The following is a 177,502-nucleotide window of genomic DNA, read 5'->3' on the forward strand; positions in this document are numbered from 1 at the left end:
CGCCACGAACGAGCGCAGGGTCGTCACGTCGAGATTCCGCATTCATCACACTCCCTGATGATAATCCTCAAAAACATTCGTTTTACGAATACAGCACGAACCCGCATATACATCAACAGAAATCATGGATCACACGCTTGCATCACGAACCGGAAAGGAAAACGCCATGTCCCGCAGCATTCTCGCCAGCACCCCCGCCTTCGCCCGTCCCGCCCACCGGACCGGCCTGCTGTCGCGCATCCTGATGTGGCAGGCGGTGTCCCGGTCGCGGGCGCAACTGGCCCGGCTGGATGCCGCCGCGCTGGCCGATATCGGCGTGTCCGAACACGAGGCCCGCATCGAAGCGCGCCGCGCCGCGTGGGACGCGCCGGACCACTGGTCCTGACGCCGCAACCGCGCCCCTGCGCCCGCCGCGGTCGCAAAATGATCGCAGGCACCGGCAAAGCGTCGCATTTTAGGGGTCCACGCGCCCCGGACGCTTGAAAATCCGGCCCCATATGACAATATCCAGACCAAACCGGGCGGGTTTTCCGCCCGGTCGCTCTTGCGATCTTATGGAGGCAACACATGGCTGACTACTCGACGATCCGGACGACCGCGGCAGGCGCCCGCGCCGCCGAGATCGACGCCGGGCTTCGCGCCCACATGAACAAGGTCTACGGCACGATGTCCGTGGGCATGCTGATCACCGCGCTGGCCGCGTGGGCGATCGCGGGCCTTGCGGTCACGTCCGACCCCGCAGGCGCCACCGTGGCGCTGCGCGAAGGCCAGTACCTGACCGGCCTTGGCGAGGTTCTGTACACCACCCCGCTGCGCTGGGTCGTGATGTTCGCCCCGCTCGCCTTCCTGTTCTTCGGCTGGGGCGCGCTGATGAGCCGCGGATCGGCCGCGGCCGTGCAACTGGGCTTCTTCATCTTCGCCGCCGTGATGGGCGTGTCGATGAGCTCGATCTTCCTTGTCTTCACGTCCTACTCGATCGTGCAGACCTTCCTCGTGACCGCGATCGCCTTCGCGGGTCTGAGCCTTTACGGCTACACGACGAAGCGGGACCTGTCGGGCATGGGCACGTTCCTGATCATGGGCGTGATCGGCCTGCTGGTGGCGATGATCGTCAACATCTTCCTGCAATCGCCCGCGATGATGTTCGCGATCTCGGCGATCGGCGTCCTGATCTTCGCCGGCCTGACCGCGTTCTACACGCAGGACATCAAGACGACATACGTGGCGCATGCGCATCACGGTGACCAGGAATGGCTCGACAAGGCGGCCTATGACGGCGCGCTGTCGCTCTACATCTCGTTCCTGAACATGTTCCAGTTCCTGCTGATGTTCATGGGACAACAGGAATAGTTTCGCTCCCTTCGGGATCGACCCGGGCCAGCCCTGACGGGCTGGCCTTTTTCGTTTCCAGCGCCTGCGCGCCATGCCACGGGCGGGAAGAGGTGGCGGAGCGACCCTCCGGGGGACATATTTTCAAAGAGAAGAAGGTGCGAGAGTGCGCGTCATTTCCACCGCCGGGAAGGTGATGCCGTCGTCGAGGGGGACGGTGATCTCCTGCTGGCGGACAAAGCCCAAGGCGGCGTAGAAGGGTTCGCCGGTGAAGGTGGACCAGCAGACCATGCGGGTGACGCCGCGCGCCCGCGCGGAGGCGAGGCAGGTGTCGAGGATCGCGCGCGCGATGCCCTGCCGCAGGAAGCGGTCATCGGCGACCACGTGGCGGATATGGCCGGTGAGCGGGTCGCTCCGGTCGCGCGTCCAGCCGCCCGCGCCCACGATCCGTTCCTCTCCCGTGACGGCGGCGTAATAGGTGCCGCAGGACAGGAGTTGCGGCTTGGCGCGGCTGATGCGGGGCAGGACGAGCACGCGGGTCGAGGGCGGGTAATCGTCCTTCAGGAGTTTCGGGTAGACGCGCGAGAGGAGCGCATCGACCGCGTCGTAATCGGCCATCGTGGTGGGGCGGACGGAGAAATCGAGCCGTGTCATCGGGGGCCTCCCGTTGCTGGGTGACCTAGACGTAGGACGGGCCCACGAAACGACAAAGGCCACGCGCGGGGCGTGGCCTGTCATCAGCGTCGAGATGGGGGCGAGATTACTTGATCTTGCCTTCCTTGTACTCGACATGCTTGCGCGCGACGGGGTCGTATTTCTTGATCGAGAACTTCTCGGTCATCGTGCGGGCGTTCTTCTTGGTCACGTAGAAGTGGCCGGTGCCTGCGGTCGAGTTCAGGCGAATCTTGATCGTCGTCGGTTTTGCCATGGTCGCGTCTCCTCGCGGGCCGCGCCGGGCGCGCGGGTGAATCCTTGAAGCCCGCGTTCTAGCCAAGACAGGCGTGCTGTCAAGCGGGATCGGGTGCGCGGAAGGCCTGTAAGCCGGATTCTGTTCCCGCCGGGTCGCCCCGGCGTTCGGTGACCATTCCTCTCGACCCCGTGTTGCCACGGGGCCTCTAGCTGCCAACCCGGACCTGCTGGGGCCAAAGCCACCCCCTGCCTTGCGGCAGACGCGGTCCCTATTCGGCATTGCTCCCGGTGGGGCTTGCCATGCGAGGGCGGTTGCCCGCCCCCCGGTGGGCCACTACCCCACCGTTTCACCATTGCCACGCCGGGGCGCGGCTGTCTGTTCTCTGTGGCGCTGTCCGTCGGGTTGCCCCGCCCGGGCGTTACCCGGCACCGTTGCTTCGGGGAGTCCGGACTTTCCTCCCGCGCCCGCCCCTAAGGACCGGCGCAAGCGGTCACCCGGCCTTCCGCGCGACCGCCCGGTTACGCGCCCGCGCCTGCCGCGTCAACGGGGTAGCGTTCGGCCAGGGCCGCGATCAGGCCCATGTCTGTGGCGTCAAGCGGCCCGGAAGCCGCGGGCCGGTGGCGAAGGCGGAAGGCGGCGAGGCGTTCGTCGAAGCTGGCGGGCGCGGTGAAGCCCGCGCGCCGCATCAACGCCTCGGCGCGGCGCTCGTCGGGCTCTGCCGGGTCCCCTTCTATCGCGATCGCCCGTCCCTCATGGGCCAGCCGGGCCCAGTCGAACCGGGGGCCGGGATCGCGCTTGCGCCCCGGAGCGTGGCAGGAATGGCCGATCACGCGCTCGGGCGGGATGTTCCACCGCGCCATGATCCCGTCCAGCAGCGTTTCAAGCGCCGCCATCTGCGGTTCGGCAAAGGGGTGGTCGCCGGTATTGGCCAGTTCGATCCCGATGGAGCGGGAGTTCACGTCCTCCACCGCACCCCATGCGCCGTCGCCCGCATGCCAAGCGCGGTCGGCCTCGTGCACGAGGTGCCAGACTTCGCCCCGTTCGGAGATCACGTAATGCGCCGACACCTCGGCCCGGTCATCGCACAGCCAGTCGCGCGCGGCGCGGGCGGTGCGCATGGCGGTGTAGTGGAGCATGACGATATCGGGCCGGGCGTCATCGCGCCGGGGCCCGAAATTGGGGGACGGATGCCAGACCGGGTCCAGAACCGCGCCTATTCGGTCGAGATCTGGCCCGCGGGCACGACGGGCACCGGGGCGGCTGCCGCCGCCTGACCCCGCACCGCGCGGAACGGGGCCGGGTCCCAGCCGCAGGCGTATCCGTCACCATCGGGATCCAGTGCGGCGCGGTCCTTTTGCGGGCCACCATTGCGCAGGAATTCGATCTGCGCCTCGTCAGGCGAGGCGAACCCCGCGCAGTTGCGCCGCGACTTGGATTGCAGGTTGATGCCCACGCGGCGATAGATCGCCTGCCCCTTGGGATGCGAGGTGCTGAGCGCGTATTCCACGATGTTCGGCCCGCTCTTGCCGGACCGGGACGGCACGGCGGTGGGCGCGATCACCTGGTATTGCGAGGCATTGGCGCGGACGCGGGCGGCGTCGGCCTCGATCGAGCGCTGGTTGGACACCACGTTGAAATCGTTCTCGTTCGAGATGCCGGCATTGCCGCCGGGGGCCGGATTGGCCGGGCTTGCATCCAGCGGCGCCTCGCCGGAATTGGCCGCGCGGGCGCGGGCATCGGCATCACGTTCGGCCTGGTCGACGGCGGCGTCGAGCGTCGTCGTCTGCACCGGCTGGGCGGAGGGAAGGCCGCGCTGCAACTGCGCGTCGCGCGCGCGGCGTTCGGCATCCATACGGTCGAACCCCACGCCCGCGCCGCTGTCGGGCACGGCGGGCTGGCACGCCGCCAGCGCCACAAGCGCCGCCCCGCAAAGGAAAATTCGTTTCACCTGATCACTCCTGCCCGAGTTTTGCGCGGGGGTTTACCACCATTTCGCGGGCTTCGCCACAAATCCGGCCGCCTGTTCCAGCGCGTAGGCGGTGTTCAGCAGATCGCCTTCCTCCCATGGACGCCCGATCAGTTGCAGGCCCAAGGGCAGCCCCTGCGCATCGAGCCCCGCGGGCACCGAAATTCCCGGCAGCCCGGCAAGGTTCACCGTCACGGTGAAGACGTCGTTGAGGTACATCTGCACCGGGTCGTCAAAAGTCTTGCCCAGTTCGAACGCGGCGGACGGCGTGGCGGGCGTCAGGATCGCGTCAACGCCTTGCGCGAAGACGTCCTCGAAATCCTTCTTGATCAGCGTCCGCACCTTGCGCGCGCGGTTGTAATAGGCGTCGTAGAAGCCCGCCGACAGCACGTAGGTGCCGATCATCACGCGGCGCTGCACCTCGGCCCCGAACCCTTCGGCGCGGGTCTTTTCGTACATCTCGGTGATGCCGTCGCCTTGGCTGAGCGCGGCCCGACGCCCGTAGCGCACGCCGTCATACCGCGCGAGGTTCGAAGACGCCTCTGCCGGCGCGATCACGTAATAGGCGGGCAAAGCGTATTTCGTGTGCGGCAGGGAGATATCGACGATCTTCGCGCCCGCGTCGCGCAGCATCTCGGTGCCTTGCGCCCAGAGCGTTTCGATCTCGTCTGGCATCCCGTCCATGCGGTATTCCCTGGGGATACCGATGGTCTTGCCCTTGATGTCGCCGGTCAGCGCCGCCTCGAAATCGGGGACAGGCAGATCGGCCGAGGTGCTGTCCTTGGGGTCGTGCGAACACATCGCCTGCAGCATGATCGCCGCATCGCGCACGTCCTTGGTCATCGGCCCCGCCTGGTCGAGCGAGGACGCGAACGCCACGATCCCCCAGCGCGAACAGCGCCCGTAGGTCGGCTTGATCCCCGTGATCCCTGTGAAGGCGGCGGGCTGACGGATCGACCCGCCGGTATCGGTGCCCGTCGCCGCAAGGCATAGATCGGCGGCCACAGCGCTGGCGGACCCGCCCGACGATCCACCGGGCGTCAGGCCCGCATCCGAATTGCCCGCACGCCACGGGTTGACCGCGTTGCCATAAACGGAGGTCTCGTTCGACGACCCCATGGCGAACTCGTCCATGTTCAGCTTGCCCAGCATGACCGCGCCCGCATCGGCGAGGTTCTGGGAGACGGTGGATTCGTATTCCGGCCTGAACCCTTCAAGGATGCGCGACGCGGCTTGAGAGGCCACGCCCTTGGTGCAGAACAGGTCCTTGATCCCCACGGGGATGCCGCACATGGCCGGCGCCTCCTCGCGCCCTTGCAGCCGCGCGTCGGCGGCTTTCGCCCGCTCCATCGCGATCTCGGGCGTCTTGTGCACGAAGGCGCCCAGCGCATCGGCGCCGTCGATCGCCGTCAGGCAAGCCTCGGTCAGTTCGGCGCTCGTCACCTCGCCCGCGCGCAGCGCGTCGCGCGCGGCGGCGATGGTCATCTTGTTCAGATCGCTCATTCCACCACCTTCGGCACGGCAAAGAACCCCTCGCGCGCATCGGGCGCGTTCGACAGGATCTTGTCCTGCCGGTCCCCGTCGGTGACGCCATCCTTGCGCCGCTTCAGGCGCATCGGCGTGACCGACACCATCGGCTCGACGCCGTCGACATCCACCTCGTTCAACTGCTCGATAAAGCCGAGGATCGCGCTGAATTCCTGCGCCAGCGCGGGCAACTGGTCGTCTTCGACCTTGATACGGGCGAGCTTGGCCACCCGTGCTGCGGTCTGTGTATCGATGGACATGGAATGCCTCCGAATTCGGGTCTCGCGCGGGTCTAGCGAAGCGCGGCACGCTTCACAAGCATGTGGCGGCGATAGACCTCGATCATCCACGGCAACATGATCGCGTTCAGCGCGTGCCAGATGAAATGCGTGCCGATGGGCCAGACCTCGCACAGGGTCTCGTCATAGGACCGCACGGTGATCGACACGCTCAGCAACAGCCCGCCCGCGACCATGCCCCACGCCGTCTCTGCCCGCTTGCGCGCGACGAAGGGGGCGTAGGCGAACAGCAGCAAGGGCACCGTCCAGTAGAAGTTCGACGTGGCGAAGAACTGCACCTTGTTCAGCAGCGGCACCATGATCGCGGCATAGGGAATGAAGGCGGCCGTCATCAGCCCCGCCTGCCACCACAGCCGCTCAAGGAAATCGCGGTTCACCGCGAACAGGTAGAGCAGGATGAAGAGGCCAATCGGCGCGGTATCGGCCAGCGACGCCCATTGCGTCGCCGTGGTGTGGAACAGGAACGATCCGATGGCGATCAGGCCCAGAAGCACCGCCAGCCCGGTGGCGATGGGCAACCCGTCCCCCCGCGTGCGGCGGTACATCCAGATCGCGCCTGCAAGATACAGCAGGTTCGTCAGCGCGTTCAGCGGTTCCGACCAGAAGGTGAAATCCGTCCGCTCGCAGTAAATGTCGATCTGCTCGGTCCAGTTCATTGACGCCCCTCCCTGTCAGGGGCCAAGCTGGACCAAAGCGCGGGAGGTTGGAACATGGAAATCACATGGCTGGGCCACGGGTCTTTCCGGATCGAAATGGGAGAGGCGGTGCTGCTGGTCGATCCATGGCTGACGGGCAATCCCGTCCTGCCCGAGACCGTGCATGACAGCGCCACGAACGGCGCGACGCATATCGTGCTGACCCATGCGCATTTCGACCACGCCGCCGACATCCTGACGCTTGCGCGCAAGCTGGGTGTGCCGGTGGTGGGCCAGTATGACCTGATGTCCCACTGGGCAGAGGCCGAGGGGATCGACACCGTCGGCTTCAACAAGGGTGGCACGGTGGAGTGCGCAGGCGTCGCGGTCAGCATGGTGCCGGCCTCGCATTCCTCGACCTTCGCCTCGCCCGAGGGGCCCAAGGCCGCCGGGTCCGAGGTCGGATATGTCCTCCAGGCGGGGGGGCGCACCGTCTATTTCTCGGGCGACACGGCGCTGATGGCCGACATGGAATGGATCGGGGATTACTACAAACCCGATATCGGCATCCTGTCGGCGGGCGGGCATTTCACGATGGACATGGCGCAGGCGGCCTATGCCGCGAAGCGCTGGTTCGACTTCAGGACGGTGATCCCCGGCCATTACCGCACCTTCCCGATCCTCGAACAATCCGCCGACGCGCTGGCCGCCGCCCTTCCGGGCGTACAGGTGATCGAACCCGAGGTGATGTCGCCGATTTCGTTGTGACCGAGGGGGTCGGCTGACGAGCAGCCGACCTACATCACCGCGCGTAGGTCGGCTGCTTGCCAGCCGACCCCCCGTCAAAACTCGTAGCCGCCGGTATAGACCCCGTGTGGCAAGCCGGGCGTGTCGAGGTCGATGGCAAAAAGGCTGCCCGACATCGGCTGCGCCGCAAGCGCGCCCGCGTCCATGCCCTGCCGCGCCGTGGTGATGAACATGCGCCGCAGGTCCGGCCCGCCGAAGGCCACGCAGGTCACCTGCGGCACCGGCACCTCCACCTGCGCCACCACAGCGCCCGAGCCGTCCCGCGCCTCCACCCGGAACCCCTCCCAGATCGCCGTCCAGAGCCGCCCGTCGGCATCCACTGCCGATCCGTCCGGCAAGCCGTTTTCCACCCGTGCGAAATCGCGGCCAGCGCCGGTGAGGCCACGCGCGGTGTCATAATCATAGGCCCGGATCAGGCCGGTGGGCGTGTCGGTCAGGTACATCACCGCGCCGTCGGGCGAAAAGGCGATGGAATTGGCGATCCCCACCGGGTCCGCCACCTCCACCACGTCAGGGCCCGCGCGCCAGACCGGGCAGATGGGGGCAAGGTTCTCTTCATCTATCCCGCCCACGACGAACCGCCCCTGCCGGTCGAGCGTGCCGTCATTCATCCGCGTCTTCCGCGCATCGGGCATGTAGGGCCGCAGCATCCGCCGCTCGCCCGTGTCGGGATCAAACCGACACAGGCCATCCTTGAACGCCCCCAGCGCCCCGCCGTCGGCATCGAAGGCAAAGGAACACAGGTCCGCCGCCAGCGGCACCCGCCGCACCGCACCGCCCTCCACGTCGCAGGACCAGAGCGCCGCGCCATGGATGTCCGTCCAGTAGACCCGCGCATCCGCCACGCGCCAATGCACGCCCTCGCCCAGTTCACACCGGCAATCGACCAGCATCCGCACGTTCATAGCTCCACCTCGATCTCTCCACCCGGTTCCGCCGCGCGGCTCTGGCACAGGATGATCGCATCCTTGCGCTGCGCCTTCGACAGCACGAAATCGCGATGCTCCACCTCGCCCGAGACCAGCCGCGCCTTGCAGACCCCGCAGATCCCGTCCGAACACTTCACGTCCACCTTGCAGCCACCCGCGTTCAGCACGTCCGCCGCCGTCTGGTCCGCCGCCACCTCGAACCGCCGCCCATCGCTCAGCTTCACCGTGAAGGGGTGGTTTTCATATTCCGGCGCTTCGGGGACCGAGAAATACTCCAGGTGCCGCGCCTCTTCCGGCACGCCCGCCGCCTCCGCCGCCTCCATCACCGCGTCCATGTAGGCGTCGGGTCCGCAGGTATAGACATGCGCGCCCTCGGGCAGCCCGGCCATGAGGCCCGGCAGATCCGCCCGCGTCCCCTCCTCCGACACGTGCACCTGTACCTTCCCGGCCCATGGCGCGGCTTTCAGCATCGCCTCGAACCCCGCGCGGGCGCGGCTCGGAACCGAGTAATGCAGCGCGAAATCGCGGCCCAGCGCGTGCAGGCGGTGGGCAAAGGCCACCATCGGCGTGATCCCGATCCCGCCCCCCATCAGCAGCGAAAACGGCGCGTTTTCAACAAGATCAAAATGTTTGATCGGCTTCGAGATGAAGATGCGCCGCCCCTCGCTGAAGATCCGGTGCATCAGGGCCGATCCGCCCTCGCCCGCATCCTCCCGCAGCACCGCGATCTCGTATTGCGACCGGTCCGCCGGATCGCCGCACATCGAGTATTGCCGCAGGAATTCCGGCGCGACGACGATATCCAGATGCCCACCCGCCGTCCATTCCGGCAAATCCCGCCCCTCGGGATCGCGCAGCACGTAGCGCGTGATATCCTCCGTCAGCCGCTCCACCCCCGCCACCACGACCGGCAGCACCGGCGCGTCCCCCGGCACGGTAAAGCGATGCACCGCGCTGTCATCCCCCCGCTCCAGCCGCAGCTTGTATTCCCGCGCCGTGACCATGGCCTGGTACGCCTCGATCCCCGCCTCTCGGTCCATCGGGAACGGGTACGGCCAGGGCGGAGGCGCCAGCGGCGCGGGGTAGACGGCGAGCGTCTGGTCCTCGTACCTGAGGTCGAGGTCTTTCTGTAACCCCCTGCGATTGAGCGCATGTTTCGACGGACGGTACGCCCCGTCCTCCTGCAACTCGATATCCCACCACCACTTCTTGACGTCGTTCAACCCGCCCCGCCCGGCAGCATCGTCCAGCTTCGCCAGAACGGGCGCGGCCGCCGGCACGTTCATCGCCGCCCAGCGGAACGGGCGTTCGGCAAAGAGCCCCTCCAGGTTCCACGGACAGGTCTTCATGCACCGCCCACACATCGCGCCACCGGGCGTGGTGATCCGGTAGGTCGCGCATTTCTGGCTGTCGGATTTCCAGATCTCGTAGCCGTTGAACATCAGCTTCGGCCCAGCGGTAATCGCCCCCGACGGACATTCCCGCGCGCACTTGTTGCAGCTCTCGCAGAACCGCTGGAGGCCGAAATCGATGGGCCTGTCATGCGCCAAGGGCAGGTCTGTCGTCACCACGCCGGACTTCAGCCGCGGCCCCAGGAAGGGGTTCAAAATCACCTCCCCGATCCGGCTCACCTCCCCCAGCCCCGACAAAAGCAGAAGCGGAGGCTGCAGCACCTCCCCGTCCATCACCGTATGCGCCTTGGCCGCATAGCCGAGGTTTCTCAGATGCTTGGCAATCACCCCACCCAGCAGCGAGAACCGCAGATACGCCCGCATCGACTGCGCGACGCTGATCCAGTCGTCGCCCGATGCGCCCTCCATCGTCTCGAACCCCTGGTCGACGATCATCGACACGGCTTCGCCCTGGCTGGGCACGATCGGATCGCCCCGCGCGTCATGGCTGTACCACGTCCAGTCCGGACAGCGGCTGACGCCCACCGCATCCACACCCAGGAAATAGCTCGCCGCCTTGATCCCCGCGCTCGCCTCTTCCGGCGACAGCGGCACCGGGTCCGGCGCGGGCTCCCCGTCCTGCAACAGCACGAAAGCCCCCAGCGCCCGCCGCTGCGCAAAGGACGGCGCGGCCTTCCGCGCATAATGCCCGCCCTTCGCCCCGTCCTGCACGGACTTGCCCATGTCCCCGAATTGCGCCCGCGCGAACATGTCGGCGCGCTTCGGAACCCGCGCCACGCGCGCCTCGTCGATATAGGTGGTGGGCTCATCCACCCGCTTCAGCGTCTCGAACGGATGCGCGCCCTGCGCGTAATCCCGCCGCCGATAGGGATCGCGGTTCAGCGCCGACTTCGCATGCCCCATGCCCAGCCACCAGCCGGGCCGCTGCACCGGCTGCTCCGCCATCGCCGCCAGCGGCCGGTCATGCGCCAGCTCCATGTCCGTCGTCACGCAGGCCAGCCCGAACCGTTCACCCAGCCACGGCGCTTCGCCGCCCTCGGTCAGCCCCGCCGCCTCGGCCACCAGCGCAAGGTCCACGTCCGAGGCCGCACCCGTATGCGCCCGCGCCTGCCAGCCCAGAAGACGGATATACTGAGCCAGCACCACCGCGATCTCGGCCCCGCGCAGGCAGGCCCGCTGCGCCTGCGCGCCCGCGATCCACCCGTATCCCGGCTCGTCCGGCTTTGGGTCGCGATGATGCTCGATCAGAAAGACCAGCGCGGTGGGATGCTCTCCCATCGGCTCCGGCGGCGCGCTCATCGCCTCCTTCAACTCCGCCATGATCACGTCGATGCCCGAGGCCAGCGTCTTGGTCTGCCGCGTGCGTAACGCCTCGGCCAACCTTGCCACCTCCGGGTTCACCCACGGCTCCGCCAGCCGCGCCTCGGTTGGCACCGGCCCGATCCCCACCATCGACGCGTCGCTGAAATAGCCGAACGCCTTCAGATGCTCCGCCCGCGCGCGCGGGTCAGCCGGTATCTCCGCCCGCGCGGTGTTCACCGGCCCGGTCCGGATCGCATCCATCATCGCCTGGAACTCGCCCATCGCGTTCACGATGCTCTCGCGCCTCGGATCGCTGAACACCACCGGCTCCGCGCGCGGGATATCCACCCGCGCCGCGCCCCCACGCCGCTTCAACCGCTCAAGCGGATAAGGTCCCATATGAACGGGCCTGCGAGCATCTGAGAAAAGCTTCATGCGCCGCACACCACCACGCACGCCGCCCTGTTGCAATCACCAAAACCCGCGTCCATCGTCGCCCCGATCCAAAGGAGACGAACATGGACACCGACCTCTTCGAAACCGGCCTCGCGCAACGCCGCGCCACCCTCGGCGCGGACTACGTGGATGCCAACCTCGCCGCCGCCGACGACTTCCCCCGCCCCTTCCAGGAAGCGATGACCGCATGGTGCTGGGGCTTCGGCTGGGGCGACGACGCGATCGACGCCAAGACGCGCTCGATGATGAACCTCACGATGCTCGGCGCGCTCGGCCGCCTGCACGAATGGGAAACCCACTGCCGCGGCGCGCTGACCAACGGCGTCTCCAAGGAGGAAATCCGCGCCATCATCCACGTCATCGGCATCTATTGCGGCGTGCCCATGGCGCTCGAATGCTTCCGCGTCGCCCGCCGCGTGCTCGAGGAAGCCGGCGAACTCTGACCGCTTCTTCTCTTTGAAAATATGTCCCCCGGAGGGCCGGCCCGCCCCACGCTCCCCGCGCGGTCAAAATGGCCGCCGGCCCGCCACCTTCGCGCCAGACCCAAGCGCGCGGCATCAGCCGCGCTCCTTTTGGTACACCCGCGCCATCAGAAGCGGCGTCAGGAACATCGGGATCTGGTAGCAGCCAAGGAAGGCCAGCACCGGCGCCATCGTGACAGGGTCCAGCGCCACGAGGAAGAGCGACATGTTGCGGTTGCCCGCCACCACCGCCACGTCGACCGACCCGCTCCACCGCCACGCCACCAGTTGCACGCCGATATTCGCCGCGAACGCCGCCCCGAGCCACGACAAGAGCCGCACCGGGCTCTCGCTCCACGTCGCCGCCACCGCCGGCATCAGCGCCACGACGAACACCGCCAGCAATAGCGCGTTCGCCGCGTCCACCCGCACCAGCGCCCGCGCGCCCACCGCGCCCGACAGGTGCCGCAGGACCAGCCCCGCACCCACCGCGCCGCCCACGATCAGCGCCAGCAGCAGCGCCGCGCGCACCGCCTCGACAAACCCCGCCCCGCCGAAGGCGAGCCACAGGACCGGCACCACGGTGACCGGCAGCGCGATGCTGCCCAGCACCAGCAGCCCCATCGCCCGCGCGCCCGTCCCGCCCAGCATCTGGCAGAGCGCGGGGGCCGACATGATCGAAGGCGCCGCCAGCATCAGGACCAGCGACAGCGTCAGCGGATGCCCGGACACCCCCGCAATCCCCGCCACCGCGATCACCAGCAGCGGCAAGACAAGCTGAAGGCCTAGCACCAGTGACAGGTCGCGCCCCGCCACCCGGCCCAGCCCCGCAACCAGCCCCGGCCCGATCCGGAACGCGGTGAGCGCGAGGATCGCCAACACCATCCAGCGCAGCCACGGCGTCAGCACCGCCGCAACGGACGGAAAGGCGATGCCCGCGACCAGCCCCGCCACCAGCACCCAGCGCGCCTGCCGCGCGATCAGCATGGCAAGCGCGTCACCCACGGCGCAGGCCCACGGCGCGCAATGCCGCTACCTCTGCCGGATATTCTCGGGCAGCCATGTTGCGATTTCCGGGAACCAGATCAGCACGAAGACCATCAGCACCATGATAAGGAACATCGGGATCGCGGCCTTGGCGATATAGGACATCTCGTGATCGGTCATGCCCTGCAGCACGAACAGGTTGAACCCGATGGGCGGCGTGATCTGCGCCATCTCGACCACCACGACGATGAAGATGCCGAACCAGATCAGGTCGATCCCCGCCTCGCGGATCATCGGCTCGACCACCGCCATGGTCAGCACCACGGAACTGATCCCGTCAAGGAAACAGCCCAGGATGATGTAGAAGACCAGGAGCACTATCAGCAACTCGAACCGCGTCAGGTCCCACTGTGCGATCAGGTCGGCCAGCCCGCGCGGCAACCCGGTGAACCCCATCGACAACGACAGGAACGCGGCACCCGCGAGGATCAGGGCAATCATCGCGCTGGTCCGCGTGGCCCCCATCAGGCTTTCGGTGAACGTGGTCCAGTTCAGCGACCCCTGCGACGCCGCCAGCACAAGCGAGCCGATCACGCCGAACGCCGCCGCTTCGGTCGCGGTGGCAAAGCCAAGGTACATCGACCCGATCACCAGCAGGATCAGGCAGATCACCGGCAGCAGAAACCGCGAATTGGCCACCTTCTGGGCGAAGGTCAGGGGCGGCTCGGCATCGGGGTTCCAGCGGGTCGACACCCGGCTCATGATCGCGACATAGGCCATGAACATCGCCGCAAGGATCAGCCCCGGCAGGATACCCGCGAAGAACAGCTTGGAGATGGATTCGTTGATCGTCACACCATAGACGATCAGCGTCAGCGAGGGCGGGATCATCAGCCCCAACGTCGCCGCGCCCGCCAGCGTCCCGATCACCATGTTTTCAGGGTAATTGCGCTTGCGCAGTTCCGGGATCGACATCTTCCCCACGGTGGTCAGCGTCGCCGCCGACGACCCCGAAACGGCGGCAAAGACCGTGCAACCGACGATATTGGTATGCACCAGACCGCCGGGCAACGGCGCCATCCACGGGCTGAGGCCCCGGAACATGTCCTCGGACAATCGCGTGCGATAAAGGATCTCTCCCATCCAGATGAACATCGGCAGGGCCGTCAGCGTCCACGAGGACGAGGCCGACCAGATCGTCGTCAGCATCACGTCGCCCACGGGCCGGGTGGTGAACAGCTCCATCCCGACCCAGGCCACACCCATCAGGGCAAGACCCACCCAGACGCCGGTGCCGAGAAGCGTGAAAAGGACGAAGAGAAACAGGATGATGATCGATGCGTTTTCCATGTCACTTCCTCAAGATCACCAGCCTGATACCAGTCGTTTTGACATAAATCGTATTGCCGCGGCGTTTGCCCTCCGTCTCGAAGATGTCGAGAAGATAAGTGTCAGCGCCTTTTCGATAACTCAGCTTCGTTCCACGACCCTTTTCATTCGCACCCGACTTCTGATCGGTCAGCTTCAACCCGGCACGCTTGGCTTGTTGGGAGATGACAGGCACGACCTGATCAAAGTACTTGCCGCGCATGAAGAGGGTGCACTGGGACCAGCCACTGTCACTGCGCCGTGTCTGGAATTGAAATACTGGCTGCACGGCATTCTGGAAACTGCCGGGCGTTGACTTGCCCCGCGTTCGCACGCCAGCCTTCTTCGCCCTTTGACGAAAGGCCTGCTTTGAAATGTCGTCGGTCAGGCACACGGGTGCAAAGGCCGAGATGGCCTTACGCACGGATGTGGGCAGGGCCTGCGCGTGGGCCGCGCTGACGAGGAAAAACAGGAAAACGGTCAGTCTTAACATAACGGTAACCTCAATGCGACGGCGCGTCGTCGACGGTGTCGCGACGGATGCGGTTCTGCCCACGGAAGAGCAGCGAAACCAGGTTGTCGGTCAGCGCGATGGCAAGGATCACGGCCCCCGCCAGCATCAGCGATTGCGGCTGCCACAACAACGTCCGGTCCTGCCCCTGGCTCACATCCTTGAACTTCCACGACCAATAGACGAACCGGTAGCCGTAATAGACGAAGTACCACATCACCGCCGCGCCCACCGCGAAACAGAAGGCGTCGAGCCACCGGCGCGCGCCCGGCGACAGCGCGTTCAGCACGATCGACACGCGGATATGGCTGCCCTTGTTCAGCGCGTTGGCAAAGGCGAGGAACGACGCCGCCGCCATCGCGTAAGAGGCGTATTCCGGCGCGCCGGGAAAGACCTCCCCGGTCCAGCGCGCCAGCATCTGCAGCACGATCAGGCCGAGGATGGCGATCAGGCACAGCGCGGCCATCACGCCCGCGGCAAGGTAAAGCGCGTCCAGCGCGCGGCGGATCTGGGTCATCGGGCGTCTCCGTAGGTCGGCTGGTTCCCAGCCGACACCGTTTCTGGGGCAGGTCGGCTGGAAACCAGCCGACCTACTCCGGTCACTCCGCCTTGAACGCGTCGACGATGGCCTGGCCACCGGCACCCGCCGCTTCCAGCCATTCGGCGGTCATGGTCGCGCCGATCTCCTGCAACTCGCCTTTCAGCGTGTCCGACGCCTTGGCAACGGTCATGCCGCCCGCGGCCAGACCCGCCAGCGTGAAGCCGGTATATTCCTTCGACCGCCACGTGCCCGCGTATTCCGCAAGCTCGGCACAGCCGCGCATCACGGCCTTCTGGCTGTCGTCCAGACCGTTCCACGCATCGCCGTTCACCATGATGTAGTTGCGCGGCAGCCACGCATCGACTTCATAGAAATAGTTCAGCGATTCCCACACCTTGCGGTCATACCCGGTGGCGCCGGACGACACCATGGAATCGGCCACGCCGGTGGCGAAGGCCTGGCTGATCTCGGCCGCCTCGATGGTGACCGGCAGCATGCCCGTCAGCTCCGCCAGCCGCGAGGTGGCGTTGTTGTAGCTGCGGAACTTCACGCCCTTCATGTCCGCGACCGAGTTGACCTCGTCCCGGAAGTAAAGACCCTGCGGCGGCCAGGGCACGGAATAGAGAAGGACCAGGTTCTGGCTTTGCAGAAGCTCGGTCAGGGGCGCTTTTGCCGCCTGCCACAGCTTGTCCGCATCGTCGAACGAGGTGGCAAGGAACGGCACCGAGTCGAAGCCGAACAGCGCGTTCTCGTTCTGGTGGCCTGACAGCAGGCGCTCTCCGATGTTCACCTGTCCCGTCTGGATCGCGCGTTTGATCTGCGCGCCCGGGAACAGCGAGCCCGACGGATGCGTCGTGATCTCGATCGCGCCACCGGTGCCGGTGGTCACGCATTTGCCGAACTCGGCCGCCGTGACCGAGTGGAAGTTGGAGCCGGAATAGGCAAGCGGCATGTCCCATTTCTGAGCATGGCCATCCGCCAGCGCGGCGGTGGCCGTCAACGCCGTGGCGCCAAGAAAGGCTGTCAATTTCTTCATCTTTGATCTCCCTGGTTGGAATAACGCCCCGGTTGAGCCGGGGTCTGGCGAGTAAACCGTGACGGAGCGTACACGCTGACGTCAAGGTTGGGTTGCCTGCCCGAAATCATCTGCGCCAGCAGCCGGCCCGTCCTTGGCCCGCCTGTCAGCCCGATATGGTGGTGGCCGAACCCGGTATAGGCCCCGGCCAGTCCGGGCACCGCGCCGATCACCGGGATCGAATCCGCCGGTGCCGGGCGGTGGCCCATCCATTCCTCTTCCCGCGCCCAGCGCAGGTCCGGCAGCGCACGCGCGAGGTTGCGGCGCAACAGGTCGAACGGCGCGCGCGACGGCCCCGCATCGGTCCCGCCGAATTCGACAACCCCCGCCAGCCGCAACCGGCCTTCCATGGGCGTGGCCACGAACTTGCCGCTTGCGACCATGACCGGCACCTTGGGCATCGCCGACGGCTCCCACAATTCGATGTGGTAGCCACGCTCGCTTTCCAGCGGCACCTTCAGGCCCATCTTCTTCGCCAGCGGCCCCGACCAGACGCCGGTGGCCAGCACCACCGCGTCGCAGGCAATCGTCTCCCCGCCCGCGCGCAGGCCGGTCACCCGGCCGTTGTCCCGCGCGATGTCCTCGACCTCCGCGCGGACCAGCTGCGCGCCCAGCCGTTCGGCTTCCGCCGCCAGCGCCTTGACGTAGGCGCCGGGATCGCTGATCCGCCCGTGATCGCCCATGCGCACGGCGCAGGTGATGTCGCGGGCAAAGATCGGGTCAAATGCGCGCAAGGCGTCGGCCCCCATCATCTCCCACGTGATGCCGTGGGTGCGGCGGATGTCCCACGCGAAGGCGTCCGCCTCGAACGCCGCGCGGTCGCGGTAGAGGTACAGGTAATCCGACGGCACCACGTATCGCGCCGCGGGCGTGTCCGCCGACAGGCTCTGGTGCTCGCTCAGGCTGTCGCCCACGATCCCCGCGATGGCAGAGGCGATGCGCCGCGTGTCGGCCTCGTTCGCGTTCGACAGGTACCGCGCCAGCCACGGCATCAGCTTGGGCAGGTAGGACCAGCGCAGGAACAGGGGCTGTTCGGGGTCGAACAGCATGCCCGGCGCCTTGCGGATCAGCCCCGGCCCGGTGACCGGCACCATCGCGCAGGAGGCCAGCACCCCGCCATTGCCATAAGACGTGCCCTCGCCCGGCCCCGCCCGGTCGACCAGCGTCACCTTGTGCCCGTCTCGCAAAAGCCACAGCGCGGTGGCGACGCCGACGATCCCGGCCCCGATCACCCCCACATGCTTTGCCCCCGTCCCGGTCACGCGCCCTCGATCCTTCCCTTACCTTGCGGCAATCTGGCCGCATCCCTCACACTACGTCAACAATTTATTGACGTTTTGTCATGATAAGTCCCCGATCCCGATCCGCGCATGCCCCTGCGCCCAGCGTTTCAGCAGATCGGCGCGCGGATTGCCCCCCAGTCCCGGCCCCATAGGCACCTGCACCGCGCCGCCGTCACAGGCAATGGGCGTCTCCAGCAAATCCTCCTCAAGGTAATACCGCGCTTGGTAGAACTCGCAGCCCAGCGTGATCTCGGGCGTGGCGGCGATCATGTGCGTGCCCGCCAGATGGGCAAGCCCGGTTTCGAACATGTCCCCGCCATAGGCCGTCAGCCCCTCTGCCGCCGCCATCCGCGCCACCGTCTGCGCGCGGGTCAGGCCGCCCGCCTTCATGATCTTGATCGACACGCCATCACAGATGTCGCGCGCCTGCCCCATATCCTCGGGGCCGAAGATCGATTCGTCCGCCAACAGGGGCACCGGGCAGGCCGCACGGAGGCGGGCCATCAGGCCCGATGACGTGCCCCTGACCGGTTGCTCGATGAAATCCGGGGCGAATTGCGCGAGGTCGAGCACCCGGCCCATCGCCTCCTCCGCGCCAAGGCCCTGGTTGTAATCCACCCGCAGGCGCAGCGAGGGGAAATCGGCGCGGATCGCCTCGCACCGCATCACGTCAAAGGCATGTCCGGCAAAGCCCGCCTTCAGCTTCACGATGCCCACGCCGTCAGCCACCAGCCGCGCCAGCAGGTCGCGGTCGGCATCGAAATCCGGGTTGGCGATGGACACCGACAGCGGGATCTCCGCCCGCGCCCGCCCGCCAAGCAGCGCCCAGACGGGCACCCCCGCCGCCCGCGCCGCGAGGTCGCACAGCGCCGTATCCAGCGCCGCCTTCGCCTCGGTCGCGTGGGCCACGGCGTGGCGCGCATCCTCCATGATCGCCGCGCGGTCCGCCGCCGGTCGCCCCAGCACCACGGGCGGCAGGTAACGCGCCAGCGCGGCAAAGGACGCCTCGGGCGAACCGGTGAAGACCGACCAGGGGGAGGCCTCTCCCCACCCCGCGCCATCCTCGCTCTCGACCCGCAGGATCACCACCTCGCAAGCCCCGTCCACCGCCCCGATGCCATGGTCGCGGCGCGAGGTGACAGGCACCCGCAGGTGCCAGACCTCCATCGCGGTGAGCGGCGCCATCATGCCACCCACTCCGACACCGGCGCGGCGGCCTCCTGCAACGGTTGCGCGATCACGTCGATCAGCGCGGGGCCGGGATGCGCCTGTGCCTTTGCTATGGTCGCGGCCAGGTCGCGCGGGTCCTCCACCCGCCAAGACGCGACGCCGAAGGCGGCGGCGACGGCGGCGTGATCGGTGCGCCCGAAATCGACGTTGTGATAGCGCGCGTCGAACCCCGATTTCTGGCCCGCCTTGATCCAGCCGAAGGTCGCGTTGGAAAAGACCACCATCTTCAACGGCAGGTCGTACCGCGTCACCGTCTCCAGTTCGCCACAGGCGAACCCGAAGGACCCGTCGCCCATCAGCGCCCAGACCTGCGCCGCGGGCCGCCCCACCTGCGCCCCGATTGCCGCGCCCAGCGCGTAACCCAATGCGCCATGTGCCCGGTTCGAAATGAAGTGCCGCCCCGCGCGCGGCCAACGGTAATGGGCCGACACGTAGGGGCACGGCGTGCCCGGATCGGCCACGATCACCGCGTTCTCGGGCAAGGCCTCCTGCAGGGCGGCGATCACCGCCTCGGGCCGCACCGGGCGGTCGGTCGAGCGTGCCAGCGCCTCGAACGCCGCGCGCTTGTCGGCCCATGCCGCCGCCGCCCGCGCCGCGCCGTCTCCGGGCGTCGGCCCCTCGGCCTCCAAAGCATCGGCCAGTGCCGCCAGCGCCAATCGTGCATCAGCGCAGATCGCGGCCTCGGTCGCGTAGTTCGTGCCCGGCACCTCCGGGTCGCTGTCGATATGGCAGATCGTGGTGCCCGGCGCGGGGGAGCGCCAGCGCTCGGTCGTGACCGACCCGGCGCGGCAGCCCACGAAGAGGACCACGTCCGATGCGTCCACGGCGGCGCGCGTGGCGGGCACGCCGCCATTCGATCCCACCACGCCCAGCGCCAGCGGATCGGTTTCTGCCACCACCCCCTGCCCCGACACGGTCGTCGCCACCGGCGCGCCCAGCGCCCGCGCCACCCGCATCAGGTCCGCCGTGGCCCCGGCCAGAAGCGGTCCACCACCACAGACGATCAGCGGTGCCTCGGCCCCCGCCAGCACCCGCGCCATCGCGGCCACCGCCTGCGGATCGGGCGCGGCGCGGTCGGCGGGAAAGGTGCGGTGGCGCGGATCGGCATAGACCTCGGCCCGCTCCACCAGCCCCTTCTGCGTGTCGAAGGGCAGCGCGAGATGCGCCGCACCGGGACGGCCCGTGACCATCGCGCGGAACGCCGCGCGTACCGTCGCGGGCAGTCGCGCCGCGTTGTCGAGGCTTTCGGCGTATTTCGTCACCGGCCCGAACAGCGCGGGCTGGTCCAGCTCGGTCAGCGGGTATCGCCCCCGGCTGGTTGTCGCCACGTCGGTGGTGATCGCCAGCACGGGGATCGACGAGTCGTTCGCCTCCACCACGCCCGGCAGGATATAGGTCGCGCCGCCGCCCGACGGCCCCTCGCACACGCCGGGGCGGCCCGTCACGCGGGCATAGGCGTCGGCCATGTAGGCCGCGTGCCTCTCGTCGCGGGTCAGCAGATGGGTGATGCCGTGATCCATCCGCGCTACGGCGTCATAAAGCGGCAGCGAGGTGTCGCCGCACAGGCCAAAGACATGCCGCACGCCATAGCCGTCCAGCATCGCCACCAGCGCCTCGGCCCCCGTCATCTGGTTGGTGTTGGTCATCCGCGCCCCCGCATCCAAGCTTGCGCGGGCGCTTTCACGCGTGTCAACTGGCACGCGCGACCCGGAGGCGGCATGAAAACGACAACTGGCGGCAAGGCGATCACCGGCGCGGCGCTTGGCATCCTGATGCTCGACGCCCGGTTCCCGCGCATCCCCGGCGACATCGGCAATGCCACGACATGGGACTTCCCGGTGCTCTACCGCGTGGTGCGCGGCGCCTCGCCCGACCGGGTGGTGCGCCGGGGCGGTGACGGCACGCTCGACACCTTCATCGAGGCCGGGCGCGGGCTCGTGGCCGACGGGGCCGACGGCATCGCCACTAATTGCGGGTTCCTGTGCCTCTTCCAGAACGAGTTGCGCACCGCGATCGGCGTGCCGGTCCTGTCCTCGTCGCTGATGCAGGTGCCGACGGTCGCGGCCATGCTGCCGCCCGGAAAGCGGGTGGGCGTGCTGACGATCTCGGGCTCGACGCTGACGCCGGCGCATTTGCAGGCGGCGGGAGTGCCGCCCGACACGCCCATCGGCACGACCGAGGGCGGGGCCGAGTTCACCGCCGCGATCCTCGACAACCGGCTGGAGATGGACGTGGCCGCTGCCCGCGCCGACAATATCGAGGCCGCCCGCGCGCTTGTGAAAGCGCATCCCGACCTTGGCGCGCTGGTGCTGGAATGCACCAACATGGTCCCCCATGCCGCCGCCATCGCCCGCGCCACCGGCCTGCCGGTCTTTTCCATGGAAACCGCGATTCGCTGGTTCCAGTCGGGGCTGGTCCCGCGCCGCTTTCCCGCGCCCGATCCCTGAAACCGGGCGCATTTACCGCGAATGCCGTCAAATTTACGCCGCAATCGGTCTGTATGTCCGGGTGCTGAACGGGTGGGGCCGCGATTCTGACTTCAGGAGCATGTCATGCTGCGCAACATCTCTGCCCTTTCGCTGACCCTGGCGGCCACGCTGGGTACCGCGACTCCCGCCGCCGCCGTGGATCATTTCGTGATGATGCTGGGTGACGGCTTCTTTCCCGACGTGATCTATGTCGAGGACGGCGACCGCGTCCGCTTCATCAACGGCACCGGCGTCGTGCAGACCGCCTCGGCCGCCGACGGCAGCTGGACCACCGGCGAACTTGGCGTCGACGAAGCGATCAACATCGAAATCGTGCCCGGCATGCACCAGGTCTTCACCGCCAACGGCATCGACACGATCACCGGCACCGTCTTCTTCGGCCTGCCGCCGCTCAGCGAATAAGGCGCCGGCGCCACCGGGCGCCCGTCCCGTTCGATCACCGCATCGCCCGCGCGACCTCAAGGTCCGCGGGCGTGTTCACGTTGAAGAACGCCGCGTCGTCGGGAAACATCGCCGTGGCCCCGCCATGCCGGTCGGTCCACAGCACGACCTTGCGCAAGCCCCCTTCCAGCGCCGCCCGCAGATCGTCGCGCAACGCCACCGGCCACAGGCCAAAGGTCGGGTGACGCCCGTCCTCGGTCGCGGCCAGCGCGAGGTCGGGATGCGCGGCCTGCAACTTCTCGACCAGATCGGTGGGAAAGAACGGCGTGTCCGCCGCCGCCGTCACGATGTGGCTGGCTCCCTCGCCCGCCGCCCAGTCGAGCCCCACCAGAACGCCCGCCAACGGCCCCGGCCTGTCCGGCAGGCTGTCGGGGATCACCGGCAGACCGAACGCGGCGAACCGCGCCGGATCGCCGTTGGCGTTGATCGCCAGCCCCGCCACCTGCGGCGCCAGCCGGTCGATCACGTGACGCATCAGCGGCACGCCCTCTATCTCAAGCAACCCCTTGTCGCCGCCTCCCATCCGGGTCGCCCGCCCACCGGCAAGGATCACGCCAAGGGGTTTCATGACAGCCCCGACCACGCGGCGATCCGCGCGCGCAGATCGGCCAGTGTCATGCCCTCGGGCAGCGCGTGGCGCGGCAACGGATAGGCCAGCCCGCCTGACACGAGGCACAGACCACCGGGAATATCCTCCATGCCGTCGAACGCCTCCCACGCATGGCGGCGATCGCCGAGGCTGTGGGAAAACCGGATACCCGAGGCATCCAGCACCGCCGTGACCGGCCCCTGCCGCCGCGTGACCGCAAGCGAGCGCGCCAGCACGCGGTTGCGCTGCACCATGAAATAAAGCGCGGCGATGCCAAGCCCCGCCGCGATGCCGACAAGGAACGCCGGCAACCACGCACCCAATCCCGGTGCAACCGCCCCGATCACCTGCCCCGCTACCAGCGACACGGCAAAGATCACGGCCAGCAAGACCGGCGCACCGATCGCGCGCTTGCGCCCGCGCCCGGCGCAGGCCATCGCCTGCGCCATCAGCCCCGCATCTGTATCGTAGGGACCCAGCGTCACCGCCTCAGTCATGGCCCGCCCCCTTGCGGCGGTGGCGGCGATCCTCGTCCGCCTGCGCGGCAAGATCGGCGTCACGGATCAGCCGATCCTCCCCCGCAAGGCAGACGAACCGCTGCCCGCGCAACCGCCCGATCAGCGTCAGGCCCACCTGCCGCGCGATCTCCACCCCCCACGCGGTAAAGCCCGAGCGGGAGGCAAGCGCCGGTATCCCCATCAGCGCCGTCTTTATCACCATTTCCGAGGTCAGCCGCCCGGTCGTGTAAAGCAGCTTGTCGCCCGCGCCCACGCCATGGCGCAGCATGTAGCCCGCGATCTTGTCGACCGCGTTATGCCGGCCCACGTCTTCCATGTAGACGAGCGGCACATCGCCCTCGCACAACACCGTGCCGTGGATCGCACCCGCGCTCAGGTACAGCGACGGCAACCGGTTGATCGTCGCGGCAAGGGCGTAAAGGTCGGATGTCCGCACCTTCGCGCGCGGCAGGGTCACGCCCTCCAGCCCTTCCATCATGTCACCGAACACGGTGCCCACCGCGCAACCCGAGGTCCGCGTCTTCTTCTTCAGCTTTTCCTCGAAATCCGTGCGGTGCGCGGTGCGCACGACGACCACGCCCAGCTCGTCATCGTAATCGACGCCGGTGATTGCGGACGGATCGGGCAGCATCCCCTGGTTAGCGAGGTACCCCACGGCGAGGTATTCGGGGTAATCCCCGATGGTCATCGCGGTCACGATTTCCTGCGCGTTGAGGTAGATGGTCAGCGGCCGTTCCTCGACCACGGCAAGCGAGACCTCGGCGCCCGTCTGGTCATGCCCGGTGACGGTGCGGGTCAGGCCGCCCGCGTCAGGGTCGGGCGCGATCCACATCCCGTGGGGGGTGGCCCGGCGCGCCACGGGCCTCAGCCCTGGAACGCGTCGATGGCGATCTGCTTGTCGTCCGCGTCGTTCTCGAACAGCTTGCGCTCGGTCACGCCGGGCAGCGCGCCGTATTGCTCCATCAGCTTCTTGGGAAAGAAGGTCGGCCGGATACTGTCGAACCCCGGCAACTGGACAAGGATGGACGAGGTGTAGTTCGAACAGAAGGCCTGCGGGGCCGCGCCCTTGGCCTCGGCCAGCCGCAATGCCTGTTCCGCAACCTCGCCCGGCACCGGCTTGTTCTGGATCACGACGTGATAGGTCTCGCGCGCATGGGCGCGTTCGTAGAAATCCACAATCTGCGGCGTAACGCCGTACAGAACGTCCTCGCGCTCGACGATCCGCGGGTGCCGGACGGACCCGGCGGGATCGAAGATCACGCGCTGCGACGGCGCGTTGATCATGATGGAGCTGTGCGCGCCCCCGCCGGTGCGGTTGTTGATCATCGTCAGAAGCGTGATCGAATAGGGCGCGCCGTGCACGTATTTCGCCGCCGCCACCTCTTCGGGCGACACCAGATCACGCGGCCCGGCGGCGCAGGCCGCCACCGCTCCGGGCATCAGCAGAAGAAAGGCGCGGCGATCCATCAGCCGTTCACGAGCCCGGCAAAGATGATAAGGCCGACGGACACGACGGCGACCCACATGCTCCACTTCACGAAGCCTTCGAATGTCTTTTCCTGTTCGGTGATGTCCATTTCACCATGCTTGTGTTTGGCCATGTCGCGCCCTCCGATAACCGGTTCCGAATTTGCAGGTACCTCTACGCCATCCCGCAGGCAGTGTCACGGGGGTCAGATGCAGTTCGGCGCGTGGCGTTTGGTCCCGGTCAGGCCTTGGGATCGAGCCCTTTCGCCAGCCGGAACCCGATGCGGACCGGCTCGACGTGGTCGGGCAGTTTCGGCACCGCGCGCATCAGCACCGACAGCTGGCTCACATGCTGGACAAGTTGCGTGCGCGCGCCCGTCGGATCGGACCCGGTGAAGGTGATCAGGTCGGGTTCGAAATACCCCATCCCCTCGATCCGCAGGATGCCCGCATCGCCACCCGCGAACCCCATCGCGACCTCGTGCTCGGAATCCAGCGTTTCCTCGAAGTTCTGGATATACAGGATCAGCCGTTCATAGGCCCATTGCGCCGGGCTGCGCGTCGCGTGCTGCGCGATGTCCTCGGGCACCGCGCGCTCCTCGGTCTTTCCGCTTTCGGGGCAGGCCTCGAACCGGCGGTTCAGGACCGCGTTCTCGGCGATTTCCGCCGCCGTCTCGATCTCGCCGTCCATGCCGCGCTCATCCCCCTGCCACGTGGAACACCCACGCCCCGTCGTCTCGCCGGGTGCGGGTCGCCTCGCCCTTGTGCCACAGATGGTTGCAATGCGCGACCGATTCCACCAGCGCCAGCCCGTATTCGCCCTCGCCGATCCGGCGCTTGAAAAGCGGCGGGAAACACTCCCCCGCCGTGCGCGGCTCGGACAGGTGAGCGCGCAGGCGGTTCAGCGCCGAATGGTGGTTGTCCTCCAGCATCTCCATCCGCTTCGGCAACCCGGTAAAGGGCAGCTTGTGGCCGCCCAGCACCAGATGCTCCTCCCGCGCATGCGGCGCGAGCCTGCGGCAGGCGGCGATCCAGTCCTCCAGCGGGTCGGCATCGGGTTCGGTCGGGTAGACGCCGATATTGGGGCTGATCGTTGGCAGGATCTGGTCGCCCGCCAGCACCACGTCATCCGACCAGAACGTCGCGTGGCGCGGCGCGTGACCGTCGCCCAGCCGCACCACCCAGTCGCGCCCGCCCATGCGCAGGCCCTGCCCCTCAACCAGCCGCGTGAAGCCCAGAGGCATCGCGTGCACGCCATCGGCAGAGTTGAAGGGCCGCTCCCTGCTGCGCTTCTCCAGCACCCCGGCATCCATGCCGGCACCGCGGTAAAAGGCAATCGCTTCGGGGGTATAGCGCTCCTGCAGGTCCAACTGCAGCATCCGCGCCATCAGCCACGCGGTGCGCGTCATGCACAACTCGGCGCCCCGCTCCTGGAACCACCCGGCACAGCCGACGTGATCGAGGTGATGATGCGTGACCATCACGCGCGAGACGGGCCGGCCACCGCACGGCCCGGCGAGCAACGCCTCCCACATCCTGATCGTCTTCTTCGAATGCAGCCCGGTGTCGATCAGAGTCCAGCTGTCGCCCTCGTCCAGCAGGTAGACGTTGACGTGGTCCAGCACCATCGGCAGCGGCAGGCGCGCCCACAGGATGCCCTCTGCCACCTCCCGCCAGCCGCCCGGCTCGGGCGGCTCCGCGAAAGGATAGCGCAGGCCCTCGGGCGCGTCCTTCATGCCGGCATCAGGTCGGCCGGCTCCAGCGCGTACAGGTCTTCCGCCCCCACGCGCGCCTCGGTCAGAAGGCCCACATGCTGCGGCAACAGGCGCTGGATATACAGCCGCGCCAGTTTCTCCGCCGCGCTTCCCGCGCCACCCGCCCGCGCCGCGCGCAGGTGGTAATAGCCGCCCAGCACACGGGCAAAGCCGTGCAGGAACGGCACCGCGCCGCCGAAGCGGGCGTTCAGGTTCTCTTCCGCCGCCAGCGCCTCGGTCGTCTCGCGCAGGGTCTCGCAGGACTGCCAGACCTTGTCGGCCAGGTCCGGCAGCGCCTCGCGCGCGCTTTCGGCAAAGCCTTCCATCTCGTCCAGCAGGCGGAACGCGGCCTCGCCGCCATCCATCATCTTGCGCCCCACGAGGTCCATCGCCTGGATGCCGTTGGTGCCCTCGTAGATCGCCGTCACCCGCACGTCGCGGTAATATTGCGCCGCACCCGTCTCCTCGACGAACCCCATGCCGCCATGCACCTGCACGCCCATCTCGCTGACGCGCAGGCCGGTTTCGGTGCCGAACGCCTTGGCGATCGGCGTCAGCAGCGCCGCCTGCGCCACCCAGCCCGCGTCACCCGTGGCATTGCCCATGTCGATCGCCTTGGCACAGGCCAGCGCGATGGCCCGCGCGGCAAAGATTTCCGCCTTCATCGTCGCCAGCATCCGGCGCACGTCGGCATGGTCGATGATCGTGCCGGTCCCGCCATCCACGGGCGTGCGGCCCTGCGTGCGGTCCTGCGCATAGGCCAGCGCGTGCTGGTAGGCGCCCTCGGCCACCCCGATCCCCTGCCCGCCGACACCCAGGCGCGCGTTGTTCATCATCGTGAACATCGCCTTCATGCCGCCGTGTTCCGGCCCGACCAGCCAGCCGGTCGCGCCATCGTATTGCATCACGGCGGTGGGCGACCCGTGCAGGCCCATCTTGTGTTCAAGACTCACGACCTTGAGGCTGTTGGCCACGCCCGGCTCCCCGTCGTCGTTGAGCAACAGCTTCGGCACCATGAACAGGCTGATCCCCTTGGTCCCCGGAGCGCCGTCGGGCAGACGGGCGAGAACCAGGTGACACACGTTGCCGGTGAAATCGTTGTCGCCCCACGAGATATAGATCTTCTGCCCCGTGATGCTGTAGGTGCCGTCTCCGTTCGACTCCGCCTTGGTGCGCAGCGCGCCCACGTCGCTGCCCGCCTGCGGCTCGGTCAGGTTCATCGTGCCCGACCACTCGCCCGAGATCAGCTTGGGCAGGTACAGCGCCTTCAACTCGTCGGAAGCGTGGTGTTCCAGCGCCTCGATCTGGCCCTGCGTCATCAAGGGGTTCAGCTGCAGCGACAGGCACGCCGCCGCCATCATCTCGTTCACGGCGGTGGTCACGGTCATCGGCAGGCCCATGCCGCCGTATTCCGGGTCCGCCGCGATGGCGACCCAGCCGCCATCGGCAATCGCCTGGTAGCCCTCGGCATAACCGGGAGAGGTGCGCACGACCCCGTTTTCCAGCACGGCGGGGTGCAGGTCACCGGGACGCTGCAGCGGCGACAGGACCTCTTCGCACATCTTGCCCGCCTCGCCGAGGATCGCGCCGACCAGGTCGTCGGAGGCTTCGGCATAGCGGTCGGTCGCGGTGACCTCGTCCAGTCCCACGACATGTTCGAACAGGAAGCGGTATTCGTCGACGGGGGCGCGATAGGGCATGACAGGCGATCCTTTTCGAAATCGGCCCGCGCCTTGCCGGGGGCAAGGGGGCCATGTATGCAACTCTGCGCCTAACCTATCCACCTGTCGGGCCACATCAAACCAGACGCCACGTCACACTCCGCGATGTCCTCCGAAACGCTTCTTCTTGCCTCCACACCCGCCGGAATCGGCCACGCCGCGCGCCTTCTGCGCGACGGGCGGCTCGTCGCGTTCGCGACCGAAACGGTCTATGGCCTCGGCGCCGATGCCACCAACGGGGAGGCCGTCGCGGCGATCTATGCCGCCAAGGGCCGGCCCAGTTTCAACCCGCTGATCGTGCATGTGCCGGATGCGGCGGCGGCGCGCCGGCACGTGCAATGGTCGGATGCCGCCGAGGCGCTGGCCGGGGCCTTCTGGCCCGGTCCCATGACGCTGGTCCTGCCGCTCGCGCACGGTCACGGCATCTCGTCGCTGGTGACGGCGGGGCTTCAGACGCTCGCGGTGCGCGTGCCCGCCGCGCCCGTTGCGCGGGCGCTGCTCTCCGAGGCCGGGGTTCCGGTGGCGGCGCCGTCGGCCAACCCTTCGGGCCGGATCAGCCCGACCACGGCGGCGCATGTGCTGGCGGGGCTCAATGGGCGGATCGCGGCGGTGCTGGATGACGGCCCCTGCCCCGTGGGCGTGGAATCGACCATCCTCGACCCCGGCCCGCCCGCGCGCATGCTGCGCGAAGGTGGCGTGACGGCCGAGGACGTGGCCCGCGTGCTGGGCAGCGCGCCCCTGCCGCCCGAAACCTCCACCATCACCGCCCCCGGCCAACTCGCCTCGCATTACGCGCCCCGCGCGCATCTGCGCCTGAACGCCGCCGCGCCGCAGCCGGGAGAGACCTATCTCGGCTTCGGCCCCGGCCCTGCGGACCTATCGCTGTCGGAAAGCGGTGACCTTGCCGAGGCCGCGGCGACGCTGTTCGCGCGCCTGCACGACCTCGATGCGATGGGCGTGACCCGCGCGGCGGTGGCGCCGGTGCCCGATCAGGGGCTGGGCCGGGCGATCAACGATCGGCTGCGCCGCGCCGCCGCGCCGCGTTAGGAATGGTGCCGTCAGGCCCGCCCGCGCACGCCCGACGACAGGTTCAGCCCGTCGATCCCCAGCAGTTTCAGTGCGCCCGTCCACTTGCTGCCGTTGTCGGCGCCGAAAACAAGCTCCGCCGGCGCGTCGGCCACCAGCCAGCCATCCTGCTGGATCTCGCCTTCCAACTGGCCGGGCGACCAGCCGGAATAGCCCAGCGCCACGATCCGCTCCCCCGGTCCCCGGCCCGCGCCGATATCTTCCAGCACATCCATCGTCGCGGTCATGCGGAACCCGCCCGGCATCTCGACCGTGGGCGCGTCCGTCTCGTAGCCCTCGCCGTACAGCACGAACCCGCGCCCGGTCTCGACCGGGCCACCGAAATAGATCACTTCCTCGGGGTCCACCGCATCATTGGCGATTTCAAGCTGCGACAGCAGGGTCTTCAGGCATCCCGCACTGTTGGGCTTGTTCACGATAAGCCCCATCGCCCCGTCATCTGAATGGGCAACGATCAGGACCACCGACTTCTCGAACCGCGAATCCGTCATGGACGGCATGGCGATCAAAATTCTTCCTGCCAACCTCACGCCGGTCCCCCAACCAACTCGAAATCATGACAAACGGAATGCTTCGTCAACATTTGTGTCAGGATGTAATCACAACCGCCCCAATGCAAGGCAATAGTGACGCTAATTAGCGCCAAATCCGTGAATCACCTGACCGATTTGTGAATTGGCCACACCCGAACGATGAGGCAATACGCTAACATGCAACGCGCGGTTTTACTTTTTTGCACAATAGTAGGTTTGCTGTCGGCAACCCTTGCTTTTGCGCAAACCAAGCTCGACCGAATCGTGTCGGTCGATGTCCTGCCCGGATGGCGGCAGGCCGACGGTACCCATGTCGCGGGCCTGCGCCTGACCCTCGCACCGGGGTGGAAAACCTACTGGCGCGTGCCGGGAGAGGCGGGCATCCCGCCGGAATTCTCGTGGCGCGGGTCGCGCAACCTGTCCTCGGTCCGCGTCGTCTGGCCGACGCCGCGCGTCTTCGACCAGTTGGGCAGCCAGTCCATCGGGTATTACGACAAGGTGGTGCTGCCGCTGGCCATCGCGGTCCGCGATCCTTCCGCACCCGTCCAACTGAAAGGCAAGGTGCAGATCGGCGTGTGCAGCGACATCTGCGTCCCCACGACGCTGAAGGTCGCGGCGGCGCTGCCCGCCGGCGGGTCGCGCATGCCCGAAATCTCCGCCGCCCTCTCCGACCAGCCGCTGGCGGCAGGCAAGGCCGGCGTCACCGCCGCGCGCTGCCGCATCCGCCCGATCGAAGGCGGGCTTTCCATCGAGGCGGCGATCGACCTGCCCTCTGCCGGGGCGCCCGAGGCGGTGGTGATCGAACCCTCCGACCCGCAGCTTTACGTCACGCAGGCCGCGACCGACCGGCAGGGCAAACGCCTGTCGGCGACCTCGCGGGTCTATCACGTCGACGGCGGCACGTTCCTGTTGTCGCGGCAGGAATTGCGGCTGACCGTGATCGGGTCGAACCACGCGGTCGACATACGGGGATGCTCAGGCTTCTGACCCGCGCCCGCCCTGCCGCACCTGCGCCAGCACCGCCGCTCCGTAGACCAGCAATAGCGCCACGGCGAGGCCCCCGGCGAACAGCGCGAACGCGCCCGCCATGCCCGCCAGCGCCCCGCCGCTGATCGCGGCCAGCGGCGCGGGCAGCGCGCCCGTCGCGGCCACCCAGCCCAGCGTCAGCGCACCCCATGCCAGCGCCAGCGCCGTCGCGCCCCACAGCACCAGCCGCGGACCGCGCGCCCGGAACCGCAGCCCGCGCATGTAGGTCTGCCGCAACCGCTGCAGATCGACCTGGATCGCCACCAGCGACGGCACCACCAGAAGCACCAGCACCATCCCGAAGGCGAGGCCATAGATCAGGGTGATGACCGTGGGTTTGAGGAACTGCGCCTGTACCGACCCCTCGTTCAGCAAGGGCGCAAGGCCCAGTACCGTGGTCAGCGTGGTCAGCATCACGGGCCGCAACCGGTCCACCGCGCCGTCGATGATCGACGGGATGATGCCGCGCGATTTGGCGTACCGGTCGATCTGGGTGATCAGCACGATGGAATCGTTGATGATGATCCCCGTCATCCCCAGCAGCCCCACCACCGTGAACATGCTCAGCGGCACGCCGTGGTAATTGTGCCCCCAGATCGTGCCGACAAGGCCGAAGGGAATGATCGCCATGACCACCAGCGGCCGCGTCCAGCTGGCAAAGACCCAGGCCAGCACAAGGTAGATCCCCGTCAGCACAAGGATCAGTCCGGTACGCGCATCGGCGAGGAACCGGTCCTCCTGCTCGCTCAGCCCCGCGACGCGGTAATCGACCTGCTGCTCCTCGGCGATGGTGGGCAGGATGTCGTCGGTCAGCGCGGCGGTGATCTCTGCCGCGCGGGCGGGATCGTCTTCGGAGATGTCTCCGGTGACCGAGATCAGCCGCAGCCCGTTCTCCCGCCGAACGGTGGAAAAGCCCGACCGACGCTCGACACTCACGATATCGGCAAGCGGGACATAGGCGCCCTCGGGCGTGCGCAACTGGGTGCGTTCAAGGAAATCGGCGGTCAACTCGCCCGCCGGCAGTTCCACCCGGATCTCGGCCGATCGCGGCCCGACGGGATAGGTCGCCGCCTCGATCCCGCCCAGCCGGTTGCGCAGCACCCGGCCCAGCGCGTCGATGGTAAAGCCCAGCGCCTGCCCCTGCGGTGTCAGTTCGAGGATCAGTTCCTCCTTGTCATAGGCCAGGTTGTCCTCGACCGCCGACACTTCGGGATATTGCGACACCGCGAGCTTCAGCGCCTCGGACGCGGCCTTGAGCGAGTCCGCATCCGCGCCATAGAACTGCACGTCCAGCGCATCGCCACCCGGCCCCTGCCGCCAGCCCCGGAAGCTGACGGTTTCGACCAGCGGGTGACGGCGGACGCGGTCCTGCAGGTCGGCGACGAAGCCGAAGGCGGAATAGTCGCGCCGCAGGTCCGCGTCGATCAGCTCGATCGAGATACCGCCCAAAAGGTCCTCGTCCTTGGTGTCGGTGCCCGACAGGCCCCGGCCCGCATTGCCGCCGATCTCGGCGATGACAAAGGACAGGGGGTTGCGCCCGTATTTCTCTTCGTACTCTGCGGCGAGTTCGTTGGTGGCGCGCTGCATCTCCTGCATCATCGCCAGCGTGTCGGCGCGGGTGGCGCCTTCGGCCATGGCGAAGTTGCCGGTGACCGAGGACCGTTCCGGCGCGTTGAAGAACCGCCATTGCACGGTGCCGTCGATGAACAGCGCCGCCTGGCTGGCAAGCACCGCGACGGTGCCCGCGATCACCACGTAGCGCGCCCAGATCACGCCCGCGATGAAGGGCCGGAACAGCGTCTCGCGCACCCATTCGAAGCCCCGGTTCACCACCCGGCTCGGCAGGTCGTACCAGTGCTGCTTTTCGGTGGCACCCACGGCGTGGGACATGTGGTTGGGCAGGATCAGGAAACACTCGATCAGGCTCGCCGTCAGAACGACGATCACGGTAAACGGGATGTCGGCGATCAGGTCGCCGAACCGCCCGCCCACCGCCGTCAGGCCGAAAAAGGCGATGATCGTCGTCAGCGTGGCCGAGAAGACGGGCATCGCCATGCGCCGCGCGGCGTTCTCGGCGGCGATGACGGGCGGCTCTCGCAGGGTGCGATAGCGCCAGTCGGCATGTTCGCCCACCACGATGGCGTCATCCACCACGATCCCCAGCGTGATGATCAGCGCGAAGAGGGAGATCATGTTGAACGTGATCCCGAAGGCGTACATCAGCGCCACGGCGGCGAACATGGCCGTCGGGATCCCCGCCGCGACCCAGAAGGCCGTGCGCGCGTTGAGGAACAGAAACAGCAGCAGCACCACCAGCCCCAGCCCCTGCAACCCGTTGTCCAGAAGCATGTTGAGCCGCCCGCTGATCGCCTCGGCCCGCGTGCGGATCAGGTCGACGCTGACACCCTGCGGCAGCGACAGCTGCATCTCCGCCGCGACCTCCTCGACCGTCTCCTGGATGCCGATGGCATCGCCCCGGTCGCTGCGGTCCACCCGGATCGAGATCGCGGGCGCGTCGCCCACGAAGTAACTGCGCTCCCGGTCGATCCCGAACTCGCGGACCTCGGCCACGTCCCCGATCGTCAGCTTCGACCCGTCGGGGTTCGAGCGCAGGACGATCGCCGCGATCTGGTCCGCTCCGCGCTTTTCCACGCCGGTCCGCACCCGTGCATTGGCCCCCGCCACGTCGCCCGCCGGGTCGGCATCGACCTCCGCCGCGATCGCCTCGGCGATCTCGGCCATGGTTACGTCATGCGCGATCAGCTGGGCCGAGGGCACCTCGACCACCGTCTGCGGCGCGGCGAGGCCCCGGATGGTGGTCCGCGTCACGCCGCTGGCGAACAGCCGCGCCACCAATTCGTCAGCGAACCGGCCCAACTGGCCCACATCCACCGGCCCGGTGATGACCACGTCGGTCACCCGGTCGCGCCACGTTCCCCTGCGCACGTTGGGCTCGTCGGCCTCCTCGGGCAGCGTGGTGACCTGGTCGACCGCCGACTGCACGTCGTCGGCGGCGCGCGCCATGTCCCAGCCCGGCTCGAAATCGAGCGTGATCGACGCGCGCCCCTCGCGGCTGGTGGCGCTGCTCTCCTCGACGCCCTCGACCGACAACAGCGCCGGTTCCAGCACCTGCACGATGGCGGCATCCACGTCCTCGGCCCCCGCCCCGTCCCACTGGACGCTGACGGTCACGTTGTCGATCACCACGTCGGGAAAGAACTGCGCCCGCATGTTCGGAAAGGCCAGCGCCCCCGCCGCCAGCATCAAGACCAAGAGCAGGTTCGCCAGCGTCCGGTGCCGGGTGAAATATCCCAGGATCCCGCCCGCCGCCTCGGGGACCTCGCGCACCATGGCGGCCTAGCTCCCCATCCGGCTTTCCAGCCGCTCCACCACCCGCGCGGGCACCTGCGGCTGCGCCAGCTGGCCAAGGATGCGCTCCTTGACCTCGGCGGGCATGCGCTGGTTGCCCTCGACAAAGGCCAGCAGCTTCGCGCGCCGCTCCTCGGTCAACTCGACCATCGCGGGCGCGTCCGGCACCGCGGGCGCCTCGCCATCCGCCCCGCGCTCGATCGCGCGCACGCGGATACCTGCGCCCAGAACCGGCGTGCGCTCGTTCACCGCCTGCCGCCCGGCCAGTTCCGGCGCGCGCACCAGCACGTCGTCGCCCTGCCGGCGCAGCAGCGTCACGGGCATCGCCTCCAGCCGGCTGTCATCGCCCAGCACCAGCACCTCGTCCGCCGCGTTCAGGGCCGAGGCCGGCAGGCGCACCACCCGGTCCAGCTCCGGCTCGTCCACCACCACGGTCACGAAATCTCCGGGCTTGAACCCCGGCGCCGCATCCAGCCTCGCGAACACCTGCCGCCCGGTCTGCCCCTCGCCCACCGCGGCGGAATCGCGCGACAGGGTGCCGGTGGCCTCAAGATCGGTGCCGAACACGTCCAGCGTCACCCGCACCGGCGCGGACCCGAGCCGCCCGGCATCATCCAGAAGCCGCGCATATTGCGCGGTGGACACCCGGAACGCGACTTCCAGCGCGCCGGCGTCGATCAACTGGCCAAGCAGCGTGTTGGCGCTGACCAGCCCGCCCTCGACCAGCGACACGCCCGTCAGGGTGCCATCGAACCGCGCGCGGATCTGCAGATCGTCGATGCGCCGCTGCGCCTCGGCCTCGGCGATGCGGGTGCGGGCCAGCCGGGTCGCGGCCTGGTTCACCCGCGCCTCGGCCTGCGCCAGCGCCTGCCTGCGGGTCAGCACCGATTGCCGCGCGGTGGACAGCGCCAGTTCCGCCGCCTCCTGGTTGGCCGCCGTGCCCACGCCCCGCGTGGTCAGCTGGTTCTGCCGGTCGAGCGCCTTGGCGCGCAACTCTTCCTGTTCTTCCGCCGCGCCCAACTCGTCCCGCGCCAGCGCCAGCGCGCGTTCGGCCTCGCGCACCTCGGCCTCGGCATCCGACAGGTCCGCCGCCACCCGCTCCAGCGCCAGTTCGGCATCCTTTGGGTCGATCTGCACCAGCACCTCGCCCGCCGCGACCTGCCCGCCTTCGACGAAATTGTCCGACAGGGCCACCACCGTGCCCCCCGCCGCCGCCCGCACGTCCAGCGTGCGCCGCGCCTGCACCTCTCCGAAGGTCTGCAATTCGGGCGTGATCGTCTGCGGCGTGGCGGTGGTGACGTTGACCGCGAAGACCCGCTCACGCGGCTCCGCTGCACGGCCCTCGCGCGCCATGCGTTCCTGCAAGGCACCCGACACCATCGTGCCCGCCCAGACCAGCAGGCCAAGCGTCAACGAGACCAGGAACAGCCCGGTCAGGGAATGTCGCAGGAAGCGCATCGTGGTTTTGATCCTTTCGCGCGATCTTAACCCTAGTAGGTAGGCCTTGCCAAAGCAGGGCCAAGCGTTCGCGTGTTCAAACGCGCGCGAGCGTCATTTCCGTCGCTCATGTTCGGACAATCGCGGGAAAATCTCGACAAAGTTGCAGGGGCGGTGGCGGTAGTCCAGTTGCAGGCTCAGGATCTCGTCCCATGCATCCTTGCAGGCGCCGGGCGATCCCGGCAACGCGAACAGGTACGTGCCCATGGCGACACCGCCCGTGGCGCGGGATTGCACCGCGCTGGTGCCGATCTTGGCCATCGAGACATGGGTGAAGACCGTGCCGAAGGCGTCGATCTCCTTTTCATAGACGTCCCTGTGCGCCTCGACCGTCACATCGCGCCCCGTCAGGCCGGTGCCGCCGGTCGAGATGACGACGTCGATTGCCGGGTCGGCGCACCACGCGCGCAGGCGGTCGGCGATGCGGTCGCGGTCATCGGTGACGATGGCGCGCGCGGCCAGTTCGTGGCCCGCCCCGGTCAGCTTTGCTACCAGCGTGTCGCCCGACCGGTCATCGCCCTCGGTCCGGGTGTCCGACACGGTGAGGACGGCGATGCGCACGGGGATGAAGGCGCGGCTTTCGTCGATCCGGCTCATGGCGCGGCGGCCTCCAGCTTCGCGCGGATTTCCAGCAGGTCGGCCCAGGCCTCGCGCTTGGCGGCGGGGTTGCGCAGCAGGTAGGCGGGATGGGTCATGGGCAGGCACGGCAGGCCCTCGGCCTCGGTCCAGTGGCCGCGCAGCCGCAGGATGCCGCGCTTGCCCAGCAGCGCGTGGCAGGCATGGTTGCCCACGGCGACCAGCACCTCCGGCTTCGCCAGCGCGATGTGTCGGCGCAGGAAGGGCTGCATCATGGCGATCTCTTCGGGCTTCGGGTCACGGTTCTGCGGCGGCCGCCACGGCAGGACGTTGGTGATATAAACGCTCTCTGCGCGGTCCAGGTCGATCGCCGCCAGCATCCTGTCCAGCAACTGCCCCGCCCGCCCGACGAAAGGCTTGCCCTCCCGGTCCTCGTCCCGGCCCGGAGCCTCCCCCACGATCATCAGCCGCGCTCCCGGCATACCGTCGGCAAAGACAAGGTTGCGCGCGCCCCGTTTCAACTCGCAATGCTCGTACCCCGCCAGCGCCGCTTCCAGCGCGGGCAGGTCCCGCGCTCCCGCCGCCAGCGCCTCGGCCTCCGCCAACGGGTCGCTCGCCACCACTGGCGGCGCGGCCACCGGCGCCTTCGCGGCCGCGCCCTGCGCCGGTTTCGCAGGCGCCCGCGCCCCCGGCATCCTGTCGGGCAGCGCATAGCGATCCACCGGCGCCTCGCCCACCGCGACATCCGCGCCAAGCTCGATCTGCCATGCCAGCGCCGCCAGCGCCTGATGCGAGTCCATCTCCATGCCGCGCACCTTATGCCATCCCCGCGCCACCCTCCATGCTTCTTCTCTTCGGAAAATATGTCCGCCGGAGGCTCCCGCGATTTGCCGCCCGCGCCGGTGCCGCTATAAGGGCGCAACGGCCACGACAGGACGCCCATGACCTTCCGCCAGAACCACCTCCTCGGGATCGAACCGCTTCACCCGGCCGAGATCACCGCGCTGCTCGACCTCGCCGACCAGTACGCCGCGCTCAATCGCGGGTCGAAACGCGGCGACGCGCTCGCGGGGCTCACCCAGATCAACATGTTCTTTGAAAACTCCACCCGCACCCAGGCCTCGTTCGAAATCGCGGGCAAGCGCCTCGGCGCGGACGTGATGAACATGGCGATGCAGTCGTCGTCGGTGAAGAAGGGCGAGACGCTGATCGACACCGCGCTGACGCTGAACGCCATGCATCCCGACCTGCTGGTCGTGCGCCACCCACATTCCGGCGCCGTCGACCTGCTCGCGCAGAAGGTGAACTGCGCGGTCCTGAACGCGGGCGACGGGCGGCACGAACACCCCACGCAGGCGCTGCTCGACGCGCTCACGATCCGCCGCGCCAAGGGCCGGCTCCACCGCCTCACCATCGCCATCTGCGGCGACATCGCCCACAGCCGCGTCGCCCGGTCGAACCTGATCCTTCTGGGCAAGATGGAAAACCGCGTCCGCCTCGTCGGCCCGCCGACGCTCCTGCCCTCGGGCATCGACCAGTTCGGATGCGAGGTCACCCACGACATGGCCGAGGGCCTCAAGGATGCCGACGTGGTGATGATGCTGCGCCTCCAGAAGGAACGCATGGATGGCGGCTTCATCCCCTCCGAACGGGAATATTACCACCGCTACGGGCTCGACGCCGACAAGCTGCGCCACGCCAAACCCGACGCCATCGTCATGCATCCCGGCCCCATGAACCGCGGGGTCGAGATCGACGGCCAGATCGCTGACGACATCACCCGCTCGGTCATCACCGAACAGGTGGAAATGGGCGTCGCCGTGCGCATGGCCGCGATGGACCTTCTGGCCCGCAACCTCCGCGCCCGGCCCCGGCCCGTCACCGCATGACGAGGCCGCTGGCCGTCTGGCGCGCCTCGCCCCGCGCCTTCGTGATCCGGCTGGCGGGGCTCTTCGTGATCACCTTCGTGCTGCTGACGCCCGGCTGGCCGTGGATCGGCGGCGGCGCGACGCTCGCCTTCGCCGTGGTGCTGACGCTCGCCACCATGTTCGCGCTCGACGATTTCTCCCAGTGGCGGCGGCACGCGCGCGCGACATGGACGCTCACGCCCACGGAACTGATCTACGAGAACCCGGTTGAGGAGGAAGGGGCCTATGCCCTCTCCCTGACCGAGATCACATCGATGCACCCACGCTTCTTCACCTCCCTCGTCCTGCGCCTGCGTGGCGGCACCGCGGTGACGATGGCCTATGTCGACCGGCCCCGTGCCGTGCGTGACCGCATCCGCGCCGCACAGGAGGCCGCCCGATGACCACCCTTTCCATCCCCGCCCACGCTCCCGGCCGGATCGACGTCTTCTCGCTCGACCTCCCGGCGGCCGAGGCGAAGCGGCTCCTCGAAGACGCCGACGCGCTGGCCGACCTTCTGGGCGCACGGCCCGACCCGGCGCAGGTGGAGACCTTCGACACCGCCGTGCTCGGCGATCTCGGCCTCGCGGGCTACCTTGTCGAGGGGATGGGCGTCGCCGCCGAAGACGTGGCGCCCCATTCTGCCGATCTCGGCAATATCAGCCACGCGGTGGTGGTCCGTGCCGCCGGGTTCGGAGGCCGGGCCGTCACGCTCACACCCCGCCCGCCGCTCAACCACGTGGTGACGCTGACCGAAGAGAACGCCCGGATCGACCTGACCCCCCTGCGCAGCGCCGGGGCCGAGGGCCATGTCCCTCCGCCCGATGTCCCGCCCGCCGCCGGTCCGCGCATCTCCCGCTGGCTGTGGCTCTGCGTCGCGCTGGCCGCGCTGCTGCTGATCGCGTCGGTGCTGCCGGTTTTCGTGTCGTTCTGAGCGGGGACGGCGCACGATAATCGCGGCCGGCAGCGCCGACCTCTCAGACGGGCCGCGGCGCGTCGATCCGACCTCACCGCCGCGCACTTTATGCCTGCAACCCCGCACCCCGCCCCAGCGACGCACCCAGCCCAACCAGATCGACGTGCCGTGGGGGCGGCCCGTCGATGCGCGGCGGCCTGCGGCCTTGATTCCGCGCAGGCCCACAGCACAAACCTCCCAGACGGGCCGCGGCGCATCGACCCGACCTCACCGCTGCTCATTTTACCGCCGCCAAACCCGCAAACCGCCCCAGCGACGCACCCAGACCAACCAAATCGACGTGCCGGGGGGCGGCCCGTCGATGCGCGGCGGGCTAAAGCCCTTGATTCCGCGCATTTTCACTGCACAGCTGATAGAGCGCGGGTCGGCCCATCCCCTCTCATCGATTTTCCGCTGAAAAATCGACTGCCGGGCAACGGATGCGCGGTGGGCTGAAGCCCTTGATTCCGCGCTGTCTCACAACACAAACGTCCCAGACGGGCCGCGGCGCGTCGATCTGACCTCGCCGCTGCTCACTTTATCCCTGCAAAGCCCGCACTCCGCCCCAGCGACGCACCCAGCCCAACCAAATCGACGTGCCGTAGGGGCGGCCCGTCGAAGCGCGGCGGGCTGAAGCCCTTGATTCCGCGCATGCGCCCAGCAACCACGTTCGATCCCCTCCCCCGCATCACCCGGATTGCCACGCACCGCCCGATGCGGCACATACGAAGGCGCGAAGGGCCGGAGCGACCGAAGATGACAACACCGCCACCGCCCCCCGGATGGGAGGGGATCCTCGACACGGGAGAAGAGATCCTGTGGCAGGGCCGCCCCGATGGCCGTGTCGCCTTTGCCGCCCGCCACCTGCTGACCAGCGCCTTCGGCCTCTTCTTCGCGGGCTTCGCGCTGTTCTGGATGGTGATGGCCTCGCGCGCCGGTGGCGGGTTCTGGATGTTCGGGCTTCTGCACTTCGCCGTCGGCCTCGGCATCCTCGCCGGGCCGGTGGTCTGGCCCGCATGGGTGCGGCGACACACGTGGTACACGCTGACCAACCGCCGCGCCTTCATTGCCACCGACATGCCCCTGATGGGGCGGCGGCTGAAATCCTACCCGATCACGCCGGAAACGGCGCTGCATTACGACCACGGCGATCCCGGCTCGATCCACTTCGCCGCCGAATACCGGCAGGCCAAGTCCGGCACCCGCAGCACCCCGGTCAGGTTCGACCGCATTCCCGACGGCGACACCGTCTATCGCCTGTTCCGCGACATCCAGCGAGGCCGCGCATGACGACGCACCCCACCGCCCTTTCCAACGCACGCCTGATCGACCCCGAAGCGGGCACCGACACGCCCGGCACGCTCCTGATCGAGGGCGGAAGGATTAAGGAAGTCTTAACGCAAGATACTGAAACTCCACCAGAGTTTCGCGCGCGAAACCTCGATTGCCGGGGCCGCTGCCTCGCCCCCGGCATCGTCGATATCGGGGTCAAGGTCTGCGAACCGGGGGCGCGGCACCTCGAAAGCTACCGCTCGGCGGGCCGGGCGGCGGCGGCGGGCGGGGTCACCACGATGGTCACCCGCCCCGACACCGACCCCGCCATCGACAGCCCCGAAACGCTCGAATTCGCGCTGCGCCGGGCCGGCGAGGCGCGGGTCAACGTCCTCTTGATGGCGGCCCTGACCAAGGGCCGCGCGGGCCGCGAGATGGCCGAGATCGGGTTCCTCGCCGATGCCGGTGCCGTGGCCTTCACCGACTGCGACGCGGTGGTGCAGGACACCAAGGTGCTGGCCCGCGCGCTGGCCTATGCGGCGGGCCTTGGCGCGCTGGTGATCGGGCACCCGCAGGAGCCGGTCCTGTCGGACGGGGCCGCCGCGACCTCGGGCAAGTTCGCCACCCTGCGCGCCCTGCCCGCCGTCTCGCCGATGGCCGAGCGGATGGGGCTTGAGCGGGACCTCGCGCTCGTCGAGATGACGGGGGTGCGCTACCATGCCGACCAGGTCACCACCGCCGCCGCCCTGCCGGCCCTGACCCGCGCCAAGGCGGCGGGGCTGGACGTGACGGCGGGCGTGTCGATCCACCATGCGACCCTCAACGCGCTCGACGTGGCCGATTACCGGACCTTCTTCAAGGTCAAGCCGCCGTTGCGGGACGAGGACGACCGGCAGGCGGTGATCGAGGCGCTGCGGGACGGCACCATCGACATGATCCACTCCATGCACACCCCGCAGGACGAGGAATCGAAGCGCCTGCCGTTCGAGGCCGCGGCCTCGGGCGCGGTGGCGCTGGAGACCCTGCTGCCCGCCGCCATGCGGCTGCACCATTCCGAGGGCATCGAGCTGCCGCACCTGTGGCGGGCGCTGTCGCTGAACCCGGCGCGGCGGCTGGGGCTGGAGGCCGGGCGGCTCGAGCCGGGCGCGCCGGCCGACCTTGTGCTGTTCGACCCGGACGCGCCCTTCGTGCTGGACCGCGCGGAGCTGCAATCGAAATGCAAGAACACGCCGTTCGACGGCCAGCGGATGCAGGGCCGGGTCCTGCAGACATGGGTCGCGGGCGCGCTTGTCCACGAAAGGGACTGACCATTATGCCCGAGATCACCTCTGCCACCACGATCCTCCTGTTATGGGCCGCGATCGGCTACCTCCTGGGGTCGGTCCCGTTCGGCGTGCTGGTCTCCCGCGCCTTCGGGCTGGGCGACCTGCGCAAGGTCGGGTCGGGCAATATCGGCGCCACCAACGTCCTGCGGACCGGCAACCGGAAGGCGGCATTCCTGACCCTGCTGCTGGATGGCGGCAAGGGCGTGGTGGCGGTGCTGCTGGCGCGCTGGCTGGCGGGAGAGGATGCCGCGCAACTGGCTGGTTTGATGGCCTTCCTCGGCCATTGCTTCCCCGTCTGGCTGGGGTTCAAGGGCGGCAAGGGCGTGGCGACGTTCCTTGGCATCGTGCTGGCGCTGGCTTGGCCCGTGGGGATCGCGGCCTGCGCGACGTGGCTCGTGATCGCCGCCGCCTTCCGCTACTCCTCGCTCGCCGCGCTGGTGGCGGCGGGGCTGTCGCCCGTCTGGGCGTTGCTTCTGGGGCATGGCAGCGCGGTCCTGCTGAGCCTTGCGCTGGCGGTGATCGTCTATGTCCGGCACAACGCCAACATCGCGCGTCTGCGGAGCGGGGAAGAGCCGAAGATCGGTGGCAGGTAGGCAGCGATTCGGGCGGGCGGTTTGTTTGCCGGGTGTTCGGGGTTTCGTGTCTTCGAGGGACAGGGGTAGACGGGCCGCGGTGCGTCGAACCGGCGGTTTTGCTGATCGCTTAATGGTTGCCAAGTCCGTGTGATGCCCCGGCGGTGCACCAAGATCAGCCAGTTCGACGTGCCGGGGGGCGGCCCGTCGAAGCGCGGCGGGCTGAAGCCCTTTATTCCGCGCGGGGAGTAGCGGCGGATGCGCGGCGGGCTGCGGCCTTGATTCCGCGCGGGGAGCCGCGGCAGATGCGAGGCGGTTTGTAGCCTCCAGTCCACGCAGGCCCAACAGCACTGACATTGCAGACGGGCCGCGGTGCGTCGAACCGACCTCTCCGCTGCGCACTTTATCCCGGCAAACCCGCAAAACGGTCCAGCGATGCGCCAAGACCAACCAGATCGACGTGCCGGGGGGCGGCCCGTCGATGCGCGGCGGCCTGCGGCCTTGATTCCGCGCGGGGGAGTCGCGGCGACCTGCGGTAATGTTCGGACGGGCGCCAAGCAGAGTCAGGAGGCTTAGACCTCCGCCCGCTCCTCGTTCAGCGCCAGGATGCCGTCGGCCACGGCTCGGGCGTGGGTCAGGGGCAGCATGTGGCCGGCGCCGGGCACCGTCAGGCGCCGCGCGCGCGGCAGGCGGGCGTGAAGCGCGCGCTGGATGTCGTCGATCACCGGCGGGGACGCGGCGCCGTCCATCAGCAGAACCGGCAGATCGAGCGCTTCGAGCCGGCCGGGCGCGAGGATACCGCCCACGTCCTCGACAATGCCGGGATTGCCCGCCACAACGAGGTGGATGCGCGCCGCCATCGCCTCGCGCTGCGCTTGCGGCAAGGCCTCCCACGGCACGCCGCCGCCCCAGAGCGTGGTGAAGACCCGCGTCGCCTCCATCCGGTCACCCGCCGCGATCGCGGCGGCGAAGGGCGCGAAGGTGGCCTCGTACCGCTCCCGCGCGCCGGGCACGACGCCGAAGGCGGCGGCGAACATCACCGGTTCGAGCAGCACCAGATGCGACACGAGGTCGGGCCGGTCGAGCGCAACCCGCAGGGCGACCGTGCCGCCGAAGGAATGGCCGATAAGGGGCACGGGGCCGCCCAGCCCCTCGATCCGGTCGATGACGGCGCGGGCGGTCAGGCCCTGGATCTCGCCCTCCGCGTCGGACCAGCCGGGAGAGCGGCCATGGCCGGGCATGTCGCAAGCCTCGACCGCGAGCCGCCCGCCCATCATCTGCGCCACCGCGCTCCACGACCGCCCGTGCGCGAGCGAGCAATGCACCGCCACGGCGACGCGCGGCGCGTCGCCCAATCGCTGCCAGTGAAGCTGCATCAGCCGCGCCCGAGATGCGCGTCGAGATCGTCGAGCCGGTCCTGCCCCCAAAACCGCGCCCCGTCATCGGTGATGTAGAAGGGCGCGCCGAAGACGCCGCGGTTGACGGCTTCTTCGAGGTTGGCCTCGTATTCCTCGGCCCCGGCCAGCATGCCGGAGGTCGCCAGCGCGGGATCGAACCCCGCGGCGGTGAGGCAATCGGCGATCACGTCGTCCTGCGCGATGTCTTTCTCCTCTGCCCAGCAGGCGCGCAGGAGGCCATGCGCCAGCGCGCCCATGTCACCGCCACCGGCCTTCTGCGCCGCGATCAGCGCGTAGGACGAGGGGGCCGCGTTGGTGGGCCAGTGGGCGGGCTTGAGGTTCAGCGGCAGGCCGGTGTTCCGCGATTGCCGTTCCAGCTCGATCAGGCGGTATTCCTGCCGCGACGGGTGGCGGTCCTTGGGGGGCGTGCCGCCGGTCCGCCCGAAGAGCGCGATCACGTCGAGCGGCTTGTAGGTGATCGTCGCGACATGACGCGCCGCGATCTCCTCCAGCCGGGTGCCGGCGAGGTAGGAATAGGGCGAAAGTGTCGCGAAGAAAAAATCGATATGCGCCATGTGCGGGCTCCGTCCGTTCTGCGGGTTTGACGAGGCTGGCCCCCATGTTAAGGCACCCGCAAGTGACCGAATCCGTCACATCCGAGCGCCCGGGGAGCCTCTGCCATGCCATCCACGTCCGAACCTAAGATCATTACCGGCAATGCCAACCCAGAATTGTCGGCGGCGATCGCGCGGCGGATGTCGATCCATCGCGGCAGCCGGGTCGAGCTGGTCAAGACGCGGGTCGAACGGTTCAATGACGGCGAGGTGTTCGTCGAGGTGTTCGAGAACGTGCGCGGCGAGGACATGTTCATCCTGCAATCGACGTCGAACCCGGCCAATGACAACCTGATGGAGCTCTTGGTCATGGCCGACGCGCTGCGGCGGTCGTCGGCGCAGCGGATCACGGCGGTGATCCCCTATTTCGGCTATGCCCGTCAGGACCGCCGCACCAAGGCGCGCACGCCGATCACCGCCAAGCTGGTGGCGAACATGCTGGTGGGTGCGGGGATCGAGCGGGTGCTGACGATGGACCTGCACGCGGCCCAGATCCAGGGCTTCTTCGACATCCCGGTCGACAACCTCTATGCCTCGCCGGTCTTCGCGCTGGACGTGGCGCACCAGTTCAAGGGGCGGATGGACGAGCTGATGGTCGTCTCGCCGGACGTGGGCGGCGTGGCGCGGGCGCGGGAGTTGGCCAAGCGGATCAACGCCCCCCTGTCGATCGTCGACAAGCGGCGCGAGAAGCCCGGCGAAGTGGCCGAGATGACGGTGATCGGGGACGTCACGGACAAGGTCTGCATCATCGTGGACGACATCTGCGACACCGCCGGAACGCTCTGCAAGGCAGCGGAGACGCTGATGGAGAGCGGCGCCAAGGAAGTCCATTCCTACATCACCCACGGCGTCCTGTCCGACCCGGCCTGCGAACGGATCAGCAAGTCGGTGATGAAGTCGCTGGTCATCACCGACTCGATCGCCGCCACCGACGAGGTGCGCGCGACCAAGGACATCCGGATCGTTCCCACGGCACCCATCTTCGCGCAGGCGATCCTGAACATCTGGTCGGGCCAGTCGGTGTCGTCGCTGTTCGAGACCGAGACGCTGAAGCCGATCTACGAAGGCATGTATTCGGCCTGACGGCCCCTGCCCCGGCAGTTCGCAAGTTCCTGAAAACCCGGCACTTCCCGCCGCCCGAGGCGACGGGGATATGCCTACCCGACGTCCCAGTCGTCGTCGCTGGCCAGCGCGCCGATGGCGAGCCATGACACGTGCACGCGCGCGATGCGGCTGTCGCCCCAGGTGGAGAAGACCACGTCGAACCGGTCCTTCCTGATCCTGTCGGCGCGGACCTCGGCGCGGGCGTTGGAGCGGCTGTCCATGTCCCAGAGTGACAGCGACACGTGCACCATCGGCTCTTCGCCGAAGGGTTCCGCAAAGACGATGGTGCGGCGGCGCTCGCGGTCGCCGGAGCCGGTCCACATTTCCCCGCCATCCTCGAAATCGGAAAAGAGGTCGACCCGACCCTGATCCATCGCGATATGGCGCCCCGTAAAGATCTTCATAGGTCTTGCTGGTTCCCCGTCTCCCCGGCGAGCGGTGATAAACGACACGCCGGGCCGAAACAAGAAACGGGCCCCAGAGGGCCCGTTCGTCGTTGCATTCCTGTTACGGTCGCCGTCCGGCCACCGCGGCGAAAATGCCGCCGGGTCAGGCTGTTACCGGGTCAGAGACCCAGCTCGGCCTTGAGCGCCTGCAGGTCGGCCAGCGCCTTGTTGGCGAGATCCGCATCGGCGCCCGAGGCACCGTTTGCCGCCGCTTCGGCAGCCGCGATCAGCGTCGCCATCTCGTCCGCCGTCATGTCGTCGGCGGGCACGGCGCGTTCGGCCAGGACCGAGGCGCCGGCCGCGTTGACCTCGGCGAAACCGCCGGTCACCGCGTAACGCTTGGACCCGTCGGGGCCGGTGGCCGTCAGGATGCCGGGCCGCAGGGTCGAGATCACGGGGGCGTGGTCCGCCATCGCGGTGAAATCGCCGTCCGCGCCGGGGATCTGCACCTCGGTCACCGCAAGCGAGGCGAGGCTGCGCTCGGGGCTGACGAGGTCGAATTGCATCGTGTCTGCCATGTTCGTCTCCTTGCCGGTAGGTCGGATGATATCATCCGACCTACATCTGGCACGTCATTGTCGTAGGTCGGGTGATCTCACCCGACCCGGTCGCTGCTGGCTCAGGCCGCTTCGGCAGCGAGGCGCTCTGCCTTGGCGATGACTTCGTCGATGCCGCCAACCATGTAGAACGCCGCTTCGGGCAGGTGGTCGAATTCGCCGGCGACAACGCGCTTGAACGAGTCGATGGTGACGTCGAGAGGCACCTGCACACCGTCGGAGCCGGTGAAGACCTTCGCCACGTCGAACGGCTGCGACAGGAAGCGCTGGATCTTCCGGGCGCGGGCCACGGTCAGCTTGTCCTCTTCCGACAGTTCGTCCATCCCGAGGATGGCGATGATGTCCTGCAGCGACTTGTAGCGTTGCAGGATACCCTGCACGTCACGGGCCACGCCGTAGTGCTCTTCACCCACGACAGCCGGGTCCATCAGACGCGAGGTCGAGTCGAGCGGGTCCACGGCCGGGTAGATGCCCAGCTCGGAGATTGCGCGCGACAGAACGGTCGTGGCGTCGAGGTGGGCGAACGAGGTTGCCGGTGCGGGGTCGGTCAGGTCGTCCGCGGGGACGTAGACCGCTTGCACCGAGGTGATCGAACCGGCCTTGGTCGAGGTGATGCGTTCCTGCATCGCGCCCATGTCGGTCGCCAGCGTCGGCTGGTAGCCCACGGCCGAAGGAATACGGCCCAGAAGCGCCGACACCTCGGACCCGGCTTGCGTGAAGCGGAAGATGTTGTCGACGAAGAACAGAACGTCCGTACCCGACTGGTCGCGGAACTGTTCGGCCAGCGTTAGGCCGGTCAGGGCCACGCGCATACGTGCTCCCGGAGGCTCGTTCATCTGGCCGTAGACCAGCGCCACCTGGCTGTCTTCGAGGTTGTCGGGCTTGATGACCTCGGATTCGATCATCTCGTGATACAGGTCGTTGCCTTCGCGGGTCCGTTCACCCACGCCCGCGAACACCGAGTAGCCCGAGTGCACCTTGGCGATGTTGTTGATCAGTTCCATGATCAGAACCGTCTTGCCCACGCCGGCGCCGCCGAAGAGGCCGATCTTGCCGCCTTTTGCGTAAGGCGCCAGCAGGTCGACGACCTTGATGCCGGTGACGAGGATTTCCGATTCCGTCGACTGCGCGGCGAAGTCCGGCGCGTCCTGGTGGATGGCGCGGGTTTCCGACGCCTTGATCTCGCCCTTCTCGTCCACGGGTTCACCCACGACGTTCATGATCCGGCCCAGCGTCGCGTTGCCGACGGGGATCGAGATCGGGCCGCCGGTGTCGGTCACCGACTGGCCGCGCACGAGGCCTTCGGTGGCGTCCATCGCGATGGCGCGGACGGTGTTCTCACCGAGGTGCTGCGCCACTTCGAGAACCAGGTTCTTGCCGTTGTTGTCCGTGTTCAGCGAGTTCAGGATCTCGGGCAGGTGATCCTCGAATTGCACGTCAACGACAGCGCCGATGACCTGCGTGATTTTGCCGACTGCATTTGCCATGTGTCGTCTCTCCAGTCCTTAGAGCGCCTCGGCGCCCGAGATAATTTCAATCAGCTCGTTGGTGATGACCGCCTGACGCGACCGGTTGAATTCGATCGTCAGCTTGTCGATCATTTCACCGGCGTTGCGCGTGGCGTTGTCCATCGCCGACATCCGGGCCCCCTGTTCCGAGGCGCCGTTTTCCAGCAGACCCGAGAAGATCTGCGTGGCAACGCCGCGCGGCAGCAGGTCGGCGAGGATTTCCTCTTCGCCGGGCTCGTAGTCATAGACGGTCGCGGTGCCCGCGTCCTCCTCCGCCTCGAAGGCGGCGGGGATGATCTGCTGGGCGGTCGGGACCTGCGTCACGACGTTGACGAACTTCGAGTAGAAGATCGTGGCCACGTCGAACTCGCCCGCGTCGAAGCGCGCCAGCACGTCCTGCGCGACGCCTTGCGCGTCGGCATAGCCGATGCGCTTGACTTCGCTCAGGTCCACGTGACCGACGAAGTGATCGCCGAGATCGCGTTTCAGCTGGTCGCGGCCTTTCTTGCCGACCGTCAGGATCTTGACCGTCTTGCCCTCGGCCAGCAGGTCCTGCGCGCGGGCGCGGGCCAGCTTGGCGATGTTGGAGTTGAAGCCGCCGCAGAGGCCGCGTTCCGCCGTCATCACCACCAGAAGGTGCACCTTGTCCGAGCCGGTCCCGGCCAGAAGCCTGGGACCGCCTTCGGATGTGCCGACCGACGCAGCAAGCTGCGCCATCACGGCGTTGAAGCGTTCTGCATAGGGCCGGGCGTTTTCGGCGGCCTCCTGGGCGCGCCGAAGTTTTGCCGCGGCGACCATCTGCATCGCCTTGGTGATCTTGCGGGTCGATTTGACCGACTCGATCCTGTTTTTGAGGTCCTTGAGAGAGGGCATCTGCTCAGGTCCTTACGCGAAGTCCGCTGCGTATTCGTCCAGCGCGGCCTTGATCCGGTCCGCGGCGTCGCCTTTGACCTTGGGATCCTCGTCGGTGATCCACTGCAGCAGGTCGGCATGCTTGCCGCGCAGGTGCGCCAGAAGGCCCGCCTCGTACCGGCCGACATCACCCACCGGGATGTTGTCGAGGTAGCCGTTGGTGCCGGCGAAGATGACGCAGACGATTTCCGCGTTGGTCAGCGGCGAATACTGCGGCTGTTTCATCAGCTCGGTCAGGCGCGCGCCACGGTTCAGCAGGCGCTGGGTCGAGGCGTCGAGGTCGGAACCGAACTGCGCGAAGGCCGCCATTTCGCGGTACTGCGCGAGTTCCAGCTTCACCGGGCCCGCGACGGATTTCATCGCGTCGGTCTGCGCCGACGAACCCACGCGGCTCACCGACAGACCGGTGTTCACGGCGGGGCGGATGCCCTGGTAGAACAGCTCGGTTTCGAGGAAGATCTGGCCGTCGGTGATCGAGATCACGTTGGTCGGGATAAAGGCCGACACGTCGCCGCCCTGCGTTTCGATGACCGGCAGAGCCGTCAGCGAGCCGTTGCCCGAATCGTCGCCCAGCTTGGCCGAACGCTCCAGAAGGCGCGAGTGGAGGTAGAAGACGTCGCCCGGATAGGCTTCACGGCCCGGCGGGCGGCGCAGCAGAAGGGACATCTGGCGATACGACACGGCCTGTTTCGACAGGTCATCGTAGATGATGAGCGCGTGCTTGCCGTTGTCGCGGAAGTATTCCGCCATCGAGGTCGCGGCGTAGGGGGCGAGGAACTGCATCGGCGCGGGGTCGGATGCGGTGGCTGCCACGACGATGGAGTATTCCATCGCGCCGTTCTCTTCGAGTTTCTTCACCAGCTGCGCAACGGTCGAGCGTTTCTGGCCGACGGCAACGTAGACGCAGTAGAGCTTCTTCGATTCGTCGTCGCCAGCGGCGTCGTTGTACGATTTCTGGTTCAGCATCGTGTCGAGCGCCACGGCGGTCTTGCCGGTCTGGCGGTCGCCGATGATCAGCTCGCGCTGGCCACGGCCGATCGGGATCATCGCGTCGACCGATTTCAGGCCGGTCGCCATCGGTTCGTGAACCGATTTGCGCGGGATGATGCCGGGGGCCTTCACGTCGGCCTGGCTGCGCTGCTTGGCGTTGATCGGGCCCTTGCCGTCCAGCGGGTTGCCGAGGCCGTCAACGACGCGGCCCAGCAGTTCGGGGCCGACCGGCACGTCCACGATCGAGTTCGTGCGCTTGACGGTGTCGCCTTCCTTGATGTCGCGGTCGGTGCCGAAGATCACGACGCCGACGTTGTCGCTTTCAAGGTTCAGGGCCATGCCCATGATGCCGCCGGGAAATTCGACCATCTCGCCGGCCTGGCAGTTATCAAGGCCGTACACGCGGGCGATCCCGTCACCGACCGACAGCACGCGGCCCACTTCGGCGACCTCGGCCTTCTGGCCGAAGTTCTGGATCTGGTCCTTCAGGATCGCAGAAATTTCTGCTGCTTGGATACCCATTTATCCGACCTCTTTCATGGCATTCTGGAGAGCATTGAGTTTGGCGCGCACCGATGTGTCGATCATTTTCGACCCCACCTTCACGACAAGACCGCCGATGAGGCTTTCATCGACGGTCGCCTTGATATTCACATCCTGGCCTACGCGCGCCTTGAGCGTTTCGGCCAGCTTTTTCGACTGTGCGTCGGTCAGCGGCTTGGCGCTGGTGACTTCCGCGGTAACCTCGCCCTTGTGATCCGCGATCATCGCGCGCAGGTGCGTCAGCATGTGCGGCAGCACGAACAGGCGGCGTTTCTCGGCCATCAGGCCAAGCACGTTCTTCATCACCGGCGACACGCCGATGGCCTTGGCCACGGCGGCGATTGCCTTGCCCTGCGCGTCGCGCGACAGCACCGGCGAAGCGATCATGTCGCGCAGTTCGGGGCTTTCATCGAGGGCTGCGGCCAATGCGTCGACGCTGGATTCCAGCTTGCCGAGATTGTCGTTGTCGCGGGCGATTTCGAACACCGCGGTGGCATAACGTTCGGCGATGCCGGAAGAGATCGAAGCTGGTTCGGACACGTCCACCCCTTTGCTTTTAGGTCTGCGCCACCCGTTCGAAGGCAGCGCGCGCACGTCAGTTTCCGGGCCATCTGTCCACTGGCCCGCAAAATCAGCGCGTCTCTAGCAGAGGGTTTGGGGATGGGCAATGCCTGTGAGGTGCCCTTTCTTGACCCCGCGACACGGGAATCCGGACAGTTTGAGCAACTGCGACAAAATGGCTGTTTTGCGGGCGCTCTGACAAGGCCCGGACGCGCCGGGGCAGACAGCCGCGTTTCCGGTTCGGAAACCGCTGTTTCGTTCCAGTTGGTTAATCGCCGCCGGTGGGCGTGCTATGACCGCGGAAAGACATTTTCCGGGGGTACGATATGAGTTTCCTGATCCTTTCCCTTCTTGGACTGAGCGTGCTTGGCGCGGCATTCTGGGGCGCTGGCGGCGACGGTGACGGCGACACCGACACGGACCGCCCCGACGGTCCCTTCGATTTCGGGATGATGCAGGACGACGGCATGGACGGCGGCGGCATGGGCGGTGGCGGCAGCATGGGCGGCGGTGACGGCGATCCGGACCTTGGCGCCACGCTGACCGAGGAAAGCGACGGGTCGATCACCATAGAATTGGGCGAGGACGAGACCGGTTCGGTGACCGCGCTGCAGACCGTGTCGGTCTTCAACGGCGGCGAGACGGTCACCACCACCTACGCCACCTCGCTCTTGCTGGTGCCCGAAGGCGTCGACCTTGAGGCCGCGCTGGACGGCAACGACATGGCGCTGGATTTCCTGCCCGCCATCCTCGCCGATCTGGGGGTCGAGACGCTCGACACCTATCCGCAGGGGTCGGTCACGCAGGAGTTGACCGACGCGGGATTCGTCGTGACGCAGGATGTAAGCGTCGATCTGCCCGCCTTCACCTCGGATGACGGCCCCCTGCCCCTGTTGCGGGTCGAGGGCGAGGATAACGGCGACGGGTTCATCCCCACGGGCGCGGAGCCGGTGGACAGCCTCGACCGTCCGGAGATCACCGACCCGGACGTGGTGTTCGACCTTGGCACCTCGCAATCCGGCGAGGTTCTGCAGGGCGCGTCGGGCGATGACACGTTGTCGAGCGGGTTTTCCGAGACCACGATCAATGGCGGTGCGGGCGACGACGTGCTGACCATCGAGGCGCAGCTGATGGGCACGACAACCGGCTCTGCCGTGGCGAACGGCGATGCGGGCGACGACATCCTCACCGGCACGTCCGAACAGGATTTCGCGCGCGTCGTGCTGAACGGCGGCGACGGCGACGATGCCCTGTCCGGTTCGGCCTTCGTCGGCAGCCTTGAAGCCAATGGCGGCGCCGGGAACGACAACATCCTGCTGGCGAACAGCCTCGCGCGCGGAGAGGGTGGCGACGGCAACGACACGCTGACGGCCACGGCCGAGGCGCAGGTCAACGGCGGCGCGGGCGACGACGTGTTGCAGTCGCGGCTGACGCGGGATTTCACCACCGGCACCAACTCGGGCGGGATCCTGACGGGTGGAGAGGGCGCGGACAGCTTCGTCATCCTCGCAAGGTCCGGATCAGGCACGTCGACCGACCCGACGCTGCTCGACGCCAATGCCGGCGTGATCACCGACTTCACGCCGGGCGAGGACATGCTGACGATCAACGTGCAGGACTTCTCGTTCATCGACAACATCACCTTCAGCGATGACGGGACCGATACGACGGTGAGCTATTTCCTGACGCTGGGGCCCGAGACGATCACCCAGTCCTTCACGGTGCAGGGGGTGACCGGGCTGACGCTGGCCGACATCACCGTCATCCAGTAGCGGGCGTCAGACCGGGGCGGCCTTGCCCGCCGGGGCGGGCGCCAGCACTTCGAGCGGCTTGCGCACCACGTCGCGGGCGCCCGATCCGGTCACGGCCTGCACGCGTTTCGACGCCTCGACCATCAGCACGCCCGAGGGCGTGATCTGCGGCACCCGCCGCCCGGCCCGTTCGATCATGGGCCCGGCGCGCATCCAGAACCGCCGTGTCGAAGGCGGGAAATAGAGCATCGTGTCGTGCTGTTCCGGCAGGAAACCGTGGGTGCGCAACTGCGTTTCCAGCTGGCTGAGAGAATAGGGTCGGCCAAAACCGAACGGCGTGCGGTCCCGCCGCGCCCAGAGCCCGGCGCGGTTGGGCACGATGAACACCACCTTGCCCCCCGGCCCCAGCACGCGCCAGCATTCCTCCAGCACGGCAGAGGGATGTTCGGAGGTCTCCAGACCGTGCATCAGCACCAGCTTGTCGACATGGCCGGTTTCCAGAGGCCAGGACGTCTCTTCGGCCAGCACGCTGACGTTGTCGCGGTCGGCGGGCCACGGCATCACGCCCTGCGGCCCCGGCATCAGCGCGATCACGCGCCGCGCGTCCGACAGGTAGGGCCGCAACAGCGGCACCGCAAAGCCGAACCCGACCACCGACTGGCCCTTTGCCTCGGGCCACATGCGCATCAGGCGCGCGCGGATCACGGTCTGCGCGGCCCGTCCCAGCGGGTTGCGGTAATAGAAATCGCGCAGGTCCTGCACGTCGAGATGCATGGTCCACCTTGCAATCTTACGCCTGCGCCTACATCTAGCTTGTCTGCCCGCGCGCGTCATGCCCCGAACCGCGCCAGACGCCATTCCCGTGACCAAACCGGTGCATGTCACACGCATGTGCGACGATTTGTGGGGACAAAAGGTCAGAAAGACCTTGAAGCCTCCGCCAGATAGACCAAACTTTAATCCTAAGAGGCAATGCTGCACAGGCCGAGTGGGGAACGGCCCGTGATGCAGGCAATGACACTCGGCCAGAAAGGAGCACATCGTGCCTTCATTTTCGACCACGCTTGAGCAGGCCATCCACGCGGCACTGGCACTCGCCAACAGCCGCGCCCACGAATTCGCCACGCTCGAGCACCTGCTGCTCGCCCTCGTGGACGAGCCCGACGCCGTGCGCGTCATGAAGGCGTGCTCGGTCGACGTGGAAGACCTGCGCGGCACGCTGGTGGAATTCATCGACGACGACCTGTCGAACCTCGTGACCGAAACCGAAGGGTCCGAGGCGGTGCCGACCGCCGCCTTCCAGCGCGTCATCCAGCGCGCCGCGATCCACGTCCAGTCGTCGGGCCGGACGGAGGTGACGGGCGCGAACGTGCTGGTCGCGATCTTCGCCGAACGCGAAAGCAACGCCGCCTACTTCCTGCAGGAACAGGACATGACCCGCTATGACGCGGTAAACTTCATCGCGCATGGCGTGGCGAAGGACCCCGCATTCGGCGAGGCGCGGCCCGTCACCGGCGCCGACGCGCCCGAGGCGGACACGCAAGGGGCCGAAGAGGGCGAGGCCAAGGAATCGGCGCTGGCCAAGTATTGCGTGGACCTGAACGAAAAGGCCCGCGCCGGCGATGTCGATCCGCTTATCGGCCGCGCGCACGAGGTCGAACGCTGCATCCAGGTCCTGTGCCGCCGGCGCAAGAACAACCCGCTTCTGGTGGGCGATCCCGGCGTCGGCAAGACCGCCATCGCCGAGGGCCTCGCACGCCAGATCGTGGCGGGCGACACGCCGGACGTCCTGAAGAACACCACCATCTACTCGCTCGACATGGGCGCGCTCCTGGCCGGTACCCGCTATCGCGGCGATTTCGAGGAGCGGCTGAAAGCCGTCGTGACCGAGCTGGAAGACCACCCCGACGCGGTTCTCTTCATCGACGAGATCCACACCGTGATCGGTGCGGGCGCGACCTCGGGCGGGGCGATGGATGCCTCGAACCTGCTGAAGCCCGCGTTGCAAGGCGGCAAGCTGCGCACGATGGGGTCGACCACCTACAAGGAATTCCGCCAGCATTTCGAAAAGGACCGCGCCCTGTCGCGCCGGTTCCAGAAGATCGATGTGAGCGAGCCGTCGGTGGAGGACAGCGTGAAGATCCTCAAGGGCCTCAAGCCCTATTTCGAGGAGCATCACGACATCCGCTATACCTCGGAAGCGATCAAGTCGGCGGTGGAACTGGCGGCGCGGTACATCAACGACCGCAAGCTGCCCGACAAGGCGATCGACGTGATCGACGAGGCGGGCGCGGCCCAGCACCTTGTCGCGGAGTCGAAACGCCGCAAGACCATCGGCGTGAAGGAGATCGAGGCGGTCGTCGCCAAGATCGCCCGCATCCCACCCAAGAACGTCACCAAGGACGATGCCGAGGCGTTGCGCGACCTGGAACGCAACCTCAAGCGCGTGGTGTTCGGTCAGGACGCCGCGATCGAGGCGCTGTCGTCCGCGATCAAGCTGGCCCGCGCCGGTCTGCGCGAGCCCGAGAAGCCCATCGGCAACTACCTGTTCGCGGGCCCCACCGGCGTCGGCAAGACCGAGGTGGCCAAGCAGTTGGCGGACACGCTGGGTGTCGAGATGCTGCGCTTCGACATGTCGGAATACATGGAGAAGCACGCGGTATCGCGCCTGATCGGCGCGCCTCCGGGTTATGTCGGGTTCGACCAGGGCGGCTTGCTGACCGACGGCGTCGATCAGCACCCGCATTGCGTGCTGCTGCTTGACGAGATCGAGAAGGCGCATCCGGACGTGTTCAACATCCTGTTGCAGGTGATGGATCACGGCGAGCTGACCGACCATAACGGGCGCACGGTGAACTTCCGCAACGTGATCCTGATCATGACGTCGAACGCGGGCGCGGCGGACATGGCGAAGGCCGCCGTCGGCTTTGGCCGCGACCGGCGCGAGGGCGAGGATACCGAGGCGATCGAGAAGCTCTTCACCCCGGAATTCCGCAACCGTCTGGACGCGACCATCTCCTTCGCGCCGCTGCCGAAGAAGGTGATCCTGCAGGTGGTCGAGAAGTTCGTGCTGCAGCTTGAAGCGCAACTGATGGACCGCAACGTGACCTTCGAACTGACCCGCGCCGCCGCCGAATGGCTGGGCGACAAGGGTTATGACGAGAAGATGGGCGCCCGCCCCCTTGGTCGCGTGATCCAGGAATACATCAAGAAGCCGCTGGCGGAGGAGCTGCTCTTCGGCAAGCTCGCCAAGGGCGGGGTCGTCAAGGTCTCGGTCAAGGATGGCGAGCTGGTGCTCAAGACCGAAGGGATGGAGAAGCCCCGCATCTCGGGCTCCAAGCCGCCCCTTCTGACGGCGGAGTAGTGATCCGGACCACTGTGATCGCGGCGGGGCTGGCAACGGCCCCGCTGCTTGCGTTTGCCGACAGCCTGTCGCTGGCCTTCCCGCTGGACTGCACGCTGGGGCAGGATTGCTACATCCAGCAATATGTCGACCTCGATCCCGGCCCCGGAGCGCGGGATTTCACCTGCGGGCCGCTGAGCTATGACGGCCACAAGGGCACCGATATCGCGGTGCCCACCCGCGCCGACATGCGCGCCGGCGTGACCGTGCGGGCGATGGCGGACGGCGTGGTACTGGGCGCGCGGTCGGACATGCCCGATACCGGCTATTCCGACGCGACCCGCGCCGCGATAGACGGGCGCGAATGCGGCAATGGCGTCGTCCTGCGCCACCCCGACGGGTGGGAGACGCAATATTGCCACCTCAAGCGCGGCACGGTGCAAGCGACCCGCGGCCAGACCGTCAAGACCGGCGATCCGCTGGGAGAGATCGGCCTGTCCGGCAAGACGCAATTCCCGCACCTGCACGTCTCGGTCCGCCGCGACGGCGCGGTGGTGGACCCGTTCGACCCGGATGGAGAGGTCACCTGCGGCGCGCCCTCGGACACGACGCTCTGGACCGATGCGCCCGACTACGTCCCCGGCGGCGTGGTGTCGGTGGGATTTGCCGAGGGCGTGCCCTCCTTCGACGCGGTCAAGGACGGCAGCGCCGCCCAGCCGCTGACAAGGACCTCCCGCGCGATGGTGGTCTTCGGGCTGATCTTCGGCGGACAGGCGGGCGACACGGTCGACCTCGCCATCCTCGGCCCGGCGGGAGAGGTCATCACCCAAGCCGTCACCCTTGACCGGACGCAGGCGCAACTGTTCCGCGCCGTCGGCAAGCGTACCCCGCAGGACGGCTGGCCGGCGGGGGCCTATGCCGGCACCGTCACGCTGTCCCGTGACGGGCGCGTGATCGGAAAGCGCACAACCGTCATCACCGTCCCCCGCTGAAGCGAGGCCGCCCATCAGGGCGGATGAGCGGCGCCTATTTCTCGGTGAATTTCAGCTCGATCCGGCGGTTGCGCGCGCGCGCTTCCTTGGTGTCGGCGGTGTCGATCGGCTGGTACTGGCCGAACCCGTTGGCCGACAGGTGTTCCGGCGGGATGCCGAGGAAGTTGACCATGAACCGCACCACCGACAGCGCCCGCGCCTGGCTGAGCTCCCAGTTGTCGGCGAACTCGCCGGTACCCGACAACGGCACATTGTCGGTATGGCCGTCGACGCGGATCACCCAGTTGATCTCGGGCGGGATGTCGTCGGCGATGTCGCGCAGGATGCGCGCCACCTTGGAAATCTCGCGCTGGCCCAGCGGCGACAGGTCGGCCCCGCCCGGCGGGAACAGCACGCTCGAATCGAACACGAAGCGGTCGCCCACGATCCGCACGCCTTCCTGCCCCTCCAGCAGGTCGCGCAGGCGCCCGAAGAACTCCGACCGGTAGCGTGCGAGGTCCTTCGATTCCGCCTCCAGTCGCGCCCGTTCGGCCGCTTCCAGTTCGGCCCGGCGGCGCTGTTCGGCAGCCGCCCGCGCCAGCGCCGCGTTCAACTCGGTCCCCAGCGATTGCAACTGCACCTGCGCCGCCGCGTCGCGCGCCTTGCCGTCGTCCAGAAGCGCCTGCAACTGGCCCAGCTGCGCCCGCAACTCGGCCACCTGCTGGTTCAGCACCTCGGTCTTGCGCAGCGCCTCGGCCGAGCGCTGGGTTTCGATGTTCAACTCCCGCTCCGCCTGGCTGAGAAGGGCCGCGCGCTGTTCGTCCTCGCTGAGAAGCGTGGCGGCCTTGTCCTCCGCCGCCTTCTGCGCGGCAAGCGCGGCGGTGAGACGCGCGCGCACGTCCTCGACCTCGCTTTGCGCCTCGATCCGCGCGGCCAGTGCCGCCGCAAGCCGTTCTTCGAGCGACCGCGCATCCTCTTCCAGTCCGGCGCGCGCTGCCGCGGCATCGGCGCGGGCGCGGGTCAGGGCATCGTCCTTGTCCGACAACTGCTTCTGCAACGAGGCGATCTGTTCCAGCGCCAGCGCGAGGTTTGCCTTGGTCTGCGTCAGCTCCGCGGTCGTCCTTTCACCCGCGTCACGCGCGCTTTCCAGCACCGCGACCTGCCGTTTCAGGTCGGTGATCTCACGCGAAGACTGCCCCACCGTCACCGCCAGCCGCGCCCGTTCGGTGGCCAGCGCATCGACCTGCGAGCGTGCCTCGGCCAGGTCCGCGCGGGCGGTGACGAGGTCGGTGTTGATCTCGCTCAGCGTGGCGCCCTGCGTCGACAGGGTCGCCTCTGCCGTGGCGGCGCGCGATGCGGCCGCCTCGCCTGCCCGGCGGGCGGCGGCAAGGTCCGCTTCGAGCCCCGCGATGGTCTGATCGGCGGTGTCGAGCCGCGCCAGCGCTGCCGCGATGCGCGCCTGCAACTCGTCTGACGTGGTGGTGAGCGAGGCCTGCAGCGCGTTGCCTTCGTCCCGCGCGGCGGCGAGTTGCGCCTCGGTCTCGGCCAGCCGGGCGCGCAGGTCGTCGATCACGCGGGTCTGCTGCGCCAGAAGCGAGGCGGTGCGTGCCTTTTCCGCCGCGATCTCGCTGCGGGCGGCATCCAGTTCGGCGGCACGGGCCGACAGCGCCGCCGCGCCGTCACCCACTTCCTGCGACAGCTGCGCCACCCGGTCGCGCGCCGCCGCCAGGGCGGCGCGGGTGTCATCAAGATCGGCGATGAGCGTGGCGATCTGGGCATCGCGCGCGGCCAGCGTTTCGGCACCATCCTCGATCTGGGTCTGAAGCGCCGTGGTGTCACGATCCAACTGCGCCGCAAGCCGCGCGCCGTCTTCCTGCGCCACGGCCAGCGCGCGTTCCGCCGCCGCCAGCCGGGCGCGGAGCGAATCGAGCATGCGCGCCTGTTCGGCGATCATCGCATTGCCGCGGTCGGTTTCGGCGGTGCGTTCGACGATGTCCTGGTTCAGCGCCGCCTCTGCCTCGGCCCGCTGGGTGCGTTCCTGCGCCAGCGTCGCCTGCGCCTGCGCCAGTTGCGCGCGCACGGCGGACAATTGCTGGGCCGTGCGGCTGTTGGCGGTCTGCGTTTCGGTCAGCGAGGCGCGCAGGTCGGCCAGCGCCTCCTCGGCCTGCAGGCGCGCAAGTTGTTCGGCGGCGAGGCGCGCGGCGACGTCGTTCTGTTCCTCGATCCGGACCAGCGCATCGGCCAGCGCCTGTTCCAGCGACGCGGTGCGCGCGGTGGTCTGGGTGTTCTCCACCAGCGCCGCGGCGAGGCGCGCATCGAGGTCCTCGGCCTGCTTGCGGGTCGCGGCGAGGATGGTGAGCGTCTCTTCCGCCGCCTTGCGCTCTTCCTCCAGCCGCAGGGTCATTGCGGTCAGTTCGGCATCGGCGTTTTCCAGCCGCTTGCGCAGTTCCTCGGCGGCGGCGGCCATGGCGATGCGCGATTGCTCCTCCTCGGTCAGCTGGGTTTCGAGATCCGCCACGCGGGTGTCGAGCGAGGCGATCCGGTCGGCGCGGTCGGCGGCGAGCGCTTCGAGCGCCTCGCGCTGCGCGGCGGCGAGGCGGGCCGCTTCGACCTGCGCGTCGATCTCGGACCGGGCCTGTGCGAGGGCGAGGTTCAGCGCCTCCTGTTCCGTGATCAGAACCGCGCGCGCCTCTTCCAGCGCCTGCTTGTCGGCCAGGAGGCCCGCGCGCTCTTCCTCGAGCGCGGCGTTGTCGGATTCGAGCGTGGCCTGCGTCGTCAACAGCCCCGCGATCCGCGCCTCGGCGGCGTCGCGGTCGGCCAGAAGGGCGGCGACCTGGTCCTCGAACGAGGCGATGCGGGTATTGGCGGCGTTCAGTTCCTGCTGGTTGCGGACGCGGTCGGCGGTCAGTTGCGCGATCAGCGCCTCCTGTTCCGAGGCACGGGTGTTGGCGTCCGTGAGGGTCGCGTTCAGCTCCCCCACGCGGGTTTCGAGATTGGCCGAGCGGTTGCGTTCCAGTCCCAGCGCCTCGGCCAGCGCGGCGACCTCGGCCGACAGGTCCGTCAGTTCCGATTCCTGCCCCGAGATGGTTTCGCGCAGCACGTATTGCACGACCATGAAGATCGTCAGGACGAACATCAGGACCAGCAAAAGGCCGGTCATGGCATCGACGAAGCCGGGCCAGATCGAGGCCTGGAACCGCTGACCGCTGCGGCGGGAAAGCGACATGGCCCCTTACCCCTCTCGCCGCTTGTCCTGTGCCTGTTGCGCGGCAAGCGCGGCGGCGCGTTGGCGGGCGCGCGGGCCCTGGTTCGGATTGGCCTGCCCTTGTCCGCCGCCGCCGCCACCCTGGGCACCGCCGCCACCACCGCCACCGGCGCGCGGCCCGCCCTGTTGCGGCACCGGGCGCGGCTGCGTCAGCGCGCGGTTCAGCGCGGCGAGATCGGTGCGCAGTTCGGCCATGCTTTCCTGCCGCCCGGCGCTGATCTCTTCGAGGATGCGCAGCATCTGCACGTCGATCGACCGCAGGCGCATGCGGCTTTCGGCATCCATGCCTTCGCCGCGTTCCTGGTGTTCCAGCACGTGCATCAGGCGTTCCTGCCCCTCGGCCACGCGCAGGAGGGCGGAATTGGTCGATCCGTTCGCCTCCAGCCGTTCGGTCATCCGTTCGACCGAGTCGGCCAGTTGCGCGAGTTTGCCGTCGGTGCCCTGCCGGGCGACCTCGGACTGGCCGAAGAGGACCTGCAACTCCTCGAACTGTTCGGCGAAGTGATCGAGCACGCCGACGACGACGTTGGTGTCGAACGAGCCTTCACCGTCGCCCCCCGCGAAGGAGATCCGCGTCATCGAGCTGAGCCATTCCTCGAGCTCGCGGTAGAACCGGTTCTGGCCGTGGCTGGCAAACAGCTCCAGCAGGCCCACGACGAGCGATCCCGCGAGGCCGAGAAGCGAGGAGGCAAAAGCGACGCCCATGCCGCCCATTTGCGCCTGAAGGCCCGTTTGCAGGCGGCGGAACACGTCGGCGCCCGTCTCCCCATCCTTGGGTTCGAGGTTGCCGATCGTGTCGACGATCGCGGGCACCGTCGTCGCAAGACCGTAGAAGGTGCCGAGAAGGCCAAGGAAAATCAGCAGGTTGACGATATAGCGGGTGATCTCCCGCGCCTCGTCGATCCGGGTCGCGACGGAATCGAGCATCGATTGCGTCGAGGTGGACGAGATCTGTTTCTGCCGCCCGCGCGATTTCAGCAGGTTCGCAAGCGGGGCCAGCAGGCGCGGCGGGTGGCCGTCGTCGCGTTCACCGCCCTCGGCGGCAAACGCCTTCACCCACTTGATCGAGCGGGCAAGTTCCCACACCTGGTAGGTGACGGCGAAGACGCCGATCACGAACACGCCGGTGATGAAGAGGTTCAGGTACCAGTTGGCGACGAACACAGGTCCCACGCGCGGCCAGGCCAGCACGACCCCCGCGGCGGTCAGCCCCAATACGATCAGGATCAGCAGAACCTGTCGAAAGGGCTGCGAGAAATATGGCTCGACCTCTTGGCCCGGTTGATCCATTCGGATCGCTCCTGACACCGCTTATCGTTTAAGCGCACTTTAGGGCCAGCGGGGCCTTTAGCCAAGCGATCAATCGGTCAGATTGCGCACACGTGCGTCAAGCCACGCGATATCGGCATCCTCGATGTGCAGATCGGCCAGCAGCGCCGCCGTGTTGTGCAGGTATTCGGCATTGGGGCCGCGCCCGCCCGTGGCCGCCGCCATGATCCGCGCCTGCTCTTCCAAGGGCAGGCCGCCGCAATATTGCACGTGGTCGGGATCGACGACGTAGGTGAGCGCGGTCAGCGCCTCGCCCGCGTCGGTTTCCACCGACAGCCAGCGTTCGAGGTAGGCCGATGACACCAGTTCCCGCTCCCGCAGGTAGGCGAGCGTCGCGTCTTCCTCGGCCTCGGGCACGCGCAGGGCCACGCCGTCGCAGGCCGCGCCCGTCTGTGCGTCGAGCGCCAGCACCAGCCCCGGATTTTCCGGTGTGCCGCGATGGTGGATCGAGCGCATGCAGAAGCTGCGCGCATAGCCCCGAAGCCGCGCGCGGCGCTGTTCGGCCACGGTGAAGCCGGGGTTCCACAGAAGCGAGCCATAGCCGAAGACCCAAAGCGTCATGCCGGCGCATCCTTTCGTCGCGGGTTCGCGCCGCTCGTACCGCAGCGCGGGCGCCGTGACCATGGGGCAGAGGCCATTCCGTTCGCCGGACGAAGCCGTTAAGCCCTGTGGTGACACGTGGATTGGGACGAAGCAGGGGAGCGCGGGATGCGCGGATTGTTGATCGCCATCTTGGTGGCCGCGGCGGCGTGGTCGGGCTGGTGGGCGTGGGGCTGGCGGAGCCAGACGCAGGCGACCGGGGCCTGGCTGGAGGCGCGCGCCGCGGACGGCTGGGAGGTCGAGGTCGCCGACTGGGGCGTGCGCGGCTTTCCCAACCGGTTCGACCTGACGCTGGAGGGCGTGGCCCTGACCGATCCGCGCGCGGGCCTTGGCTGGCGTGCTGACCGGCTGCACATCGCGCGGCTCAGCTACAACCTGAACCACCGCATCGTGACCTTCCCCGCCACCCAGACGCTGATCTGGCCCGAGGGCCGCGCGCGGCTTGACAGCGACCGGATGCGCGCGAGCCTCGTGACGGCGGGCGACGCGGCGCAGACGCTGGGTCGCCTGACGCTGGTGGCGGATGTGCTGAACATCTCGGGCGATGCCGGCGCGGCGGCGCTGGCGCGGATGCAGCTTTCGATGCGCCAGGTGGCGGATGCCCCCGAGGCGTATGACATGGCGCTGACGGCCGACGGGTTCGCGCCCCGCCTGCCCCGCATCGCGGACGCCACGGGCGACGCCCTGCCCGCGACCTTCGACCGGCTGGCCCTGCGCGGCACGGTGAGCTTCGACCGCGCGTGGGATGCCGGGTCGCTGACCGGTCCGCGCCCGCAACCCGTTGCCATCGACCTCGACCAGGGCGAGGCGGCCTGGGGCCCCCTGACGCTGAAAGCGACGGGGCGGCTGGACGTGGACACGCTGGGGCGGCTTGACGGCGAACTGGCGCTGCAGGCCCGCAACTGGCGCGAGATGCTGGCCCGCGCACGCGCCTCGGGGCAGGTGCCGGGGCCGGTGATGACGGGGCTGGAACAGGGGCTGACGGTGCTGGCGCGGCTGAACGGGTCGGACGAGACGCTCGACATCACACTGCAATTCGACCGGGGCCGCGTCAGTGCCGGCCCCCTACCCCTGGGCGAGGCCCCGCGCCTGGCGCTGCCGTGACGCAAGCGCCTGAAAGCATGTGATTTTCACAAAGAAGCCCCGAGCGTACGGGTGGGAGAAAACCGCACGTTCGAGGCAGGTGATCCGTATTTCCCCGACAAGCGAAAAAACCCGCCGGTTGACGTAACGATAACATGAAACCGGGTCCCGGCTTAGTCAGGAAAACCCTGCCTCCCGGAAGGTGTGGCGTTTTTGCCGATCCCGCCTATCGCAGGGGCACGCGCAGAACCCCCGGCCCGTCGACCGGGCCGTCGGGCGTGTCGTGCGGCGTGGCGTCGTAATTGATCCAGAACCGCTCGGTCCCGGTGTCGCGGCAGCGCAGGCCGCCGGGCAGGCGCGTGGTGGCAAGCCCCGCCTTGTGCGCGCGGGTTTCGAGGAAGCTGACAAGCGTGTCCTCGTCGAGCCACGCGCCAAGGTAGCACAGGCCCCCGCTTGCCACCGCCACGGTGCCGCCGGTCTCGTCCGTCAGGAGCGGTGTCGCCGCGCCGTCCAGCGCCTCGACATAGCGGATCGCGCGGCCCTCGACCGCCCCCGTCACCGGGCGCGGCGTGTCCTCTCGGATCGTCTCCACATGCGTGACTGTCACTTCGAGCCCCGGCAGCGACGGCGGCAGCGGTACCGGGATCGCCATGTGCCCGTCGCGCGCCGCCGCGCGCGGGCCGACGATCACCTGCCCCTCCGCCGCCGCAAGCGCCGTCTTCAGGGCGTCCGGCACGTGCATCAGGCCGGGGGCCAGCACCATCGCGTAGCCGGTGAAATCGCGCGTGTCGGGTGGCAGGATGTCGACCGACAGGCCCAGCCGCCGGAGCGCGCGGTAGGTGTCGAAGACCAGCCCGAAATAGCTCAGCCCCGCGCCATGCGGCTGCACCGCCCACGCCCAGTCGGCATCGTAGTCGAAGATCAGCGCGACGGGGGCCTGCGCCGCCCCGGCCTCGCCCGCAAGCTCATCCGCAACTTCCTGCGCCTCGGCCAGTCCCGGCGCAGGCGCGCTGTCGGGCCGCAGAAGCCCCGCATGCATCTGTTCCTGCGCGAACGGCGCCTGCCGCCAGCGGAAATAGCACACCGCCTCGGCCCCGTGGGCGAACGCCTCCCACGTCCAGACGCGCACCATGCCCGGCAGGGGCGCGGGGTTCACGGGGGCCCAGTTCACCGGGCCGGGCTGCTGTTCCATGATCCACCAGCGGCCCCGACCGACAGAGCGGTACAGGTCATGGTGGAAAGCCTGGAAATCCGGATCGCCCTGCCGCGCATACATCGCCTGCCGCGCCGCGTCCGCCCCCACCCGGTCTTCGAGGAAACCCAGCGGATAGCTGTCCCACGACGCGATATCGAGGTCCGCACCCACCGCGAAATGGTCGAACTCGGTCACGCGGCCCATGTAATTGTGCGCGATGGGCGCGTCGGAATGGCGGCGGATGATTTCGGCCTGCATGGCGTTGAACGTCACCACCTCGTGCGAGGCGAAGCGGCGAAAGGCCAGCACGTGCGCGGGGTTCGGTTCGGTCACCGTCAGGTTCGGCAGGTCAACCGCGTCGAAAGAGGGATAGTCCATCGACCAGAACACGTTGCCCCATGCCTCGTTCAGCGCATCGACCGTCTGGAAGCGATGGCGCAGCCAGTCGCGGAAGGCGCGGCGGGCGGCGTCGGAATAGCTGAGGATGGTGTCGTGGCAGCCGTATTCATTGTCGGTCTGCCATGCCGCGACATGCGGGTTGGCGCCGTAGCGCGCGGCATAGGCTTCGGTGATCCGCGCGGCCTCGACGCGGAAGACCTGGTGGCTGAAGCAGTAATGGCGGCGCGATCCGAACTTGCGCGGGCGGCCTTCGGCATCGATGGCGAGCATATCGGGATGCTTTGCCACGACCCAGTAGGGTGGCGTGGCGGTGGGCGTGCCAAGCACGACCTTCAGCCCCGCCGCGCCCAGCGAGTCGATCGCGCGGTCAAGCCAGCCCCAGTCGAACTCCCCCTCGCGCGGCTCGACCCGGCCCCAGGCGAATTCGCCAATGCGGACCCATGTGAGGCCCGCTTCGGCCATGCGGCGCGCGTCCTCGGCCCATTGCGCTTCAGGCCAGTGTTCGGGGTAGTAGCAGACCCCCAGCGTGCGTTTCATCCATGCGCCTCGTCATAGGCGGCGACGATTTTCGCCGCCTTTTCAGCGACCTGCGCCGCGCTGTCACCGGGCGCGTACAGCGCCGATCCGATGCCGTAGCCATCCGCAACCGTGGCCCAGTCCACGAAATTCTCCGGCCCCGCGCCGCCCACGGCATAGACCTGTGTGCCCGCGGGCAGGACCGCGCGCAGGGCCTTCAGCCCGCTCACGCCCATCATCGAGGCGGGGAAGATCTTTAGCCCGTCGGCGCCCGCGGCCAGCGCGGCAAAGGCTTCCGTCGGGGTGAAGACGCCCGGCCACGAGGCCAGCCCGCGCGCCTTGGTCGCGGCTATCACGGCCGGGTTGCAATCGGGGGAGACGATCAGCCGCCCGCCCGCATCGGCCACCTGCCCCACCGCGTGCGTCGTCAGCACGGTGCCCGCACCGATCACAGCGCGGTCGCCGAAGGCGCGGGCCATGGCGGCGATGCTGTCCAGCGGATCGGGAGAGTTCAGCGGCACCTCGACCGTGGTGATCCCGGCATCAATGATGGCGGCGCAGACATCCACCGCCTCGGGCGGGGTGATGCCGCGCAGGATGGCGATCAGGTTGCGCATCATGCGTCCTCCTTCAGCGCGGACCACGCCGCGCGCAGCCCGTCCAGCGTCAGCCCGGCGGCGTCGACCCGTTCCACCTGCGCGCCCTGCGCGGCCAGCGCCGCCTCGTAGGCGTCGCCGACGCCCTCGGCCCCGAGGATGGCGATACGCTGGCCCAGCCAGTAGGGCCGCGCGCCGGCCAGTTCCGCCCCGATCAGAAGCCCCGACAGCCGCGACCGCGCAGCGTCCCCCGCGAGGCCGGCCACCAGGCCGGAAGAGCGGATGCCGAACAGTTGCGCGGCGATGGTCGCGGGCCGCGCCAGCGTGTCCGACACCGCCTGTTCGAACGCCGCCGCGTCCCACCCGTCGCCGATCCCGTGCCGCAGCACCGATTGCCGCGACAGCAGGTCGAACAACTCGCCCGTCATGAAGGTCTGGAACGACACGATCTCGCGGGCCGAGATGCGCACCCACTTGGTATGCGTGCCCGGCAGGCACACCACCCCGTCAAACTCCGGGTCGCGCGCGATCAGACCGGCGATCTGCGTTTCCTCCCCGCGCATCACGTCGGCAGGCGTGTCCTGCTTGACGCCCGGCAGAAGGTGGACGCGCAGCCGCTCCCCCGCCGTCGGCACCCGCGTCGCGGCATCAAGGCCCGGCGGCGAACAGGGCGTCGTGGCATAGGGCGCTTCGGCCCAACCCTGCCGCGACCCGGCCATGCCGCAGACGATCACCGGCACCGGCCCGGCAGGCATGTCGGCCCCGATCAGGCGGACCAACGCGGTCTCGAACGCGCCGCCGGGGGCGAGCTTTCCCATGCCTTCATCGCTGTCACGGCTCCAGACCACCGTGCCACCGGCATCGAGCGCCCAGAGGCGCAGATGCGTCGTGCCCCAATCGGCCGCGAACCATGCGACGGGCGCGCTCATCCCGTCACCACCACGCCGCCGTCGATCACCAGCGCCTGCCCGGTCATCATCTTGGAGATGTCCGAGGCGAGAAACAGCGTGCCGCCGATGATGTCGTCAGGCTCCAGCGTGTCCTTCAGGCATTGCCGGGCGAGATGGGCGGCGAGCCCTTCCTCGGTCACCCACATGTCCTTCTGTTTCTGCGTCAGGACCCAGCCGGGGGCGAGCGCGTTCACGCGGATGCGGTTCGGCCCGTATTCTCGGGCGAGCGAGCGGGTCATGCCGTTGATGCCGGAATTGGCCGCGGTGTAGATCGGGTAGCCTGCGTTGCCCATCATGTAGCTGATCGACGAGAAGTTCACGATGGCCCCGCCGCCTGCCTCGATCATGCCCGGAATGGCCGCCTGGCAGGCGAAGAAACAGGCCTTGAGGTTGATCGCGATCATCCAGTCCCAGAACGCTTCGTCCACCTCCAGCGGGTCGTGGCGCTTGTCGTTGGCGGCGTTGTTCACCAGCCGCGTGACGGTGCCGTGCCGGGCCGAGGCCTCGGCCAGCGTTTCCTTCAGATGCGCGGTGTCGGTGATGTCGCATTGCATGAAATGCGGGCGCTGCCCGTGTTTCTCTTCCATCTCGTCGCAGAAGGACGAGGCGTCGGACCGGCCCACGAAGGCGACCTTGGCGCCCTGCGCGAGGAAGCCATCGGTCAGCGACGCGCCGATGCCCGATCCGCCGCCGGTGATGTAGACGGACGCACCTGCAAGGTCGTGGAACGTGGCGATCATCAGGCGGCCTTTCGGATGCGGGCGAACTCGGGCAGCCAGTCGCCATGGGCGGTCAGCAGGTCGGTCACCATGTTGCGGATCTGGCGCATGTCCAGTTCGGCGGCGGTATGCGGGTCCATCATCGCGGCGTGGTAGATGTGGTCGACCTCTTCATCGACCAGTGCGCGCACGACAAGCTCCTGCACGTTGATCTGGGTGCGCATCAGCGCCACCAGTTGCGGCGGGATGTCGTCGACGACGGTGGGCTGTACGCCGTTGCGGTCGACCATGCAGGGCACCTCCACCGCCGCGCCCAAGGGCAGTTGCGGCGCCTGTCCCCGGTTCGGCAGGTTGCCGTAGATCGTGTAGGGCGTGTCGGTGACCATGGCGTTCATGATCTCGGCCGCGAATTCGTGGGACTTCGCGACCTCGACCGTGGCGGAGGATTTCAGTTCCTCGGCCTGCTGTGCCCAGTCGGCCTGCTGTTCGATGCAGCGGGTCGGGTATTCGTCGAGAGGGATGCGGAAGCTGTCGATCAGGTCCGCGCGGCCTTCCTTGATGAACCACGGCACGTATTCGGCGAGGTGTTCGGAGCTTTCGGTGCAGAAATAGCCCAGGTGCTCCATCACCTCGTAGCGCACCTTGTTCCAGCAGCGCGGCATCAGGAGCGGCGGTTTCGGCAGCGCGCCCGAGGCGTATCCCTGCCGCAGACGCGGGTAGAGCGAGGTGCCCTCGTGCGAAAGGTCGAGGAAGAAGGCCACGTGGTTCACCCCCGCGACGCGGTAGTCGATCTCCCCTTTCGGCAGGTCGAGGTCGTGGGCGATCTCTTCCACGGTGTTCTGGACCGAGTGGCACAGCCCCACCTGCCGCACCTGCGGGAAGCGTTCGGCCAGCGCCCATGTGTTGATCGCCATCGGGTTGACGTATTGCAGCATCACGGCATCGGGCGCGAGTTCCGCCATGTCTTGCGCCACGCGCCACAGGTGCGGCACGGTGCGCAGGCCGCGCATGATGCCGCCCACGCCCAGCGTGTCGGCGATGGTCTGGCGCAGGCCATAGGCCTTGGGGATTTCGAAATCGGTGATGGTGCAGGGATCGTAGCCGCCGATCTGGAAGGCGGTGACGACGAAATCGGCCCCTTCGATGGCGCGGCGCTGGTCAGTGGTGGTTTCCACCTGCGCGCCGGTCTGCATCGTGTCGATCATGCGGCGCACGACCAGTTCGGACTCCGCAAGGCGGGTTGGGTCGATGTCCATCAGGGTGAAGGTTGCGTCGCGCAGCGCCTCGAAATGCAGGGCGTCGCCGAGGATGTTGCGGGCGAAGATGGTGGAGCCTGCTCCGATGAAGGTGATCTTGGTCATGGCGTGTCTCTGTTGGCGGATCGCGGACCGGGGGCCAGCCCCCGGACCCCCGAGGTATTTGTCAAACCGAAGAAGGTATTATTTCACGGCACCAAGCGTCAGCCCGGCGATGAAGTGGCGCTGCATCAGGAAGAACATCGCCACCGGCGGGATCGCGGCGAGAAGCGACGCGGCGGAGACGAGGTGCCAGTTGTTGACGAACTGCCCGTTCAGCGCCCGCACCCCGGCGGTGATCGGCTTGGCGCTTTCGCCCTGGGTCAGCACGTTGGCCCAGAAGAAGTCGTTCCAGACGAAGGTGAAGATCAGCACGGCCAGCGCCGCGACGGCGGGGCGAACGAGCGGCAGGACGACGTACCAGAAGATCTTCCACTCGGCGACGCCTTCGATCCGGGCGCTTTCGATCAGGTCGAAGGGCAGCGCCTTGATGAAATTGCGCATGAAGAGCGTGCAGAACCCGGTCTGGAAGGCGGCGTGGAACAGGAACTGGCCGGCGATGGTGTCGTAGAGGCCCGTCTGCACCGACATGTCGCGCACCGGCACCATGAGGATCTGGAACGGGATGAAGTTGCCCGCCACGAACAGGAAGAACAGCGGCAGCGCCACGCGGAAGCGGTAGATCGCCAGCGCGTATCCCGCGAGGCAGGCGAGCGAGACCGAGATCAGCACGGTCGGCACCGTGATCAGGACCGAGTTCAGCATGTAGGTCGCGGCCTCGGATTGCGTGAAGACGGCGGTGTAGTTCTCCCACAGCTTGAACTCGCTCGGCCAGCCGAAGACGTTGCCGGCGTTGATGTCCTTCGCGCCGCGGATCGAGGTGACGGCGATGGCCAGGAGCGGCAGGAGCCAGATGAAGAGCGCCACCGGCAGGAAGGCCTGGTAGCCGATGCGGGCGACGGGGCCGGATTTCTCGATCGGGCGGGGGAACATCGTCAGCGGCCTCCCTTCTCGTCCTGGTACATCCGCCACAGGAAGTAGCTGATGAAGACGAGCATGATGGCGAACAGCACCACCGCGATGGCCGAGCCATAGCCGTAGCGTTCGCCGTATTCGGAAATGGCGGTTTCGTACATGTAGTGCGACAGCACGTTGGTGGACCCGAACGGGCCGCCCTGCGTCATGATCGCGATCATGTCGAACGACCGCAGCGCGCCGATCACGGTCACGACCACGGCGATGAAGGTCGCCGGGCGCAGTTGCGGCCAGACGACGTACCACAGCATCTTCCAGCCCTTGGCACCGTCGAGGCGCCCGGCCTCGATCTGGTCGGAGGCGACGTTGTTCAGCCCGGTGAGGTAGAGGATCATGCAATAGGCGATCTGCGGCCAGAGGCCCGCGGCGATGATGCCGTAGGTGGCAAATTCGGGCGAGGACAGGATGTCAGGCGGGGAGCCGGCGCATTTGAAGGTCACGTTGCCGACGATGTTGATCGTCTCTTCGCAGTAGAGCGCCTTGTAGACCTGCCCCACCACGCCGAAATCGGGGTTGTAGAACCAGCCGAAGATCAGGCCGACGACGACCTGGCTGATCACGAAGGGGAAGAAAAAGAGCGACTTGTAGAGCCGCATCCCCGGCACGTCCTGGTTGAGGAACAGCGCGATCATCAGGCCCAGCGGCACGGCCAGCATGAACAGCACCAGCCACAGCACGTTGTTGACGAGCGAGGTCCAGAAATTCGGGTCATCCCACAGCTTCACGTAGTTCTCGAACCCGATATAGGTCGCGGTCGAATTGCCCTGCGCGTCATACAGCCCGTTCCATTCGAACAGCGACAGGTAGAGCGATTCGAAGATCGGGCCGACCACGTAGATCGCGAAGAACACGAGCGCGGGTGCGAGGAAGAACCACGGCGCGATGGCCAGCTTGTTGCGCGACAGCCAGGATGCCTCGGTCGGCAGGTCGGTGTCTGGCAGGGTGGCGTGGGCCATGGGTCGGGTCCTGTGGCTGTGTGGCGCGGGATGCGCGGGTCACGCGCCCGGCAGTCGGGCGGGCCGCGCGGGGGCCCGCGTCGCCGCGGGCGGGGGGGGTACGGGGCGCGCGACGTCCGTCACGCGCGCGCCCCGCGGGGGTCGTCTTAGTAGACTTCCGCCTGCACCTCGTCGAGGCGCTGCAGCACTTCCTGCATGGTCGAGGTGTCCAGCATGAACTTCTGGAAGCCTTCCATGCCGGCCTTGGCCATCGCCGCCGGGGCGTCGCGGTCATAGAACTGCGCGAGACCGGTGGCCGAGTTCAGCAGGGCAAAGCCTTCCTGGATGAACTTGTTGTCCGACACTTCGGCCTTGGAGTTGATCGGCAGCTGCCCGATCGTGGCGTTCCATTCCGTCTGCACGTCCGGACGCGCCACGAAGGCCAGCCACTTCTTGGCGTCTTCGGGGTTCTTCGCGTTGGTCGGGATGAAGAACGCGTCCGCGGGCGCTTCTTCGGCCAGCGGGATCGACGGGTCGATCGTCGGGAACGGCATGAAGTCGATCTGGTCTTCGGTCAGGCCGGCATTCTTGTAGCCGTCGACCGAGAAGTTGCCCATCACGTACATCGCCGCGTCGCCGTTGGCGAAGGGCGCGATGGCATCCTGCCACGACATCGAGGCGTGGTTCTCGACGAAGCCGCACTCGTCGATCAGCTGTTTCCAGTTCTCGAACGTGGCGACGATGCGCGGGTCGGTATATTTGATCTCACCCGCGGTCAGCGCGTTGTGCACGTCATAGCCGTTGGTGCGCAGGTTGATGTAGTCGAAGACGCCAGCGGCGGTCCAAAGGAACTTGGTGCCGATGGTGAACGGGGTCACGCCCGCGTCCTTCATCTTGGCGCAGCCCGCCAGCATGTCGTCCCAGGTTGCGAACTCTTCGAGGCCCAGGAGGTCGAAGATGTCCTTCCGGTAGTAGATGCCCCACTGGTAGTACGAATAGGGCACGCCCCAGATCTTGCCGTCGCGCGACATGGTCGCCTTGATCGCGGCCAGGTCCTCGTTGAAGCCGTTCTCTTCCCAGACGTCGTCGACCGGCATGAACAGGCCCGCATCCACGAAGGGCGCCATGCGGTTGCCCGGATACCACGAGGTCACGTCGGGCGCGTCCGCGGTCAGGAAGTTGCGGATCGCCGTCTTGTGCGCTTCGCGGTCGTTGTTGTTGGCGATGACGTTGATGTCGGGGTTCTCGGCCTGGAACTTCGCGATCGCGGCCTCGAACGCGGCTTTCGGGCCGGGGTTGAGGTCGTCGAAGTTGATGACGAGGTCACGCGCCAACGCGCCCGACGCCATGAGCGCGAGCGCCGCCGCAGCGGTTGTGAGTTTACGGAACATGAAGTCCTCCCTTTGTTCCTATCGGGTTGGATGCGGTGCCGTTGTTCCCCCTCCCGGCAGCGCGGTTGGTTCCACATATTGAAACCGCATCTCAACTATTGAAACCTTGCGGCATGCTTGCTACCGATGTCAACAGTCTTGGCGCCGAAATCAGCGCCGGGACGGGAGGAGACATGAATACGCAGGCTCACAGCCCGGCGGCCGGTGACGGCACGGTCGGCAAGGCTCTCGATGTGCTGGACCTGGTGGCGGCCTTTGGCCGTCCCGTCCGGTTCAGCGCGATCCTTGAAGCGAGCCCGCTGCCCAAGGCCACCCTGTACCGGATGCTGCAGACCCTGACCAACCAGGGGATGCTGACGCAGGACCCCGACACGCAGGCCTACGCGCTGGGGCTGCGGCTGGTGCGGCTGGCGCACGAGGCGTGGCGGCAATCCTCGCTCGCCCCCATCGCGCGCCCGTTCATCGACGCGCTGGCGGCCGAGGTGCAGGAAACCGTGCACCTTGCCCAGATGGATGCGGGGCAGGTCATCTATGTCGACAAGCGCAACGCCACCGACCCGATCGAGATGTTCAGCCAGGCGGGCAAGGTCGGCCCGGCCTATTGCACCGGCGTCGGCAAGGCGATGCTGGCGCATCTCACGCCCGACCGGCTGCAGGACGCGCTGTCGCGGCAATCCTTCCACGACCACACGCCCGCCACGCTCGACACCGCGATCAAGCTGATGCGGGAACTGGACGACATCCGCGCATCGGGCGTCGCCTATGACCGCGAGGAGCACGAGCCCGGCATCATCTGCATCGCCGCGCCGATCCTGTCCTCGCCCGCCCGCGTGATCGGCGCGCTGTCGATCACCACCTCCACCGCGCGCCACGCGCTCGACACGCTCGACGGGTTCAAACCGGCGCTTCTGCGCGCCGCCGAGGACATCGGCGGCGCGGCGCATGACTGGCAATTCCCGTCAGACGACCCGTCTGCACATTCCCCAAGCTGAGAAAGACCGCCCATGTCCGGAGTCACGCTCGAAAAGGCCCTCAAACGCTACGGCGACGTCCAGGTCATCCACGGTGTCGACCTCGAGGTCGAGAACGGGGAATTCTGCGTCTTCGTCGGGCCGTCGGGCTGCGGCAAGTCCACGCTGTTGCGCATGATCGCGGGGCTTGAGGAGACGACGGACGGCACGATCCGCATCGGCACGCGCGACGTGACCCGCGCCGACCCCGCCGACCGGGGCGTGGCGATGGTATTCCAGACCTACGCGCTTTACCCGCACATGACGGTGCGCGAGAACATGGGTTTCGGGCTGAAGATGAACGGCGTGCCCAAGGACCGCATCGCCGAGAAGGTGGCCGAGGCGAGCCGCATCCTGAAGCTCGACGACTACCTCGACCGCAAGCCCGCTGCCCTGTCGGGCGGCCAGCGCCAGCGGGTCGCCATCGGGCGGACCATCGTGCGCGGGCCCGAGGTGTTCCTGTTCGACGAACCGCTGTCGAACCTCGACGCCGAGTTGCGGGTGGACATGCGGGTGGAGATCGCCCGCCTGCACCGCGAGATCGGCGCGACGATGATCTATGTCACCCACGACCAGGTCGAGGCGATGACGCTGGCCGACAAGATCGTGATCCTGCGTGCCGGTCATATCGAACAGGTCGGCGCCCCGATGGACCTCTATAACGACCCCGACAACAAGTTCGTGGGCGGTTTCATCGGCTCCCCGCCGATGAATTTCCTCGCCGGCACGGTCAAGGGCGGCGCGGTCGAGGTCCCCGCGCTTGGAACATCGGTCGCGGTCACCGCCGCCCTGCCCGCCGACGGCACCGCCGTGACGCTGGGCATCCGGCCCGAGCACCTGTCGCTCGACACAAGCGGCGACACGATGGAGGTCACCCACGCCGAGGCTTTGGGCGGGATCAGCTATGCCTACCTGATGTCCGACACGGGCGAGAAGCTGGTGGTGGAACATCGCGGCGCGGGTCTGGCCGAGGACGGCGCCCGCACCGGCATCACCTTCGACCCTGCGGATGCCTACCTGTTCGACGCCGAGACCGAGTTGCGCATCCGCTGACACCGCGCCGGGGCGGTCAGTCCCATGGATCGGCAGAGGCGCGCGCCAGTCCTTCGGCAATCGCCGTCAAAGCCGCCCCCCGGTGCAGCGCGGCATTGGGAAAGCGCGGGCGCAGCGCGGCCTCGACCATGCCCATCAGGCTCGACCCGCCCACGAGGACGAGGTGGGTGACCTCTTCCGGCCCTCCGCCGGTGGCGCGCGCCGTGGCCTCGGCCACGTCGGCCAGCCGGTCGCCGCTTTGTGCAAGGCTTGCGGCCAGCGCCGCCCGCGTCAGGGGCGCTTCCAGCCCGCGCTCGACCATGTCCAGCCGCACCTGCGTGTCGCCCGTGTTCGCGGCGATCTTGGCGGCCTCGACCGCGAAGGCCACGTCGTGGCCCAATTCGTCCCCGATCACCCGCACCAGCCGCGCCAGCTTGTCCGGCTCCACCGCGTGGCGGGCGAGGTCCTTCGCCAGCCGCAGCGTGTCGCGCGACTGGACGAAAGGGATCTTGGCCCACGTGGCGAGGTCGTCATAGACCGCGTTGGGCGCGAGATGCGTGTCGCCCCCGAACAGGTGACGGATGCGCGAGCCGCGCCCCATCAACCCCATCACGTGGTCGAGCGACAGAAGCCGGTCGAAATCCGTCCCGCCCAGCCGCACCCCGCCATTGGCAAGGATGGTGACGTCGTGCCCGTCGCCTTCGAACAGGGTGAAATCCGACGTGCCGCCGCCGATATCGACGATCAGCCCGCGCCCGCCGCCGGCCAGCACGCCCGCATTGGCCCGCGCGGCGGCGACCGGTTCGGGCAGGAACCGCACCCCGGCGAATCCGGCGGCGGCGTAACAGGCGCGCAGGTCATCCTCGGCCCGCGCGTCGCGGGCGGGATCGGCGGAATGGAAATGCACCGGCCGCCCCGACAGCGCGCGGTCGAAGGCGCGGCCCGCCGCCGCCTCGGCCCGCGCCTTGAGATGGGCGAGGAACCGCCCGGTGATGTCGACGAAGGTCAGCCGCTCCCCCATCAGGGCGCGGCGTTCGTGCATCAGCGACGTGCCCAGCACGCTTTTCAGCGCGCGCATGTAGCGGCCATGCGCACCGTCGAACAGCAACTCCTGCGCCGCCCGGCCATAGCGCACCGCGCCCGCGTCGAAATCGAAGAAGACGGCGGTGGGCAGCGTCGTTGCACCACCCTCGACCGGCAACAGGACGGGCGCGCCGTCCCGCATGACGCCCACGGCGGAATTGGAGGTGCCGAAATCGACACCCAGCACGTCGCCCGACATGGCGGCACCCTCGCTTGCCCTAAAGGAAGGCGGCGGGAGTAACGTGAGGTCCCGCGCTTTGCAACCCTTGCTTGCTCTGGCCCTTCGCGGCGCGGCGGGGTACCCTGCCGAGCGACTGAAACAGGGAGAACCCCGCCATGCGTCACCTTATTCTGGCCGCCTCGGCCCTTGCCATTCTGGCCGGCGCGGCGACCGCCAAGGACGACATAACCGTCGGCCTGCAGCTTGAGCCGCCGCATCTTGACCCCACCTCCGCCGCCGCCGGCGCCATCGACCAAGTGCTTTATGCCAACGTGTTCGAAGGGCTGACGCGGTTCATGGAAGACGGCAGCGTCGTGCCCGCGCTGGCCGAATCGTGGGAGATCAGCGAGGACGGCACCTCCTACACCTTCAACCTGCGCTCGGGCGTGACCTTCCACGACGGCACCACGATGGATGCCAAGGACGTGAAGTTCAGCCTCGACCGCGCGCGGGCCGAGGATTCGACGAACGCGCAGAAGGCGCTGTTTGCAGGGATCGCCGACGTGACCGTGAAGGACGCGCAGACCGTGCAGGTGACGCTGACCGCGCCCGACGGCAACTTCCTGTTCAACATGGCCTGGGGCGACGCGGTGATCGTGGCGCCGGAATCGATCGACGGGATCAAGCAGAACCCGGTCGGCACCGGCCCCTTCATGTTCAAGGACTGGGTGCAGGGCGACCGGGTCGAACTGGCGGCCTATGACGGCTACTGGGGCGACAAGCCCGCGCTGACGGCGGCGACCTTCAAGTTCATCTCGGACCCCACCGCCGCCTTCGCCGCGATGATGGCCGAGGATATCGACGCCTTCTCGGGCTTCCCGGCACCGGAGAACCTGCCGCAATTCGACGCCGATCCGCGGTTCCAGGTCCTCGTCGGCTCGACCGAGGGCGAGACGATCCTGTCCACCAACAACAAGATGCCGCCCTTCGACAATGTGCTGGTGCGCGAGGCCGTGGCCCATGCCATCGACCGGCAGGCGATCATCGACGGCGCGATGTTCGGCTACGGCACGCCCATCGGCACCCATTTCGCGCCGCACAACCCGGCCTATGTCGACCTGACCGCCATGTCGGCCTACGACCCGGCGAAGTCGAAGGCTCTGCTGGCCGAGGCCGGTCTGCCCGACGGGTTCGAAACCACGTTGCACCTGCCGCCCCCCTCCTACGCCCGTCGCGGCGGCGAGATCATCGCGGCGCAACTGGCCGAGGTGGGCATCAAGGCAGAGATCATCAACGTCGAATGGGCGCAGTGGCTGGAAACCGTGTTCCGGGGCAAGAATTTCGGCCTGACCATCGTCAGCCATACCGAGCCCTTCGACATCGGCATCTATGCCCGCCCGGATTACTACTTCCAGTACGACAATCCGGACTTCCAGGCCCTGATCGAGACGCTGACCAAGACGACGGATCCCGACAAGCGGACCGAACTGATCCGCGAGGCGGAAACGATCATCGCCAAGGATTACGTCAACGGCTACCTGTTCCAGCTTGCCTCGCTTGGCGTCGCCAATGCCAAGCTGAACGGGCTGTGGGCCAACGCGCCGACGCAGGCGACGGACCTCACCGGCGTCAGCTGGTCGGACTGATCCGGCACGCATCCGGGGCCGCCCACGGGCGGCCCCACCCCGCACATGACACGCCGCGTCGTCCAAGATCGACGCGGCGTCGTCGTTTTCGGCCGCGACGGGGCGCTCCGGCCCGGTCAACCCTGCCTCCATGCGCCTGTTCCTGACCCTCGCCGCGCTTTACCTGTCGGTCCTTCTGCTGCAGCTGTCCTCGGGCGGCGTCGGGCCGCTCGATGCGCTGTCGGGGCTGAAGCTCGGCTTCACCACGCCGCAGATCGGCCTTCTGGGATCGGCGCATTTCTTCGGCTTCTTCATCGGCTGCTGGTGGGCGCCCCGCCTGATGGGAGAGGTCGGGCCATCGCGCGCCTATGCCGCCTTCACCGCGCTCGGCGCGATCGGCCTGCTGGCCCACATCCTCACCGATGTGCCGCTGGCATGGGCGCTCTTCCGGGTGATGTCGGGCCTGTGCATCGCGGGCAGCTACACCGTGATCGAGGCATGGCTGCAGGCCCGCGCCACGAACGAAACGCGCGGGCGGGCGATGGGCACCTACCGCATCGTCGACCTCGGCGCGTCGCTTGCGGCGCAGGCGATGATCGGCGTGCTCGAACCGGCCTCCTACATCTCCTACACGGTCCTGACGCTGATCTGCTGCGCCGCGATCCTGCCGCTTGCCATGACGCGGCTGACGCCCCCGCCGGTGGGCAAGCGCCCGCGGCTCGACCCGCGCCTGCCGCTCGCGCGCTCTCCGCTCGCCGTCGCCGCCGTGCTGGTCGCGGCCCTCGGCACCGCCGCCTTCCGCATGGTCGGCCCGGTCTATGCCGAAACGCAGGGGCTGACCGCGGGCCAGATCGCGCTGTTCCTGTCGGCCTTCGTCGCGGGCGGGGCGCTGTCGCAATACCCGGTCGGCTGGATCGCCGATGCCAAGGACCGCCGCTGGGTCCTGATCTGGCTGTCGGCGGCGGCCGCCGCGGCCAGCCTCGCCACCGCCACCCTGCCCTCCGGCCCGCCATGGCAGACCTTCGCGCTCGCCGCACTTTTCGGCTTCACCTCGATGCCGATCTACTCGGTCGCCGCCGCCCACGCCCACGACTTCGCCGCCAGCGACGAGCGGGTGGAACTGTCGGCGGCGCTGCTGTTCTACTACGCCCTCGGCGCCATCGCCGCGCCGCTGGGTGCCTCGTGGCTGATGCAGGTGCAGGGCCCCGGCGCGCTGTTCGCCCTGATCGCGGCGGGACATGTCGTGCTTGTCATCTTCGGCCTCGCACGGATGCGCGTGCGCCCCGCCGATGCCAAGACCCGCTATGTCTGGACCCCGCGCACCAGCTTCACCATCGGCGGCCTGACCCGCCGCGACCGCGAGAAGAAGCCCTGACCTGACCGCCGGCCGCGGTTTTCGAACCAATTCGTGCGCACGATGTGATAGGGTGCTGCCGGGCCGCCCTTTGAGTATTTTCTCCAAGTCCATTTTCCGGCCCGCTTGTTTCGCACTTTCCGAACCGGGGCCAATCCATTCCGCCCCACCCCATTTGCAGGAGGCCGTCATGCCCACCATCGTTGCACCCACAACCGTCACCACCGGCACCGCCCTGTCCGCCGGAGGCGTCGGCGACACCGTGTTCGTCGCCAACACCATCTTCATCATCTCGACCGACGAAAGCGGCTCGGGCGCCATGGACAGCGTCGCCATCCGCGCCTTCGCCGACAACGACATCCTCGTGCAGGGCACCGTGCACGGCGACCAGTGGGGCATCCTCATGGGCGAGGAAGCGGGCGGCGGCTCGGTCTTCGTGAGCGACACCGGTACCGTCAGCGCCACCAGCATCGCCGCCATCGACAACACCCCCGAACTGGGCACCGCCAATACCGGCGACTTCCAGCTGACCAATTACGGAGAGGTCACGATCCTCGGCAACGGCAGCGCGGTGCGCATCCAGCAGGGCAACATCGGTGCCGAAGGATACGACGGCAACACCAACGCGATCTCGAATTACGGGGCGATCTCGGCGCTCGATCCCGACGGGATCGCCATCAACCTCGTCAATGTCGGCATCAGCACCGAGATCTACAACGGCATTGGCGCGGTGATCTCGACCAATGGCGAGCGCGCGATCTACGGCGCGGTTGGCCCCAACACGCTCGGCAGCGAGCCCGACGGCAACGCCGGCATCCTGCGCATCACCAACGAGGGCGAGATCGCCACCAATCTCGGCAATGCCATCCAAACGCTGAACGGGGTGACCAACTACATCACCAATGGCGGCATCATCAACGGCGACATCCGGCTTGCCAACGGCCAGGACGAGATCCTCAACAGCGGGCTCATCAACGGCAACGTCTACATGGGGGAGGCGAACGACACCTATGACGGTCGCGGCGGCGGGCAGGTGCTGGGCGTGCTCGACGCCGAGGGCGGCGACGACCTCTATTTCATCGACGTGAACGGGCAGGCGATCACCGATTCCGGCGGCAACGACACGCTGCGCGCCAATGCCGACGTCGCCAATGTCGAAGGCATCGAACAGATCCTCCTGCGCGGCACCGGCGATCACAGCGTCGAAGGCTCCCTGTCGCCCGAAGAGATCATCGGCAACAGCGGCGACAACCTGATCCAGGGCAGCGGCGGCGCCGACACGCTGGTGGGCGCATCGGGCAGCGACACGCTCGAAGGTGGCGAGGGCAACGACCTGATCCGCGGCAGCACCGGCAACGACGTGCTTGCGGGCCAGGACCAGAACGACACGCTGCTGGGCGGAATCGGCGCCGACACGCTGATCGGCGGCGCGGGCACCGACAACCTGCGCGGCCAGCAGGGCCCCGACGTCTTCGTCTTCACCGCGATCACTGAATTCGGCACCGGCGCCACCCGCGACATCATCGTCGATTTCAAACGCGGCGAGGACCTGATCGACATCTCGGACGTGAATGTCGACGGCGCCTTCACCTTCCTCGGCACCGGCGCCTTCACCGGCACGGGCGCGGCCGAGGTCCGTTTCACCACCAACCCGGCCGGCCACGCCATCGTCCGCTTCGACCTCGACGGAGACGGGATCGAGGATGCCCAGCTGAACGTGCGAGACGTGGGCACATCGCTGACCGCCGACGATTTCGTCCTCTGACCGGGCGGCGGGGCGGCCCATACGCCGCCCCCACTTCCCTGCCCCGCACCAATCCGCTACATCACGCGGACACTCAGGCGGGGCACGGGCATGGCACGGCATCTCATCACTTCGGCGATCCCCTACATCAACGGGATCAAGCACCTCGGGAACCTCGTCGGCAGCCAGCTGCCAGCCGACCTCTACGCCCGCTACCAGCGTGCGCGCGGCAACGAGGTGCTGTTCCTCTGCGCCACCGACGAACACGGCACCCCCGCCGAACTGGCCGCCGCCAAGGCCGGCCAACCGGTCGCCGAATTCTGCGCCGACATGCACGCCACGCAGGCAAAAATCGCCGACGGCTTCCGCCTGTCCTTCGACCATTTCGGGCGCTCGTCCTCGCCCCAGAACCACGCCCTGACCCAGCACTTCGCGGGCCGCCTGGCCGATGCCGGCCTGATCGAGGAAGTGAGCGAGAAACAGGTCTATTCCAACGCCGACGGCCGCTTCCTGCCCGACCGGTATATCGAGGGCACCTGCCCCAATTGCGGCTATGACGGCGCGCGCGGCGACCAGTGCGAAAACTGCACCAAGCAGCTCGATCCGACCGACCTGATCAACCCCCGCTCGGCCATCTCGGGTTCCACCGACCTCGAAGTGCGCGAAACCAAGCACCTCTACCTCCGCCAAAGCCAGATGCGCGACCAGCTGAACGCCTGGATCGACAGCAAATCCGACTGGCCGATCCTGACCACATCGATCGCAAAGAAATGGCTAAACGACGGCGACGGCTTGCAAGACCGCGGCATCACCCGCGACCTCGCCTGGGGCGTCCCCGTCAAACGCGGGGCCGAGGACTGGCCCGGCATGGAAGGCAAGGTCTTCTACGTCTGGTTCGACGCCCCCATCGAATACATCGCCTGTGCGCAGGAATGGCGGGACGCGGGCAAGGGCAGCGACTGGGAACGCTGGTGGCGCACGGACAAGGGCGCGGACGACGTGCGCTACACCCAGTTCATGGGCAAGGACAACGTGCCCTTCCACACCCTGTCGTTCCCCGCCACGATCCTCGGCTCGGGCGAGGATTGGAAGCTCGTCGACTACATCAAGTCCTTCAACTACCTCAACTACGACGGCGGCCAGTTCTCCACCTCCAAGGGACGCGGCGTGTTCCAGGACCAGGCGCTCGACATCCTGCCCGCCGATTACTGGCGCTGGTGGCTCCTCAGCCACGTGCCCGAAAGCTCCGACACCGAGTTCACGTGGGAGACGTTCCAGCAGGACGTCAACAAGGACCTCGCCGATGTCCTCGGCAACTTCGTCAGCCGCATCACCAAGTTCTGCCGCTCGAAATTCGGCGAGGAAGTCCCCTCTGCCGGCACCTTCGGCCCCGCCGAAGAGGCCCTGATCGCCGATCTCGACCGCCGCATCGCCGCCTACCAGTCCCACATGGACGCGATCGAGATCCGCAAGGCCGCCGGCGAATTGCGCGCGATCTGGGTCGCGGGCAACGAATACCTGCAATCGGCGGCCCCGTGGTCCACCTTCAAGACCGACCCGGACATGGCCGCGGCGCAGGTCCGCCTCGGCCTCAACCTCATCCGCCTCTACGCGGTCCTCTCGGCCCCCTTCATCCCCGATGCCGCGCAAACCATGATGACCGCGATGCAGTCGGACGACTGGTCATGGCCCTCGGACGCCGCAACCGCGCTCGCCGCCCTGCCCGGCGGCCACGCCTTCACCGTGCCCGACGTGATGTTCACGAAAATCACCGACGACCAGCACGCCGACTGGCAAACCCGCTTCTCCGGCACCCGCGACTGACCCCGCACCCGAAGAGAGACCCTTCAGGTCTTCTTCTCTTCACAAATATGTCCGGCGCCACGCCTGCCCCGCGCGCACCACCCGCATGACGGGGTCGGCCCGCCACCCCGCTTCCCTCCCCCCGCACGGGGGAGGGTCAGGGAGAGGGGTCCGCGCCCCCGCGTGCGCAGCACACCGCGAAAGGCGATCTAGCCCGACGTGCCCTCCGACGGCGTCATCAGCCCCACCGCCGCGCCGCCGGGATCGGCGACGATCACGATGCGGCCCACGTTCGGCACGTCGAAGGGCGGGCGCAGGACCATCCCGCCCGCGTCCTTGGTCTCCGCCGCCGCCGCGTCCACATCGGCCACCGCGATATAGGTGAACCAGTGCGCCGGTGCGTCCTCCATCCCCGGCATCGCGGACATGTCCATCATGCCCGCCACCATGTCGTCACCCACCTTGGCCACGTTGTATTCGCCCTCGGGCATCGGCATCGTGTCGATCGTCCAGCCGCAGACCCGGCTGTAATAATCGCGCGCCGCCGCCACGTCGCGCGTCATCAACTCGCTCCAGTGGATATCCCCGTGTCGGTTTCCCATCGTCGGTCCTCCCATGATGTTGGCGAGGGGCGAGTATAGCACGAATTCCCTCTTTTCGCTGCCGCGCCCCCGTGCCACCCTGCCCGCGATCCCGCTGAAGGCCACGCCCCATGCCCATCACCACCGCCGTTTTCGACGCCTATGGCACGCTCTTCGACGTGGCCGCCGCCGCCCGCGAAGCCGCCGCCGAACCGGGGCGCGAGGCCTTTGCCACCCACTGGCCCGCCGTCGCCCGCGACTGGCGCCTGAAGCAACTGCAATACACGTGGCTCCGCGCCATCGAAGGCGCGCATTGCGACTTCTGGCAGGTCACGCAGGACGGGCTCGACTGGGCGCTCGACGCCTCGAACCTCGCCGACCCCGAGCTGCGCGAACGCCTGCTGGCGCTCTACTGGGAGCTTTCGGCCTACCCGGAGGTTCCCGCCATGCTCGCCACGCTCAAACAGCGCGGGCTGAACACCGCGATCCTGTCCAACGGCTCACCCGACATGCTGGCAGGCGCGGTCGACAGCGCCGGGATCGGCGAGATGCTGGACGACGTCCTCAGCGTCGAATCCGTCGGCATCTTCAAACCCGCCCCCGCCGTCTACGACCTTGTCGGCAAGCGGTTCGGATGCGCGAAGGACGAGGTGCTCTTCGTCTCCTCCAACGGCTGGGACGCCGCCGCCGCTTCGCGCTATGGCTTCACCACCGCATGGGTCAACCGCGCGGGCGAGCCGGTAGACCGCCTGCCCGGCCAGCCGCACCACGTCCTGACCGACCTCACCACCATCCCGGACCTCGCCTGATGCCACGCTTCAACACCTCCGACGGCCTGTCGCTGCACTACGATGACGACGGCGCGGGCCTCCCGGTCCTCTGCCTCTCGGGCCTCACCCGCGACGGGCGCGATTTCGACTATGTCGCGCCGCACCTGACGGATGTCCGCCTGATCCGCATGGATTATCGCGGGCGGGGCCGGTCGGATTTCGGCGACTGGCGCGACTATACCCTGCAACGCGAGGGCACCGACGCGCTGGAACTGCTCGACCACCTGGGGATTGAGAAAGCGGCGATCCTCGGCACCTCGCGCGGCGGGCTGATCGCCATGGGCCTCGCCGCCACCGTGCCGCAGCGCCTGCTGGGCGTCGCCCTGAACGACATCGGCCCGGAACTCGACCCCAAGGGCCTCACCAACATCATGGGCTACCTTGGCCGCGCGCCCGTCTGGAAAACCTACGAGGAAGCCGCCAAGCACCGCCCGCACGTCATGCCCGGTTTCGCCAACGTGCCGCCGGAACGCTGGCGCGCGGAGGTCGAGAAATTCTATGTCGAAACGCCCACCGGCCTCACGATCACCTATGACCCGCACCTGCGCGACGCCGTCGAACAGGCGGGCGCGACCGCCGTGCCGGATCTCTGGCCGTTCTTCGACGCGCTGAAACCCCTGCCCACCGCCGCCCTGCGCGGAGCCAATTCCGACCTTCTGAGCGCCGACACCTTCGCCAAAATGCAGGACCGCCACCCCGCCATGCACGCCGCCACAGTGGCGGACCGGGGGCACGTGCCGTTCCTCGACGAACCAGAAAGCCTCGAAACCCTCCACGCCTGGATCGGAGCGATGCGATGAATATCGACATGATCCGCGCCGCCGCCGGGCGGCTCGACGGCCATGCCCGGCGCACGCCGATGCTCACCTCGCCCTTCCTTGACGAGATCGCCGGGCGGCGGGTGCTGGTGAAACCGGAATGCCTGCAACATACCGGCAGCTTCAAATATCGCGGCGGGCGCAACGCCGTGGCCGCACTTGACGACGCGACACGCGCGCGCGGCGTGCTGGCCTTTTCCAGCGGCAACCACGCGCAGGGCGTGGCACTGGCGGCGCGCGAACACGGGGTGCCAGCCGTCATCATCATGCCCGCCGACGCGCCCGCGCTGAAGATCGCCAACACCCGCGCCCTTGGGGCCGAGGTCGTGCTTTACGACCGCGCGGGTGGGGAAAGCCGCGAGGCGGTGGGCGACAAACTCGAATCCGAACGCGGCCTCACCCTGATCCGCCCCTATGACGAACCGCAAGTCATCGCGGGCCAAGGCACCACGGGGCTGGAGATCGCCGCACAGGCCGCTGAACTGGGCGTGACAGAGGCCGACGTGCTGGTCTGCTGCGGCGGCGGCGGCCTGACCTCGGGCATCGCGCTCGCGCTTGAGGCCGAGGCCCCCGGCCTCCGCGTCCGCCCCATCGAACCGGAAGGGTTCGACGACGTGATCCGCTCACAGACGGCGGGCTCGATCCAGACGAACACCGCCGTCGCGGGCAATGTCTGCGACGCGATCCTCACGCCCGCGCCCGGCAACCACACATGGCCCATCATCCAGCGCCTCTGCGGCCCCGGCATCGCCGTGACCGAGGGCGAGGCGCTGGCGGCCGTCTTCCACGCCGCCGAGCGCCTGAAAGTGACAGCAGAACCCGGCGGGGCGGTTGCCTTGGCCGCCGCCCTGTTCCATGCCTCGGATATCGACGGCGACGCCGTGGTCGTCACGATCTCGGGCGGCAACATCGACGCCGCCATGCTCGCCCGCGCGCTGGCCACCGAAGGACACCCGCAATGACCCGCTTCACCATCGCCAGTTTCAACGTCAAGAACCTGATCGGGCCGGACAAGGAATACTACCAGTTCCAGTCCTACACGCCCGAGGAATACGCGTGGAAAAAGGCATGGCTCGCCGACCAGGTCGTGACGCTCGACGCCGACGTGATCGGGTTCCAGGAGATATTCGAGGAAGACGCCCTGCGCGATGTCGTGACCGAGGCCGACCGCCGCGGATCCGCCGCCAACGACGCCAACCTGCCCGGCGACGACAAGGCCTATCGCAAGAAGGCGATCTTTCGCAAACTGGCCTATGACGGGTACGACGACGCCTCCATCGCGTTTGCGCCCAACGTCAATGACGGCGAACCGGGCCAGCGGCGTCCGGGCCTCGCCATCCTGTCGCGCCACGGCTTTGCCGAACCGCCCGAGGTCATCCAGGTCCTCGACCCACCGCTGACGATCCCGTTCCAGCCGCTGGGCGGCGGCGCGGAATCCGGCAGCTTCACCGTGTCACGGCTGTCGCGTCCGATTCTCAAGGCACGGGTGCGGGCCGGGAAGCATTCGGTCACCGTCTTCAACTGCCACCTGAAATCGAAACTGGGTGAATACCGCAAACCGCCGGGCGCCCCCTACCCGTCCGAGGCCGACCTGACGCGCTACGATCCGGTGGGCCGTGCGCAGGGCGCTCTCAGGGCCGCGTTGCGGCGCATGGCCGAGGCGTGGGTCCTGCGGCGCGAAATCGTGGCCGAGTTGCGCGCGGGCCGCAGCGTGATCGCGCTGGGGGACTTCAACGATGGCGAACACGCCGTCAGTTCCGAAATCATCTCGGGCGAGGTGCCATTCAAGAACTATGCCTGGATGCTGCGCCACGACGCCAAGGGCTATAACGACCGCTATTCCAAGGAAGAGCACGAACAGATCACCCGCGATATCGAGCAAGTGCGCCTGCATTCGGCCGAACACCTCTTCGTCAAGAAATCGGCGCGCGACATGGTCTATACATCCGCCTTCGGCGGGGTTTATGAATCGATAGACCAGATTTATTTGTCACGGCATTTCACGCCCGACGCACCCGATCCACGGGGCGAAATGGAGTATTTCAGCGTGTTGAACGATCATTTGACCGATGGCGCCCACCCCGAGGCGCCGTATAACAAGCTCGCCTCGGACCATGGACAGATCATGGCGCATCTGAACCTTTTCGACTGACACACCCGACCGACTGCCGACCGACCCGTGAACCTGACCGTCGTTTTCCTGCTGGTTACCGTGATGATCGATGCCATGGGCATCGGGCTGATCATCCCGGTCATGCCCGACCTCATCCGCGAGGTGCAGGGCCCATCGCTGGCCAACGCGGCGCTGTGGGGCGGCGTGATGTCGACCGTCTTCGCGGTGATGCAGTTCCTGTTCGGCCCGATCCTCGGCTCGCTCAGCGACCAGTACGGGCGGCGGCGTATCCTCCTGATATCGCTCAGCTTCATGGTGCTCGACTACCTGCTGATGGCGGTCGCGGGCACGATCTGGCTGTTGCTTCTGGGCCGGGTGATCGGCGGGATCACGGCGGCGACGCAGGCCACGGCGTCCGCCTGCATGGCCGACATCTCGAAACCCGAGGACAAGGCCAAGAATTTCGGCCTGATCGGGGCCGGGTTCGGGGCGGGGTTCGTGCTTGGCCCGCTGGTCGGCGGGTTGCTGGGCGAGTTCGGCACCCGCGCGCCCTTCTATGCCGCCGCGATGCTGGCGGCGCTGAACCTCGCGCTGGGATATCTGGTGCTGCGCGAGACGGTGAAGCCGGAGAACCGCCGCAAATTCGATTGGTCCCGCGCGAACCCGTTCGGCGCGGCGCGGTCGGTGTCGGCCCTGCCGGGGGCGGGGCGGCTTCTGATCGTGTTCCTGTTCTTCCAGCTTGCCTTCGTCGTCTACCCGGCGGTGTGGTCCTATTATGCCGTCGAACGCTTTGGCTGGGCTCCGGGCACGATCGGGCTGTCGCTGGCGCTGTTCGGCATTTCCTTCGGGATCGTGCAGGGCGCGCTGATCGGCCCGATCATCAAGCGGTTCGGCGAACGCAAGACGGTGCTGGGCGGGCTGATCTTCGACGTCGCGGCCTTCGTCACGATCGGGTTCATATCGTCCGGCACGGTGGCGCTGATCCTCGTGCCGATCACGTCGCTGTCGGCGGTGGTGGTACCGGCGCTGCAGGGCATCCTGTCGAAACAGGTGGGCGACGACGCGCAGGGCGAATTGCAGGGCGTGCTGACCTCGGCCTCGGCCATGGCGGCGATCATCTCTCCGCTGCTGATGACCTCGGCCTTCGCCTCCTTCACGCGCGAGGGCGCACCGATCTACCTGCCGGGCGCGCCCTTCTTCCTCGCCGCGGTGCTTGCAGCGGTGGCACTCTGGGTGTTCGTGGCGTGGCGGGCGCAGGATTCCTGATGCCCCGCCTCGCGCCGCGCCGACACTTCCGCTAGGCTGGGCCCATGTCCGACCGCGCGCCACCCCTGACCCCGGACCTGCTGATGCACGCCTACGCCGCGGGCGTCTTCCCCATGGCCGAGACGCGCGGCGCGAACGAGATCTTCTGGGTCGACCCGCGCAAGCGCGGCATCATGCCCCTGCGCCGCTTCCACATCTCCCGCAGCCTCGCCCGCCGGATGCGCCGGGGCGGGTTCGACGTGACCATCAACGCCGCCTTCGAAGACGTCGTCGCGGGCTGTGCCGACCGGGAAGAGACGTGGATCAACGACGACATCGCCCGCGTCTACACCGACCTGCACCACATGGGCTATGCCCACTCGGTCGAGGTCTGGCAGGACGGGATGCTGTCGGGCGGGGTCTACGGCGTGGCGGTGGGCGCGGCGTTCTGCGCCGAAAGCATGTTCTCCCGCCGCACCGATGCGTCCAAGATCGCGCTCGCCTTCCTGGTCGACCGGCTGATCCGCGCCGGGTTCACCCTGTGCGACACGCAGTTTCTGACGGATCACCTCGCCTCCCTCGGCGGGATCGAGATCGACCGCGCGGATTACAAGGCGCGCCTGCGGCGGGCGCTGGTGCTGCATCCGGATTTCACCGCCCCGGACCCGGCGACCGCTCAGGACGTGGTGCAGCGCAACACCCACACGTCGTAACGCGCGTGGTCCATGGCGTTCAGCGCCGGGCTCGACGCGATCATCCAGCCCTCGAACACATCGCCTTCATGCCCGACCTCTCGCACGGTGAGGAAGGCGAAGGCATCGCCCGACCTGTTGCCCTTGGGGTACCGGCATTCGCGCACGCCGATGGTCAGGCGCCCCAGCCGTTCGGCCCCGCCGACCGCGATCTGCACGTCGGTGACCCGGCCCGTCACCTTGTCGAGCCCGCGCAGGATCACGCCCGTCCCGTTCGACGTGGCGACCTGCGCCGCGGCGGGCGCGGCGGACAGCGCGACGGCCATCAGGGCCGCGCGGATCATTGCCCTTCTTTCCCGGTGACGAAGCGCAGGAGCAGCGAGATCAGGCTGACCGCGCCCTGCGTGTCGAGGATCTCGGCCCCCGGATCGAAGGTGAAGGGCGACCCGCCGGGATCGATCTCGACAAAGGTTCCGCCCAGGAGGCCCTCGCTTGCGATCACGGCGGCGCTGTCATCGGGGATCAGGATGCCGTCGCGGATCGCCAGCACCATGTCGGCGCGGTAGGTTTCCTGGTTCAGGCGCACGTCGCTGACGGTGCCGATCTTGACGCCTGCCAGCCGTATGTCGGTGCCGACGCTCACGCCTTCGAGCGAGCGGAACGAGGCGTTCAGCGCATAGCTGCCGCCGCCGGTGCGCGCGCCGGTGGCCTGCGCCGTGTAGACGACGAATCCAACCGCCGCCGCCAGAACGACGGCCCCAACGAGGATTTCGGTGCGGGAGCCCGCCATTACTCGGGCGTCCACGCCTCGTAATCACGGCGCGGCGCCGGGTCGGCGCGGCGGATCGACCCGGCAGGGGCATAAGCCTGCGCGGTGCCGGTCAGGTTCTCGTGATGCGGCTTTTCCCACGCCTTGTGCGGCAGCGGGCGTTCGGTCGGCGGTGCGTCATAGGTGTGGTGCAGCCAGCCGTGCCAGTCGGGATCGATGCGGCTCGCCTCGGCCTCGCCGTTATACATCACCCAGCGGCGCTTGCCGTCGCGGGTCTGGTAGAAGACGTTGCCCTGCGCATCCTCGCCCACCTTCACGCCCTTGCGCGCGGTGTAGATCGACGTGCCCAGCGTCGACCCGTTCCACCAGGTCACGGCGCGCAGAAGCGTGTTCAGAATGCCCATCGGATCACCTCGTCTGTGGTTGAGGCCGGTATCGCCCATTCCGCAGGCGGGGTCCAGTGGTCAGGTGCGCGATCAGCCGTCGCCCGCCAGGGCGGTCACCTCGATCTCGATCCGGTATTTCGGGTCGATCAGGTTGCATTCGATCATCGTCGCCGCCGGCGGGTTGGCCCCGAAGGTCGCCGACAGGATCGGGAAACAGGGTTCGAATTCGTGCCGGTCGGGCAGCATGTAGGTCACGCGCACCACCCGGTCCCAGCCCGACCCGGCCTTTTCCAGCGCCGCGCCGATCACCTCCAGCGCGCTGCGGCACTGGTCGGTCACGGTGTCGCCCTGCCCGACCGTGCCCGCGACATGCACGAAGCCGCCCGCGACCACGGCGCGGCAATAGCCGACCTTCGCCTCGAAATCGCCGCCCGACGAAATGCGCGTGATGCTCATTGGGAAGTCCTTGCTTGCAGGGGGGTCGGCTGGCAAGCAGCCGACCTACATCCGTGCGGCGCCGTAGGTCGGCTGATCCTCAGCCGACCCCGTTTCAGGGTCAGCCCGCGGTGGCCGATTCCTTGGCGTCGGCGTGGATCATCAGCGGTGCCGCGTCGGCGGTGACCGCCTCCTCGTTCACTACCACCTCGGTCACGCTGTCCATGCCCGGCAGGTCGAACATCGTGTCGAGCAGGATATCCTCGAGGATCGACCGCAGGCCGCGCGCACCGGTCTTGCGCTCGATCGCGCGCTTGGCGATCGCGCTCAGCGCCTCGTCGGTGAAGGTCAGGTCGGTATCTTCCAGCTCGAACAGGCGCTGGTACTGCTTGACCAGCGCGTTCTTGGGCTGGGTCAGGATCGTGACCAGCGCATCCTCGTCGAGGTCTTCCAGCGTCGCCAGCACCGGCAGGCGGCCGACGAATTCCGGGATCAGGCCGAATTTCAGCAGGTCCTCGGGTTCGAGGTCCTTAAAGATCTCGCCCACGCCGCGCTCGTCATCGTCCCGCACGTCGGCGCCGAACCCCATGGCCGACCCCTTGCCGCGCTGCGCGATGATCTTGTCGAGCCCCGCGAAGGCGCCGCCGCAGATGAACAGGATATTGGTCGTGTCGACCTGCAGGAATTCCTGCTGCGGATGCTTGCGCCCGCCTTGCGGCGGGACCGAGGCGACCGTGCCTTCCATCAGCTTCAGCAGCGCCTGCTGCACGCCCTCGCCCGACACGTCCCGCGTGATCGAGGGGTTTTCGGACTTGCGCGTGATCTTGTCGACCTCGTCGATATAGACGATGCCGCGCTGCGCGCGTTCGACGTTGTATTCGGACGCCTGCAACAGCTTGAGGATGATGTTCTCCACATCCTCGCCCACGTAACCGGCCTCGGTCAGCGTGGTCGCGTCCGCCATGGTGAAAGGCACGTCGAGGATGCGCGCCAGCGTCTGCGCCAGCAGCGTCTTGCCGCAGCCGGTGGGGCCGATCAGCAGGATGTTCGATTTCGCCAGTTCGATGTCGCCCGATTTCTGGGCGTGGTTGAGGCGCTTGTAGTGGTTGTGCACCGCCACCGACAGGACCCGCTTGGCCAATGCCTGGCCGATCACGTAGTCGTCGAGGACTTCGCAGATCTCCTTGGGCGTCGGCACCCCTTCGGAGGACTTCAGGCCACCGGCCTTCGTTTCCTCGCGGATGATGTCCATGCACAGCTCGACACATTCGTCGCAGATGAACACGGTGGGTCCCGCAATCAGCTTGCGGACCTCGTGCTGCGATTTCCCGCAGAAGCTGCAATAAAGGGTGTTCTTGCTGTCGCCGCCCGAATTTGTCGCCATGGTGAACCTATCCGCCCGTCAGCCGTCCGCCAACTTTGCCTGCTTGCTATGCATCAGTGTTAGAGCGCAGCTTAGGTCGTTCACCTGCACTCCACAACGTCAAAATGCCGTTAACAGGGCCACCGCACGTGGCCCCGCCTATCCCGTCAGCTTTCGTCGCCCTTGGCGCGATTCTCGACGATTTCGTCGATCAGGCCCCATTCCTTGGCCTCTTCGGGTGACATGAAGTAATCGCGCTCCAGCGCGTTCTCCACGTTTTCAAGCGTTTGACCCGTGTGCTTGACGTAAATCTCGTTCAGGCGGCGCTTCAGTTTCAGCGTCTCTTCGGCGTGGATCATGATGTCGGTCGCGGTGCCCTGGTAGCCACCGGACGGCTGGTGCACCATCACCCGGCTGTTCGGCAGCGAGAACCGCATGCCCGGCGACCCGGCGGCCAGCAGCAGCGACCCCATCGAGGCCGCCTGCCCGATCACCAGCGTCGACACCTTGGGTTTGATGTATTGCATCGTGTCATAGATCGACAGGCCCGACGTCACCACGCCACCGGGCGAGTTGATGTACATCGAGATCTCTTTCGACGGGTTCTCCGCCTCGAGGTGCAGAAGCTGCGCCACCATCAGCGACGACATGCCGTCATGCACTGGGCCCGACAGGAACACGATCCGCTCCTTCAGCAGGCGCGAGAAGATGTCATAGGCGCGTTCGCCCCGGCTCGTCTGCTCGACCACCATCGGGACAAGCGTGTTCATGTATGTGTCTATCGGGTCCCGCATCCTGCCTGCCTTCATGTCCATGCCCCGGTGCGTCGCGGCACCGCTGGGAGAGTCTTAGTCTTGCGATACGGGACCTTCAAGGGACGCCGCCGCGACGACAGGCAGCATCGTCATTATGGGTAAACCAAAAGTTGAAGCCCCCACGCCTGGCGCTATACCCGGAGGATGACGTTTACCGCTTCCCGCGCCGCCGGTCTCGACCGCCTCGCCGACTTCGTTCCGCGCTCCGGCGCCTATGCCGGCCTGCGCAATTACGACCTTCCGGACCACCCCCACGTGTCCCGCCTGTCACCGTGGCTGCGCCACCGGCTGGTGACCGAGGAAGAGGTGCTCACCACCGTGCTCGACCGCTACGCGCGCAGTACCGTGGACAAGTTTGTGCAGGAAGTCGTCTGGCGCACTTACTGGAAAGGCTGGCTGGAACAGCGCCCGTCGGTCTGGACGAAGTATAACGCGGGCCTGCGCGGCGCGTGGGACCGGGTGCAGACCTCTTCCGGCCTCCGCGACGAATGGGAGGCCGCCTGCCGGGGCGACACCGGCATCGCCTGCTTCGACCACTGGGCGCGGGAGCTGGCCGACACCGGGTACCTGCACAACCACGCGCGGATGTGGTTCGCCTCCATCTGGATCTTCACCCTGCGCCTGCCGTGGGAACTGGGTGCCGATTTCTTCCTGCGCCACCTGCTTGACGGTGACCCGGCTTCGAACACGCTGGGCTGGCGCTGGGTGGGCGGGTTGCAGACGCGGGGCAAGACCTACCTCGCCCGCGCCTCGAACATCGCGCGTTATACCGAGGGGCGGTTCAACCCGGCTGGCCAACTGGCACAAGACGCAGCCCCGCTCGACGGGCCGGAGAACCCGCCGCGCCAGCCCATCGCGCCCTCGGGCGTGGTGCGCCCCGGCCTGCGCACGGGCGTGCTTCTGACCTACGAGGATTGCACGCCGACCCACGTGGCCGAGGCCGTGACCGATCCCGCCGCCTTCGCCCGGATCGAACCGGACAGCACCACCGCGGTCCTGCACATCTCTCCGGCCGTGCAGGCCTTCCGGACCGGGGCCTTGGACGACGCGGTGTCCCGCTGGCCCGGTGGGCCCGCCTTCTCGCCGCTCGTCACCGCCGCCGAGCTGGTCGCATGGGCCACCGAATCGGGCTTGCGGCAGGTCGTGACCGCCACGGTGCCCGTGGGCCCGATGGCCGACCTGCTGGCCGAGGCCCGCCCGATGCTCGACCGCCACGACATCGCGCTGGTGGAGTTGCGCCGCGACTATGACAGCCTCGCATGGCCATGGGCCACGGCGGGGTTCTTCAAGTTCCGCGAACGCATCCCGCAACTGCTCGACACGCTGGACATGCGGCAGATGTCACTGTCTCTCTGACGACCGACGGCACCGCGCGCTGCGGTTACCGAAAGGTGACCGCCCCACGGCCGCCGGGGCACCGTTCTTTACGAAATTTTATAGGGTAACCCGTGGGTTACCCTGCCTCGGCCAGCCGTGCGACGTAGCGCGCCAGCGTGTCGATTTCGAGGTTCACCTGGTCCCCGACCCTGGCCTCGCCCCACGTGGTGACGGCCTTGGTGTGGGGGATGAAGTTGATGCCGAACCGGCGCCCCTCCACCTCGTTCACCGTCAGCGACGTGCCGTTCAGCGCGACCGACCCCTTGGGCGCGATGAACCGCGCCAGCGCCTCGGGCGCTTCCAGCACGACGCGGGTGCTGTCGCCCTCGTCATGCATCTCGACAATCGGGGCCACGCCATCGACATGGCCCGACACGATGTGACCGCCCAACTCGTCGCCCACCTTCAGCGCGCGTTCGAGGTTGATGCGCCGCCCGGCCTCCCACGCGTTGTGGCCGATATTGGTCATCGCCACGGTTTCGGCCGAGATGTCCACGTCGAACCAGTCGGGGCCAAGATCCACCACCGTCAGGCACACGCCGTCGCAGGCGATCGAGGCGCCGATGTCGATCGTCGCGGTGTCGTACCCGGTGCCGATCCGCGCGCGCAAATCGCCCCGCGCCTCGACATGCCGAACCTCGCCCATATCGGTGATGATCCCAGTGAACATCTGTCGCTCCCTTGACGCCTGCGGGGAAAGGCACGGTGAAGAATGCCTTAATTTCGCCTTGTCTCCGGGCTACACCCGGTGACAACACCTTATGGGGTAACGCTGCGCCATGAGCAACGCCACCAACAGTCGCGTCTTTCTGTTCCTTCAGGGACCGCACGGCCCGTTCTTTCACAGGCTGGGACGGATGCTGCGCAAGGCGCGGGCCGAGGTCTGGCGCGTGGGGTTCAACGCGGGCGACCGCGCCTTCTGGTTCCACCCCCGGTCCTACATCCCCTACACAGGCGCGCTGGCCGACTGGCCCGAGGCGTTTCGCGCGCTCGTCGCCGAAAAGGGCGTCACCGACATCGTGCTTTACGGCGACACCCGCCCCGTGCATGCCGAGGCGGTGACCATAGCCCGCGGGCTTGGCCTGACGGTGCATGTCTTCGAAGAAGGCTACATGCGGCCCTACTGGGTGACCTATGAACGCGGCGGGTCGAACGGCAATTCGCGCCTGATGGAGATGTCGGTCCCCGCCATGCAGGAGGCGCTGAAACTCAGCGACATGGAAGCGCCCCTGCCCCCCGGCCACTGGGGCGACATGCGCCAGCACGTCTTCTATGGCGCGCTCTACCACTTCTTCGTGCTGTTCCGGAACGGTCAGTACCGCAACCTGCGCTCGCACCGCGCGATCCCGGTGAGCAAGGAATTCCGGCTGTACGTTCAACGACTTCTGCTGATGCCGCTGCTGGCGGTCGACCGCTGGATCGCGACGCTGCGCATCCGCTACGGCGGGTTTCCGTATCACCTGACGCTTCTGCAACTGGAACATGACAGCAGCTTCCAGATGCATTCGCCGTTCGGCACGATGGCCGACTTCCTCGAACTGGTGATCGACGGCTTTGCCGATGGCGCTCCCGGCCACCACCACCTTGTCATCAAGGCGCATCCGCTCGAAGACGGGCGCGTGCCCGTGCGCCGCACCCTGCGCCGTCTGGCGCGCGACCGCGGGATCAGCGACCGGGTGCATTTCGTGCGCGGCGGCAAGCTTGCGGCGCTTTTGAACGACGCGCGCACCGCCGTCACCGTGAACTCGACCGCCGGGCAGCAGGTCCTGTGGCGCGGCATCCCGCTGAAAGTGTTCGGCGACGCGGTCTATTCCAAGCCGGAATTCGTGTCGGACCAGGCGCTGGGAGAGTTCTTTGCCCAGCCCTCGCGCCCCGACAACCGCGCCTACAAGGATTACCGCCGCTACCTGCTGGAAACCTCGCAACTGCCCGGCGGGTTCTATTCCGCGCGCGGACGGCGGCAGCTTCTGCGGCAGGTGGTCGACATGATGCTGTCGGGCGAAGACCCCTATGACGCGCTGAAATCCGGCACCGCGGCCCCCCGCCACCAGTTGCGGCTGGTCAACTGACCCCCTGACCTTCGGGAACCACAGTGCCGGGGTGCCATCCCCCGCACCTTGCGTCCTCGTGTCGCGCAACCACAACCTCTGGACATGGTGCGCCGTCACCGCGTCCCGCCTGCAACACTTCCGGCGCCTCCCCGCCGCCCATCCGGCCCCGCCACTGGATTTTTTCGGGGGATTCAGGCAGGTTGCCGAAAAAAGTTGAGGCAGAAAATCAGGTCGAGGAGACCGGCAGTGACTTCCAGACCCACACGTCTGGCGCGTTCCATCGCGCTGTTGGCGGCTGTTGCCGTCGTTGCATCCTGTGGCCTTCCGCGGTCCGGACCGAACAAGCGAGAGATCTTCGCAGGCTCGGTCCAGCGTCAGGGCGACGCCTTCGTCATCTCGGTCAACGACCGCGTGACCCGCGCCACCGCCGTCACCCCGGCGCTTGGCTTTTCCGAGAAATTCAAGAATGCAGGCGTGCTCGGGTCCGACACGATCCGCCCCGGCGACATCCTTGGCCTGACCATCTGGGAGAACGTCGATGACGGGCTTCTGGCGGGCGAGGCTTCGAACTCCACAATCCTCGAAGAGGTGCAGGTCGACGGATCGGGCTTCATCTTCGTGCCCTATGCAGGCCGGATCAAGGCGGCGGGCAACACGCCCGAGGCCGTGCGCCGCGTCATCACCCGCAAGCTCGAAGACCAGACGCCGGACCCGCAGGTACAGGTGCGCCGCGTCGCGGGCGACGGATCAACCGTCAGCCTTGTCGGCGGCATCGGCGGCCAGGGCGTCTACGCCATCGAACGCCCCACCCGCACGCTGTCGGCCATGATCGCGCGCGCGGGCGGAATCTCGATCCCGCCCGAGATCGCGCAGATCACCGTGATCCGCGGCAACCACCGCGAGAAGATCTGGTTCGAGGACCTCTACGAACACCCGAAATTCGACATCCCGCTGCGCGGCGGCGACCGCATCCTCGTCGAGGAAGACACGCGCGCCTTCACCACGCTGGGATCGACCGGCACGCAGGCCCGCGTCCCGTTCGAGACGCAGACCCTGTCGGCGGTCGAGGCCATCGCGCAGGTGGGCGGCCTTCTGCCCGCCGCGTCCGACCCGACCGGCGTGTTCGTCTTCCGCAACGAGGCGCCCGAAGTCGCCAACCAGGTGCTGGGCCGCGGCGACCTGCAGGGCGCGCAGCGCATGATCTACGTGCTGGACCTGACCAAGCCGAACGGCCTGTTCCTGGCCCGCGACTTCCTGATCCGCGACGGCGACACCGTCTACGTGACCGAGGCACCGTTCTCGCAATTCTCCAAGGTGATCTCGGCCGTGACCGGCACGCTTGGCTCGGTCGGCACCACGCTCAGCACGGTCGACACGCTCTCCGGGGGCGGAACCGACGGCGGCTGACGGCGTGACCGGCACCCCGACACACGGACCCGCCGCCGCCGCGCGGCGGGTCTTTGCATTCAACGGCGGCTTTTTCACGCAATCCCACGTCCGGCGGATCATGGCACTGGCGGGCTACCCCGTGCGCGCCGGGCTGCCGGGGCCCGAAGACCTCGTGGCGATCTGGGGCAATTCACCCACCGCGCACCGGGGCCGTGCCGTGGCCGCGAAGCGGGGCGCAGGCCTGTTGCGGGTGGAGGATGCCTTCCTGCGGTCGGTGCATCCGGGGCGCGACGGCGCGCCGCCCCTCGGCCTGATGATCGACCGCAACGGCGTGCATTTCGACCCTTCTGTCCCGTCCGAGCTTGAAACCCTGCTCGCCACCCATCCGCTGGACGATACCGGCCTTCTGAACCGCGCGCGGGACGGGATCGCGCGGCTGCGCGAGCTGTCGCTCAGCAAATACAACGCCTTCGACCCCACGGCACCCGTGCCTGATCCGGGCTACGTGCTGGTGGTGGACCAGACGCGCGGCGATGCCTCGGTCACCGCCAGCGGCGCCGACGTGGCGCGGTTCCGCGAGATGCTGGTCTTCGCGCAGGAAGAGCATCCCGGCGCGCGGGTCCTGATCAAGACGCATCCCGAAACCGCGGGCGGCCACCGGGCGGGATATTTCGATGCCGATGACGAATCCGACCGCGTGTCGCTTTTTGCCGATCCGGTCTGCCCCCATGCCCTGCTCGACGGGGCCATCGGCGTCTACACCGTGTCCTCGCAACTGGGGTTCGAGGCGATCCTCGCCGGTCACCGCCCCCGCATCTTCGGCCAGCCCTTCTATGCCGGGTGGGGCCTGACGGCGGACGAAGCCCCCGTGGCCCGCCGCCAGCGCAACCTGACACGCGCGCAGCTGTTCGCCGCCGCGATGATCCTCGCGCCCACGTGGTACGACCCGTTCCGCGACCGCCTGTGCACCTTCGAGACGGCGGTGGATATCCTCGCCGCCGAAGTGCGCCGCTGGCGGGAGGACAACGCGGGCTGGGTCGCCTCGGGCATGCGGTTGTGGAAACGGCGGCCCCTGCAGAAGGTGTTCGGGCAGGACCGCGCGATGATCTTCGACGACAGCGCCGACGCCCCGGCGCGCGCGGGGCGCGAGGGACGGCGGCACATGGTCTGGGCCTCTGCCGGGGAGGCGGGCAGCGCCGTGCGGGTCGAGGACGGGTTCCTGCGCTCGCGCGGGCTGGGCGCCGAACTGGTCCCGCCCCTGTCGCTCGTCGCGGATGACCTCGGCATCTATTACGACCCGTCCCGCCCCTCGCGGCTGGAACACTGGATCGCGGCGCGCGCAACCCTGCGCGACGACCAGCGCGCGCGGGCCGAGGCGCTGGTGAAGGCGATCGTCGCGGGGGGCCTCAGCAAGTACAACCTCGACCGCGCCACGCCCGACCTGCCCGAGGGGCTCCGCGTGCTGGTGCCGGGGCAGGTGGAGGACGATGCCTCGATCCTGAAGGGCGCGGACGCGGTGCGCACCAATCTCGACCTCTTGCGCGCGGCGCGGGCTGCGCGGCCCGACGCGGTGATCCTCTACAAGCCGCACCCGGACGTGGAGGCGGGCTTGCGCCCCGGTGCCATCGCCCCCGCCGACCTGGAGGGGCTGGCCGATGCGGTGCTGACGCGCTCCGACCCGGTCGCCGCGCTGGCCGAGGTGCAGGAGGTCTGGACCATGACCTCGCTGCTGGGGTTCGAGGCGCTTCTGCGCGGTGTCGCGGTCACGACGCTCGGTGCGCCGTTCTACGCGGGCTGGGGGCTGACCGAGGATCGCGGAACGGTGCCGCCCCGGCGGGCTGCGCAGGTCTCACTTGCAGGCCTCGTCCATGCCACGCTGATCGACTACCCGCGCTACCACGATCCGGTCACAGGCAAGGCCTGCCCGGTGGAGGTGGTGGTGGAGCGGTTGTCGCATGGCCGCGTGCCCCGTCCGGGGCTGGGGCTGCGGCTGCTGGCCAAGGCGCAGGGCGCGGCGGCGAGCTACGCGCATCTGTGGCGCTAGGCGGGCGCGGTCCAGACCTGCATCACGTCCGCCCCGACCCGCCGCTGTTCGCGCAGGTTGAAACGCGGGGCGTCGGCCAGTGCCTCCACCCCCAAGGCGCCCAGCGCAGGGCGGCCTTCGGCCCCCAGCGCCATCCCGGCGCTGAAGACGACGAGCCGGTCCACCAGTCCCGCCGACAGGAGCGAGGCCGCAAGGTCCCCGCCCCCTTCGCAGAACACCCGCGTCAGGCCGCGATCGCCCAGCGCGCGCAGGGCCTCGCCCATGTCGATGTGCCGCCCCTTGAGCCCGCAATCCACCAGTTCGGCCCCAAGCACGCGCCATGCCTCGCGCCGGTCACCCGGCGCGTCCGGCCCGTGCAACAGCCAGACGGGGATGTCGCGCGCGGTGCGCGCCAGCACGCTGTCGGTGGGCAGGTCCAGCTTGCGCGAGGCGACAAGGCGCACCGGTTGCGGCATCGCGCCAAGCCCGCGCACGTTGAGGGAGGGATCGTCGGCGCGCGCCGTTCCGCCGCCCACCAGCACCGCGTCATGGGTGGCGCGCATCAGGTGGACCTGCGCCCGCGCCTCGGGCCCGGTGATCCACTGGCTTTCGCCCGTCGCGGTGGCGATCCGGCCATCGAGGGTCTGGGCCAGTTTCAGGGTCACCATCGGACGGCCCTGCCCGACGCGGAGGAAAAAGCCCGCGTGATCCTCTGCCGCCTGATCGGTGCAAAGCCCGGTCACGACCTCCACCCCCGCCCCGCGCAACCGGGCAAAGCCCGCACCGTTCACGCGAGGGTCACCATCGGTCAAGGGAGCAACCACCCGCGTGATCCCCGCCGCGACCAGCGCGTCGGCGCAGGGCGGGGTCTGGCCGTGATGCGCGCAGGGTTCGAGCGAGACGTAAGCCGTGGCACCGCGCGCGGCCTTCCCGGCCTGCGCCAGCGCCTGCGGTTCGGCATGGGGACGCCCGCCCGGCGCGGTCACGCCGCGCCCGACGATCCGGCCATCCCTGACGATGACGCAGCCCACCGAGGGGTTCGGCCATGTCCGGCCAAGGCCGCGCCGGCCAAGCGCCAGCGCGAGGGACAGAAAGCGGGTGTCGGCCGCGCTCACTCCTCGGACGGGGCCGCGTCGGGGCGCAACTCACTGACGAACTTGTCGAAATCGTCCGCCGCCTGGAAGTTCTTGTAGACGCTGGCGAACCGAACATAGGCGACCGTGTCGATCCGGGCGAGCGCCTCCATCACGATCTCGCCGATGGTCTTGGACGGGATGTCCGTCTCTCCCATCGATTCAAGGCGCCGCACGATGCCGGAGATCATCTGGTCGACGCGTTCCGGTTCGATGGGTCGTTTCTGCAGCGCGATGCGGATGGAGCGTTCGAGCTTGTCGCGGTCGAAATCCTCGCGCCGCCCGTTGGACTTGATCACCACGAGGTCGCGCAGCTGCACGCGTTCATAGGTGGTGAACCGCCCGCCGCAGGCCGGGCAGAACCGCCGCCGCCGGATCGAGACGTGATCTTCGGCCGGACGCGAATCCTTCACCTGCGTGTCGATGTTTCCGCAAAATGGGCACCGCATGGCCCGCCCCCTTCATGCTGATCTGCCTTAGGCGTGGGTTGATCCCACTTATCCACAGGCACTATAGGCGCACCGCAACACTTTGGGTAGCCCCCAAAATCTGGGTGGCGCGTCAGGGTGACAGGTGCAGGGCGATCTTGCGGTGATGCGGGGCGTCGCGGTGTTCGAACAGGTAGATGCCCTGCCACGTCCCCAGCACCATCCGGCCTGCGCGCACCGGGATCGACAGCGATACCGGCAGGACAGAGGCCTTGATATGCGCCGGCATGTCGTCGGGCCCTTCATAGGTGTGCCGCAAATAGGACAGCGACGGATCGGTCGACGGCGGCACGAAGCGGTTGAGCCATGCCAGCAGGTCGCGCTGCACCTGCGGATCGGCGTTTTCCTGGATCAGGAGCGAACAGGAGGTATGCCGCACGAACAGCGTCAACAGCCCATCGGCCCCCGCGGGCAGGCAAGCCGCGATCTGGCCGGTGACCTCGGTCAGGCCCGGCCCCTGCGTGGCGACCCCGATCTCGACTTGCGTTAACCCTGTTTCCGACATGCGCTCGCCCTCCCTGCCCTGCCTCTTTAACCTCGATTTTCATCGAATACGTTTCAAATCGCGTGGGGGCACGCAATGCGACTGGATCGAGCAGGCCGCGCGGCGGCGGTGCTGATCGCGTGGGCAGGTGGCGCGATGGCCGAGGACGGGGCGGGTTTCATCGACAGGTTCAAGGAGGCCGGTGCCGCGTGGCACGTGGCCGAGTACGATTTCGACCACCCGATGTTCGACACCGACTGGCAGAAGGCGCAGGCCGTGTTCGGCGACGGGCTGACGCTGGCGCTGGCCCCGCGCACGAACGGGCTGAACCGGTTCGCGGGCGCGTCGGTCCGGCGCGAGACGCCGACGCGATACGGCCGGTACGAGGCGGTGATCCGGCCCGCCCGCGGACCCGGCGTCGTGACCGGGTTCTTCACCTATACCGGCCCGCATTACGGCACCCGCCATGACGAGATCGATATCGAGTTCCTGGGCCGCGACACGACGGTGATGAACATCGCGTGGTTCGTCGATGGCCGGATGACCGACCTGCGCGTGCCGCTGGGGTTCGACGCGGCGGACAGGCCGCGCCGCTATGCGTTCGAGTGGTGGCCCGACCGCCTGCGCTGGTTCGCGGGCGACCGGATGATCCACGAACACCTCGCCACCAACGGCGCGATCCCGACGGTGCCGGGACGGCTGTTCGCGAATATCTGGGCGGCGGACCCGTCGCTGGCGGGCTGGGCGGGCCGCGCCGCGCCCGGAACGCGCGCCGATGCGCGGGTGCTGGAGGTCCGCTTCACGCCCCTGGGCCTGCCCGGCGCACCCCCCGCGCCACGAAAACACCCGGATTTCATAACCCCGCCTTAACGCGCGTGCGCCAAGGTGGCGGCACCGAACTTGTGGGGACAACTCATGCACCGGCTGCACATCCTGCTGCTGGCCGCGTCGCTTTTGGCCGGACCGGTCGCGGCGCAGCAATCCGCGGCATCGAACAACCTCTGGCTCATGTGGGAGCAGATTCCCGCCACCGATCCGCTGTGCATCGGGGCCGAGGAATGTGCGCCCAAAAGACGACTGCGCAGCCACTTCATGATGAACGTGCCGACCCCCGACGCGGCATCGCTGTTCGAGCGGCTGGAACCAAGCGCGCGGTATTTCGGCAGCGCCAACCTTGAACACGAGGCTTTGCCGATCTGCCTTGACGGCCCAGACGAACCGGGCGTCATCCCCGATTACACCACCATGGAATACGCCGAGAAGATCGACACCCTGCGCGGGCTGACCGGCGTCTTCGCCGACCTGCGCGGCGCGCGGGGCCCCGCGACGTTCAAGGGCAATTTCGGCGGGGAGGCGCATACCTTCCTGGTCGAGGCGATGGCGCAGGCGGGGATACCGATGGTCGCCAAGGACGACCTTGACCAGGTGCCCGGCCGCCCGACGCTGAGCCTGCGCTACAGCCCCGAAGTCTATGGCTGCAGGCCGTGGTCGGTATCGCTGAGCCTGAAGCAGGACATGGCGCTGACCCGCGACCTGACGCTGATGCTGTCGGGCACGACGTGGTCGGCCTTTGCCGGGCAAAGCGAGGCGGATGCCGATTTCTCCCCCCGCGACGCGATGCAGACCGTCATCACGGCCTTCATCGACGCCTGGCAGAAAGCCAACCGGATCGAGCCGCCCGCCGCGACGGACGAGGCGCAGGTCACGCCGGCCGCCGCGGATGGCGGGTGACGCCCGGCCCTAGCCTTCGACCAGCGCCTTGAGGTTGGCCAGCCCGCGTTCGTAATCCGCCCCGACCCAGCGATCCATCATCAGGCCCATCCAGCGCCCGACGGGATTGCCGCCCATGTCGGTTTCCAGCGTCCACGTCACCTCTGTCGCGCCACCGGCATCGACCAGCAGGAAGGCCGCGTTGGCTGTGCCCATGTCTCCGAAATCGAGCGCGGTTTCGACGCGTTCATTCTCGGTCGACGCGGTGATGACCTGGCTGCCCACCCCCACCTGCGGGTTGTCCGACGCCCATTCGAGCCGCGCCCCGGTGCCCGCATCCGGCCCGGAATAGACGAGCTTCGTCGCGGGGTCGCGGGACAGCCATGGCGACCACGCCTCGGTCGCCTTCATCGAGTTCACATGCGGGAAGACGTCCTCGGGCGGGGCGTTGATGGTGATGCTGCGCGCCACGGTCACCTCGCGCGGCAGGATCATCCCGATGACGACGAACAGGATGGCCAGGATCAGCAGGACGGCCAGAACCCACTTGACGATACGCATCTTCATATCCCTCCACGGTTCCGCCCCGATCCTAGCATGAAATCGCGGATTTTGCGCGCCGGGCGTGAAACCTTCGGCGGCTGGCGCGTTACCCCTGCAACCCACGCGAAAGGAATTTACCGATGGCAAAGACCCTTTTCATCACCGGCACCTCCAGCGGGATCGGCGCGGAAACGGCCCGCGCGGCGGTCAAGGCCGGCTGGAATGTCGGCCTGTTCGCCCGGTCCGAAGACAAGCTGAATGACCTTGCAGGCGAGTTGGGTGACGCGGCCCTCGCCCTGCCGGGCGACGCCACCGACCTTGAAGAACAGCGCGCCGCGATCGGGAAACTGGTGGAAAAGTTCGGCGCGCTCGACGCGGCCTTCGCCAATGCCGGGACCGGCCTGTCGGTCGCGGGCACCGAAAAGGGCGATCCCGAGGAATGGGAAAAGCTGGTGCGGATCAACATCCTCGGCCTGATGTGGACGGTGAAGGCGGCGATGCCGCAGCTGAAGGCCAATACCGGCCACCTTGTCCTGACCGGGTCGGCGGCGGGCCGCGTGCATCTGGCCGGGTCGGTCTACGGCGCGTCGAAATGGTTCGTGCACGGCTATGGCGGCAACCTCGCCGCCGAGATGAAGGAATGGGGCGGGCGCTGCACGGTGATCGCTCCCGGCATGGTCGACACGCCGTTCTTCGACGAGGGCAAGCCCGACAAGCTGAAGCCCGAGGATATCGCCAGCGCCGTCGTCTACGCGCTGGATGCCCCCGACCGCGCGACCGTGCGCGAGATGTTCATCATGCCCACGCATTGAGGAGATCACGATGACCGACGATACCCAGCCCACCGGCCCCGGCACCACCACCGATCCCAACCAGGCCGACCGCACCGGCACCCCGCGCCCCGACCCGCACGCGAATGTGCCCGAAACATCGGACGACGCGCCGTCCTCCGGGCAGCATCCCGGCTCGGGCCCCGGCACCACGTCGGACCCGAACCAGGCGGACCGGACCTGACCTGACACCGATGGTGGCGGCGGGTCAGCGGAAAATCGCGTCGCCCTGCTGGTCGATCAGCTGCCTGGCTTTCAGCACCGTCGTCGCCCGCGCCTCGTCCATGCTGGAAATCACGTCGGCGCGGATCATCTGGTGCGCCCGCGTCTCGCCCTCCACGTCCCGTTCGATCCGGGCCGAAACCCGGAACCCGCCGGAGGTGGAGGCAGGCTCGGCATAGATGCGGTAACCTTCGTACTCTTCGAACGAGGCAGGCTCTGCCGCGCCGTCCTTCGCGCCGCCACCGCCGCCAAAAAGTCTTGAGAGTATGGACATCGTTCCCGCCATCTGTCGTGCGACCCGAGTGTACCCGGCCAAAGCGACCGGGCAAGCCCCTCGCTGATCCCCTGCCGCGCCACCCCTGACCCGACCGTTTCGTGCACCGCCGCCGGGCGGCTGGCGGTCGCGCGGCAAGTGCCTTGAACGCGCCTGTCATAAATCCGTTACGCAACCGTCACAAAACTGTTTTCAGCATGCCATAGCTTTTTACGTAAGGCGCATCATTGGACCGAGGACCGCAATTACGCGGCTCCGAAGACGCTCCCCAAGAACGCCACCCTGAAGTGCAACCGGTATCGAGCAGCGAACTGGAACCGCGGAAAGGGGAAACGATGTTCGATACTAGTTCGCATTCCCGCAACGCGCTCATGCTGGTGACGACCGCCGGGGATCTTGCGCGGGCGGGTGGGTTGCTGAAAACCAAGGGCGGGGTGGCCTGTGTCGCGCCGCTGCACAAGTTCCTGAAGATCAGGGAATGTCCGGTGGCCGTGTTCGGGGCGGACAACGCCGCAAGATACGTCGTTGCCGCGCTGCTGCGGTGCGACAGCCGGCTCGAGATGATCGGGGAGATGACCTGGATCGAGGTCAGCCGGTACTCGGCGCGCGACGGGTTGTTCTGGGTTCGTCCCGCCACGAACCGGATGGCGGCCTAGGCGACAGCATTCTGCCGCCTGAGCCATCGGTATGGGTTCGCCTTACTGGTCGAGGAACGAGCGCAGCTTGCGCGACCGCGAGGGGTGCTTGAGCTTGCGCAGGGCTTTCGCCTCGATCTGGCGGATGCGTTCGCGGGTGACCGAGAATTGCTGGCCGACCTCTTCGAGCGTGTGGTCGGTGTTCATCCCGATGCCAAAGCGCATCCGCAGCACGCGTTCCTCGCGCGGGGTGAGCGATGACAGCACGCGCGTCGTGGTTTCCTTCAGGTTCTCCTGAATGGCACTGTCCAAAGGCAGGACGGCGTTCTTGTCCTCGATGAAATCGCCCAGCTGGCTGTCTTCCTCGTCGCCGATGGGCGTCTCAAGGGAGATCGGCTCCTTGGCGATCTTCATCACCTTGCGGACCTTCTCCAACGGCATCTGCAGCTTGTCGGCCAGTTCTTCCGGCGTCGGCTCGCGGCCGATCTCGTGCAGCATCTGGCGGCCGGTACGGACCAGCTTGTTGATCGTCTCGATCATGTGGACGGGGATACGGATCGTGCGGGCCTGGTCGGCGATCGACCGGGTGATCGCCTGGCGGATCCACCACGTCGCGTAGGTCGAGAACTTGTAACCCCGGCGGTATTCGAATTTGTCCACCGCCTTCATCAGGCCGATATTGCCTTCCTGGATCAGGTCGAGGAATTGCAGCCCGCGGTTGGTGTATTTCTTGGCGATGGAGATCACGAGGCGCAGGTTCGCCTCGACCATTTCCTTCTTGGCCTGCCGCGCTTCCTTTTCGCCCTTCTGGACCTGCTGGACGATGCGGCGGAATTCGGTGATGTCGACGCCGACATACTGGCCGACCTGTGCCATGTCGCCGCGCAGGTCCTCGACCTTGTCGGCCGAGCGTTCCATGAACATCTGCCAGCCGCGGCCCGATTTCTTGGCCATGTCGTCCAGCCAGTTCGGGTCAAGCTCGCGCCCGCGATATTCGTCAACAAATTCCTTGCGGTTGATGCGGGCCTGATCGGCCAGCTTCACGATGGACGAGTCGATCTGCATGATCCGGCGGTTGATGCCGTAAAGCTGGTCGATCAGCGCCTCGATCCGGTTGTTGTGGAGGTGAAGCTCGTTCACCAGTTCCACGATTTCCGACCGCAGCGCCTGGTAGGCGTCTTCCTGTTTCGACGAAAAGCTGCCGTCCTCGTTCAGGGTCGCGCTGATGCGGCTGTCCTGCATTTCGGCCAGCTTGCCGTAATCCTCGGCGATGCGGTCGAGCGTTTCGAGGACCTGCGGCTTGAGCGCGGCCTCCATCGCGGCGAGCGACATGTTCGCCTGCTCGTCATCGTCGTCATCGTCGTCCTTGGCGATGGGATTGCCGTCGGCATCCAGTTCCTGCTCTTCCGACTTGGCGGCGGGCTGGGCGGCGCCGTTGGCCGACGGAACGACCGGCTCCTCGACCTCGCCATCCTCGCCCATCTGGCCCGAGAAGGTGGTTTCAAGGTCGATCACGTCGCGCAGCAGGATGTCTTCGGACAGAAGTTCGTCGCGCCAGATGGTGATCGCCTGGAAGGTCAGCGGGCTTTCGCACAGCCCCGCGATCATCGTGTTGCGGCCCGCCTCGATACGTTTCGCAATCGCGATCTCGCCCTCGCGGCTGAGCAGTTCGACGCTGCCCATCTCGCGCAGGTACATGCGCACCGGGTCGTCGGTGCGGTCGAGCTTTTCCGTCTCGCCCGACGACAGCGCGACTTCCTTGTTCTGCGCCGTGGTGGTGAGTTCGGTGGAGCCCTTGTCCTCGTCCTCGGCCTCCTCGTCATCCTCGGTGACCTGGATGCCCATCTCCGACAGCATCGACATCACGTCCTCGATCTGGTCGGAGGACACCTGGTCGGGCGGCAGAACGGTGTTCAGCTGGTCGTAGGTGATGTAGCCACGCTCGCGCGCCTCGGCGATCATCTTCTTGACCGCCGCCTGGCTCATGTCGAGCGAGATTTCATTGTCCTGGTCGTCGGTCTTGCGGTCGTCGTTGTCTTTGGGGGCCATCGGCGGTGCTCCTCGAGTGGACCGGGGTCTGGGACCTGCGTCGCGAATCACCACGAATCATTAGGGTCCGCAACTGATTCGGCCAGCGGTATATGCTCAAATTGTCAGAGAATCCTTGCCAGTCGTGCTATTTTCGACGCTTTTCAAAGGATATCTTCTCCATCAGGGCATCCAGCGCGGCACGTTCGTCACGATTGATTCGCGCGCCGTTGTCGCCGGTATCGTATTCGGTCGTGTCGGTCTGCTGGCTGCGCATCGCGCGGTCGCGGGCCTCGGCGGCCTGGGCAAGGCGCCATGTCAGCGTCTCGTCCGGGGTGCCGGTGAGATCCTCGACCGCTTCGGCCAGTTCCAGCGCGTGCCCCCGTGCCGCGTCGAGCTTCGCCAGTTCCTCCGCCAGTGTCGCGCGGGCGAGGTCGGTGTTTTGCGGATCGCGCAGCGAGGGGGTGATGGCGACGTGGGTGTTCGACATCAGCGTTTCAAGGGCTTCGGCCCCGACCTCGCCCGCGACCGCTTCGCGCAGGTCCACCGCCCCGGCATGGCGCAGAAGCGCGTCGCGCAACGCGCGGTGATCGCCGTCCGACGGCTCGATCGTCTCCAGCGCACCTTCGAACTCGTCAAGGATGTCGGGACAGGTCAGGCAGGTGGCGAGGATCACCGCCACCCGCATCCGTTCCGGCGCTTCGGCATCCGCCACCAGCGCCGAGGCCCGCGTCGGCGCGACGGGCACGATGGGTCGGTTCCTCGCGAATCCGGGGGCGAGGCCGGGGCGCGCGCCCGCAGGGCGTGCGGGCCGGAAGAGCTGCCACCGCATCTCCTTGATATCCTGCCCGTAATGCGACCGGATCGACGGGTCGCGGATCAGCTTGATCCGGTCGCGCAGCGCCCGGTCGAGCGCCGCCTTGCGTTCGGGGCTGTCGAATACCTGCCCCTCGGTCTCGCGCTGCCACAACAGCCGCACCATCGGCATCGCCGCGTCGAGCCGCTCCTGCAGCGCCCCCGCCCCCGAGGCACGGATCAGGTCGTCCGGGTCCTGCCCTTCGGGCATCAGGGCAAAGCGCAGCGATTGCCCGGCCTCCAGAAGCGGCAGGGCGAGGTCGATCACGCGGTAGGCGGCGCGCAAACCCGCCGTGTCGCCATCCAGCGCCACCACCGGCTCGGGCGCGACGCGCCACAGCATCGCCAGCTGGTGTTCGGTCACCGCCGTGCCCAGCGGGGCCACCGCCGCGCCGAACCCCGCCTGCACCAGCGCGATCACGTCCATGTAGCCTTCGGCCACGATCAGCGGCTGGCCCTTGCCCGCCGCTTCCCGCGCGGGGCCGTGGTTGTAAAGCGTGCGAGACTTGTCGAACAGCTCGGTTTCCGGCGAGTTCAGGTACTTCGCCCCGTCATTGGGATCCATCGCCCGCCCGCCGAAGGCGATGCAGCGCCCGCGCGGATCGCGGATTGGGAACATGATGCGGTTGCGAAAGGTGTCATAGGGCTTGCCGCCCTTCTGCGAGGGCTTGGCCAGCCCCGCGCCGAGGATCAGGTCATCCTCGACCCCCTTGCCCTTCAGGTGATCCCACAGCACCTGCCAGCCTTCCGGGGCAAAGCCGATCTCGAACCGGTCGGCGGCCTCGCCGTCGAGCCCCCGGCCCTTCAGGTAGTCCCGCGCCGCCGCCCCCACGCCCTGCCGCAGGGACAGGCGATAGAACTGCACCGCCCGTTCCATCACCTCGGCCAGCTGGCTGCGGCGGTCGGCCTTTTCCTGCGCGCGGGGGTCGCGGGCGGGCATCTGCATCCCGGCCTCGCCCGCAAGGATCTCGATGGCTTCGATGAAGCTCACATTCTCGGTCTCGCGCACGAACGAGATGGCGTCGCCCTTCGCGTGGCAGCCGAAGCAATAGTAATACCCCTTGCGGTCATCCACGTGGAACGAGGCGGTCTTTTCCTGGTGGAACGGGCACGGCGCCCACAGATCGCCCTTGGCCTGGTTGGATTTGCGCTGGTCCCACATGACCTTGCGCCCCACCACCTGTCCGATGGACAGGCGCGTGCGCAATTCATCCAGGAATCCGGGTGGCAGGCTCATGGGCGCAAGTATCGCGCGGCGGGGGCCGGAAGGAAAGCCGGGTCGCGCGTCGGCGGGGCCGGATCAGCCCGACGCCTGCTCGACGCAGGCCGAGGCATAGGTCGCGCCCACATCCGCCGACAGCTGCGCCTCGGGCAGGCCATAGACGAAATCGACCAGCAGCGGCACCGCGCCCTTGAAGCGTTCGAGGTCACCCGTCAGCCCGCGCGAAATCTGGCGGGTGGCGGCGCGGGGGCGTTTGCCGGCGGTGCGGGCCATCACCGCCTCTTGCGTGATCTTGCCGAAGGTCTCGCAATCCGCGGCCTTCAACTCCTGCGCGGCGGCCGGCAGCGCGGGCAGAAGAAGGGCGAGGCAGACGAGGGTGGAGCGGAGGGTCATGGCGGTATCCCGTTGCAGCTTGGTTGCCGCAGACATAGCCGCCGCGCCGCGATTCATCCACCCCGCCGTGCCGCGACACCGCGCACCGCGTCGGCAAGTTCATGCCAGAAGGTCCCGGCCATCGACCGGAAGGTCATCACCGCGAAGCGATCCTCGCCCGTGCGGATGAACGCCGCGGGCATGTGCCCCAACTCGCTCCGCGCCGCCGCCCCCACCGGAAAGGCCGTGGGCCGCAGGTCAAGCGGCGTGAGCCGCGCCAGCACCTCCCGCGCCGCCGGCCCGTCCAGCGTCGCCGCGACCCAACCATCCGATTGGTCGGTCACCGCCGCAAGGCCGCTAAGGTCGGCCTCCACCGCCGCGCCCGAGACAAGCCACGCCTCCTTCCCGAACCACGTGATGCGCCGGTCGCCGTCCTGCACGGACCGGCCCGGCGCGGGCAGTTCGGCGCCAAGCGCCGCGCCGACCGCGTCTTCCTTGCCCCGGAACGGCAGGATCAGCGTCAGCGGCCCAAGCCCCGCGACCATCAGCGTCACACCGGGCGCCTGAAGCGGGCTGACACCTGCCAGCGGGTCGGTAAGGTCGAGGTCAATCACGCAGGCGTCCTCCCTCGGGGTCGAAGGCCACGGGCGGGACGACCTCGCACAGGATGGTCTCTCCCCTGACATGATCAACCACGCTGATCCGTTCGCCCATCCGGTCGGGGCCGCGTTTCAGGAAGGCCAGCGCCCGGCTTTCGCCCAGCGCGGGGCAATACCCGACCGAGGTGACATAACCCTGGTCGTTCACGCGCACGGGATCGGCCCCTTCCTCGAACAGGTGCGCGCCGCCGACCATGGGCAATTCGCCGCCGCTGACGGGGCGCAGCCCCACAAGCCGTTCGCGCGCGGGTTCCATCAGGCCGGGGCGTTCCGACATCGTCTTGCCCACGCAATCCTTCTTGCCGCTGACCATCCCCTGCATCCCGATGTCAAAGGCGGTGACGCGGCCGTGGATCTCGGCATGGGTGATGAACCCCTTCTCGATCCGGAGGACGTTCAGCGCCTCCATCCCGTAGGCCCCGCCGCCCATCTCTTCGGCCTTTGCGACAAGCGCGTCGAACAACGCCGCGCCGTAGCGGGCGGGCAGCGCGATCTCGTAGGCGTGCTCGCCCGAGAAAGAGATGCGGAACAGCCGCCCGGCGATCCCGCCGACCGCGACGGGGCCGCAGCCCATGAACGGCAGGTCGACGGGCGCGTCGCAGACCGCGTCGAGCAGCTCTTTCGCGCGCGGCCCCGCCACGGCGAATTGCGCCCATTGCTCGGTCACCGAAGCGAAGCGCAACTCCAGATCGGGCCGCAGGCATTGCGCCACGACATCGAGGTGCTGCATCACCTGCCCCGCCGCCGCCGTCGTCGTCGTCATCACGTAGTGATCGGGACCAAGCCGCGCGGTGGTGCCGTCGTCCATGACGTGCCCATCCTCGCGCAGCATCAGGCCATACCGCACGCGGCCCTCCTTCAGCGTGGAGAACGTGTTGGTGTAGACGAAATCGAGGAACGCGGCAGCGTCCGGCCCCTGAATGTCGATCTTGCCGAGGGTGGAGACGTCACAGACGCCCACGGTGTCGCGCACCATCGCGGCCTCGCGGTCGCAGGCCTCGCGCCACGTGGTCTCGCCTTCACGCGGGAAATAGGAAGGGCGGTACCACAGCCCTGCCTCGATCATGGGCGCCCCGGCGGCAATGCTGGCGGCGTGCGAGGTGGTGTGGCGTTCCGGCGCAAATCCCTTCCCCTGCCCGCCCGCGCCCAACGCGGCGATGCTGACAGGCGTATAAGGCGGGCGGAAGGTGGTGGTGCCGGTCTCCTCGATGCCGCGCCCGGTCGCATCGGCGAGGATCGCCAGCGCCTGCACGTTCGATCCCTTGCCCTGGTCCGTCGCCATGCCCTGCGTGGTGTAGCGTTTCATGTGCTCGACGGAGGAGAAGTTCTCCCGCGCGGCCTGCTTCACGTCCTTCACGGTCACATCGTTCTGCAGGTCGAGCCATGCGCGCCCCTTGCCCGGCACGGTCCAGAGCGGGGAGATGTCATAGGTGCCGTCTTCGGCCTCGGGCACGTCGGCCTGTGGCACGGTCTTTCCCATCTCCTCGACCAGCCGGGCGGCTATGCCGCGCCCGTCGGCGAGGCAGGCCTGCGTGGAAAACCGCCCCCGCGCCGCTCCTGCGGGGAAAAGCCCCGGCACCGCGCCGTCGGGCGGGACGAAGGCGGCGAGCCCCGCATCCCAGACGGGCCGCGCGCCCATGTGGCAGGTGAGGTGCATCGCCGGGTTCCAGCCACCTGTCACGGCAAGGCAGTCGGCGGCCACCCGCACCACGCCGCTGGCGCGGCGCACCGCGACCTCGCGGACGCGGCGCCGGCCCGCCACGTCCTCCACCCGCGCGCCTTCGTACACCGGACAATTGAGCGTCTCTCCCACACCCTCGCGGGCATCGGCCACGCAGGCGACCTCCACCCCCGCCGCCATCAGGTCGCGGGCAGTGCGGTAGATATCGGCGGTATTGCCGAAGACCGCGACCTTGCGACCGGGCGAGACGGCATAGCGGTTGAGGTAGGTGCGTAGCGCGCCCGCCGTCATCACGCCGGGGCGGTCATTGTTGCGGAGCGCGATCTGGCGTTCGAGCGCGCCGGTCGCCAGCACCGCGCGCCGCGCCGTGATCCGCCAGAAACATTCGCGCGGCAGGTCGGGCGCGGGCGCGGCGACGTGGCCCGACACCCGTTCCAGCGCGCCGTAGGTGCCCCCGTCATAAGCCCCGGTCACGGTGGTGCGCGGCATCAGGCGGACATTGGGCATCGCGCCCAGTTCGGCCAGCACCTCCGCCACCCAAAGGTGGCCCGGCTGGCCACCCACCTCTTCCCGTTCGCCCAGCAGACGCCCGCCCATGCGCGCGTCTTCATCCGCGAGGATCACGTCAAGCCCGGCACGCCCCGCCGTGAGCGCCGCCATCAGCCCCGTTGGCCCCGCACCGATCACCAGCAGGTCGCAATGGGCGAACGCCTTTTCATAGCGTTCGTCATTGGCCTCCCACGACAGGGCCCCAAGGCCCGCGGCGCGGCGGATCAGCGGCTCGTAGACGTTTTCCCAGAAGGATTTCGGCCACATGAACGTCTTGTAATAGAACCCCGCGCCGAGGAAGGGCGCGGCGAGGTCGTTGAGCGACAGCAGGTCAAAGGCGAGCGAGGGCCAGCGGTTCTGGCTGACCGCCTTCAGTCCCTCGTAAACCTCCTGCATTGTGGCGCGGGTGTTGGGCACGGCGGCGGCACCCCGGCCCACGGTCATCAGCGCATTGGGTTCATCCGAACCGGCGGTCACGATGCCGCGCGGGCGGTGGTACTTGAACGACCGCCCCACCACGCGCACGTCACTGGCCATCAGCGCCGAGGCAAGCGTGTCACCCGCAAAGCCCGAATACCCGACCCCGTCGAAGGAAAAGCGCAGCTTGTGGCCGCGATTGATCAGCCCGCCCTTATCCAGCCGCATCGCGGGCCTCCGCATCCTCGGCCAGCGTCGCGCCGAAGACCTCGTGCGTGACGGTATCGCGGTCGACGACGATCCACGCGCCGCATCCGGCGGAATGGTACCACAGGTCGCGCGTGCGGCCTGCGGGGTTGTCGCGCAGGTGGACGTAGTCGTCCCATTCCGCGTCGTCCGCGTCCGGGTCGGGGCGGTTCAGGGCCAGCGCGTGGCCCTTGTAATAGAACTCGCGCCGGTCGCGCTCGCCGCAGATCGGACAGGGCAGTCTCATCGCATGGCCTCGCATGTCTGAGCGTCAACCCGGTTCAGGCGGCATCGGACGCGTCCCTGATCGGCGAAGGTGACGGCAGGATCGGCCCAGACCACGTCTTGTTCGGGCGCGTTGCGGACAAACCGCATCAGGTCTCGCACGATCTGGGCCGGGTTCGCGGCGAGGTGCGCGTTGTCGTAGGTGCGGGAGAAGCAGCCGTGGGGGACTTGTGCGGCGGCTGGGGTGGCAATCGCACACCCGACGAGCAACGCGCCCAGACGCGGAATCAAGGCCGCAGGCCGCCGCGTCATCGACGGGCCGCCCCCACGGCACGTCGATTTGGCTGGGCCTGGTGCATCGCCGGGGCGGAGTTCGGACTTGGCGACCATCAAGCGCGACAGCCGATCTGTCGGATCGACGCACCGCGGCCCGTCGATGCCGCTCTGGCTCCTAGTGAAGGTTGTGCTGGGCACCTGTCCCCTCCTCGTCCATCAGGCCACGGCCCGTGCGGAACCGGTCGAGCCGGAAGGCGGCGGCGCTGTCATGCGGCTGGCCCGTCGCCATCAGGTGCGCCAGCGCGTATCCCGATCCCGGCACCGCCTTGAACCCGCCGTAACACCAGCCCGCGTTGATGTAATACCCCTCGATCCCCGAGTGATCGATGATGGGCGATCCGTCGGGCGTCATGTCCATGATCCCGCCCCACGACCGCAACACGCGGGCCTTGCCGATCACGGGCATCAGGGTCATCGCGGCCTCCATCACGTGCTCTTTCATCGGCAGGTTGCCGCGTTGCGCGTAGGAGGCGTAGAAATCGATGTCGCCGCCAAAGACCAGCCCGCCCTTGTCGGACTGGCTGATATAGAAATGCCCCATCCCGAAAGAGATCACGTGGTCGATGCAGGGTTTCAGCCCCTCGGTCACGAAGGCCTGCAAGACGGTGGATTCGATCGGCAGCCGCATCCCCGCCATCGCCGCCACCTGTGACGACCGACCCGCCACCACCTGCGCCACCTTCCCGGCGCGGATCGGGCCACGCGTCGTCTGCACGCCGGTCACGCGGCCATTCTCGATGTCGATGCCGGTCACTTCGCATTGCTGGATCAGGTCGACGCCCCGGTCCGACGCGCCCCGCGCATATCCCCACGCCACCGCGTCATGCCGCGCCGACCCGGCCCGGCGCTGCATCAGCCCGCCGTAGATCGGGAAGCGCGTGTTGTCGAAATCGAGATAGGGGATCTCTTCGCGCACCTTCTCGGCGCTCCAAAGCTCCGCATCATCTCCCTGGTTCACGATGGCATTGCCGCGCCGGGCATAAGCGTCACGCTGACCGTCGGAATGGCACAGCATCAGCTGCCCGCGTTGCGACAGCATGACGTTGTAGTTCAGGTCCTGCTCCAGCCCCTCCCACAGCTTGAGCGAGTGGGAATAGAACTGCGAGTTGCCTTCGAGGAAATAGTTGGCCCGCACGATGGTCGTGTTCCGGCCCACGTTGCCGCCACCGAGATACCCACGCTCCAGCACCGCGACATTGGTGATGCCGTGGTTCTTGGCGAGGTAATAGGCCGTCGACAACCCGTGCCCGCCGCCGCCGATGATGATGACGTCGTATTCGCGCTTCGGTTCGGGCGAGCGCCAATGCGGCCCCCAACCGGCATTGCCGGTCAGGCCTTCCTTCAGGATTCGCAGCGCGGAAAAGCGCATCGGGTGCCTCCCTCGACCGGTATCCGGACTCAGCCGGTCGGTCAGAGGTTAGCAACGTCTGGACACTCCTGCCCAGAGCAAAAACGCCTCAATCGGTAAAGCGCGCGCGGTCTGCCTTCGACATGACCCGCGGCTCGGTCACCGGTGCGCCGTCGCGGTAGAAGGGCGTGCGCCGTCGCGGTAGAAGGGCGTGCGCCGGGACCGGCCCGTGACATGGCCCCAGAGGCTGGAAAACAGGAGCCGGATCATCAGCCGTTTCACACCGCGGTTGCGGGTGGGCGCGTCATGGCCCGGCAGCGCGCCCTTCGCGCCGTAGATCAGCCGCACCGGACCAAGCACCGAGGGGTCGGGCAGCGACGCCGCCGTGACCCCCGCCATCGGCGCCCAGCCCGGAACATGCGAGGCGACGGGCGTGTTGCAACAAGCGGTCGACCACCTCTCGAGCCCCTTGGGCGACAGCCGCGTGCAGACCAGTGCCGAGGTGTCGCCGGTCACCTCCATGTGACCCGGCTGGGTGATGAACAGGCGCAGGCCGCCGCCCGGCACCAGCTGGTCACCGATCCCGAGCGACCGCGCCCATGCGCGGCAATCGCGGCAATAGCAGATCGTGTGCGTGCCCGACCGCGCCCCTGCCGCGTCGACGGACCAGCGGACCGTGCCGCAGGCGCAGGCGAAATCGAGGCTCACAGACCCTTCGACTTGTAAGCCTGCGCCACCCGGCCGATCGCCACGATGAACCCGGCGGTGCGCAGATCGTCGACGTCGTCGCGCGCGCGCCAGACCTCGCGCATCGACTGGTACGAGGCGCGCATCGTGTCGTCGAGGCCCGACCGCACCAGTTCCAGCTCTCCCGCGCCGCGCAGGTACTTCTCCTTGAAGTTGGGCGTCATCGACCATTTGTCGCCAAGGTGGTCCGACAGGCGTTCAAGCTCGGCCACGATCAGTTCGTGCCGCGCCTCTTCCTGCCGCCGCTGCATCCGGCCGAACCGGATATGGCTGAGGTTCTTGACCCATTCGAAATAGGACACCGTCACGCCGCCCGCATTGGCATAAAGGTCGGGGATGATGACGACGCCCTTCTTGCGCAGGATCTCGTCCGCGCCGAAGGTGACCGGGCCGTTCGCGGCCTCGATGATCAGCTTGGCCTTGATGTTCTGGGCGTTCTTCTTGTGGATCGCGCCTTCCATCGCGGCGGGGATCAGGATGTCGCAGGTCTCTTCGAGAACCTTGGCGCCGTTTTCGACATAGGTGGCGTCGGGGTAGCCTTTCACGCCGCCATGCTTGGCCATCCACGCCTGCACCGCGTCGACGTTCAGCCCGCCCGCGTCGGTCAGCGCGCCGTCACGTTCGATGATCCCGATGATCTTGCAGCCGTCCTCTTCGGACAGGAACTTGGCCGCGTGGTAGCCCACGTTGCCGAGGCCCTGCACGATCACGGTCTTGCCGTCGAGCTTGCCATCCAGCCCGGCGGTTTCGACATCGTCGCGGTGGCGGAAGAATTCCCGCAAGGCGTATTGCACGCCGCGGCCCGTCGCCTCCGTCCGGCCCTGGATGCCGCCGGCATGCGGCGGCTTGCCGGTGACGCAGGCGGCGGCGTTGATGTCGCTGGTGTTCATGCGGCGGTACTGGTCGGCGATCCACGCCATTTCCCGCTCGCCCGTGCCCATGTCGGGCGCGGGCACGTTCTGGGCCGGGTCGATCAGGTCGCGCTTGGCCAGTTCGTAGGCAAAGCGCCGGGTGACGCTTTCCATCTCCTGCTCGGTATATTCGCGGGGGTCGATGCACAGCCCGCCCTTGGACCCGCCAAACGGCGTTTCCACCAGCGCGCATTTATAGGTCATCAGCGCCGCCAGCGCCTCCACCTCGTCCTGGTTGACGCCCAGCGAGAAGCGGATACCGCCCTTGACCGGCTCCATGTGTTCGGAATGCACCGACCGGTAGCCGGTGAAGGTATGGATCTGCCCGCGCAGCCGCACGCCGAAGCGCACCGTGTAGGTCGAGTTGCAGACCCGTATCTTGTCTTCCAGCCCCGGCGGCAGATCCATCAACGCCACTGCGCGGTTGAACATCAGGTCAACGCTTTTGCGGAAACTCGGCTCTTGGTCGGAGCTGGACATGGGGCTCTCCTGGTTAAATGCGGCAGAGGATCAATCGAGTCGTTTCCAAGTCTACGCATGCGCGCAGGCAAAGCGCGACCAATTTCTAGGCAAAATGGAAATCCGCGCGATTCGGCGGTTTGGCCGCCGGAACGGCCGCCAGACGGCGTCCGGACCAGGGCCGAAACGGCGATTGTCGCAGGGCCGTGAACAGTCGCGGCAATCCCCGCCAAGTGTCAACCAAACCAATGATATTTCAACACTTTTCGGGCCAAGTTGCCGCAATTTTGCCCCAAATGGCCGTCACATGCCTTGTTGTGACGAAACTTGGGCAAAGACGGGCCGAAATCGCGCCCCTGCCCCGAAGGAGTTCAGATGCTCACACACTTCCTGCAGCGACTCGTCGAAGGGCACCGCGCCGTCATGGCACCTGTCCACGCGACCCGTCGCGTTTCGTCATCCAAGGCTTCCGATCGCGCGCCCGGCCTTCTGGGCGTGCGACCGGTGTCGCGCGGGGGCGCTGGCGGTTCCACCTTCGGGCGGACCATTCGAGACATGAGGTTCCCATGACCCACTTCTCTTTCCTTGCAAGGTTCCGGAACGACGAACGCGGCAACATGACGGTCGAGGCCGTGATCCTGCTGCCGATCCTGATCGTGATGTTCATCGCGATGTTCGTGCTGTTCGATTACTTCCGCGCCCATTCGGTGGCCGGCAAGACGGCCTACACGGTCGGCGACATGATCAGCCGCGAGACCGACTACATCACGCCGGGCTACATGGACGGGGCGATGAACCTCGTCACCTTCATGAACGGCACCGACGCGGCCACCGCCGGGTTGCGGGTCACCGTCATCGGCTATGACGGACCCAACGACGCGCTGACGCTGGAATGGTCGTGGACCGAGGGCACGGGCTATGCGCCGTTGAACGAGGCGCAGGTGAATGCGCTGCGCGACCAGATCCCCGATATGCCGTCCGGCCAGCAGATTATCCTGGTCGAAACGAAATCGGTCTATGACCCGATCGTGGACCTGGGATTGTCCGACGCCCCGATCGAGACGTTCGTGGCCACCATGCCCCGGTTCGCCCCTCAGGTTCAGTGGCAGGGCTGACGGCGCCGCGACGGCCCTGACGCACGGGCCCGCGCCCCGGCCGATACGGCCGGGGCTTTTTCGCCGGGGTCCCTGTCCCGGCACCACTCCGAACCGCGACACGGACGAGTCGCGACTCGGATTGCCATCCTAAAGCGCCTTTTGAGTACGCATTTCCGCCCATTGTCGCGGCAGCCTGACCAATGCAGGCCCACAAGCCCGGATTGTCCGCAAAATCCCAAAAATAATGAGAATTTTCAACGCTTAAGGCCCAACTTACGCCGCATTTGACCGACATAAACGCAGCTACACAAAAGGGGTGTGTTGGGGTGCTCGCCCGCCATTGGCGGACCGTAGAAGGAATGTGACATTGAAACGCTTGGGAACAGACACGCAGACCCGCGTGGCACGGGCCAAGCCCAACTATGTGGACTGGTTCCGCATGGTTCGCTTTGCTCGCGACGAAGACGGGGCACTCTCGATCTTCTCGCTGTTCATGTTCTTCATGATCTTGATGGCCGGCGGTGTCGGCGTCGACCTCATGATGAACGAAATGAAACGCACCAAACTCCAGCACACGCTGGACCGGGCCGTGCTGGCTGCAGCCGACCTGGACCAGACGCTTGAACCGACGGCAGTGGTCAACGACTACTTCGCCAAGGCTGGCATGGGCAACTACCTGCAGAGTGTTGACGTCGATACCGGCCTCAACTTCAAGGAAGTGTCCGCGACCGCTGAAACGGTGACCGACACGATCTTCATGAACCTGCTCGGCATCAACAGCCTGTCGGCCCCGGCCTCCGGCACCGCCGAAGAGCGGATCGGCAACGTCGAGATCTCGATGGTGCTCGACATCTCCGGCTCGATGGGCTGGAACAACAAGATCGCCAACCTGCGCAACGCGGGCCAGACCTTCGTGAACACGGTCATCAAGCCGGAAACCGAAGACCTGATCTCGATCTCGATCGTGCCCTACACCGCGCAGGTGAATGCGGGCCCGTTGATCTACGACAAGCTCAACGTGAACCACAAACACAACTACTCGCACTGTCTCGAGTGGAACTCGGGCGAATTCGACGATACCGAAATCGACCTGAGCCGCACGTGGGAGCAGGGCCAGCACTTCGAATCCTCGTCGAACTATCCGGGCACCATCCAGAACCCCGGTTGCCCGAAGCGGTCCTATGAACGCATCACGTCGTTCAGCCAGAACGCCTCGGCCCTGAACAGCCAGATCTCGTCGCTGCGCGCCCGCGCAAACACGTCGATCCACCTGGGCATGAAGTGGGGGACGGCGATGCTCGACCCGACATTCCGCCCGATCGTGTCGCAACTGATCGCGGAAGGCGAAGTGGACTCGGAATTCTCGGGCCGTCCGGCGGACTATACCGACCCGGAAACGCTGAAGACCATCATCCTGATGACGGACGGTCAGAACGTGACCACGCGCCGGATCAAGGAATGGGCCTACAACGCGTCGAACGAGTACTACCACTGGTCGCGCTACCCGCTGTGGTACTACCTGAACAACTACGTTCCGTCGTACCAGCACAGCAACTTCTACTTCACGAAGTACACGCCGAGCCAGGGTGATACCTACCTCGACCAGACGTGTGACGCTGCCAAGGCCGCCGGGATCGTGGTGTGGTCCATCGGCTTCGAAACCGGCGAACACGGATCGGACGTGATGGAACAATGCGCCTCGTCGCCCGCACACTTCTTCGAAGTGGAAGGCTCCGAGATCGTAGATGCCTTCCAGTCGATCGCGCGCCAAATCAACCAGCTGAGGCTGATCCAATGACACAGAAACTCTTCTCCCGCCTGCGCCGCCACATGGCGCAGGAACAGGGCTCCATGACGGTGGAATTCGCCATCTGGTTCCCTCTCTTCATGGTGATCCTGCTCGCCTCTGTCGAACTGGGCGTGGTCACGGTCCGCCACACGATGCTGGAACGCTCGCTTGACATGACTGTCCGCGACATCCGGCTGGGGACCGGCACCGCTCCGCAGCACGACCAGATCAAGGACCAGATCTGCGAGAACATCGCACTGGTGCCGGATTGCCAGGAAAACCTGCGGCTCGAGATGATGCAGCGCGACCTGCGCGCATGGACCTCCATCGACGGCAACGCGGATTGCACCGACCAGTCGGCACCCGTCGCACCGGTGCGCCAGTTCTCGAACGGGCTGGACAACGAGCTGATGGTGCTGCGCGCCTGCCTGAAGTTCACGCCTTTCTTCCCGACCACCGCGCTGGGCGAGTCGATGGCGAAGGACGCGAACGGTGACGTGGGGCTTATTGCAACCTCTGCCTTCGTGCAGGAACCTCGGTGATCGACATGACAAGCAAACTGAACACGCTTTTCGCACGCTTCCGCAAGGACGAGGAAGCCAACCTGTCGGTCGAAGCGATCATCCTCCTGCCTGTCCTTCTGTGGGCGTTCATGGCGATGTTCATCTTCTTCGACAACTTCCGCTCCCACTCGGTGGCGCAGAAGGCGGCCTACACGATCGGGGACATGATCAGCCGGGAAACCGACTACATCGACCCGACCTACATGACCAACGCCTACAAGCTGCTGCAATTCCTGTCGGAATCCGAAGCAGCCGACACCTCGCTGCGGGTCACGGTGGTCAAGTACAACGCCAACAAGGACCGCTATCAGCGCGTCTGGTCGAAAAAGAAGGGCGCCGGTTACGAACCCCTGAACAACACGCAGGTGAAGAAGCTCGCAAACAAGCTGCCCAACATGGTGCACAACGAGCAACTGATCCTGGTGGAGACCAAGACGCGGTACGACTCGGTGTCCGATATCGGCCTGCTGGGCGACGAGGTGGAAACCTTCGTGTTCACCCGCCCGCGCTTTGCACCGCAGGTGATGTGGAACGCAGGCTGACCGGCCCGCACCCACACGACCCTGTCACAGACACGCCCCGTCCGATCAGCCGATCGGGCGGGGTTTTCCTTTGTCCGCCGGCCCGGCTGTCAGCGCGTGTCGGCGTCCGCCCGTTCGGCCAGCCGGATCGAGATGAGATCGGCCATCGCCTTGGCCTGCGCGGCCGCCGTGACGCCGCCCACGCCGATGCGCCGGCCAAGCTGCCAGAAAAGGCCGGGCCGCCACGCCCGCGCGCCCGGTGACTTCAGGGTCAGCATGAAACCGTTCGACGGCTTGAAGGCGAGCATCCCGCGATCGACCCGGTCCATGTCCTCCCACCCCGCAAGGCACTTGCCGTCGGGATCGAACAGCCCGTCCGTGGTCAGCGCCAGCCGGCCCTCGGTCGCGCGCCACATCCGCACCGCGCCGAACAGCGCCGCAACGCCCCCGACCAGTAAAAGCAACAGCAGCGACAGCGTCGCGGGCGGCGTGTTAAAGGCGGTCCACAACAGCACCACGCCCAGCGACGCCAACACGCCCACGCCCAGCATCCGGCGCGGCGTCGATGCCGCGACCTCTGCCAGAAGCTCTCCCGATATGGCCATGTGCCCTCCCCCGGTCTGCCGCGCCGCTTTACTTCACGCCGCGATGCTTGGCGAGGGCGAATGGCGCGGACACCGGTCAGCCGCGGTTGGGGATGACCTCGTATCCCGGCTCTTCCGGTTCGTCATCGACCATCTCGGGCGGGAAGCCCGGCGCGGTGACGGTGACGCCCGCGCGTTCCTCGAGCCGCTTGATGATGTTGGGCGACAATTCCCGCGGGCCGTATTTCGCGATCCCGTCCTTGAAGATGTCGATCAGCAGCGGCGACAGTTCCAGCGCGACGCCCGCCTTGTCGGCCACCTCCTGGAACAGCCCGATATCCTTCGCCACAAGGTCCATCGTAAACGAGATGTCGCGCGACCCGTTCAGGATCACCTGGCTTTCGGTTTCGTGCACGAAGGAGGTGCCGGACGAGATCTTGATCGCCTCGTAACTGGTGTTGAGGTCCATGCCCGCCGCCTTGCAGACGGTCAGCGCCTCGGCGCAGCTGACAAGGTTCGCGGTGGCGAGGTAGTTGGTCACCACCTTCAGGACCGACGCGCTGCCCAGATCGCCGGTATGCAGCACCCGCCGGCCCAGCGTCGTCAGAAGCGGCAGGATGCGGTCGAACGTCGCCCGGTCGCAGCCCGCGAAGATCGAGATGTTGCCGGTATCCGCCCGGTGGCACCCGCCCGAAACCGGGCAATCGACCGCCGCGCCCCCCGCCGCGATCACCGCCTGACCAAGGCGCTTGACCTCGTCCGCATCGGTCGTCGACATCTCCATCCAGATCTTGCCGGGGCCGACATGGGGCAGCATCTGCGCCATCACCGCGTCGGAGGCGGCGGGCGACGGCAGGCAGGTGATGACCGCGTCGCAGGTCTGCATCAGCGTTGCCGGATCGGTGCCGTCCCGCGCGCCTTTTGCCACGAAGGCCGCGACAAGACCCGCGTCCAGATCGTGCACGGCCACGTCCTGCCCGTTCCGCACAAGGCTGCCCGCCAGCTTGCCGCCGACATTGCCCAGCCCGATAAACCCGATTTTCATGGTGCTCTCCCTCACACGTGCAAGGGGACGCTGGCCCGGCGCCCGCGCGCCGGTCAAGCTTGTTTGCGACCTTGTGCCGCGTTCAGTCGACCGAGAAATCCGCTTGCCCCGCAACCGGGCGCGGCAAGCGGACCCAGATGGGCATGTGGTCGCTCAGGTCGTGTTCGAACCGCTCGTAATCGGGGGCGCCACCGGACGTGAACCCGGCCTCCCCGATCAGGCGCGCGAAATCGAACATGCCGTAATCGAACCCGTCCGCGCCATGCGTTCCCCGCGTCTCGTTGTGCCGCCCGCGCGGCAGGCGCGTATCCTCGCTGATCCACGCGATGTGGTCGAAGGTCTCGGTGCCGCGCGCATTGGTGAAAAAGGCCCCGTCGAGGAACGGGAAATTGACCTTGGCGCGCAGGTCCTTCTCGCGGTTGATCGAGGTCATGTATTCCGCGAACGCCGCGCGGCGCTTGTCCACGTTCGACTGGAAATCGAGGTTCAGGTCCGCCATCAGCAGGAAACTGATCCCGCCGGGCGTGACCGTCTTCTTGCTGTCGATCAGCAGCCATTCCAGCAGGGCAAAGAACTCCTGCTCGCGCTCGCGCTTGCTTTTGCCGGACACCAGATGCGCGTTCACGCAATAGAACCGGTAGGCCCCGTCGGGACCGGGGATCACGAATTCCACGAGGTGCGGCGTGCGGATGAACTGCACGAAGCGTTGCAGCTTGGCCCCGGCGATCCGCGTCTGCCCGGTCAGCCACGCCGTGATCTGCGCCATCAGCCCGTCTTCGCCCGCCTTCTCGATCTGCGCGCTCACGACCTTGCGCAAGGCCTCGTTGCTGTTGTCCATCACCGCGCGCCGGTCGAACGACAGATCCGAGGCGAGGTTGCCCAGCTGCACCCGGTCCCCGCGATAAAGGTAGGCCGCGCGCTCCGACATGCCCTCGTATCCCGGCGCGCGGCCCGTGACGTCGCTGTAAAGGATGCGCCAGTCCTGCCCGCCCGCCGCCAGCGCGTCGCGCAGGGCGTAAAGGCTCGCCGTGTCGGTCTGCACCTCCTGGATCGCCAAGAGGTCGCAGCGCTCGGCAAAGCGTTCGATCATGGCCGTGGCACCGGGGCTTTTCGCCGGGCTGCCGTCGTCCCGCGTGAGCCTGCCGAACTTGCGGATGTTCCACGAGGCCAGCACGACCGATCCGTCGCGCCGCTCGGGCAGGCCATATCCGGCCGGGTCGCCGTCAAGCTGCGTGGTGATCTGCGCCCATTCGGCGTCGTCAAAGTCCTGGGCCATGGGGCACCTTGAAATGAAATCCGTTGAATATCGCAACCATAGCACGAAACTCTGTGCATTTCTGCACAAAATCGGCGGGCAGCGGCACAGGACGCGGCATTGCTGTGCGCAGGTGCGCGGCTTATCTGTTGGGCAACGAAAGGAGGCACATCATGTCCCTCAGACCCACGATCGAGACCCGCCGCGCCATGCCGCACATGGAAGGCGCCGGCGTGCACCTGCACCGCGCCTTCGGCTTCCAGGATCCGTCCGAACTGGACCCGTTCCTGCTGTTCGACGATTTCCGCAACGAACGGCCCGAGGATTTCCTGAAAGGCTTCCCCTGGCACCCGCATCGCGGGATCGAGACGATCACCTACGTGCTGAACGGCACCGTCGAACACGGCGACAGCCTCGGCAATTCCGGCACGCTGGGCGCGGGCGACGTGCAATGGATGACCGCCGGATCGGGCATCCTCCACCAGGAGATGCCCAAGGGCAACGCCAAGGGCCAGATGCACGGCTTCCAGCTGTGGGCGAACCTGCCCGGCAGCCTCAAGATGACCGCGCCGCGCTACCAGGACGTGGAAGGCAAGGACATCCCCGAGATCATCGACGACGACGGCACCCGCGTGAAGGTGATCGTCGGCTCGTTCTGGGGCAAGACCGGCCCGGTCGACGGGATCGCCGCCGATCCGCAATACCTCGACATTTTCGTGCCCGCGGGGGTGCGCAAGACGTTCCGGATCGACACCTACCGCCGCGCCTTCGCCTATATCTTCGACGGGGCAGGCAAGTTCGCCGATGCGTCGGACCCGCAAGGCGTGCTGCTGGAAAAGGAAGTGGCGGGACAGGAGGTCAACATCCGCGACCTCAGCGGCAACCGCACGCTGGTGCGCTTCGGCACGGGTGACGAGGTGACGGTGCAGGCGGGGCCCGACGGCATCCGGTTCCTGCTGATCTCGGGCGCGCCGATCCAGGAGCCGGTGGCGTGGCACGGGCCGATCGTGATGAACACGCGGGCCGAACTGGAACAGGCGTTCCGCGACTTGCGCAACGGCACGTTCATCCAGCCCGCGCACTGACCTTTCGGGGGGGGTCGGCTGGCGAGCAGCCGACCTACTTGGGGCGATGGGATGTAGGTCGGCTGCTCGCCAGCCGACTCCCTTCATCCCCCCTCGGCGCCGCGCACCATGCGGCAGACGAGGGCGAGGTAGATCTCTTCCACCTCCGCCTGCGCCAGCCGCCCGCCTTCGCGGTACCACGTCGTGATCTCGGTCAGCATCGCGATAATGGCCAGCGTCGTCAGCTTGGTGTCGCGCACGTCGAACACCGAGGTGCCGTTGCCCGAGCGCAGGATCGTTTCAAGGTGGGTTTCGTAATCGCGGCGCAGCGCCTCGATCACAGTGAAGTTCTCGGGCGACAGGTTCCGCAGCTCCATGTAGGCGATGAAGACGGCGTCGTGGCGCGGCAGGTGGAACCGGATGTGGAACCGCACGAAATGGCGCAGCGCGGCGCAGGGATCGTCGGGCACGTCCTCGGCGGCATAGGTCGACAGCAGCTCGTCCATATGCGCGCGCATCAGCGCCACCAGCAGCGACTGCTTGTCGGGCGTGTAGTTGTAAAGCGCCCCCGCCTGCACGCCCACCTCGCCCGCGATCTGGCGCATCGACACGGCGGCATAGCCGTGGCGCGCGAAAAGCGCCTGCGCTGCCGCGTGAATGCGCGGACCGGTCACGTCCGAAAAGCTGCCTTGCGTACGGGCCATGCACCGTTGGTATCTGAACAGGTGTTCAAATCAAGCCCCGACTTGCACGGCGCGCGCCCTTCCGGCAAGACGGGGGCATCTGGAAAGGATGCCCGATGCGTCGCGCCGCCCTGCGCATGTTGCTGTTGCCCGCCGCCCTCGCGGCCTGTTCCCAGTTTCCCGAACTGGACGCGGCGGTCGATCCCGGCATCTATGACCGCGACTTCCCGGCGCTTCTGCCGATCGACACGTTGATCGCCTCGCCCGCGCGGCTGGTCACGCCCGACCTCGAAGGCCAGGTCCTGAGCCGCGTCGCGGCCCTGCGCGCGCGCGCGGCGCGGCTCGGCGGCCCGGTGGTCGACGCCGCGACCAAGCGGCGGATGGCGCGCGGCGTGCGCCCCTGACTCCGCCACCCGATTGCGCGGTTGCGCCACCCTGCCCCGCGGGATAGACCGCCCGGCATCCACTGCGCCTACCGGGAGACCAGACATGACCGAACCGTTGAGACTGGGCATTGCCGGTCTGGGCACCGTGGGCGTGGGCGTGGTGCGGATCCTGCGCCAGAAGGCCGCCCTGATCACCGAACGGACGGGCCGCGAGATCGCGATCAGCGCCGTGTCGGCCCGGTCGCGCGGCAAGGATCGCGGCGTGTCGATTGCCGATTACGCGTGGGAGGACGATCCCGTCGCGCTTGCCACGCGCGACGATGTCGATGTCTTCGTCGAGTTGATGGGGGGCGAGGACGGCCCGGCCAAGGCCGCGACCGAAGCCGCGCTCGCCGCGGGCAAGGACGTGGTTACCGCCAACAAGGCGCTGCTGGCCCATCACGGCCAGCCGCTCGCCGAAGTCGCCGAGGCCGCGGGCGCCGTGTTGCGGTTCGAAGCCGCCGTCGCGGGCGGCATCCCCGTCATCAAGGCCCTGACCGAAGGGCTGGCGGGCAACGACATCACCCGCGTGATGGGCGTGATGAACGGCACCTGCAACTACATCCTGACGCGGATGGAGGATGCGGGCCTCACCTATGACGAGGCCTTCGCCGAGGCCGACGGGCTGGGCTACCTCGAAGCCGATCCCAACCTCGACGTGGGCGGGATCGACGCGGGCCACAAGCTCGCGCTGCTGGCCGCCATCGCCTACGGCACGCGCGTGGCCTTCGACGCGGTCGAATTGCAGGGCATCGGCTCGGTCACGATCGAGGACATCCGCGCCGCCGCCGACATGGGCTACAAGATCAAGCTGCTGGGCGTCTGCCAGATGACGGGCCGGGGGCTGGAACAGCGCATGACGCCCTGCCTTGTCCCCGCCGCCTCTCCGCTCGGCCAGCTGACCGGCGGCACGAACATGGTGGTGATCGAAGGCGACCACGTGGGCCAGATCGTGCTGCGCGGTGCGGGCGCGGGCGAAGGGCCGACCGCCTCGGCCGTGCTGTCGGACATCGTCGACATCGCCCGCGGCACCCGCCTGCCCACCTTCGGCAAGCCCGCCGCCGCGCTGACGCAGGCGACACCCGCCAAATCCGTCGCCCCCGCGCCGTTCTACGTGCGCCTTGCGCTGCACGACAAACCCGGCGCGCTCGCCAAGGTCGCCACCGCGCTCGGAGAGGCGGGCGTGTCCATCGACCGGATGCGCCAGTACGGCCACGAGGACCCGGTCGCCCCCGTCCTGATCGTCACGCACAAAGCCGCGCCCGACGCGCTCGAAAAGGCTCTGTCGGCCATGGCAGCGCTCGACGTGGTGGACGGGATGCCCGTCGCGCTCAGGATCGAAACGGTCTGAAAACCGGCACCCGGCGGCATCGCGCCACGGTTTAGCGCTAACCCCACGGGTGAGGCGCCGGCCCGCCTTGAACGCGGGTATCCGGGCCGATACACCGCTTGCACGGCGCCCGTTTCGACAAAGGACCATCCGATGCCCACCAAGACCGATTTCAACGACCGCATGTTGTCCCTGGGCCTCGCCCGCGTCGCGGAACAGGCGGCCATCGCCTCGGCCCAGTGGATCGGGCGCGGAGACGAGAAGGCCGCCGACCAGGCCGCCGTGAACGCCATGCGGGACGAGCTGAACAAGCTCGACATCACCGGCGTCGTGGTCATCGGCGAAGGCGAACGCGACGAGGCTCCGATGCTGTTCATCGGCGAAGAGGTCGGATCGGGCACCGGCCCCGGCGTCGACATCGCGCTCGACCCGCTGGAAGGCACCACGCTGACCGCCAAGGACATGCCGAACGCGCTGACCGTGATCGCCATGGGCCCGCGCGGATCGATGCTGCACGCGCCCGACGTCTACATGGAAAAGCTGGCCATCGGCCCCGGCTTCAAGACCGGCGTGGTGACGCTGACCATGTCGCCCTCCGAACGCGTCTCGGCCCTGGCGGCGGCCAAGGGATGTTCGACCAACGACATCACCGTCTGCGTGCTGGAACGCCCCCGCCACGAGGACATGATCGAGGAATTGCGCGGCACCGGCTGCGCCATCCGCCTGATCACCGACGGTGACGTGGCCGGCGTCATGCACTGCGCCGAACCCGACCAGACCGGCATCGACATGTACATGGGATCGGGCGGCGCCCCCGAAGGCGTGCTGGCCGCCGCCGCGCTGAAATGCATGGGCGGGCAGTTCTTCGGCAAGCTTCTCTTCCGCAACGACGACGAACGCGGCCGCGCCCAGAAAGCCGGCATCACCAATTTCGACCGCGTCTATACCCGCGACGACCTGGTGACGCAGGACGTGATCTTCGCCGCAACCGGCGTGACCTCGGGCTCGCTCCTGCCGGGGATCAAGCGCGAGGTCGGGCACCTCACGACCGAGACGATCCTGATGCGGTCCAAGACCGGATCGGTCCGCCGCATGGTCTATCGCAACCCGACCTGACGCCCCCGCCGCACAGAAAGCTGTGCACAACTTGTGGTGGGCGCTTGGCGGTACGGCCCAACATCCTGTAGGCTTGAGGGATGAACAAGGCCATGCCGCATCCACCCGCCTTCCTCGGGATCGAAACCTCGCTGACCGGGCGCCGCTGGGTCGGCCCCGGCGTCGCGGTCGAACGCGCGGCGGCGGCGCTGGCGCAAACCGCGCGGCTCTCCCCGGCCCTGTCGCTTGTGCTCGCGCGGCTGGGGGTCGCGCCCGACGCGGCGGCTTCCTACCTCGATCCGAAACTGCGCGACCTGATGCCCGACCCGCGCGACCTGCGCGACATGGGACAGGCGGGCGCGCGCATGGTGGCCGCCGTCACCGCGCGCGAGCGCATCGCGATCTTCGCCGATTACGACGTGGATGGCGGCACCTCCGCCGCGCTGCTGGTCACGTGGTTGCGCCATTTCGGGCTGACGGCGACGCTTTATGTCCCCGACCGGATCGACGAGGGCTATGGCCCCAACGTCCCCGCGATGGAGGCGCTGGCGGCAGAGCATGACCTGATCATCTGCGTCGATTGCGGCACGCTCAGCCATGACGCGCTGGCGGCGGCAAAGGGCGCGGACGTTATCGTGCTCGACCACCACCTCGGCGGGGAGACGCTGCCCCCCGCACTTGCCGTGGTGAACCCCAACCGGCAGGACGAAACCGGCGACCTCGCGCATCTCTGCGCGGCGGGCGTCGTCTTTCTGGCGTTGGTCGAATGCGGACGGCAATTGCGCGCGGCGGGCAATGCGGGCCCCGACCTGATGGCGATGCTCGACCTCGTGGCGCTGGGAACGGTCGCGGATGTCGCGCCTCTGATCGGCGTGAACCGCGCCTTCGTGCGGCAGGGGCTGAAGATCATGGCGCGGCGGGAACGGCCCGGCCTCGTGGCGCTGGCCGATGCCGCCCGGCTCGATTGCGCGCCCGCCGCCTACCACCTCGGCTACGTGCTTGGCCCGCGCGTGAACGCGGGCGGGCGCGTGGGCCGGGCGGACCTTGGCGCGCGGCTCCTGTCCACCACCGACCCGGCCGAGGCCGCGGCACTGGCCGACCGGCTGGAAGAGGTGAACACCGAACGCCGCGAGATCGAGGCGCGCGTGCGCGACGCCGCACTGGCGCAGGCCGAAGAGCGCGGCATGGATGGCCCGCTGGTCTGGGCGGCGGGCGATGGCTGGCATCCCGGCGTGGTGGGGATCGTGGCCTCGCGCCTCAAGGAACACGCCAACCGCCCCGCCATCGTGATCGGCTTCGACGGGGACGCGGGCAAGGGCTCGGGCCGGTCGGTCGCGGGCGTGGACCTTGGCGCCGCGATCCAGCGGCTGGCCCGCGAGGGCCTGATCGAGAAGGGCGGCGGGCACAAGATGGCGGCGGGCCTGTCGCTGTCCCGCGCGCAACTGCCTGCCGCGATGGAACGCCTGTCCGAACTGCTGGCAGCACAGGGCGCCGACCGGCTTGGCCCGCGCGACCTCGTGCTGGACGGCACGCTGATGCCCAATGCGGCCACGGTGGACCTCGTCAAGGACCTCGACCGCGCGGGGCCATACGGGGCCGGCGCGCCCGCGCCCCGCTTTGCCCTGCCCGATTGCCGCGTCCTGCACGCGCGCGAAGTAGGCTCCGGGCACCTGAAACTGTCCCTCGGCGACGGGCTGGGCGCGCGGATCGACGCGATCGCCTTCGGCGCGTTCGACGGCCCGATGGGCGCGGCGCTGTCGGGTCACGGCGGGGCGCGGTTCCACGTCGCCGGGCGGCTGGAGATCAACACCTGGCAAGGCCGCCAAAGCCCGCAACTGGCCCTTCTGGACGCCGCCCCGGCCAGCCCTTGATCGCCGCGCACCGCGGCACATTTTCCACTTGCAGAGCGCGGGCGGTTTGCCTAAACCCGCCCCACCACAGCGTGGCCCGTTCGTCTATCGGTTAGGACGCCAGGTTTTCAACCTGGAAAGAGGGGTTCGATTCCCCTACGGGCTGCCACTTCTTCCTGCAAGGCAATGAAAATAAATAGTTAAATGGCGCTCCACGTAAGCGTTTCACCTCATTTTAAACACAATGGCGCAGAGAGGCATAGCAACGATTACCTCATTATAGCCGGTAGGCTACTTGGAAGGTTTGCGCCCATCCCCTATATCACCAGTCCGCGAACAACCGGAGGATGATATGGGTCGCGCCAAAGAAATGATGATTGAACACGAACAAAACCTTGGAGCCGCTGCCCGTTACTTGGTTTCCAAAGGCTATTTGCAACAGTGCCCCTACCATGAGCAAATTTATGGCGGCGGGTACGATGGTCTAGGAGGCGACGGCGATTTCTACCGATTCGCAATGGCTGACCGCAATCGGGGCGAAAATGGCCCGGTGCCATGGGCAGCGGAGCTAGAAGCGCGCGAATACACAAATCTTCTCAAGGAAGCATACGAGGAACATGCCGCCGATGAATGCGGATGGTGCGCAAAGCATCGGGACGAATGATCGAAGTTTGTGTATGCTTAGTTGAAGGCAAGGTATTGGGTGAACAAGATGAGGAACACAGAGCAGGCAAGCATCAAGATTACTGGGATGGATGCCAACAGAACGTACAAGTTCGAGGGTGCAATATACCACGTTTACTTGACTCTTTCAGCCTCCCCTAGCGCTGATTGGATAGACGACTTCAATCGTTCTTGGCGTGATCATTTTTATATGATGAAACGACACGCTCAGGTCGAAGGAGCTTACATTAGAGTTGATTGCCCGCTTGTGGAGATAGAGACCGGATTGAAATCCGAACTCGGAAAGATCATTCAAGAAGTAAACGCGCGCGAAGCTGAGCGGATATCAAGAGCCGAAAAGGCGCGAACTGAACAAGAGGTCAGAGAAAAAGAAGAACGGGCCATGATCGAAGCGACGGCCAAGCGCGTCAACGACTTAGAATAGCGAATTTCCTGCTCAGGCACCTTGGTTTCGGACGTGCTATAGGTGTTTAAAGGTTAGTCAGATCGCTTCAGCGGTGGCCGGTCCGGGATGCCTGATCTTGGGGTTTGCCCTCACGGCCATAGGCCGTGAGGCGCGTCGAACTAACCGCACGCCATTCACGACTTCCCACCCTTAGTAATAGAACGCGGGTTCAGGCTCGTCTATAGAGTTGGGTGGTTGCAGCAGGGTCCCGCCCGAGCCGCTACCCGGCAGGCTTGCCGGTCCCTGCAGACCGATTGTGCTGGCAAAAACTTCGATAGCCGTCAGGCTAACCGTCTCGTCCGGACGTTACACAATTGGTGTAACTATGACAGCGTCACCGTCTTGCTCCACGCTTATATGCGGGTCGAATTCAAAACCTAGTGTATTTGAATACAGCATCTACATGTTCACTTTTAAGATTCCCCTACGGGCTGCCACTTCTTCCCGACATCGCCGCACCGCACCGCGTTCAGTCCTGAACGACGGCGTTTTCCCATTCCTCCAGGAACTTGTCGCGTTTCAACGCGTCGAGGAAGGTCATCAGCGCCGGGCCCAGAGGGATCGTCGCGCGGTCGGCGCCGGGGTCCTCGACGGCCAGCGGCGGCAGCGACCGCCCGCCCCCCGCAGCGGCCCCTTCGGGCGTGTAGGCGATCAGCGCGCGCACGAACCGCTCTGCCGCCTCGGGCCGGGGCGAATCGCCCGATACAAGCGCCGTGCGCATCATCGTGGTCCGGAAATCCGACGGCAGGATGATGTCCAGCGGCCCGTCCCCCGCCACCCGCGCCTCGGCATAGCTGCCCAGCACGTTGTAGGCGACGGCGATGCGCCCTGCGATCAGGTCGTCGATCATGTCGCCGGAACAGCAGTACAGCGCAACGTCGAGCCCGCCCATGATCTCCATCAGCCGCCAGAAGGTCTCCGACGCGCGGGCGTCCTGCGTGGCGAAAAGGTATCCCAGCCCCGATTGCCGCACGTCATAGGTGCCGACGCGGCCCCGGAACCGGTCGGGATGGGCGCGCAGGATCTCGATCAGTTCCTGCCGGGTGCGCGGGATCGCCAGCCCCTCGAACGCGGCGCGGTTCACCACGATGGCGGCGGGTTCCGAGGTGAAGGCGAACAGGCTTTGCCGCCACTGCGCCCATGCGGGATGCGTCACGCCTTCCAGCGTCGCGGCATAGCCGTCATTCGTGAGCTTCAGTTGCAGGTCCATGGCGCTGGAAATGGCCACGTCGAAGGCCTCGGGCGTGGCGCGAAAGCGCTTGTCGATATCGCTTGTGTTGGTGACGAGGTACTCGATGGCGATGTCGGGATTGGCGCTGACGAACCCCTCGATCAGCGGTGCGAAAAGGTCGGTGTCGGTGCTCGACACGATGCGCAGCGTCACGGCGGCGTCCCCCGCGCCAAAGACCTGCCGGTCTTCCCAGTCCTGCGCCGCGAGCGGCAGCGCCAGCAGCGCGAGGATCACAGCAACAAGGTAACGCATGCGCCCCCCTCCTCCCGGTTGGACAATTCGATGCTGCCGCCATGCGCGCCCGCCACGTCCTGCGCGATGGTCAGGCCAAGGCCCGACCCGACCTTGCCCTCGGCATTCTGGCCGCGCGCGAAACGGGTGGTCAGCCGGTCGATCTCGTCCGCCGGGAAGCCCGGCCCCTCGTCGCAGACGGTGATCCTGACCGGCGGCCCGGCGGTCACGGTGATGTCCACCGCGCTTTCGGCGGGCCCGTATTTCATGGCGTTGTCGATCAGGTTGCGCACCGCGTTCTGGATCAGGATCGGGTCGCCCGCATAAGGCACCGACGGCGCGCCATGCAGGTTGAGTGCCAGGTCCTTCATCTCGGCGATGGGGGCCAGTTGCAGCACCAGTTCGCGCAGCAATTCGACAAGGTCGAATTCGCGCCGCTCCATCTGGTCGGCGCGGAAGGTGATCATGGCGTGGTCCAGCAACTGCCCCGCCGTGCGCGAGCTTTCGTCGATCGCCTTGATCATCGACCGCATCGCCTCGCGGTTTTCCTCCTTGTCGACCCGCTGCAGCGTCGCCTCGGCATAAGACCGGACCGTGGCCAGCGGCGTGCGGACGCGGTGCGCGGCCTCGGCGATGAAATCCTCCGACTGGCTGAGCGAATGGTCGAGCCGCCCCATCAGCGAGTTCAGCGACTTCACCAGCGGCGCCATCTCCTGCGGGACGGGGTTGCGGAACGGGCTCAGGTCCTGCGGCCCGCGCCGCGTGACCGACGTGGTCAGGCGGTTGAGCTGCCCCATCGTCGACGACGTGACCCACAGCGACATCGCGGCGGCCAGCGCGAAGAAACTGACGCCCAACAGCGCCGCCGTGCGAAAGATCCGGTCCAGCGTCTCCGACAGCGCGTCCTGCGTCTGGGCCAGCACGATCTGCAGGTTGATGCGCCGGTTCGCGCCGATCAGCGTCCGGTGCGCACTGATCTGCCGCACCGTCGCCCCGCGCATCTGCGCCGTGCGGTACCTCGGGCGGTCATCGTCCAGCGATCCGAAGAACGGCAGGTCGTCATACCCCGACAGGAACGTCCCGTCCTCGTAGATCGCGTAGAAGACGCGGTCATCGGCGGGCGTGGTCAGCATGGCGAAGGCGGAATAGGGCAGGTCCACCTCCACCACGCCATCCCTCAGGCTCGCCGCGTCCAGCATCGACGAGGCGGAGGCGAACAGGATATTGTCCTGCCCCTGCTGCGCGACCTGCACCGCGAAATTGCGCACCGCGAGGAACAAAAGGAACGCCAACAGCGCCGCGCCCCCGATCAGCGTCAGCACCAGCCGCTTCCGCAGCGAGCCCGAGACCTTGGGATTATCCTGCATGGTCCAGCCGATAACCCAGACCTCGAAGGGTCGTGATGCTTAGCTCCGACCCTTCGAGGTGCTTGCGCAGGCGGCCGATATAGACCTCGATCGCGTTCTCCGACACGTCGTCGTCATAGGAAAACAGCCGGTCCGCCAGCTTCTGCTTGGAAAAGACCTGCCCCGGCGCGTTCAGGAACACCTCCAGCAGGCGCAATTCGCGGTTGCGCAGCGTGACGCCCACGCCGCCCACCGACAGGTGCCCCGCCACCGGGTCGAACACGATCCCGCCGCGTTCGATGGTGGTCTTGGCATTGCCCGACTTGCGCCGCAGGACGGCGCGGCAGCGCGCCTCAAGCTCGGCATGATCGAAGGGCTTGGTGATGTAGTCGTCCGCGCCAAGGTCGAGCGAGCCGATGCGGTCCGACACCTGGCTGCGCGCCGTCAACACGATGACCGGCGTGTCCAGGTCGCTGGCGCGATGGCGTTCCAGGAAGGTGCGGCCATCGCCATCGGGCAGCATGATGTCGAGCAGGATAAGATCGTAATCCCCGGTTGCGACAAAGGCGGATGCGTCTTCAAGTTTCTCTGCATGATCAATGACATGGCCGTCCAGCCGCATGCGGGATGCCACCGCGTCGGCAAGGGCCCTGTTGTCCTCGACCAGCAGAAATTTCATCCAAACCCCATCAAATCTCGCCGGTGACAGGTCCGTGTCAGGTTGGCGTGGTTTCTGTCGTCCAACTGATCCGCGCTGCGGACGGTTGTCAAATGGGAGGAAAACATGACGACATTCACGATGGGCCGCCGCGCCCTGATCGCGGCCGTGGCCGCCCTTGGCCTGACCGGCCCGGCGCTGGCCGACGGGCACCAGGTGCTCGACAGCATCCACTTCCTGATCCCCGGCGGAGCCGGCGGTGGCTGGGACGGGACCGCGCGCGGCACCGGCGAGGCGCTAACCAATGCGGGCCTTGTCGGCTCGGCATCCTATGAAAACATGTCCGGCGGTGGCGGCGGCAAGGCGATCGGCTACCTGATCGAGAACGCCGAAAGCAATTACGGCACGCTGATGGTCAACTCGACCCCCATCGTGATCCGCTCGCTGACGGGCGTCTTCCCGCACAACTTCCGCGACCTGACGCTGGTTGCGGGCACCATCGGCGACTATGCCGCGATGGTCGTGGCCGCCGACAGCGACATCAACTCGATGGCCGACCTGATCGCGGCCTATGACGCCGACCCGGCGGGCACCGCCATCGGCGGCGGCTCGGTCCCCGGCGGCATGGACCACCTTGTCGCGGCGATGGTGATGGAAGCCGCCGGCAAGGACGCGCTGAACGTGAAATACATCCCCTACGACGCGGGCGGCAAAGCCATGGCAGCCCTGCTGTCGGGCGAAATCGCGGCCCTTTCGACCGGCTTTTCCGAAGCGGTCGCACTGGCGCAGGCGGGTGAAGTCAAGATCATCGGCGTGACCGCGGACGAGCGTGTCGCGGCAATGGATAGCGCACCCACCATGAAGGAACAGGGCATCGACACCTCCTTCGTGAACTGGCGCGGTTTCTTCGCGGCGCCGGGCCTGCCGGGTGACAAGCTGGCGATGTACCAGGACGCTATCGCCAAGATGTACGACACCCCGGAATGGGAAGAAGTGCGCGCGCGCAACGGCTGGGTGAACATCCATAACTCGGGCGACGACTTCCTGTCCTTCCTGGAAAACCAGGAAAAGGTGATCGGCGACCTGATGAAGAAGCTCGGCTTCCTCTGATAATCTGACTGTTCGAGGGCGGGGTCTTCCCGCCCTCTTTCCATCTTGAGGGGGAGAAAGATGGCTCTGGATCGCTGGATCGCGCTGGTCCTTCTGGGTGTGTGCCTCGTCTACGGCTACACCGCATGGTTCACGATGGACGCCTCGATGCCGCCCATCATGCGCCGCTCGGCCGTCTGGCCGTCCTCTTTTCCCAAGGTCCTGTCCATCGCCGGCGTGGTCCTGTCGCTGATCGTCCTTCTGGGGATCGAGAAAAGCGAAGTCACCATCGGCGACATCGATTACCGCCGCCTGCACGAATACAAGCTGGGTCAGGCGCTGTTGCTGCTGGGCCTGATGGTGGCCTACGCGCTTCTGCTGCGCCCCGCGGGCTTCCTGCTGGCGACCGGCGGGTTCCTGATCGGCGGATCGGTCATCCTTGGCGAACGGCGCTGGATCACGATGATCGTGGTCGCCGCCATCGCCACGTTCGGCATCTGGTACCTGGTGCAGGAGATCCTCGGCATCTTCCTGCGCCCCCTGCCCGTCTTCATGGGGATCTGAGCCATGCTTGAAGGTATCCTGCTGGGCCTCGCCACGGCCTTTTCGTTCCAGAACATCCTGATGGTGATCGGCGGCTGCCTGATCGGCACCTTCATCGGCATGCTGCCGGGGCTTGGCCCGATGTCGATCATCGCGATCATGATCCCCGTCGCCATCACCATCGGCGATCCGTCCACCGCGCTGATCCTGCTTGCAGGCGTCTATTACGGCGCGATCTTCGGCGGGTCGACCTCGTCCATCCTGCTCAACGCCCCCGGTGTCGCGGGGACCGTTGCCACAAGTTTCGACGGCTACCCGATGGCGCGACAGGGCAAGGCCGGCAAGGCGCTGACCATCGCCGCCATTGCGTCCTTCGCGGGCGGCACGATCGGGGCGATCCTCTTGATGATCTTCGCGCCGATGCTGTCCTCGGTCGCGCTTTTGTTCCATTCGTCGGAATACTTCGCGCTGATGGTCGTGGGGCTTTCGGCCATCGCGGCCTTCGCGGGCACGGGCCAGGTGTCGAAGGCGCTGTTGATGACGGTGCTGGGTCTCATCATGGCCACGGTCGGAGAGACCGCGCAGTTCAACGCCCCGCGCTTCACCATGGGCATGATGGACCTGCAATCGGGCTTCGGCTTCATCACGCTCGCCATGGCGATGTTCGCCTTGCCCGAAGCGCTCTACCTCGTCCTCAAACCCTCCCGCTCGGCCCAGGGCGACAGCGGAGAGATCAAGGACCTGCGCATCACCCGCGAGGAGGCGAAGAAGATCACCCCCGTGATCGGCCGCCAGTCGCTGCAGGGCTTCTTCATCGGCGTTCTTCCCGGCGCGGGGGCGACCATCGCGTCCTTCCTCGGCTACGCGGTCGAGCGCAACATCGCCAAGGGCGACGAACAGAAGGAGTTCGGCCACGGCTCGATCAAGGGCCTCGCCGCGCCCGAGACCGCGAACAATGCCGCCTGCACCGGGTCCTTCGTGCCGCTTCTGACGCTGGGCATCCCCGGATCGGGCACCACGGCGATCCTCTTGGGCGCGCTGATCGCGCTGAACGTCACGCCGGGGCCGCGCCTGATGGTCGACGATCCGCAAATCTTCTGGGCGGTCATCATCTCGATGTATATCGGCAACGTGGTGCTTCTGATCCTGAACCTGCCGCTGATCCCCTACATCGCCAAGGTGCTGGCGGTGCCGCGCAACTTCCTGATCCCCTTCATCCTCTTCTTCACGCTGATGGGGGCCTATATCGGCCAGAACAACGCGACCGAGCTTCTGATCCTCGTGGGCTTCGGCATCTGCGCGACGATCTTCAAGTTCGCCGACTACCCGCTGGCTCCGCTGCTGATCGGCTTCATCCTCGGCACCATGCTGGAGGACAACTTCACCCGCTCGATGAACCTCTATGACGGGGCGAGCTTCGTGTGGGAGCGTCCGATGACGCTGGGCCTCCTGATCCTCGCCGTCGTGCTGGTGCTCCTGCCCAGCTACCGCGCGCGCCGGGCGCGGCTCCGGGCCGAGGGCGTGGCCGACGGTGACTGAGCCGCTCGCCGGGGTCCGGGTCCTCGACCTGACCAACGTTCTGGCGGGGCCGTTCTGCTGCTATCACCTCGGCCTGATGGGGGCCGAGGTCATCAAGGTCGAGCGCCCCGGCTCGGGTGACCTGGCGCGGGAACTGGGGGCTGACCCTGTGCGGAACGCAGCCGGCATGGGGATCAGCTTCCTCGCCCAGAACGCGGGCAAGACATCCGTCACGCTGGACCTGAAAGCCGACGCGGGCAAGGCCCTGCTGAAACGGCTGGTGCAAACGGCGGATGTTCTGGTCGAAAACTTCCGCCCCGGCGTGATGGACCGGCTGGGGCTGGGATATGCCGCGCTGAAGGCCGAGAACCCGCGCCTGATCTATGCCGCGATCAGCGGGTTCGGGCAGACCGGGCCGCGCCGCGACGATCCCGCCTATGACCAGATAGTGCAAGGGATCAGCGGCGTCATGGCCGTCACCGGCACCCCGGACAGCGCGCCGACCCGCGTGGGCTACCCGCTCGCCGATACCGTGGGAGGACTGACCGGCGCCTTCGCCATCGCGTCGGCCCTGAACGCCCGCCCGCGCGGCGCGTTCCTCGACATCGCGATGTCCGAGGCGGTGGTCTCCACCATGGGCTGGGTCGTGTCGAACCACATGATCGGCGGCACCGCCCCGGTCCCGCATGGCAACGAGAACCCGACCTCGGCCCCGTCCGGGAGCTTCGCCACCGCCGACCACCCCATCAACATCGCCGCAAACCGCGACGTGCAGTGGGAGGCCCTGGCGCGGCATCTTGGCCGCGACGACCTGCTGTCCGATCCGCGCTTCGCCACGCGGGAGCACCGCAAGGCCAACCGCGACGTGCTGCGTGGGGAACTGGAAGCCTCGCTGCGCACCGCTCCTGCCGCGCGCTGGGTGACCGAATTGAACGCTTTGGGCGTGCCCTGCGGCCCGGTTCTTGGCGTCGCGGATGCGCTGGACGACCCGCAGATGGCCGGGCGCGGGTTGATCGGGGAGGTGCCATGCGGGGACGAAACCCTGCGCCTGTCCGGCAGCCCGGTGGTGATCGACGGCACCCGCCCCGCTCCGAAAGGCCCGCCGCCGGTACTGGGCGCGCAGAACCTTGAGGTCTGGGGCGGGCTGGGCCTGACAGAGGCCGAGATCGAGGCACTGAAGAAGGACGGGGTGATATGAGCGACGTATCCGATTGGTGGTCCACCGCGATCATCGACATGGAGCCGGGCCGGATCGACATTCGCGGCACGCCCATCGAGGACCTGATCGGCAACGTCAGCTTCCCCGAAATGATCTGGCTGATGGTGCGCGGCGACCGCCCCACGCCCGCGCAGGCGCGGCTTTTCGAGGCGGCGCTGGTCGCGGCGGTCGATCACGGGCCGCAGGCGCCCTCCATCGCGGCGGCGCGCATGGCGGTGACCTGCGGGCTGCCCCTGAACAACGCGATGGCCAGCGCCGTGAACATGCTGGGCGACGTGCATGGCGGCGCGGGCGAGCAGGCGGTGGAGCTTTATCACTTCGTCGCCGGGTTCGACGGCGGCTTGCCCGATGCGCTCGACGCGTGGATCGCGGCACGGGGCGCGATCATCCCCGGCTTCGGCCACCGCTTCCACACCCCCACCGACCCGCGCGCGCCGCGCCTGATGGCGCTGGTGCAGGAGGCGGTCGCGGAGGGCGCCTGTGACGGCGTGATCATGGCGCTGGCAGGCCGGATCGAGGCGGAGTTGCAGGCGCGCAAGGGCCGCCCGATCCCCATGAACATCGACGGCGCGACGGCGGTGATCTACGCCGAACTGGGCTTTGCCCCGCCGCTGGCGCGCGGGCTCTTCTGCCTCTCCCGCTCGGTCGGGATCCTCGCGCATGCGTGGGAACAGATGCAGCAGGGCGGGCGCAACAAGGGGCCTACCCCGCCGGGGTATCGCTGGACCTATACCGGCGACGCGCCCGAGTGACCTAGCCCAGCGCGAGGTCGACCAGCGCGCGCCGCACCTCGGGCCGCGCCGGCGGCAGGCAGGCGGGGTCGGTGGCGAGGTCGGGGAACAGACCGAAAATCTCCTCCCGCTGCGCGTCCGACAGGGCGGCGAGGGTCTGCTCTCCGGGATGGAAGCTTTCGCTCCACACCCCGTCGGCGAGCACGATTTCATGGCTGTCGAACATCAGGTGGATATAGGTGACCGCGCCGCCCGACTCCTGCGTGATGCCCTCGCGGCCCACTAGGTGCAGCGCGGGGACAAGCACCTCGGACTGGCCGAGGTGCAGCTCGGCCATCGCGGCGCGCATCAGCATCCTGTGGCGGGGTGAGACACGCATGGTCCGCTCCGGCCCGTCGCCCAGCGCGCCTTGCGCGATGCGGACGGGGCGAAACTCGGGCCGGTGCGCATCGCGCACCGCAAGGTGCCGCGCGCCGATCCAGCGGATCGGGCGGAAGCCGTGGTCGCGGGTCACGACCTCGTCGCCCACCTCCAGCATCTCGACCGGCTTCGGCCCGGCCCGTGTCATCACCCGCGTGCCGGGCGTGAAGCAGGGCATGGTGCGCACGCGCTCGATCCCCTCGAAGGCGATGACGGTGCCGTTGGCCAGCGTGGCCGTGCCCGACCCGTCGCCGTTCTCGACCACCACCGCCTCGTCGGACAGGCGCAGAACGTCGCCGCGATTGTCGTTCCCGCCGCCGTCGATGCGGACGGGCCCCGTGGCCTCGAATCCCTGCGTGATGACGAAGGTGTCGTCGCCGTCACCGCCGCGCGCGACCTCCTCGCCCACCGGGGTCAGCGTGTCGTTGCCCTGCCCGCCCAGCAGCTTGTCGGTGCCCTCGCTGCCAAGAAGCACGTCGGCCCCGGCATCGCCCGACACGAAATCGTCGCCACCGCCGCCGCGCAGCGTGTCGCCGCCGCCGCCGCCGAAGACGCTGTCATCGCCATCGCCCGCCGCCACGCTATCGGCCCCGGTGCCGCCCTGTATCCGGTCCTCGGCGCTGCCGCCGAGGATCGTGTCGTCGCCCCCGCCCGCGTCGATATCGTACCGGGTGCCGGGCACCTCGTCGGCGGGTGGCGCCAGCTGCTCCGCCGCTTCGGTGCCCGCGATCTCGAGCGGCGCGCGCGGCGGCGCGACGAGGAAATCGCCGGGCGCGATGTCGGCCGCCGCCACGCCCTGAAGCACCGCGACGACCGTGCCGTCGATCACCACGTTGACCGCCCCCGGCACGTCGACCAGCGACACGTCCGCCACCGGGATGCCGAACGCCTCGATCGACAGGCTGTCGGTGCCGGGCGTGAAATCGGCGATCAGGTCCGCGCCACCCTCGGGCGACAGCAGGAACGTGTCCGCCCCGCCCCCGCCGGTCAGCACGTCCTCCGCCGCATCCCCGGCACCGCCTGCCAGCACGTCGTCGCCCTCGCCACCCGACAGCGTGTCGGCATCGGCTCCCCCGTCAAGGATGTCCGCCCCACCCGCACCGACCAGCGAATCCGCACCGCCCCGCCCGAAGACCGCGTTCGCGCCGTCGCTGCCGGTGACCGTGTCCCCCAACTCGCTGCCCAGCACGTTCTCGAACGAGGTCACGAGGTTTTCCTGGGTGAAAGGTACCGTTCCCGCCGGCGCGTTTTCGCGAAGAAAATCCGCCGCGGTTGTTCCGGCGGCAAGATCGACCGTCCAGCCACCTTCCAGCACAAGCGGATTGGCATATTCGCCCGCGATCTGGTCCTCGAAGAACCGGTCGAGCCGGAAGGTATCGCCCGGCATCAGGTCGAGCGTATCGATCCCGTCGCCGCCGTCTACGGTGGCATCTTCGGACCAGCCCAGCGCCACGAAATCACTGCCCGACCCGGCATCGACCTCGGCATTGACCAGATCGGTCAGGTTGATGATGTCGTCGCCGCCCCCGGCAAGGATCGTGTCGGACCCCTGGAAGCCGTAGATCACGTTGTCCCCGTCATCGCCGAGGAACAGGTCAGAGATGCGCGTGCCCACGACCCCCTCGATATCGCGGAAGATGTCGTCGCCGAAATCCTGCCCGGTGACGCCGCGCGACGTGACCGTCCCCGCCGCGAAATCGACGGTGATCCCCCGCACCCCGTTGTCGGACACCTCCGCCGCCTCGATCGCGTCGAGGCTGTAATTGAGCAGGTCGAACCCCTCCCCACCCAGAAACACGTTGCCCAGTTCCGAGCCAAAGAACACGTCCGTCCCGCCGCCGCCCAGAAAGGCGTTGCCCGAAACCGCGAATGTTTCGCCCGCGATGGTGACATCGACCGTGACCTGGGCCGAGATATCGCCGTCAAGCGAACCCAGCGCATAGAACACGTCGCCCATGGCGGTGCCCTCGACCACCGTGACGTCCTGAAGCAGGCGGTCGAGGTTGCCGTCACCCGCGCGGGTCGTGTCGAACACGCCGCTATGGGTGCCGCTGCTGACGCCGTCGGGGTCCTCGTACATCTCCACCCGCACGCCCGAGGCATAGTCGCCCCCGGCGAAGGAAATGCTGGCATACTCGCCGCTGGTGTCGCCAAGACGATGGGCAAAGGCATCGCCCTCGCCCGCCATCAGGAACACGTCGCTGCCGCCTCCGGTCTCCACGACCTGCGCGCCGTCCGCGCCGATATAGGTGTCGTCGAATTGGGTACCGACCAGCCCCTCGACCGAGAAAGCGGTGCCGACGCGCCCGCCGCCGAAATCGATGCCCCCGGTCCTGAAATCCACCGTCACCGCCGCGTCGGTCTGAAGCAACACGCGGTCATCGCCGTCGCCACCATCAAGGATGTCGATCTCGGCCCCGTCGCGGGCGTCGATGGCCAGCGTGTCGTCACCGTCCCCGCCGAACAGGCTGTCGAGCCCCGCGCCGCCGATCAGCAGGTCGTTGCCTCCCGCGCCGAACAGCCGGTCCTCACCGCCCTGCCCGGTCAGGACGTTGGCGCGTCCGTCTCCGAACAGCCAGTTTTCCTCGTCATCGCCGTCAAGGTCAGGCTCGTCGGGGTCGTCGACATATTCGAACCGGCGCACCTGGTCGACGGTGATGTCCCCGACGCCGCGCGTGTCGAACCGCAAAAGCTCTACGTCGCTCAGAAGGTCGGTGCCCTCGCCCTCGGCCCCCGGCGCGCGCTCGGACACGCGCAGCCGCGTGCCGGTGAAATCGCCGTCGATCGCCTCGACCCGGTAATCGGTGATGTCGCGGGTGTACCATGCCCGGTCCGTGCCGCTGCCGCCGACCACCGTGTCGTCGCCGCCAAGCGGGACAAAATCGGTGTTCTGGAACGGATCGTTGGGGTTCAGCCGCTCGCCGTCATTGGTACCCAAAAGCACGGCCTGCCCTTCGGGACCTTCGAATTCGACCTGCCGGATATCGTTCAGCGTGGCGTAAGGACCACTGTCGCTGAACAGGATCTGCAACTCTTCCCAGAAATCCGTCGTCCGCTCGGCCACGTCATAGACGCCAAGTTCGTCCAGAACCTGGTCGGCAAACTGGCTGAAGTAATCAAGCTGGGTGGGCCGCAACGCCTCGGTCAGGTCCTCGATCAGCTCGTTCAGCCCGGTCTTTTCCAGCACCGCGTCCAGCGCCTCGTTCAGAAGCGCGTCGCGGGCCGCAAGCGCGCTTTCGAGGATGCTCGAGAACGGTTCGATCGCTTCGGCAAACTCGTCCAGCGCATCGGCGAGGGGCGAAATCAGCCGGTCGATCCCCTCCAGCGTGTCCCGCGCCGCCTCCAGCGCGTTCGGGAAGGCCGAGAAGACGGCGAGGTTCAACTCCTCGAACAGCGCGCGGGAGGCCTCGGTCCCGTCCAGCAGGTCGCGGGTGGTGTCGTTCGCGCCCGACAAAAGGTCCAGCCCCGCCTGCCCGTCCAGCGCCCCCACCGCGATCGCCGGGGAGCCGTCGGTCAGCCCGTCATTGCGCAACAGCGTGTCCAGCCCTTCGTTGCGCGCTTCCATCACCGCGATGTTGTCGATCACGATCTGGCGGCCCAACTCGACCCCAAGCGCGATCCGCGTCAGCGCGGTGTCGAGAAGGTCCAGAGGTTCCTCCAGCGCGCTGGCGCTGTCCTCGGCCACCCGGATCGATTGCTGGGTGACGGTGACGCCGTTCAGCGCGATGGAGGCCGGCGTGCTGACCGCGCTGACCGGGATCAGGCTCGCCACGCGCAGCGTCGCCGCCAGCACACCCAGCTTGTCCGCCGTGCTTTCGGCCAGCGCGATGAAATCGTTGACGAAGCTGACAGCCGTCCCGGCGGTGTTGATGATCCCGCCGATGTTCTCGATATCCGCGAGGATGTCGATGGACAGGTCTTCGCTGCGGTTGAATTCAACTCGAAAGGAATTTGCAGTCGGCATTTCGGGCCTCACCGGAAAATCGATCTGTTGCGGGATCCCAGTCTAGGCCATCTGCTCAATTCTTGGGTCAAAATTGAGCAAATTGAGCAGACTGGCCGGTTAAGAGGCTCGCCCCATGCGGGTTTCCGGAAACAATCCACCCCGCACCCGCGACCTGTTTCCGGCGGCCTCTACGCGGCACCCCGCAAGCAGGACCCGCGGGGGCGGGTCGGCGCGACGTTTCAGTGCGTTTCGAGGAAGTCCAAAAGGATGCGGGCAAAGATGTCCGGCTTCTCGTCATGCACCGCGTGGGCGCAACCGGGGATGACCGCCAGGTGCGCCCGCGGGATCGTCCGCCACAACCCGTGCACCTGCTCCCAGCCATAGGTCCGGTCGAACTCGCCCCAGATCACCAGTGTTTCCATGTCGATGTCGGACAATGCCGCCTCGCCCGACCAGGCTTCCATGGCGTCGAGCCCGGCCTCTATCGCGGCAAGGCTCGCCCGTTCGGCGATACGGGCGCAGGCCTCGAACCCCGCCGCCTGTTCGAGGGCGAGGTACCACGTCGCCGCGATCCGGCGGGCGGTGCGCTGCGCGCCATCGGCGCGGGCGCGACGCTTGCTTTCGGCGATGGTTTCGAACCGGCCCGGCAAAACCCCGGTCGCGCCCGTCGAATAAAGAACCAGCCGCGCCAAGCGCTTACGGTCCCGCCGCGCGATTTCCTGCGCGACCATGCCGCCCATGGAATGGCCCAGCAGGTCGTAGCGGTCGATGCCGCGCTCCGACAGGTGGCCGATGACCCAGTCGGCAAAGCCTTCGATGCGGTTGATCGGGTCAAGATGCGCGTTGCCGCCGAACCCCGGCAGGTCGACCGCGATGACCTCGGCCCGCCCGGCAAGCGCAGCCGCCACGCCGTCCCATTGCGCGCTGCCGCCCATGAACCCATGGACGAGCACGAGGGGCGTCACTTGCGCTGACCTTGCACGATCCGGTCGAGGATCATGGCGCAGAAGAGGATCGAGAACCCGGCAAGGATGCCCTGCCCGACATTGGCGTATTGCAGCGCCTCCAGCACGTCCTCACCCAGCCCCTTCGCGCCGATCAGCGAGGCGACGACGACCATCGCCAGCGACAGCATGATCGTCTGGTTGATCCCGGCCCGGATCGACGGGCTGGCCAGAGGCAGGTCGACCTTGGTCAGGAGGTACCACTTGTTCGCGCCGAAGCTGATCGCGGCCTCGCGCACCGATTCCGGCACGCCGCGCAGGCCCAGCACCGTCAGCCGCACGACGGGCGTGCCGCCGAAGATCATCGTGGTGACGACGGCGGCGGGTTTGCCGGTGCCGAAGAACGCGATGACCGGGATCATGAAGACGAAGGCGGGCATCGTCTGCATGAAGTCCATGATCGGCTGGATGAAGGAATAGAACCGCGGACGCCGCGCCGCGAACATGCCAAGCGGGATGCCGATGACGATGGACAGGCAGGCCGCCGTCCCCAGCAGCGCCAGCGTCGTCATCGCCTTTTCCCAGAAGCCCAGAAGGCCCATGTAGGACAGGAACGCGCCGGAATAGATCGCCATGCGCACCCCGGCGGTCAGCCATGTCAGCAGGATGATGAGCGACGCGATCACGATCCACGGCGTGTTGACGAAGATCAGCTCGAGCGCGTCGAGGATCAGCCGGATGCCATAGGTGATGCCATCGAACAGCGCGTCGCCGTTGACGACCGCCCAGTTGAAGAACGCCTCGACCCCGTCGATGCTGACCAGCCTGATATCGGGGTCGGTCGGGAAGGAGCCCAGCAATTCGAACCGGCCCGGAAAGCTGTAATGCACCATCGCCACGGCAACGAGACTGACCATGAAAACGGCGCTGAACACGATCTGCGACACCGGCATGCCGGACCGGATAGAGCGGTCGGACAACCAGTCGGAAAACCGCGCCTCGAGCGCGAAATTCGCAACCACCGCCTGCACCAACTTGGCAAGCAGCAGGATCACGAGGCCGGACAGCGCGATGGTCGGGCCCTGTTCCGCAAGCGCCTGCGCCTCGGCCTTGATGCCGCCGATATTGGCCTCCAGCCCGTCGACGGCGCGCTGGAAGGCATCGACCCGGTCGGAATTGTTCTCGATTGCGGCGGCGAGTTGCCGGCGGCGCAGTTCCAGCGTGCCCTCGATAGAGGCGATCCGCGCCATGGCGTCGGCGGCGAGGTCCCCGAAAAGGCCGCGCGCGATCTGCACGAAGGCGATAGCCTCGATCACGAGGAAGGAGAGCGCCCACGACCAGAGGCCGCGCGCGCCGAACCAGATCGGGCCGAAGAGACCGGCGAAGAAGTTGAAGGTCGGGGTGAACCGGGCCGAGGCACCGACCTTGTCGAAATTGGCGATGTAGTAGTCGGGGCTGGTGCGCACGAAGGTGCGGATGTTCTGTTTCCGCTCTTCGGCATAGGCGATGGCGGCGTCGCTTTCGGTATCCTCAAGCGGGTTGATCCCCTCGTCCTTCATGACATTTCCGTCCCTTCGATGACCGTCCGCAACAGATCGGATCGCGTGATGACGCCGACATCGGTGCTGCCGCTTTCGACGAGGATGGGCGTCTCGTCGTCTATGGCGAGGTTGATGAGCGTGCTCAGCGTCGCATCGTCGGGCACGCGCGGGGCGTCCGACGGGATGGCGCCATTGCCCGACACGAAGGCGTCGATGGGCTGCATGACGACCTTGGCGTGCACGACCTTGAGCCGCGAGATGCCGGCGACGAAATCGGCGACGTAGTCGTCGGCGGGGTTCATCACGATGTCTTCGGCGGTGCCGATCTGCACCATCATCCCGTCGCGCATGATCGCGATGCGGTCGCCGATGCGCACCGCCTCGTCGAGGTCATGGGTGATGAACACGGTGGTCTTCTTCAGGATCTTCGACAGACGGATGAATTCGTCCTGCAATTGCCGCCGGATCAGCGGGTCGAGCGCCGAGAAAGGCTCATCCATCAAAAGCACGTCCGGGTTGGCCGCCAGCGCGCGGGCAAGACCCACGCGTTGCTGCATGCCGCCCGACAATTCGTGCGCGAATTTCGATCCCCACGCGCCAAGCTCGACGATGTCGAGGATCGCGGCGGCCTGCCGCATGCGCTCGTTCTTGGCGACCTGCCGGATTTCCAGCGGCATCGCCACGTTGTCCAGCACCGACCGGTGCGGCATCAGCGCGAAGTTCTGGAAGACCATGCCGATCTTCTGGTTGCGGAAGCGCTGCAGTTCCTTGACGCCCAGCGCCATGACGTCGGTGCCTTCGATCTCGATCTTGCCGGCGGTGGGTTCGAGAAGGCGGTTGAAATGGCGCACCAGCGTGGACTTGCCGCTGCCCGACAGGCCCATGACGCAGAATATCTCGCCACGATTGACCGACAGGCTGACATCCGCAACGCCGACCACGGCGTTATACTGGTCAAGCACCTCGGCCTTGGTCAGCCCGCGTTCCCGGATCGCCTGAAGGGCCTGTTCGGGCTTTTCCCCGAAGATTTTCCAGACGTTCGAGATTTCGATCACGGTGTCCTGGGACATGCGCGCCACCCCTGATGTCGGCGGCACCGAAAAGCCGGTGCCGCCCTGTGCACGTGCCGAGGATCAGAGCCCCAGCATGGCGTCGACGCGATCCGAGTTCGCCTCGACCCAGTCCTTGGCGACATCGGCGGGATCGCGGCCATTGGCGCTGATCTCGAAGGCGAGGCCGCTGACGTCATCCGCCGTAAGCGCGAAGTTCGAGAAGAACTCGGCAATGGCGGGCGAGCGTTCGGCGAGCGAGTTCGACCACGCGATCTGCACCTTTTTCAGCGCGTCCTTCGTGGCGACCTTGGACTTGTTGTACCAGTCCGCGTCATCCGACGGCTGCACCATGATGTAGTTGGCGGGATCGTAGGTCGGCTCGGTCAGCATCTCGACGTCGAACATGAACCACACGGCGTGGGGCTTGTAGCAGTAGAAGGCATAGCCTTCGCCCTTGGCGATCGAGTCCTTGATGCGCGCGGTCTTCACGCTTTCCTCGGCGCGGATCGGTTCGATGAAGTCGAGCAGGCCGTAATCGCGCGTCTTGACCTCGTTCACGTTGGCCGAGGCCCAGCCCGGCGCGCCGATCCACATCTCGCCCTTGCCGTTGCCGTCGCTGTCCATCAGCGCGGCGACGTCGGGACGGCCGAGATCGGTGATGTCGGTGATGTTGTTGGCCTCACCGAAATCCTTGGTCACGCAGAAGCCCTGGTTGCCCTCGTAGGGGTTGGACGACAGGGTCACGGTGCCCGCGCCGTCGACGTATTTCTTGGTGAAGCTTTCCTGGTTCGGCAGCCAGACGTCGGGGTGCACGTCGATGTCGCCCTTGCCCTGGTCCATGGCCTGGAAAATGGTGGCGTTGTTGCCCGGCACGTATTCGACCGTGCCGCCGATGCGCGAGGTGACGATCTCGCCCAGCACGTGCGCGATGGCCTGCGCGCCGGTCCATGAAGGGACGCCGATCTTGACTTCCTCGGCGAAGGCGGGCGCCGCGAACAACCCGATCGCGGCCGCGCCAATGAGGCTTTTCAGGTGTGACATTCCAAGTCTCCTTGTTGGATTGATGCGTTGTTTTTGTTGTTATTCATAGCCCGGCAGGTCGAAGATGTCGGGATACCCGAACAGCCCTGCACTGCCCCCGGTATGCAGGAACACGACATTTTCCATGCCGTCGAAATACCCTTTGCGGGTCAGGTCGATCAGCCCGTCCAGCCCCTTGCCGGAATAGACGGGGTCGAACAGAAGCCCTTCGGTCCGCGCCAGAAGCTTGATCGCCTTGACCATGCCCTCGGTTGGCAAACCGTATCCCGGCCCGACGTAATCGCAATTGGCGCGCACGCTGTCGCGGTCGATTTGCAGCCCCGTGCCCATGAAATCGGCGGTTTTCGCCGCAAGGTCGAACACCATGCCTTCCTGTTTGTCGCGCGGTGCGCGGACCCCGATCCCGAGGAGGTGAATGTCGCTTTGCAGCGCGGCCAGCCCGGTGACCAGCCCGGCCTGCGTGCCTGAGCTGCCGGTCGCGTGCACCAGCGCGTCGATGCCCAGCCCGATATCCGTCGCCTGTTCCACCAGTTCGCGGGCGCAGTTGACGTAACCCAGCGCCCCCGTCGGGTTCGAGCCGCCGCCGGGGATGATGTAGGGGGTCTTGCCGGACTGGCGGAGGCTTGCGGCCAGCGTCTCCATCTCGGCGTTCATGTCGGCCCCGCCCGGCCGCTTGGACACCGGCGCGCCGTGCAGCCGGTCAAGCAGCACGTTGCCGTTCAGGTTGTAGTTCTCGGCATTCGAACCGGTGCGGTCCTCCAGCAGGATATGGCACGCCATGCCCATCTTGGCCGCTGCCGCCGCGGTCTGGCGCGCGTGGTTGGATTGCGTAGCACCCTGCGTGATGATCGTGTCGGCGCCCGATTGCACCGCGTCGGCGATCAGGAATTCCAGCTTGCGGGTCTTGTTGCCGCCGCTGGACAGCCCCGTGCAATCGTCCCGCTTGACCCAGAAACGCGGCCCGCCCAGCGCCTCGCTCAGCCGGTCCATCGGTTCGAGCGGCGTGGGCAGGTGGCCGAGGCGCACGCGCGGGAAGCGGGCCAGTTCGATCGACAATTCCTTGCACAGGCTTTGCGTCAGCGCGGCCGAGCGGTTTTCGCCACGCACGACAGTTTGACCGATGTCATCCACGATCCCATCCCCCGTTCTGTCCTCAGCCGTAGTCTTGGCTATGGTGAGACAGAAAAACAGTGCTTTTGACTATGGCTGCCCATACAATCCGTTTGGGCAAAGGATGAGGGCCGGCATGGACCTGAACTGTTTCGACGATGTGCTGGTCCTGCTTGAAGAGCGGAACATGACGCGGGCCGCGGCGCGGAGGAACATCACCCAGCCGGCCTTCTCGCGGCGCATCCGCAGTTTCGAGGACTGGCTAGGCACGCCGATCCTCGAACGCCATGCCAACCGGATCGAGATCAGCGCGGCGCTGCTGGCCAACGAGGAGGAGTTGCGCGCGATGGTGGCGAACCTGCGCGAGATGCGCACGCGGTTCACCAATTTCGCGCCGGGTCGGTCGTCGATCACCATCGCGGCGCAACACGCGCTGACGGTATCGACCCTGCCTGACATGACCCTGCGCGCGCGGGCCGCCTTTCCGAACCTCGATTTCCGGCCGCGTGCCGGGAACCTGCACGATTGCGTCACGCGGTTCCTGCGCGGCGATGCGTCGATGCTGCTGTGCTACGAGGCGCGGTCGATCCCGCCCTTGGAATTCGGGACCGGCGTGGTGCGGGGTCATTGGGGCACCGATTACCTTGTGCCCGTCGTGGGGGGCGCGCTGCGCTACACGGTCAAGGACACGGGCTGGATCCCCGACGACACGCCCGCGATCCCCTACCCCGAAGGCAGCTATTTCGGCGACGTTCTGAGCCGCGAGAACCGCCAGTTCGGCACGCCGGGCAGCAGCCTCGGCCCCGTATGCGTCACCGCGTTTTCCAGCGGTACGAAAGAGTTGGTGCTGCACGGGATCGGCGTCGGCTGGGTGCCGTTCAGCATGGTGCACAGGGAGATCGCCAGCGGCGAGTTGATCTCTCTCGCCTACCGGTATGGCCGCGAGCCGTTGAACATCGCGCTTTTCACCGACAAGACCTCGGCGGCATCGCTGGACCTTCTGTCCTTCTGGACGCGGTGAGCAACGCCGCAGCCAAGGTCACGGCGCGGCGTCCGCCACCCTGTAGAACGCAGCCGCGGTGCGGCCCCAGACGAGGGCGCGCTGATCCTCGGGCAGGGACGCGACGAGCGTGTCGGCGGTGGCCACCCATGTCCGGTAATCCGATGCGAGGTTCAGGACGGGCCAGTCGCTGCCGAACATGACCCGCCCGGCGCCGAATTCGGCGAGGACAAGCTCGCTCGCAGGGGCAAGTTGGGACAGCGCCCAGTCAGGGCCGATTTCGGTCACGAGGCCCGAGAGCTTGCAGAAGGCCCCGGTGTCGCGCGCCAGCCGCGCCATGTCCCTGCCCCATTGGGCTAGGTCCCCGGTGGCAAGCGCGGGCTTGGCCGCGTGGTCGATGACGCAGGCAAGGTCCGGGTGCCGGTCGAGGCGGCGCAACAGGTGCGGCAGATGGCGCGGCAGGACAAGCGCGTCAAAGCTCAACTCCATCGCGACCAGCGCGTCAAAGGCCCGGTCCAGTTCGGGGCGCAGCATCCATTCATCGTCCGCGATTTCCTGGATCATCGGGCGGATGCCCTTGAAATGCGGGTTCCGGGCAAGCCGATCCAGCGTGGCGATCGCGTAGGGCGCGGCCATGTCGACCCAACCCACTACGCCGGCAATGAAGGGTGTGTCGTCGGCGAGGGACAGCATGAAGTCGGTTTCAGCAACGGTATCGGCGGCCTGCACGAGGATCGTTTTGTCGATCCCGGCCTCCTTCAGGAGCGGGGCGAGGTCGGCGGGCGCGAAATCGCGGTAGATCGGGCCAAGGTCGGGGCTCATCCAGCCGTAATCGCCACGCGACAGGGTCCAGAGATGGTGGTGGGCGTCGATCCGCATGAAGTCTCCGTCAGTCAGGGCTGGGTCGGGGCGTCGGCGTCGATCAGCCCTTCGGATTTCAGGTCGTCCCACAGCGCGGGCGGGACCGGGTGCAGGAACCAGTCGATGTTCTGGGCCAGTTCGTCGGGCGTGCGCGGGCCGGGGATCACGCTTTTGACCGCCGGGTGCGCCAGCGGGAATTGCAGGGCGGCGGCGGGCAGCGGCACGTCATGGGCGGCGCAGACAACCGCCATCGCCTCGACCTTGGCAGCGATGTGGGGCGGCACGGCTCCGTAATCGAAGCTGTCGCCGCCGACGAGCACGCCGGAATTGAACGGGCCGCCGATCACGACGTCGGTCTTGTGGGTCAAGCAGCGCTGCATCAGCCCGTGCAAGGGCTCCTGCTCCAGCAGCGTGTAACGCCCGGCCAGCAGGAACACGTCCCAGTCGCCGTGATCGAGCGCGTCCTCGCAGACGGCGACCTCGTTCACGCCCAGTCCGAAGGCGGCGATCACGCCGGACCGGCGCAACCGGTCGAGCGCCGCATAGCCGCCGGTCATGGCGGTTTCGAACAGCACCGGGCCAAGTTCCTCGCCGTGGGTCATGGAGCCGATGTCGTGGATATAGAGGATGTCGATCCGGTCCAGCCCGAGCCGCTGCAGCGAGGTTTCGAAACTGCGCATCACCCCGTCATAGGTATAGTTGAACTCGGGCGTGAAGGGCAGCGCGGTCACCCACGCGCCGGGGTCGTCGGTCTGGCCGGGCCGAAGGATGCGCCCCACCTTGGTCGACAGGACTATGTCGTCCTGCCCGCGCAGCCCGTCGCCGGTCAGCCGTTCGGACAGGCCGTGGCCGTAGAAGGGCGCGGTGTCGAAGTACGAGATGCCGGCCTCCAGCGCGCCGTCGATGGTGCCGCGCGCATCGGCGTCGGCCACGGGCTGAAAGATCCCCGCAAGGCTGGCGCAACCGAGCCCCAGTTGCGAGATGGGCAGACCCGACCGGGTCAGTTCGTTCCGGGGCAGCGTCATGGATCAGGCGCCCGCAATCTGGCGGCCGATCTCGCGCGCCGCGGCGCCGACGATGCCGGTCACGTCGTCAAGGCCGGGCGCGGCGTAGCCGTCGATCCGTTCGATGAACGGACAGGTCAGCGCCGCGATGGCGTTGCCGGTTGGCCCGAGGATCGGGAACGAGATGTTGGTGGTGCCGCGCACGGTGCCGGATGGCTCGACAAGATAGCCGCGCACGCGGATCGCCTCCATGTCCTTCAGGAAATCCGCCTTCGCGGCCTCCGCCTCCCCCGGCACAAGCGCGTGGTCACGGATCATCTGCAGGCAGGTCTCGGGCGGCTGGAAGGCCGCGATCACGCGGCCCGAACCGGTATTGTAAAGCCCGATCACCGACCCGGTGCGCAGCGATTGCCGCCAGTTCCCCGGCGCGGAAAAGGACGACACGATCACCACGTCGCCGTCTTCCCACCGCACCAGATGCGCGGATTGCTCGGCCTCGATACACATCGCGCGCATCAGCGGTTCGGCGATGTCGAGGATGCGGCGGTGCGGCGGGTTCTGGTGCGCCAGTTCCAAGAGCTTGAGCGACAGCATGTACCGGTCGCCCTCGGGCGAGCGGGTCACGTAATGCCGGCGCACCAGCGTGTCGAGCATGCGGTAGATCTCGTTCGGCGTGCGCCCGAGATCCTTGGCGATTTCCGCCTGGCTCATGCTGCTGGGCGCCGCCGCCAGAAGCTCGAGAATATCGAGCCCCTTGTCGAGCGCGGGAGCGCGGTACTTGCCACTGCCTTCCATCGTTACATCGCCCTCCAAACTTCATCTGTGAACACTCTACTCAAATATGCATTTGACTCAAGCGTTGAATTTACAGATAAAGCAGACACTCAAATATGAAAAACAAGCTGTCCGATTGGGAGGAACCGATGGCCAAATTCTTGAAAAGCACGGCGTTGGGCATGGCGGCGTTCGCCATTGCCGGCAGCGCGGCGGCGCAGGATTACGGAAACTTCGACGGCTACACGCTGCGGGTGAAACTGATCGGCGGCGCACAGTACGAACCGCTCTACACGCTGATTCCCCAGTGGGAGGAGGCCACGGGCGCAACGGTCGACATCCTGTCGCGCAAGAGCCACTTCGAGCTGGACCGCGAGATGAAGCAGGACATCGCCTCGGGCAACATCGATTACTGCGTGTTCTCGAACCACACCAACTTCGCGCCGCAATACGACACGATGACCGAACCGCTGGACGGCCTGATCGCCGCCGACGTCATCGCCGACTTCTCTCCGCTGGTGATCAGCCACGCCACCGTGGGCGACGCCCTGTTCTCGTTGCCGCGGCACTCGGACGTGTCGAACATGTTCTACGTCAAGTCGCTCTACGAGGACGCGGACAACAAGGCCAAGTTCAAGGCCGCTTACGGGTATGACCTCGCACCGCCCGATACCTGGGCGCAGGCGTCGGACCAGGCCAAGTTCTTCTCCAACCCGCCCGACCATTACGGCACACATTTCGCGGGCAAGGACGAAGGCATCACCGGCCGGTTCTACGAGATGCTGATCGCCGAGGGCGGGAAGCTGCTGAACGACGACATGTCCCCGGCCTTCAACAGCGAGGCGGGCGTGCGCGCGCTCAACTTCTTCGTGGATCTCTACCAGTCGGGCGCGGTGCCCGCCGGTACGACCAACTATGTCTGGGACGACCTTGGCCTCGGCTTTGCCGCGGGCGCGGTCGCGTGGGACCTCGACTGGGCCGGGTGGGCCGCGTATTTCAACGGGTCCGACAGCAAGATCGGCGGCGATGTCGGCGTGGCGCTGGCGCCGATGGGATCAAGCGGCAAGCGCACGGGCTGGTCGGGATCGCACAGCTTCTCGGTCACCAAGGATTGCGACAACAAGGAAGCCGCGGCGAGTTTCCTCACCTTCCTGACGTCGCATGACAGCCAGATGCACGAGGCCCGGCTTGGCCTGCTGCCGACCCGCAGCCAGGTCTGGACCGACGTGATCGCCGAGTTCGAGGCCGCCGACAACGACTTCATGGTCGAGGTCTTCTCGGTCTGGGGCGAGTCGATGGCGAACCACGCCTTCACCCCGCCGCTGATCGCGGAATGGGGCGAGATTTCGAATGCACTCTGGCCGCGTCTCCAGGCCGCGGTTCTGGGTGACATGACGGCGGAAGAGGCGCTGAAGAAGGCCTCGGACGAAGTCACCGAAGTGATGGAAGACGCGGGCCACCTCTGACGTCTTGCGCATCACCGGCCGCCCCTCCCCCGCTCCCTGAGCATGGGGCGGCCGACCTTCCCGGCAGCGGGGCCGATCACGGCCCGGACACCCTCCCCCCACGCGGAACGGAGCCACCACTCACATGACCAGACTTCGCCGCACGATCCGGGACAATGCCGTGCCGCTTGCGCTGATCTCGCCGGCCATCCTGATCATCCTGATGGTCGTCCTGCTGCCGCTGATCTTCTCGTTCTACACCAGCTTCACCAATTACCGCCTGATCCGGCCCGACAGCCTGTGGCAATGGATCGGCACCCGCAATTACGAGCGCGTGCTGGGCGACTGGGATTTCTGGGTCGCCTTCGGTCGCACGGTGCTGTTCCTGACCGTCGTGCTGAACCTCGAGTTGCTGTTCGGGCTGGGGCTGGCGCTTCTGGTCAACCGCATCACCTGGGGCCAGCGGACGATGCGCACGATCATGATGTTTCCCATGATGTTCTCGCCCATCCTTGTGGGTTTCCAGTTCAAGTACCTGTTCAACGACACGATCGGGCTGGTGAACAACGGGCTGCAGGCGCTGGGGCTGACGCGGGAGGCGATCCCATTCCTTGTCGACCGCTGGCTCGCCTTCTTCTCGATCGCGTTTGCCGAGATCTGGATGAGCACCTCGATCTTCGCGATCCTGATCCTCGCGGGCCTGTTCGCCATGCCGAAGGACCCGATCGAGGCGGCGAAGGTCGACGGGTGTTCCAACTGGCAGGTGTTTCGCCACATCACCCTGCCGTTCCTGATGCCCTTCATCTACATCGCCATGACCATCCGGTCGCTCGACGTGGCGCGGGCCTATGACATCGTCGACGTGATGACCGGCGGCGGCCCGGCGGGGCGGACCGAGCTTCTCTGGACGCTGATCGCGCGCACCGCCTATGACGACGCGCGCATGGGCCGGGCCAACGCGATGGCCTACGTGTCGATCCTGTTGTCGATCTTCTTCACGTGGTTCTTCTTTCGCAAGCTGATGGCGGCCCGCAAGCACCTGGGGGCGTTCTGATGTCCACGCGCACCAAGAACATCCTGACCTGGATCGTCACCTTCGTGATCATGCTGATCATCTGCCTGCCGGGGCTGTGGATCATCCTGTCGGCCTTCCGCACCAACGGCGAGATCCTGACGAAACCCGCAATCTGGATCCCGCAGAACCTGACGCTCGACAATTTCCGGGCGATCTTCGGCTATGGCGAGAACGTGGTGGGCATCCCCGTCGCCAGCTATTTCCGCAACTCGCTGGTGATCTCGGTCACCTCGACCTTCGTGGCGGTGCTGATCGGCATGACCGGCGGCTATGCCTTCGCGCGCTACACCTTCCCCGGCAAGGCGGCGACCTTCCTGTGGCTGATGCTGTCGCGCACGGTGCCGGGCATCGCGCTGTCGCTGCCGCTGTTCATCATTTGGTCGCGTATGGGGATCATCGACACGCAGTTCGGCGTGATCCTCGTCTACACGGCGATCAACGTGCCCTTCACCATCTGGCTGACCGAGGGCTTCTTCCGGCAGGTCCCGCGAGACCTGAACGAGGCCGCCCAGATCGACGGCTGCACCCCGTGGCAGGCCTTCTGGAAGATCGAGTTCCCGCTGGCCAAGTCCGGCATCGCGAGCGCCGGCATCTTCGCCTTCCTGACCTCGTGGAACGAATACGCGCTGGCCAGCCAGCTGACCCGGTCGACCGACAGCAAGACGCTGCCGGTGGGCCTGATGGATTTCACCGCCCAGTTCACCATCGACTGGGCCGGCATGTGCGCGATGGCGGTGATTATCATCGTTCCCGCGCTGATCCTGACCTTCCTCGTCCAGAAACATCTGATCGCCGGGCTGACCTTCGGCGGCGTCAAGGGATAATCAACATGGCTGAAGTCGCGCTGAAAAAAGTGGTCAAGAGGTACGGCGATACAGAGGTCGTGCACGGCATCGACCTTGATATCGCGCATAACGAATTCGTGGTGCTTGTCGGTCCCTCGGGCTGCGGCAAGTCCACGACCCTGCGGATGATCGCCGGGCTTGAAGAGATTTCGGACGGGGACATCGTGATCGGCGACACGGTGGTGAACACGCTGCCGCCGCGCCGGCGCAACATCTCGATGGTGTTCCAGAACTACGCGCTTTACCCGCACATGTCGGTGCGCGAGAACCTCGGCTTCTCGCTGAAGATCGCCAAGCGCCCCGAGGCCGAGATCGCGCGCGCGGTCGAGGACGCCGCCGCGATCCTCGGGCTGGACGCGCTGCTGGAACGGACCCCGGCGGAGTTGTCGGGCGGGCAGCGCCAGCGGGTTGCAATGGGCCGCGCCATCGTGCGCCACCCCGACGTGTTCCTGTTCGACGAACCCCTGTCGAACCTCGACGCCAAGCTGCGCACCCAGATGCGGGTCGAGATCAAGAAGCTGCATGCCAAGGTGCAGACGACCATCGTCTACGTGACCCATGACCAGATCGAGGCGATGACCCTCGCCGACCGGATCGTGATCATGAAGGACGGCCATATCGTGCAGGTGGGCACGCCGCTCGACGTGTTCGAGCGCCCGGTCGACACCTTCGTCGCCGGCTTCATCGGGTCGCCCCCGATGAACCTGATCGACGGCACCATCCGCGACGACACGGTCGTCTTCGGCGATGGGCGCAGCCTGCCGGTGCCGCCGGATTTCGCGGGCCGGCTGGAAAACGGGCACCGCGTGGTGTTCGGCTTCCGCGCCGACGTACTGATGCCCAAGGGGCACGCGCTGGCCGAAAGCGGAACCGTGCACGACATCGACCTCACCATCGACCTAGCCGAGCCGCTGGGATCGGAATCGATGCTGTTCTCGTCCCTTGCGGGCAAGGAAATCCAGGCCCGGATGCACAACCCGCGCGCCGTGCGGTCGGGCGAGGTGCTGACTTGCGAGCTGCACCTCGACAAGTGCCACCTGTTCGATGCCGAGACGACCAGAAGCCTGCGGGGCGACGGGTGATGCAGCGCATGGGCATGGTGATCGGCCTCAAGCCGGAGAAGGTCGCGGAGTACAAGGACCTGCACGCCAATGCATGGCCCGCGATCCTGCAGCAGATCAGCGCCTGCAACATCCGCAACTACTCCATTTTCCTGCGCGAGCCGGAAAACCTGCTGTTCGGCTACTGGGAATATCACGGGACCGATTTCGCCAGCGATGCGGCCCGGATGGCCGAGGACCCGGTGACGCGGGACTGGTGGGCGCTGACCGACCCCTGCCAGGAACCGCTGCCCAGCCGCCAGGGCGACGAATGGTGGTGCATGATGGAGGAGGTGTTTCACCATGACTGAACTGCGCGACAGGCTGGCCGGGTGCTATTCCGGCGTGGTGCATGACGTGATGCGCGGCATGGGGATGCGCAATTTCACCCTGCCCCCGCAGATCACGCCTCTGATGCCCGAAATGACACTCTGCGGCCCCGCCTTCACGATCGAGGGCCGCCCGGATGACAGCGCCGACCCGCACGAGACGCTTCTGGCGTGGACGGGGCTTTTGTCGAAAGCGCCCGCGGGCCATGTCTGGACCTGCCAACCCCACACCCACGACCTTGCCCAGATGGGCGAATTGTCGGCCGAGACGCTGCAGAAGAAGGGCGTCCTTGGCTGTGTTCTGGACGGCCACGCGCGCGACACGAATTTCCTGCTGGATATCGGGTTCCAGACATGGCGCATCGCGCACACGCCCAAGGACATCGTCGGGCGCTGGCTGCCCACGGCCACGGACGTGCCGATCCAGATCGCCGACGTGTGCATCGAACCGGGCGATTACCTGCTGGGCGACCGCGACGGCATGGTGCGCGTGCCACGCGACCGGCTGGAAGAGATCACCGACCGGTCGGTCGAGGCGATGCAGACCGAGAACAAGGTCCGCACCGCGATCATGGCCGGCACCGATCCGCAGGACGCCTACCTGCAATACGGGAAGTTCTGATGCGCATCGCCAGCCTGACCCTACGCGCCTGCAAGCAGGAGACGAGCGTCGCCGCCTCGTCGGCCCTGCGCGGCGTGGCACGGTCCGAGGGGCTGGAATTCCTTGTCTACACGCTGACGACGGAATGCGGACGCTCGGTGTCGATGTTCGGGTTCGCGGGCGCCGATGCCGAGGGCTCGGCCCGGCTTGCGAAATCGCTCGAGCCGTTCCTCGTCGGGCGTGACGCCCGCGACCGCGAGGCGCTGTGGCACGATTTCCGCAAGCAGGACAGGTTCTGGTCGCTGCTGCCGATCTATGTCTGGGGGCCGGTCGATTGCTGCCTGTGGCTGCTGGCGGCAGAGGCGGGGGGCCAGCCGCTGTGGCGGTTCCTCGGCGGCTGCCGGGATGAGGTGCCCGTCTATGTCAGCTCGATGTTCCACACCGATGGGCAGACCTATGTCGACGAGGCGCTGGCGGCACAGGCGCAGGGCTTTGCCGCCTACAAGCTGCATCCGCCCGGCAATTCGATCGACGAGGACCTCGCGATCCACGCCGCCTGCCGCGAGGCCGTGGGCCCCGGTTTCGGCCTGATGTCGGACCCGGTCGCCTTCATGACCTACGAACAGGCGCTGCGCTACGGCCGGCGGCTGGAGGAACTGGATTACATCTGGTTCGAAGAGCCGATGCAGGACGAGAACATTCCCGCCCTCAAGGCGCTCACCGCTAGCCTCGACATCCCCGTGGTCGGCACCGAGACGCTGGCCAAGCACCCCTATTCGGTCGCCGCCTGCATCGCCGACCGGGTGGTGGACGTGGTGCGGGCGGATGTCAGCTGGTCGGGGGGCGTCACCTCGGTCCTCAAGACCGCGCACCTGGCCGAGGCCTTCGGCATGAATTGCGAGATCCACACGGCGATCTTCCATCCCCTCGAAATGGTCAACCTGCACCTGTGCGGGGCCGTGAAGAATTGCAGCTACCTCGAACTGCTGTGCCCGGTCGAACGGTTTGACTTCGGCCTGACCGACGCGTTGCCGGTCCACGACGGCGTGGCGCGGCTGCCGGACGGTCCGGGCCTCGGGCGGGAACTGGACTGGGATCTCATCGATAATGCCACTCTCTGGTCGGCGTGAAGGAGCGGTCATGGACGGACACACCACATTGCTGCGCCTTCACGCCGACGACAACGTGCTTGTCGCGCTTGGCCCCGTGGGACCGGGCGAAGTCCGCGTCGGCGACACCGCGACCCTGATGCTGCGCGGGGCAGTCACGCTGGGTCACAAGGTGGCCGCGCGGGCAATCGCCAGTGGCGAGACCATCGTGAAATACGGGATGCCGATCGGCGTCGCGACAGCGGACATCGCGCAGGGCGACCACGTGCACGTGCACAACATCGCCTCGCGCTACACCGCGACCCATTACCGGAGTGACGATGCGGGGCTGAGTGATGAGTGAAAGCTGGCAGGGATATCTGCGCGCCGATGGCCGCAAGGGCATCCGCAACGTGGTGGCGGTGGTCTACCTCGTGGAATGCGCGCATTTCGTGGCGGACGAGATCTGCCGGGGTTTCCCGCGCGACGACGTGCACCTGATCGGGTTTCCCGGCTGTTTCCCCAACGATTACGCCCAGATGATGATGGAACGCCTGTGTACCCATCCCAATGTCGGGGCCGTGGTGCTGGTGTCGCTTGGCTGCGAAAGCTTCAACCGCACCCGGCTGGCCGAGGTGATCGCCGCAAGCGGGCGGCCGGTGGAAACCTTCGTGATCCAGAAAACAGGCGGGTCCGCCGCCACGATCCGCGACGGCCGCGCCGCCGTCGCCCGCGCCAGAGCCGCCATTGCCGGGGTTCCACGGGTGGAAATGACGGTGGGCGATCTGATCGTCGGCACCGTCTGCGGTGGGTCGGACGGAACCAGCGGCATAAGCGGCAACCCCGCGGCGGGCCGCGCCTTCGACCGGCTGGTGCGCGAGGGCGCGACCTGCATCTTCGAGGAAACCGGCGAACTGATCGGCTGCGAGGACGTGATGGCGGCCCGCGCGGTGACGCCGGAACTGGGCACCGAACTGCGGCGCGCCGTCGAAAAGGCGGCGCGGTACTACGACACGCTGGGTTTCGGCAGCTTCGCCGCCGGCAACGCCACCGGCGGGCTGTCCACCATCGAGGAGAAGTCGCTCGGCGCCTATGTGAAATCCGGCGACTCGCCCATCAGCGGCATCATCAAGCCCGGTGACGTGCCACCGACCGGCGGGCTTTACCTGATGGATGTCGTGCCGGACGGCGACGTGCGGTTCGGCTTTCCCAACATCACCGACAATGCCGAGATCGTGGAGATGATCGCCAGCGGAGCGCATGTGACGCTGTTCGTGACCGGGCGCGGATCGGTGGTGGGATCGGCGCTGTCGCCCGTCATCAAGATCTGCGCCAACCCCGATACCTACCGCGCGCTGGCGGGCGACATGGACGTGAACGCCGGCGCGATCATCGAGGGCGACCGGTCGCTGGACGAAGTCGCGGGCGAAATCTTCGACATGATCGTCGCGACCGCCGGGGGCCGGCAGACCGCGTCCGAGGAGCTGGGTCACCAGGAATTCATCCTGACCTACAAGAGTTTCGAGCCGCTTGGCCCCGCCTGCCTGCCCGCGGCCTGAAGAGGAATGGACATGCGACGCCTTGAAGGGAAAACCGTCCTCGCCACCGCCGCCGCGCAGGGGATCGGCCGCGCCACCGTGGAACGGATGGCGGCAGAAGGCGCGCGAGTGATCGCCACCGACATCAACCCGGACGCGCTGCCGACCGGCGAGGGGCTTGAGACCCGCCGCCTCGATGTCACCGACCTCGCCGCGATCAAGATGCTGGTGCGGGACGCGGGCCCGGTCGACGTGCTGTTCAACTGCGCCGGGATCGTGCATGCGGGCAACATTCTCGACGCGACGCAGGCCGACCTGGAGCGCGCCTTCGCGCTGAACGTCCGGGCCATGTTCGACACCATCCGCGCGGTGCTGCCCGGCATGATCGAACGAGGGGCCGGGTCGATCATCAACATCGCGTCGGTCGCGTCGTCGGTGATCGGCGTGCCGAACCGGCTGGTTTACGGGACCACGAAAGCCGCCGTCATCGGCCTGACCAAGGCCGTGGCCGCAGATCACGTCACGCAGGGCATCCGGTGCAACGCCATCTGCCCCGGCACCGTCGACAGCCCGTCACTGCACGCGCGGCTGCGCGAGACCGGCGACTACGAACAGGCATGGCAGGATTTCCAGGCACGCCAGAAGATGGGCCGCGTGGGCCGGCCCGAAGAGATCGCCGCGATGGCCTGCCACCTCGCCTCGGACGAGGCCGCCTTCACCACCGGACAGGCGCTGAACGTTGATGGCGGCTGGACGATCTGATCACTCCACACGAACGGACATTGCATGAAACTCTTGCGACACGGCGCGCCCGGCGCCGAAAAACCGGGACTTCTGGACCATGACGGGCAGATGCGCGACCTGAGCGGCGTGATATCCGATATCGCCGGGCAGGCCCTTGCCGACATGTCGTGGCTGCAAAGCCTCGATATCGCGGGGCTGCCGGTGATCGAGGGCACCCCGCGGCTTGGCCCCTGCGTCGGCGGCACCGGCAAGTTCATGTGCATCGGGCTCAACTATGCCGACCACGCCGCCGAAAGCGGCATGCAGGTCCCGTCAGAGCCGGTCCTGTTCATGAAGGCGACCTCGGCCATTTGCGGGCCGAACGACCCGATCATCATCCCGCGCGGATCGGTCAAGACCGACTGGGAGGTCGAACTGGGCGTGGTGATCGGCCAGCCCGGCAAATACATCGACGAGGCCGACGCGCTGTCGCACGTGGCGGGCTATTGCGTGATCAACGACGTGTCGGAACGCGAATTCCAGATCGAACGGCAGGGGCAATGGTCGAAGGGCAAGGGATGCGACAATTTCGGCCAGACCGGGCCGTGGCTGGTCACCCCGGACGAGATCGACGACCCGCAGGACCTGCCCATGTGGCTGGACGTGAACGGGCAGCGGATGCAGACCGGATCGACCCGGACGATGGTCTACGGCGTGGCGCACCTTGTCAGCTACCTCAGCCGCTTCTTCACCCTGCATCCGGGCGACATCATCTCGACCGGCACGCCGCCGGGCGTCGGCCTTGGCTTTACCCCGCCGCGATACCTGAAGGCCGGGGATGTCGTGGACCTCGGGATCGAGGGGCTGGGCCAGCAGCGACAGGTCTGCGTGGACGATTTCTGATCGCGCCGCCTGCCTCGCCCTGCACCGCACCGCGCGGCTTGCGCCGGGATCAGGCCCCGTCGAGATACGGGGCAAGGCTTTCCCTGAACGCCTCGATGAATTCGAGCGTGATCAGGGAGGGCGTCTTGTGCACCGGGCGGATAAGCGAGATGCGGTGTGACAGGGCGGGCACGAAGGGCCGGTAGCCGAGCCCCAGATCGGCGTATTTCCGTGCGTCCATTTCGCTGACCACCGACACGCCCGCGCCGTTGCACACCAGTTCGCAGGCGGCGGTGAACTGGCGGACCTCGATATGCGAGCGCAATTCGAGCCCTTCGTCGCGGAAACGCCGGTCCAGCTCCTGGTAGAAGACGCTGTCCTTCCGCGTATGGATGATGTTTTCGCCCTGCAGGTCGCGCGGGCTGATCCAGTCGCAGGCCGCAAGGCGGTGACCGGCGGGGAAGATACAGACCGTGCGCATGCTCAGGTCCGTCGTCTCGACCGCGGGGTGGCCGAAGAACCCGTCGGTGATCCCGAAATCGTACTGCTCGGTGATCATCCATTCGAGGATGCGTTCGGGCCGGTCGGGTTCGATCGTCATCGAGATGCCGGGGCGTTCGCGAAGGAAATCGGCGACGACGCGCGGCAGGTGGCTGGTGGCGAAACCGGGCAGGCAGGCGATGCGGATATGCCCCGCCTTGCGCTTGGTGATGTCGGCGCTGATATCGGAGATCTGGTGCATCAGTTCCACCACGCGGCGGATGTCGGGTTCGAGCAGTCGCACCTCCTGCGAAGGCACCAGCCGCCCGTCGCGCTTGTCGAACAACTGGAAGTCGAATTCCTTGCCCAGGTCGGACAGCAGGCGGCTGATCGCGGGTTGGCTGATGCCAAGCTCGGCCGCGGCCGCCGTCATGGAACCGTTACCGATAACGGCCATAAGGGCTTCGAGTTGACGTATCCGGGGGGTCTTGCGGTGCTTCATCGTGCCCTGCGTTCCGAACTTTGGTGGCGGCGCATAACATTGTATTATAAAATATCAACCTCAACCTATCTTGCATTATGCCTGCCTCCCGGTACTGTTAGCGCACGAGGCGAGGGGGCATTTGCCTGACAACACGCGTCTCACACGCACCGGTTGCGGTGCCAGGGAGGAACCCATGAAGAAACATATGCTCGGCCTTGCTGCCGTAACTCTCGCGTTGACGCCCATTGCGGCGGCGGCGCAAACCGAAATCCAGTTCTGGCACGCCTTCACCGGCCGCTTGGGCGAACTGGTGGCCGCGCAGGTCGACAACTTCAACGCCAGCCAGAGCGACTACACCGTCGTGCAAAGCCACAAGGGCAACTATTCCGAGACCCTGAATGCCGGCATCGCCGCCTTCCGGGCGCAGGAACAGCCGCATATCCTGATGGTCTTCGAAGTCGGCACCGCCACGATGATGGCCGCCAAGGGCGCGATCCGCCCGGTTTACGAGGTGATGGCCGAAAGCGGTGCGAGCTTTGATCCCGACGCCTATATCGGCGCGGTCAAGGGCTATTACACCACGACGGACGGCGACATGCTGTCCCTTCCCTTCAACTCGTCCACGCCCGTTCTGTGGGTGAACCGCGACGCGTTCGAGGCGGCAGGCGTCGATCCGGACATGGACCTGTCGACATGGGAGAACGTGGGTGAGGCGCTGGACGCGCTGAAGGCCGGGGGCGAGGATTGCCCGCTGGTCACCGCGTGGCAAAGCTGGATCCACCTCGAGAACTTCTCGGCCTACCACAATGTCCCGTTCGCCAGCAAAGACAACGGCTTTGCCGGGCTTGATACCGAGTTGATGCTGAACGGCCCGGCGCAGGTCGCGCACCTGTCGGCGATGCAGGACTGGGCGAAGGACGGCAAGTTCATCTATACCGGCCGCCGCAACGAGGGCGGGGCCAACTTCCGCTCGGGCGAATGCGCGCTCTTCACCGAAAGCTCGGCGGGGTACGCGGGCATCAAGGCAGAGGCCGAGTTCAATTTCGAAGTGCGCCCGCTGCCCTACTGGAAGGCGCTTGTCGACGAGCCGCAGAACACCATCATCGGTGGCGCGTCGCTGTGGGTGATGTCGGGCCACGAATCCGGCGACTACAAGGGCGTAGGCGAATTCCTGAGCTACCTGTCCTCGACCGAGGTGCAGGCGCAATGGCACCAGGACACCGGGTACCTGCCGATCACCACGGCCGCCGGCGATGCCACCCGCGCCTCGGGCTTCTACGATGAGAACCCCGGCACCGATGTCGCCGTGATCCAGATGACGGCCAAGCAGCCGACTGCCAATTCCAAGGGTCTGCGTCTTGGCTCCTTCGACCAGATCCGCGGGATCATCGACGAAGAGCTGGAAGCGATCTGGGCGGGCGACAAGACCGCGCAGGAAGCCATGGACAGCGCCAAGGCGCGCGGTGACGCGCTGCTGCGCCGGTTCGAGGCGGCCAACCGCTAACCGTTGAAACGGTCCGTCCCGGCCATTGCGCCGGGGCGGACCCCGCCACGTCGCGACACCGGGACAGTTCATGGAAAAGCGCGTCCTCTTCAAGGGCTGGATACTGCCGCTCGTTCTGATCGCACCGCAGGTGCTGATCTCGGCGGTGTTCTTCTTCTACCCGGCGGCGCAGGCGATCTGGCAATCGCTGTTCATCCCCGATCCGTTCGGCCTGTCGTCGAAATTCGTGGGGCTGGGCAATTTCGAGTTCCTGCTGGGCGACCCGTTCTACCGCGCCTCGTTCGTCACCACGGCGGTCTTCTCGATCCTCGTGACGCTGTGCTCGATGATCCCGGCGCTTTTTCTTGCCGTCATCGCCGACCGTCTGATCAAGGGATCGGGCGTCTACCGCACCATGCTGATCTGGCCCTATGCCGTCGCCCCTGCCGTAGCGGGCGTGCTGTGGCTCTTCATGTTCAACACCCGCGTGGGCGTGGTGTCATGGTACCTTGGCCGGCTGGGATATGACTGGAACCACGTGCTGAACGGGGGCGAGGCGATGGGCCTTGTCGTCATAGCCTCGGCCTGGGGGCGGATCAGCTACAACTTCCTGTTCTTCTTTGCCGCGCTGCAATCGGTGCCCCGGTCGGTGATCGAGGCGGCGGCGATCGACGGCGCGCAATTCTGGCGGCGCTTCTTCACCATCGTGCTGCCGCTGATCACGCCCACGGCCTTCTTCCTGCTGGTCGTGAACGTCGTCTATGCCTTCTTCGAAACCTTCGGCGTCATCCACACGATCACCGCGGGCGGACCGCAGCAATCGACCACGATCCTTGTCTACAAGGTATTCTCGGACGGGTTCGTAGGCCAGGACCTCGGCTCATCCTCGGCCCAGTCGGTGATCCTTCTGGTTGTCGTGGGCCTGCTGACGGTGATCCAGTTCAAGTATATCGAGAAGCGGGTGCATTACTGATGGCCCAGGCAAGCGGCATGGTCGAAAAGCAGGGGATGGGCATCTGGCTCACCCATGTGTTCATGATCCTCGGCGTACTGGTGATCTTTTTCCCGATCTGGCTGGCCTTCGTCGCCTCGACCGTGACGCAGGCCGACATCATCCGCCCGCCCATGCCCGTCTGGCCGGGTGACCAGTTCTTCATCAACTACCGCAACGCGATCTTTTCGGGCGTGAACGTGCCGGTGGGCACGATGCTGATCAACAGCCTGATCATGGCCGTGGGCATCGCCGTGGGAAAGATCATCATCTCGCTCCTGTCGGCCTTTGCCATCGTCTATTTCCGGTTTCCGGGGCGGCAGACGTTCTTCTGGATGATCTTCATCACGCTGATGCTGCCGGTCGAGGTGCGGATCGTGCCCACGTTCGAGGTGGTGGCGGGTTTCGGCATGCTCAACAGCTATTCCGGCCTGATCTTCCCGCTGATCGCGTCGGCTACGGCGACGTTCCTGTTCCGCCAGTTCTTCCTGACCATCCCCGACGAGCTGGCCGAGGCCGCCCGCGTCGATGGCGCGCGACCGATGCGGTTCTTCATCGACATCGTCGTGCCGATGAGCCGCACCAACATCGCGGCGCTGTTCGTGATCCTGTTCATCTATGGCTGGAACCAGTACCTCTGGCCGCTGCTGATCACCACCGACCCGGAAATGAACACCATCGTCATGGGCATCAAGCAGATGTTCCCGTCGGGCGACGATTTCGCCCATTGGCCGACGATCATGGCGACCTCGATCCTCGCGATGATCCCGCCGGTGATCGTGGTGGTGTCGATGCAGAAACTCTTTGTCCGCGGCCTTGTCGATAGCGAGAAATAACCATGGCAACTGTCTCCCTGCGCGACATTCGAAAGAGCTTTGGTCCCACGGACGTGATCCACGGGATCGACATGGAAATCGCCGATGGTGAGTTCATCGTGATCGTTGGTCCGTCGGGCTGTGGCAAGTCCACGCTTCTGCGCATGGTGGCGGGGCTGGAGACGGTGACGGCGGGTGATGTCCTGATCGGCGGCGAGCGCGCCAACGACAAGGAACCGATGGACCGCGACATCGCGATGGTGTTCCAGAACTACGCGCTCTACCCGCACATGTCGGTGCGCCAGAACATGGGATACGGGCTGAAGATCGCGGGCCTGCCCAAGGCCCAGATCAACGCCAAGGTCGAGGAAGCGGCGAGGCTGTTGCAGCTTGAACCCCTGCTAGACCGCAAGCCGCGCCAGCTGTCCGGCGGCCAGCGCCAGCGCGTCGCCATGGGCCGCGCCATCGTTCGCGAGCCGGCGGTGTTTTTGTTCGACGAACCCCTGTCGAACCTCGACGCGAAACTGCGCGTGCAGATGCGGCTGGAGATCCGCGAATTGCAGGCCAAGCTGGGCATCACCTCGCTTTACGTCACCCACGACCAGGTCGAGGCGATGACGATGGCCGACCGGATGATCGTGATGAATGCCGGGATCGCCGAACAGATCGGCACGCCGCTGGAAGTCTACGAGACCCCGAGCAGCCTGTTCGCCGCCCAATTCATCGGAAGCCCCGCGATGAACGTGTTCGATGCCGAGATCGCCGGTGGCGAGATACGGCTGGATGGTGCGACCGTCGGCCCAGCCCGGCTCCCGGACGGCCCGGTCAAGCTGGGATTGCGGCCCGAGCACCTCGTCCCCGCCGATGCGGGGCCCATCACGGCGCATATCCAGATCTCGGAACCCCTGGGGGCCAACACCCTGCTGCACGGCAAGACGGGCGGAACGGGCGACCCGATCACCATCAGCCTCGCCGGCGTTCACGGCGTCGGTGACCTCGGCTCGCCAAGGCATTTCACCGTCGCCCCGGAAAACATCCACCTCTTCGACCCCGCCACCGGACAACGGCTGGACCCGTGACCCCGGAACATTGGCGCAGGCTCGTCCTCTGCTCCGAACCGGCACGGGCTTGACCCGCCATTTTGGTGAGACTTTCGGAAAAAGGTGGTGCCCCCACACGGACTCGAACCGCGGACCTACTGATTACAAAACAGCCAGCAGCATAGCGTCAATAGAACCACACAGAATTCCTGTAGTTTTTACAGAAACTTGTAGGTTTAGGATGTTTACGGGTTATGTGAGGCTATGCTCTTTTCGGCAGATTTCTGCACCAAATTTGCACCAAACGATAACTAGCGGCCCAAAGCCGACGTCTGGCTATTGGGCGAAATGCGGCGTTTGCAGCCTGCTTTCCGGACAGTGTTTGGCCAACAACAACGGTTGTCTGCTGATTGCTCGCAGACGTTTGATCTTGGTCATTGGTGTAGCGCTACACACGCCTGAACCTGTGGTTAAGTGCAATTTGTCTGACCTCGCCGCGAAAGCGGCTGTAGCCATCAAAGGTCACCGATCGGGAATGGTAGACGGCCTTGCACCCGAACCTTGTTGAACTCGCGCATCCGGGCGAGGACATCAACGCCGAGTTGCTTGTAGGCGTCCAGCAAGTCGACCATCACCCAATTTTCGCGGATCTTGCCTGCTTCGATGCGCCAGAAATCCAAAGATTTCATCGTGATCCGCTTGCCCGAAGGCGCGATGCCCATCCAGCCGTCATGGGTCACCGTCTGGATCATGTTGGGCCAGCCTGTGACCGCCGCGTAGTCGCCGTCGCCGAAGAAGTGATAGGTGATCTCGTCCACGTATTGCCCGCGATCAGGCATGGCGTTGATGAAGGGGATCTGGTGCCAGTTGCGGAAACCCGCGATGCCCCGTGCTGTGCCAATGCCCGCCGGACCGTACCAGTTGACCCGGTCGCTCCAGAAGCGTGGCATCTCCATCACTTCGGGGCCGCCCTGGGTGGGATGTTTCTTCATGAATCGCAGCATCTCGACAATGTGGTCGCAGGATTGCGTGGCGCGGGTGCGGTCCCACGGGCCGGGCACGACACCGTCATTGGTGGCCGGACCGGGAATGCAGAACTCCAGTCCGAGCGAGGGCGCCATGGGCCACGCGCCTGCCTGCATCATGACCTCGGGGATGTCCCACAGCGACTGGATTTCGACCACCCGCCCGTGTTCGAACCGAAAGAACTCGTGGAACCGCATGTGTGTCAGGTGCCCCGTCGGCGGAATGTCCAGCCACGGGCCGACGAAGGTGCCCACGTAGTGCCCTCCGCACCCGACCCAGTCGTGCCCGTGTTCCGTCTTCCCGCCCATCACGATCCAGTCGCGCCGTTCCAGGTCGGGCATCGCGTCCAGCAGGGGCGCATAACACGCGTCAAAGAACGGCTGTGCGCCCACAAGATCGCCGAAGGGATGAGGCATGTGTACGACAGCATCGGGTGCCAGCAGGTCGGACAAGGCCTCGCACACGCGGGTCTCGTCAAAGTCGACCATGGCCAAGCGCAACGCTTCCAGAGTGGCCTTGTTCGCCGTGTGGACGTCACTCATGACGGTGGTGTCGGCCATGCGTCTACCCTTTCACGGCGCCGGCGGTCAGGCCGCTGACGATCTGACGCTGGAAGAACAGGATCAGGACAAACAACGGGGCCGTGGCGGAGACGACGGCGGCCACGGCGTACATCACCTTGCCTTCGACCTGCGTGGTGCCGAGGAAGGAGTTGATTGCGGGGATCATGGTCTCGTTCTCGGCGCTCAGCAGCATCGCGGTTACAGTGAAGTCGTTGTAGGCGAGCAGGAAGCTGAACAGCCCCGTGGTGATCACACCGGGCCACATGACCGGCACGATCACGTGCCGGAATGCCTGAAATCGCGTGCAGCCGTCGACCATCGCGCTTTCGTCCATGTCCTTGGGAATGTTCAGAAAGAACGAATGCAGCATCCACAGGGTGAAGGGTTGGTTGATCGCCACCAGCACGATAATCGTGGTCGGCAGGTGACCCCAGATGTTCCATTCAAAGAACGGCAGCAAATAGCCCGACACCAGCGTGATATGCGGCATCGCCCGGAACACCAACGCGGCGATCAGCAGCCAGAAGGCATAGCGGAAGCCCGACCGGGCCAACGCATACCCCCCCAGCGTGCCGAAGGTCAGCGAGATGATCACCGTGAACACCACGACGATCCCGGAATTGATGACGTTCTGCCAGAACGCCTCGATCACCCACGCGCCGAAATAGCCCTGCCCGGTAAAGGCGCTTCCGGTCTCTGCAATGGTTTGAGTGCCCCACAGCGCATTGGTCCAGTCCGCCTTTGAGAAGAAATCGGCCTGCACCTTGAAGCTGCCCCAGAACGTCCACAGGAACGGAAAGGCGGCGATGAACAGCCACAGCCCGACCAGTGAAAACGAGACGGCCTTGGCGGGTGTCATGCGGGTCTCGGATGCGGTCGCCATGTCAGTGCGCCTTGCGGTTGAAGTCGCGCCACGTGCGGATCAGCACCGGCGCCAACAGGATCACGACACCGATGATCGTCAGCATCGACGTTGCACCGGCCGACCCGTAGAGCGGGTTCCCGCTTTCGCGCAGGTCGTTGTAGATGATCCAGCTGAGCGAGCGGGCATGCGCCTCGGCGGAAAAGCTCACGATGGGTTCGAACACCCGGAAATTGTCCATCAGCAGCATCAGCGTGACGAAGGACACCAACGGCATCAGGTGCGGCACCACGACGTGCAGCGTGCGTTCCCACTTGCTGGCGCCGTCAACCTTGGCGGCCTCAAGAATGTCGTCCGGCACCGTCTGCAACCCCGCGTAGAAGGTAATGAAGCTGAATGGCAGCGTGTGCCAGATGCCGTACACGATGAGCATGGTCCACGTCAGCGCGGCCGAGGCCTTGAGGCTGAGGTTCGGGTCGTTGAAGATCAACTGGATCGTGGCGCCGATTACCCCGTCGCCATCGACCATCCAGAACAGGATCAGCGACCCCACCAGCGGGGTTACAAGGAACGGCAGCAGCGACACGAAGATCGACGGACCTTTCAACAGCTTGGGCAGCGCATTGACCCCCAAAGCGATCGCAAGGCCCAGCAAGATGACCACCGGCGTCACGATGGCCGTGTAGACCAGCGTGAAGGCAAGCGCGCGATAGAACGGCAGATCACCAACGACCTTCCAGAATTCGCTGAACGTCTCGGTTTCCGCCCACGCGACGCCGATCTCGGCAAAGGCGAGGTGCGAGCGGTTGATATAGGTGCCCAGCCCGTTGAACCGGCCCAGCGGGGCCTCTTCACGCAGCTTCTCGGTCGCCTCCAGATCAATTGCCGTGGATTCTTGGCAGCCGAAGGGGCCGCAGCTTTTGGACACGACCAGCACCTGTTCGTGCCCGACGAACAAAGACTGGATAAACACCGACACGATCGGCAGCGCGATGAACAGCGTCATCGCCGCCAGCGAGGGCAGGATGAACCAGACAAAGGTGCGATGCTTCATGTCAGAGGGCTCGGGTCAGGTTGGGAAACTGTGAGGGGGGCCTTCGAAGGTGTGCCCCCCTCACTCAGGTTGCCTTCAGCGATTACTGAAGGAACCCGGCCTCTTTGGCGGCGGTGACATAAGCCGCTTCGACATCAGCCAGCGCCTTTTCCGCGCTTTCGTTGCCTTGCAGGAAGTCCGACAGCTCAGCGCCCAGTGCGTTGTGCAAAAGGCCGATTTGCGGAAGCATCGGATAGGGTGCCGCGCCGCCTTGGGCTGTGGCCGACACGCCTGCCGCGGCGGCGCCGGGTTTGAAGCCCTCCAGCAGCCAGACCGCGTCATCGTTGTTGGCAGCGACCATTTCAGGCGTCAACGCGCTGGCCAGCGCGGCAAAGGTCGCCTCGGCCTCGGCATCGGACACGTTGGTCGAAATGGTGAAGCCATCCCACCACAGGGTCGCACCCGGCACGCCGCCCGGCTCCACCGACGGGGCCGCCGACAGGACGGTGTTCGAGGTCACCTCTTCAGTCGATCCTTCGTCATCCAGCACGGCCGCACCGCGCGACCCCCACATGATGCCAAGAGCGGCTTCGCCCGCTTCCCACAGAGCCTGCGTCTCGTTCGAGGCCTGCGTCAGGTGATCGGGGTGGGCGTATTCCACCAGCGCCTTCAGCGTGTTCAGCGCCGCGACGCCAGCCTCGCTGTTGACCATCGGCTCGGCCGTGCCCGGTTTGAAGAACTGGCCGCCATGCGCAAGGAAGACGAGGTTGAAACTTTCGCCGACATTCCAGCCCGTCTTCATGTTCATGACGATGGGATATTCCATGATCCCCGCCTCGCGGATGGCCTTGGCCGCAGCGATCATCTCGTCATAGGTGGCAGGCACATCGCTCACACCAGCCTGTTCAAGGATGTCGGTGCGCGAGAACAGGTGTTGCGAGTTCGCCATGAAGGCAATCGCCATCACGTTGCCGTCGATGTCGATTTTCAGGTTGTCGGGGATGTTCTGGCCGTACTTGTCGACCAGATCGTTCAACGGACGCACGAGGCCGTCATTCATCAACTGCGTCAGGGTCGAGTTCGCAACGATCACCGAGGTGTATTCCGCCGGGTCCGGCGTCAGCGCGGCGTTCATGATCTGGCGCGCTTCGGTCGTGTGGTTGCGGGTGAATTCCGCCGCGCTCGATGCACAGGCCGCTTCGGCCGCGTCCACAACCGCGTGGATCGCCGGGAAGTCGCTGGCAAGGATGCGGATCGATTGTCCCTCCGGTCCGCAGGTGGCGTGGCCGTCAGCATAGGCCGTGGTGGCCATCAGGACGGATATTGCGCCCGCCCATCCCAGATGTCTGATGTTCATGATGTTCTCCCTTTCGTGTTGGGTGCGCCTTCGAAACCTGCACCCTGAGTGTTCCGCTTGCGCGGGTTTTGGGGCGTGTCATGCATGGATGCGTTCGCCCGATATTGCTGAAAACAGGTGGCATTGCGCGGCAGGCACCGCGATGGAGACCGGGTCACCGATCCGGCCGCGGAAGGTCTTGTCGGCCTTGACCGACACCAGCGCGCCATTGATCCGGACCGACACCATCGTGGAATCGCCCAGCAGTTCCATCGTGTAGATCGGCGCGTTGATTTGCCCGCCCGTGTCGACCACCTGCGCGTCTTCGGCCCGGAAGCCCAGCGTGACCGCGCCCTGCGGTGCCGAAAGGCCCGCCACTTCGGTCCGCTCGGCGCGGAAAGTCCCGCCAGACACGACGCCCTCGATCAGGTTCATCGCCGGATTGCCGATGAAGCCGGCGACAAAGGCATTGGCGGGGCGGTCATAGATGTCGACCGGTGTGCCAACCTGCTGAACCACGCCCTGCTTCATGATCACGACGCGGTCTGCCAGCGTCATCGCCTCGACCTGGTCGTGGGTGACATAGATCGTGGTGACCGCCAGTTCGTGGCTGAGATTCTTGATCTGCGCCCGGGTCGACACGCGCAGCTTTGCGTCAAGGTTCGACAACGGTTCATCCATCAGGAACACGTTGGGCTCGCGCACGATGGCGCGGGCCAATGCCACCCGCTGCCGCTGCCCGCCCGACAATTCGGCAGGCCGGCGGTGCAGGAAGTCATCCAGTTCCACCATCGCGCTGGCGCGGCGCACACGCGCGTCATGCGTCGCCGGGTCCACCTTGCGCACCTTCAGCGGAAAGCGGATATTTTCGTAGACGTTCTTGTTGGGGTAAAGCGCATAGCTTTGGAACACCATCGCCACGTCGCGCTCTTTCGGTTCAAGGTCGTTTACCACCTTTCCGTCGATTACGATCTCTCCCTCGGTCGCGTCCTCCAGCCCCGCGATCATGCGCATCGTCGTGGTCTTGCCACAGCCTGACGGACCCAGCAGCACAAGGAATTCCCTGTCGGCGATGGTAAGGTCGAAATTGTCCACTCCGACATAGTCGCCCCAACGTTTTCCGACATTGCGAAGCTGGATTTCAGCCATGATCCCCCGACGCGGCAAGTTTCTGCATCCCACCACGCTAGACGGGGCCAGCCATCCCCGATAATGAAATCAATCTATGAGAGATATAAATAAAATTGATTTGAGGCTGATCGACACGACAATCCTTTTGGTGTTCCTGGAAACCATGAGACAACGGCAGGCGACAGCGGTTGCGCGCGAAATGGGGCTGACGCAACCGGCTGTCAGCCACGCTTTGAAGCGCCTTCGGAATCTTTATGGTGACCCGTTGTTCCTGCGGCGGGCACATGGCCTTGAGCCGACGGCGCTGGCCCATGAACTGGAACCGAAGGTCCGTCGCATTGTCAGATTGCTGTCCGAGACCCTCGAAGGCTCCGAAGAGTTCGATCCGGGCTCTGCGGCGACGGATCTGAGGATTGGCGCGTTTGACTTTGAACTCACAGGTGTCATCCCCGAGCTGGTGGCCCAGTTGCGCAAGGTCAGCCCGAATATCAATGTCCACGCCTTTCCGCTGCAAAACCGCGATGCGCTGGAGGCACTTGTGCAAGGCCAGATTGATCTGGCGCTTGGATATTTCGATTTTCCGCTGAACAGTGACGCGTCATTTGCCTCGGAAGACCTGCATTCGGAACACTACGTGCTGGCTGGCCGTCGCGACCACCCGATCTTTGCACGCTCGCTGACGCTGGAGACGGTGGCCAAGGCTCGCCACCTTCTGATCTCGCCCTACGGACCAAACAGGAACCTGGTAGATCACGCGCTGCATTTGCAGGGGCTGAAACGGAACATACAGACCGTTGTGCCATCCCTGTTTGCGGCGCTGTCGATCATTGAAAATTCCGACCTCGTCGTCACCTTGCCAAGCCGGATCGCTGCAAACAATGCCGAGCGTTTCGCCATCGCCCACAGACCGCTGCCAATCGAAGGCGGGACCTTCCGAATTCACGCCGTCCGCCACATCCGCGACGCCACCAATCCGCTGCATATCTGGCTGCTTGAAAAACTGCGGTCCGTCGTCGCGGATCAAACCGCTGTCGCCACCAAAAACAACTGAGACATGTAAAAATGCCTAGAATAGTGCCCAAGCTCTGTTCGAAATCACCGTGTCGAAGCGTACGAAGACGCCAAATGCCCGCTTTCGCAAATTCATCCGATCGCGTCGCACTTGCAGCGAACGACCACTTCCCGCCCTTACCTCACAGACGCAAGATACATCACAGCGCGTACCACATCGTCGCTATGCTCCAGAAGAACTCCAACCAGAGGTGCTTTCCCTGAGTGCGTCACGTACGGTCTGCCCGACATTTCGCCAACCTCTCCACCTACAGCCATGGCCAGTTTGTGTAAGTATGCTTCAGCGACATCTGGGTCGCCAAGGCTCGCGGATACTTGGTCGGTCCAAACTTGCCCGTTCCTTTGAATGTACCCCAGATTTGCTACGTCGCCTGACGGCGTGCCCCATCGCAAGATCAGAGACTTCTTGAACTCCGGATAGACACCAAGAGGTTCCAAATCGGCCAGAAACTTCTGAATTTGTTGCGGAAGCTGATCGTCTAACTCGCTCATGGCTGCAAAGAACGCATCGGACGACATTGATCGCGCAGGCTGATCAGGCGTCTGTGCAATTGCTTGCACGGCACCTAGAACGACTTGGTCGACAGCACCTTCGAACCTCACCACACCGCGTTCAACGCGCTGTGTGGCGGCCAGTGTTCTCGGCACAATGAGATATTCGTCATCGTTCTGTGCGTAGACGGACAACTCGACCAAACCGAAGGTGAACTGGAATCCTGCGTGTAGCTGAAGGCCTTGGTGGAGAGTGTTCAATTCGCTCCGGATGCCATCCCCGAGCACCAAAACAACGATCCGACCGGTTCTCAGATTATGCGAGACTGCATCAATGAAGTCGGGATAGGCCTCGCAGTGTTGCATCGATTTGTGGGCTTTAGAGCGGGTTTGGTGACGCTCCCAGAGCTTTATGAAGTTGAGACAGGGACGCGATGTGTCGGCGCAAAGTCGATACCGCCAGCTTTCCAGCATGTTCGGCGATGTAGGCTGCAACCTCTCCTTCATTTGAAGGAATGTTCCCGCCCCATCGGCGAAATTGTTCGACGTCTGACCGATATGCGCGCTGGGTGTTCTTGGAATACGCGGCCTCCAACAGACGTCTGAGCTGCGCAGGCGTCTCAAGGTCGTTCGCGATCTTGGGGGGTATGAGCATGCTTTTTTGCCTCCGATAATTGAAGATTATCAGAAGTGATTTTGAAGTGTGGCCAAACGGCATTCGTTCAGCAAACCCCACTCCGCGACCATTGTCCTCACAAGTTCGTCTACATAGTCGTCTCTGAGGCCCCACCCCAAACTGGTGGCTCTGTTCTTCAGATCGGAGCCAAGCCTCCAATTCAAGCGACGGCGAAGCTGTCCACACTCAATTCTGAACAATAATCCGCCCAGTGTTTTTGCGGTCGATACTTCACCTGTTTTTCCATCCTTGAGAAGCCTCTCCACTCGTCGGGACCGAGCGGCGTACTCTCGCAATCCTGCCAAACCGACTCTTGTGTGTTGTCCGCAAGCCCAGGTCGGAATGCCCCGGTGCCAAAGGGTGGGCAGGACATCATCCTCTGCTTCCTTTGCTGTTTCAGGGAACTCTGGGGCCAGAGCGACGAGCATCGGTGCCAGAATTGAACGCGTCGTTGAACCGCCCCGGGTTTACCGGAGAGTTTCTGGTTCAATAGTTAGGCTGC

General features: G+C 66.8%; 172 protein-coding genes, 1 tRNA gene and 1 other RNA gene (1 of these 174 only partly in view). 74 read left to right on the forward strand and 100 right to left on the reverse strand.

What is annotated here, in order from left to right; translation table 11 throughout:
- Positions 1 to 42, reverse strand: partial view of a LysR family transcriptional regulator gene (locus ATO11_RS16110; RefSeq protein WP_050531940.1) — the 5' end (the start) only. The gene continues 837 nt to the left of window position 1, outside the view; the window shows 42 of its 879 coding nt (coding positions 1-42); the start codon lies at positions 40 to 42; the stop codon falls past the left edge of the window.
- 124 nt (positions 43 to 166) lie between these two features.
- On the opposite strand from ATO11_RS16110, the gene ATO11_RS16115 reads away from it, so the two are divergent.
- Positions 167 to 385, forward strand: a complete 219-nt coding sequence (locus ATO11_RS16115; protein WP_050531941.1) for a YjiS-like domain-containing protein — start codon at positions 167 to 169, stop codon at positions 383 to 385.
- A 182-nt stretch (positions 386 to 567) separates the two neighbouring features.
- On the forward strand, positions 568 to 1,350 hold the full coding sequence (locus ATO11_RS16120; RefSeq protein ID WP_050531942.1) for a Bax inhibitor-1/YccA family protein: 783 nt from the start codon (positions 568 to 570) through the stop codon (positions 1,348 to 1,350).
- A 123-nt stretch (positions 1,351 to 1,473) separates the two neighbouring features.
- Here the strand turns inward: ATO11_RS16120 and ATO11_RS16125 are convergent, their stop codons facing one another.
- From ATO11_RS16125 to ATO11_RS16155, 8 genes are all read right to left on the reverse strand, one after another.
- Entirely contained in the window at positions 1,474 to 1,983 is a 510-nt protein-coding gene (locus tag ATO11_RS16125) for a GNAT family N-acetyltransferase (protein ID WP_050531943.1), read from the reverse strand.
- A 106-nt stretch (positions 1,984 to 2,089) separates the two neighbouring features.
- Positions 2,090 to 2,257 (reverse strand): 50S ribosomal protein L33, encoded by a 168-nt coding sequence (gene rpmG, locus ATO11_RS16130; RefSeq protein WP_050531944.1) that lies wholly within the window; start codon positions 2,255 to 2,257, stop codon positions 2,090 to 2,092.
- A 93-nt stretch (positions 2,258 to 2,350) separates the two neighbouring features.
- An RNA gene (gene rnpB, locus ATO11_RS16965) (RNase P RNA component class A) lies at positions 2,351 to 2,745 on the reverse strand.
- Between the two features lie 12 nt (positions 2,746 to 2,757).
- The gene (locus ATO11_RS16135; protein WP_082176395.1) at positions 2,758 to 3,375 is read right to left on the reverse strand and encodes an N-acetylmuramoyl-L-alanine amidase; all 618 of its coding nucleotides are present in this window, start codon (positions 3,373 to 3,375) and stop codon (positions 2,758 to 2,760) included.
- A gap of 77 nt (positions 3,376 to 3,452) precedes the next feature.
- A complete protein-coding gene (locus ATO11_RS16140) occupies positions 3,453 to 4,187 on the reverse strand; it encodes a hypothetical protein (RefSeq protein ID WP_050531946.1) in 735 nt (244 codons plus the stop codon).
- A 33-nt stretch (positions 4,188 to 4,220) separates the two neighbouring features.
- Positions 4,221 to 5,708 (reverse strand): Asp-tRNA(Asn)/Glu-tRNA(Gln) amidotransferase subunit GatA, encoded by a 1,488-nt coding sequence (gene gatA, locus ATO11_RS16145; protein WP_050531947.1) that lies wholly within the window; start codon positions 5,706 to 5,708, stop codon positions 4,221 to 4,223.
- Positions 5,705 to 5,992 carry an Asp-tRNA(Asn)/Glu-tRNA(Gln) amidotransferase subunit GatC gene (gatC, locus tag ATO11_RS16150; RefSeq protein ID WP_050531948.1) on the reverse strand — a complete coding sequence of 96 codons (288 nt, stop codon included), beginning with the start codon at positions 5,990 to 5,992 and terminating at the stop codon, positions 5,705 to 5,707. Before gatC ends, gatA begins: the two co-directional genes overlap by 4 nt.
- Positions 5,993 to 6,024: 32 nt before the next feature.
- Positions 6,025 to 6,687, reverse strand: a complete 663-nt coding sequence (locus ATO11_RS16155; protein WP_050531949.1) for a ceramidase domain-containing protein — start codon at positions 6,685 to 6,687, stop codon at positions 6,025 to 6,027.
- Between the two features lie 54 nt (positions 6,688 to 6,741).
- Between ATO11_RS16155 and ATO11_RS16160 the strand changes: the two genes are divergently transcribed.
- Complete coding sequence (locus ATO11_RS16160) at positions 6,742 to 7,434, forward strand: metal-dependent hydrolase (protein ID WP_050531950.1); 693 nt, start codon at positions 6,742 to 6,744, stop codon at positions 7,432 to 7,434.
- 74 nt (positions 7,435 to 7,508) lie between these two features.
- On the opposite strand, the gene ATO11_RS16165 is transcribed toward ATO11_RS16160, so the two are convergent.
- Positions 7,509 to 8,378, reverse strand: a complete 870-nt coding sequence (locus ATO11_RS16165; RefSeq protein WP_050531951.1) for an SMP-30/gluconolactonase/LRE family protein — start codon at positions 8,376 to 8,378, stop codon at positions 7,509 to 7,511.
- A complete protein-coding gene (locus tag ATO11_RS16170) occupies positions 8,375 to 11,551 on the reverse strand; it encodes a 2Fe-2S iron-sulfur cluster-binding protein (RefSeq protein WP_050531952.1) in 3,177 nt (1,058 codons plus the stop codon). Before ATO11_RS16170 ends, ATO11_RS16165 begins: the two co-directional genes overlap by 4 nt.
- An 83-nt stretch (positions 11,552 to 11,634) precedes the next feature.
- Between ATO11_RS16170 and ATO11_RS16175 the strand changes: the two genes are divergently transcribed.
- On the forward strand, positions 11,635 to 12,015 hold the full coding sequence (locus ATO11_RS16175; protein WP_050531953.1) for a carboxymuconolactone decarboxylase family protein: 381 nt from the start codon (positions 11,635 to 11,637) through the stop codon (positions 12,013 to 12,015).
- A gap of 114 nt (positions 12,016 to 12,129) precedes the next feature.
- Here ATO11_RS16175 and ATO11_RS16180 read toward each other — a convergent pair whose 3' ends face one another.
- From ATO11_RS16180 to ATO11_RS16215, 8 genes are all read right to left on the reverse strand, one after another.
- Positions 12,130 to 13,038 (reverse strand): hypothetical protein, encoded by a 909-nt coding sequence (locus tag ATO11_RS16180; RefSeq protein ID WP_050531954.1) that lies wholly within the window; start codon positions 13,036 to 13,038, stop codon positions 12,130 to 12,132.
- A 27-nt stretch (positions 13,039 to 13,065) separates the two neighbouring features.
- On the reverse strand, positions 13,066 to 14,370 hold the full coding sequence (locus ATO11_RS16185) for a TRAP transporter large permease (protein WP_050531955.1): 1,305 nt from the start codon (positions 14,368 to 14,370) through the stop codon (positions 13,066 to 13,068).
- Position 14,371: 1 nt separating this feature from the next.
- On the reverse strand, positions 14,372 to 14,881 hold the full coding sequence (locus ATO11_RS16190) for a hypothetical protein (protein WP_050531956.1): 510 nt from the start codon (positions 14,879 to 14,881) through the stop codon (positions 14,372 to 14,374).
- Between the two features lie 10 nt (positions 14,882 to 14,891).
- Positions 14,892 to 15,416, reverse strand: a complete 525-nt coding sequence (locus ATO11_RS16195; protein WP_050531957.1) for a TRAP transporter small permease — start codon at positions 15,414 to 15,416, stop codon at positions 14,892 to 14,894.
- An 82-nt stretch (positions 15,417 to 15,498) separates the two neighbouring features.
- Positions 15,499 to 16,476, reverse strand: a complete 978-nt coding sequence (locus tag ATO11_RS16200; RefSeq protein ID WP_050531958.1) for a TRAP transporter substrate-binding protein — start codon at positions 16,474 to 16,476, stop codon at positions 15,499 to 15,501.
- Positions 16,473 to 17,777 (reverse strand): NAD(P)/FAD-dependent oxidoreductase, encoded by a 1,305-nt coding sequence (locus tag ATO11_RS16205; RefSeq protein ID WP_050531959.1) that lies wholly within the window; start codon positions 17,775 to 17,777, stop codon positions 16,473 to 16,475. The genes ATO11_RS16200 and ATO11_RS16205 overlap by 4 nt, the downstream gene beginning before the upstream one ends.
- 78 nt (positions 17,778 to 17,855) lie before the next feature.
- Positions 17,856 to 18,986, reverse strand: a complete 1,131-nt coding sequence (locus tag ATO11_RS16210; RefSeq protein WP_050531960.1) for an enolase C-terminal domain-like protein — start codon at positions 18,984 to 18,986, stop codon at positions 17,856 to 17,858.
- The gene (locus tag ATO11_RS16215) at positions 18,983 to 20,674 is read right to left on the reverse strand and encodes a thiamine pyrophosphate-binding protein (RefSeq protein ID WP_050532099.1); all 1,692 of its coding nucleotides are present in this window, start codon (positions 20,672 to 20,674) and stop codon (positions 18,983 to 18,985) included. Before ATO11_RS16215 ends, ATO11_RS16210 begins: the two co-directional genes overlap by 4 nt.
- Positions 20,675 to 20,746: 72 nt before the next feature.
- On the opposite strand from ATO11_RS16215, the gene ATO11_RS16220 reads away from it, so the two are divergent.
- Both ATO11_RS16220 and ATO11_RS16225 read left to right on the forward strand, forming a co-directional pair.
- Positions 20,747 to 21,475 (forward strand): aspartate/glutamate racemase family protein, encoded by a 729-nt coding sequence (locus tag ATO11_RS16220; protein WP_050531961.1) that lies wholly within the window; start codon positions 20,747 to 20,749, stop codon positions 21,473 to 21,475.
- A gap of 105 nt (positions 21,476 to 21,580) precedes the next feature.
- Positions 21,581 to 21,919, forward strand: a complete 339-nt coding sequence (locus tag ATO11_RS16225) for a cupredoxin domain-containing protein (protein ID WP_050531962.1) — start codon at positions 21,581 to 21,583, stop codon at positions 21,917 to 21,919.
- 34 nt (positions 21,920 to 21,953) lie between these two features.
- Here the strand turns inward: ATO11_RS16225 and mobA are convergent, their stop codons facing one another.
- The 8 genes from mobA to ATO11_RS16265 form a co-directional block, all read right to left on the reverse strand.
- Positions 21,954 to 22,526, reverse strand: coding sequence for a molybdenum cofactor guanylyltransferase MobA (mobA, locus tag ATO11_RS16230; RefSeq protein WP_050531963.1), 573 nt, complete (start codon positions 22,524 to 22,526; stop codon positions 21,954 to 21,956).
- Positions 22,523 to 23,044 carry a YcxB family protein gene (locus ATO11_RS16235; RefSeq protein ID WP_050531964.1) on the reverse strand — a complete coding sequence of 174 codons (522 nt, stop codon included), beginning with the start codon at positions 23,042 to 23,044 and terminating at the stop codon, positions 22,523 to 22,525. Before ATO11_RS16235 ends, mobA begins: the two co-directional genes overlap by 4 nt.
- Positions 23,037 to 23,897, reverse strand: coding sequence for a formate dehydrogenase accessory sulfurtransferase FdhD (locus tag ATO11_RS16240; RefSeq protein ID WP_050531965.1), 861 nt, complete (start codon positions 23,895 to 23,897; stop codon positions 23,037 to 23,039). The genes ATO11_RS16235 and ATO11_RS16240 overlap by 8 nt, the downstream gene beginning before the upstream one ends.
- Before the next feature lie 32 nt (positions 23,898 to 23,929).
- Positions 23,930 to 24,532 (reverse strand): hypothetical protein, encoded by a 603-nt coding sequence (locus ATO11_RS16245; RefSeq protein ID WP_242601442.1) that lies wholly within the window; start codon positions 24,530 to 24,532, stop codon positions 23,930 to 23,932.
- A complete protein-coding gene (locus ATO11_RS16250; RefSeq protein ID WP_050531966.1) occupies positions 24,532 to 24,666 on the reverse strand; it encodes an aa3-type cytochrome c oxidase subunit IV in 135 nt (44 codons plus the stop codon). Before ATO11_RS16250 ends, ATO11_RS16245 begins: the two co-directional genes overlap by 1 nt.
- A gap of 107 nt (positions 24,667 to 24,773) precedes the next feature.
- Complete coding sequence (locus tag ATO11_RS16255) at positions 24,774 to 25,223, reverse strand: DUF6173 family protein (protein WP_050531967.1); 450 nt, start codon at positions 25,221 to 25,223, stop codon at positions 24,774 to 24,776.
- 7 nt (positions 25,224 to 25,230) lie between these two features.
- Entirely contained in the window at positions 25,231 to 26,268 is a 1,038-nt protein-coding gene (locus ATO11_RS16260) for an MBL fold metallo-hydrolase (RefSeq protein ID WP_050531968.1), read from the reverse strand.
- Complete coding sequence (locus ATO11_RS16265; protein WP_050531969.1) at positions 26,265 to 27,986, reverse strand: acyl-CoA dehydrogenase; 1,722 nt, start codon at positions 27,984 to 27,986, stop codon at positions 26,265 to 26,267. Before ATO11_RS16265 ends, ATO11_RS16260 begins: the two co-directional genes overlap by 4 nt.
- Positions 27,987 to 28,112: 126 nt before the next feature.
- Here ATO11_RS16265 and ATO11_RS16270 point away from each other — a divergent pair, with 126 nt between their 5' ends.
- Entirely contained in the window at positions 28,113 to 29,054 is a 942-nt protein-coding gene (locus tag ATO11_RS16270) for an L-threonylcarbamoyladenylate synthase (RefSeq protein ID WP_050531970.1), read from the forward strand.
- Positions 29,055 to 29,065: 11 nt separating this feature from the next.
- Here the strand turns inward: ATO11_RS16270 and ATO11_RS16275 are convergent, their stop codons facing one another.
- On the reverse strand, positions 29,066 to 29,584 hold the full coding sequence (locus ATO11_RS16275; RefSeq protein WP_242601443.1) for a YqgE/AlgH family protein: 519 nt from the start codon (positions 29,582 to 29,584) through the stop codon (positions 29,066 to 29,068).
- A gap of 306 nt (positions 29,585 to 29,890) precedes the next feature.
- On the opposite strand from ATO11_RS16275, the gene ATO11_RS16280 reads away from it, so the two are divergent.
- Positions 29,891 to 30,613: a protein-disulfide reductase DsbD domain-containing protein gene (locus ATO11_RS16280; RefSeq protein WP_165586994.1), complete on the forward strand. Its 723-nt coding sequence runs from the start codon at positions 29,891 to 29,893 to the stop codon at positions 30,611 to 30,613.
- On the opposite strand, the gene ATO11_RS16285 is transcribed toward ATO11_RS16280, so the two are convergent.
- The 4 genes from ATO11_RS16285 to ATO11_RS16300 form a co-directional block, all read right to left on the reverse strand.
- Positions 30,602 to 34,003, reverse strand: coding sequence for an efflux RND transporter permease subunit (locus ATO11_RS16285; protein ID WP_050531973.1), 3,402 nt, complete (start codon positions 34,001 to 34,003; stop codon positions 30,602 to 30,604). The genes ATO11_RS16280 and ATO11_RS16285 overlap by 12 nt on opposite strands.
- A gap of 6 nt (positions 34,004 to 34,009) precedes the next feature.
- Positions 34,010 to 35,479: an efflux RND transporter periplasmic adaptor subunit gene (locus ATO11_RS16290; RefSeq protein WP_050531974.1), complete on the reverse strand. Its 1,470-nt coding sequence runs from the start codon at positions 35,477 to 35,479 to the stop codon at positions 34,010 to 34,012.
- Positions 35,480 to 35,572: 93 nt separating this feature from the next.
- Positions 35,573 to 36,115 carry a molybdenum cofactor biosynthesis protein B gene (gene moaB, locus ATO11_RS16295; RefSeq protein WP_050531975.1) on the reverse strand — a complete coding sequence of 181 codons (543 nt, stop codon included), beginning with the start codon at positions 36,113 to 36,115 and terminating at the stop codon, positions 35,573 to 35,575.
- The gene (locus tag ATO11_RS16300) at positions 36,112 to 36,900 is read right to left on the reverse strand and encodes a uracil-DNA glycosylase (RefSeq protein ID WP_050531976.1); all 789 of its coding nucleotides are present in this window, start codon (positions 36,898 to 36,900) and stop codon (positions 36,112 to 36,114) included. The genes moaB and ATO11_RS16300 overlap by 4 nt, the downstream gene beginning before the upstream one ends.
- Before the next feature lie 135 nt (positions 36,901 to 37,035).
- On the opposite strand from ATO11_RS16300, the gene ATO11_RS16305 reads away from it, so the two are divergent.
- From ATO11_RS16305 to plsY, 6 genes are all read left to right on the forward strand, one after another.
- On the forward strand, positions 37,036 to 37,983 hold the full coding sequence (locus ATO11_RS16305) for an aspartate carbamoyltransferase catalytic subunit (protein WP_050531977.1): 948 nt from the start codon (positions 37,036 to 37,038) through the stop codon (positions 37,981 to 37,983).
- Complete coding sequence (locus ATO11_RS16310) at positions 37,980 to 38,405, forward strand: hypothetical protein (RefSeq protein WP_050531978.1); 426 nt, start codon at positions 37,980 to 37,982, stop codon at positions 38,403 to 38,405. The genes ATO11_RS16305 and ATO11_RS16310 overlap by 4 nt, the downstream gene beginning before the upstream one ends.
- Positions 38,402 to 38,935 carry a hypothetical protein gene (locus ATO11_RS16315; protein WP_050531979.1) on the forward strand — a complete coding sequence of 178 codons (534 nt, stop codon included), beginning with the start codon at positions 38,402 to 38,404 and terminating at the stop codon, positions 38,933 to 38,935. The genes ATO11_RS16310 and ATO11_RS16315 overlap by 4 nt, the downstream gene beginning before the upstream one ends.
- 777 nt (positions 38,936 to 39,712) lie before the next feature.
- The gene (locus tag ATO11_RS16320; RefSeq protein WP_050531980.1) at positions 39,713 to 40,246 is read left to right on the forward strand and encodes a hypothetical protein; all 534 of its coding nucleotides are present in this window, start codon (positions 39,713 to 39,715) and stop codon (positions 40,244 to 40,246) included.
- Positions 40,243 to 41,535, forward strand: coding sequence for a dihydroorotase (gene pyrC / locus ATO11_RS16325; RefSeq protein ID WP_050531981.1), 1,293 nt, complete (start codon positions 40,243 to 40,245; stop codon positions 41,533 to 41,535). Before ATO11_RS16320 ends, pyrC begins: the two co-directional genes overlap by 4 nt.
- A 5-nt stretch (positions 41,536 to 41,540) precedes the next feature.
- On the forward strand, positions 41,541 to 42,146 hold the full coding sequence (gene plsY / locus ATO11_RS16330; protein ID WP_050531982.1) for a glycerol-3-phosphate 1-O-acyltransferase PlsY: 606 nt from the start codon (positions 41,541 to 41,543) through the stop codon (positions 42,144 to 42,146).
- A 551-nt stretch (positions 42,147 to 42,697) separates the two neighbouring features.
- On the opposite strand, the gene ATO11_RS16335 is transcribed toward plsY, so the two are convergent.
- Positions 42,698 to 43,501 (reverse strand): alpha/beta fold hydrolase, encoded by an 804-nt coding sequence (locus tag ATO11_RS16335; protein WP_050531983.1) that lies wholly within the window; start codon positions 43,499 to 43,501, stop codon positions 42,698 to 42,700.
- Positions 43,501 to 44,097 (reverse strand): 2-hydroxychromene-2-carboxylate isomerase, encoded by a 597-nt coding sequence (locus ATO11_RS16340; protein ID WP_050531984.1) that lies wholly within the window; start codon positions 44,095 to 44,097, stop codon positions 43,501 to 43,503. The genes ATO11_RS16335 and ATO11_RS16340 overlap by 1 nt, the downstream gene beginning before the upstream one ends.
- 105 nt (positions 44,098 to 44,202) lie before the next feature.
- On the opposite strand from ATO11_RS16340, the gene ATO11_RS16345 reads away from it, so the two are divergent.
- Positions 44,203 to 45,219, forward strand: a complete 1,017-nt coding sequence (locus tag ATO11_RS16345) for a ribose-phosphate pyrophosphokinase (RefSeq protein WP_050531985.1) — start codon at positions 44,203 to 44,205, stop codon at positions 45,217 to 45,219.
- 74 nt (positions 45,220 to 45,293) lie between these two features.
- On the opposite strand, the gene ATO11_RS16350 is transcribed toward ATO11_RS16345, so the two are convergent.
- From ATO11_RS16350 to ATO11_RS16375, 6 genes are all read right to left on the reverse strand, one after another.
- On the reverse strand, positions 45,294 to 45,644 hold the full coding sequence (locus ATO11_RS16350) for an H-type lectin domain-containing protein (RefSeq protein WP_050531986.1): 351 nt from the start codon (positions 45,642 to 45,644) through the stop codon (positions 45,294 to 45,296).
- A 161-nt stretch (positions 45,645 to 45,805) separates the two neighbouring features.
- A complete protein-coding gene (locus ATO11_RS16355; RefSeq protein ID WP_050531987.1) occupies positions 45,806 to 46,204 on the reverse strand; it encodes a F0F1 ATP synthase subunit epsilon in 399 nt (132 codons plus the stop codon).
- Between the two features lie 101 nt (positions 46,205 to 46,305).
- Complete coding sequence (gene atpD, locus ATO11_RS16360; protein ID WP_050531988.1) at positions 46,306 to 47,730, reverse strand: F0F1 ATP synthase subunit beta; 1,425 nt, start codon at positions 47,728 to 47,730, stop codon at positions 46,306 to 46,308.
- A gap of 18 nt (positions 47,731 to 47,748) precedes the next feature.
- Positions 47,749 to 48,624, reverse strand: a complete 876-nt coding sequence (locus tag ATO11_RS16365) for a F0F1 ATP synthase subunit gamma (protein WP_050531989.1) — start codon at positions 48,622 to 48,624, stop codon at positions 47,749 to 47,751.
- Positions 48,625 to 48,636: 12 nt separating this feature from the next.
- Complete coding sequence (gene atpA, locus ATO11_RS16370; protein ID WP_050531990.1) at positions 48,637 to 50,175, reverse strand: F0F1 ATP synthase subunit alpha; 1,539 nt, start codon at positions 50,173 to 50,175, stop codon at positions 48,637 to 48,639.
- Positions 50,176 to 50,742 (reverse strand): F0F1 ATP synthase subunit delta, encoded by a 567-nt coding sequence (locus tag ATO11_RS16375; protein ID WP_050531991.1) that lies wholly within the window; start codon positions 50,740 to 50,742, stop codon positions 50,176 to 50,178.
- A gap of 341 nt (positions 50,743 to 51,083) precedes the next feature.
- On the opposite strand from ATO11_RS16375, the gene ATO11_RS16380 reads away from it, so the two are divergent.
- A complete protein-coding gene (locus ATO11_RS16380) occupies positions 51,084 to 52,529 on the forward strand; it encodes a calcium-binding protein (protein ID WP_050531992.1) in 1,446 nt (481 codons plus the stop codon).
- 6 nt (positions 52,530 to 52,535) lie between these two features.
- Here the strand turns inward: ATO11_RS16380 and ATO11_RS16385 are convergent, their stop codons facing one another.
- The gene (locus ATO11_RS16385; protein WP_050531993.1) at positions 52,536 to 53,282 is read right to left on the reverse strand and encodes a methyltransferase domain-containing protein; all 747 of its coding nucleotides are present in this window, start codon (positions 53,280 to 53,282) and stop codon (positions 52,536 to 52,538) included.
- Positions 53,283 to 53,550: 268 nt separating this feature from the next.
- Between ATO11_RS16385 and clpA the strand changes: the two genes are divergently transcribed.
- Both clpA and ATO11_RS16395 read left to right on the forward strand, forming a co-directional pair.
- The gene (gene clpA, locus ATO11_RS16390) at positions 53,551 to 55,872 is read left to right on the forward strand and encodes an ATP-dependent Clp protease ATP-binding subunit ClpA (RefSeq protein WP_050531994.1); all 2,322 of its coding nucleotides are present in this window, start codon (positions 53,551 to 53,553) and stop codon (positions 55,870 to 55,872) included.
- Positions 55,872 to 56,843: a M23 family metallopeptidase gene (locus ATO11_RS16395; RefSeq protein ID WP_050531995.1), complete on the forward strand. Its 972-nt coding sequence runs from the start codon at positions 55,872 to 55,874 to the stop codon at positions 56,841 to 56,843. Before clpA ends, ATO11_RS16395 begins: the two co-directional genes overlap by 1 nt.
- A 34-nt stretch (positions 56,844 to 56,877) precedes the next feature.
- Here the strand turns inward: ATO11_RS16395 and ATO11_RS16400 are convergent, their stop codons facing one another.
- From ATO11_RS16400 to ATO11_RS16410, 3 genes are all read right to left on the reverse strand, one after another.
- On the reverse strand, positions 56,878 to 60,048 hold the full coding sequence (locus ATO11_RS16400) for a peptidoglycan -binding protein (protein WP_050531996.1): 3,171 nt from the start codon (positions 60,046 to 60,048) through the stop codon (positions 56,878 to 56,880).
- A 6-nt stretch (positions 60,049 to 60,054) separates the two neighbouring features.
- Positions 60,055 to 61,377, reverse strand: a complete 1,323-nt coding sequence (locus tag ATO11_RS16405) for a biopolymer transporter ExbB (protein ID WP_207382978.1) — start codon at positions 61,375 to 61,377, stop codon at positions 60,055 to 60,057.
- 69 nt (positions 61,378 to 61,446) lie between these two features.
- The gene (locus ATO11_RS16410; RefSeq protein ID WP_050532101.1) at positions 61,447 to 61,977 is read right to left on the reverse strand and encodes a gamma-glutamylcyclotransferase; all 531 of its coding nucleotides are present in this window, start codon (positions 61,975 to 61,977) and stop codon (positions 61,447 to 61,449) included.
- Between the two features lie 147 nt (positions 61,978 to 62,124).
- Between ATO11_RS16410 and ATO11_RS16415 the strand changes: the two genes are divergently transcribed.
- Positions 62,125 to 63,120: a DUF2125 domain-containing protein gene (locus tag ATO11_RS16415; RefSeq protein ID WP_050531997.1), complete on the forward strand. Its 996-nt coding sequence runs from the start codon at positions 62,125 to 62,127 to the stop codon at positions 63,118 to 63,120.
- A gap of 205 nt (positions 63,121 to 63,325) precedes the next feature.
- Here ATO11_RS16415 and ATO11_RS16420 read toward each other — a convergent pair whose 3' ends face one another.
- The 8 genes from ATO11_RS16420 to ATO11_RS16455 form a co-directional block, all read right to left on the reverse strand.
- A complete protein-coding gene (locus tag ATO11_RS16420; protein WP_050531998.1) occupies positions 63,326 to 65,230 on the reverse strand; it encodes a beta-galactosidase in 1,905 nt (634 codons plus the stop codon).
- Positions 65,227 to 65,829 (reverse strand): 2-dehydro-3-deoxy-6-phosphogalactonate aldolase, encoded by a 603-nt coding sequence (locus tag ATO11_RS16425; RefSeq protein WP_050531999.1) that lies wholly within the window; start codon positions 65,827 to 65,829, stop codon positions 65,227 to 65,229. The genes ATO11_RS16420 and ATO11_RS16425 overlap by 4 nt, the downstream gene beginning before the upstream one ends.
- Positions 65,826 to 66,734, reverse strand: coding sequence for a 2-dehydro-3-deoxygalactonokinase (locus ATO11_RS16430; protein WP_050532000.1), 909 nt, complete (start codon positions 66,732 to 66,734; stop codon positions 65,826 to 65,828). The genes ATO11_RS16425 and ATO11_RS16430 overlap by 4 nt, the downstream gene beginning before the upstream one ends.
- Positions 66,731 to 67,495, reverse strand: a complete 765-nt coding sequence (locus tag ATO11_RS16435) for an SDR family NAD(P)-dependent oxidoreductase (RefSeq protein WP_050532001.1) — start codon at positions 67,493 to 67,495, stop codon at positions 66,731 to 66,733. Before ATO11_RS16435 ends, ATO11_RS16430 begins: the two co-directional genes overlap by 4 nt.
- Entirely contained in the window at positions 67,495 to 68,835 is a 1,341-nt protein-coding gene (gene melA, locus ATO11_RS16440) for an alpha-glucosidase/alpha-galactosidase (protein ID WP_050532002.1), read from the reverse strand. Before melA ends, ATO11_RS16435 begins: the two co-directional genes overlap by 1 nt.
- A gap of 78 nt (positions 68,836 to 68,913) precedes the next feature.
- A complete protein-coding gene (locus ATO11_RS16445; RefSeq protein WP_050532003.1) occupies positions 68,914 to 69,762 on the reverse strand; it encodes a carbohydrate ABC transporter permease in 849 nt (282 codons plus the stop codon).
- A 2-nt stretch (positions 69,763 to 69,764) separates the two neighbouring features.
- Entirely contained in the window at positions 69,765 to 70,760 is a 996-nt protein-coding gene (locus tag ATO11_RS16450) for a carbohydrate ABC transporter permease (RefSeq protein WP_050532004.1), read from the reverse strand.
- Positions 70,761 to 70,906: 146 nt separating this feature from the next.
- Positions 70,907 to 72,130, reverse strand: coding sequence for an ABC transporter substrate-binding protein (locus tag ATO11_RS16455; RefSeq protein WP_050532005.1), 1,224 nt, complete (start codon positions 72,128 to 72,130; stop codon positions 70,907 to 70,909).
- A 173-nt stretch (positions 72,131 to 72,303) separates the two neighbouring features.
- Here ATO11_RS16455 and ATO11_RS16460 point away from each other — a divergent pair, with 173 nt between their 5' ends.
- Both ATO11_RS16460 and ATO11_RS16465 read left to right on the forward strand, forming a co-directional pair.
- Positions 72,304 to 73,122, forward strand: coding sequence for an IclR family transcriptional regulator (locus ATO11_RS16460; protein ID WP_050532102.1), 819 nt, complete (start codon positions 72,304 to 72,306; stop codon positions 73,120 to 73,122).
- Between the two features lie 12 nt (positions 73,123 to 73,134).
- Complete coding sequence (locus ATO11_RS16465) at positions 73,135 to 74,193, forward strand: ABC transporter ATP-binding protein (RefSeq protein ID WP_050532006.1); 1,059 nt, start codon at positions 73,135 to 73,137, stop codon at positions 74,191 to 74,193.
- A 16-nt stretch (positions 74,194 to 74,209) separates the two neighbouring features.
- Here ATO11_RS16465 and ATO11_RS16470 read toward each other — a convergent pair whose 3' ends face one another.
- Positions 74,210 to 75,454 (reverse strand): Hsp70 family protein, encoded by a 1,245-nt coding sequence (locus ATO11_RS16470; protein ID WP_050532007.1) that lies wholly within the window; start codon positions 75,452 to 75,454, stop codon positions 74,210 to 74,212.
- A 137-nt stretch (positions 75,455 to 75,591) separates the two neighbouring features.
- On the opposite strand from ATO11_RS16470, the gene ATO11_RS16475 reads away from it, so the two are divergent.
- The 4 genes from ATO11_RS16475 to metG all read left to right on the forward strand — a co-directional run bounded on the left by ATO11_RS16475 (position 75,592) and on the right by metG (position 81,962).
- A complete protein-coding gene (locus ATO11_RS16475; protein ID WP_050532008.1) occupies positions 75,592 to 77,061 on the forward strand; it encodes an ABC transporter substrate-binding protein in 1,470 nt (489 codons plus the stop codon).
- A gap of 130 nt (positions 77,062 to 77,191) precedes the next feature.
- On the forward strand, positions 77,192 to 78,415 hold the full coding sequence (locus ATO11_RS16480; RefSeq protein ID WP_050532009.1) for an MFS transporter: 1,224 nt from the start codon (positions 77,192 to 77,194) through the stop codon (positions 78,413 to 78,415).
- 169 nt (positions 78,416 to 78,584) lie between these two features.
- Positions 78,585 to 80,159 (forward strand): calcium-binding protein, encoded by a 1,575-nt coding sequence (locus ATO11_RS16485; protein ID WP_050532010.1) that lies wholly within the window; start codon positions 78,585 to 78,587, stop codon positions 80,157 to 80,159.
- 90 nt (positions 80,160 to 80,249) lie between these two features.
- The gene (gene metG, locus ATO11_RS16490) at positions 80,250 to 81,962 is read left to right on the forward strand and encodes a methionine--tRNA ligase (protein ID WP_050532011.1); all 1,713 of its coding nucleotides are present in this window, start codon (positions 80,250 to 80,252) and stop codon (positions 81,960 to 81,962) included.
- A gap of 188 nt (positions 81,963 to 82,150) precedes the next feature.
- On the opposite strand, the gene ATO11_RS16495 is transcribed toward metG, so the two are convergent.
- The gene (locus ATO11_RS16495; protein WP_050532012.1) at positions 82,151 to 82,543 is read right to left on the reverse strand and encodes a VOC family protein; all 393 of its coding nucleotides are present in this window, start codon (positions 82,541 to 82,543) and stop codon (positions 82,151 to 82,153) included.
- Between the two features lie 110 nt (positions 82,544 to 82,653).
- Between ATO11_RS16495 and ATO11_RS16500 the strand changes: the two genes are divergently transcribed.
- Genes ATO11_RS16500 through aat form a run of 6 tightly spaced genes read left to right on the forward strand, consistent with a single transcriptional unit; the run spans position 82,654 to position 88,241 of the window.
- Positions 82,654 to 83,331 carry a haloacid dehalogenase type II gene (locus ATO11_RS16500; RefSeq protein ID WP_050532013.1) on the forward strand — a complete coding sequence of 226 codons (678 nt, stop codon included), beginning with the start codon at positions 82,654 to 82,656 and terminating at the stop codon, positions 83,329 to 83,331.
- A complete protein-coding gene (locus ATO11_RS16505; RefSeq protein ID WP_050532014.1) occupies positions 83,331 to 84,152 on the forward strand; it encodes an alpha/beta fold hydrolase in 822 nt (273 codons plus the stop codon). Before ATO11_RS16500 ends, ATO11_RS16505 begins: the two co-directional genes overlap by 1 nt.
- The gene (locus ATO11_RS16510; protein WP_050532015.1) at positions 84,149 to 85,132 is read left to right on the forward strand and encodes a threonine ammonia-lyase; all 984 of its coding nucleotides are present in this window, start codon (positions 84,149 to 84,151) and stop codon (positions 85,130 to 85,132) included. The genes ATO11_RS16505 and ATO11_RS16510 overlap by 4 nt, the downstream gene beginning before the upstream one ends.
- Entirely contained in the window at positions 85,129 to 86,322 is a 1,194-nt protein-coding gene (locus ATO11_RS16515) for an endonuclease/exonuclease/phosphatase family protein (RefSeq protein WP_050532016.1), read from the forward strand. Before ATO11_RS16510 ends, ATO11_RS16515 begins: the two co-directional genes overlap by 4 nt.
- A 27-nt stretch (positions 86,323 to 86,349) precedes the next feature.
- Positions 86,350 to 87,549: a TCR/Tet family MFS transporter gene (locus tag ATO11_RS16520; protein WP_110553736.1), complete on the forward strand. Its 1,200-nt coding sequence runs from the start codon at positions 86,350 to 86,352 to the stop codon at positions 87,547 to 87,549.
- A 44-nt stretch (positions 87,550 to 87,593) separates the two neighbouring features.
- Positions 87,594 to 88,241: a leucyl/phenylalanyl-tRNA--protein transferase gene (aat, locus tag ATO11_RS16525; protein ID WP_050532017.1), complete on the forward strand. Its 648-nt coding sequence runs from the start codon at positions 87,594 to 87,596 to the stop codon at positions 88,239 to 88,241.
- Here the strand turns inward: aat and ATO11_RS16530 are convergent.
- From ATO11_RS16530 to ATO11_RS16555, 6 genes are all read right to left on the reverse strand, one after another.
- Positions 88,205 to 88,564: a DUF2155 domain-containing protein gene (locus tag ATO11_RS16530; RefSeq protein ID WP_050532018.1), complete on the reverse strand. Its 360-nt coding sequence runs from the start codon at positions 88,562 to 88,564 to the stop codon at positions 88,205 to 88,207. The two genes, aat and ATO11_RS16530, sit on opposite strands and share 37 nt — an antisense overlap.
- Entirely contained in the window at positions 88,561 to 89,010 is a 450-nt protein-coding gene (gene mlaD, locus ATO11_RS16535) for an outer membrane lipid asymmetry maintenance protein MlaD (RefSeq protein WP_050532019.1), read from the reverse strand. Before mlaD ends, ATO11_RS16530 begins: the two co-directional genes overlap by 4 nt.
- Positions 89,010 to 89,393, reverse strand: a complete 384-nt coding sequence (locus tag ATO11_RS16540) for an NADH:ubiquinone oxidoreductase subunit NDUFA12 (protein ID WP_050532020.1) — start codon at positions 89,391 to 89,393, stop codon at positions 89,010 to 89,012. The genes mlaD and ATO11_RS16540 overlap by 1 nt, the downstream gene beginning before the upstream one ends.
- 72 nt (positions 89,394 to 89,465) lie before the next feature.
- Positions 89,466 to 89,831, reverse strand: coding sequence for a Rid family hydrolase (locus ATO11_RS16545; RefSeq protein ID WP_050532021.1), 366 nt, complete (start codon positions 89,829 to 89,831; stop codon positions 89,466 to 89,468).
- Between the two features lie 100 nt (positions 89,832 to 89,931).
- On the reverse strand, positions 89,932 to 91,194 hold the full coding sequence (gene clpX / locus ATO11_RS16550) for an ATP-dependent Clp protease ATP-binding subunit ClpX (protein ID WP_050532022.1): 1,263 nt from the start codon (positions 91,192 to 91,194) through the stop codon (positions 89,932 to 89,934).
- Positions 91,195 to 91,340: 146 nt separating this feature from the next.
- Positions 91,341 to 91,967: an ATP-dependent Clp protease proteolytic subunit gene (locus tag ATO11_RS16555; protein ID WP_050532104.1), complete on the reverse strand. Its 627-nt coding sequence runs from the start codon at positions 91,965 to 91,967 to the stop codon at positions 91,341 to 91,343.
- A gap of 165 nt (positions 91,968 to 92,132) precedes the next feature.
- Here ATO11_RS16555 and ATO11_RS16560 point away from each other — a divergent pair, with 165 nt between their 5' ends.
- Positions 92,133 to 93,344, forward strand: a complete 1,212-nt coding sequence (locus tag ATO11_RS16560) for an FAD-binding domain-containing protein (protein ID WP_050532023.1) — start codon at positions 92,133 to 92,135, stop codon at positions 93,342 to 93,344.
- Between the two features lie 97 nt (positions 93,345 to 93,441).
- Here ATO11_RS16560 and ATO11_RS16565 read toward each other — a convergent pair whose 3' ends face one another.
- A complete protein-coding gene (locus ATO11_RS16565; RefSeq protein ID WP_050532024.1) occupies positions 93,442 to 94,035 on the reverse strand; it encodes a riboflavin synthase in 594 nt (197 codons plus the stop codon).
- A gap of 109 nt (positions 94,036 to 94,144) precedes the next feature.
- On the opposite strand from ATO11_RS16565, the gene ATO11_RS16570 reads away from it, so the two are divergent.
- The 3 genes from ATO11_RS16570 to ATO11_RS16580 all read left to right on the forward strand — a co-directional run bounded on the left by ATO11_RS16570 (position 94,145) and on the right by ATO11_RS16580 (position 98,849).
- Positions 94,145 to 95,434: a capsule biosynthesis protein gene (locus ATO11_RS16570; protein WP_050532025.1), complete on the forward strand. Its 1,290-nt coding sequence runs from the start codon at positions 94,145 to 94,147 to the stop codon at positions 95,432 to 95,434.
- A gap of 228 nt (positions 95,435 to 95,662) precedes the next feature.
- Positions 95,663 to 96,823: a polysaccharide biosynthesis/export family protein gene (locus ATO11_RS16575; protein WP_242601444.1), complete on the forward strand. Its 1,161-nt coding sequence runs from the start codon at positions 95,663 to 95,665 to the stop codon at positions 96,821 to 96,823.
- A gap of 4 nt (positions 96,824 to 96,827) precedes the next feature.
- Positions 96,828 to 98,849: a capsular polysaccharide biosynthesis protein gene (locus ATO11_RS16580; protein ID WP_050532026.1), complete on the forward strand. Its 2,022-nt coding sequence runs from the start codon at positions 96,828 to 96,830 to the stop codon at positions 98,847 to 98,849.
- Here the strand turns inward: ATO11_RS16580 and ribD are convergent.
- The 3 genes from ribD to ATO11_RS16595 all read right to left on the reverse strand — a co-directional run bounded on the left by ribD (position 98,846) and on the right by ATO11_RS16595 (position 100,954).
- A complete protein-coding gene (gene ribD / locus ATO11_RS16585; protein ID WP_050532027.1) occupies positions 98,846 to 99,943 on the reverse strand; it encodes a bifunctional diaminohydroxyphosphoribosylaminopyrimidine deaminase/5-amino-6-(5-phosphoribosylamino)uracil reductase RibD in 1,098 nt (365 codons plus the stop codon). The two genes, ATO11_RS16580 and ribD, sit on opposite strands and share 4 nt — an antisense overlap.
- Complete coding sequence (gene nrdR, locus ATO11_RS16590; protein WP_050532028.1) at positions 99,940 to 100,410, reverse strand: transcriptional regulator NrdR; 471 nt, start codon at positions 100,408 to 100,410, stop codon at positions 99,940 to 99,942. Before nrdR ends, ribD begins: the two co-directional genes overlap by 4 nt.
- A 112-nt stretch (positions 100,411 to 100,522) precedes the next feature.
- Positions 100,523 to 100,954, reverse strand: a complete 432-nt coding sequence (locus ATO11_RS16595) for a secondary thiamine-phosphate synthase enzyme YjbQ (protein WP_050532029.1) — start codon at positions 100,952 to 100,954, stop codon at positions 100,523 to 100,525.
- A gap of 75 nt (positions 100,955 to 101,029) precedes the next feature.
- Between ATO11_RS16595 and ATO11_RS16600 the strand changes: the two genes are divergently transcribed.
- Together ATO11_RS16600 and ATO11_RS16605 are read left to right on the forward strand one after the other, a co-directional pair.
- Positions 101,030 to 101,803, forward strand: a complete 774-nt coding sequence (locus tag ATO11_RS16600; RefSeq protein ID WP_050532030.1) for a family 16 glycosylhydrolase — start codon at positions 101,030 to 101,032, stop codon at positions 101,801 to 101,803.
- A 45-nt stretch (positions 101,804 to 101,848) separates the two neighbouring features.
- A complete protein-coding gene (locus ATO11_RS16605; protein WP_050532031.1) occupies positions 101,849 to 102,664 on the forward strand; it encodes a hypothetical protein in 816 nt (271 codons plus the stop codon).
- 9 nt (positions 102,665 to 102,673) lie between these two features.
- Here the strand turns inward: ATO11_RS16605 and ATO11_RS16610 are convergent, their stop codons facing one another.
- Entirely contained in the window at positions 102,674 to 103,204 is a 531-nt protein-coding gene (locus ATO11_RS16610) for an SRPBCC family protein (RefSeq protein WP_050532106.1), read from the reverse strand.
- Between the two features lie 122 nt (positions 103,205 to 103,326).
- On the opposite strand from ATO11_RS16610, the gene ATO11_RS16615 reads away from it, so the two are divergent.
- Together ATO11_RS16615 and ATO11_RS16620 are read left to right on the forward strand one after the other, a co-directional pair.
- Positions 103,327 to 103,998 (forward strand): SDR family oxidoreductase, encoded by a 672-nt coding sequence (locus tag ATO11_RS16615; protein WP_050532032.1) that lies wholly within the window; start codon positions 103,327 to 103,329, stop codon positions 103,996 to 103,998.
- 10 nt (positions 103,999 to 104,008) lie between these two features.
- Entirely contained in the window at positions 104,009 to 104,200 is a 192-nt protein-coding gene (locus ATO11_RS16620; RefSeq protein ID WP_050532033.1) for a hypothetical protein, read from the forward strand.
- Between the two features lie 24 nt (positions 104,201 to 104,224).
- On the opposite strand, the gene ATO11_RS16625 is transcribed toward ATO11_RS16620, so the two are convergent.
- A complete protein-coding gene (locus ATO11_RS16625) occupies positions 104,225 to 104,512 on the reverse strand; it encodes an HlyU family transcriptional regulator (protein WP_050532107.1) in 288 nt (95 codons plus the stop codon).
- Positions 104,513 to 104,847: 335 nt separating this feature from the next.
- On the opposite strand from ATO11_RS16625, the gene ATO11_RS16630 reads away from it, so the two are divergent.
- Positions 104,848 to 105,168 carry a hypothetical protein gene (locus ATO11_RS16630; protein ID WP_134643145.1) on the forward strand — a complete coding sequence of 107 codons (321 nt, stop codon included), beginning with the start codon at positions 104,848 to 104,850 and terminating at the stop codon, positions 105,166 to 105,168.
- A 42-nt stretch (positions 105,169 to 105,210) separates the two neighbouring features.
- Here ATO11_RS16630 and rpoD read toward each other — a convergent pair whose 3' ends face one another.
- The 10 genes from rpoD to ATO11_RS16680 form a co-directional block, all read right to left on the reverse strand.
- Positions 105,211 to 107,196 (reverse strand): RNA polymerase sigma factor RpoD, encoded by a 1,986-nt coding sequence (rpoD, locus tag ATO11_RS16635; RefSeq protein ID WP_050532035.1) that lies wholly within the window; start codon positions 107,194 to 107,196, stop codon positions 105,211 to 105,213.
- 127 nt (positions 107,197 to 107,323) lie between these two features.
- On the reverse strand, positions 107,324 to 109,267 hold the full coding sequence (gene dnaG / locus ATO11_RS16640; protein ID WP_050532036.1) for a DNA primase: 1,944 nt from the start codon (positions 109,265 to 109,267) through the stop codon (positions 107,324 to 107,326).
- A gap of 63 nt (positions 109,268 to 109,330) precedes the next feature.
- Positions 109,331 to 109,645 (reverse strand): hypothetical protein, encoded by a 315-nt coding sequence (locus ATO11_RS16645; protein ID WP_050532037.1) that lies wholly within the window; start codon positions 109,643 to 109,645, stop codon positions 109,331 to 109,333.
- Between the two features lie 53 nt (positions 109,646 to 109,698).
- On the reverse strand, positions 109,699 to 110,238 hold the full coding sequence (locus ATO11_RS16650) for a sarcosine oxidase subunit gamma (protein ID WP_050532038.1): 540 nt from the start codon (positions 110,236 to 110,238) through the stop codon (positions 109,699 to 109,701).
- Positions 110,231 to 113,158, reverse strand: coding sequence for a sarcosine oxidase subunit alpha family protein (locus ATO11_RS16655; protein ID WP_050532039.1), 2,928 nt, complete (start codon positions 113,156 to 113,158; stop codon positions 110,231 to 110,233). Before ATO11_RS16655 ends, ATO11_RS16650 begins: the two co-directional genes overlap by 8 nt.
- Positions 113,145 to 113,423 carry a sarcosine oxidase subunit delta gene (locus ATO11_RS16660; protein WP_050532040.1) on the reverse strand — a complete coding sequence of 93 codons (279 nt, stop codon included), beginning with the start codon at positions 113,421 to 113,423 and terminating at the stop codon, positions 113,145 to 113,147. The genes ATO11_RS16655 and ATO11_RS16660 overlap by 14 nt, the downstream gene beginning before the upstream one ends.
- A complete protein-coding gene (locus tag ATO11_RS21850) occupies positions 113,420 to 113,875 on the reverse strand; it encodes a hypothetical protein (RefSeq protein WP_134643146.1) in 456 nt (151 codons plus the stop codon). Before ATO11_RS21850 ends, ATO11_RS16660 begins: the two co-directional genes overlap by 4 nt.
- Positions 113,853 to 115,106, reverse strand: coding sequence for a sarcosine oxidase subunit beta family protein (locus ATO11_RS16670; RefSeq protein ID WP_050532042.1), 1,254 nt, complete (start codon positions 115,104 to 115,106; stop codon positions 113,853 to 113,855). The genes ATO11_RS21850 and ATO11_RS16670 overlap by 23 nt, the downstream gene beginning before the upstream one ends.
- A 138-nt stretch (positions 115,107 to 115,244) precedes the next feature.
- Positions 115,245 to 115,793, reverse strand: coding sequence for a DUF6151 family protein (locus tag ATO11_RS16675; protein ID WP_050532043.1), 549 nt, complete (start codon positions 115,791 to 115,793; stop codon positions 115,245 to 115,247).
- Positions 115,790 to 117,223 carry a Glu/Leu/Phe/Val family dehydrogenase gene (locus ATO11_RS16680; RefSeq protein WP_050532044.1) on the reverse strand — a complete coding sequence of 478 codons (1,434 nt, stop codon included), beginning with the start codon at positions 117,221 to 117,223 and terminating at the stop codon, positions 115,790 to 115,792. The genes ATO11_RS16675 and ATO11_RS16680 overlap by 4 nt, the downstream gene beginning before the upstream one ends.
- 545 nt (positions 117,224 to 117,768) lie before the next feature.
- Between ATO11_RS16680 and ATO11_RS22210 the strand changes: the two genes are divergently transcribed.
- From ATO11_RS22210 to ATO11_RS16700, 4 genes are all read left to right on the forward strand, one after another.
- The gene (locus ATO11_RS22210; RefSeq protein ID WP_050532045.1) at positions 117,769 to 118,317 is read left to right on the forward strand and encodes a TadE/TadG family type IV pilus assembly protein; all 549 of its coding nucleotides are present in this window, start codon (positions 117,769 to 117,771) and stop codon (positions 118,315 to 118,317) included.
- Between the two features lie 343 nt (positions 118,318 to 118,660).
- Positions 118,661 to 120,097, forward strand: a complete 1,437-nt coding sequence (locus ATO11_RS16690) for a TadE/TadG family type IV pilus assembly protein (protein ID WP_423212716.1) — start codon at positions 118,661 to 118,663, stop codon at positions 120,095 to 120,097.
- Positions 120,094 to 120,630, forward strand: coding sequence for a TadE/TadG family type IV pilus assembly protein (locus ATO11_RS16695; RefSeq protein ID WP_050532046.1), 537 nt, complete (start codon positions 120,094 to 120,096; stop codon positions 120,628 to 120,630). The genes ATO11_RS16690 and ATO11_RS16695 overlap by 4 nt, the downstream gene beginning before the upstream one ends.
- A gap of 5 nt (positions 120,631 to 120,635) precedes the next feature.
- The gene (locus ATO11_RS16700) at positions 120,636 to 121,193 is read left to right on the forward strand and encodes a TadE/TadG family type IV pilus assembly protein (protein WP_134643148.1); all 558 of its coding nucleotides are present in this window, start codon (positions 120,636 to 120,638) and stop codon (positions 121,191 to 121,193) included.
- Between the two features lie 89 nt (positions 121,194 to 121,282).
- Here the strand turns inward: ATO11_RS16700 and ATO11_RS16705 are convergent, their stop codons facing one another.
- From ATO11_RS16705 to ATO11_RS16715, 3 genes are all read right to left on the reverse strand, one after another.
- Positions 121,283 to 121,777: a hypothetical protein gene (locus ATO11_RS16705; protein WP_242601446.1), complete on the reverse strand. Its 495-nt coding sequence runs from the start codon at positions 121,775 to 121,777 to the stop codon at positions 121,283 to 121,285.
- 76 nt (positions 121,778 to 121,853) lie between these two features.
- Positions 121,854 to 122,801: an NAD(P)-dependent oxidoreductase gene (locus ATO11_RS16710; RefSeq protein ID WP_050532048.1), complete on the reverse strand. Its 948-nt coding sequence runs from the start codon at positions 122,799 to 122,801 to the stop codon at positions 121,854 to 121,856.
- Between the two features lie 82 nt (positions 122,802 to 122,883).
- Entirely contained in the window at positions 122,884 to 124,077 is a 1,194-nt protein-coding gene (locus ATO11_RS16715) for an exonuclease/endonuclease/phosphatase family protein (protein ID WP_050532049.1), read from the reverse strand.
- A 152-nt stretch (positions 124,078 to 124,229) separates the two neighbouring features.
- Here ATO11_RS16715 and ATO11_RS16720 point away from each other — a divergent pair, with 152 nt between their 5' ends.
- Entirely contained in the window at positions 124,230 to 125,141 is a 912-nt protein-coding gene (locus ATO11_RS16720; protein WP_050532110.1) for a pirin family protein, read from the forward strand.
- An 83-nt stretch (positions 125,142 to 125,224) separates the two neighbouring features.
- On the opposite strand, the gene ATO11_RS16725 is transcribed toward ATO11_RS16720, so the two are convergent.
- Positions 125,225 to 125,824, reverse strand: coding sequence for a TetR/AcrR family transcriptional regulator (locus tag ATO11_RS16725; RefSeq protein ID WP_050532050.1), 600 nt, complete (start codon positions 125,822 to 125,824; stop codon positions 125,225 to 125,227).
- Between the two features lie 95 nt (positions 125,825 to 125,919).
- Here ATO11_RS16725 and ATO11_RS16730 point away from each other — a divergent pair, with 95 nt between their 5' ends.
- From ATO11_RS16730 to ATO11_RS16755, 7 genes are all read left to right on the forward strand, one after another.
- Positions 125,920 to 126,207 (forward strand): hypothetical protein, encoded by a 288-nt coding sequence (locus ATO11_RS16730; protein ID WP_050532051.1) that lies wholly within the window; start codon positions 125,920 to 125,922, stop codon positions 126,205 to 126,207.
- A gap of 85 nt (positions 126,208 to 126,292) precedes the next feature.
- Positions 126,293 to 127,579 (forward strand): homoserine dehydrogenase, encoded by a 1,287-nt coding sequence (locus tag ATO11_RS16735; protein WP_050532052.1) that lies wholly within the window; start codon positions 126,293 to 126,295, stop codon positions 127,577 to 127,579.
- A 132-nt stretch (positions 127,580 to 127,711) separates the two neighbouring features.
- The gene (gene glpX, locus ATO11_RS16740; protein ID WP_050532053.1) at positions 127,712 to 128,674 is read left to right on the forward strand and encodes a class II fructose-bisphosphatase; all 963 of its coding nucleotides are present in this window, start codon (positions 127,712 to 127,714) and stop codon (positions 128,672 to 128,674) included.
- Positions 128,675 to 128,754: 80 nt separating this feature from the next.
- Positions 128,755 to 130,524 (forward strand): single-stranded-DNA-specific exonuclease RecJ, encoded by a 1,770-nt coding sequence (recJ, locus tag ATO11_RS16745; RefSeq protein WP_050532054.1) that lies wholly within the window; start codon positions 128,755 to 128,757, stop codon positions 130,522 to 130,524.
- Positions 130,525 to 130,597: 73 nt separating this feature from the next.
- Positions 130,598 to 130,672 (forward strand) — tRNA-Glu (locus ATO11_RS16750).
- A gap of 183 nt (positions 130,673 to 130,855) precedes the next feature.
- Positions 130,856 to 131,167, forward strand: coding sequence for a hypothetical protein (locus ATO11_RS21855; protein WP_134643149.1), 312 nt, complete (start codon positions 130,856 to 130,858; stop codon positions 131,165 to 131,167).
- Between the two features lie 48 nt (positions 131,168 to 131,215).
- Positions 131,216 to 131,611: a hypothetical protein gene (locus tag ATO11_RS16755; protein ID WP_050532055.1), complete on the forward strand. Its 396-nt coding sequence runs from the start codon at positions 131,216 to 131,218 to the stop codon at positions 131,609 to 131,611.
- A gap of 490 nt (positions 131,612 to 132,101) precedes the next feature.
- Here the strand turns inward: ATO11_RS16755 and ATO11_RS16760 are convergent, their stop codons facing one another.
- Genes ATO11_RS16760 through ATO11_RS16770 form a run of 3 tightly spaced genes read right to left on the reverse strand, consistent with a single transcriptional unit; the run spans position 132,102 to position 135,119 of the window.
- Positions 132,102 to 133,115 carry an ABC transporter substrate-binding protein gene (locus ATO11_RS16760; RefSeq protein WP_050532056.1) on the reverse strand — a complete coding sequence of 338 codons (1,014 nt, stop codon included), beginning with the start codon at positions 133,113 to 133,115 and terminating at the stop codon, positions 132,102 to 132,104.
- A complete protein-coding gene (locus ATO11_RS16765; protein ID WP_050532057.1) occupies positions 133,094 to 134,461 on the reverse strand; it encodes a HAMP domain-containing histidine kinase in 1,368 nt (455 codons plus the stop codon). The genes ATO11_RS16760 and ATO11_RS16765 overlap by 22 nt, the downstream gene beginning before the upstream one ends.
- Complete coding sequence (locus ATO11_RS16770; protein WP_050532058.1) at positions 134,451 to 135,119, reverse strand: response regulator transcription factor; 669 nt, start codon at positions 135,117 to 135,119, stop codon at positions 134,451 to 134,453. Before ATO11_RS16770 ends, ATO11_RS16765 begins: the two co-directional genes overlap by 11 nt.
- A 105-nt stretch (positions 135,120 to 135,224) precedes the next feature.
- Here ATO11_RS16770 and ATO11_RS16775 point away from each other — a divergent pair, with 105 nt between their 5' ends.
- Genes ATO11_RS16775 through ATO11_RS16795 form a run of 5 tightly spaced genes read left to right on the forward strand, consistent with a single transcriptional unit; the run spans position 135,225 to position 140,219 of the window.
- Positions 135,225 to 136,208 (forward strand): Bug family tripartite tricarboxylate transporter substrate binding protein, encoded by a 984-nt coding sequence (locus tag ATO11_RS16775; RefSeq protein WP_050532059.1) that lies wholly within the window; start codon positions 135,225 to 135,227, stop codon positions 136,206 to 136,208.
- Positions 136,209 to 136,268: 60 nt separating this feature from the next.
- Positions 136,269 to 136,751, forward strand: coding sequence for a tripartite tricarboxylate transporter TctB family protein (locus ATO11_RS16780; protein ID WP_050532060.1), 483 nt, complete (start codon positions 136,269 to 136,271; stop codon positions 136,749 to 136,751).
- 3 nt (positions 136,752 to 136,754) lie between these two features.
- A complete protein-coding gene (locus ATO11_RS16785) occupies positions 136,755 to 138,269 on the forward strand; it encodes a tripartite tricarboxylate transporter permease (protein WP_050532061.1) in 1,515 nt (504 codons plus the stop codon).
- A complete protein-coding gene (locus tag ATO11_RS16790; protein ID WP_050532062.1) occupies positions 138,262 to 139,446 on the forward strand; it encodes a CaiB/BaiF CoA transferase family protein in 1,185 nt (394 codons plus the stop codon). Before ATO11_RS16785 ends, ATO11_RS16790 begins: the two co-directional genes overlap by 8 nt.
- The gene (locus tag ATO11_RS16795) at positions 139,443 to 140,219 is read left to right on the forward strand and encodes a citryl-CoA lyase (protein ID WP_050532063.1); all 777 of its coding nucleotides are present in this window, start codon (positions 139,443 to 139,445) and stop codon (positions 140,217 to 140,219) included. The genes ATO11_RS16790 and ATO11_RS16795 overlap by 4 nt, the downstream gene beginning before the upstream one ends.
- Position 140,220: 1 nt before the next feature.
- On the opposite strand, the gene ATO11_RS22515 is transcribed toward ATO11_RS16795, so the two are convergent.
- The 6 genes from ATO11_RS22515 to cuyA form a co-directional block, all read right to left on the reverse strand.
- A complete protein-coding gene (locus tag ATO11_RS22515) occupies positions 140,221 to 144,582 on the reverse strand; it encodes a Hint domain-containing protein (RefSeq protein ID WP_050532064.1) in 4,362 nt (1,453 codons plus the stop codon).
- A 221-nt stretch (positions 144,583 to 144,803) separates the two neighbouring features.
- Positions 144,804 to 145,529 carry an alpha/beta fold hydrolase gene (locus ATO11_RS16805; RefSeq protein WP_050532065.1) on the reverse strand — a complete coding sequence of 242 codons (726 nt, stop codon included), beginning with the start codon at positions 145,527 to 145,529 and terminating at the stop codon, positions 144,804 to 144,806.
- A complete protein-coding gene (locus tag ATO11_RS16810) occupies positions 145,526 to 147,067 on the reverse strand; it encodes an ABC transporter permease (RefSeq protein WP_050532066.1) in 1,542 nt (513 codons plus the stop codon). Before ATO11_RS16810 ends, ATO11_RS16805 begins: the two co-directional genes overlap by 4 nt.
- On the reverse strand, positions 147,064 to 148,119 hold the full coding sequence (locus ATO11_RS16815) for a quaternary amine ABC transporter ATP-binding protein (protein ID WP_050532067.1): 1,056 nt from the start codon (positions 148,117 to 148,119) through the stop codon (positions 147,064 to 147,066). Before ATO11_RS16815 ends, ATO11_RS16810 begins: the two co-directional genes overlap by 4 nt.
- 63 nt (positions 148,120 to 148,182) lie before the next feature.
- Positions 148,183 to 149,142 carry an ABC transporter substrate-binding protein gene (locus ATO11_RS16820; protein ID WP_050532068.1) on the reverse strand — a complete coding sequence of 320 codons (960 nt, stop codon included), beginning with the start codon at positions 149,140 to 149,142 and terminating at the stop codon, positions 148,183 to 148,185.
- 39 nt (positions 149,143 to 149,181) lie between these two features.
- Positions 149,182 to 150,192 carry a D-cysteate sulfo-lyase gene (gene cuyA / locus ATO11_RS16825; RefSeq protein ID WP_207382980.1) on the reverse strand — a complete coding sequence of 337 codons (1,011 nt, stop codon included), beginning with the start codon at positions 150,190 to 150,192 and terminating at the stop codon, positions 149,182 to 149,184.
- Between the two features lie 196 nt (positions 150,193 to 150,388).
- Here cuyA and ATO11_RS16830 point away from each other — a divergent pair, with 196 nt between their 5' ends.
- Positions 150,389 to 151,273 carry a LysR family transcriptional regulator gene (locus ATO11_RS16830; RefSeq protein WP_050532070.1) on the forward strand — a complete coding sequence of 295 codons (885 nt, stop codon included), beginning with the start codon at positions 150,389 to 150,391 and terminating at the stop codon, positions 151,271 to 151,273.
- Positions 151,274 to 151,291: 18 nt separating this feature from the next.
- Here the strand turns inward: ATO11_RS16830 and ATO11_RS16835 are convergent, their stop codons facing one another.
- From ATO11_RS16835 to ATO11_RS16845, 3 genes are read right to left on the reverse strand one after another with little or no spacing between them, the layout of a single operon-like run.
- The gene (locus tag ATO11_RS16835) at positions 151,292 to 152,131 is read right to left on the reverse strand and encodes an amidohydrolase family protein (protein ID WP_050532071.1); all 840 of its coding nucleotides are present in this window, start codon (positions 152,129 to 152,131) and stop codon (positions 151,292 to 151,294) included.
- Positions 152,132 to 152,145: 14 nt separating this feature from the next.
- On the reverse strand, positions 152,146 to 153,138 hold the full coding sequence (locus tag ATO11_RS16840; RefSeq protein ID WP_050532072.1) for an aldo/keto reductase: 993 nt from the start codon (positions 153,136 to 153,138) through the stop codon (positions 152,146 to 152,148).
- 3 nt (positions 153,139 to 153,141) lie between these two features.
- Entirely contained in the window at positions 153,142 to 153,912 is a 771-nt protein-coding gene (locus tag ATO11_RS16845) for an IclR family transcriptional regulator (RefSeq protein ID WP_050532073.1), read from the reverse strand.
- Positions 153,913 to 154,040: 128 nt separating this feature from the next.
- On the opposite strand from ATO11_RS16845, the gene ATO11_RS16850 reads away from it, so the two are divergent.
- From ATO11_RS16850 to ATO11_RS16900, 11 genes are all read left to right on the forward strand, one after another.
- The gene (locus ATO11_RS16850; RefSeq protein WP_050532111.1) at positions 154,041 to 155,357 is read left to right on the forward strand and encodes an extracellular solute-binding protein; all 1,317 of its coding nucleotides are present in this window, start codon (positions 154,041 to 154,043) and stop codon (positions 155,355 to 155,357) included.
- 124 nt (positions 155,358 to 155,481) lie between these two features.
- Positions 155,482 to 156,390: a carbohydrate ABC transporter permease gene (locus ATO11_RS16855; RefSeq protein WP_050532074.1), complete on the forward strand. Its 909-nt coding sequence runs from the start codon at positions 155,482 to 155,484 to the stop codon at positions 156,388 to 156,390.
- Positions 156,390 to 157,235, forward strand: a complete 846-nt coding sequence (locus ATO11_RS16860; protein ID WP_050532075.1) for a carbohydrate ABC transporter permease — start codon at positions 156,390 to 156,392, stop codon at positions 157,233 to 157,235. Before ATO11_RS16855 ends, ATO11_RS16860 begins: the two co-directional genes overlap by 1 nt.
- A gap of 5 nt (positions 157,236 to 157,240) precedes the next feature.
- Positions 157,241 to 158,338, forward strand: coding sequence for an ABC transporter ATP-binding protein (locus ATO11_RS16865; protein ID WP_050532076.1), 1,098 nt, complete (start codon positions 157,241 to 157,243; stop codon positions 158,336 to 158,338).
- A complete protein-coding gene (locus tag ATO11_RS16870; protein ID WP_050532077.1) occupies positions 158,338 to 158,667 on the forward strand; it encodes an L-rhamnose mutarotase in 330 nt (109 codons plus the stop codon). Before ATO11_RS16865 ends, ATO11_RS16870 begins: the two co-directional genes overlap by 1 nt.
- A complete protein-coding gene (locus ATO11_RS16875) occupies positions 158,660 to 159,307 on the forward strand; it encodes an RraA family protein (protein WP_050532078.1) in 648 nt (215 codons plus the stop codon). The genes ATO11_RS16870 and ATO11_RS16875 overlap by 8 nt, the downstream gene beginning before the upstream one ends.
- A complete protein-coding gene (locus tag ATO11_RS16880; protein ID WP_050532079.1) occupies positions 159,307 to 160,416 on the forward strand; it encodes an enolase C-terminal domain-like protein in 1,110 nt (369 codons plus the stop codon). The genes ATO11_RS16875 and ATO11_RS16880 overlap by 1 nt, the downstream gene beginning before the upstream one ends.
- Before the next feature lie 10 nt (positions 160,417 to 160,426).
- A complete protein-coding gene (locus ATO11_RS16885; RefSeq protein WP_050532080.1) occupies positions 160,427 to 160,738 on the forward strand; it encodes a UxaA family hydrolase in 312 nt (103 codons plus the stop codon).
- Positions 160,731 to 161,933: a UxaA family hydrolase gene (locus ATO11_RS16890; protein ID WP_050532081.1), complete on the forward strand. Its 1,203-nt coding sequence runs from the start codon at positions 160,731 to 160,733 to the stop codon at positions 161,931 to 161,933. Before ATO11_RS16885 ends, ATO11_RS16890 begins: the two co-directional genes overlap by 8 nt.
- A gap of 12 nt (positions 161,934 to 161,945) precedes the next feature.
- Entirely contained in the window at positions 161,946 to 162,674 is a 729-nt protein-coding gene (locus ATO11_RS16895; RefSeq protein ID WP_050532112.1) for an SDR family oxidoreductase, read from the forward strand.
- 24 nt (positions 162,675 to 162,698) lie between these two features.
- Positions 162,699 to 163,538: a fumarylacetoacetate hydrolase family protein gene (locus tag ATO11_RS16900; RefSeq protein WP_050532082.1), complete on the forward strand. Its 840-nt coding sequence runs from the start codon at positions 162,699 to 162,701 to the stop codon at positions 163,536 to 163,538.
- A 49-nt stretch (positions 163,539 to 163,587) separates the two neighbouring features.
- On the opposite strand, the gene ATO11_RS16905 is transcribed toward ATO11_RS16900, so the two are convergent.
- Entirely contained in the window at positions 163,588 to 164,499 is a 912-nt protein-coding gene (locus ATO11_RS16905; RefSeq protein ID WP_050532083.1) for a LysR substrate-binding domain-containing protein, read from the reverse strand.
- A 175-nt stretch (positions 164,500 to 164,674) separates the two neighbouring features.
- On the opposite strand from ATO11_RS16905, the gene ugpB reads away from it, so the two are divergent.
- The 4 genes from ugpB (at position 164,675) to ATO11_RS16925 (ending at position 168,849) form a co-directional block, all read left to right on the forward strand.
- Positions 164,675 to 165,985 (forward strand): sn-glycerol-3-phosphate ABC transporter substrate-binding protein UgpB, encoded by a 1,311-nt coding sequence (gene ugpB, locus ATO11_RS16910; protein ID WP_050532084.1) that lies wholly within the window; start codon positions 164,675 to 164,677, stop codon positions 165,983 to 165,985.
- Between the two features lie 70 nt (positions 165,986 to 166,055).
- On the forward strand, positions 166,056 to 166,937 hold the full coding sequence (ugpA, locus tag ATO11_RS16915) for a sn-glycerol-3-phosphate ABC transporter permease UgpA (RefSeq protein ID WP_050532085.1): 882 nt from the start codon (positions 166,056 to 166,058) through the stop codon (positions 166,935 to 166,937).
- Between the two features lie 17 nt (positions 166,938 to 166,954).
- Positions 166,955 to 167,791 (forward strand): sn-glycerol-3-phosphate ABC transporter permease UgpE, encoded by an 837-nt coding sequence (ugpE, locus tag ATO11_RS16920; RefSeq protein WP_050532113.1) that lies wholly within the window; start codon positions 166,955 to 166,957, stop codon positions 167,789 to 167,791.
- Between the two features lie 2 nt (positions 167,792 to 167,793).
- Positions 167,794 to 168,849: a sn-glycerol-3-phosphate import ATP-binding protein UgpC gene (locus tag ATO11_RS16925; protein WP_050532086.1), complete on the forward strand. Its 1,056-nt coding sequence runs from the start codon at positions 167,794 to 167,796 to the stop codon at positions 168,847 to 168,849.
- 476 nt (positions 168,850 to 169,325) lie between these two features.
- On the opposite strand, the gene ATO11_RS16930 is transcribed toward ATO11_RS16925, so the two are convergent.
- The 5 genes from ATO11_RS16930 to ATO11_RS16950 form a co-directional block, all read right to left on the reverse strand.
- Positions 169,326 to 170,378 carry an ester cyclase gene (locus ATO11_RS16930; protein ID WP_050532114.1) on the reverse strand — a complete coding sequence of 351 codons (1,053 nt, stop codon included), beginning with the start codon at positions 170,376 to 170,378 and terminating at the stop codon, positions 169,326 to 169,328.
- A 22-nt stretch (positions 170,379 to 170,400) separates the two neighbouring features.
- Positions 170,401 to 171,282 (reverse strand): carbohydrate ABC transporter permease, encoded by an 882-nt coding sequence (locus tag ATO11_RS16935; protein WP_050532087.1) that lies wholly within the window; start codon positions 171,280 to 171,282, stop codon positions 170,401 to 170,403.
- A gap of 1 nt (position 171,283) precedes the next feature.
- Positions 171,284 to 172,315, reverse strand: coding sequence for a carbohydrate ABC transporter permease (locus ATO11_RS16940; protein ID WP_050532088.1), 1,032 nt, complete (start codon positions 172,313 to 172,315; stop codon positions 171,284 to 171,286).
- A gap of 82 nt (positions 172,316 to 172,397) precedes the next feature.
- On the reverse strand, positions 172,398 to 173,651 hold the full coding sequence (locus ATO11_RS16945; protein WP_050532089.1) for an ABC transporter substrate-binding protein: 1,254 nt from the start codon (positions 173,649 to 173,651) through the stop codon (positions 172,398 to 172,400).
- Positions 173,652 to 173,729: 78 nt separating this feature from the next.
- Positions 173,730 to 174,779, reverse strand: coding sequence for an ABC transporter ATP-binding protein (locus tag ATO11_RS16950; RefSeq protein WP_050532090.1), 1,050 nt, complete (start codon positions 174,777 to 174,779; stop codon positions 173,730 to 173,732).
- A gap of 100 nt (positions 174,780 to 174,879) precedes the next feature.
- Between ATO11_RS16950 and ATO11_RS16955 the strand changes: the two genes are divergently transcribed.
- Positions 174,880 to 175,812: a LysR family transcriptional regulator gene (locus ATO11_RS16955; protein WP_242601448.1), complete on the forward strand. Its 933-nt coding sequence runs from the start codon at positions 174,880 to 174,882 to the stop codon at positions 175,810 to 175,812.
- 137 nt (positions 175,813 to 175,949) lie between these two features.
- Here ATO11_RS16955 and ATO11_RS16960 read toward each other — a convergent pair whose 3' ends face one another.
- Together ATO11_RS16960 and ATO11_RS22580 are read right to left on the reverse strand one after the other, a co-directional pair.
- A complete protein-coding gene (locus tag ATO11_RS16960) occupies positions 175,950 to 176,798 on the reverse strand; it encodes a hypothetical protein (protein ID WP_165586992.1) in 849 nt (282 codons plus the stop codon).
- The gene (locus ATO11_RS22580) at positions 176,704 to 177,042 is read right to left on the reverse strand and encodes a site-specific integrase (protein ID WP_110553746.1); all 339 of its coding nucleotides are present in this window, start codon (positions 177,040 to 177,042) and stop codon (positions 176,704 to 176,706) included. Before ATO11_RS22580 ends, ATO11_RS16960 begins: the two co-directional genes overlap by 95 nt.
- Between the last annotated feature and the right edge of the window lie 460 nt (positions 177,043 to 177,502).

This window comes from Pseudaestuariivita atlantica (genome assembly GCF_001205715.1).
GTDB classification, from domain to species: domain Bacteria; phylum Pseudomonadota; class Alphaproteobacteria; order Rhodobacterales; family Rhodobacteraceae; genus Pseudaestuariivita; species Pseudaestuariivita atlantica.

Coding starts and splice junctions, on each gene's coding strand:
- ATO11_RS16115 (WP_050531941.1), top strand. CDS start 167: ATGTCCCGCAGCATTCTCGCCAGCACCCCCGCCTTCGCCCGTCCCGCC.
- ATO11_RS16120 (WP_050531942.1), top strand. CDS start 568: ATGGCTGACTACTCGACGATCCGGACGACCGCGGCAGGCGCCCGCGCC.
- ATO11_RS16125 (WP_050531943.1), bottom strand. CDS start 1,983: ATGACACGGCTCGATTTCTCCGTCCGCCCCACCACGATGGCCGATTAC.
- rpmG (WP_050531944.1), bottom strand. CDS start 2,257: ATGGCAAAACCGACGACGATCAAGATTCGCCTGAACTCGACCGCAGGC.
- ATO11_RS16135 (WP_082176395.1), bottom strand. CDS start 3,375: ATGCTCCACTACACCGCCATGCGCACCGCCCGCGCCGCGCGCGACTGG.
- gatA (WP_050531947.1), bottom strand. CDS start 5,708: ATGAGCGATCTGAACAAGATGACCATCGCCGCCGCGCGCGACGCGCTG.
- gatC (WP_050531948.1), bottom strand. CDS start 5,992: ATGTCCATCGATACACAGACCGCAGCACGGGTGGCCAAGCTCGCCCGT.
- ATO11_RS16155 (WP_050531949.1), bottom strand. CDS start 6,687: ATGAACTGGACCGAGCAGATCGACATTTACTGCGAGCGGACGGATTTC.
- ATO11_RS16160 (WP_050531950.1), top strand. CDS start 6,742: ATGGAAATCACATGGCTGGGCCACGGGTCTTTCCGGATCGAAATGGGA.
- ATO11_RS16165 (WP_050531951.1), bottom strand. CDS start 8,378: ATGAACGTGCGGATGCTGGTCGATTGCCGGTGTGAACTGGGCGAGGGC.
- ATO11_RS16170 (WP_050531952.1), bottom strand. CDS start 11,551: ATGAAGCTTTTCTCAGATGCTCGCAGGCCCGTTCATATGGGACCTTAT.
- ATO11_RS16175 (WP_050531953.1), top strand. CDS start 11,635: ATGGACACCGACCTCTTCGAAACCGGCCTCGCGCAACGCCGCGCCACC.
- ATO11_RS16185 (WP_050531955.1), bottom strand. CDS start 14,370: ATGGAAAACGCATCGATCATCATCCTGTTTCTCTTCGTCCTTTTCACG.
- ATO11_RS16190 (WP_050531956.1), bottom strand. CDS start 14,881: ATGTTAAGACTGACCGTTTTCCTGTTTTTCCTCGTCAGCGCGGCCCAC.
- ATO11_RS16195 (WP_050531957.1), bottom strand. CDS start 15,416: ATGACCCAGATCCGCCGCGCGCTGGACGCGCTTTACCTTGCCGCGGGC.
- ATO11_RS16200 (WP_050531958.1), bottom strand. CDS start 16,476: ATGAAGAAATTGACAGCCTTTCTTGGCGCCACGGCGTTGACGGCCACC.
- ATO11_RS16210 (WP_050531960.1), bottom strand. CDS start 18,986: ATGATGGCGCCGCTCACCGCGATGGAGGTCTGGCACCTGCGGGTGCCT.
- ATO11_RS16215 (WP_050532099.1), bottom strand. CDS start 20,674: ATGACCAACACCAACCAGATGACGGGGGCCGAGGCGCTGGTGGCGATG.
- ATO11_RS16220 (WP_050531961.1), top strand. CDS start 20,747: ATGAAAACGACAACTGGCGGCAAGGCGATCACCGGCGCGGCGCTTGGC.
- ATO11_RS16225 (WP_050531962.1), top strand. CDS start 21,581: ATGCTGCGCAACATCTCTGCCCTTTCGCTGACCCTGGCGGCCACGCTG.
- mobA (WP_050531963.1), bottom strand. CDS start 22,526: ATGAAACCCCTTGGCGTGATCCTTGCCGGTGGGCGGGCGACCCGGATG.
- ATO11_RS16235 (WP_050531964.1), bottom strand. CDS start 23,044: ATGACTGAGGCGGTGACGCTGGGTCCCTACGATACAGATGCGGGGCTG.
- ATO11_RS16240 (WP_050531965.1), bottom strand. CDS start 23,897: ATGTGGATCGCGCCCGACCCTGACGCGGGCGGCCTGACCCGCACCGTC.
- ATO11_RS16245 (WP_242601442.1), bottom strand. CDS start 24,532: ATGGATCGCCGCGCCTTTCTTCTGCTGATGCCCGGAGCGGTGGCGGCC.
- ATO11_RS16250 (WP_050531966.1), bottom strand. CDS start 24,666: ATGGCCAAACACAAGCATGGTGAAATGGACATCACCGAACAGGAAAAG.
- ATO11_RS16255 (WP_050531967.1), bottom strand. CDS start 25,223: ATGGACGGCGAGATCGAGACGGCGGCGGAAATCGCCGAGAACGCGGTC.
- ATO11_RS16260 (WP_050531968.1), bottom strand. CDS start 26,268: ATGAAGGACGCGCCCGAGGGCCTGCGCTATCCTTTCGCGGAGCCGCCC.
- ATO11_RS16265 (WP_050531969.1), bottom strand. CDS start 27,986: ATGCCCTATCGCGCCCCCGTCGACGAATACCGCTTCCTGTTCGAACAT.
- ATO11_RS16270 (WP_050531970.1), top strand. CDS start 28,113: ATGTCCTCCGAAACGCTTCTTCTTGCCTCCACACCCGCCGGAATCGGC.
- ATO11_RS16275 (WP_242601443.1), bottom strand. CDS start 29,584: ATGACGGATTCGCGGTTCGAGAAGTCGGTGGTCCTGATCGTTGCCCAT.
- ATO11_RS16285 (WP_050531973.1), bottom strand. CDS start 34,003: ATGGTGCGCGAGGTCCCCGAGGCGGCGGGCGGGATCCTGGGATATTTC.
- ATO11_RS16290 (WP_050531974.1), bottom strand. CDS start 35,479: ATGCGCTTCCTGCGACATTCCCTGACCGGGCTGTTCCTGGTCTCGTTG.
- moaB (WP_050531975.1), bottom strand. CDS start 36,115: ATGAGCCGGATCGACGAAAGCCGCGCCTTCATCCCCGTGCGCATCGCC.
- ATO11_RS16300 (WP_050531976.1), bottom strand. CDS start 36,900: ATGGAGATGGACTCGCATCAGGCGCTGGCGGCGCTGGCATGGCAGATC.
- ATO11_RS16305 (WP_050531977.1), top strand. CDS start 37,036: ATGACCTTCCGCCAGAACCACCTCCTCGGGATCGAACCGCTTCACCCG.
- ATO11_RS16310 (WP_050531978.1), top strand. CDS start 37,980: ATGACGAGGCCGCTGGCCGTCTGGCGCGCCTCGCCCCGCGCCTTCGTG.
- ATO11_RS16315 (WP_050531979.1), top strand. CDS start 38,402: ATGACCACCCTTTCCATCCCCGCCCACGCTCCCGGCCGGATCGACGTC.
- ATO11_RS16320 (WP_050531980.1), top strand. CDS start 39,713: ATGACAACACCGCCACCGCCCCCCGGATGGGAGGGGATCCTCGACACG.
- pyrC (WP_050531981.1), top strand. CDS start 40,243: ATGACGACGCACCCCACCGCCCTTTCCAACGCACGCCTGATCGACCCC.
- plsY (WP_050531982.1), top strand. CDS start 41,541: ATGCCCGAGATCACCTCTGCCACCACGATCCTCCTGTTATGGGCCGCG.
- ATO11_RS16335 (WP_050531983.1), bottom strand. CDS start 43,501: ATGCAGCTTCACTGGCAGCGATTGGGCGACGCGCCGCGCGTCGCCGTG.
- ATO11_RS16340 (WP_050531984.1), bottom strand. CDS start 44,097: ATGGCGCATATCGATTTTTTCTTCGCGACACTTTCGCCCTATTCCTAC.
- ATO11_RS16345 (WP_050531985.1), top strand. CDS start 44,203: ATGCCATCCACGTCCGAACCTAAGATCATTACCGGCAATGCCAACCCA.
- ATO11_RS16350 (WP_050531986.1), bottom strand. CDS start 45,644: ATGAAGATCTTTACGGGGCGCCATATCGCGATGGATCAGGGTCGGGTC.
- ATO11_RS16355 (WP_050531987.1), bottom strand. CDS start 46,204: ATGGCAGACACGATGCAATTCGACCTCGTCAGCCCCGAGCGCAGCCTC.
- atpD (WP_050531988.1), bottom strand. CDS start 47,730: ATGGCAAATGCAGTCGGCAAAATCACGCAGGTCATCGGCGCTGTCGTT.
- ATO11_RS16365 (WP_050531989.1), bottom strand. CDS start 48,624: ATGCCCTCTCTCAAGGACCTCAAAAACAGGATCGAGTCGGTCAAATCG.
- atpA (WP_050531990.1), bottom strand. CDS start 50,175: ATGGGTATCCAAGCAGCAGAAATTTCTGCGATCCTGAAGGACCAGATC.
- ATO11_RS16380 (WP_050531992.1), top strand. CDS start 51,084: ATGAGTTTCCTGATCCTTTCCCTTCTTGGACTGAGCGTGCTTGGCGCG.
- ATO11_RS16385 (WP_050531993.1), bottom strand. CDS start 53,282: ATGCATCTCGACGTGCAGGACCTGCGCGATTTCTATTACCGCAACCCG.
- ATO11_RS16400 (WP_050531996.1), bottom strand. CDS start 60,048: ATGTCGCTTTCCCGCCGCAGCGGTCAGCGGTTCCAGGCCTCGATCTGG.
- ATO11_RS16405 (WP_207382978.1), bottom strand. CDS start 61,377: ATGGATCAACCGGGCCAAGAGGTCGAGCCATATTTCTCGCAGCCCTTT.
- ATO11_RS16410 (WP_050532101.1), bottom strand. CDS start 61,977: ATGACGCTTTGGGTCTTCGGCTATGGCTCGCTTCTGTGGAACCCCGGC.
- ATO11_RS16415 (WP_050531997.1), top strand. CDS start 62,125: ATGCGCGGATTGTTGATCGCCATCTTGGTGGCCGCGGCGGCGTGGTCG.
- ATO11_RS16420 (WP_050531998.1), bottom strand. CDS start 65,230: ATGAAACGCACGCTGGGGGTCTGCTACTACCCCGAACACTGGCCTGAA.
- ATO11_RS16425 (WP_050531999.1), bottom strand. CDS start 65,829: ATGATGCGCAACCTGATCGCCATCCTGCGCGGCATCACCCCGCCCGAG.
- ATO11_RS16430 (WP_050532000.1), bottom strand. CDS start 66,734: ATGAGCGCGCCCGTCGCATGGTTCGCGGCCGATTGGGGCACGACGCAT.
- ATO11_RS16435 (WP_050532001.1), bottom strand. CDS start 67,495: ATGATCGCCACGTTCCACGACCTTGCAGGTGCGTCCGTCTACATCACC.
- melA (WP_050532002.1), bottom strand. CDS start 68,835: ATGACCAAGATCACCTTCATCGGAGCAGGCTCCACCATCTTCGCCCGC.
- ATO11_RS16445 (WP_050532003.1), bottom strand. CDS start 69,762: ATGTTCCCCCGCCCGATCGAGAAATCCGGCCCCGTCGCCCGCATCGGC.
- ATO11_RS16450 (WP_050532004.1), bottom strand. CDS start 70,760: ATGGCCCACGCCACCCTGCCAGACACCGACCTGCCGACCGAGGCATCC.
- ATO11_RS16455 (WP_050532005.1), bottom strand. CDS start 72,130: ATGTTCCGTAAACTCACAACCGCTGCGGCGGCGCTCGCGCTCATGGCG.
- ATO11_RS16460 (WP_050532102.1), top strand. CDS start 72,304: ATGAATACGCAGGCTCACAGCCCGGCGGCCGGTGACGGCACGGTCGGC.
- ATO11_RS16465 (WP_050532006.1), top strand. CDS start 73,135: ATGTCCGGAGTCACGCTCGAAAAGGCCCTCAAACGCTACGGCGACGTC.
- ATO11_RS16470 (WP_050532007.1), bottom strand. CDS start 75,454: ATGTCGGGCGACGTGCTGGGTGTCGATTTCGGCACCTCCAATTCCGCC.
- ATO11_RS16475 (WP_050532008.1), top strand. CDS start 75,592: ATGCGTCACCTTATTCTGGCCGCCTCGGCCCTTGCCATTCTGGCCGGC.
- ATO11_RS16480 (WP_050532009.1), top strand. CDS start 77,192: ATGCGCCTGTTCCTGACCCTCGCCGCGCTTTACCTGTCGGTCCTTCTG.
- ATO11_RS16485 (WP_050532010.1), top strand. CDS start 78,585: ATGCCCACCATCGTTGCACCCACAACCGTCACCACCGGCACCGCCCTG.
- metG (WP_050532011.1), top strand. CDS start 80,250: ATGGCACGGCATCTCATCACTTCGGCGATCCCCTACATCAACGGGATC.
- ATO11_RS16495 (WP_050532012.1), bottom strand. CDS start 82,543: ATGGGAAACCGACACGGGGATATCCACTGGAGCGAGTTGATGACGCGC.
- ATO11_RS16500 (WP_050532013.1), top strand. CDS start 82,654: ATGCCCATCACCACCGCCGTTTTCGACGCCTATGGCACGCTCTTCGAC.
- ATO11_RS16505 (WP_050532014.1), top strand. CDS start 83,331: ATGCCACGCTTCAACACCTCCGACGGCCTGTCGCTGCACTACGATGAC.
- ATO11_RS16510 (WP_050532015.1), top strand. CDS start 84,149: ATGAATATCGACATGATCCGCGCCGCCGCCGGGCGGCTCGACGGCCAT.
- ATO11_RS16515 (WP_050532016.1), top strand. CDS start 85,129: ATGACCCGCTTCACCATCGCCAGTTTCAACGTCAAGAACCTGATCGGG.
- aat (WP_050532017.1), top strand. CDS start 87,594: ATGTCCGACCGCGCGCCACCCCTGACCCCGGACCTGCTGATGCACGCC.
- ATO11_RS16530 (WP_050532018.1), bottom strand. CDS start 88,564: ATGATCCGCGCGGCCCTGATGGCCGTCGCGCTGTCCGCCGCGCCCGCC.
- mlaD (WP_050532019.1), bottom strand. CDS start 89,010: ATGGCGGGCTCCCGCACCGAAATCCTCGTTGGGGCCGTCGTTCTGGCG.
- ATO11_RS16540 (WP_050532020.1), bottom strand. CDS start 89,393: ATGGGCATTCTGAACACGCTTCTGCGCGCCGTGACCTGGTGGAACGGG.
- ATO11_RS16545 (WP_050532021.1), bottom strand. CDS start 89,831: ATGAGCATCACGCGCATTTCGTCGGGCGGCGATTTCGAGGCGAAGGTC.
- clpX (WP_050532022.1), bottom strand. CDS start 91,194: ATGGCGACAAATTCGGGCGGCGACAGCAAGAACACCCTTTATTGCAGC.
- ATO11_RS16555 (WP_050532104.1), bottom strand. CDS start 91,967: ATGCGGGACCCGATAGACACATACATGAACACGCTTGTCCCGATGGTG.
- ATO11_RS16560 (WP_050532023.1), top strand. CDS start 92,133: ATGACGTTTACCGCTTCCCGCGCCGCCGGTCTCGACCGCCTCGCCGAC.
- ATO11_RS16565 (WP_050532024.1), bottom strand. CDS start 94,035: ATGTTCACTGGGATCATCACCGATATGGGCGAGGTTCGGCATGTCGAG.
- ATO11_RS16570 (WP_050532025.1), top strand. CDS start 94,145: ATGAGCAACGCCACCAACAGTCGCGTCTTTCTGTTCCTTCAGGGACCG.
- nrdR (WP_050532028.1), bottom strand. CDS start 100,410: ATGCGGTGCCCATTTTGCGGAAACATCGACACGCAGGTGAAGGATTCG.
- ATO11_RS16595 (WP_050532029.1), bottom strand. CDS start 100,954: ATGTCGGAAACAGGGTTAACGCAAGTCGAGATCGGGGTCGCCACGCAG.
- ATO11_RS16600 (WP_050532030.1), top strand. CDS start 101,030: ATGCGACTGGATCGAGCAGGCCGCGCGGCGGCGGTGCTGATCGCGTGG.
- ATO11_RS16605 (WP_050532031.1), top strand. CDS start 101,849: ATGCACCGGCTGCACATCCTGCTGCTGGCCGCGTCGCTTTTGGCCGGA.
- ATO11_RS16610 (WP_050532106.1), bottom strand. CDS start 103,204: ATGCGTATCGTCAAGTGGGTTCTGGCCGTCCTGCTGATCCTGGCCATC.
- ATO11_RS16615 (WP_050532032.1), top strand. CDS start 103,327: ATGGCAAAGACCCTTTTCATCACCGGCACCTCCAGCGGGATCGGCGCG.
- ATO11_RS16620 (WP_050532033.1), top strand. CDS start 104,009: ATGACCGACGATACCCAGCCCACCGGCCCCGGCACCACCACCGATCCC.
- ATO11_RS16625 (WP_050532107.1), bottom strand. CDS start 104,512: ATGTCCATACTCTCAAGACTTTTTGGCGGCGGTGGCGGCGCGAAGGAC.
- ATO11_RS16630 (WP_134643145.1), top strand. CDS start 104,848: ATGTTCGATACTAGTTCGCATTCCCGCAACGCGCTCATGCTGGTGACG.
- rpoD (WP_050532035.1), bottom strand. CDS start 107,196: ATGGCCCCCAAAGACAACGACGACCGCAAGACCGACGACCAGGACAAT.
- dnaG (WP_050532036.1), bottom strand. CDS start 109,267: ATGAGCCTGCCACCCGGATTCCTGGATGAATTGCGCACGCGCCTGTCC.
- ATO11_RS16645 (WP_050532037.1), bottom strand. CDS start 109,645: ATGACCCTCCGCTCCACCCTCGTCTGCCTCGCCCTTCTTCTGCCCGCG.
- ATO11_RS16655 (WP_050532039.1), bottom strand. CDS start 113,158: ATGCGGCTGGATAAGGGCGGGCTGATCAATCGCGGCCACAAGCTGCGC.
- ATO11_RS16660 (WP_050532040.1), bottom strand. CDS start 113,423: ATGAGACTGCCCTGTCCGATCTGCGGCGAGCGCGACCGGCGCGAGTTC.
- ATO11_RS16670 (WP_050532042.1), bottom strand. CDS start 115,106: ATGCGCTTTTCCGCGCTGCGAATCCTGAAGGAAGGCCTGACCGGCAAT.
- ATO11_RS16680 (WP_050532044.1), bottom strand. CDS start 117,223: ATGTCCAGCTCCGACCAAGAGCCGAGTTTCCGCAAAAGCGTTGACCTG.
- ATO11_RS22210 (WP_050532045.1), top strand. CDS start 117,769: ATGACCCACTTCTCTTTCCTTGCAAGGTTCCGGAACGACGAACGCGGC.
- ATO11_RS16695 (WP_050532046.1), top strand. CDS start 120,094: ATGACACAGAAACTCTTCTCCCGCCTGCGCCGCCACATGGCGCAGGAA.
- ATO11_RS16700 (WP_134643148.1), top strand. CDS start 120,636: ATGACAAGCAAACTGAACACGCTTTTCGCACGCTTCCGCAAGGACGAG.
- ATO11_RS16705 (WP_242601446.1), bottom strand. CDS start 121,777: ATGGCCATATCGGGAGAGCTTCTGGCAGAGGTCGCGGCATCGACGCCG.
- ATO11_RS16710 (WP_050532048.1), bottom strand. CDS start 122,801: ATGAAAATCGGGTTTATCGGGCTGGGCAATGTCGGCGGCAAGCTGGCG.
- ATO11_RS16715 (WP_050532049.1), bottom strand. CDS start 124,077: ATGGCCCAGGACTTTGACGACGCCGAATGGGCGCAGATCACCACGCAG.
- ATO11_RS16720 (WP_050532110.1), top strand. CDS start 124,230: ATGTCCCTCAGACCCACGATCGAGACCCGCCGCGCCATGCCGCACATG.
- ATO11_RS16725 (WP_050532050.1), bottom strand. CDS start 125,824: ATGGCCCGTACGCAAGGCAGCTTTTCGGACGTGACCGGTCCGCGCATT.
- ATO11_RS16730 (WP_050532051.1), top strand. CDS start 125,920: ATGCGTCGCGCCGCCCTGCGCATGTTGCTGTTGCCCGCCGCCCTCGCG.
- ATO11_RS16735 (WP_050532052.1), top strand. CDS start 126,293: ATGACCGAACCGTTGAGACTGGGCATTGCCGGTCTGGGCACCGTGGGC.
- glpX (WP_050532053.1), top strand. CDS start 127,712: ATGCCCACCAAGACCGATTTCAACGACCGCATGTTGTCCCTGGGCCTC.
- recJ (WP_050532054.1), top strand. CDS start 128,755: ATGAACAAGGCCATGCCGCATCCACCCGCCTTCCTCGGGATCGAAACC.
- ATO11_RS21855 (WP_134643149.1), top strand. CDS start 130,856: ATGGGTCGCGCCAAAGAAATGATGATTGAACACGAACAAAACCTTGGA.
- ATO11_RS16755 (WP_050532055.1), top strand. CDS start 131,216: ATGAGGAACACAGAGCAGGCAAGCATCAAGATTACTGGGATGGATGCC.
- ATO11_RS16760 (WP_050532056.1), bottom strand. CDS start 133,115: ATGCGTTACCTTGTTGCTGTGATCCTCGCGCTGCTGGCGCTGCCGCTC.
- ATO11_RS16765 (WP_050532057.1), bottom strand. CDS start 134,461: ATGCAGGATAATCCCAAGGTCTCGGGCTCGCTGCGGAAGCGGCTGGTG.
- ATO11_RS16770 (WP_050532058.1), bottom strand. CDS start 135,119: ATGAAATTTCTGCTGGTCGAGGACAACAGGGCCCTTGCCGACGCGGTG.
- ATO11_RS16775 (WP_050532059.1), top strand. CDS start 135,225: ATGACGACATTCACGATGGGCCGCCGCGCCCTGATCGCGGCCGTGGCC.
- ATO11_RS16780 (WP_050532060.1), top strand. CDS start 136,269: ATGGCTCTGGATCGCTGGATCGCGCTGGTCCTTCTGGGTGTGTGCCTC.
- ATO11_RS16785 (WP_050532061.1), top strand. CDS start 136,755: ATGCTTGAAGGTATCCTGCTGGGCCTCGCCACGGCCTTTTCGTTCCAG.
- ATO11_RS16795 (WP_050532063.1), top strand. CDS start 139,443: ATGAGCGACGTATCCGATTGGTGGTCCACCGCGATCATCGACATGGAG.
- ATO11_RS22515 (WP_050532064.1), bottom strand. CDS start 144,582: ATGCCGACTGCAAATTCCTTTCGAGTTGAATTCAACCGCAGCGAAGAC.
- ATO11_RS16810 (WP_050532066.1), bottom strand. CDS start 147,067: ATGAAGGACGAGGGGATCAACCCGCTTGAGGATACCGAAAGCGACGCC.
- ATO11_RS16815 (WP_050532067.1), bottom strand. CDS start 148,119: ATGTCCCAGGACACCGTGATCGAAATCTCGAACGTCTGGAAAATCTTC.
- ATO11_RS16820 (WP_050532068.1), bottom strand. CDS start 149,142: ATGTCACACCTGAAAAGCCTCATTGGCGCGGCCGCGATCGGGTTGTTC.
- ATO11_RS16830 (WP_050532070.1), top strand. CDS start 150,389: ATGGACCTGAACTGTTTCGACGATGTGCTGGTCCTGCTTGAAGAGCGG.
- ATO11_RS16835 (WP_050532071.1), bottom strand. CDS start 152,131: ATGCGGATCGACGCCCACCACCATCTCTGGACCCTGTCGCGTGGCGAT.
- ATO11_RS16840 (WP_050532072.1), bottom strand. CDS start 153,138: ATGACGCTGCCCCGGAACGAACTGACCCGGTCGGGTCTGCCCATCTCG.
- ATO11_RS16845 (WP_050532073.1), bottom strand. CDS start 153,912: ATGGAAGGCAGTGGCAAGTACCGCGCTCCCGCGCTCGACAAGGGGCTC.
- ATO11_RS16850 (WP_050532111.1), top strand. CDS start 154,041: ATGGCCAAATTCTTGAAAAGCACGGCGTTGGGCATGGCGGCGTTCGCC.
- ATO11_RS16855 (WP_050532074.1), top strand. CDS start 155,482: ATGACCAGACTTCGCCGCACGATCCGGGACAATGCCGTGCCGCTTGCG.
- ATO11_RS16860 (WP_050532075.1), top strand. CDS start 156,390: ATGTCCACGCGCACCAAGAACATCCTGACCTGGATCGTCACCTTCGTG.
- ATO11_RS16865 (WP_050532076.1), top strand. CDS start 157,241: ATGGCTGAAGTCGCGCTGAAAAAAGTGGTCAAGAGGTACGGCGATACA.
- ATO11_RS16870 (WP_050532077.1), top strand. CDS start 158,338: ATGCAGCGCATGGGCATGGTGATCGGCCTCAAGCCGGAGAAGGTCGCG.
- ATO11_RS16875 (WP_050532078.1), top strand. CDS start 158,660: ATGACTGAACTGCGCGACAGGCTGGCCGGGTGCTATTCCGGCGTGGTG.
- ATO11_RS16880 (WP_050532079.1), top strand. CDS start 159,307: ATGCGCATCGCCAGCCTGACCCTACGCGCCTGCAAGCAGGAGACGAGC.
- ATO11_RS16885 (WP_050532080.1), top strand. CDS start 160,427: ATGGACGGACACACCACATTGCTGCGCCTTCACGCCGACGACAACGTG.
- ATO11_RS16890 (WP_050532081.1), top strand. CDS start 160,731: ATGAGTGAAAGCTGGCAGGGATATCTGCGCGCCGATGGCCGCAAGGGC.
- ATO11_RS16895 (WP_050532112.1), top strand. CDS start 161,946: ATGCGACGCCTTGAAGGGAAAACCGTCCTCGCCACCGCCGCCGCGCAG.
- ATO11_RS16900 (WP_050532082.1), top strand. CDS start 162,699: ATGAAACTCTTGCGACACGGCGCGCCCGGCGCCGAAAAACCGGGACTT.
- ATO11_RS16905 (WP_050532083.1), bottom strand. CDS start 164,499: ATGAAGCACCGCAAGACCCCCCGGATACGTCAACTCGAAGCCCTTATG.
- ugpB (WP_050532084.1), top strand. CDS start 164,675: ATGAAGAAACATATGCTCGGCCTTGCTGCCGTAACTCTCGCGTTGACG.
- ugpA (WP_050532085.1), top strand. CDS start 166,056: ATGGAAAAGCGCGTCCTCTTCAAGGGCTGGATACTGCCGCTCGTTCTG.
- ugpE (WP_050532113.1), top strand. CDS start 166,955: ATGGTCGAAAAGCAGGGGATGGGCATCTGGCTCACCCATGTGTTCATG.
- ATO11_RS16925 (WP_050532086.1), top strand. CDS start 167,794: ATGGCAACTGTCTCCCTGCGCGACATTCGAAAGAGCTTTGGTCCCACG.
- ATO11_RS16930 (WP_050532114.1), bottom strand. CDS start 170,378: ATGAGTGACGTCCACACGGCGAACAAGGCCACTCTGGAAGCGTTGCGC.
- ATO11_RS16935 (WP_050532087.1), bottom strand. CDS start 171,282: ATGGCGACCGCATCCGAGACCCGCATGACACCCGCCAAGGCCGTCTCG.
- ATO11_RS16940 (WP_050532088.1), bottom strand. CDS start 172,315: ATGAAGCATCGCACCTTTGTCTGGTTCATCCTGCCCTCGCTGGCGGCG.
- ATO11_RS16945 (WP_050532089.1), bottom strand. CDS start 173,651: ATGAACATCAGACATCTGGGATGGGCGGGCGCAATATCCGTCCTGATG.
- ATO11_RS16950 (WP_050532090.1), bottom strand. CDS start 174,779: ATGGCTGAAATCCAGCTTCGCAATGTCGGAAAACGTTGGGGCGACTAT.
- ATO11_RS16960 (WP_165586992.1), bottom strand. CDS start 176,798: ATGCTGGAAAGCTGGCGGTATCGACTTTGCGCCGACACATCGCGTCCC.
- ATO11_RS22580 (WP_110553746.1), bottom strand. CDS start 177,042: ATGCCGTTTGGCCACACTTCAAAATCACTTCTGATAATCTTCAATTAT.